Source organism: Xanthobacter wiegelii, assembly GCF_043193855.2.
Taxonomy (GTDB): Bacteria; Pseudomonadota; Alphaproteobacteria; order Rhizobiales; family Xanthobacteraceae; genus Xanthobacter; species Xanthobacter flavus_A.
Map to the genome: position 1 here is coordinate 2,831,550 of NZ_CM195529.1, position 223,994 is coordinate 3,055,543.

Here is a 223,994-nt window from a genome sequence, read left to right on the forward strand (position 1 = left end):
GGGAGGGGACGGGCAAGGCCAAGCGCTGCGATGCGGCGTTCAGTCCGGCTCGTCGCCTGGCGGCAGCGGCTGCTCCGGCACCTTGAGGGCATCGGCGAGCCGCATGCGCGCGGAGCCGGGCCGCAGCGGCTTCTGCTGGCTCTCGTGGGGCGCCCAGCCGGAGAGGAACACGATTTCGAACGTCGCCCGCACCTTGCCGTCCGGATCGGCAAAGCGCTCGGCATAGACTTCGGCCGCGCGCAGCAGCGTCGCCCGGCGCAGCGGCACGCGGCGCCGTTCGGCGAGGGCGTTGGCCCCGCCCATCCGCCGCAGATCGGAGAACAGGGTGAAGGGCGAGGAATAGCGCACCACCACGCGGTCCACGTCGGTCACCGGCAGGGCGAACCCCGCCCGTTGCAGCAGCGCGCCGAGATCGCGCACATCGGCGAACGGCGCGACGCGGGGGGAGAGCCCGCCCGTGGTCTCGCTTTCGGCGATGGCGAAGGCCTGCCGCAGCTCGGTGAGGCTGCCGCCGCCGAGAAGCGCGGCCATGAACAGCCCGTCCGGCTTCAGCGCCCGCCGCACCTGCGCCAGCACGCCGGGCAGATCGTTCACCGATTGCAGCGCCAGCGCCGAAACCACCAGATCGAGGCTGCTGGCAGCGAACGGCAGCGCCTCCTCGTCGGCGACGACGGCGGGCGGCGCGAGATCATGGGCCAGCGGCGCGGCGCGGACGAGATGCTCCACCGCCGGATGACGGGACAGCGCCTGCGCCAGCGCGCCGGTGGGTGTGCCGAGATCGACGGCGCTGGAGAAGGTCCGCTTCACCGCGGACAGGCGGTCCGCCACATCTTCCGCCGCCCGCTCCAGAAGGAAGGTCTCCGGCCCCTGCGCGGCCGCGCGGGCCAGACGCCGGCGGATCAGGGCACGATCGAAGACAAGGTGGGGCGCGGTTTCGGAGGCGGGGGTCATGGGCCGCATATAGGCGCTCGCGACGGCGGATGCACCTGCCCGCCATTCATCCACGCCGTTCCTGCCCGCCGCTTCTGCCCGACGTTTCTGCCTGTCCCGGGAAAGCTGCCTTTCCCGCCGCGCTTATTGATCGGTGCCCGGCGAGCCGCTACAGGCCACGGAGCCTATAAGACTTTCGCACAAGCGGACGGGAGAGCGCCCATGGACAAGGCAACCGGTACGGCCAAGGCCTCCGACAGGGAGATCCTGCTCACGCTCTTCGAGACCGCCCTGGCCGCCGCTTTGCCGGAAGGCAAGTTCAGGGACCGCCTCCCCGCCCCGCCCGACGCCGCCAAGGGCGGCCGCACCATCGTCATCGGCGCAGGCAAGGCGTCCGCCCGCATGGCGCGCGCGTTCGAGGAGGAATGGGGCCACCCCTGCGAGGGCCTCATCGTCACCCGCTACGGCCATGGCTGCGAGACGAAGCACATCGAGATCGTCGAGGCCGCCCATCCCGTCCCCGATCAGGCCGGGCTCGACGCCGCCCGCCGTATCCTGGAACTGGCGCGCGGCGCCGGGCCGGATGACCTCGTGGTGTGCCTCATGTCGGGCGGCGCCTCCTCGCTGCTGACCCTGCCGGCCGAGGGGCTGACGCTGGCCGACAAGCAGGCTCTGAATTCCGCGCTGCTCAAGTCCGGCGCGCCCATCGGCGTGATGAACCGGGTGCGCAAATCCATGTCCGCCATCAAGGGCGGGCGCCTCGCAGCCGCCATCGCCCCGGCGCGGGCCGTCACCTACCTCATCTCCGACGTGCCGGGCGACGATCCCGCCGCCATCGGCTCCGGCCCCACCATTCCCGAGGCCTCGGACCCCGAGACCGTGCTCGGCCTGATGCGCACCTGGGGCATCGAGATCACCGACAAGCTGGAGCAGGTCATCCGCGCCAACACGGTCGCGGGCGACGCCATTCCCGGCCAGGAGGTGCACATGATCGCGACGCCGCTCATGGCGCTGAAGGCCGCGGAGGAGAAGGCGAAAGCGCTCGGCCTCACCCCGCTGATCCTCGGCGACGCCATCGAGGGCGAGGCGCGGGAGGCCGGCAACGTCTTCGCCGGCATCGCCCGTTCCGCCTCCGAGCACGGCCTGCCGGCCGCCGCGCCCTGCGTGCTGCTCTCCGGCGGCGAGACCACCGTGACTGTGCGCGGCAAGGGCCGGGGCGGTCGCAGCGTGGAATTCCTGCTTGCCCTTGCCATCGCGCTCAAGGGGCGGGAGGGCATCTCCGCCATCTCCTGCGATACGGACGGCGTTGACGGCACCGAGGACAATGCGGGCGCCTGGTTCGATGCCGCGCTGCTGGCGGACGCCGCCGCGCGCGGGCTGAAGGCGGACGACTACCTCGCCAACAATGACGGCTACAGCTTCTTCTCCGCCCTCGATCGGCTGGTGATGACCGGGCCCACGCTCACCAACGTCAACGATTTCCGCGCGATTCTGGTGCGTTGACACCGCCATAGCGAATTGCGGCTGCCCCATGTCCGCACGCTTCTGTTGCAGCGCAGCAGAGCTGCGGCTGACGCATGGCTCATTTTGTTTGAGTGAAATCAAAAAGCTAACCGACAAAGCCTCCAAATCGGCATGGCTTTGCCGTATTGGTCAACGTCAGCCCTATTGACCTTTGCTGCGCTGCACATAGTTTGAGGCCACCAAGAAGCGGGGGCGACCGGGAGGAACCGGAGGTTTTAGACGCCAAGTCTGGAGACCATTATGACCGATGAGGTCGCACCGGGGATCATCCGGAAGCTTTGGAGCGGAGAAACCGGACGGTTCCGGGACCATCTCCTCAGGCTCGATACGGACAGCCGCCGGTTCAGGTTCGGCTCCGCAGTATCCCCTGAATTCATCGAGCGCTACGCGTCGCGGGTGTTCCGCACGGGAGCCATCGTGCATGGCTGCTTCGTCGACGGCGAGCTGCGTGCCGCCGCCGAGCTCTACCCCATGGGCGACGTGCTGCCCGGCGAGGCGGAAGCCGCCTTCAGCGTCGAGACCGATTATCAGAACCACGGCCTTGGCACCCTGCTGCTCGATCGGGTGATCCTCTCCGCGCGCAATCGCGGCATCCGTTCGTTGTTCATGAGCTGCCTCGCCCATAACCGGCGGATGCAGCAGATCGCCCGCAAATATGATGCGGAGCTGAAGTTCGAGCATGATGAGGTGACGGCCGAGCTGACCGCGCCCTTCCCCACCGCGCTATCCTTGGCGCAGGAAGCCGCGGCGGACGCCCAGGGCATGGCAGGGGCCGTGCTTCAGGCCCAGCGCATCGCCACCAGCCGCATGCTCGACCTCTTTCTCTCCCCTGCGATCGAGCCGGTGCTGGAGCCGCAGTGATCCGACCCGTCTGCCCCGACGTGTGACCCGGCCCTTCGCAAGGAGGGCCGGCAAACAAAAACCCCCGGCGGTGCCGGGGGTTTTTTACGTTCAGACCGATCACTGGCCGGAAATCACTGGCCCGAAATCACTGGCCCGTCTTGGCCTTTTCCAGCTCCTGGCCCTTCTTCAGAAGAGCGGCCTTGCCCTGCTCTTCCTGCTGCTGGGCGGCGGCGCGGGCTTCCTCCACACGCTTGCGCTCCAGCTCCATGGCCACCTTGGCGTCCATGCCGGGGCCATCATAGGCCTTGCCGAAATCGGCGTTGGAGATGGGCAGGCTCAGGGTGCGGCCGGTGCCGTTCACCATCTGCAGATAGACCGCATTGGCCTTGCGCAGCTTGGCGACAAAGGTGCCGTCCACCTCCAGATCGCCGATGCAGGTCGCGCCGCCGCCCTGGATGGGCTGGCACAGCACGAACGGGATGTTCACCGGGTCCTTGTCGAGGGTGATGCGCAGGCCGGGCTGGAGGCGCATGCCGAGCGGCACGGAGATGTTGATGTGCTTCTTGGGCTCATCCTGCATCTCGATGATGTCGACCTTGGCGATCGCCTGGCTTTCCACGCCGAGCACCTGGGTCAGCACGCAGACCTGCTTCTTCCGCTCGGGGACTTCCTGGCAGATCTTCTGCCACGGCGAGGCGGAGAACTTCACGTCCGGCTCGCCCTGCTGGGCCTGGCCCGGCTGCGCCGCACCAGCGGGCGCGGCAGCGGCGGGCGCCGCAGGCTTGGCGGCGGGCGCCGCAGGCTTGGCCGGGGCGGCAGGCTTCGCCGGCTGGGTCGCGGAGGGCTGGGTCTGGGCAAAGGCCGGACCGGCGAGCGCCACAGTGAGCAGCGTGGCGGCGACGGACGCCGTGAGCCGCGCGGTGGAATGGGTCTTCGTCATCGTGGCCTTTCCTGTGGTCTCTGCCGCCGGGCTCCCGCATGCGCAGGCGCACGCGCACGCCGGAGCAGCCCGCGCCCCCTCTCGGACACCGGCTCTCTCCTGCCCAATTGAGGCGAGAAGGTGACAAACCGGTCGTCATCTTCACATCTGGCGGCAGGCGCTAGATTGCGGAGGATTGCGGCCAACTGACGGCGCCCCCTGCAACCTGCGGCAAATGCTTACCGGACGCCGCGCGTGGGTGTCTGATTATGGCATACGAATCAAGACCCCGTCTTTGCTATGCTTGGCCTTGCGGGGGCAAAGGTGCGTCGGAGGGCCATGATGACCGGCTGCGGAACAGCCCTGCGCGCGACGGGGACGGCTTGCCTTCTCGCCGTCGCCATTCTGCTGGCGCCCGGAGGCGACCGAGCCGCGGCCCAGCCGCTTGACAAGGCCGCGGCCATCGCGATGCGCGGGGCGCCCGCGCTGCCGCCCGGCTTCACGTCGCTCGCCTACGCCAATCCCGATGCGCCCAAGGGGGGACGGCTGACGCTCTCCCTGCTCGGCACCTTCGACAGCCTCAATCCCTTCATCGTGAAGGGCACCTCGCCCGCCGTCCTGCGCGGCATGGTGACCGAAAGCCTGATGGCGCGTTCGCTGGACGAGCCCTTCACGCTCTACCCGCTGCTCGCGCGTGCCGTCTCCACCGACGAGACGCGCTCCTTCGTCGAGTTCGCCCTCGATCCGGCCGCCCGCTTCTCGGACGGCAGCGCGCTGACCAGCGCCGACGTGCTGTTCTCGTTCTCCCTCATGCGCGATATGGGCCGGCCCAATCACCGGCTCTATTACGGCAAGGTCACCAAGGCCGAGGCGCCGGACGCCCATACCGTGCGCTTCACCTTCGCCGAGCCGGACCCCGAGCTGCCCCTCATCATGGGGCTGATGCCCGTCTTCAGCGCGCAGGCGATCGACCGCACGCGGTTCGAGGAGACGACGCTTACCCCGCTCCTCGGCTCCGGCCCCTACAAAGTGAGCCAGCTAAACGCCGGTGCTTCCCTCACGCTGGAGCGCAATCCGGACTATTGGGGGCGGAACGTCGCCTTCAATCGCGGCCTCTACAATTTCGACCGCCTGGATTTCGTCTACTTCCGCGATGCGAACAGCGAGTTCGAGGCTTTCCGCAAGGGCCTCATCGACGCCCGCTTCGAGACCGATCCCGGACGCTGGGAGACAGCCTACGATTTTCCCGCCGTCCGGTCCGGCGAGGTGGTGAGGGAGACCATTCCCACAGGCATTCCCAAACCCTACTCGGCCTTCGTCTTCAATACGCGGCGCCCGCCGCTGAACGACATCCGGGTGCGGCGCGCGCTGATCGAGCTGTTCGATTTCGAATGGCTGGACCGCAGCTTCTACCATGGTCTCTACCGGCGCACCGGCAGTTTCTTCGAGGGCTCGGTCCTCTCCAGCATTGGGCGGCCGGCGAATGGGCTGGAGCGCAAGCTGCTCGCCCCTTTCCCCGGCTCGGTCGTGCCGGACGTGCTCGCGGGCACCTATCGGCCCCCGGTGTCCGACGGATCGGGCCGCGACCGCACCCACCTCAAGGCCGCGCTCGATCTGCTGGAGCAGTCCGGCTTCGTGCTGCGCAAGGGCGCTCTGGTGAATGCTGCAAGCGGCCGGCCGCTGGCGCTGGAGCTGATGGTGGTGACGCGGGACCAGGAGCGCCTCGCGCTCGCCTGGCAGGCGCAGCTGAAGCGGGCAGGCATCACGCTCAACGTGCGCTACGTGGATGCGGTGCAGTTCGACACCCGGCGGCAGGCCTACGATTTCGACCTCATGCCCTATGCATGGTCGCAATCCCTCTCGCCCGGCAACGAGCAGGCCTTCTATTTCGGCGCCGCCGCCGCCGACACGCCGGGCAGCCGCAACTACATGGGCGCGAAGGCGCCGGCCATCGACGCCACCATCGCCGCACTCATCGCTGCGCGGGACGAAGCCGGCTACGTAGCCGCCGCGCGGGCGCTCGACCGGGTGCTCATCTCGGGCGCCTATGCGGTGCCGCTGTTCCACACGCCGGGGCAGTGGCTTGCGCGCTGGACGCATATCGCCCGGCCCGAGCGGGCCTCGCTTTACGGCACCCTGCCGGAAACCTGGTGGCGCGTGCCAGGCAAGTGAGCCTTTCAGGCGGGCACCATCCCTGGCCGGGCGCGGACCGCGCGAACCCCGGCAAGGACGAAGGCGAGGAGCACGATGCCCTGTGCGATGGCGAACGGCGGCTCGGACTGGGTCGGCGCCAGGGCGGCAAAGGCCGGCACCTTGGCGAAAGCCTGCGCGACCGCGACGAACACGAGAAAATAGAGGCTGGCCACGGCGGAGCCGACATAGACCGCGCGCCACAGGCCCACAAGGCCGGCGCCATAGAGCGCATAGGCCGCCACGGCCAACACCACGAGGGCGATCCCGCCCACCACATGGGATGGCTTCACGCCGAAGAACGGAAACAGGAAGCCTGTCGAGCTAGCGAGAAAGGCCAAGGCGAGAAACGCAGCGGTGAGCCCGGCGCCCGCGCGCTCGCCCCGCATCAACGCCAGGACCACGGGTATGCCGATGACGATGGCCAGAATACTGATCCAGGTGTGTAACCCAGTGAGCGTGGTCGGATCGAACATGGCTGCCCCCTTTGCTGTGCGGCAGCGATGATGCGCTATTCTCAAGCCTCCTGCACGTAAGCCGTGTGGGCGGAAAACCAGATTTGGCGCGGCTTCGGAACTCCTAAAAACACCCGGCTTGGGCTGGACAGGCCCACCGCAACGCAGCAGGTTATGCCGCAAGGGCAAATAACGGCCGCAATTGCCGACGAAGCTCCATTGCTCCGGTTGCGGTAGTAGCTTGCGGCAAAACTTCGTCCGCTGTACTTGGTGGCGAATAGAGAATGTCGTGAGGTTGCACGCCGAACGGCGCCCAATGCGCGGGCACTGGCCGCGAATGCCAGAATGCGCGGTGAACACGGGGAGTTCGGCACGGACCATCGGTCAGGGGATGGTCATCCGTGAGTGTCTTCAACGCCGGTCCCTCGCCAGTCTGGCCGGGGACTTCGTTGGGAGGTGAATGCGATGGCTCGCCGTGAAATGGCTCGCCTTGGACTTGCGGCAGGCAGCCGCTCTGAATTCGAGGCCACCCGGCCAGAATACCCGCTTCGATACCGCTCCGAGTCCGCGCAGCCCCAGCGCCCGACCGTTCCATCCCGCATCGGCGCCGGAAGCCGGCCCCGCCGAAATTCAAAGCGCAGCGACGGCCTCATGCTGTGGCGGGTTCTGGGCATATCGGCTGCCACGCTCATCCTCGGCATGGGTGGTTTGCTGGCTTACAATCTCGTCACCCCCCCTGCCCCGGCCGGCGCCGCCAAGCCCATCCAGGCCGCAGCTACGACACCCTCGCCCCCGGCATCCTCGCAGACACCCGCCCTTTCAGCGCCAGCGGCTCCGGCCCCAAGCGCCACGGCGAAACTGGCGCAGACGACCCCGCCACGGCGCATCGCCGAGGCGGGACATGGCCAGTCGGCGCTGAAGGTCGCCTCGCTCCTCGGCGGCGGTGGCGAGATGGTAGCCCTGCCCATTCCCGAGGCCGGCCCGACCCCCGCCGATTTTTCCCGTCCCGCCTTTCTTGAGCCGTTGGACGATGCAGACGCCGCCGCCACGGCAGCCAAGGGCGAAGCCGTGCCAGAGACGAAGCCCGCTGCCGAAGCCGCCCCGCTGCCGGCGCCCCGCCCCGTCAAGATGGCATCGGCCGACGCGGCGGCTTCAGACGCAGACGCGGCTGAAACCGCTCGCATCCGGTCAGCGGTAACGATGCGCTCCGGGCCGCGCCGGTCGGCGTCGCCCATCGGCACGCTGGAGGCCGGCACCAAGGTGAAGCTCTATTCGTGCAAAAGCTGGTGCGAGGTTTCCACCGGCGACAAGCGCGGCTGGGTCTACAAGTCGTCCGTGGATCGCTGAACGGGCGCCCCGTCCGTTTTCTCCCGGGCCACGGCCCTTGCCTGGTCGGTGGGCACTTCCGCCGGCGACACCCGCCCGCTGTGGGGAACCTGCCCTTCCGCCGAAGCTCCATCGCCCGGCACTTGTTGACCGGCGTCCGCCTGCGTTGAAGCGGCCCGGAGCGGCAGCGGGACGAGGACGGCAATGCCTCGTCCCATCCAGTCGGGCTGTGCCGCGTCCAGCATCTGTGTGTTCGCGGCGGCGGGAAAGTCGGCGTTGCGCTCCGCAAGCTCCGCCGCCACCACTTCGGCGGCGTGGGCCACGGCTGTCGCCAGCGTCTCGCCATCCGCCTGAAGCCCGGGGAATTCCGGAAAGCTCAGCCGAAAGCCGCCCGCTTCTTCCCGGATAATACCGATCACATGGTTCATGGCGCGTCCTCCTCGGGAGGTAAGCGCGGGGGCTGCTTCCGCGTTCCGTCTCGCAGCCAGCGGAGCCCGCCGCGAGATATGAGCCTTCACCTTTTCCTGTCGCGCCGGTCGGTGGTGGCATCAAGCAGGATGCCGCGCGAGACGGCGGCGCGGCCGAACTTGGCGCGCAGTGCGTCCATGGCGGTCTCGGTGGCCTTGAGGCGCTGGCTGGTGGTGTCCACGAGATCGGCGGGGTCAGCATCTTCGATGGGGCCGAGGTCGGACACGCCGACGCCGATCAGCCGGAAGAGCGTGCCATCCGCCTCCTTCACCAGAAGCTCATGGGCCGCCGCGTTGATGCGGGCGGCAAGGCAGGTCGAGGCCTCCAGCGTGCGCGAGCGGGTGCGCAGGCGGAAATCGGCGCTCTTCAGCTTCAGCGTGACCGACCGCCCGGCGATGCCGGCGCGCTTGAGGCGGTCGCTCACTTCCTCGGAAAGCGCATAGAGCGTCTGCTCCAGCGGGCGCAGGGCGCCGATATCGCGCTCGAATGTGGTTTCGGCGGACACGCTCTTGGCCTCCCGCTCCGGCTCCACCTTGCGCGTGTCTAGGCCGAACGCGAGGCGCGAGAGCCGCAGGCCCTCCGCACCGTAGCGGCGGGCGAGGTCGGCCGGTTCGGCGCGCTGCAGGTCGCCGATGGTGGAAAAGCCATCCCGCGCCAGCTTGCCGCCGAAGGCCGCCCCCACCCCCCAGATGAAGGTGACGGGGCGCGGCGCCAGAAATTCGGCCGCCTCGCTCTGGCCGATCACCGAGAAGCCGCGCGGCTTGTCGAGGTCCGAGGCGATCTTGGCGAGGAATTTGTTGGCCGCGAGCCCCACCGAGACCGTGATGCCCACCTCCTGCTCCACGTCGCGGGCGAAGCGCGCAAGGGTGCGCGCGGGGCTGGCCCGATGCAGGGCCTCGGTGCCCGAGAGATCGAGGAAGGCCTCGTCGATGGAGAGCGGCTCCACCAACGGGGTCAGCGCCTTCATGCGGGCGCGCACCTCGCGGCCGACCTTCACGTATTTCTCCATGTTCGGCTTCAGCACCACCGCATCCGGGCACAGGGCCAGCGCCTTGAACATGGGCATGGCGGAGCGCACGCCATGAATGCGGGCAATGTAGCAGGCGGTGGAGACCACCCCGCGCTTGCCGCCGCCGATGATGAGCGGCACATGGGCGAGGTCCGGATTGTCCCGCTTTTCCACCGCCGCATAGAAGGCGTCGCAATCCACATGGGCGACGCTGAGGCTATGCAACTCGCCATGGCGCACCACCCGCGGGCTGCCGCAGGCGAGGCAGCGCAGCCCGCGCGCCCCGGTGGCGGGAACGTCTGCGAGGCAGTCGCGGCAGAGGCCGGGCGCGCTCATGGCTTCGGGAGACGGTTTCGCCGGCTACATGGGACGGCGGACGATCGCGTCCGGATCGATGGGCGGCGAGAGGATCTCATGGGCCGCAACCACATGGCGCGGATCGAGGCCCTTTTCGGCGGCGAAGGCGAGGAGAAGGGGCTCGTCGGCGATGACGAAGGCGAGCACGCCCGCGCCGAAATCGCGCCGGCTCGCAGCCTCGCGCAGGCTGACGGGGGTGAGGCCCGTCTCGGCAAGGAATCGGACGAGGCGCTCGCCATCGGCGGCGATGAAGGAAAGGGCGGATACCGCCACCTCCTGCGCCGCATCACGCTGGGCCTTGAGGCCCCTTGGTTTGTCCTGAATGGGCATTTGCGCTTCCGCAAGGATTGGGGTCTAGCTGTCGGCGGCATTCCAGCACGTTCGCCGCGTGCTGCGAAGGGTGGCAGGATGCGGCGAAGTCGGGCCGGTTCGGGGGACGCGATGACCAAGACGGTGATGATCGTGGAGGACAACGAGCTCAACATGAAGCTCTTCCACGACCTCCTGGAGGCGCACGGCTATCGCACGGTGGAGACGCGCTCCGGCGTCGAGGCGGTGGAGCTCGCCCGCGCCAACCGGCCGGACCTCATCATCATGGACATCCAGCTGCCGGAGATTTCCGGCCTCGATGTCACCCGCAAGCTGAAGGCCGACCCCGAGCTGCGCGCCATTCCGGTGGTGGCCGTCACCGCCTTCGCCATGAAGGGCGACGAGGAGCGCATCCGCGCCGGCGGGTGCGAGGCCTATCTGTCCAAGCCCATCTCGGTGGCACGCTTCCTCGAGACGGTGCGCCAGTACACGGGCGGATGAGGTGGGGACGGATGAATCACCGCCTTTTCCTTTCGCCCCGTTGTGCTAGTCTTCGTGGCTTCCAGATGCGAGGCGAAAGGTGCGTGCCCGGCGGTGCCGGCTCCAATGCCCTTTCGCTGCCAGACAACCCTACGGAGTGCTCAGGTCCGCCGCATCTCCTGGGTCCGTGGGGTTTGGCCGGTGGGTGAGCGTCGCGGGAGGCCTCCCCGCCCGCTCCCCGCCGGCCAGCCTACCCGCCTATTTCCGTCTCCCTGCCGCATCCTCTTGCGTCGCCCGCGCTTCGACACCACGTTTCGTGCTGAAGGAGTTGCACTGCCATGAGCTACACCGGCGACACGTCCCGCGAGCCTGCCGACACCGATATCGCCTATCGGCCGCATGCGTTTGATCCGGTGACGCAGCCGGAGCTGTTCGAGGGCGTCCTCTCCCGCCGCATCATCGCCTTTCTGGTGGATGCGCTGATGGTGATCGGGCCGGTGGTGCTGTTCGGCGTCTTCGTGTTCGTGTTCGGCATCGTCACGCTGGGCCTCGGCTGGCTGCTGTTCTGGCTGATCGGGCCGGTCTTCATCCTGTGGGCGATCGCCTATTACGGCCTCACCCTCGGCGCGCCGGCCTCGGCCACCCTCGGCATGCGACTCATGGAGATCGAGGTGCGCACCTGGTACGGCGCGCCCTGCTACGGCCTGCTCGGCGCGGTGCGGGCGGTGTGCTTCTGGGTGTCGGTCTCGGTGCTCACCCCGTTCGTGCTGCTGGTGGGGCTGTTCAACGACCGGCGCCGGCTGCTGCACGATTATCTGTGCGGGACCGTGGTCATCAACAGCCTCGAACGGGCCGACGCTTTGCGCCGCAACCGCTGAAATTTCACACGCCCGACGACTGCGCCTTTGACGGGCCTCGATGCAGGCGCGATGATCCCGCTTCAGAGGCCAGATCCCCGTGAGTGAGCACCCCCGCGACACACCCCAATTCTATCTGACGGCGCCCTCCCCCTGCCCCTATCTTCCGGGCAGGGAGGAGCGCAAGGTGTTCACCCACCTGGTCGGCGACCGCGCGGCCGCGCTCAACGACGTGCTGACGCAGGGCGGGTTCCGCCGCAGCCAGTCCATCGCCTACCGCCCCGCCTGCGAGGGCTGCAAGGCGTGCGTTTCGGTGCGCATCTGCGTCGCGGATTTCAAGGAGAGCCGCAGCCTGCGGCGGGTCCAGGCGGCGAATGCCGACATCGTGGGGCAGGTGAAGCCGCCGACCCCCACCTCCGAGCAATACAGCCTCTTCCGCACCTACGTGACCTCCCGCCACGGCACCGGCGGCATGGCGGACATGAGCGTGCTCGACTACGCCATGATGGTGGAGGACACCCACGTCCACACCCGGCTGGTGGAATACCGCAAGCGCGGGCCGGACAGTCGCATCCTTGAACGCGGCACCGGAGACCTGATGGCGGTGGCCCTCACCGACATCCTCTCCGACGGCCTCTCCATGGTCTATTCCTTCTACAACCCGCTGGCGCAGGATCGCTCGCTGGGCACCTACCTGATCCTCGACCATGTGATGCGGGCGCGGCAGATGGGGCTGCCCTACGTCTATCTCGGCTACTGGGTGCAGGGTTCACGGAAGATGGACTACAAGCGGCGCTTCCTGCCGCAGGAGCGTCTCTCGCCGCAAGGCTGGGAGCGCTTCGAGGACTAGGACCGGGCCACGCGCGCGGCATGGGGGTGCCGGATGCATCTGACCAATGCGGTCAATATCTTCATCACCGTCTTCGCGGCGCTCTTTCCCATCGTCAATCCGCTCGGGACGGCGCCCATCTTCCTCACCTTCGTGCGCCGCTGCTCGCCGCAGGTGCGCGAGCGCGTGGCGCGCAGCGTGGCGATCTACGGCTTCCTGCTGCTGCTCGGGTCGCTGGCCATCGGCGCGCAGATCCTGCTGTTCTTCGGCATCTCGCTCCCCGTTCTGCGCATCGCCGGCGGCATGGTGGTGGCGGTGGTGGGCTGGAACATCCTGCACGAGGACGAGAACGCGACCAGCGTCACCAAGGGCGAGGAGTTGGACGAGGCGCGGGCGCAGGACGAGGCTTTCTATCCCCTCACCTTGCCGCTGACCGTCGGCCCCGGCTCCATCGCCGCGACCGTCGCGCTGGCCGCCGGCCACACGCCGACCTGGAAGACCGACCCGCTCTTCCAGCTCTCCACCGTTCTCGGCGCAGTCGCGGGGCTGCTGGCGGTGGCGCTGACGGTCTATTTCTCCTTCCGCGAGGCCCCGACCCTGGAGCGCGTGCTGGGGAAGACCGGCACCAATGTGCTGGTACGCCTGTTCGCCTTCATCCTGTTCGCCATCGGCGTGCAGATCATCTGGATGGGTGTCCATGCGCTCATCATGGACCTGCCGCGCTGAGGGCGGACGCCGGACCCGCCCTGATCCTGCTAGAACGGTGCATCTCTCCTGCCGCTCCGGAGTCGCGCCATGTCCCATCTCCATCCCCCCATCCACCGCGTCGCCGTGATCGGAGCCGGGACCATCGGTGCGAGCTGGGCCGCGCTCTTCCTGTCGCGCGGACTGGAGGTGGTGGTGAGCGATCCCGCCCCCGGCGCGCGCGAGGCGACGCAGGCGCTCATTTCCGGCGCCTGGCCGGTGCTCTCGCAGCTCGGCGGCGAAAGCTGGATCGCCCCCACCTCGTGGCGCTTCGAGCCGGACCCCGTGGCGGCAGTCGAGGGCGCCGATTTCGTTCAGGAGAACGCGCCCGAGCGCTATGAGGTGAAGCAGAAGCTGTTTCCCGCCCTCGACGCGGTGCTGCCGCCGGAGGTGGTGATCGCCTCCTCCTCCTCCGGCCTGTTGGCGAGCCGCATCTCCGAGGGCTGCCGCCACCGCGAGCGCTGCCTCATCGGCCATCCCTTCAACCCGCCCCATCTTATCCCGCTGGTGGAGGTGGTGGGCGGCGCGCACGCGAGTCGCGACGCCATCGCGCGGGCCATGGCCTTCTACCGCTGGCTCGGCAAGCACCCCATCGAGATCCGCAAGGAAGTGCCCGGTCATGTGGCGAACCGCCTTCAGGCGGCCCTGTGGCGCGAGGCGATCCATCTGGTGGCGGAGGGCGTCGCCTCGGTGGAGGACGTGGACGCCGCCGTCTCCGAGGGGCCGGGCCTGCGCTGGGCGCTCATGGGCCAGCACATGACCTTCCATCTCGGCGGCGGCGCGGGCGGGCTCGGGCACTTCATGCACCACCTGCTGCCGGCGGTGGAGACGTGGTGGGACGACCTCGGCGCCCCGGCCATGACGGAAGAGTTACAGGCCGCTCTCGTGGCCGGCGTGGAGGCCGAGGCCGCCGGCCGCTCCATGACGGAGCTGGCGCAGCGGCGCGACGCGCTGCTCACCCAGATCGTCGCCCTCAAGCACGCCGCCGACGTCCGCGACGAGCAGGCCGAGATCAGCGCCCGGCTGGACGAGGCGCTGGAGGAGAGCTTCCCCGACAGCGATCCCATCGCGGTGCGCGGCGACGATTGAGGGCGCGCATCCCGCCATCGGAACTGAGCGAAAAAGAAAGGCCGCCGCGAGCCGGAGCCCGCGGCGGCCTTTCCTGTTTCTTTCCTCACCCGCCGCGCGCGAGCGCGGCGCAGAGGGATCAGGCGAGCGACTTGATCGCGGCCTTGCCGGCGTAGCGGGCGGAGTCGCCCAGTTCCTGCTCGATGCGCAGCAGTTGGTTGTACTTGGCGGTGCGGTCCGAGCGGGCCAGCGAGCCGGTCTTGATCTGCCCGCAATTGGTCGCCACCGCGAGGTCGGCGATGGTGGAATCCTCGGTCTCGCCCGAGCGGTGGGACATGACGGCGCGATAGCCGGCCTTGTGGGCCATCTCGACCGCATCGAGGGTCTCGGTGAGGGAGCCGATCTGGTTCACCTTGACGAGGATGGCGTTGCCCACGCCGTCCTTGATGCCGCGCGACAGACGCTCGACATTGGTGACGAACAGGTCGTCGCCCACCAGCTGGCACTTGGAGCCGATGGTGTCGGTGAGCAGCTTCCAGCCGGCCCAGTCGTCCTCGGCCATGCCGTCCTCGATGGTGACGATGGGATAGCCGGCGACGAGCTGGGCCAGATACTTCACCTGGGCCTCGATGTCGCGCACCTTGCCCTCGCCCTCATAATGATAGGCGCCGTCCTTGAAGAACTCGGTGGAGGCGCAGTCGAGGCCGATGAACACGTCCTCGCCCGGCTTGAAGCCGGCCTTCTCGATGGCGCCCATCACGAAGTCCAGCGCCGCCTCGGCGGAAGCGAGGTTGGGGGCGAAGCCGCCCTCATCGCCCACATTGGTGTTATGGCCGGCGCTCTTCAGGCCGCTCTTCAGCGTGTGGAAGATCTCCGCGCCCCAGCGCAGGCCTTCCGCGAAGGAGGAGGCGCCGGCGGGCAGGATCATGAATTCCTGGAAGTCGATGGGGTTGTCCGCGTGGGCGCCGCCATTGACGATGTTCATCATCGGCACCGGCAGCACGCGGGCGTTCACGCCGCCCACATAGCGGTAGAGCGACAGGCCGCTCGCCTGCGCGGCAGCCTTGGCCACCGCCAACGATACGCCGAGAATGGCATTGGCGCCGAGGCGGGCCTTGTTGGGGGTGCCGTCGAGCCCGAGCAGCACCGCGTCGATGTGGGCCTGGTCCTCGGCCTCGTAGCCACCGACGGCGTCGAAGATCTCGCCGTTCACCGCATCCACGGCCTTGGACACGCCCTTGCCGAGATACCGGCTGTTGTCGCCGTCGCGCAGTTCCACGGCCTCATGGGCACCGGTCGAGGCGCCGGAGGGGACCGCGGCGCGGCCGAGGGAGCCGTCTTCCAGCACCACGTCCACCTCGACGGTGGGATTGCCGCGGCTGTCGAGAATCTCGCGGCCGATGATATCGACGATGGCGGTCATGAAGGTTCCTTCCCTTGATATCCCGCGGCGGCGAGCGGCGGCGGCCTGATGGCTGCCATCGGGGCCGTGACGGACCCCCTCACTCTTCAACCTCGCCCGCCCCCGGGAATGGAAGGCGAGGCGCCCTCCAGGCGCCGTGCTTCTAGCGCGAACCTTCGCGGATGCGAAGGGGCTTGATCGCAAACAGGTGATCGGTCGCAAAACCGCCCGACGGCGGTTGAACATTGCCGGCCCGAAAGCTATGCCGCCGATCCATTCCCGAGGAAGCGTGATGACCGACCGCCCGTTGCAGCTCGGCGCCCAGAGCGCCCTGCCCCCGTCGCCCGAGGAGGCGGTGCTCGACCGCGTGCCTAATCCCCACCCCGATGCCGATTACGTGGCGCGCTTTACCTGTCCGGAATTCACCTCGCTCTGCCCGGTGACGGGACAGCCGGATTTCGCGCATCTCGTCATCGACTACGTGCCGAACCTGCATCTCGTGGAGTCCAAGTCGCTCAAGCTCTATCTCGGCAGCTTCCGCAACCATGGCGCGTTCCACGAGGATTGCACCGTTGCGGTCGGCAAAAGGCTGGTGAGCCTGCTGGAGCCGCGCTTCCTGCGCATCGCCGGCTATTGGTATCCGCGCGGGGGCATTCCCATCGACGTGTTCTGGCAGACCGGAAAGCTGCCCGAGGGCGCCTGGCTGCCCGACACGGGGGTTGCGCCCTATCGCGGTCGCGGGTGAAGCTGGGGCTGACGGTCGCTTGAGACGGCCGCCGGGGGGACGAACGACGCCGCTGCGGGCCGGGGAGCCACGCAGCGCCGGCCAACCCGAGGGCATCAGCATGCCGAAGCTCATCGTGACCAACGGCGACAGCGCGGCCGACCGCCTGCGCGAGGCGGGGATCAAGGGCCACATCATCCCGTGGCGGGACATGCTGCATGACGGGCCGGTCCCCGCCGCCACCAGCCTCGACGATGTGTCGGACGTGCGCGCCGACTTCCTCTCCTCCGCCCTCGGCCTGCCGTTCGACGAGGTGCGGGCCGATTTCGCCCATCGCGACGCGCAGATGGAGGTGCATTCGGCCTATGGCGAGGTGGAGCTGTGGTTCGAGCACGATCTCTACGACCAGCTCCAGCTGATTCAGATCCTCGACTATCTCGCCCATGAGCCCGAGCGCATGGGCGTGAGCCTGGTGCAGGCTTCCCACTATCTCGCCGTGATGGAGCTTGAGGATCTGCGCGCCCTCGAAGCGCAGCGCACGCCGGTGACCCATCTTCAGATGGAGACCGCCCGGGAGGCGTGGGAAGCCTTCACCGCGCCGACGCCGCGTCCGCTCTCGACGTTCCTCGAACGCCCGCACGAGGCGCTGCCCTACCTCGCGCCCGCCCTCACCCGCCTCGTCTGCGAGCTGCCGGCGCCGGCCAGCGGCCTGTCGCTCACCGAGGAACGGATGCTGCGACATCTCTCCGCCGGGCCGATGAAGGTGGCGCATCTCTATGCTTCGGTGCATTCCATGGATCAGGCGCAGTTCCTCGCCGACCTGCCCTTCTTCCTGCGCCTCGACGGGCTCGCCTTCGCTCATGAGCCGCTCATCACCGGGCTGCCCTTCCGCTCCAGCGAGGCCCCGAGCCTCAGCTTCACGCCGGGTGAGGGCAGCGCGGCGGAGCGCAGCTACCGGGCCTATGCCGCCGCCGAGGTGTCCCTGACCCCCGCCGGGGCCGCCGCGCTCAAGGGCGCCTTCGACCACGCGGCCAACAATGCCGTGGAACGCCACCTCGGCGGCACGCGCATCTGCGCCGGCGCCATGTGGCGCTACGACCGGACCGCGGGGCGGCTGGTGCTGCCGAACTGAAGGGAGCCGCGCGGCTCAGCCCGCCTTGTCTTCCTCGGCGACCTGCTCGCTATGGGCCTTGAAGGCAGCGAAGGCGACCACCGTCAGCGGCGTCGCCAGCACCACGCCCAGCGCGCCGAAGATGCTGCCGAACGCGACCACCGCGAACAGCGTGACCGCCGGCGGCAGCGAGACCATGCGCTGCTGGAGCAAAGGCGTGATGATGTTGCTCTCCGCCTGCTGCACGCCCACGAACACGAGAAGCGTCCAAAGGCCCGTGTCCGCCCCCATGGTGAGGGCGATGAGGACGGCGGGGGCGGCGGCCATCACCGGGCCGATCATGGGCACGAATTCGGCGAGGCCGGCGAACAGAGCGAGCGCCAGCGAGGACGGCACGCCCACGATGGTGAGGCCGATGAAGGTGAGCACGCCTACCACCACCATGGCGATGAGCTGCGCCTTCAGGAAGTGCCGCAGATCTTCCGACACCAGCGCCAGCCGCCGGTCCGCCGCCGCGCGCTCGGACGGCCGCCACAGGGACAGGAACATGCGGCGGTAGAGATCCGGCGAGACCGCGAAATAGATGCCGCCCACCACCACCAGGAAGGTGCCGAGCACCACCTGAAACAGATTGGAGGTGAAGCCCTGCACGAACGAGAGCACGGTCTCGCCGGAAGGGGCCGCCGCTTCCGCCCGTTTCAGGAGGTCATCGCTCATCCCCTCCAGATGGAAGCGCCGCTCGAAGGCGGTCCAGGCGGTGGGCAGCTCGTTCACCAGCTGCGCGACCTGGGTCTGGATGGTCGAGCCGAACAGATAAAGCGCCAGCCCGAGCCCGCCGAAGACGATGATGCCCACCGGAATCACCGCATAGCGCTCGGGAAAGCGCGTCCATTTGGCGAAGGGCTCGGCGAGCGCGTGGAGCGCAAGCGAGACGAGGCAGGCGGCGAACACCTGGAGGATCACGTCGTAGATCTTCCAGGAAAGCCAGCCGAGGGCGATGACGATGCACGCAATGGCAACGCGGCGTGCCACATCCCGGTCCGAAATCATGCTGCCCCCAGATGCGCGCGGACGTTCGACGCGATTGCGGCTTCATACCGCGAAACCATGACGCCCGCACCGTCACGCAGGCAGGGGAGCCTCAGAACGGACGGAACACCGCCCGCACGAGGTCCAAGGTGCGGCACGCGGCCTTGTCGTTCGGATCGGCCATGAGGCGCTGCATGGCGTCAAAGGTCTGCCCGGCGAGCAGGCCGCGCCAGCTGGTGCGGGAGGGGGGCGGCAGGGCGTGATGGCGCAGGCCCGGCTTGAGCGTGCCGTCGATCTCTGCGAGGCTTTCGGCGGAAAGCTGCGGCCACGGCTCGCCCAATTGGCGCGCGGCGCGGTCCATGGTGCCGCGCCAGTCGGCCATGAGTCCGTCGAAGGCGATGACGGTGCGCGGCATCCCGCGCGTCGCGATCTCGCAATCGAGCGTGTAGCGCAGCCAGATGCCGAGCCCCTTGCCGAGATCGAACCTGTCGCGCTTGGTGATGGAGGCCGCCACCTCCACCGGATTGCGCAGCGCCAGCAGCGGCACGATGCGATAGCCCGCTTCCTTCAGTACCGGCTCATAGATCGCCATGAGGCGGGAGATGCGCGGGTCCTTGAGGACGATATCGGGCGCATCGCCATATTCGTCCGCGAGCGCGCGGCGCACCTCGTCCAGGAGGCCGGTGCGGCGGGCCACCGCCATCACATCCTCCCGCATGCGCTTGCGCGAGGACCATTTGTGGCCGCAGGCCTTCAGGATGCGTTCGTCGAGGTCCATGAAGACCTCGCTCTCCCAGAACCCCGCCTCATTGGCCTCGGTGGCAGCCATGAGGGTCTTGGGGGCGGAAAAGCCCATCAGGTTGATGATGCGGGTGAGCGCCGATGTGCCGCTGCGGTGCATGCCGAGCACGAGGACGGCGCGCTTTTCCTGTGTCACTTGCTGATGTCCTCAGACAAGGCGGGGCCGGCGGGTGGCCATAAGCCCAATTCGGCAATGTCCATAAACTCAGTGCTAGGCGGCTTCAACCGCCACGACGCCGGGAATAGCCTTGATCGCCCCGGCGATCTGGGGCGACACGGAATACTTGCCCGGCAGGCTTACCTCCACCTCGGCATGGGCATCGTCCACCAGCAGGATCAGGCTCACCTCGCCCGCGCCCTTCTCCCCCGCCTTGCCGTCCGCCAGGCGTCGCGCGATACCCTCGATGGGCTCGGGCGAGCGCAGGAAGATGCGCAGGCCCTTCTGGTGCTTGGCGGTAACGGGATCGAGCTTTTCGCACGAATTGATGCGCACCCGCACATCCTCGCCGTTCATCTCGGCCGCGACCATCATGAGCAGCGGCGTGCCGGGCTCCAGCAGGTCACGGTAATGCGCGAGGCCTTCGGAGAAGATCACCGCCTCGTAATGGCCGGACGGGTCGGAGAGGCCGACGATGCCCATGCGGGTGCCGGACTTGGTGCGCCGCTCCTGCTTGGAGACCACCGTCGCCGCCAGCCGTCCCGCCGCCGCGCCCGAGCGCACCGCGCGGGAGAAGTCGGCGAAGGACTGCACGCGCATCTTCTTCAGCGCTTCGGCGTAATCGTCCAGCGGATGGCCGGTGAGGAAGAAGCCGATGGAATCATATTCCCGCTGCAGCCGCTCCGAGGGCAGCCAGGGCGACGCCTCCGGGATGGGCAATGACGCAGCCGCGGCCGGGCCGGAGCCGAACATATCATTCTGGCCGGACTGGGCGTTCGCCTCCACCCGCTGCGCCTCGGCCACGATGGGTTCGATGGCGGCGAAGGCGCGGGCGCGGTTCTTCTCCAGCACGTCGAAGCAGCCGGCGGCCATCAGGCTTTCCAGCGTGCGCTTGTTCACGAGCTTCACCGGCAGGCGCGCCGCGAAATCGCCGAACGAGCGGAACGGCCGGTCGCCCCGCGCCTTCTCCAGCGCCTCCACCGCCGCCTCGCCCACGCCCTTGATGGCGGCCATGGCGTAGATGATCTTGCCGTCCTTCACGCCGAACTCGCGGGCGGAGAGGTTGATGTTCGGCGGCACCACCTCGATGCCGAGGCGCTGCGCCTCCTGGCGGAATTCGGCGAGCTTGTCGGTGTTGCCCTTGTCCAGCGTCATGGAGGCGGCGAGGAATTCGGTGGCGTAGTTCGCCTTGAGCCATGCGGTCTGGTAGGCGACGAGCGCGTAGGCCGCCGCGTGGGACTTGTTGAAGCCGTAGTCGGCGAATTTCGCCAGCAGGTCGAAGATGGTGTCCGCCTGCGCCTTCTCGATGCCCCGCCCGGCAGCGCCGGAGACGAAGCGCTCGCGCTGCTTCTCCATCTCGGCGCGGATCTTCTTGCCCATGGCGCGGCGCAGCAGGTCGGCTTCGCCCAGCGAATAGCCGGCCATGGCCTGCGCGATCTGCATCACCTGTTCCTGATAGATGATGACGCCGAACGTCTCCTTCAGGTACGGCTCCAGCATGGGGTGGAGATAGTCCGGCTTCGCCCGCCCGTGCTTGCAGTCGCAATAGACCGGGATGTTGGCCATGGGGCCGGGCCGGTAGAGGGCGACGAGGGCGACGATGTCCTCGATGCGGTCGGCCTTCATGTCCACGAGGGCTCGGCGCATGCCCGCGCTTTCCACCTGGAACACGCCCACCGTCTCGCCCTTGCCGAGCATGTGGTAGGTCTTGGCATCGTCCAGCGGAATCTTGGAGATATCGAGGTCGATGCCCCGCTGGCGCACCAGCTTCACCGCCTTCTCGATGGTGGTGAGGGTCTTGAGGCCGAGGAAGTCGAACTTCACCAGCCCGGCCTGCTCTACCCACTTCATGTTGTACTGGGTGACCGGCATGTCCGACTTGGGATCGCGATAGAGCGGCACCAGCTCATGGAGCTGGCGATCGCCGATCACGATGCCGGCGGCGTGGGTGGAGGCGTGGCGGTTCAGCCCCTCCAGCTTCACCGCGATGTCGAAGGCGCGCTTGACCACCTCTTCCTGGTCGCGCGCCGCCTGCAGGCGCGGCTCGTCCTCGATGGCCTGCTTGAGGGTGACGGGATTGGCCGGGTTCTGCGGCACGAGCTTGCAGAGCTTGTCCACCTGCCCATAGGGCATTTCCAGCACGCGCCCCACGTCGCGCAGCACGCCGCGCGCCTGAAGCGTGCCGAAGGTGATGATCTGCGCCACCTGCGCGCGGCCGTAGCGCTCCTGCACGTAGCGGATCACCTCGTCGCGGCGCTCCTGGCAGAAGTCCACGTCGAAGTCGGGCATGGACACGCGGTCCGGGTTCAGGAAGCGCTCGAACAGCAGGCCGAACCGGAGTGGGTCGAGGTCGGTGATCTGGAGCGAATAGGCCACCAGCGAGCCGGCGCCCGAGCCACGCCCCGGCCCCACGGGAATATCGTGCGCCTTGGCCCATTTGATGAAGTCCGACACGATGAGGAAGTAGCCGGGGAACTTCATCTTGGTGATGACCGAGACCTCGTAGGCGAGGCGCTCGTGATAGGCGGCCTCGTCCAGTCCCGGGGCCGGGCCGTGCTTGGCGAGGCGATCGGCGAGCCCCTCCTCGGCCTGCCGCTTCAGCTCTGCCGCTTCCGCCTCCAGCGGATCGGAGCCCTCGGCCTTCTCGTCCGCCGTGGTGAAGCGGGGCAAGATGGGCTTCACCGTGCGCACGCGATAGGCGCAGCGCCTGGCGATCTCCACGGTGTTGGCGGTCGCCTCCGGCAGGTCCGCGAACAATTCCAGCATCTCGGCGCGGGTCTTGAAGCGATGCTCCGCCGTCAGCCGCCGCCGGTCGCCCTCCGAGAGCAGCCGCCCCTCGGCGATGGCGAGGAGGCCGTCATGGGCCTCATAGTCCGATTTCGCGGCGAAGAAGGGCTCGTTGGCCGCCACCAGCGGAATGCCCTTGGCGTAAGCCAGCTCCAGCAACGCCGGCTCGGCCAGCCGCTCGGTATCGGCGCCGTGCCTCTGTACCTCCACATAGAGCCGGTCGCCGAACAGGGAGGTCAGCAGGTCCAGCCGGTCCGCCGCCATTTCCGGATGGCCGCCGACGATGGCGCGGTCGAGCGGCCCGGAGGGTCCGCCGGTGAGGCAGATGAGGCCGTCGTTCGCCTCTGCCAGCCAGTCGGGCAGGATGCGCGGCTCGTCCTCGCTCGCGGTTTCGAGGAAGGAGCGGGAAACGAGGCGCATGAGGTTGCGCCAGCCGGCATCATTCTGGGCCAACAGAACCACGCGCGGCTTCTTCGGCCTGAGCCCGCCGCGCGGCCCGGCCGGGTCCGGCAGATCGAGGGCCAGCGACACGCCGGGAATGGGCTGGATGCCCGAGCCCGACATCTTCTCGGAGAATTCCAGCGCGCCGAAGAGATTGCCGGTGTCCGTGAGGCCAATGGCCGGCTGATAGTCCGCCTTCGCCAGATCCGCCAACTTGCCGACGGAGAGCGCGCCCTCCAGCAGCGAATAGGAGGAATGGACGTGCAGGTGGATGAAGCCGGGATCGCTGGCCATGGGACTTGGGGGTGCCGTTCGCTGAGCGGGAGAATCGTTCTCCCTTAAGGTAGCCCCGTTTGCCGCGCGCGAAAGGTCATGCGGCGTCCGTGCCCGCTATCCTCCGGCCCGTCGGGGGCTATTCTGGCGAAAACTCGTCGGAGCCGACATGACGCGGTCGCTTCTCGCCAATTGGGTATTCTGGGCCGTCCTCTCGGCCGCCTTCGCCGCGCTCACCGCCATCTTCGCAAAGGTGGGCGTGGCGGGCGTCGATTCCGATTTCGCGACGCTCATCCGCACCGTCGTCATCCTCGCTCTTGTGGCGGCCATCGCGGGGATGCGCGGAGCATGGCAGCCGGTGGCCGAGGTGCCGGGGCGCACATGGCTATTCCTGCTGCTGTCCGGGCTTGCCACCGGCGCGTCGTGGCTGTGCTACTTCCGCGCGCTGAAGATGGGCGATGCCGCCCGCGTTGCGCCGGTGGATAAGCTCAGCGTGGTGCTCGTCGCCGTGTTCGGCGTGATCTTCCTGGGCGAGAAGCTCTCGGCGGTGGCGGCGGTGGGGGTCGCACTCATCGCGGCCGGGGCGGTGCTGGTCGCACTGGGCTGAGGGCAGCCTTCAGAAGTGGCTGTAGCTGCCGCTGCCGAGATCGAGGGGATGGCCACCGGCATCGGTCACGTCGAGCCCGCTGCCCGCCCGCGTCTCGCCGATCAGCGCCACGGGCACGCCGGCCTGCGCCGCCTCAAGGGTGAATTGGGGCACGGCGGCATGGGGCACGCAAGCGAGGATCTCGTAATCATCGCCGCCCGACAGCGCCACGGCGAAGAGGGCGGGATCAGCCTTCACGGACGCCGCAGCCGCCGCCGAGAGGGGCACGCGCCGCGCTTCCACTTTGCCGCCGCAGCCGGAGGCAGAGAGCATCTTGGCGAGGTCGCCGGCGAGACCGTCCGAAACATCCATGGCGGACGCCGCATGCCGGCGCAGCACGGGCGCGAGCGCGAGGCGCGGCTGCGGGTTCAGATAGCGGTCGAGGAGATGCGCGCGCTGCTCGCCGGAGAGCCCGGCGAAGGCCGGCGCATCGCCATCCTGCCGCAGCCTGAGGCCCAAGGCGGCATCGCCGATGGTACCGGAGACGAAGATGGCCATGCCCGCCTGCGCGCCGGTGCGCGGCACGAACTCACCCTTCGGCACCACGCCCAACGCCGTGATGGTGATGGTGACCGGACCGGGCGTGGACACCGTATCGCCGCCGAGGATGGGACAGGAAAAGGCGTCCGCATCTGCGCCGAGGCCTGCGGCGAAGGCTTCCATCCACGCATCGGGCGTGCCCTTGGGCAGAGCGATGGCCATCAGTGCGCCGATCGGCAGGGCGCCCTTGGCGGCGAGATCGGAAAGGTTCACCCGCAGCGCCTTGCGGGCGATGGCAGCGGGCGGATCATCGGGGAAGAAATGCACCCCTGCGACCACCGCGTCCTTGGTCAGGACCAGATCGCAGCCGGGCGGCGGGGAGAGGAGCGCGGCGTCGTCCAGAAGGCCGAGCGCGCCCTGCGACCCGGCGATGGGGCGGAAGTAGCGGGCGATGAAGCGATCCTCGCCCGAGCCGCCGCCCTCCATCTCAGGCGCCCCGGAACTCGTCGGGGCGCAGCTCATGCGCCAGCGCGTCGAGCACGGCATTGACCATGCCGGTCTCGTCGCGGTCGAGGAAGGCGCCGGCGACGTTCACATATTCGGTGATGACCACGCGGGCGGGCGGATCCTTCGCCATCAGTTCGAAGGCCCCAGCGCGCAGCACCGCGCGCAGCACGGCTTCCACCCGCTTGAGCGGCCAGCCCTTGGTGAGGGTGCCATCTACCAGCGGATCGATCTGGCGCTGGGCGTTGAGCACGCCCTCCACCACCGAGCGGAACAGCCGGCGGTCGGCTTCGGGAAACTCGATGCCCTCCACTTCCTGCCCGAGCCAATGGCTCTCGAACTCGGCGAGCACGTCGTTGAGTGGCGTGGCGGCCATATCCATCTGGTAGAGCGCCTGCACCGCGCCGAGGCGGGCCGCGCTCTTCTTCATGGGCTTGGCTGGAACGTCCCTGGCGGGCGCGTCCTTGGCTGGGTCCTTCATGGCGGTCACGCTTCCAGCCGGCGTTTCAGCCGCAGCAGGCTGAGCGCGGCCTCGGCGGCGCCGCCGCCCTTGTTGCCCTCGACGAGGCGAGCGCGTTCCCAAGCCTGCGCCTCGGTGTCCACGGTGAGGATGCCGTTGCCCACCGGCAGCGCGTGGGCAAGGCCCAGCTCCATCAGGCCGCGCGCGGATTCGCCCGCCACGATCTCGAAATGATAGGTCTCGCCGCGAATGACCACGCCGAGGCCCACCACCGCATCCACCGGCTCACCACCCTCTTCGGAGGCGGCGATGGCGATCTCGGCGGCAACCGGAATCTCCAGCGCGCCGGGAACGGTGATGACCTCCACCGCGACGCCCGCGGCCTCCAGCACGGCGCGGGCACCGGCGAGAAGTTCGTCGGCCAGCGCCTCGTAATAGCGGCCTTCGACGATGACGACGCGCGCGCCTTCGAGCGCGGGGTCGGCTTCGACGGCGGTTTCCCTGCGCGTCGTGACCATGGGCATTCTCCGAAACTTGAACGGCGCACGGCGCCGGAATTGGGCGTGAGCCCTACCCGGCCCGGGGGAACTCCGCAAGCCGGGCGGCGTAGCGGGCCATCAGGTCCGCCTCGAAATTCACCGTGTCCCCCGCCTTCACGCCGCCCCAGGTGGTGACCGCGAGCGTGTGGGGAATGAGCAGGCAGGAGAAGGTGTTGCCGTTCACCTCGTTCACCGTCAGCGAGGTGCCGTCGAGCGCCACCGAGCCCTTGGCCGCGACGAAGCGCGCCAGTCTCTCCGGCACCTCGAACACGAAGCGCGTGGTGGTGCCCAAATCCTCCCGCGACACCACCTTCGCCGTGCAGTCCACATGGCCGGACACCATGTGCCCGCCCAGTTCGTCGCCCATCTTGAGCGAGCGCTCCAGATTGATGCGCTCACCCTCGGCCCAGCCAGAAACGGTGGTGATGGCCAGCGTCTCGGGCGCCGCATCCACGGTGAAGAGCGTTGCGCGGGGGCCGCCCGCCGTCACCGAGGTGACGGTCAGGCACACGCCCGCATGGGCGATGGACGCGCCGATGTCGATGCCCGCGGCCTCGAATCCGGTGGCGACGGTGAGGGTCTTCACCTCGCCTTTCGTCTCCACCTTCACGAGTTCGCCCATGTCGGTCACGATGCCGGTGAACATCTCAGCGTCTCCACAAGCGCACGAGGTGGTCGGCGCCCAGCTCGGCGCGCTCCACCTCGGCAAATCCCACCGGCTGGGTCAGCCGGATAAGCGGGCGTCCGGCAAGGGCGGGGAAAGCATCCGACCCCAGAATGACGGGGCTGCGGAAGACGGCCACCTCATCCACCACGCCGGCTTCCAGGAAGCGGGCGGCCGTGGTCGGCCCCCCTTCGACCATCAGGCGGGTGAGGCCGAGCAGGCCCAGCAGCTTGACCATGGCCGGGATATGGATGCGCCCGTCCGCCCCACGGGGCGCGCGCAGCACCTCGACGCCGCGCTCGTTCAGCGCAGCCGCGCGATGGGCGGGGGCATCCTCTGCGGCGATCACCCACAGCGGAACGTCGCAGGCGGTGCGCACGAGGGCGGAGGTGAGCGGTATGTCCAATTCGGCATCCAGCACGAGCCGCACCGGCGAGCGCGATTCATAGCCCTCCAGCCGGCAGGTGAGCATGGGGTCGTCGGCCAGCACCGTGCCCAGCCCGACCAGGATCGCGTCCGTATGGGCGCGCATGAGATGCGCCCGCGCCCGCGCCTCGGGACCGGTGACGACGGCCGGCTTCGGCCCGGCATGGGCGGCCTTGCCATCGGCGGAGACGGCCATCTTCACCATCACATGGGGGCGGCCCTCGGTGACGCGGCGGATGTGGCCGGCGTGATCGAAGAGCGCCTGCTCGGCCCCCACCCCCACAGTGACCCAGATGCCGGCGGCGCGCAGACGGGCGACGCCCCTGCCCTTCACCCGATGGTCGGGGTCCTCGATGGCGGCGACCACCCGGCTGACCCCGGCGGCGATGACGGCATCGGCGCAGGGGGGCGTACGGCCGTGGTGGGAGCAGGGCTCCAGCGTGACATAGAGCGTCGATCCGCGTGCCAATTCACCGGCGGCGGCGAGGGCCAGCGGCTCGGCATGGGGGCGGCCGGTGGGGGCGGTGGCGGCGCTGGAGACGATGCGCGGCACGCCGTCCACATGCTGCACCACCACGGCGCCGACGGAGGGATTGGGCCAGGTGCGGCCGAGGCCGGTCTGGCCCACCTTCAGCGCCTCGGCCATGAACAGCTCGTCCTCGCGGGGCGACAGGACGGGCGCGGAGGCGGCCGGGCGCACGTTCATTCCCCGCCCCGTGGCGCGGGCCGGGCGCGCGGCTTGTCCGCAGCGGACGGCGCCTCGGTGCCGGGATCGAGGGTGCGCGGCTCGCCCTCGTGGGAGAGCTCGGCGAGGGCGTTCTCAAAGTCCTTGGCCTCGCGGAAATTGCGGTACACCGAGGCGAACCGCACATAGGCCACGTCGTCCAGCTGCTTCAGGCCCTCCATCACCATCTCGCCGATGGTCTCGGAGGTGATGTCGCCTTCGCCCACGCTTTCCAGCTGGCGCACGATGCCGTTGAGCATCCGCTCCACGCGCTCATTGTCCACCGGGCGCTTGCGCAAAGCGACGCTGACGGACTTCTCCAGCTTCTCCCGCTCGAACGGCACGCGCCGGCCGGAGCGCTTGAGCACCATCAGCTCGCGCAGCTGCACCCGCTCGAACGTGGTGAAGCGGCCGCCGCAATCGGGACAGATGCGGCGGCGGCGGATGGCGGTGTTGTCCTCCGTCGGCCGGGAATCGCGCACCTGCGTCTCAAGGCCGCCGCAATAGGGGCACCGCATCCGTCACGCCTTCCCGGTCGTCGATCCTCAGGGATAGATGGGGAAGCGGGCGAGCAGGGTCGAGACCTTCTCGCGCACCGCGGCCTCGACCAGGCTGTCCTCGTCGGTGCCCTTCTGGGAGAGCACGTCGAGCACCTCGGCGATGAGGTTGCCCACCTGCTGGAACTCCGCCACCCCGAAGCCGCGGGTGGTGCCCGCGGGAGTGCCGAGGCGCACGCCGGAGGTCACGAACGGCTTCTCGGGATCGAACGGGATGCCGTTCTTGTTGCAGGTGATGTGCGCGCGCCCGAGCGCGGCCTCGGAGACCTTGCCGGTGAGGCGCTTGGGGCGCAGATCCACCAGCATGAGGTGGGTGTCGGTGCCGCCGGACACGATGGCGAAGCCGTGGCCCTTCAGGGTCTCGGCCAGCGCCTTGGCGTTCTCCACCACGTTCTTCGCATAGAGCTTGAACTCGGGCCGCAGAGCCTCGCCGAACGCCACCGCCTTGGCGGCGATGACGTGCATCAGCGGGCCGCCCTGGATGCCGGGGAAGATGGCCGAATTGACCTTCTTGGCGATGCCCTCGTCATTGGTGAGGATCATGCCGCCGCGCGGGCCGCGCAGGGTCTTGTGGGTGGTGGTGGTTACCACATGGGCGTGCGGGAACGGGCTCGGATGCGCGCCGCCGGCGACGAGGCCCGCGAAGTGCGCCATGTCCACCATCAGCAGCGCGCCGACGGAATCAGCAATGGCGCGCATCTTGGCGAAGTCGATGATGCGCGGATAGGCGGAGCCACCGGCCACGATGAGCTTCGGCTTATGCTCATCGGCGAGCTTCGCCACCTCTTCGTAGTCGATGCGCTGGTCGTCCTCGCGCACGGTGTAAGGCACGGGCTTGAACCACTTGCCGGACATGTTCACCGGCGAGCCGTGGGTCAGGTGTCCGCCCGCCGCGAGGTTCAGGCCGAGGAAGGTGTCGCCGGGCTGGAGCAGCGCGAAGAAAACGCCCTGGTTCGCCTGGCTGCCGGAATTGGGCTGCACGTTGGCGAAGCCGCAGCCGAACAGCTTCTTGGCGCGGTCGATGGCGAGGTTCTCGGCCACGTCCACGAACTGGCAGCCGCCATAATAGCGCTTGCCCGGATAGCCCTCGGCATACTTGTTGGTGAGCACGGAGCCCTGAGCCTCGAGCACGGCGCGCGAGACGATGTTCTCGGAGGCGATCAGCTCGATCTCGTCCCGCTGGCGACCCAGCTCCGCTTTCACCGCGCCGGCGATCTCGGGGTCGGTCTCGGCGAGAGAGGCGGTGAAGAAGCGGTTCATTTCCTCCGAGACGGAGGAGCGGTTCGCGTCCTGCGAGGCCATGGCAGGTCTCCGGTGATGGCGTGGAGGCTCCCGGCTAGGGCGGCTGGCGCCCGACCGGAGCGGACCCTGCGCTTATCACAGGGCGAAGGTGAAGTCCAAAACCGGCGGGTGCGGCGTGTGGCCTTCCCCCCTCAAGCGCGGCGAGCGCGCTCCACCTGTGGTTGAGAGTGTCCATTTACCGGAGAGGCCCGCGAAATGCGCGCCTCCGGCACTTCCCCACCTTCCATCAGCGGCATCGGAGCGATATCGTCCGCTGAAGCGAACGTCCGTTCGGTTGGAAGGATATTACGGCATGGCCGTCAGGGAACGCGGGGGCAGCTCTCTCGAAACCGGCGCCCAGGTGATTACCGGGCAACTGGGCAAGACCATACAGCGCCTGCGCAAGGCCTATAACCTGTCCCTGTCGGACCTTGCCGAGCAGTCCGGCGTGGCGAAATCCATCATCAGCCAGATCGAGCGCAACGAGACCAATCCGACGCTCGCCACCGTGTGGCGCCTGTCGCAGGCGCTGGACATGTCGGTGGAACGGGTTCTCGCCTCATCCGACGACGCGCCCTTCGTGGAGAAGCTCTCCCGCGCCGACACGCCCATCCTGCTTTCCGAGGACGGGCTGGTGCGTCTGTCCATCATCGGGTGGATCAAGACGGTGGAGTGGCTGCAGTATTACGACATGGAGGCCGCGCCCGGCGGCGAGCTCGATTCGGACGGGCACCAGCGCGGCTCCGTGGAATGCCTTACCGTCATCTCCGGCACGCTGGAGGTGGACGTGGCCGGGCAGGTGGAGACGGTGAAGGAGGGCGAGACGGTGCGCTATCGCTGCGACCGCCGCCATGTCATCCGCAACCGCTCCGATGCACCCGCCCGCGCCTTCATGGTCTGCCTGCTCAAGGCCGCCGTGCTGGAGTGAGGGGGCGGCGCCCCCTCCCCTCCGGTCGGATCACTCGTCGGTCAGCGGGCCGAGGATCAGCATCTCCAGCTTCACCCAATTGGCGAGCTGGGCATAGGTGAGCTTCTCGGCCTTCAGGTCCCAGGTCACTTCCGAGCGGGTCGGGCCGACGCACTGGTCCCGGCCGTTCTCACCCTTCACCCTTTTGCAGGCGTCCTCGCTGTCGTTGTAATAGACGCGGCCGTAGAGGCCGGGCTTAGACTGGTCGGCGGACGAGAAGAAGGCATCGGATTGCGCCTGCGCCGCACTGGCGTCGAAGAACGACTGGTCGGTGTTCACCGCCTGCTCGTTCCAGCGCAGATTGTACTCGTAATAGCCGGTGTAGGACTTCTTCTTCCCCGCCTTGTCTGTGAAGTTGCCGTTCTCCTCCACATAGCGGATCGAGCCGGACACGCGGTCAGTCAGCGAGCGGTCGGCGACGGTGTAGGCGAAGGTCACGCCGTTGGCGTCGGTCAGCCAGTTGCCGAGTTCGTAGTCGTAATCGAGGTTGCCGGAGACCCGCACCTCGGGAAGGAAGGAGAAGGGGCCGGCCGCGAGCTGGGTGCGCTCGAAGCGCAGCGGATCGGGATTCTTCACCTGGATCGACACCACCTTGCCGTCGACCACGCGGGAATAGATCTTGTCCGCCTCCTTCTGGGCCCGGCGGAACTGCTCGGCCACCTCCCACCAGCGCGTCACGTTGCGACCCTGGATGGAGCCGCCGAAGGGTGAGGAGGTCTGGTTGCCCTTCACCACGTCGATGCGCAGACGGCCGGCATCGGGGATGTAGCGCCCGTTGGCGTCGATCTGCAGGTCGCCGCGCAGGATCGCAACCTCCCGCGCCACCTGGGACGGGTTGGACGGATTGATGACGTCGAACTTCACCGAATAGACAAGGCTCTTGCCCGGCGTGCGCTGGACCGAGCCCTTGAGAATCATCAGGTCCGCCACCGAAAGGTCGCTGATCTCGTAGAGATCGGTGCCGCTGGTGGAGCGCAGGGAGCGGGAGTTGTAATCCACCGTCATGGCGCCGGTGAGCTTCGCCTTGTCGGCGGGAATCTCCTTCAGCGCCTGGCTCTGCTGCGCCATCGCGGCACCCGAAGCCAGAATGCTCGCGGCGCACAGGCCGGCGGCCCAGGCGAATGTGGCCGGCGCGAAGCGAATGGTCATGTCCATCTCCCTCGATGGCGCCGGGCGTGTGAGCCAGGCGCTTCGGCGGGGAACATGACGAAAGTTTCCTGAACGGCAGATGACGAAGCGGCATCCGCCCCTCAGAGCAGGCCGAGATCGCGCAATTCGCGGCTGAGTGCCTCGGGCAGGTCGGCGGCGCAGGCGCTGCTGCCGAGGTCGCGGGGCGCCTCCCGGTCGGCGAGGTAGCGCCAGCCCTGGAACGGGCGCGCGGGGCGCGGCTCCACGCGGATGACGGCGGGGTCGAGCACGAGGCCGCAGCGGCGCACGCCGTCCGGGTCCACCATGGGGCGCAGTTCCAGCAGGCGCTGGCGCGCCGCCACCTCCCCCTTGATGACCCAGTAGAGCGAGCCGCCGTCGATCAGCTCGTCCTTGCGGCTGGGCACCATCCGGGTGACGTGGATCTGCTCGAACGGGACGCCGGCACGCCGCGCGGTGTCGGCACGATCGGCGATCCAGCCTTCGAGGTCGGCGATGGAGGTGGCGCCGACGCACAGCTTGATGAGGTGGAGCGCCATCGCGCCCGCGCTACTGGCCGTTGGGGGCGGCGGGTGCGCCCTCCGCGGCGGGCTCCGCTTCGGCGGGCGCGGCGGGCTGGGGACGAGGACGCGGCGCCGCCGGGCGCGGGGCCGGATTGGCCGGAGCGGTGGCCTGCGGGGCCGGTGTGCGCGCCGGGCGGGCCGGTGGCAGCGGCGCGGTGGGCGGCTGCGGGATCGGTTCCAGGTCATCCGCCGGTGCCGCGGGGGCGGGGGCGGCCGGGGCGCCGGGCTGCGCGGGATCAGGCTGGGTCACCAGCATGCCGAACGGGCCGGTGCGCGGCGGCGGCCCGCCCGTCATGCCCCGGTTGCGCGCGTTGCGCTCCCACACCGGCGTATATTTGGTGATGAGGTTGGCGTAGCGCCCTTCGTTCATGTTGGCGATGATGCGGGTCGGGTCGCCGAAAATCGCCGCCTGCGGGCAATAGGTCGCCGTGCAGCCGTTGAAATCCACCAGCGCCGAGGCCACCAGGCCGTAGGGATCCTGCTCCAGCGGGCGGCGCCAGGCGATGATCCGTTCGGTGAGGTAGTCGGCCTTGCGGCGACGCACGAACTCGAACGCATCCTCCACCAGCGCCATGCGCGCGCGCACCAGCGAACGGGCGGACGCAACCGTATCCGGCCGCTCGAACAGCACCGCCTCGCACACCTGGATGAGGGACGGGTCGGCGCCGATGCAGCCGAGCGCCGATTGGGCGGCTGCGGCATCGAGCCCCGCGGCCCGGGCCTCCAGCGCCCGCGCCTCCGAAATGGCGGCGGCGAGGACGATCTGCTTGAGCATGGCGCTGCCCACCGACAGGCCGCCGAGCAGGATGCCGATGAGCACCAGCAGCGTCAGCGGGTTCTCGTTGGGCTCCGACCGCACGAACAGCACGAACACGAACACGGCGCCGATGACCATGGCCGCGAGCACGACCCAGCCCGGGACATCGAAATTGCTGTTCAGAATGCTGAGGGTTCGGTCAATCCATTCCGCCATGGCGCCCTCCGCGACGCAGTCCTCGGTCCGTCGGCGAATGCCCGTGACCCGCTTCCGGTTTCCGCCTCCGCCCTACCCTCATCACCGCCGATTGCGGCAGGATGAGTGTCGGACCCGCCCGCGCGCTCCCATGAAGAGCCCGCGGCTCGTTCAGTGCGGCCGAAGCGCCGAGGCGTCGAAGCCTCCATAGAGGTAGATCACCGCGACGGCGAGCAGAAAGACGGCAAGCGCGGTGCGCGCGACGCCCCAGCAGGAGCGGCGATGGGCATGACCTTGGCTGAGATCCATGATGGATAGCGGCTCTTTTCGACGAGTCCTCGCGGCACGATGGGCGCCCCGCGCTGCAACATGCATTAAGAATTTATGAACGCCTCGGCAAGCCCCGCGCCATGCCTCCTGCGAACGGCTCGCATGCGCAAACCGCCAATCCCCGCAATTTACAGGGCGCCGACGGGCGGCAGGAAAATCCGCGCGGGATGGGGTAGGACTTGCCCATGAGCGCCGATCGTCCCTCTGATTCGTCCACCGCCTCCTCCGCCCTCCCGGACGATGAGGCCGCCGCCGCGCTGGTGCTGCGCCTCGCCGCCGAGGCCGGGCCGGGCAAGAGCATCGGCCCCATGGACGCGGCGCTGGCGCTGATGCCGAAGGAGGAATGGCAGCGGGCGCTCCCCGTGATCCGCCGCGTCGCCGTCCGTCTCGCGCTGGAGGGCCGGCTGATGATCTACCGCAAAGGCCGTCCGGTGGATCCGGCCGACTTCCGGGGCGTCTACCGCATCGGGCTGCCGCGCGACGAATGAGCGCCTGATTGGGCCGCGACTTCGTCAGGGCGCGGGAAACAGCGCGCTGGTCTGGCCGGAATAGTAATAGGCGACGAGGCCCATCCACTCCTTGACCGCAATGTCGGCCATGTCGAGGCCGCTCGCCGCGCGCGAGAAGGGATCGTTCAGGGCGTCGGGGCCCACGGTGCGGAAATCCACCGGGTAGGGAATGACGTCGAAGCCCGCCTTGCGGAAGCAGCCCACCGCGCGGGGCATGTGGAAGGCGCTCGTCACCAGAAGCCACCGCTCGCCGGGCTTCGGCTTGAGCACCTCCTTGGCGAAGGCCGCATTTTCCGCCGTGTTGCGGGACTTCTCCTCATACTCCACCCGCTCGGGGGCGATACCGAGGTCGGGCATGGTCATCTGCATCATGCGGGCCTCGATGCCCACGCCATCGGAGAAGAGCCGACCGCTGCCGCCGACGAAGGCCAGCCGCGCATTCGGATACTGCCGCGCCAGCGCCCCGAAGGCGATGGCCCGCTCCCCCGCATTGGCAAAGGCCGGGATGCCGCGCGCGAGCCCTACCTCCGGCACCTCGGCGCCGCCCAGGAGGATCACGCCCGTGATGGGCTCCTGCCCCCGGTAGATGGGGAAGCGCTCTTCCAGCGGGCTCATCAGGTAGTTGGCGAGGGGCGAGAAGCCGACGATCACGAAGCCGGCGACCGAGACGGTCAGAAGCCCCAGCCCTGTCCGGCGCAGCCCGGCGAGGGCGGCCAGAAGGCCGATGACCGCGACCAGCACCAGCGCATTGGACGGCGCGACGAGAAACCAGAACACTTTGGAGACGGTGAAGAACGAATCCATGCCACCTCGGCAGGGCGCCTTACCCCAGCGGGCAACCGGCGCCGGTTGGGACGCCTCGGCGCCGGGTCAGGCCAGCTCGACCACCTTGCCCTCGCGCAGGGTGACGCGCCGGTCCATGCGGGCGGCGAGGTCGAGATTGTGGGTGGCGATCAGCGCCGCGACGCCGGTGGCCCGCACCAGCTCCGACATGGCCCCGAAGACGTGATCGGCCGTCTTGGGGTCGAGATTGCCGGTGGGCTCATCCGCCAGCAGCAGGCGCGGCGCATTGGCGAGGGCGCGGGCGATGGCCACGCGCTGCTGCTCGCCGCCGGACAGTTCCGACGGGCGATGGGTGAGGCGCGCGCCGAGGCCGAGATAGGAGAGCAGCTCCTTCGCCCGCGTCTCCGCTTCCTTCTTGGAGAGGCCGCGGATCATCTGCGGCATGGCCACGTTCTCCAGCGCCGTGAACTCGGGCAGGAGGTGGTGGAACTGGTAGACGAAGCCGATGGAGAGGCGGCGGATGCGGGTGCGCTCGGCGTCCGGCAGGCGGGCGGTGGGCGCGCCGTCGATGAACACCTCGCCGGCATCCGAATGCTCCAGCAGCCCGGCGATATGCAAAAGCGTGGACTTGCCGGAGCCGGACGGCGCGACGAGCGCCACCGACTGGCCCTGGGCGATGGCGAGGTCGGCGCCGCGCAGGATCTCCAGGGCGCCCTGCCCCTGCGCATAGCGCCGCACCACGCCGGACAGCGCGAGCGCATACTGCGGACGGGCGCCGGATCCTGCGGCACGGCCCGGCGTGCGGCTTTCGGGCGGGGTGGGCATGTCCATCACTCGTACCTCAGGGCTTCCACCGGATCGAGCCGGGCGGCCCGCCAGGACGGATAGAGCGTGGCCAGGAAGGAAAGCACCATCGCCATCAGCACCACCGAGGAGGTCTCGCCGAAGTTCATCTGCGCCGGCAGGCGGGAGAGATAATAGAGCTCGGGCGAGAACAGCTCGGTGGAAGTGAGCCAGGAGATGAACTGGCGGATGCTCTCGATATTGAGGCAGACGATCACGCCCAGCAGCAGCCCCGAGAGCGTCCCCACCACGCCGATGGAGGCGCCGGTGATGAAGAAGATGCGCATGATGGAGCCCTGCGTGGCGCCCATGGTGCGCAGGATGGCGATGTCGTGCCCCTTGTCCTTCACCAGCATGATGAGGCCGGACACGATGTTGAGCGCCGCCACCAGCACGATCAGCGTGAGGATGAGGAACATCACGTTCCGCTCCACCTGCAGCGCGCCGAAGAAGGTGGCGTTGCGCACCCGCCAGTCCACCAGATAGACCGGCCGCTCCGCCGCGCTCTGGATGGCGCCGCGCAACTCGCCCACGTCGTCGGGGTTGTCGAGATAGACCTCGATGGCGTTCACGTCGCCGTTGCGGTTGAAATAGGCCTGCGCCTCCGGCAGCGGCATGAAGACGAAGGCGCTGTCGTATTCCGACATGCCGACCTCGAACACCGCCGCGATCTTGTAGACCTTGATGCGCGGCGACGTGCCCATGGGCGTCACCGCGCCGCGCGGGGCGACGAGGGTGATGTTGTCGCCCGCACGCAGGGACAATTGGTCCGCAAGGCGCTTGCCGATGGCGATGCCCTGCCCCTGGTCGAAATTCTCCAGCGTGCCCTGGCGGATGTTGTGGGCCACCGACGGCAGGCCGCGCAGGTCCTTCTCCGCCATGCCGCGCACCAGCACGCCGGAGGCGCCGAAGGGCGAGGAGGCGAGCGCCTGCCCCTCCACCAGCGGCACCGCGAGGCGGATGCCGTTGAGCCCGGCGATGCGCGCGGCCACCGCCCTGTAGTCGGTGAGCGGTGATTCCAGCGGCTGCACGAGCACATGGCCGTTGAGGCCAAGAATTTTGCCCAGCAACTCCTGCCGGAAGCCGTTCATCACCGCCATGACGATGATGAGCGTCGCCACCCCCAGCATGATGCCGAGGAAGGAGAAGCCGGCAATGACCGAGATGAAGCCCTCCTTGCGGCGGGCCCTCAGGTAACGCAGGGACAGCATCCACTCGAACGGCGCGAAGGGGCGCGTGCCGGTGACATCCCCGCCTGCCTTCGCTGCCGTCGCATGGGTTGCCGTCATGCCTTCAGCCTCTCCACAATGTCGCTCGGGGCGATCAGCTCGCGCGAGCCGTCCACCCGGCGCTTCAGTTCCACCTTGCCCTCGGCGAGCCCCTTCGGCCCGACGAGGATCTGCCACGGCAGGCCGATGAGATCGGCGGTGGCGAACTTGGCGCCGGCGCGCTCCTCGGTGTCGTCGTACAGCACGTCGTAACCGGCAGCGGTCAATTCCGCGTAAAGGGCGCCGCAGGCCGCCTCCGTGGCGCTGTCGCCGACCTTGAGGTTCAGGATGCCCACCTGGAAGGGCGCCACCGCGTCCGGCCAGATGATGCCATTCTCATCGTGAGACGCCTCGATCATGGCCGCCACGAGGCGCGAGGGGCCGATGCCGTAGGAGCCCATGTGAATGGTGTGCTCCTTGCCGTCCGGGCCGAGCACCTTGGCGCCGAAGGGCTCGGAATATTTGGTGCCGAAATAGAAGATGTGGCCCACCTCGATGCCGCGCGCGGCGAGGCGGCGCGCCTCGGGGATGGCCTCGAAGGCCGCCGTGTCGTGCTTCTCGGAGGTCGCGGCATAAAGCTGCGTCCAGCGGTCGAACACGCTTTGCAGGCCGGCGGGATCGTCGAAGTTCACGTCGGCGGGGGGCGGCGCCATGTCGAGATAGTCGCCGTGGCAGAACACCTCGCTCTCGCCGGTGGAGGCGAGGATGATGAACTCGTGGGAGAGATTGCCGCCGATCGGTCCCGTGTCCGCCACCATCGGAATCGCTTTCAGGCCCATGCGGGCGAAGGTGCGCAGATAAGCGACGAACATCTTGTTGTAGGAATGGCGGGCGCCGGCCGCGTCGAGATCGAAGGAATAGGCATCCTTCATCAGGAACTCGCGCGAACGGTAGACGCCGAAGCGCGGGCGCACCTCGTCCCGGAACTTCCACTGGATATGGTAGAGGTTGAGGGGCAGCGCCTTATAGGACTTCACATAGGCGCGGACGATCTCGGTGATCATCTCCTCGTTGGTGGGGCCGAACAGCATCTCGCGGTCGTGACGGTCGCGGATGCGCAGCATCTCCTTGCCGTAGTCGTCGTAGCGCCCGCTCTCGCGCCACAGGTCCGCCGACTGGATGGTCGGCATCAGCATCTCGATGGCGCCGGCGCGATTCTGCTCCTCGCGGATGATGTTGCAGACCTTGTTCAGCACACGCAGGCCGAAGGGCAGCCAGGCGTAGATGCCGGCCGATTCCTGCCGGATCATGCCGGCGCGCAGCATCAGCCGGTGCGAGACGATCTCCGCCTCCTTGGGCACCTCGCGCAGAATGGGAAGGAAATAGCGGGACAGTCGCATCGGGTGGCTCGGACTCTCGTGCGGAGGGAAAAGCGGTCGCCGGGAGTGAAAGCGGAAGGGCGCCGAAAACACAAGGGCGGTGGCGCGAACACGGTGCCATGCAACCATATTGCGGCGCAGCGAACGACTTATTGCGGCGCAAGGATGACAAACGACAGATTCTTGTTCTATTTTGCCCCCGCACAAGAAAGGGGACCGTCACCAGCCGGCCACGGCGGTGAATGCGGTTCAGGTCTCGGGAGGAGTCGAAGAAAAAGCCGACCGGCGGCCGCCTCTTGGCGCATACGGAATCGGTATCACGGATTGGCCGCGCGGCCCCAACAAGCAGACTTAGATCTGCAGGCGGCGCTGGACCCGTGGATTAGACAAGGCGAGGCCCGCACGGGGCCTCGCCTTTTTCTTTTGGAGTTCGGCTTGGGCTGCGAAACAGCCCTCCGTTGTCATCCCCCGCCTCGTGCGGGGGATCCACGGTTCGGCCAGGGCGGCTCTTTCCATTGAGGCACAGGACGAGCGGGCGAGTGGATCGCCCGGACGCGCCGGGCGATGACGGTGCCGAGAGGATGACGGTGCAGAGAGGATGACCTGCGAGAGCCGACGCGCGCGGCAGGCCAGGCCGCCAGGAATCACGCCGTTGGCCAAACCGCCTAATAGTTCTCCCACAGCCCGGGGCTGGCGATCTCGGCCAGATTCCCATCGGGATCGCGGAAATAGAGGCTCGTCGAGCCCTTCGGCCACTGCACCTCGCCCTCGATGGCGACGCCATGCGCCGTGAGGTGGTCGCGCCAGCGCGCCATGTCGGCGGCTTCGGCGGAAAAAGCGAAGTGCAGGCGGCCGGCACCGTCGTGGGGCGGGATGGCGCCGCCGAAGGGCAGTTCGATGGCCTCATCGGCCGAGCCGCGCAGGAAGAGAAGCAGAACCGTTCCGCCGACGGGAAAAGCAACGAAGCGCGCGTCGGCCAGCATGGGAACGAGCCCCAGCACACCCTCATAGAAGCCGCGCGCCCGGTCGAGGTCGTCGACGTAGAGGCCGGTTTCCAGCACCCGGCCGAGGGGCGGCGCGGCGCGCGCGGTCCCCTGCCCGTCAGCCACGCTGCGCCCTCACCAGAGGTTGAGCGTGGCGCGGGCTTCCTCGGACATGCGGCCCTGGTCCCACGGCGGGTCGAAGGTGATATCCACCTTCACGTCCGAAATACCGGGCACCGCCGCGACGGCGCTCTCCACCATGCCGGGCAGCTCGGCGGCAGCCGGGCAATTTGGCGTGGTGAGCGTCATCTCCACAGCAACGGTGCGGGCATCCGAGATATCGACCTTGTAGATCAGGCCAAGCTCGTAGATGTCCACCGGGATCTCGGGATCGTAGACCGTCTTGAGGGCGATCACGATGTCGTCGGTGAGCCGCGCAAGCTCCGCCTCCGGGATCGGAGACTGAATCTGCGGCTGGTTCGGCGCCTCGATCGACTTGGTATCGGTCATGCGAACAAATCCTGCGCCTTGACGAGGGCGTCGAAGAGACGGTCCACGTCGGCGCGCGTGTTGTAAAGGGCAAAGGATGCGCGGCACGTCGCTGTCGCACCATATCGTGCCAAAAGCGGCTGCGCGCAATGGGTGCCCGCCCGTACCGCGACACCGTAGCGGTCTATGATGGTCGCCACGTCGTGGGGGTGGGCGCCCTTCATCTCGAAGGAAATGATGGCGCCCTTGTCCGCCGCGGTGCCGATGATCCGCAGGGAATTCAATGCCCTCAGGCGTTCGTGGGCATAGGCCGAGAGATCGTGCTCGTGCGCGGCGATGCGCTCGCGGCCGATGGACTGGACATATTCCATTGCGGCGCCGAGGCCGATGGCCTGCACAATTGGAGGTGTTCCAGCCTCGAAACGGTGCGGGGGTACGCCATAGGTGACGGTCTCCTCCGTCACCTCGCGGATCATCTCTCCGCCGCCCTCGTAAGGCGGCATGGCCTCCAGCAGCTCCTTCTTGCCGTAGAGCAGGCCGATGCCGGTGGGCGCATAGAGCTTGTGGCCGGTGACGGCGTAGAAATCCACATCGAGGTCGCGCACATCAACCGGCATGTGGACGATGGCCTGGCAGCCATCCACCGCGACCTTGGCGCCCACCGCATGGGCGGCCGCGGCGATCTCCTTGATCGGCGTCACCGTGCCCAGCACGTTGGACATGTGGGTGATGGCGACGATCTTGGTGCGCGGGCCGAGCAGCGCCTTGAAGGCGTCGAGGTCGAAGGACCCATCCTCCCGCACCGGCGCCCACTTGATGACGGCGCCCTTGCGCTCGCGCAGGAAGTGCCACGGCACGATGTTGGAATGGTGCTCCATGATGGAGAGCACGATCTCGTCGCCCGCTTCGATGGACTGGCCGAGGGACGAGGCCACCGTGTTGATGGCGCCGGTGCCGGAGCGGGTGAAGATGATCTCGTCGATGCTCTCGGCATTCAGGAAGGCGCGCGCCGTCTCGCGGGCATGCTCGAATGCCTCGGTGGCGGCGTTGGCGAGATAGTGCAGGCCGCGATGGACGTTGGAATATTCCCGCTCATAGGCGGTCACCATCCGGTCGATCACCTGCCGCGGCTTCTGGGCGGAGGCGGCATTGTCGAGATAGGTGAGCGGATGGCCGTTCACCTCCAGCGACAGGGCCGGAAAATCCGCGCGCACAAGCTCCACGTCGAAGGAGCCATTGGCGACGGCGGAGTGGGGCTTGGTCATGGCCAAATCCTTTTGGCAATCGTCTTCAAGGAAACTGTTGCTCGCCGTCGCCCTCCGGCTTGACCGGAGGGTCCATCCATCCGACGGATCCGGCGGCGCCATGGATCCTCCGGTCAAGCCGGAGGATGACGGCCGGACGGCGGATGAGGCAGCGCGCCCTACACCACCCGTTTTTCCAGCCAGCCCGAGATCCGCTCGATCAGCACATCGCGCAGGTCGGCGTCCTCCACATATTCCACCGCCTCGCCGAGGAAGGCCTGGATGAGGAGCATCTCGGCTTCCTTTTCCGGCAGGCCGCGCGAGCGCAAATAGAACAGCATGGAGCGGTCGAGGGCGCCGGCGGTGGCGCCGTGGCCGCACTGGACATCGTCGGCGAAGATTTCCAGCTCCGGCTTGTTGTCCATCTCGGCGCGGTCGGAGAGGAGGAGCGCCTGGCTCATCATCCGCCCATCGGTCTTCTGGGCCGCGCGGCGCACCACGATCTTGCCCTGGAACACGCCGTGGGCATCGTCGGCGAGCACGGTCTTGAACAGTTCGCGGCTCTCGCCGTGCGCGACCGCATGGTCGATGACGAGGGTCGTGTCCGAATGCTGGCGGCCGCGCGCGAGGGTCGCGCCGCGGATGCCGGCATGGGCGCCGGTGCCCTCGAAGCGGCCATAGACGTTGTAGCGCGCCAATGCCGCGCCCTGGGCGAGGGCGAACAGGTTCAGCTTCGCCTCGCGGCCCAGCTCCAGCATGAGGGTGCCGAAGTGGAAGGCGGCGTCGCCCTCCTCCTGGATGCGCACGAGATTCACGATGGCGCCGTCGCCCACCACCAGTTCCACCGCGTGGTTGGACTGGTAGGCGACGCCATCACGCCCGGCGAAGGTCTCCACCAGCGTCACCTCCGCGCCCGCGCCCACCACCACGACGGTGCGGGTGAAGCCGGAGACGGCCTCGGCGCCCGGGAAGGCGTGGGCAATGTGAACCGGCCGCGCGGCCTTCACCCCGGCATCGACGCGAAGCGCGACGCCCTCGCCGAGGAAGCCGGTGTTGAGGGCCAGCGGCCCGTCATAGCGGCTCGGCGACAGGGCATTGATGCGGTCTGCGAGTGGATCGCCGGCGGCGATGGCGCTCTCCAGCGGCAGCCCGGTGACGCCTTCCGACAGCGCCGCGAAATCCGAGCCGGCGCGGGAGAGCACGCCGTTCACGAACAGGATGCGGGCGGCATTCGGCACCGCCGGCACCAGCGCGGCGGCCTCCGCCTCCTCCACCGCGCCCGGCGCGGGAGCGCGGTTGGGGACATCGCGGATGGCGGCGCGCAGGTCGGTGTACTTCCACTCCTCCACGCGGCGGCTGGGCAGGCCGTTCGCGAGGAAGGCATCGCGGGCGGCGCGGCGGATCTCGGGGATGCGCCCCTGCCCTGCCTCGGCGGTGATCGACGCCTCAAGCGCGGCGGCGATGGCCTCTTCCGCCGCTGTTCGGGCGGGACGGACGTTGATGGTCATGGTGCCGTCCCTCACGCCGCGTCCTGCGCGTAGGCCGCATAGCCGGACTCTTCCAGCTCCAGCGCCAGCTCCGGCCCGCCGGAGCGGACGATGCGGCCCTTGTGCATCACATGCACCACGTCCGGCACGATATGGTCGAGCAGACGCTGATAGTGGGTGATGACCAGCATGGAGCGCTTCGGCGAACGCAGCGCGTTCACGCCATGGGCAACCACCTTGAGGGCATCGATATCGAGGCCGGAATCGGTCTCATCCAGAATGCAGAGCTTGGGCTCCAGCAGGGCCATCTGCAGGATTTCGTTGCGCTTCTTCTCGCCGCCCGAAAAGCCCACGTTGACGCCGCGCCGGAGCATGTCCTGCGAGATGCCGAGGTCCGGCGCCTTGGCGCGCACCAGCTTCAGGAAGTCGGGGGTGGAAATCTCCTCCTCACCGCGCGCCTTGCGCTGGGCGTTCATGGCCGCCCGGAGGAAGGTCATGTTGGCGACGCCGGGAATCTCGATGGGATACTGGAAGGCGAGGAAGACACCCGCCGCCGCGCGCTCGCTGGCGTCGAGCGCGAGCAGGTCCGCGCCATCGAAGCTCACCGAGCCGTCCGTCACCTCATAATCCGGCTTGCCGGAGAGGACATAGGAGAGCGTGGACTTGCCGGAGCCGTTCGGCCCCATGATGGCATGCACCTCGCCATCCGGGATGGTGAGGTCGAGGCCCTTGAGAATCTCGTTCTCGCCGATGCGGGCGCGGAGATTGCGGATTTCGAGCATGTTCGGTCCTTGAGATGTCGATCCGCGCGGCTGCGGCCCGAGGGGACGCGCTGCGCGAGAAAAGGGGGAGGCCGGCGGCGCGCCGGCCGGTTCGTCAGCCCACCGAGCCTTCCAGGCTCACGGCGATCAGCTTCTGCGCCTCCACGGCGAACTCCATGGGCAGCTGCTGGAGCACGTCGCGCACGAAGCCGTTGACGATGAGCGCCACCGCCTCCTCCTGCGAAAGGCCGCGCTGGAGGCAGTAGAACAGCTGGTCCTCGGAGATCTTGGAGGTGGTCGCCTCGTGCTCGAACTGGGCCGAGGCGTTCTTGGCCTCCATGTAGGGCACGGTGTGCGCTCCGCAGAGATCGCCGATGAGGAGCGAATCGCAGTTGGTGAAGTTCCGCGCGCCGGTCGCCTTGCGGTGGGCCGAGACGAGCCCGCGATAGGTGTTGTCCGAGTGCCCGGCGGCGATGCCCTTGGAGATGATCCGGCTCGACGTGTTCTTGCCGAGGTGGATCATCTTCGTCCCCGAATCCACCTGCTGGTGGCCGTTGGAGATGGCGATGGAATAGAACTCGCCCTGCGAATTGTCGCCGCGCAGGATGCAGCTCGGATACTTCCAGGTGATGGCCGAGCCGGTCTCCACCTGCGTCCAGGAGATCTTGGAATTGTCGCCCCGGCAATCGCCGCGCTTGGTGACGAAATTGTAGATGCCGCCCCTGCCGTCCTTGTCGCCGGGATACCAGTTCTGGACGGTGGAATACTTGATCTCCGCATCCTTCATCGCCACCAGCTCGACCACGGCGGCGTGCAGCTGGTTCTCGTCGCGCTGGGGCGCGGTGCAGCCTTCCAGGTAGCTCACATAGGCGCCTTCATCGGCGATGATGAGGGTGCGCTCGAACTGGCCGGTGTTGCGCTCGTTGATACGGAAATAGGTGCTCAGCTCCATGGGGCAGCGCACCCCCTTCGGAACGAACACGAACGAGCCGTCCGAGAAGACCGCCGAATTGAGGGTAGCGTAGAAATTGTCCGTCACCGGCACGACCGAGCCGAGATATTTCTTCACCAGCTCGGGATGCTCGCGGATGGCCTCCGAGATGGGCATGAAGATCACGCCCGCCTTGGCCAATTCCTCCTTGAAGGTGGTGGCGACCGACACGCTGTCGAACACCGCGTCCACCGCCACCCTGGAGCCGCCCTCGCGCTGGATGCCGAGCAGCGCGTCGCGCTCGCGCAGCGGGATGCCGAGCTTCTCGTAGGTCTTGAGGATTTCCGGGTCGATCTCGTCGATGGACTTCGGCGCAGCCTTGGGGGCCGAGTAATAATAATAGTCCTGGAAATCGATCTTCGGGTAGCTCACCCGCGCCCAGGTGGGCTCTTCCATGGTGAGCCAGCGCCGGTAGGCGTCGAGCCGCCATTCCAGCATCCACTCGGGCTCGTTCTTCCGGGCGGAAATGTAACGGATCGTGTCTTCCGACAGGCCCTTCGGGGCCTTCTCGCTCTCGATGTCGGTGACGAAACCGTACTTGTACTGATCCACATCGATCGCGCGGACGCGCTCGACGGTTTCCTGAACCGCAGGCATCTCTCTTCTCCTCTCCCGCGCGGGGTCAAGGCCCGCGGGTCAAGTCCGTCTGCCGCGCATGATGCGCGGCGCAAATTCCCTACCGCGCAAAGCGCGGCTCGATCTCCTAAGCCGCGCGCGAAGCGCGGCTTCTCAGCTGCGGCACCGCCTTTTTCAAGGCTTCGACCGCGGCATCCACATCCTCGATGGTGCTCGACCAGCCGAGCGACAGGCGGATGGCGCCCGCCGCCTCGTCCTCCGGCAGTCCCATGGCCAGCAGCACCTGCGAGGCGCCGACCTTCCCGGAGGAACACGCCGAGCCGGCACTGATGCTTACGTGGGCGAGGTCGAGCGCGATCACCAGTGTCTCGGCGCGAAGTCCGGCGAAAGTGACCATAAGGGTGTTTGGCAGGCGATCGGCACCCGCGCCCACCACTCTCATACCGGGAACGCCCTCAAGCACCGCCCGTTCCAAAAGGTCACGCAGCGCGGCGAGCCGCTCCGCCTCGGCGGAAAGCGCTGCCTTCACGGCGGTTGCGGCCGCGCCGAAGCCGACGATGGCGGGCCCGTTCTCGGTGCCCGCGCGGCGGTTGCGCTCCTGCCCGCCGCCGGACAGAAGCGGCGCGGTGCGATGGTCCGGCCCCGCCGCCACCAGCGCGCCGACGCCGGGCGGGCCGCCGATCTTGTGGGCGGAAAGCGCCAGGAAGTCGGCGCCCAGCGTCGCCATATCGAGCGGGATGCGGCCCGCCGCTTGCACGGCGTCGCAGAAGACGATGCCATCGGCCTCATGCACCAGCCGCGCGACTTCTGAAACGGGCTGGATCACGCCGGTCTCATTGTTCGCCGCCATCACCGCGAGCAAGGCGCGCCGGCCGGCCGCGCGGTGGCCAGCGAGGGATTCGGCCAGCGCGGCGAGATCGAGGCGGCCTTCGCCGTCCACCGGAAGGATTTCGAGGGCGTCGGACGGAAAGCGATGGCCTTTGAGCACGGCCGGGTGTTCGACAGCACTCGCCAGCAGCACGTCGCAGGGCTTGGCCCGGCCGGCGATCTCGACGGCCGGATGAAGCGCCAGCGCAGCCGCCTCGGTGGCACCTGAAGTGAAGACCACGCCCCGCACAGGCGCCCCCGCCAGCGCCGCGACGGCCGCCCGGGCGGCCTCGATGCGGGCGCGCGCGGCGCGACCTTCGGCGTGGACGGACGAGGCGTTGCCGCCGGCGTCCAGCGCGGCGATCAGCGCGGCGCGGGCCTCGGGCCGCAGGGGGCTCGTGGCGTTGTGATCGAGATAGGCGCGGCGCGGCACCGACGGGCGGGAGGCGTGTGCCTCACCCCAGCCCAATCCGGTACCCGACTGCCGCGATCCGTCGCCCGCGCTCATCTCCGCCTCCCGGTCCCGCGTGCCAAACGCACCCGCAACCCGTGCCAGGCTTGCAATTGCCGGCGATCTCCGTCATAGGTCAAACTTCACCCGTTCTCACAACGCAGCGCCCATCGGTTCGCGCAGCCGCCGGGAACAAATTAGAATTATTCTAAATAGATAGGTCTCGCGCGACCGTTAGTCAAGCATTACCGTTCCGGCGTCAAGCCGACAGGGATCATGCTGACGGGTTCCCGCGCCGGACCCGTCGTCCGCCAGGACGAAAGAGCGCCGCGCGTCATTGCCACCCAGAGGTTGCAGACTTCCATGCCAGAAGTGATCTTCCCCGGCGAAAAGGGGCGCCTCGAAGGCCGCTACCAGCCCGCCAAGACCCGCAACGCGCCCATTGCCATCATCCTTCATCCCCACCCGCAGTTCGGCGGGACGATGAACAATCCGGTGGTGTACAATCTCTATTATCAGTTCGTGAACCGCGGCTTCTCGGTGCTGCGCTTCAACTTCCGGGGCGTCGGCCGCTCGCAGGGCTCGTTCGACCACGGCACGGGCGAGCTTTCGGACGCCGCCGCGGCGCTCGACTGGGCGCAGTCGGTGAACCCGGACGCCCGCGCCTGCTGGATCGCCGGCTTTTCCTTCGGCGCGTGGATCGGCATGCAGCTGCTGATGCGCCGCCCGGAGGTGGAGGGCTTCATCTCCATCGCCGCGCCGGCGAACCTCTACGACTTCTCCTTCCTCGCCCCCTGCCCCTCCTCCGGCCTGTTCGTCCATGGCGACAAGGACGCGGTGGTGCCCACCACGGCGGTGCAGACGCTGGTGGAGAAGCTGAAGACGCAGAAGGGCATCGTCATCGAGCAGCAGGTGGTGCCCGGCGCCAACCACTTCTTCGACGGCAAGACCGAGGAATTGATGGGCGTGGTCGGCACCTATCTCGACAAGCGCCTCCCCGGCACCCGCAAGGACAGCGCCGCCTGAGGGTGACTTTTCCCGCTTGAACGGCGCGCTTCGGCGCGCCGTTTTCGTTTTGGGGGTGTGTCATTTGGCACCGTCATCGCCCGGCTCGTCCGGGCGATCCACCCCTCGGCCTGTGCGCAGCCCGAAGTTTCCACCCGGACGCACCGTGGATCGCCCGGACGAGCCGGGCGATGACAGCTGAAAGAAGCGTTCACGGCCGGAACAGCACGCCGCCCGTCATCGGCGCCGCCACCCCCGTCGTGGTCGGAAACGTCAGCGGCAGCCCGCGCAGCGAACGCGCGGCGAGATAGCCGAAGGCGTGGGCCTCCAGCGCGTCGCCGGACCACCCCACCTTGTCCGCCGTGCGCACCTCGGCGCCGAGGCGTTGCGCCAGCATGGCCAGAAGCGTCGGGTTGCGCGCGCCACCACCGGCGACGATCCACACGGCGGGCGGCCGGGGCAGGAACGGGACCACCGCTGCGACGCTCGCCGCCGTGAGGGCCGTGAGCGTCGCCGCGCCGTCCTCCAGCGAAAGCCACGCCAGCCCCATCCGCTCTCCGGCCGACCGGCGAAAGGCGTTGCGGTCGAGCGACTTGGGCGGCGGCTGGCGGAAAAAGGAGTCTTCGAGCACGGCTGCGACGCGCGCCGCGTCCACCTGTCCGGCAGCCGCCGCTCGGCCATCCGCGTCGAAGGGAACCCCGGTGCGCGCCTTCATGAAATCATCGATCAGCGCGTTGCCCGGCCCGGTGTCGCAGGCAATCGGCGGGGCGTCGCCGTCGATCACCGTGACATTGGCGACCCCGCCCACGTTCAGCACCGCCACCGGCTGCGGCAGGGTGAGCCGCCGCACCAGCGCCTGATGGAAGACCGGCACCAGCGGCGCCCCCTGCCCACCCGCCGCAACGTCCGCCGCCCGGAAATCAGCGACCACCGGGATGCCGAGCGCCGTGGCCAGCCGCTGCCCCTCGCCGATCTGCACGGTGAGGCGCGCATCCGGCCGGTGGATGACCGTCTGGCCATGGAAGCCCACGAGGTCGATATCGCCGGGCGTCAGCCGCAGCGGCTCCAGCAACGCGCGCACGGCCTCGGCGTGGAGATCGGTGATCCGCCGCTCGGCTTCCGCCAGCGCGCCCGGCCGGTCGTCGCGATGGTTCACGCCGCGCGCGTCCTCCATGGCGGTGACGAGGAGCGCGCGGGTCTCGGCGTCGATGGGGCGGGTGATGGAGGGGCCGAGCCAGGCGACGGTTTCGCCATCCGTCTCGATCAAGGCGGCGTCGATGCCGTCCATGGAGGTGCCGCTCATCAGCCCGACGACACGCATATCCGCCCCCTCGCCTCACGCACATGCATTCTTGCGCCGGACCTGATACACCACCGCTCCTTTCCGGCGCGTGAGCGCCAGCCTCAAGCCTCGATCTGTGTGATGACTTCTCCCTCCTTCCGCTCCGATTTCCTGCGCACGCTTCACGAGCGCGGCTACATCCACCAGTGCTCGGACCTCGAGCGCCTCGATGCCAAGGCCGCGGAAGGGCCGATCACCGCCTATATCGGCTTCGACGCGACCGCATCGAGCCTGCATGCGGGGCACCTGCTCTCCATCATGATGCTGCGCACCCTCCAGCGCACCGGCCACCGGCCGATCGCGCTGATGGGCGGCGGCACCACCAAGATCGGCGACCCGTCCGGCAAGGACGAGGCCCGCAAGATGCTGACGGACCAGCAGATTTCGGACAACATCCAATCCATCCGCAAGGTCTTCGCGCAGTTTCTCGATCTCGAGAAGGGCGCGGTGATGGAGAACAACGCGGCCTGGCTGGACGAGCTGAAATACATCCCCCTCCTGCGCGAGGTGGGGCCGCACTTCACCATCAACCGCATGATGACGTTCGATTCGGTGAAGCTGAGGCTGGAGCGCGAGCAGCCGCTCACCTTCCTCGAATTCAACTACATGATTTTGCAGGCCTATGACTTCGTGGAGCTGTCCAAGCGCCACGGCTGCATCCTGCAGATGGGCGGCTCCGACCAGTGGGGCAACATCGTCAATGGCATGGAGCTGGGCCGCCGGATGCACGGCGCCGACCTCTTCGCGCTGACGACCCCGCTGCTCACCACCTCCTCCGGCGCCAAGATGGGCAAGACCGCCGGCGGCGCCGTGTGGCTCGATGCCGACCTGCTCTCGCCTTATGAGTACTGGCAGTACTGGCGCAACGCCGGCGATGCGGACGTGGAGCGCTTCCTCAAGCTCTTCACAGAGCTGCCGCTGGACGAGATCGCCCGCCTCGCCGCACTGGAAGGCCAGGAGATCAACCTCGCCAAGGAGGTGCTCGCCACCGAGGCGACCGCGCTCCTTCACGGCCGCGAGGCCGCCGAAAAGGCCAAGGAGACCGCCCGCACCACCTTCGAGCAGGGTGCGCTGGCGGTGGACCTGCCCACGGTGGAACTGCCGCGGGCCAAGCTGGAAGCCGGCCTTGGCGTCGCCAACGCCTTCGTGGACGCCGGCCTCGTCGCCTCCACCAGCGAGGCGCGCCGCCAGATCAAGGGCGGCGGCCTCCGGGTGAACGATGCCGCTGTCACCGACGAGAAGGCGATGATCGACCTTGCCGCGCTCACACCCGAGGGGGTGGTGAAGCTCTCCATGGGCAAGAAGAAGCACGTGCTGCTGAAGCCGGTGTGAGGCGGACGGCCGGCGTCCGGCCCCCCGTCCCTCCTTCGGCCACAAAGGCCGGTCATTGGGCGCAACGTTGACGGCCCCGTCGCGCTGACGTAAGCGCACGCCCTTCGCACAGCCACCTGTTTCAACGCATTTTCTTCACGCGAACCGGTACCCACTTCGCTGGAAAATGCTTCAGAAAGAACCCGCCTCCCCATGGCCGAGCCCGCGCCGCGCATCTCCTTCGTTTCCCTCGGCTGCCCCAAGGCGCTGGTGGACAGCGAGCGCATCGTCACGCGCCTGCGCGCCGAGGGCTACGAGCTGACTAAGACCCACCAGGGCGCGGACCTCGTCATCGTCAACACCTGCGGCTTCCTCGACAGCGCCAAGGCGGAGAGCCTGTCCGCCATCGGCGAGGCGCTGGCGGAAAACGGCCGGGTCGTCGTCACCGGCTGCATGGGCGCCGAGCCCGAGCAGATCCGCGAGGTGCATCCCAGCGTCCTCGCCATCACCGGCCCGCAGCAATATGAGAGCGTGCTCGCCGCCGTCCACGAGGCGGTGCCGCCGCAGCACGATCCCTTCCTCGATCTCGTGCCCGAGCAGGGCGTGAAGCTCACGCCCCGGCACTACGCCTATCTGAAGATCTCCGAAGGCTGCTCCAACCGCTGCACCTTCTGCATCATCCCCAAGCTGCGCGGCGATCTCGTCTCCCGCCCCGCCGCCGATGTGCTGCGCGAGGCCGAGCGGCTGGTGAAGGCGGGCGTGAAGGAACTCCTCGTCATCTCGCAGGATACCTCCGCCTATGGGGTGGACCTGCGCTATGCGCCGAGCCAGTGGGGCGACAGGGAGGTGGCGACCCGCTTCCTCGACCTCGCGGCTGCGCTGGGCGACCTCGGCGCCTGGGTGCGCCTGCACTATGTCTATCCCTACCCGCATGTGGATGCGGTGATGGAGCTGATGGCCGCCGGCAAGGTGCTGCCCTATCTCGACATCCCCTTCCAGCACGCGAGCCCAACCGTGCTCAGGCGCATGAAGCGCCCGGCCTCGCAGGAAAAGACGCTCGCCCGCATCCAGGCGTGGCGGGCGGCGGTGCCGGACCTGACGCTGCGCTCCACCTTCATCGTCGGCTTCCCCGGCGAGACGGAAGCGGAGTTCGAGGAGCTTCTGGCCTTCATGGAGGAAGCCGAGATCGACCGCGCCGGCGCCTTCAAGTTCGAGCCCGTGCGCGGCGCCGACGCCAACGCTTTGCCGGACCCGGTGCCGGACGAGGTGAAGCAGGACCGCTACGACCGCTTCATGCGAACCCAGCAGAAGGTCTCGGCCCGCCGGCTGAAGAAAAAGGTCGGCACCCGCCAGCAGGTCATCATCGATTCCGTGAGCGCGCAGGGCGCCATCGGCCGCACCAAGGGCGATGCGCCTGAGATCGACGGCACGGTGAAGGTGTTCTCCCGCCGCCCGTTGCGCGTGGGCGAGATCGCCACGGTGAAGATCGAGGCCGCCGGCCCCTACGACCTCACCGGTACCGCCGTCGGGTTCTGATCCGGACTGGACCGGGAGCCGGCCAAGCTCCCTCTCCCCCTTGCGGGAGAGGGCTGGGGTGAGGGGTATCGCCTCCCTGGCCCGGCACTGCGACGAACGGCAGCGGCCCACTCACCCGTCTCGCGGCTGCGCCGCGATCCACCCTCTCCCGCGAGGGGAGAGGGGAACTCCTCAGATCAGACAATGGCGCCCGGACTCGAATTCGGCCGAGCTCCCTCTCCCCTTGCGGGAGAGGGGGGGTGAGGGGTGTTTCACCTTTTGCCCCGCTATCTGGTGAGCGCGGCCCCCTCACCACGTCGCCTTGAAATTCCGGTAGAGCTGCTCAGCCGCCGCCGCGAAGACCGGCATCCGCTCCTTGGTCGCGTTTTCGAGCAGCGCTTGCCCGCCGGCGCCGGTAATGGCCTCCAGCGCGCAGCGATATTCGGGAATGATTCCCCATTCCGGCACCGTCTCGTCGGTCAGCTCCACGTGATACTGGATGCCGAACGCCCTCTCTCCCACCTGCAGCGCCTGAATGGCGCAATGCTCGTTCTCGGCGAGCACGACCCCGCCCGGCGGCAAGGACAACACGGCCGCACCGTGCCACTGGAGAGTCGGGAAGGTGGGGGGGAGCCCCTTGAAGAAGGGAGAGGCGCGCCCCGCCGCCGTCAGCGACACCTCGGTGACACCCACTTCCGGCCGGGGCATGAGGCCCACCTTGCCGCCCAGCGCATCGGCGAGGAGTTGGTGGCCGAGGCAGACGCCGAGATAGGGCTTGCCGGTGGCCATCCAGTCCCGGATCGCCGCCTTCTCTGCGACGAGCCAAGGCAGTTCCTCCTCCTGCCAGACATCCATGGGCCCGCCGAACACCATGAGCGCGGCGTAATCATCGAAGGGCGGGATGGTCTCGCCCTCGTCCAGCTCCACCGCGTCCCATTCCACGCCATCGGCGCGCATGAAGTCGCGGAAGCGGCCGGGGTGCTCGCAGGCGACATGCTGGAAGACGAGGACTTTCACGGGATGCCTCCATGCTGGCCAAATGGGCCGGTTGCCGGATACTGTGCTGGCGGCCGGGAACGGGGCAATAGCCATTCCCGTCAGTTAAATATCTTTCATGGCAGGTCGGCGCGGATTGATGATTCGCCCGCCGCCGGGCGCGCGGATCGGGGCCAAACCCGCCGCCGGCGTTGACTCCGCACGCTTTCGCGACTAAGAACCCGCCACCTTGCGGGCCGGAAGTGGCCCGCTTGGCGTTTCACGCACCCGTGGCTTCGCAAGGCAGCGCGCCGGGCGAGCCTGTCGGCGGAACGGTCCGGAACCTCTGGGTTTCCATCCATTCCGCAGAGGAGGGGCGCGATCCAAACTCGAACGAACCAATAGGGATCCGCGTTACATGAGCAAGCGCATTGCGGCCAAGCACAAGATCGATCGCCGTATGGGCGAGAACATCTGGGGCCGCCCCAAGAGCCCGGTGAACCGTCGTGAATACGGTCCCGGCCAGCACGGCCAGCGCCGCAAGGGCAAGCTGTCCGACTTCGGCGTGCAGCTGCGCGCCAAGCAGAAGCTGAAGGGCTATTACGGCTCCATCGGCGAGAAGCAGTTCCACAAGGTGTATGTCGAGGCCTCGCGCCTCAAGGGCGACACCGGCGCCAACCTCATCGGCCTGCTGGAGCGCCGCCTGGACGCGGTGGTTTACCGCGCCAAGTTCGTGCCCACCATCTTCGCCGCCCGCCAGTTCGTCTCCCACGGCCACGTGAAGGTGAACGGCAAGCGCGTGAACATCCCGTCCTACCTCGTGAAGGTCGACGACGTGGTGGAGGTGAAGGAAGCCTCCCGCCAGCTCGCCATCGTGATCGAGGCGCAGCAGCTCGCCGAGCGTGACGTGCCCGACTACATCGAGGTCGACACCCACAAGCTCACCGCGCGCTTCGCCCGCATCCCCGAGCTGAACGAAGTGCCCTACGCGGTCCAGATGGAACCGAACCTGGTGGTCGAGTTCTACTCGCGCTGATCCGGCGCGGGACCCGAGAAAAGAAAAGGCCGCCCATCGGGCGGCCTTTTTGTTTGGGCCGCCGCGTCCTGCGACGCGGCGGGAAACGCAAATGGGGCTCAGGTGCCGGACTTCACCTCTGCCGCGGCGACGGCGAGAAGCTCGTCCATGTTGCGGCGGATCTGGTGGTCCGAGACATCGACATTCCTGGCGTCGAAGTCGGCGCGCAGCTTGCGGAACACGTCCTCGTCGCCGGCTTCCTGCAGGTCGGCGACGACGACCTCCTTGGCGTATTCCTGGGCCGCCTCGCCGGTCAGGCCAAGCTTCTCGGCGGCCCACAGGCCAAGCTTCTTGTTGCGGCGGGCGAGCGCCCGGAACCGCGTCTCCTCGTCGAGCGCGAAAGCCTTCTCGAAACCTTCCTCGCGCTTGTCGAACGTGGTCATGGCACCCCTCTTCCTGCGAATGGGCGGCCGGCGGCCGGCCTGATCTGTTTGCGCGGACTGCGTTTGCGCGGACCCTGATGATTTGGGTTGCCGCTGCGCTCACGCAAGGGCAGCCGCAGCTCCACACGCGCACTCCGCACGCGCGCCTTGAATATCCCCCGCCTCCCATTAGATCAACGTCAGTAAAGCTCCGCGCCCCGATACGACCGTGCGACCTGATGGCCGCTCGCCGGGGAACGGTGCCGCACCTGCCCGGGTCCGGCACGATGCCAAGCGCAAGATGCCAGCGCATGACGGCCGGACATGACGGGCATATGGACGCGCGTTGTATCGCGCGGCCTGATCGGCTAGTGTCCGAACGGGTTTGGGGTGACCGTCAAACAGCCATCCCGGCCCCGCCGAGGAGCGTCACACGAACGGAGCCTTGGCAAACCCATGGATTTCCTCAATCGACGGTATACCCCCATGAGCCGCCGCCGCCGAATCTACGAAGGCAAGGCGAAAGTCCTCTATGAAGGACCCGAGCCCGGCACACTCATTCAGCACTTCAAGGACGATGCCACGGCCTTCAATGCGAAGAAGCACGATGTCATCGACGGCAAGGGCGTGCTGAACAACCGGATTTCGGAGTACATCTTCTCCCGGTTGAACGACATCGGGGTGCCGACCCATTTCATCCGCCGGCTGAACATGCGCGAGCAGCTCATCCGGGAAGTGGAGATCATTCCCCTCGAGATCGTCGTGCGCAACGTCGCCGCGGGCTCCATCTCGACCCGCCTCGGGATCGAGGAAGGCACCCAGCTGCCGCGCTCGATCATCGAGTTCTATTACAAGAATGACGCGCTCAACGACCCAATGGTGTCGGAAGAGCACATCACCGCCTTCGGCTGGGCCACCACCCAGGAAATCGACGACATCATCGCCCTGGCGATCCGCGTCAACGACTTCCTGTCCGGCCTCTTCCTCGGCGCCGGCATCCGTCTGATCGACTTCAAGATGGAATGCGGCCGCCTGTGGGAAAACGACATGATGCGCATCGTGGTCGCTGACGAGATCAGTCCCGATTCGTGCCGGCTCTGGGACATCAAGTCGAACGACAAGATGGACAAGGACCGCTTTCGCCGCGACATGGGCGGCCTCGTGGAGGCCTATACCGAGGTCGCGCGCCGGCTCGGAATCCTGATGGAGAACGATCCGACGCAGGGCAAGGGCCCCGTGCTGGTGAAGTGAGGCGTCAATTCGGGCGGGGGCGTTGTTTCCCCTACCCGAAAAGTGCTAGGCGGGGGCCGGATCGGCCCCCGTTTTGCGTTGCCGGGCCCCTCTGGCCCTGGCGATGCCTAGCGGCGGGCAAGCAACAACGCGGGCGCCGGCCCGTGCCATGAAGGCGAGGTTTCCATGAAGGCCCGAGTGATCGTCACCCTCAAGTCGGCGGTGCTCGACCCGCAGGGCAAGGCCATCGAAGGCGCGCTGCGGTCGCTGGGCGTGGCCGGCGTGCAGAGCGTGCGTCAGGGGAAGGTGTTCGACGTGGAGCTGGCCGGCAACGACCGCACCGCCGCCGAGGGCGCCCTGAAGGACGCCTGCGACAAGCTTCTCGCCAACACCGTGATCGAGACCTACAAGGTCGAGTTCGCCGAGTGATGTGCGAGTGATGTGATAATCTGGCGGCCGTTTCAGGGAGCAAGGCCGCCGAGAGGGCATGATGGCCGAGATCACCAACGAGCGTCACACCGAGGTTCCGGCGTCGATCCCACGGGACGCTGCCCGCGCCGCGCCGCCCCTGCGGGCTCGCGCAGAGGTGATCGCCCGTCACGGTCTCCGGCCCGCCACGGGGCGGGACATGAACACCATATACGGCATGCACGCGGGCCGTGACGCGCGGCTCGATCGCATCGCACGCAGGCTCGGCCGCGTCGGCACCCACTGAGAGATCATGAAACCAGCCGTCATCCTCTTCCCCGGCTCCAATCGTGAGCAGGACGCCGTTCGCGCGCTGCGGCTCGTTTCCGGCGCCAAGCCCCAGGTGGTGTGGCACGCCGAGCATGAGCTGCCCAAGGGCACCGACCTCGTGGTCCTGCCCGGCGGCTTCTCCTACGGCGACTATCTGCGCTGCGGCGCCATCGCCGCGCGGGCGAACATCATGGAGGCCGTGCGCGCCCATGCGGCCCGCGGCGGCCTGGTGCTCGGCATCTGCAACGGCTTCCAGATCCTGTGCGAGGCGGGGCTGCTGCCCGGCGTGCTGGTGCGCAACGCGCGCCTGCGCTTCGTCTGCCGCGAGGTGCTGCTGCGGGTGGAGCGGGCCGACACGCCTTTCACCAAGGCCTATCGCAAGGGCGAGCTCATCCGCATCCCCGTGGCCCACGGCGAGGGCAATTTCACCGCCTCCGAGGCCAACCTGGCGCGGATCGAGGGCGACGGCCGCGTCGCCTTCCGCTACGCCCGCCGCGACGGCCAGATCGACGAGACGGACGGCCCCAACGGCGCCATCAACGGCATCGCCGGCATCTATTCCGAGAAGTTCAACGTGCTCGGCATGATGCCCCACCCGGAAAACTACATCGAGCCGGAGATCGGCCCCACCGACGGACGCGGCCTCTTCGAGAGCCTCGCCGGCGCCCTCAAGGCGGCGTGAGCCGCGGCCCCAATTCGGATCGACGCCCGTGAACCACATTCCCAACACCGTCCGCATCACGCCGGAGCTCGTCGCCGAGCATGGGCTGAAGCCGGAGGAGTACGATCACTTTGTGAAGCTGATCGGCCGCGAGCCGTCGATCACGGAGCTGGGCATCGTCTCGGCCATGTGGAACGAGCACTGCTCCTACAAATCCTCCAAGGTCTGGCTGCGCACCCTGCCCACCACCGGCAAGCGCGTGATCCAGGGGCCGGGCGAGAATGCCGGCGTGGTGGACATCGGCGACGGCCTCGCCGTGGTGTTCAAGATGGAGAGCCACAACCACCCCTCCTTCATCGAGCCCTACCAGGGCGCGGGGACGGGCGTGGGCGGCATCCTGCGCGACGTGTTCACCATGGGCGCGCGGCCCATCGCGGCGCTCAACGCCTTGCGCTTCGGCGACTGCCACAATCTGAAGACCCGCCGCCTTCTGGCCGGCGTGGTGGCCGGCATCGGCGGCTATGGCAATTCCTTCGGCGTGCCCACGGTGGGCGGCTCGGTGGGCTTCCACAAGCGCTACAACGGCAACATCCTCGTCAACGCCATGGCGGTCGGCCTCGCGAAGACGGACGAGATCTTCTACGCGGCGGCCACCGGTGTCGGCCGGGCCATCGTCTATCTCGGCTCCAAGACCGGCCGTGACGGCATCCACGGCGCCACCATGGCCTCGGCCGAGTTCGGCGCCGATGCCGAGGAGAAGCGCCCGACCGTGCAGGTGGGCGACCCCTTCGCCGAGAAGCTGCTGCTGGAAGCCTGCCTCGAGATCATGAAGGCGGGCTGCGTGGTGGCGATCCAGGACATGGGCGCCGCCGGCCTCACCTGCTCCGCCGTCGAGATGGGCGCCAAGGGCGACCTCGGCGTGGAGCTGAACCTCGACGCCGTGCCCTGCCGCGAAACCGGCATGACGGCCTATGAGATGATGCTGTCGGAGAGCCAGGAGCGCATGCTCATGGTGATCGCCGACGGCAAGGAGGAAGAGGCGGAAGCCATCTTCCGCAAGTGGGGCCTCGACTTCGCCGTCGTCGGCCACACCACCGATACGCTGCGCTTCGTGGTGAAGCACAAGGGGTTCGTGGAAGCCGACCTGCCCATCAAGGAACTGGGCGACGAGGCCCCCGAATACCGGCGCCCCTATGATGAGCCGGCCCCGCGCCCCGAGATCCTGCCCTCGGACGTGCGCACCACCGCCTCGGTGTCGGACGCGCTGGAGCGGCTCATCGCCTCGCCGGACCTGTGCTCCAAGCGCTGGGTGTGGGAGCAGTACGACCACCTCATTCTCGGCAACACCGTGCAGCGCCCGGGCGGCGACGCGGCGGTAGTGCGCGTGAACGACGGCCCCAAGGCCCTCGCCATGACCACGGACGTGACGCCCCGCTATTGCGAGGCCGGCCCCTTCGAGGGCGGCAAGCAGGCGGTGGCGGAGGCGTGGCGCAACCTCACCGCCGTGGGCGCCACCCCCATCGCGGTGACCGACAATCTGAACTTCGGCAATCCCGAGAAGCCGGAGATCATGGGCCAGTTCGTGGGCTGCGTGAAAGGCATCGGGGCTGCCTGCGAGGCGCTGGACTTCCCGGTCGTCTCCGGCAACGTCAGCCTCTACAATGAGACCAACGGCAAGGCGATCCTGCCCACCCCGACCATCGGCGGCGTCGGCCTGATCGAGGATCTCGACCAGACCATGACCCTGGACTTCAAGGCAGCGGGCGAGCCGGTGCTGCTCATCGGCAAGACCAAGGGCTGGCTCGGCGCCTCTGCCTTCCTCGCCACCGTGTGCGAGCGCGAGGAAGGCGCCCCGCCCCCGGTCGACCTCATCGCCGAGAAGCGCAACGGCGACTTCGTGCGCAACCTCATCCGCGATGGCGTCGCCACCGCCGTGCATGACGTGTCGGACGGCGGCCTGCTCGTGGCGCTGGCCGAGATGGCCATGGCCAGCGGCATCGGCGTGTCGCTGGAAGACGCGCCGGACGGGATGGACCCCTATGCGTGGTGGTTCGGCGAGGATCAGGCCCGCTACGTGGTCACGGTCGCCTCCGGCCAGGGTGCCGAGGTGATCCACAAGGCGGAGATGGCGGGCGTGCCGATCATGAAGATCGGCAAGACCGGCGGCGACCGCTTGATCGTGCCGCACGACCGCTCGATAGTTGTCGAATCGTTGAAGGACCGGCACGAGACGTGGCTGCCCATCTACATGGGCGCCTCATCCTGACGCTCTCGCGCACAGCAAGGACGTTTCGACCATGCCCATGAATGCCCGCGACATCGAGCAGCTCATCAAGGATGCGCTGCCCGACGCCACCGTGGTGATCGAGGATCTGGCGGGCGACGGCGACCACTACGCCGCCCGCATCGTCTCGGCCTCGTTCCGCGGCAAGAGCCGGGTGCAGCAGCACCAGATGGTCTATGCCGCGCTCAAGGGGAACATGGGCGGCGTGCTGCACGCCCTCGCCCTGCAGACCTCCGCCCCCGCCGAGTAATCCGGGCACGGCTCCGCTCGCGGTGGGGTGACACGTGCCTGTGCAAGCGTGTCGCCCCCTGAGGCCTTGCGCTTCGGGCCGCTTGGGCCGATCTTTATCGGTGGAAGGCCTTCTTTCCGGCCGCAGACATTGGATTTGAGACCATGGGCATTCGTGACGATATCGACGCCATCGTGAAGTCCGGCGATGTGGTGCTGTTCATGAAGGGCACGCCGCAGTTCCCGCAGTGCGGCTTCTCCGGCCAGGTGGTGCAGATTCTCGACCACGTGGGCGTCCCCTTCAAGGGCGTGAACGTGCTCGAGAACGACATGGTCCGCCAGGGCATCAAGGACTACGCCAACTGGCCGACCATTCCCCAGCTCTACATCAAGGGCGAGTTCGTGGGCGGCTGCGACATCATCCGCGAGATGTTCCAGTCGGGCGAGCTGATCCCGCTGCTGGAAGAGAAGGGTGTCGCCATCCGCGACCGCGCCATCGGCTGACCAGCCCGCTCTGTGGCCGTGCCATCGGCACCTGAAGCTCCCGGTCCCGGCGCTCCCGCGCCGGAGGCCTCGCGCATTCCAGCGGCGCCCCCCGCGCCTTTGGCGCTCAAGCTGGTGATGGGCCTCGGCCTCCTGGTCGATGCCGGCATCGTCATCCTGCTGATTGCGATTTCCGGCTTCGTCTTCGGTGGTCCGGAGGGAGCTCGGGGCGAGGCATCGGCCGTGATGGGCTGGGCCAGCACCCTGGGAATCACCCTGCTGTCGCCGGCGATGGGCCTCTGGATGTGGCGGCGCGGCCGCCGCGACCTTGCGCTCGCCATGGTCTGGCTCCCGCCGCTCGCCTTCATGCTCGGGCTCTCGCTCGGGCTGTAATTGCCGCCGCGCCCAAGGGCGGGCGTGGCCCGCCCCTTCCCGCGCCCAAAGGCGGGCCGTGGCCCGCCCCTCTGTCAGGCGATGCCGTGCTGGCGTTTTGCGGCGGTGAGCGTGTTCTGCAGCAGGCAGGCGATGGTCATCGGCCCCACGCCGCCGGGCACCGGCGTGATGAGGCCGGCGATGCCCTGCGCTTCCGCATAGGCCACGTCCCCCACGAGGCGGGTCTTGCCGTCGTCCTTCGGCACGCGGTTGATGCCCACGTCGATCACCGTCGCGCCTGGCTTGATCCAGTCTCCCCGCACCATCTCCGGCCGGCCCACCGCCGCCACCAGGATATCCGCCGTGCGGCATTCGCCGGGCAGGTCGCGGGTGCGGGAATGGGCGATGGTGACCGTGCAATCTTCTTTCAACAGCAGCTGTGCCGCCGGCTTGCCGACGATGTTGGAGCGACCCACCACCACCGCCTTGAGCCCGGCGAGGCTGCCGAGGTGATGCTTGAGCAGCATGATGCAGCCGAGCGGCGTGCAGGGCACCAGCGCATCGAGGCCGACGGCAAGGCGGCCGGCGTTCACCACATGGAAGCCGTCCACGTCCTTGGCGGGATCGATCGCGGCGATGACCTTGGTGGCGTCGATCTGCGCCGGCAGCGGCAGCTGGACGAGGATGCCGTTCACGGCCGGGTCGGCGTTCAGCTTCGCCACCAGGGCCAGCACGTCCGCCTCGGGCGTGTCGGCGGCGAGCTTGTGCTCGAACGAGGCCATGCCGGCCTCGGCCGTCTGGGCCGCCTTGTTGCGCACATAGACCTGGCTGGCCGGATCCTCGCCCACCAGCACCACGGCGAGGCCGGGGGTGAGGCCGGCGCTGGCCCTGAGGGCGGACACCTCCTCGGCGATGCGGGCGCGCAGTCCGGCGGCGAAGGCCTTTCCGTCGATAGGCTTGGTCTCGATCACGAAGCACTCCCAGGACTTGTCGGGAGCCCGGCCTCGGCGGGGCCGGCTCCGCTCGCTGTGCGCAATTCCCGTCCTTGTCGGCAGGCGGGACGGCTGAGGCAAGGCCAAAAGCATGCCGGAACGCCGCAGCTGTGCTGCTTACAGCGCGCCAATGTTTCTTGTAAAGAAAATTGTCTTACCAGACAGAAAGCTTAGCCCTGCGCGCCGCCCCTGGCGGGAACCTGCTGCGCCTCGTCCTGCCGCCGCAGCATGTCGATGGCGGCGGCGATGGGCAGCGGCGGGGCGAACAGATAGCCCTGCGCGGTGGGCATGCCGATCTCGCGCAGGAAGCGCAGCTGCTCGCGCGTTTCCACGCCCTCCGCCGTCACGTTGATGCGGAGTGACCGGGCGAGCTTGAGCTTATGCTCGACCACCGCCGCCACGTCCGGATCGGTGCAGGCCTTCACCATGAAGGAGCGGTCGATCTTGATGCGGCTGATCGGAAAGCGGCTGACGTGATGCAGCGAGGCATAGCCCGTGCCGTAATCGTCGAGGGCGACGCCCACTCCCAGCTCGCGCAGCGCCGCGAAGGTGCGGCTCAGCTCGTCCGAGGTGTTGAGCACGATGGATTCCGGCACCTCGATCTCCAGCATCGCGGGATCGAAGCGAGTGTCGGCGAGAATGGCCGCGACCTCTGCGGCGAAGGTCGGCGCCTTCATGGTGGCGGGCGCGACATTGACCGATATGGACATGCCCCGAAGGGCCGCCGCCTCGGTGCAGGCGCGGCGCATGCCATAGAGGTCAAGGCCGGCGATGATGTGCATCTCCTCGGCCATGGCGATGAACTGCGCCGGCAGGAGGCGACCGAGGCGAGGATGGTCCCAGCGCAGCAGCGTCTCGAAGCCGACCACGCGGCCGCTCGCCACATCCACCTGCGGCTGGTAGGCGATCACCAGTTCGCCGCGCTCCAGCGCGCCACCGAGGGCGCCCTCGATCTCGCGGCGGGCGTTGCGCTCGCTCTCCAGCTGGGTCTCGAAGCGGCAGAGGGTGTTGCCGCCCGTGTCCTTGGCCCGGTAGAGGGCGATGTCCGCCCGGCGCATCAGATCACTGGCGGAGATGGCGTCCTGCGGCGCCTCGGCGACGCCGATGGAGGCAGCGACGCGAATTTCCCCGGCGCCGTCCGGCACCGGCGGCCGCAGCTCGGCCTGCAGGCGCGTGAGCAGCAGGTCGATCTCGCTCGCGTCGGAGGCCGGAAAAAAGGCGACGAACTCGTCGCCGCCGAACCGCCCCGCGACGCCGCGATCGCCGATGACGGTGGCGATGCGGCTGCCGACCGCCTTCAGCAACACGTCGCCGGCGCCGTGGCCGGCGGTGTCGTTGATCATCTTGAAGTCGTCGAGATCGATGAACAGCAGCACCAGCCGCCCGTCCGGAGCGAGGCCGGCGAAGGCCGAGTCCAGCGCCTCGATGAAATAGCCGCGATTGTAGAGACCCGTCAGATAGTCGCGCGAGGCGGACGCGCGCGCCTGCGCCTCGCTCTCGGCGAGGGCCGCGGCGACCCGCAGCGCGCGGAACATCATGACGAGGAAAGTCACCGACAGCAGCGTCGTGATCACCGCCAGCGCCGGCAAGGCGTTGCGGAACAGATTCCGGCCGGGCTGCGAGCCGCGCCAGGCGAGTTCCGCCTCGGTGCCGTCGTAAAGGTTGGGGACGGAGGTGCCCACCTTGTCGGGATGGTTGGAGGCTCCCCGCCCGGTGCGCAGCTGGATGTCCTGCAGGTGGGCCGGCGCGGCGAGGGATTGCAGCAGCGTGTCGTCCAGAAGGTCTACCGTCACGGCCACCAGCGGCTGGGGCGCCTTGATGTCCTCAACCTGCTGAGTGAACGGGCGCACCACCATGATGCCCGCGCCCTCGCGGCTCGCGATGAGCCCGGCGTGTCCGGCGCGCCCTTCCGCCAGCAGGCGTCCGATGGCGGGGCGGATCCAGCCGTAGGCCTTCCGCTCCCCCGCCTTCCCGCGCTCGGACGAATAGAGCACGTCGCCCTTGGCATCGACGATGTAGACGAACTCGAAGCCGAACCCCTCGTTGAGCCTGCGGCCGAAGCGCTCGTCGAGCTGGGAGAGATCGCCGCTGGCGAGGGCGCGCAGCACCTGCCGCTCCTCGTCCGCCGTGGCCATGGCCTGCTGGATCAGCGCCTCGTGGGCCTGCAGTGAGGCGAGCAGGGCCAGCCGCTCGCGCATGGTCGCCTTTTCGTCCTGCTTCATGCCGGCGTAGATGAAGACGCCCACAAGCCCCACCACGAGGAGCGCGAGCGCGGCGAGCCCGGCCAGGAGCGAACGGTGGACATGGCTGCCGGACTGGCGGGGAATGACACTGCCCTCCCTGGAACCCGATTCCAGATCATCAAACCAGCCGCTCGAAGCCGGAATTGGCACCGCACGGCAGAAAATGCGGCCCTAAACGCCGGATTATCTCTATTCCGATAGATTTTGACCTGGCGCAAGGACGTTCCGACCTTAGAAAGGCGGTCCAGCCATCACAGAGCGAGCCTCGCGCAAGGTTCAACCTGCGGACGCCGTGCGTTGCACTACAGAGACTACTGGCGCCGCGGCAATTTTCCCCGCCCGCCGATGCTCAGTCCGGCGCATCCGAGCGTCTGCAATGCGCGTCCCGACCCGAACCGCACCAAAAACAACGCCGCCCGGCGGACTGATCTCCGGCCGGGCGGCGAAGTATTACGCAAGGTTAAGCCGGACCTCCGGCCGCTTTCAGCCGGCGGCGGGCGTCAGGAAGCGGTCGGCGTCGGCGCGGGTGGCGACGATCTCGGTGAGCTCGCCGACACCGGTGGTGAGCAGCACGCGCTCTACCTGCGGGTCGCAGTTGAACAGCACCAGCTTGCCGCCGCGCTTGTGCAGCGACTTCGCGTTGGCGAGGATCAGCCGGATGCCGATGGAGGCGAGGAAGGTCACGCCGCCCATGTCCACGAGCGTGACATGGGCGTGGCTCGCGTGGGCGCTGAAGGCGGTCTCGATTTCGGCGGCGCCGGCGATGTCCATGCGGCCGGCGAGGGAAATGAGGATCTGCCCGGGTCCGAGCGGGGTGGAGTCGAGCTTCATGGCGTCCGCCGTGGTTTGCTGAGGCATGCGCCCGAAGCCAGTGCGGTTCCGGGCTGTCTGGTCCCTCTTCCCACCCGGTCTTTACAGTTTTGTGACAGTGCGGCCGGGCCGCGCACCAGCCAAGCAGAAGTTTGCCCGAACGGTCAGCCGAGGCCGGCGAGACGCGTGTCCAGCGCCTCCCCCGAGGGCAGATCCGCCACCTGCTCCACCGCGAGGTCGCCGGCCGCCAGATGCCGCACCATGAGGAAGAAGCAGCCGGAGCGGCCTTCGCTCTTCACAAGGGTGTCGGTCCACAGCCGGTCGAAGGTGTCGAGCACCGGGCCAAGGGGCGCCACGGGGAGTTGCTGGCCGGAATAGCGCGGGAATTTGTTGGTCAGCTTCTTCCAGTCGTCCTTGAGCGCGTCGCGCAGCACGGGATCGGCGGTGAGGCGCGCGTCGCGGCCGCCCCGGTCGTAGGTGGCGCGGGTCTCCATCAGCGAGAGCAGCAGCGCATTGGAGCGGCTCCGCAGCAGCGGGCGCAGACGCTCCACGAACAGCTTGCGCAGCGCGTCCACATGGTCCGGATCGGACAGGCCGACCTCATGGGCGCCCACGCCGGGGCCGGGGGCCAACTTCGCCGCCGCCGCCGCGTAATGCGCGGCCGGCCAGTCCTCCGCCGGCCGCGAGGCGAGGAGGAGGACGACGCCGGGCGGGAGGTTCGATAGCCCCGGCAGGAGCGCGAGGGTCGCCGCGTCGGCCTTCTCAAGTCCGTCGATGCAGACGAGAAGCCGCTTCGCCCCCTGCCCCGCCGCCGCCGCGGCGAGCGCGCCGAGCCAGGCCGCGAAGGTGTCCGCGCTGTCCGCCGCCCCTTCCGCATTGGGGGCGGGACAGGCGAATTCCGCCGCGAACGCGCCGTTCAGCGCCTCCACCAGCGCGGCCGGGCTCGTCGCCGCGCCAAGACCCACGGCGATGGCGCGGGCGCCGGAGGAAATGGCGCTGTCGATCCCCTCCGGGCTGCCGTCCTTCCCCGTCCGGCGGGCGACAATGCCGCGCAGGAACGCGGTCTTGCCGGCGCCGGCCGGCATCCGCAGCCAGTAGAGGCCGCGCTCATGGCTGACGAGGAAGGAGCGGAAGGGGGTGCGCAGATAGGCGGGGGAAACGTAGTCCGCGTCGGCCGCAAGGGAGAGGGCGAAAGGCTGCGCGGAAGGCTCGTGGGGCGTGGGCGTTGTCATGGGAAGGCTCCGGGGCGAGAGCATGGATCGCCTTCCGGCCGCCCTCGGTCCCGGCGGGTTTCGGCCAACAATCCAGACAGCGATTACCCAAGCATTTTGCGTGCCCCGGCGGTTGCGCCGGGGACCACCCGCTTCTGCCACCCTCCCCTGCCGCCTTGCCCGCGCCGCTTCAGCGCTTGCGTTCGCCGGCGCTGAAATTGCTGGTGTGGCCTTCCTTCGTCGCCTGCGCGCGCCACGCCTTGGCCACCGCCTTCAGCTTCTGGTCGGGGGCGATGCGCGACACCATCTGCTCCGCGCGGGTGCTGCCGCACGACGGGCAGACGGGCGTGTCGGACGACGAGATGAGGAGTTCGAACTCATTGTCGCAATCGGGACAATGGAAATTGTAGAGCGGCACGCCGAGCCTCCTGTCCTGTTCCGGGGGGCACGTCCGCGCAACCGGCGCAAGTCCTTGGAAGAACAGGCGCAAGCCGTCGCCGACATGCTGCGGCGCCGCGCGTCCGCCGTCGCCCGGAGCGCGCGCCATGCCCCTCCAAGCAGGAAGCAGGCCAGATGGTGCAGGCCAGACGGTGCAGGCCAGACGGTGAAAGCCTCAGCCCACCGTCTCGATGCCGAGCACGCGCTCCAGCACGCCGGCGGGATCCTCATCCCGCATCAGGGCCGTGCCCATGAGGAGCGCCTTGGCGCCGGCCGCGCCGAGCCGCGCGCGGTCCTCCGCCGTGCCGAGGCCGCCTTCCGCCACCACGAACGCCTTGTCCGGCGGAATGAGCGGGATCAGCGCCTCGCAGGTGCCGGGCACAAGCTCGAAGGTGTGGATGTTGCGGTTGGTGACGCAGATGAAATCCGCCCCCGCCGCCAGCGCCGTTTCCACGTCTTGCGGGGTATGGACCATGACCAGCACGTCGAGGGCGATGGAGGCGGCGCGCTCGCGATAGGCGGCAAGGTCCGGCCCCAGCAGGGCGGCGGAGAGCATCACCGCGTCGGCGCCGGCGAGCCGCGCCTCCAGGATCTGGTAGACATCGTAGATGATGTCCTGGGCGAGGAGGGTGAGGTCCACCGCGCCGCGCACGGTGGCGAGGTCCGAGTAGGAGCCCCGGAAGGCCTGCCGCTCCACCGCCACCGAGAGGGCCGCCGCGCCCACCGCCTCGAAATCCTCGGCCAGCGCCTTGTAGGGCACCATAATTTTCAATGCCGGCTCGAACGGGGAGCCACCCTTCAGCTCGCAGACGATGCCGGGCTTGCCGGTGGCGCGGAAGGCGGCGGCGAGCGCGCCGTGGAAGCCGCGTGTCATGGGCATCTCGCCCACCTTGCCCTGGATCTGGCCCAGCGAGCGCCGGGCCTTGGCCTTGGCGAGCTGGTCGCGGCGCTGGAGAAGGAACGGCTTCAGCCGGCTGGTCTCGGGCAGGATCATGAAAGAACGTCCAGAGGCAAAGGGGGATACGCAAAGGGCGACGCAAATCGACCGGGCCAAACGCCCGAACTGAAAAAGTGCCTTCAGCTTCACAGATTTCGCGCCGCTTGGCCATGCCGCTTTCGCAGCGCGGCAGGAGGGGGTGGCGCGTTCGCCCTTTCCTATCGCGCCGCAACGCGCGATGATCCGTCTATTCTTAGCCGATCGAGTTTTTCAAGATGTTCACGCGCGTCTGCAAAGCGGAAACCGTTGCTGAAGGCGGCATGCGGCTGGTCATCGCCGACAGCCACCTCATCGTCCTCGCCTGGCCTGACAATGGGGAGATTCGCGCCTTCCAGGGCGTATGTCCCCATTCCAACACGCCGCTCAACGAAGCGGAGTTCGACGGCACCGTCATCACCTGCCCCCTCCACCACTGGACCTGGGACTTGAATTCCGGCGCGCCGATCGAGCCGCAGGAAAGCGCGCTCGCGGAATATCCGGTGAAGGTGGAGGATGGCGTCGTCTATATCGACACCGAAGGCATAGAGCCCCTGTTCGCCGCGCCCTGAGGGCGCCGCAGCCGATCCGCATGATCCGTTGTTAAGGTGCTGCGCGGTGGAGTGCCGCCGCGCGGCCACAGCCGGAGTTCGACCGTGCCAGAACAGACCGCCGTTGAGACCGCCATCATCGTCGGCGCGGGCAAGGGGCTGTCCGCCGCCCTCGCCCGCCGCCTCGCCCGCGAGGGCTTCCGCATCGCTTTGGTGGCGCGCGACGTGGACAAGCTCGCTCCGCTCGTCGCCGAGACGGGCGCCCGCGCCTACGCCGCCGACGCCCAGAACCCGGTCGCCATCGAGGGCGTGTTCGCCGAGGTGGACAAGGCGTTCGGCCCGCCCGACCTCGTGGTGTTCAATGCCGCCATGCGCTATCGCGGGCCGGTGGAAGTGCTCGATCCGGCCGACGTGATGGACGCCTATGCCGTCGGCGCCTTCGGCGGCTTCCTCACCGCCCAGGCGGCGGCGCGGCGCATGCTGGCGCGGGGCAAGGGCTCGCTCTTCTTCACCGGCGCCACCGCCAGCGTGAAGGCCATGCCCCATTCGGTGCCCTTCGCCATGGCCAAGTTCGCCCTGCGCGCGCTGGCGCAAGGCCTCGCCCGCGAGCTGGGGCCGCGCGGCATCCATGTGGCGCACTTCATCCTCGACGGCGGAATCGCCTCGTCCTGGGCGACGGCGGGCGAGCCGGGGCCGGCGGACAAGTGGCTCGATCCCGACGCCATCGCCGACACCTACCTCGCCGTCCACCGCCAGCACCGCTCGGCCTGGACATCGGAGCTGGAATTGCGGCCGTGGGTGGAGAAGTTCTGAGGCAGACGCTGCGTTAAGCCTGCCGCCGCCCTTGCATTGTGGCGGGCGGGGCGGCGTGCCATCTTCCGGTCCCAACGACGGGAGGATTTCGTGCCGCATTCCATGGTCAACGGCCGCCAGATCAAGGCCGGCCGCGCCCTGCTCGGCTGGTCGCGCAAGGATCTGGCCGAGCGCGCGGGCGTGACCGCCGACACGGTGAAGGTGGTGGAGCAGGATGCCGTGACGATCGAGGCCCTCGCATCGACGCGCGCACGCCTGAGCGCCACGCTGGCGGGGGAAGGCATCAATTTCCTGAACGACAGCGGCGTGGGCGTCGAGATCGTGTCCCGCGACGCAGGCATCCGCGCCGAAGACCTCAACGCCTCCAACGACGACTGACGAGCCCCATGATCCTGCACAATTTCGCCGCCCGCCACTGGATCATCGTGGCGATCATCCTCGTCATCGCAACGCTGGCCTATTTGGGCAGCTGGTCCTGACGCCGCCGTCGTGGTCCGGCTGGACCGGACCACCCATGGCGCCATTTGCACCAACCGCCGCAGGCTGAGCCCGGTGGAGGGACGGGCCCTCCGGTCAAACCGGAGGGCGACGGCAAGGAAGACGGCAAGGGCGCCCCCTTCACCCCACCAGCAGCAGCGCGAAGCCGTCATAGCCCTTGGCGCCCACGGTCTGGACGGCCGTGGCGGTGAGGCGGGGGTCGGCGCCGGCCATGTCATAGGTGCGGCGGATGCCGATGACGGAGGCGTCCGCGCTCTCGCCGTCGAGCACCCGGCCGCCGCGCACCACGTTGTCGCAGACGATCAGCGTGCCGGGCCGCGACAGGCGCAGCGCCCAGTCGAGATAGGCGGGATTGCTCGGCTTGTCGGCGTCGATGAAGATCAGATCGAACGGCCCCGCCCCTTCCGCCTCCAGCACCGGCAGCGTCTCGATGGCCGGGGCGACGCGCAGGTCGATGCGCTCCGAAAGTCCCGCGCGGGCGAAATTGGCGCGCGCGACCTCGGCGTGGTGGGCGTCCGCCTCCAGCGTCACCACCGTGCCGCCCTCGGGCAGCGCACGGGCAAGGAAGATCGTGCTGTAGCCGCCGAGCGTGCCGATTTCGAGGATGCGCTTGGCGCCCATCATGCGGGCGAAGATGTGCAGCATCTGGCCCTGCGCCGCCGAGACGCTGATAGCGGGAAGGCCCGCCCGCTCGCAGGCCGCCTGCACGGCATCGAGCACCGGGTCCGCCGGCAAGAGCTTCTCGCCGATGAAGCCGTCCATCTCGTCCCAGAGCGTCGCGTCCATTCCCGCCTCCGTCAGCATTGCCGGCGCAAGGAATACCGGATGCATGAAGGAATTGCGTCAGGGCCGGATGCTCAGTCCTGGTCGCTCTCCCGCGCCGCGCGGATGGAGAGCACGGCATAGGCCACCACCAGCGCCAGCTCGACGAGGGTGAAGAGCATCAGCCGCGTCATGCCGGCCGGCGCCCACACGCCGAGCACCACCTGCGTCAGCGTCGCCAGGAGCCACAGCACGATCGCCCAGCCGGCCCGCAGCCACAGGCCGACGCCGGCGATGGGATCGATGATCGCCGCCCAGATCACTGCCGCCTGCGCGGCCATGGGCATGGCCTCGAAGCGGCTCGCCGGCCCATCGCCGATGCCGAGGATGACCGCCCAGTGGATGATGCCTTCCAGCAGCAGGAAGGCCGCGACGCCCCGCAGGAACAGGAACAGCCGCCGCCGCCAGGGCGAGAGATTCTCCCATTGGGCGCGGGCGCTGGCGTCGATGGGATCGTAATGACTCATGTGCCCGGGGCCAGAAGTTCCAGTTCGTCGGGTATGGGATCGAAATGCGCCGCGATGACGGCCGGGTCCACCTCCGCGAGGGTCGGCGGCTGCCACTGGGGCGCGTTGTCGCGATCGACGAGCACCGCGCGCACGCCCTCGTAGAAATCGTGCCCCGCCGCGACGCGGCTCACCACCCGGAATTCCAGCTTCAGGCAGTCCCCGAGGTCGAGGTCCGGCCCGCGCTTCATCTGCTCCATGGCGATGGCGAGGCTGGTGGGCGATTTGCCGGCGATGTCCTTGAGGAGCGAAGCGGCGAACTCCGCATGAGACCCGCCCCCCTCCGCCGCCGCCTGCAGCGCGCCGAGGATGCCGGCGAGATGGCCCCGCCCGAAGGCGTCGGCGATGAAGTCCGCGCGGTCGGCGAAGGCACCGGGGCCGGGCTCGATGCGATGGTCGCAGATGATGCGCTCCACCTCGCCGCCGGCGCACAGCGCCTCTTCCAGCGCCGGGATGGCGGCGCTCGGCACCACGTCGGTCGCAAGGCCGCAGGCGAAGGCCTCGGCGGCGCGGATTCGCGTGCCGGTCAGCGCCAGGAACACGCCGAAGGCGCCGGGCAGGCGCGGCAGCACATGGGTGCCGCCCACGTCCGGAAACAGGCCGATGTTCACTTCCGGCATGGCGAACAGATATTTGTCGCCCGCCACACGGTGCGCGCCATGGGCCGAGAGGCCGAAGCCGCCGCCCATGCAGATGCCGTCGATCAGCGCCACATAGGGCTTGGGGAAGCTGCCGATATAGTCGTTGAGGACATATTCCTCGCGCCAGAACTGCAGCGATTCGGCGGTGTTGCCGGCGCGGCCGAGATCGTAGAGCGTGCGCACGTCGCCGCCGGCGCAGAAGGCCTTCTCGCCCGCCGCCTTGATGACCACGCGGGTGACGGCGGGGTCGCGCGCCCAGGCCCGAAGGCGCGGCAGGATCTCGCGGACCATGGAGAGGTTGAGCGCGTTGAGCGCCTTCGGCCGGTTGAGGGTGATGACACCGGCTTCGCCCTTCACCTCCAACAGGACTTCAGGCTCCGTGGTCATTCACCCCTCCCCTTGCCGCCCCCGCCGCTGAGCGACGGTCGTTGCCGGCAGGGTTAGACGCGGCCGACAGGAGCGTCAACGCGGGCCGGCGCACCTTGGCCGTGCAGCAGCGCACCTTGGGCGCACACGCTGAACTTGCCGTGACCCTGTGCCGCGCGCCACTCGCGGGCGGCGGACCGGGAGTCTATAAGAACCGACAGCGCCCCGTCGCGGGCGAACGAAGAACGAGCGCATCATGCCCCTCTCCAAGCCCCGCCTGCATGCCGTTTCCGAAGCCGAGGCCGCCGCCAGCCGGCTGGGTCTCGTCCACCGCCCCCGGCGGAACCGGAAGACGGACTGGTCGCGCCGGCTGGTGCGCGAGGCGACGCTGACGGTGGACGATTTGATCTGGCCGATCTTCGTGATGAACGGCGCGGCCACGCGCACCCCCATCCCCTCCATGCCCGGCGTCGAGCGCCTGACGGTGGACGAGGCGGTGCGCGCGGCCGAGAGCGCGGCGAAGCTGAAGATCCCCGCCCTCGCCATCTTCCCTTATATCGACCCCGCCCGCCGCGACCCCACCGGCAGCGAGGCGCTGAACGACAACAACCTCGTCTGCCAGACGCTCCGCGCCATCAAGGCCGAGATTCCCAACCTCGGCCTCATCACCGACGTGGCCCTCGACCCCTTCACCAGCCATGGCCATGACGGCCTGCTGGAAGATGGCCGCATCCTCAATGACGAGACGGTGGAACTCCTCGTGCGTCAGGCGCTGGTGCAGGCCGAGGCCGGCGCCGACGTCATCGCCCCGTCCGACATGATGGACGGCCGCGTCGGCGCCATCCGCGCCGGGCTCGACGCCAACGGCTTCGAGGACGTGCAGATCATGTCCTATGCGGCGAAGTATGCCTCCGCCTTCTACGGCCCGTTCCGCGACGCCATCGGCACCGCCAAGACCCTGTCGGGCGACAAGCGCACGTACCAGATGGACCCCGGCAATGGCCTCGAAGCCATCCGCGAGGCCGCCCTCGACGTGGAGGAAGGCGCGGACATGCTCATGGTGAAGCCCGGCCTGCCCTATCTCGACATCGTGTGGCGGCTGAAGGAGGCCTTCGGCCTGCCCACCTTCGCCTATCAGGTGTCCGGCGAGTACGCGATGATCGAGGGCGCCATCCGCAACGGCTGGGTGGACGGCGACCGCATCGTCCCGGAGAGCCTGCTCGCCTTCAAGCGCGCCGGCGCGGACGGCATCCTCACCTATTTCGCGCCGCGTGTGGCGCAGGCCCTGGCCGAGCGGGGCTGAGGCTCCTCGCGGGAGAAGACTGATGACCGTGCCCGCGACGGCGCTGGAATTCGAACAGGACTTACCCGTCACCCTCGCGGACGTGGAGGGGGCGTGGCCGCTGGTCCGCGCCTCCGTGCTGCGCACGCCGACCCTGCGCGCCCCGCGCCTCTCCGCCTTCACCGGCGCCGATGTCTATGTGAAGTACGAGAACCTTCAGGCCACCGCCTCCTTCAAGGAGCGCGGCGCGCTGGTGAAGCTCTCGCGCCTCACGCCCGAGGAGGCACGGCGCGGTGTCGTCGCCATGTCGGCGGGCAACCATGCGCAGGCGGTAGCCTATCACGGCACCCGGCTCGGCATCTCCACCCTCATCGTGATGCCGGAAACGACGCCGCAGGTGAAGGTGGCCGCCACCGAGTCGTTCGGCGCCGAGGTGGTGCTGTTCGGCGAGACCGTCGCGGATGCCTATGAGGAGGCCGAGCGCATCTCCAAGGCGCAGGGCCGCGTCTTCGTCCACCCCTATGACGATGTGGACGTGATCGCCGGCCAGGGCTCCGTGGCGCTGGAGATGATCGAGGACGGGCCGGCCTTCGACGCCGTGCTGGTGCCCATCGGCGGCGGCGGGCTCATCGCCGGCATGGCGGTGGCCTTCGCCGGCCGCTCGCCGGCCACGCAGGTGGTGGGCGTCGAGACCCAGCTCTATCCCGCCATGTGGACCGCCATGACCGGCGAGGCTCGCCCGTGCGGCGGCCCGACGCTGGCCGAGGGCATCGCCGTGCGCAATGTGGGCGAGATCACCGCGCAGATCGTGCGGCGCCTTGTGCCCCATGTGGTGCTGGTGGACGAGACGGCGCTGGAGCGGGCGGTGAACGCCTTCCTCATGCACCAGAAGACGCTGGCCGAAGGCGCCGGCGCCGCGGGCCTCGCTGCCCTCATCGCCGAGCCGGAACGATTCCGCGGCAAGACGGTGGGCCTCGTCGTCTCCGGCGGCAACATCGACCCGCGCATGATCGCCGGCATCCTGCTGCGCGAGCTGGAGCGGGAAGAGCGCATCGTCTCCTTCCGCCTGACCATCCTCGACCGGCCGGGCATGCTGGGGCGCATCGCCACCCTGCTCGGCAAGCTCGGCGCCAACATCCTTGAGGTGCACCACCGCCGCACCTTCCTCGACGTCCCCGCCAAGGGCACCCGCCTCGACCTGACGGTGGAAACGCGCGACCAGGCGCACGCGGAGCTGATCCAGACCGCGCTGGAAGGCGAAGGGCTGCCGGTGCAACGGCTGGGGGCGGGTGGCGCGGACTGGTAGGGGTGCCGCTCCGTCTAGCCGCCGCTCGTCCTTGGAGCCAGCCTCGCGCCCCGGACGCATGCAGCGGAGCGGAATGCGAGCCGGGGCCCAGCGCAAGGGTTCGCCGAAGGCGCTTCCGAACCTGACCACCCTTGGAGTTAGACCGCTGCGCGGAAGTCTTGCGCTGGGCCCCGGATCAGCGCTCCGGCTTCGCCGTCGCTTGTCCGGGGCACAGAGGCATGACCTCACGCCCGCCCGAACACCCGCTTGAAGATGTTGTCCACGTTCTTGAAGTGGTAGCCGAGGTCGAACTTCTCGTTGATGTCCTCCTCGGACAGGTACTTCCGCACGTCGGCGTCTTCCAGAAGGAAGGTGCGGAAGTCGCCCTCGCCGCGCCAGACGCGCATGGCGTTGCGCTGGACGAGGCGATAGCTGTCCTCGCGGCTGGCGCCCTTCTGGGTGAGGGCGAGGAGGACGCGCTGGGAGTGGATGAGGCCACCCAGCTTGTCCATGTTCTTCTGCATGTTGTCGGTATGGACGACGAGCTTGTCCATCACGCCGGTGAGGCGCGACAAGGCGAAGTCCAAAGTCACGGTGGCATCGGGGCCGATCATGCGCTCGACGGACGAGTGGGAGATGTCCCGCTCGTGCCACAGGGCCACATTCTCCAGCGCCGGGGTCACATAGGCGCGCACCATGCGGGCAAGGCCGGTGAGGTTCTCGGTGAGCACCGGGTTGCGCTTGTGCGGCATGGCCGAGGAGCCCTTCTGCTCCGGGGAGAAATACTCCTCCGCCTCCAGCACCTCGGTGCGCTGGAGATGCCGCACCTCGGTGGCCAGCCGTTCAACCGAGGAGGCGACCACGCCGAGCACCGCGAAGAACATGGCGTGCCGGTCGCGCGGGATCACCTGGGTGGAGACGGTCTCCACCTTCAGCCCCATCTTCTCCGCCACATGGGCCTCAACCGCCGGATCGATATGGGCGAAGGTGCCCACCGCGCCGGAGATGGCGCAGGTGGCGATCTCCTCCCGCGCCGCCACGAGGCGGGCGCGCGAGCGCTGGAACTCGGCCGCGGCGATGGCGAGCTTCACGCCGAAGGTGGTGGGCTCGGCATGGATGCCGTGGGAGCGGCCGACCGTGGGCGTCAGCTTGAACTCGAACGCCCGGCGCTCCAGCACCGCAAGCAGCTTGTCCACGTCGGCGATCAGCAGGTCGGCAGCGCGGGCGAGCTGCACGGCGAGGCAGGTATCCAGCACGTCCGATGACGTCATGCCCTGATGAACGAAGCGCGCTTCCGGCCCCACGAACTCGGCGAGATGGGTGAGGAAGGCGATGACGTCGTGCTTCACCTCGCGCTCGATGGCGTCGATGCGCTCCACGTCGAACTCGGCCTTGCCGCCCAGCTCCCAGATCTTCGCCGCGGCCTCCTTCGGCACGATGCCAAGCTCGGCCATGGCGTCGGCGGCATGGGCCTCGATCTCGAACCAGATGCGGAAGCGGGCCTCGGGGGACCAGATGGAGGCCATTTCCGGCCGGCTGTAACGCGGGATCATGGGGCGTTGCTCGTCAAAATGTCAGGCAGGCGGCTCGTCTAGCAGATGCGGGCGGCCGGGGGTAGCGGCGCGGCTCACGCCTTGCGGCGGCCGGCGGCGCTGACGCGGCGCGCCAGCGGCAGCATCACCACCGGCAGCAGGTAGATGGGGAATTGTGCTGCCGCTACGTAAAGCCAGGTCTCGTGCGGCAGGACGGCGCCGGTGGCGGCGATCACCACCGCCATGTTGCGGTGGCCGCCGCAGAAGCCCAGCATCATCGCATCGCCCGGATCGACGGCGCGGAAGAGCAGCGCGGTGGCGCCAAAACCCAGCAGCGAGACGAGGAAGGCCAAGGCGACCAGCCCCGCCATGAAGCCCGGCTGATCGAGGAAGGCGTATGTCACGCCATCCATCAGCCCCACGGCGAGTAGGCCGAGCAGCACCACGTTCAGCCCGTCGAGATGGGCGGAGACGGCCTCGACGCGCTTCAACCCCATCAGCCGGCGGATGAGGAGGCCCGCCCCCATGGTGCCGCCCACCACCGCGGCGAGCCTGAGCGCCAGCGCCAGCGGATCGAGCGCCAGCGCGCCGCCGGAGAAGTGGAACACCAGCCCGGGCGCGGTGAGCGGCGTCAGCGCCATGCCGCCGAGCATGGTCACCAGTACCAGCCGCGCATCGAGCCCCAGCAGCGCCGCGAAGGCGGGGGCCGACATGATGGGCGGCGCCGAGGCCTGCATGATGAGGGCGAGGACGATGGCGTTGGGCTCGCCCAGAAGCCGCGTCGCCAGCCCCATCATGAGCGGCAAGGCGAGCATCACCCAGCCGCAGGCCAGCAATGCGATGCCCGCGCGGCGCGCGGTGAAGGCGCCGGCCATGGAGGTGCGCACGAAGGCCAGCACCAGCAGCGCCAGGATGGTCGGCACCACCAGCGGCTTCGCCAGCGCCGCGAAGGGCGGCAGCGCCAGCCCGATGAACACGCTCACCGCCACCGCCGGCGCGCTCCGCCGTCCGAGCCACGCGAGAAGAAAGCCGGGGCTCATGAGGCGGATCTTGGGGGGGATAGGGGGATCGTGTTCGACACGCGGCTTTCTAGCCTCTGCCGGTATCCAAGGGAAGCCACGGACGTGTCACCCATGGTGATGGACCAGAACCGGCGGGCTCCCTCTCCCCCCGAAGTCGGCTGTTGCCGACTTCGGCCTTCGCGAGCCGAACTCGGCAACAGCCGCGTTCGGTTGGGAGAGGGATGGGGTGAGGGGTATGTCTCCCCTCGCCCCGACGCCGGGAAGAACCAGCCCCCTCACCCCCGGCCCCTCTCCCGCGAGGGGAGAGGGGAGGACGAGCGGCCAGCACCGCGCGAGCCCCTGCTGCGCGAGTGCCGAGGCAAACCCGCCACCGTCGTCCTCCGACGTGATCGGAGGACCCATTTCGCCGTTTGCCCCATGTTCGGACGCCCGCTCCAGCCCAGCGATGGGCCCTCCGGTCACGTCGGAGGACGACGGCAGCGCGAAGGAACGGCCACTGGCGGCAGGCGCTTGTTCCGGGTAGCGTCCGGATGAAACCGGAAAGACCCATTGCCCAAGCCACCCACCAAGCGCCCCACCAAGCCGCCCACCCGCCATTCCAGCAAGGACGGCGCCCCCGCCAAGCCGGTGCGCGCGACGAAATCCCGTGCCGCGCGCAAGCAGGCGGCGGCCGCGCATGAGGCGGCGGCGCTCGCCGTCGCCCCGCTGGCCACCGGGGAGATGCCGACCAAGGCGCAGGTGCTGGCCTTCATCGCCTCCCAGAACGGCGAGGTGGGAAAGCGCGAGATCGCCCGCGCCTTCGGCCTCTCGGCGGCGCAGAAGGTGGAATTGAAGCAGCTCCTGCGCGACCTCTCCGAGGAAGGCACGGTGAGCCGCGAGCGGCGCCGCCTGCACGTGCCGGGCGCGCTGCCGGCGGTGGTGCTGGCCGATATCGTCTCCCGCGACGGCGACGGCGAGCTGATCGCCATCCCGGTGGAATGGGACACGGAGGCCCAGGGCGAGGCGCCGCATATTCTCGTCCAGGTACCGCGCCGCGCCTCCGGGCCGGCGCCGGGCCTGTCGGACCGGGTGCTGCTGCGCATCGTGGAAGGCTCCATCGAGCATGCGGTGCCCCATGTCGGCCGCGTCATCAAGGTGCTGGAGAAGGCCCGCAAGCAGACCATGGGCATCTTCCGCGCCGCGCCTCAGGGGGGCGGCGGGCGCATCATCCCCATCGACAAGAAGCAGCTCGGGCGTGAACTGCAGGTGCCCCCCGGCGCCGAGCAGGAGGCCGAGGACGGCGATCTCGTCACCGTCGAACTGATGCGCCAGCGCGTGTTCGGCCTGCCCACGGCGCGGGTGAAGGAGCGGCTCGGCTCGCTCAAGTCCGAGAAGGCGGTGAGCCTCATCGCCATCCACGCCCACGGCATCCCCAACGCCTTCCCGGACGTGGTGGTGAAGGAAGCCGAGGCGGCGAAGAAGATCACCGTGCGCGGCCGCGAGGACTGGCGCGATCTGCCCCTCGTCACCATCGACCCGCCCGACGCCAAGGACCATGACGACGCCGTGCACGCAGCGGCGGACGAGGACGGCGGCTTCATCGTCACAGTCGCCATCGCCGATGTGTCCGCCTATGTGCGTCCCGGCACGGCGCTGGACCGCGAGGCGCTGATCCGCGGCAACTCGGTCTATTTCCCCGATCGCGTCGTGCCCATGCTGCCGGAGCGCATCTCCAACGATTTGTGCTCCCTGCGCCCCGACGAGGACCGGCCGGCGCTGGCGGTGCGGCTCGTCATCGGTGCGGATGGGAGGAAGCGCAGCCACAGTTTCCACCGCATCCTCATGCGCTCGGCCGGCAAGCTCGCCTATGCGCAGGCGCAGAACGCCATCGAGGGCCGCACCGACGACATCACCGATCTGCTGGTGGAGGGCGTGCTCAAGCCCCTCTATGCCGCCTATGCCTGCGTGAAAAAGGCGCGCGACGCCCGCCAGCCCCTCGACCTCGATCTGCCCGAGCGCAAGATCATTCTGAAGCCCGACGGCACGGTGGACCGGGTGATCGTGCCCGAGCGGCTCGACGCCCATCGGCTGATCGAGGAATTCATGATCCTCGCCAACGTCGCCGCCGCCGAGACGCTGGAGGAGAAGAAGACTCCCCTCATCTACCGCGTCCATGACGGCCCGACCTTGGCCAAGCTCTCGGCCCTGCGCGACTTCCTGAAGACGCTGGACATCGGCCTGCCGAAGACGGACCAGGTGCGCCCCTCCCACTTCAACCGCATCCTGGACGAGGTGAAGGACACGGACGCCGCCCCGCTGGTCAATCAGGTGATCCTGCGCAGCCAGAGCCAGGCGGAATACGCTTCGGAGAACTACGGCCATTTCGGCCTGAATCTGCGCCGCTACGCGCATTTCACCTCGCCCATCCGCCGCTATGCGGACCTCATCGTCCATCGTGGCCTGGTGCGGGCGCTGGGCGTGGGCAAGGACGGGCTGCCGGAAGACGCTACCGTCGAAAGCCTCGGCGAGGTGGCGGCGGCGATTTCCGTTACGGAACGTCGCGCCATGGCGGCGGAGCGTGAGACGGTGGACCGGCTCATCGCCCATCATCTCGCCGACCAGATCGGCGCCACCTTCAATGCCCGCATCACCGGTGCGACCAAGGCGGGACTCTTCGTCGCGCTCGACATCACCGGGGCGGACGGCTTCATTCCCGCTTCCACCCTGGGCCAGGACTATTACCGCTACGACGAAGTGCGGCAGGCGCTGGTGGGGGACCGCACCGGCGAGATGCACCGCATCGGCGACCGGGTGGAGGTCAAGCTGGTGGAGGCCGCGCCGGTGGCCGGCGCGCTCCGGTTTGAGCTTCTGAGCGAAGGCTCCTATGTAAAGGGTCCGCGCGGCGGACCGCAGCGCCGTGGCGCGCCGTCGGGTTTCGCGGGAAGGCCGGGCAAATCCATGCCGGGCCGGGCGAAACCCGGTAAGGCAGGCTCCGGGAAAGCGAAACCCGGCCGCGGCGGGCGCTGAGGCGCCCGGCCGCGCAAACGTTTGAGACGTGCTCCTCAGGGGCGACCGAGAGGTTCAGGACCGTGACCACGCCGACCGGCATGACCGTGACCCAGAAGCTGGCGCAGCCGGAAGAGGCGGCGACGGGTCCTGCTGCGGGCACGCCCACCGGCGGCGCCTTCGAGCTGCCCCCGCCCCGCCGGGAGGTGCCCGGCGCGCTGATGCGCGGCGCCCGCTGCCTGTGCCCCGCCTGCGGCGCCGGCAGCATGTTTTCCAGCTACCTGAAGGTTGCGCCCTTCTGCGCCACCTGCGGCGAGGAGCTGTACCACCACCGCGCCGACGACGCGCCGCCCTATGCGGTGATCTTCGTGGTCGGCCACATCGTGGTGCCGCTCATGGTGCTGGTGGAGGAATTGTACCGGCCGGAGGTGTGGGTGCACCTCTCCCTCTGGCTGCCGCTGACCCTCGGGCTCAGCCTCGTGCTGCTGCCGCCGCTGAAGGGGATGCTGGTCAATCTCCAGTGGGCGCTGCGCATGCACGGCTTCGATTCCCGCAGCGAGGAGCGGGAGGCACCGCCCGAAGGCGCCGTCCGCCCCGTCATCCGCGCCGTCCGCCCGACCCGTTGAGACCCATGACCGATTTCGCCACCCGCCTGACCGAAGCCGAGCGCCTTCAGGCGTCTCCCAACGTGCGCCCGAGCGACGCCGCGACCCTCATCCTCATCGACCGCAAGGGCAGGAAGCCGCGCGTGCTGATGGGTCGGCGGCACCCCAAGCTCAAGTTCCTGCCGGGCGTCTTCGTGTTTCCCGGCGGCCGGCTGGAGAAGGCGGACAAGGCCATGCCGGTCTTTGGCTGCCTCGATCCGGACAGCGAGCGCCGGCTGATGGCCCATGTCCAGCGCCCGAGCCTCGGCCGGGCGCGCGGCCTCGCCGCCGCCGCCATCCGCGAGATGTATGAGGAGACCGGCCTCCTCGTCGGCACCAAGGACTGCGGCGCTCCCGAATCCCCCGGCGACGACTGGCGCGCCTTCGAGGAGCGCGGGGTGTTCCCCGATCTGAGCGCCCTCACTTTCGTCGCCCGCGCCATCACGCCGCCCCGCCGCCCGCGCCGCTTCGACACCCGCTTCTTCGCCGCCGACGCCTCGGCCGTGTGCGACGAGGTGAAGGGGCTCGTGGGCGAGGAATCGGAACTCATCGACCTCGCCTGGCTCACCTTCGCGGAGACGGAGAAGCAGGAGCTTCCCACCATCACCCGCGTGGTGCTGGAAGAACTGGCCGCCCGCATCGACGCCGGGTTCGGCCTGCGCCTGCCGGTGCCCTCCTACGCCATGGTCCGCGGACGCTTCGTCCGTACCCTCCTGGATTGAAGCCGAACGCGATGCATGCACCCCACGGGTCCCTCGGCCACATGAGCCGGACGGCCTCCATCGCGGCCGCCATCTCCGCCATCACGGTCGTGGGCGTCGGCATCAGCCTGTCCATTCCCCTTTTGGCGCTGGAGCTGGAATCGCGCGGCGTGACCAGCAAGTGGATCGGCATCAACACGGCGGTGGCCGGCATCGCCACCATCTTCACCGCGCCGTTCGTGCCGCTGCTGGTGCGCAAGCTTGGGCTGAGGGCGCTGCTGGTGGGGGCTATCGTTCTGGCCTCCGCGAGCCTCGTGGGCTTCAAGGCGGCGCCGTCCTTCCTCATGTGGTTCCCGCTGCGCTTCGCCTTCGGCGCGGCGCTGTGCATCCTGTTCGCCGTCTCGGAATTCTGGATCAACGCCCTGGCCCCGCCCAACCGGCGCGGTCTCATCATGGGCATCTATGCCACCGCGCTCTCGCTGGGCGCGGCGCTGGGGCCGACCATCCTCAGCGTGCTCGGCGCCTCGGGGTGGGAGCCATACCTCGCCGGCGCGGTGGTGCTGCTGCTGGGCGCCATCCCGATCCTGCTGGCGCGGGGAATCACCCCCCGCATCCATGACGACAGCCACCACGGCGTGCTCACCTTCGTGCGCCGCTCGCCCTCCGCCGTGCTGGCGGCGCTGGTGTTCGGCGCCATCGAGACGGCGGTGATGACCTTCCTGCCGCTCTACGGCCTGCGCCTCGGCCTCTCGGAGACCAGCGCGGCACTGCTGCTGACGGCGGCGGTCTTGGGCAACGTCGCATTCCAGATCCCCATCGGCCTCATCTCGGACAAGGTGGACCGGCGGCTTCTGCTGCTCTGCTGCTCGCTGGCGGGCGCGGCGGGGGCCTTCACACTGCCGTTCGTTCCGGTATCGAGCCCGTGGTTCCTGGCGATGATCTTCCTCGCCACGGGCGTGGTGGGCTCGCTCTACACCGTGGGCCTCGCGCATCTGGGGGAGCGATTCCACGGCGCGGACCTCGCGGCGGCCAATGCGGCGTTCGTGATGCTCTATTCCGTGGGCCTCATCGCCGGCCCGCCGCTCGCCGGCGCCGGCATGGACCTCTACAACCCGTATGGCTTCGCCTTCGTCATCTTCACCATGCTGGCCGTCTATGCCGCCATCGTCGCCGGGCGGCTGATGACGCGGGGCCGGCGGGCCGCGTGAGGCCGTCTCAAAGCCCCCGCGCTTGACATTGGGGGCGCATTGAGAGAGGTTCCGCGCCCACGAGCCGCCGGAGACCGGCAGCGCGTCCGTTCTTCTTTTCGCCACCTCACGGTTTGCAAAAACCAGACGGTCGCACGCCGCACGCGGCACCCAGGGATCAAGACATGGCCAAGGCTGCTACCATCAAGATCAAGCTCCTGTCCTCGGCGGACACGGGCGTGTTCTACGTCACCAAGAAGAACTCCCGCACCAAGACCGACAAGATCGTGCTCAAGAAGTACGACCCGGTGGTGCGCAAGCACGTCGAGTTCCGCGAGACCAAGATCAAGTGATTCCGCTGCGGCGCTGGACAACGGCGCTGCGCGGGCTACAATCTCAGGTTCATCGTGACTGGATAGGGCGCCCTCCGGGTGCCCTTTTCTTTTTGTGGCCGCGGCCGGGCTATGACCCTGCGGCCCCAGCCCCTACCGTCCTTGCCGCAAGGCGTTCAGCACCGCGAGGGAGGCGTAGCCGTCCGCCGGGGTGATTCCCGCCTTCTGCTGGAAAGCCCGCACGGCGCGCATGGTATCGCCGCCCACGCGCCCATCGGTGCCGCCGGTGCTGAAGCCGGCCGCCGTGAGTCGCTGCTGGAGCTCCTGGATTTCCGCCAGCGTCAGCGCCCGCTCCCCACCGGGCCAGGAGGCGACGAACGGCCCCTCCCCCATCACCCGGTCGCCCAGATGCACCACCGCCAGCGCGTAGTTGGACGAGGGGTTGTAGGAGCGCACCGCATAGAAATTGTGGAGCAGCAGCAGCGCCGGCCCGCCGGGCCCGCCCGGCAGCCAGAGCCGCGCCGGCTCATCATAGGCCGAGAGCGACTGCCCTTCGATGGTGGTGATGCCGAGTTCGCTCCATTGCGACAGCGGCCGGCGCGTCTTGTTGTCGGCGAGGTCGGAATTGAAATTGCCCGGCAGCTTGGCCTCGAAGCCCCACGGCTCGCCGCGCCGATACTTGCCGCGCTTCACCAGGTAGTTGGCCGTGCCGGCGAGGGCGTCGTCCGGCTTGCCGAAGGGCGAGATGCGGCCGTCGCCGTCGAAATCCACGCCCATGTTGAGCCACACCTCGGGCATCCACTGGGTGTGGCCCATGGCGCCGGCCCACGAGCCGGTCATCTCCTGCGGCGTGCCCCAGCCGCGCTCGACGATGACCAAAGCGTTGAGAAGCTCCGCCTCCCAGTATTTCCGCCGCCGCGCATCGCCCCACGCCAGCGCCGCCAGCGAATTGAAGACGGGCTTCATGTGCGTCGGATTGGAGAGCACCTCGCCATAGGCGCTTTCCATGCCCCAATAGCCGAGCATCACGCGGCGATCGACGCCGAACGCCTGCTCGATGCGGTCGAACAAAGCGGAATACTGCTTCGCCTTCTGCTTGCCGGTGGCGATGCGCCAGTCGGAGACGCGGCGGTTGAGATACTGCCAGGACTGCTCGGTGAATTCCGCCTGGTTGCGGTCCTGCTCATACACCGAGGTGTCCGGCTTCAGGCCGCTGAACACCCTGTTGTAGGTGGCATCGGAGACGCCGCGGGCGCGCGCCCGGGCACGGAAGGTCTCGACCCATTTGGGGAAGGACTGCGCCGCCTGCTGGGCGAAGACGGGCGGGGCCAGAAGACCCGAGCCGGCGAGAAAGGCGCTCCCCGCGAGAGAGAGGGTGAAGGCGCGGCGGCCGATGAGAAGGCGGGATCGGTCGTCGGTCATGTCTCTCCCGGTCAGGTCAGCTAGAGGAGGTGAAGGGACGGGCGGAGGCCAGCACTTCGGGATCGGCCACGGTGCGGCCGACGATGGCGGTGACACGCTCCGGCTCGAACGGCCTGAGCGTGGAGATGAGGCGCACGGGCGCCGTATCGGGCAGGGCCGCCGCCGGGCCGATGAGCTGCGTCACCCGCCGGGCGATGGCGGGCGCCGGGTCCATCCAGGTGACGGGCCACGGCGCGAGGCGCTCGAAGCGATCCACCAGCAGCGGATAATGGGTGCAGGCGAGCACCACGGTGTCGGTGCGCCGGCCGTCGGCGGAGACGAAGCAGGGCGCGATTTCGGCGGCGATGTCCGCGTCGTCCACCGGATCGCCGGCCATGGCCGCCTCGGCGAGGCCCGCGAGCCGGTCGCTGGGCACGAGGGCCACGTCGCACCCCTGCGCGAACTCGCGCACGAGGCCGGCCGTATAGTCCCGCCGCACGGTACCGGGCGTGGCGAGCACGCTCACCCGCTTGGTGCGGGAGGCGATGCACGCCGGCTTGATGGCCGGCACGGTGCCGATGAAGGGCAGTTGATGGCGCGCGCGCAGGCTCGGCAGCGCCAGCGTGGAAATGGTGTTGCAGGCGATGATGACGAGATCGGGCGCAACGTCCGCGATCAGCCGGTCCACCACGTGGCCGACCCGCTCCAGCATCACGTCGTCGGGGAGCGCGCCATAGGGAAAGGCCGCGTCGTCCGCCGCATAGACGAGCCGCGCGTCCGGCCGGGCCTTCGCCACCTCCCGGAAGACGGTGAGGCCGCCCACCCCCGAATCGAACACGAGAATGGTCGGCGCGACATCCGGCAGGGACGCGGTCGCGGGCAATTGGGCGGCGAGGGAGGTCACGGCGGAACTCTCGATGGCAGCGTGTGCCATGGCTTATCCTCAATGGCGCAGGCGAGATTGTGACGGGCGCATCGTAAAGGAAGGGTGAGCGCGGGGTCGGCTTCCTCCTCCACGGCCATGGACCGGCGACAAGGCGGCCCGCCATTTGTTAAGCTGCGCGCGGCGTATACAGCGTGCGAGGGTCCATGGCGTCGCTGAGCGTGCGAATCGATCTTGCCCCCGGCGGCCGGCTCGGCCCCGGCAAGATCGAGCTTCTGGAGAAGATCGCCGCCCTCGGCTCCATCTCGGCGGCGGGGCGCGAGATGGACATGTCCTATCGCCGGGCGTGGGAGCTGGTGGAGGAACTGAACGCGCTGTTCCCCTCCCCGCTCGTCTCGGCCCGCTCCGGCGGCAGGCACGGCGGCGGCACCGCGCTCACCGCGCTGGGTGCGTGCGTCGTCGCGAACTACCGCACCATCGAACAGGCCGCCGATGCCGCCACCCGCGCGGCCGTGGCCGAGCTGGAGGCGGAACTCGCCGCCACGCCCACCGCCGCCGAGTAGTCTTTCCTAACTCCGTGCCGCCCTGAGCGCCGCCGCGGCCGCCACCGGCCCCAGCACCAGCGCGAACAGAGCCAGACCCGCCAGCACCCGGAACGGCGTGCCGAACGGCACCGGCCCCGTCACCGCCGCCTGCGTCGCGGAGACGGCGAAGATCAGCACCGGGATGGTAAGCGGGATCACCAGCACCGCGATCAAGAGCCCACCCCGCCGGAACGCCCCGGCGAAGGCCGCGCCGATGAGACCGAGGAAGGTCACGGCGGGCGTGCCCACCAGCAAAGTGAGCACGACCGCGCCGATGGCGGCGGGCTCAAGATTCAGCATCAGCGCCAGCACCGGCGCAGCGAGCACCAGGGGCAGGCCGGTGGCGAGCCAGTGGGCGAGGCCCTTGGCGGCGGCGGTGAGTTCCAGCGGCAGCGCGGAGAGGGTGAGCGCATCGAGGGAGCCGTCCTCCGCATCGGCGGCGAACAGGCGCTCCAGCCCGATAAGGCTCGCGAGCAGCGCGCCGATCCACAGGATCGCCGGGCCGATCCGCGCCAGCAGCACGAGGTCCGGCCCCACCGCGAACGGCACCACCGTCACCACGGAGAGGAAGAACACCACCCCCAGCCCCGCGCCCCCGCCGGAGCCCAGCGACAGCGCCAGATCCCGGCGCACGATGGCAAGGAAGGCGGCGATCATGCTCCCACCCCTCCCAGCCGCAGTTCGTCCGTCTCGCCGAGGTCGAGCGGCGCGTGGGTGGCGGCGATGAGCAGGCCGCCGTCGGCCAGATGCGCGCGGCCGAAGGCGGCGAAGCGGGCCTGCGCCTTCACGTCCAGCGCGGTGGTCGGCTCGTCCAGCACCCAGATCGGCCGCTTCGCCACCAGCAGGCGGGCGATGGCGAGGCGGCGCTTCTGGCCGGCGGAGAGCACCTGCGCGCGCAGCCGCCCGAGGCCGCCGAGGCCCACCTCCTCCAGCGCCTCCTCCACCGCGAGACCGCCGCCGCCGAGCACGGTGCGCCAGAAGGCGAGGTTGGCGGCGACCGTGAGCGCACCCTTCACCGCATCGTCATGCCCGAGATAATGGATCTGCTCGCCCACGTTCTCCCCGCCCCCCGAAGAGCCGTCATCCAGACGCACGGTGCCAGCGGTGGGCGCCAGCAGCCCCGCGAGGATTCGCAGCAGCGAGGATTTGCCGGCGCCGTTCGGCCCGACCACCACCAGCGCGCGGCCGGCCTCAGCCGAAACGGCGAGCCCCTCGAACAGGAGCCGGAATCCTCTTCGGCAGGACAGGTTATCCCCTACCAGCGCCTTGACAGTCATGCGTTGCCGACCCCTGCCTTTTGGTGCATTGCACATTCAACGCTGTTATCGCATGACCGCGCTTTGAAATGGCTCTATAAAGCCCGCAGCCGCGCCGTCCAAGGTGGTGGGGAGAAGACCTCCACCCTCGCAGGAGGTGCTGTTTCGGTCGATCATCGAACCGGAGTTTTCCAGCCGTGACCTCCCTCGACAGCTTCAAGTGCCGCACAACCCTGACGGTAGACGACAAAGAGTACGTCTATTACGATCTCGAGCTGGCGGAGAAGAATGGCCTTCCGGGCATTTCCGCGCTCCCCTTCTCCATGAAGGTGCTGCTCGAGAACCTGCTGCGCTTCGAGGATGGCCGGTCCGTCACGAAGGACGACGTCATCTCCGTCGCCGACTGGGTGAACAATCGCGGCAAGGCGGAAAAGGAAATCGCCTACCGCCCCGCGCGTGTGCTGATGCAGGACTTCACCGGCGTTCCCGCGGTGGTGGACCTCGCCGCCATGCGCGACGCGATGGTGGCCCTCGGCGGCGATCCCGAGCGCATCAACCCGCTGGTTCCCGTGGATCTCGTCATCGATCACTCAGTGATCGTAAACTTCTTCGGTGACAACAAGGCGTTCGGCAAGAATGTCGAGGAAGAATACAAGCAGAATCAGGAGCGTTACCGCTTCCTGAAATGGGGCCAGAACGCGTTCGACAATTTCCGCGTCGTCCCGCCCGGCACCGGCATCTGCCATCAGGTCAACCTCGAATACCTCGCCCAGACCGTCTGGACCCGCAAGGAAGAGATCGACGGCAAGAAGGTGGAGGTCGCCTATCCCGACACGCTGGTGGGCACCGACTCGCACACCACCATGGTGAACGGCCTTGGCGTGCTCGGCTGGGGCGTGGGCGGCATCGAGGCCGAGGCGGCCATGCTCGGCCAGCCCATCTCCATGCTCATCCCCGAGGTGATCGGCTTCCGGCTCTCCGGCAAGCTGCGCGAGGGCATCACCGCCACCGACCTCGTGCTGACCGTCACGCAGATGCTGCGCAAGAAGGGCGTGGTGGGCAAGTTCGTGGAGTTCTACGGCCCCGGCCTGGAGCACCTCTCCCTCGCCGACCGCGCCACCATCGCCAACATGGCCCCCGAATACGGCGCCACCTGCGGCTTCTTCCCGGTGGATCGCGAGACCATCGACTATCTCGAAGAGACCGGCCGCAAGGACAGCCGCGTGGAGCTGGTGGAGAAGTACTCCAAGGCTCAGGGCATGTGGCGCAAGAAGGACACTCCGGACCCGGTGTTCACCGACACCCTGGAGCTGGACCTCGACACCGTGCTGCCCTCCATGGCCGGCCCCAAGCGCCCGCAGGACCGCGTGCTGCTCTCCGAGAGCAAGACCGGCTTCCTCGCTGCCTTGGAAGGCGAGTTCAAGAAGCCCGGTGAGGCCGCCAAGCGCGTCCCCGTCTCCGGCACCGACTACACGCTCGGCCATGGCGACGTGGTGATCGCCGCCATCACCTCCTGCACCAACACCTCCAACCCCTCCGTGCTCATCGCCGCCGGCCTTCTCGCCAAGGCGGCCGTGAAGAAGGGCCTCAGGTCCAAGCCGTGGGTGAAGACCTCGCTGGCGCCCGGCTCGCAGGTGGTGGAAGGCTACCTGAAGGCCGCCGACCTGCAGGACGACCTGGACAAGCTCGGCTTCAACCTGGTCGGCTTCGGCTGCACCACCTGCATCGGCAATTCCGGCCCGCTGCCGGAAGCCATCTCCGAGGCCATCAACACCAACGACCTCGTGGCCGGCGCCGTGATCTCCGGCAACCGCAACTTCGAAGGCCGCGTGAACCCGGACGTGAAGGCGAACTACCTCGCCTCCCCGCCCCTCGTGGTCGCCTATGCGATCGCCGGCTCGCTGCAGGTGGACCTCACCACCGAGCCCCTCGGCACGGACAAGGACGGCAACCCCGTCTATCTCAAGGACATCTGGCCCTCCAACAAGGAAGTGGCCCAGTACATCCGCGAGAACGTCACCAAGAAGATGTTCAAGGAAAAGTATTCCGACGTCTTCAAGGGCGACGAGCACTGGCAGAAGATCGCCGTGCCCACCGGCCAGACCTACGCCTGGCAGGATGCCTCCACCTACGTGCAGAACCCGCCCTATTTCGTCGGGATGCAGAAGACCCCCGAGCCGGTGAAGGACATCATCGACGCGCGGATCATGGGTCTGTTCCTCGACAGCATCACCACCGACCACATCTCGCCGGCCGGCTCCATCAAGCAGGCGTCCCCGGCGGGCAAGTACCTGATCGACCATCAGGTGCGCCCGGTGGACTTCAACCAGTACGGCACCCGCCGCGGCAACCATGAAGTGATGATGCGCGGCACCTTCGCCAACATCCGCATCAAGAACCAGATGGTGCCCGGCGTGGAAGGTGGCGTCACCATCCACTATCCGGACGGCGCCCAGCTGCCCATCTACGACGCGGCCATGCAGTACCGTGCCGAGGGCGTGCCGCTGGTGGTGTTCGCCGGCAAGGAATACGGCACCGGCTCCTCCCGCGACTGGGCGGCGAAGGGCACCAAGCTGCTCGGCGTGCGCGCCGTTGTGGCCCAGTCCTTCGAGCGCATCCACCGCTCGAACCTGGTCGGCATGGGCATCGTGCCGCTGGTGTTCAAGGACGGCGAGAGCTGGCAGAGCCTCGGCATCAAGGGCGACGAGATCGTCACCCTCAAGGGCATCGAGGGCGACCTCAAGCCCCGCCAGACGCTCACCGCCGAGATCAAGTTCGCCGACGGCACCGTGAAGAACGTCGAGCTGATCTGCCGTATCGATACGCTGGATGAGCTGGATTACTTCCGCAACGGCGGCATCCTGCCCTACGTGCTGCGCTCGCTGGCCGCCTGATCGTTCGGCGCTTTAGGGCGCTGACGGAACCGTGATGAACGCCGGCCCGATGCCTGTCGGGCCGGCGTTTTCGCGCCGGGAGCGGCGCCTTGGGCGGCTCAAAGATACCGCCCCGCACCCCTTTGTGACTGGAGTGCGCTGCGCCAGTCCGCTATCTCGGAAACACATTCCAACAACCCATTGCGCCCGATGATGTTGAACCGCTCCACCCTTGCGCTCGTCCTTGCCCTCGCCGCCTCGCCGGCGCTGGCGCAGACCCAGCCGAAGGTGGTGGTGGAACTGTTCACGAGCCAGGGCTGCGCCTCCTGCCCGCCCGCCGACGCACTGCTGAACGATCTCGCCAAGGATCCGCAGGTGCTCGCGCTCACCCTCTCGGTGGATTACTGGGACTATGTGGGCTGGAAGGACACCCTCGCCCTGCACGGCCATTCCCTGCGCCAGAAGGCCTATGCCGAGCAGCGGCCGGACAAGAAGGTCTACACCCCTCAGATGGTCATCGACGGGCAGATCGTCGCCAAAGGCAGCGATCGTGCCGCGGTGCAGCGCGCCGTCATGACCGCCCGCGCCTCCGGCGGCCTCTCCCTTCCGGTGGAGGTGAAGCGCGAAGGCGAGGACATCGAGATCACCCTGCCCCAGTCCCTCACCATCGCCGATGGCGCCGAGGTGTGGGCCTGCCCCGTCGCCCGCGCCCAGACGGTCTCCATCGGCCGGGGCGAGAACGGCGGTCGCAACGTGACCTACGCCAATGTGGTGCGCGGCTGGACCCGCGTTGCCCGTTGGGAGGGGGACGCCCGCACCTTCAAGGTGCCGCTGAAGGACATCCACCGCGACGGCAGCGACGCGGTGGCGGTGATGGTGCAGACGGGCACCCCGGCCACCCCCGGCCAGATCGTCGGCGCGACCCTCTTTCCGCTCGACTGACCCTCTCGACCGACTCGGCACTCTCCCGACGAGCATCGAACCGGCCTGAACGGCGCGGTTCGGCGCACCTGAATCGCTTCCGATTCTCCCAAGTCGATTCGGCTCGGGAAACGGGCTCTCGCGCGCGCCAAAAAAAGGCCATCCGCTGGGGATGGCCTGCATCGGGGGTCTGAAGTCGGTGCGTAGCCTGGCCGGTTCGGATGCACCCCGGGGGGCTGGGGGGCTGGGATAGACCGGAGCGCCTCACGAACCGGCCCTGCTACGCGAAGAAAGATCGCGCCCCGCCGCGGCATGCGATTGGCCGAATTTCGGCGACACTGTGATTCCATTGACGTTGGCGTGATGGGTATTCGAGTATGCTCAGACCATGTGGAGCAGCCGGCTACGGATTGGCCTTGAAAGGGTTGGCCGGTGGAGGGATCATGAGGCGATACGCGCGTCCGCCTTCGGCACCCCCGCCGGAAAGCGGCGCCAGACAAGGACCAGGAGGCCCGATGGGAGACATCGAACCTATAGTCCTGCCCCGGCGCGGTGGAACGCCGGTTCAGCCCTCCACGCCCGCGCCCGTCCCCCTCCGCGTCACCTTCGACCGCCGCGAGCTGGACCGCATCCTCGACCTCTACGGCCGCATGGTCGCCCAGGGCGAGTGGCGCGACTATGCCATTGATTTTCAACGCGACAAGGCCGTCTTCGCCATCTATCGGCGGTCCATGGATGTGCCGCTCTACCGCATCGAGAAGGACCCGCGCCTCGCCCGAAAGCAGGGCATGTACAGCGTGGTCTCGCAGACCGGCCTCATCCTCAAGCGCGGCCACGAATTGCCCCGCGTGCTGGCGGTCCTGGAAAAGCCGCTGCGCACCATCTGATGCAGAGCCCGGACATGGAAAAGGCCGGGCAATGCCCGGCCTATCATACTGAAATCTAAGATCGAATCAGCCGCGGTTCGAGCCCTTGCGGCGCAGCCGAACCACCACGTCCACCCGCGCGACCTCGAAGCCTTCCGGCGGCTCGGGCAGCAGGTTCACCGACACATCGGCGGCGGGAATGTCGACGAGGTCGTTCTGGCCCTCGACGAAGAAGTGGTGGTGGTCGGAGGCGTTGGTGTCGAAATAGGTCTTGGACCCGTCCACGGCCACCTCGCGCAGCAGGCTCACTTCCGTGAACTGGTGCAAGGTGTTGTAGACGGTCGCCAGCGACACCGGGAAGCGCGCCTTGATGGCTTCCTCGTGCAGGATTTCCGCAGTGACGTGCCGGTCGCCCTTGGCAAACAGAAGCCAGCCGAGGGCAAGGCGCTGACGGGTCGGCCGCAGGCCAACCTCCTTGAGCATTTCGCGGACGTCGTGGAAGGGGCAGCCGGTGCGACGCGCGGTGTTAACATCCCGAAGCTGGGCGACGGGAAGGACCGGCTCAACCTGCATGTCACCGCCCTGGGAGAAGGAGGTGGTGAAGGTGGTACGGGCGCGGGGCATCTCGGTCATTTCGGCTGCAATCTTCGCTAGCTAAAACCAAAATATGCGCCGCCGAGGGAAACGCAATGCGAATGCCTCCGAAGACGACTAGCAAATTTATACCCCATGCTGCAGGGCAGCGCCATACGGCAGGGCCTGAGTAAGAACATTTCCAAGGTAGGGGCACACCATCGTCCCCTGCGTCATCGCCAGTCACATGAGCGTCAATCCCCGCTCGGAGCATGGACAATGGCGCCCCCGCCAAGCTATCGCCGGGGCTGCGCCGCCGACCGCATAGGGAGCCTGCCTTGTATCCGACCACGAAGGAAACCGCGTCCCTGCTGCTGGCGGCAGGCTCTGTCATGGCTCTTTCGGCGGCCTGGTATTTCCAGCTCGTAGTTGGCCTCGCGCCCTGCCCGCTGTGCCTCGACCAGCGCATTGCCTATTACGCCGCCGTGCCGCTGGGGCTGATCGCCTTCTTCCTTGCCCGCAGCGATCGCTCAGGTCCGGCGCGGGTGCTCCTGGCGCTGCTGGGCGTGGCGATGCTCGTCAACGCCGGGATCGCGGTCTATCACGCCGGCATCGAGTGGCAATTCTGGACGGGCCCGACGGCCTGCACTGGCGCGCCGGTGGCCACCACAAACGTGCTCTCGGCGCTCAAGGGCGCGCGCGTGCCGCGCTGCGACGAAGCGGCGTGGCGGATGTTCGGGCTGTCCATGGCGGGGTGGAACGCGCTGATCGCGCTTGCTCTGGCGGCCGTGGGCTTCGCAGGCGCGACGACCGGTCGCAAGGCCTGAGCGGTGCTCAGGGATCGAGTTCGGTATCCCAGTAGAGATAGTCCATCCAGCTCTCGTGCAGATAGTTCGGCGGGAAGTGCCTGCCGTTCTGGTGGAGATCGTGCACGGAAGGCTGGAAGGGCGTCTGCGCGGGCCACATCCCCGCGTCCGCCGGCATATGGCCGCCCTTGCGCAGGTTGCAGGGGGAGCAGGCCGCGACCACGTTCTCCCAGGTTGTCTGGCCGCCCTTCGAGCGCGGGATCACATGGTCGAACGTGAGATCGTCGCGTGAGCCGCAATACTGGCAGGAGAAGCGATCACGCAAGAAGACGTTGAAACGGGTAAAGGCTGGCTGGCGGGTCGGCTTCACGAAGGTGCGCAGAGAAACGACGCTGGGCAGCCTGATTTCAAAACCCGGACTTCGCACCGCCTTGTCGTAATATTCGACGATATTCACCCGGTCGAGGAAGACAGCCTTGATGGCGTCTTGCCAGCTCCAGACCGACAGCGGGTAATAGCTCAACGGGCGGTAGTCCGCGTTGAGCACGAGCGCTGGCCAGGCACCTGATGACAAAGCAGTGGTCAAGGACCGACCTCCTCGTCTGCGCACCCGAATCGCGCCTGACGATCCCTGTGCGCGGCGGATACTCTATATGCTCCGTGTCATTGTTGTGAAGCCGAGCGCCAAACCACGGCGCGCTCCCGTCGTTTACTGCGCCGGCGGCCGAGCCTGCCCCCGCTACCGTCTTCATCGCCTCCCTGGCGCGAGGAATTCGGCGAGAAAAGCCCCGCCGTGGGCGAGGCCGGCGTCGTCGATGCCATGCCCTAGCCCTTGGCTGAGGTGCCATTCCACCGGCACGCCGGCATCGGCGAGGCCGCGCGCGGAAGCGAACAGCGCCTGCGCGGGAATCACTTCATCCTCGGTGCCATGCACGAGCAGGATGGGTGGGCGCGTGCGCAGTTGCAGATCGCGCGGCACCCCGCCCGCCGCCTCCACCCACAGCCCGGAATAGGCCACCACGGCAGCGGGAGCGACGGCGGCGGTGGTCGCGATCTTCAGCGCCATCATGGCGCCCTGGCTGAAGCCCACCAGCGCCAGCCGGGAGGGCGGCAGATCGTATTTGGCGAGTTCCTCTTCGAGGAATGCCTCCAGCACAGGCGCCGCAGCCTCAGCGCCCCGGGTCAGTTCGTGGGGATCACGGAAGCTCAGCGGGAACCACTGACGGCCCATGGGCGCCTCCCCGCATGAGTCGGGGGCGTGGGGGGAAATGAAGGCCGTCCCAGGCAGGAGATCGGCCCAGGCGTTGCCGAGGTCGATGAGGTCGCGCCCGTCCGCGCCATAGCCGTGCAGCAGCACGACGAGACTATCCGGCGCGCCGCCGTTGCGCGGACGCAGGCGCGGGCCGTCAAGGATGGGCTCGTCGAGGGAAACGCCATCGAGGGGGAAGGACATGGGTCTGCACTCGTTTCAGGCCGGGGCGCCGAGGCGGGCGCGCCGGGCACCATAATAGGCCCACAGAAGATGCGCCGCCACGCCGCGCAGCGGCCGCCAGTCCTCGGCGATGGCGCGCAGGCCGAGGGGCGTGCAGCGGCCTCCCAGTTCCAGAGCCTCGCCCAGCGCCACCTGAAGCGCGAGATCGCCATGGGGGAAGGCGTCGGCGCGGCCGAGGCAGAAGAGGAGGTAGATGTCGGCGGTCCACAGCCCGATTCCGGGCAGGCGCGTCATCACCTCGGCCGCCGCATCGGCCTCCATCCGGGCCACGGCTTCGAGATCCACTTCGCCCTCGGCGAGCGCACGCGCGATCCCGGTGAGGGTGCGGATCTTGGGCGCCGACAGGCCCGCGGCACGCAGCGTCTCCACGGGCGCGCAAAGCATGGCCTCGACCGTCGGCGTTCCGCCCAGCGCGGCCTCGAACCGGCCGGTGATGGCGCGGGCCGAGGCGACGGACAATTGCTGCGCAATCACCACTGCGCACAGGCCCGCAAACCCCGGCGGGCGACGGCGCAGGGCTGGTCGGCCGGCGACTCCCGCCACGGGGACGAGCCGGTCATCAAGCCCCAGCAACTGCGCGAAGGCGCGGTCGAACACGCCTTGATCGGTGAGCAGCGGCTCGTTCATCGTTCGTCTCCAGAGACTTGTTCGCGGCCGCGCGATATCGCTCTAATGATCGACGCCATGCCCGAACCTTCCCTGCCCTTCATCTGCCGCTTCGCGCCCAGCCCCAACGGCCGGCTGCACCTCGGCCACGCCTTCTCGGCGCTGGTGAATGCCGAAGCGGCGGCGCGCACGGGCGGCGCGTTTCTGCTGCGCATGGAGGACATCGACACGACACGCTGTCGACCCGAATTCGAGCAGGGCATCCTTGATGACCTCGCCTGGCTCGGCATCGTGCCCGCAGCGGCGCCGCGGCGCCAGTCGGAGCATTTCGCCGACTATGCCGCCGCGCTGGACCGGCTGGAGGGAATGGGGCTCATCTATCCCGCTTTCGATAGCCGATCCGACATCGCCCGCGCCGTAATCGAGAGCGAGGCGAAGCTGGGGCGCCCTGCCCCGCGCGATCCGGACGGGGCGCCGCTCTTTCCCTTCCCCCGATCGGCGCTCGCGGACGGGGCGCGGGCGAAGCGGAAGGCGGAGGGGGAACCCTACGTGCTGCGGCTCGATATGGCGGCGGCGCTGGAGGCTGCCGGTGCCGGGCCGCTTTTCTGGCCCGAGGCGGAGGGGATGCCGGAGGGACCGGCCGTTGCCATCCCGGCCGATCCGGCGCAATGGGGCGACGTGGTGCTGGCGCGCCGGGACGTGCCGACCTCCTACCATCTCTCGGTCGTGGTTGACGACGCGCTGCAGGGCATCACCCGCGTCATCCGGGGCATGGACCTCTACCACGCCACGTCGGTCCACGTGCTGCTGCAGCGGTTGTTGGGCCTGGCGACGCCGGTCTATCACCACCACCGGCTGATCCTGGATGCCAGCGGCCACAAGCTCTCCAAGAGCAATTCGGCCACCAGCCTGCTCGCGCTGCGCAATTGCGGCGCGACGCCCGGGGATGTCCGAGCCCGCCTCGGCCTCGATGCGGGTCAGCCGACCCCGAGGATGTAGAGCCAGAGCGCCACGGTGAAGACCGCGAGCCCGGTGGAGAGCGAGACCGCGCTGGTGGAGGTGCCGATGCCCACGCCATAGCGCTGGGCCAGCAGATAGCCGTTGATTCCGCTCGGCATGGCCGCGAACAGCACCGCGACGCCGGCCCATACGGGCGGCATGGAGAAGACCATCGTCAGCGCAAAGACCGCCGCCGGGTGGACGATGAGCTTGAGCACGCTGATCAGCGCCGAAGGCACAAGATCGCCACCCGCCATGCCGTAGCGCTTCAGCGAGAGACCGAGGGAGATCAGAGCGCAGGGCGTCGCAGCGGCCGCCAGAAGGTCGATCATCTGCTTCGGCACACCGGTGGCCTGGATGCCGGTGATCTTGGCCAGCGCGCCGGCATAGATGCCCAGCAGGATGGGATTGAACGCCAGCGCCTTGCCGAGCCGGACCATGGTCGCCCGGGAGAAGCCGCTGCTCCCTTCGAGCAGCACGGTGGCCGCCACCAGCATCACCGGCAGATGGATGGCGATGAGGAGGAACAGCGGCACCGCCCCCGCCTCCCCATAGGCCTTCAGGATCAGCGGCACGCCGACGAACACGGTGTTGGCCTGGCCGGCGGCGAAGCCGTGGATCACCGCCTCCTGCCAGCCCCGCCCGAACAGGCGCTCTGCCGCCACCATCGCGATGGCGAACACGAAGAAGGCGCCGGCGAAATACGCGATCCAGTAGCCCCAGGGCTGCGCCTCCGGCAGCTTCGATTCGCTCAGCGTCTTGAAGATGAGAACCGGCACCGACAGGCTGAACACGAACTCCGCCAGCCCGTCCGTCGCCCGTTCGCTGACGAGGCCGATGCGCGCGGCGATATAGCCCACCAGCACCATGCCGAACACGGGAAGGACGATGACGGAGATGTCGGCGAGCGTGTTCAGCATGGCCGCGTCCGTCAGGCCGCCCGCATCTGCGCCGTCTCTGCGGCCGGCGTGAGATCCGCCGCGCGGACTCCAACCATGACGCCGAGCCGCTGGCCGAGGCGCACCGCGACCGCCTCTTCCGCGCTGAATTCAATGACGACCGCGAGCGCATCGGCGCCCGCGCTGCAATCGACCCGGCTTGGCAGGACGTCGTGGATCACGAACGGCTCCAGCAGGCGCAGCAGCAGGTTGGTATCCGGCTCGGCCAGGACGGAGAGGCGATGGGCGGGCTGGTGCGGGCGAGCGGAAGGCGAGCCGTCGCGATGGACGGAGGTTTCACGGCTGGACATGGAAACGATCCGGACTGAGGCGGGCTTGGCCGCGCGATTCTCTGGGCAAATCACCGGCTGGGCCAACAGATGGGCCGGTCCCGGCGAAGGATCGCGCCGCGGCCTCGGACAGCCTCAGGCGCGCAAGTCTACCCGGCCGACAGCGTCGACCGGGCGAGGAATTCGCCGCAGGGCCGGAAATACAACCGGCATATGGCATCCAGAACGAAGCATGGGCAGACGTTAGGCTTGCGGGATGGAAGCGTCAACCGCCGGGCAAATCGTTTAGCACTCGTCGGCCGGCGACGGGCGCCTGGAACGCAAACGGCCGGGCAGAGCCCGGCCGCGAACGCTGGGTCAGACGCCGAAGCGTCGATCAGCCCTCGTCGTCGTCGTTGTGCTCGGGGGGCACGAGGCCCTGAAGGCCGGCAAGCAGCTCTTCCTCGGTCATGCGGTCGAGCATGACGTCGCTGTCCTCGCCGCCCGAGCTGTCGCTGGAGGCGATGAGCGGCACGGCCTCGGGCTCGGGCTCGTCCACCTCGGTGTACTTCTGCAGCGAGTGGATGAGGTCTTCCTTGAGATCCTCGGGGCTCACGGTCTCATCGGCGATCTCGCGCAGGGCGACGACGGGGTTCTTGTCGTTGTCCCGGTCGATGGTGATCTGCTGGCCGGACGAGATCATGCGCGCGCGGTGGGCGGCGAGCAGGACCAGCTCGAACCGGTTGTCCACCTTGTCGATGCAGTCTTCTACTGTGACACGGGCCATGGGCTCGTCACTCCCTCATGCGCGATGCGCACAGAATACAGGCCTTGAGAAGAGGAGGTCGATACAGCACTTCGGCCGAAGGGGCAACCCCGCCAGCCGGACGCCGCGCCTTTTTCGCTTGCCTTGAACGGTTCTTCGTCGGAGAAAGGCGGCAGGACGACGTGGTTTGCAGCCGTTCCCGTTCTGCCCTTCCCATTCCATCGGCGGACTTTTGTATGCAGGGCCAGGAAAAGATCGCTCTTCTCATTGATGGCGCCAACCTTTATTCCGCGACCAAGGCGTTGGGCTTCGATATCGACTACAAGCGGCTCCTCAAGGAGTTCCAGAGCCGCGGATACCTCCTTCGCGCGTTCTACTACACGACGCTGATCGAGGATCAGGAATACTCCTCCATCCGGCCGTTGCTCGACTGGCTGGACTACAACGGCTATTCGGTCGTCACCAAGCTCGCCCGCGAGTTCACCGACGCGCAGGGGCGGCGCCGCGTGCGCGGCAACATGGACATCGAGATCGCCGTGGACGCCATGGAGCTCGCCGAGCACGTGGACCACATCGTGCTGTTCTCCGGCGACGGGGACTTCCGCTCGCTGGTGGAAGCGTTGCAGCGCAAGGGCGTGCGCGTCTCGGTGGTGTCCACCATCTCCACCCAGCCGCCGCTGATCGCCGACGACCTGCGCCGCCAGGCGGACATCTTCATCGATCTGGTGGATCTTCAGCCCAAGATCGGCCGGGACCCCTCCGAGCGGCAGGGCCGGATGCAGGAGACGCCCCGCTTCCTCGAGCGGCGCAGCGCCACGACCGCGGCCGGCGACGGCAACGACTGACGCCGCCCGTGCCCGCCAAGATGGCTGCCAAGACGGCCGCCGCCCGGCCTGCCGCGGCGTCCGAGCCGGGGCGCGACTGCCCGCTTTGCCCGCGCCTTGTGGATTTCCGCGAGGAATGGCGGGCGAATGAACCCGGCTGGCACAATGCGCCCGTGCCTGCCTTCGGGCCGGTCGACGCGCCCCTGCTGATCGTCGGTCTCGCGCCCGGCCTGCGTGGCGCCAATCGCACGGGTCGCCCGTTCACCGGCGACTATGCCGGCGATCTGCTCTACGCGACGCTGATCGAATACGGCTTCGCCCGCGGCCCCTATGCGGCGCACCCGGAAGATGGCCTGACCCTCACCGGCGCGCGCATCGTCAATGCGGTGCGCTGCGTGCCGCCCCAGAACAAGCCGACGCCCGAGGAAATCCGCACCTGCCGGCCCTTCCTCTCCGCCGCCATGGCCGAGATGCCGGCGCTCAGGGCCATCGTCACGCTGGGCAAGATCGCCCACGATTCGACCCTTGCCGCGCTGGGCCAGAAGGCCTCGCGGCTGAAGTTCGGCCACGGCGTTTCGGACGAGGTGGGCAGCGTGCGGCTCTTCGCGAGCTACCACTGCTCGCGCTACAACACGAACACTGGCGTGTTGACGCCGGAGATGTTCCGCTCGGTTTTCTCAGCCGTGCGCGCCAGCCTCGGCTGACCTGCCCGGGCTGAGCGCGGTCAGTCCTCCCGCCGCCGGCGCAGATGGGCCAGCACGTCCGCCGCGTTCCGGTCCGGCGGGAAGACCGGATAGAAGACATGGCTGATGGCGCCCTCCTCGATGATGAGGGTGATGCGCTTCAGCAGCTTCGCCCCCTCCACCTCGAAGGTCGGCAGGCGGATCGCCGTCGTCAGCTCATGCCTATGATCGGAGAGCAGCGGGAACGGCAAATGGAGCCGCTCCGCCGCCTCGCGCTGGTAGTCGCTATCCTGGAGCGAGAGGCCGAACACGTGCTCCACGCCGGCGGCCCTCAGATCGGCGAAATGGTCGCGGAAAGCGCAGGATTGGGGCGTGCAGCCGCGCGCGCCGGGAATGGCATCCCAACCCTCGGGCAACGGCTGGCCGGGGACGCCCGTGCGCGGATAGGCATAGACGACGGTCAGACCGGCGAGGCCCGACAGGTCGATATGCCGCCCGTCCGTGGCGGGAAGCTTGATGATGGGCAGTTCCAGCCCCGGCAGGTGGGCGGCGAGCCCATCGTCTTCCGGGGAGGGAAGGTCATCGGGCAGGCTGGTATAGCCGGAAGTGCTCATGACGCGTCCCCATGAGAGGTGTCGTAGGAGATGAATTCGAGAAGCGATCCGTCGGGATCGCGGAAATAGACGCTGGTGCCATGACCCCGGGCGCCGAAGCGTCGGACCGGGCCGAGCTCCGGCTCGATTCCATGGGCGGCGAGGTGCGCGACGGCCTCGGAGATCGGCCCGTCCCAGCGGAAGCACAGGTCGGAATTGCCCGGCTGCACCGGCAGGCGCGCCACCGGCACCGGATCGACGCCCGGACCGTGCAGATTCAGCTGGCGGTCACCGAAGCGGTAGGCGAAGCCCGTGCCCACCGTCACCACCTCCGCGCCGAGCACGGACGCATAGAAGGCGTTCGAGCGGGCGAAATCGCTCACATGCACGACGCAATGGTCGAAGGCGATCTTGCCCGGCATGGCGCCCCTTCCCTCACCCGCGATCGCGCATCAGGCGCGCCTTGTCGCGCGCCCAGTCGCGTTCCTTGGAGGCCTCGCGCTTGTCATGCGCCTTGCGGCCCTTGGCGAGCGCCAGTTCCACCTTGGCGCGGCCGCGATCGTTGAAATAGATCTTGGTCGCCACAACCGTCATGCCCTCACGCTCCACCGCCTGCCCGAGCTTGGCGATCTGGCGCTTGTGCAGCAGCAGTTTCCGGGGCCGGCGGGTCTCGTGGTTGAAGCGGTTGGCTTCCAGATATTCCGGGATATAGGCGTTGTAGAGCCACATCTCGCCCGCCTTCTGGGCGGCGTAGCTCTCGCCGATGGTGGCCTTGCCGGTGCGCAGGCTCTTCACCTCGGTGCCCGTGAGGGAGATGCCGGCCTCGAACGTCTCGCCCAGCTCGAAATCGAAGCGGGCGCGCCGGTTGTCGGCGGCGATCTTGCGGGGGGCTTCGGTCTTCTTGGATGTCATGATGGGGGAATGTGGTCGCAGCGCACCGCCGAAGCAAGCAGCAAGGGGTCAGGGCGGTCGGCGGAGCGCTGGAGAACGGGCCATCAGGCGACGGCGGGTCGCCTGATCCCCAGATCCATCGGCCTCAGTTGATGAGGCCGGCCTGCACCATGGCGCTGCGCACCACGGCGCGGGTGGTCTCGGACACCGGCACCATCGGCAGGCGCGCCTCTTCGCTCATCTTGCCGAGAAGCGAGAGCGCGTACTTGGTGGGGGCCGGATTTGTCTCCACGAACAGCGCCGTGTGCAGCGGCATCAGCTTGTCCTGGATGGCCAGCGCCGCCTTGAAGTCGCCGGCGAGGCAGGCCAGCTGGAACTCCGAGCACAGGCGCGGCGCGACGTTGGAGGCGACCGAGATGCAGCCGTGGCCGCCATGGGCCATGAAGCCGAGCGCGGTCGCATCCTCGCCCGAGAGCTGGATGAAATCCGTCCCCAGCACCTGCCGCTGCAGCGACACGCGGGTCATGGAGGCGGTGGCATCCTTCACACCGGCGATGTTCTTGATCTCGAACAGCCGCGCCATGGTCTCGACCGACATGTCGATCACCGAGCGGCTCGGGATGTTGTAGATGAAGATCGGCAGGTCCACGGCGTCGGCGATGGCCTTGAAGTGGCGGTAGAGCCCTTCCTGCGTGGGCTTGTTGTAATAGGGCGTGACCACGAGGAGCGCGTCGGCGCCGACCTTCTGGGCGTGCTCGGCCAGCGCGACGGCCTCGGCGGTGTTGTTGGAGCCGGCGCCGGCCATGACCGGAACGCGGCCGGCGGCCTGCTCGATGGTCCACTCCACCACGCGATTGTGCTCCTCATGGGAGACGGTGGGGCTCTCGCCGGTGGTGCCGACGGGGACGAGGCCGTGCGTGCCCTCGGATATCTGCCAGTCCACAAAGGCACGGAACGCCTTCTCGTCCAGCGCGCCGTCGCGGAACGGGGTGACGAGGGCGGTGAACGAGCCGCGGAAACGGGACGCAGACGGGATGGGCGACATGGCGAACGCCTTGGGTTCCTGGGAGCTTGTGGTTGGCCGGAACCGGTCGCGAACGGCCGGACCCGGCGCCGCGCCGGCTCGGATGAGCGGCGGGTGCGGACCTTGACCCTTATCCTTTTGCCGCCCGGCCGGAAAGGGGTTGCGCCGCTCGGACTTTTGCCATGGAGGCAAAATGCCCTTCGGGAATGGTAATTCGATGCGCTCTAGGGGTAGCCGGCGGCAGATTTGCGCGACCACAACCCCAGCGTCGGCGAAAGCCGTGGTTTCGCCGGCTTTTCGGACTTCATTGAGGTTAGGGTTTCGTCAACGCCGGTGGCCGAACATGCGGGTGGGGGAACACGCCGCCACTGCCCGCGCCCGCGAGGAAGCTTCATGTCGTCTGTATCGAGCCTGATGTCCGTGAGCGCGCTTGCGCTCGCCCTCGCCTGGAGCGGGGCGATGCCGGCGGTCGCGGAATCCGCGCCGACACCCCCGGCCAAGCCGTCCGCGTCCGCCTCCAAGGATGCCAAATCCAAGGACAGCAAAGCCGCCGATTCCAAGTCGAAAGACACAAAGTCGAAGGATGCCAAGGCCAAGGACGCAAAGTCCAAGGACGCGAAATCGTCCTCGCCTGCGAAGCCGGCCGCCGCGAAACCCGCGACCGCCAAGAACGCGACGAGCAAGCCCGCCGCCGGCAAGCCCGCGCCGGTTCGCGTCGCCCCCGCGCCCCAGGCCGCGCCGACGGTCGGCACGTCGTCCAATATTGCCGGCGGCGATCTCGCCGCTCTGAAGGTGGCTGTCTCTGCCGCCCGCAACGGGCGCGCCGCCGAGGCCATGGGCGCCGCCCAGCAGCTCGACGATCCGGTGGCGCGCACGCTCGTCACCTGGCTGGTCATCCGGCATGCGCCGAACGACCTCGGCTTCAACGCCATCAACGAGTTCATCCAGGAAAAGCCCGGCTGGCCCACCCAGTCCACCTTGCGCCGCCGAGCCGAGCGCGTGCTGTTCCAGGAGAACAAAGATCCCGCCAAGGCCCAGGCCTTCTTCGCAGAACAGCCGCCCTTGTCCGGCGAGGGCAAGGTGGCGCTGGCCCGCTATCTCGTCTCCATCGGCAAAAGGCAGGATGCTGCCGAATGGGTGCGCGATGCCTGGCGCAATGACGATCTGAACGAGCTCTTCGAGAGCAAGATCATCGACGAGTTCTCCGGCTTCCTCACCCGCGCGGACCACAAGCTGCGCGCCGACCACTTCAGCTACAAGCCGGACACGGACCGTGCCCTGCGCGCCGCCGCGCGTGCCGGCAGCGATATCGTGGCGCTGACCAAGGCGCGCATGGCCATCGCCCGCAAGGAGGCGAACGGCGAGAAGCTGCTCGGTCTCGTGCCCTTCACTTTGTCCAGTGATCCCGCCTATCTCTTCGCCAAGTCTCAACTGCTGCGCCGCGCCGACAAGCCGCAGGAGGCCGCGCGCGCCCTGCTCGCCGGCGCCAGTTCCGACCAGGTGCTGGCGGATCCCGACGAATGGTGGATCGAGCGCCGGCTGGTCGCCCGCGAACTGCTGGATGCCGGCGATTTCCAGACCGCCTACAAGGTCGCCGCCACCGGCGTGCCGCCACAGGCGGACAATTATCGCGCCGAACAGCAATGGACGGCCGGCTGGATCGCCCTGCGGTTCCTGAAGGACCCGAGCCGGGCGGCCCAGCATTTCGCCAAGGTCGATGACGACCAGAAGCACCCCATCACGCTGTCGCGCGCCTATTACTGGCAGGCCCGCGCCGCCGAGGCCATGGGCGACCGTGGCCGCGCCAGCGCCGCCTATCAGGCGGCCGCGAAGTTCCCGGCGACCTATTACGGCCAGCTCTCGCGCACCAAGCTGGGCATGGCCCCCGTCGTCCTGCGCGGCACGCCCTCGCCGTCCTTCGGCGCACGCGACACCTTCGCCCGCCTGGAGCCGGTGAAGGCGATCCGCATGCTCTATGCCGTGGGCGCACGCGACATCCCGCTGACCATCTATTACGACCTCGCCTGGCGGATGGAGGATTCGAGCCAGCTCGCGATGCTCGCGAACCTCGCGGAATCCAACAACGATCCGCGCGGCGCGCTGGTGGTGGGCAAGGAGGGACTTGCCGAGGGCCATCCGCTGGAGGCCGAGGCCTTCCCCACCTTCGGCCTGCCCAATTACAGCCCCATCGGTGACCCGGTGGACAAGGCGGCGGTCTATGCCATCGCCCGGCAGGAGAGCCAGTTCAATCCCGCCATCGTCTCCAGCGCGAAGGCCATGGGCTTCATGCAGGTGACGCCCGAGGCCGGACGCCAGGTCGCGAAGATCACCGGCGTCGCCTATGACGAGCGCCGTCTGATGACCGACCAGTCCTATAACGTGCAGTTCGGGGCCGCCGAGCTGGGCGAACTGGTGGCGCAATATGGCGGCAACTACGTGCTGGCCTTCGCCGCCTACAACGCCGGCCGCGGCAGCGTCGCCAAATGGATCGCCCGCTATGGCGACCCGCGCGACCCGGACGTGGACGTGGTGGACTGGGTGGAGGCCATCCCGTTCTCCGAGACCCGCAACTACGTGCAGCGGGTGATGGAGAACTACCAAGTCTACAAGGTGCGCTTCAACATCCCGAGCAAGCTCCAGATGGAAGCGGACCTGCGCGGGGGACGCTGACCCGCCTCACCGCTTCCGGCGCGGCGCAGGTGCCCCGCCCGCGATGATCGCCTTCGCCTGCCCCATCCAGTCCTCGCGCTCGATGCGGCCGGGGAAGGCGAGATAGCTGCCGACCCAGGCCGCTTCCTCCGGCGTCCATGCGGCGATCTGCCGAAGATGGAAGATGCCGATCTCGTTGAGGCGCTGTTCGTTCTGCGGCCCGATGCCCCTCAATTGCTTGAGATCGTCGCCCCCCCCTCCTTCCGGCGCATCGAGGGCCGGGGGGCGAACGCCGGGCAGGCTTTCCGGCGGACGGCGCCGGGAACGCGGCGCGGGGCGCGTCGGGGCCGGGGCCGGCACGTCCTCCTCGTCCTCATCCAGAGGCGGAACCGCATTCATGTCGGTGATACCGAGCCGCGCAAACAGGTCCTGTTGGGGGGCTGGCGCGGGCGCGATCAGGATCGGCGGTTCCGGCTCGGGTGCGGGCTTCGATGCGGCGGGCACGCGCGGAGGCTCGACCATGACGGGAGCCGGCGGCAGCTCGGGCCGCGCCGGCTGGGGCGGGCGATGCTTCCGGCCAAAGCGATAGCCGATGGCCAGCGCCGCGGCGAAGGCGACGGCGAGCAGCAGCGCCACCTCGATGGCGAATGCGGTCATGGCCTGCTCCCTGCGTTCCGGCCGAGCGCGTAGCCCGTGGCCAGCCCGATGACCGCGGCGCCGATCACGTAAGGCCAAAGCGCGATGGCAAGGTAGATCATGGCGCGCGCTCCTTCACCTCGATCTCGATGCGCCGATTGAGCGCCCTGCCCGCTTCCGTGTCGTTCGGCGCCACCGGCTGGCCTGAGCCGAGACCGACTGCCGTCAGCCGGTCTGCGGCGACGCCCTCCGCCACCAGCGCCGCAACCACGGCCTTCGCCCGCGCCTCGGACAGCCGCACATCGGCAGCCGCATCGCCGACACCGTCGGTATGGCCCGCCACCCGCACCATCGCGTCCGGGCACCTCTTCAGCACGGCGGCGATACGATCCACCAGACCGCGGCTCAGCGGATCGATATCGGCCGTGGTGCCGAGGAAGCGGATGCTTCCCCGCGAAAGGAGGTCGCCCGCCAGTCGCCCGCACTCGGCGATGCCGACCGCCGGCCCCGGCGGCGCGGTCTGAAGCGCGGTCTCAACCGAGAACGGCGGGCGCACAGCCCTTTTCAGCGCGGCCTCCACCTCACCCGCCACGGTCGCGTCGAGAACCGTTCCGATCAGACGCATCTGCCCGTCTGCAATGCTGACCTCACCGGAGGACAGACGCGACAGCTGGGCGAGCCCCGCCAGGAGCGCGTCGCGGAAGCCGGCCGGCGCGCCCCCGCCGACGGCCGACAGGTCGTTGACCTTCTCCCTGAGGAAATCGCGCTCCAACGCCGTCTTGATCGCGGCATGGGCCGCTTCGTCCGGATAGAAGCCGGAGACCGTGAGTTCGCCCGCGTCCCGCCGCACCGAGAAGACATAGGGCGAGATGGACGGCGGCCGCACGCCCTTCGCATCGACCGTGACTCCGGCCGGAGGCGTCCGCACGGCCTGCATGACGGCAAGATAGCCCGCCGAATCCGCCGCCTCTCCGGAAAGCACCATCTGTGTGCCGGACACCTCGGCCGCCCCCGCATGCATTCGGGCGAGCTGCGCGACCGCGAAGCTGGCGGCGCTCGCCCACACCTCCGGTGCGGGGCCGCCCGATGCAAGCTGCAGATCGTCCGCGACCTGCATGCCCTGGAAACCCGAGCGCGCGGCGTCCACCAGCAGGCGGCGCGCGTCCTCGGACGGCGCGAAGCCGGACAGGCGCGCCTGCTCGGCGCTGCGCTCGATCTGCCAGGTGAACGGCGACGCGCGCGGTGGCTCCACCGCGAAGCGGATGATCTGGAAGCCCTCCGGCGGCTGCCGGCGCAGCGTGAGCAGAATGTCGAATGCGGTGAAGCTCGGCGCGGCCCCCTCGACCGAAATGGTCGCGTCCGACAACGTCACCCGTCCCTCAGGCAGCTGGGCGAGCGCGGAGCCGGCAAAGCGCACCGCCCGCATCCACAGATCGGGGCTCGGCGAACCATCCGCCAGCAGCGTGTCGTCCTTGATGCCGATGCCGGGCACGGTGGATGAGAGGGCCTTCGCCACCTCGGATCGCGCATCGGCGGACGGCACGTAGCCACTCAGCCGCAGGACGGTTCCGTCGCGCACCGCCGACCAGAGGAAAGGCGCGGCGACGGGCGGGCGCACCTCGAAGCGCGCCAGCGTCATGCCGCTGGGCAGCGGCCCGTGGAGCGTTTGGGCCAGTTCGTCATAGCTCACAAGGTCGCGGGCGCGGCCCTCCAGCGCGATGGCCCCGTCGGACAGGGTAAGACGGCCGGAGGGCAACCGCTTCAGCTGGTTGAGCCCAAAGATCACCAAAGCCGCGAAATCGCCGGGTGGCGCCCCCCGCGCGCGCACCAGCCGGTTCTGGCCCGTCACCTGATCGCCGCCGCTGCGGGCGGCGGCGACGATACGCACCAGCGCATCGGCGGAGGGGACGTAGCCGTCGAGGGCGATGGCGCGCCCATCCTTCACAGCGCTGAAGGTGAAGGGGCGGCGCTCGGGCAGCAGGGTCGTCGCGTCACGCACCGTCCGGACCCCGAACAGGCCCTCCAGAGAGGCCCGAACCTTGGCCCGCGCCTCCTCGGCGAGGGCCTCGCCCTCCATGGTGGCGTCGCGCCCGGAAAAGCGCGCGGACGCCCAGGATTCGCCCGTACGGGCCAGAACGTCGCGCGCGGCCGAATCGAGCGACGCCTCGACGGGGCCGCGACCCGACACAATGGCGAACACGGTGAGCAGGAGGAGCGCCGCCAGCCCGAGCGCCAAGGGCCACAAGGGACGCCAGCTCCCGCCCCGGCGCGGGGTGACTTCGCCCCGCCCGTCCTCGCCCGCGCTGCTCCCGTTACCCTGCCGCACCATCCACACCCCGCTGTCCGCGCCACTCCCAGGTCGCGGAGAAGGACTTCAGCATAAGTTACCGCCGATCCGAAAGACTTGCGGGCGAAGACGGCGCCACAGCGGCGTCGGGACACCCCGCGCCGGGTCAGAAATCGCGGGAGACGAACAGCAGCGCCTGCTGCGCGCCCACCGAAGGCAGCGCCGGCGAGAAGGCCGTCGGCCGGTAATTGGTGGCCGCATTGTAGGTGTAGTCGTACTGCAGCGCGATGGTGAATGTCCGGACAGGCGAGAAGGCAAGATAGCCGCCGACATTCAGTTTGGGGCCGCCCTGTCCGGTGCGCGCATCAAGAATTAATGCGACCGCTGAGATCGAATAGATCTCATCGCAATTCAGCGGATATCGGGTGTTGGTGATGTAATAATCTTCCGCCCAAAAATATCCGCCGGTACACAGGCAGGTCTCCGTTCCGGGAAGAATATGAAGCCTGGCCCGTAGGCTGCACAGCCCTTCAAGCGTCCGTCGGCCGCTGGCTGAGGCAGCAGATCCACGGCCATGGCCTGTCCAGCGCCGAAAAAGAGGAGGGTCCAGCCGGTTGCGCCGGCCAACAGGATACGGAGGATACTGCGCAATGCGATGGCGCGTGCAGGCGGTAAAGGCTTATCTCCTGATGACCGCTTTCGAACGAAAACGGCGATAGTTCCTGTCGGGCACAAACCAGAAGATTTCGCGGACGTTACTTCCCGAACCGCAGAACAACGCCTATCCGCCCGAACCCAGAAGGTGCGAGCACAGGCATCGAAAATACCGACGTCCCGATGGCCGCATATAAGCAATATAGAGGGCGAAGACTGTCGGAGATGCGAAAAATCTCGCATTTACCCGACCCTGCTGGCGCGGCGGATAAACCATGCCGGCAGCGGAAGCAAGGTGCATGAACTGGATCGCCCTTGCCTAAGTCGGGACCGACCCGTCCCAGTCGGAAACCAAGCCAGCAAACAAAGAAAAACCCCGGTGGTTGCCCACCGGGGTTTCCCTCCAGATCGCGAAGCGATCAGAAGTTGCGCTGCACGCGGATGCCGCCCGACACGATGTCGGTGGAGCCGCCGACCAGCGAGCCCTGCAGACCGCCGGTGGGGGTGACAGACGCGTAGTTGTTGAGCGGCACGGAGCCATCAACCTTGGTGTACAGAACTTCCGCGCCGATATCGAGGTTCTTAACCGGCGACCAGATGGTGTTGAAACCAACCTGCCACATGTTGAAGTCCTGAGCGGCAACGATGTTGCGGGGCACCTCGTAGGAGAGGTAGCCGGCATAGATCGCCGAACGCAGACCGGGGGTCCAGTAGTGACGGAACTGGCCCTGGATCGCCCAACCGGTGGTGAGGGCGGGCTGACCGAAGAGGTCGGCCACGGCATCAGCCACGGTGTAGAAGGCGCCCGAAGCGAAGAGCGAACCGCCGACCTGGGTCAGGTCGATGGAGCCAACCGAGTTCGCGCGACCCTGCGAGGTGCCCGACAGACCGATGTAGGACACGGCGCCCTTCTCGTAGCCGGCCTGGATGAACAGGCTATCGCCGGCGGCGAGCATCGGGAGCTTGAACTCGACGTGACCGCCGATGGCCCAACCCCACTGGTCGGTGGTGCCCATGCCCGGGAAGAAGCCGGCATAGAGCGGCAGGGTGGTCACGACCTGATGCAGGGCACCAGACAGCTGAGCCGTACCCCAGGCGCCGTCATAGCGCAGGTTGGCGACGATGTCGGGAGCCTGCTGACCGCCCTGGTAGTTGGTGTAGGTCAGGCCGGTGGCGCCGGTGTTGATGTTGAAGACGGGCTGCGCGGTGGAGCCGGTCATCTGCGAGCCGGTGGTGCGGTTGGCCGCGTCTTCGAGCGACAGGGTCGCCGAGAAGCCGTTACCGAACTGCGCCGTATAGGCCAGCATGGTGGTCCACATGTTCGAACCCGCATACGGGGTGGTCAGCATGTAGCCGACGCCCGGATCGAAGAACGACTGGGTGTAACCGAAGGTGAAGCCCGAGAACTGGATGAACGCGCGCTCGAAGTAGAGGCCGTTCGCAGGGCCCGTGCCGGCGCCGCCAGAAGAGTTCCACTCGGCGCCGAAGCGCACGTAGGAGCGGAGCGTGCCATAGTCGGTCTGGGTGCGGGCGTCCATGTCGAACACGCCGCGAGCGCGGGTCAGGTAGTCCGGATCGTCGCCGTCCACGAAGGGATAGGCGAACACGCCGACGCCGGGGCCGTTGAAGGCGGTGCCGGTGGTCGACGAAATGGACGGGTTGAAGGTGCCGACCGCGTTCACATAAGTATCGAAGCGGGCATAGCCGCCGATCTTGATGCAGGTGTCGGTGCCGGGGATGTAGAAGTAGCCCGCGCCGTAGGCAGAGCAGACCTTCACGTATTCAACCGGCTTTGCCTTGACAGGCAGGTCGGCGGCCTGGGCTCCAGCGACCGCGACGAGACCCGCCGCGCTGCCGAGGAGAAGGCTCTTCACCATCTTCATCGTGACCTCCAAGTTTGGTTCCGAGGGAGCGAGTTCCGCTTCGCCGGTGCGGCTGCACCCCGAGAGGGTTCTTGCCCCGATTCCCATTCCGCGTTCAGACCCCCCGAACGCGGACCGGTCGACCGGGGACTGCCCCCCTTCGTCGCAAAGCCAACATACAAAAGGCGAACCTGTGATCAATCCAAACCACGTCGATCACGGCCCCGAGAGGCCGCTTTTCCAGCAGGTGTTGCAGGAATGGCACGCTGGGTTAAGACCTACCCAAATACCAATACCACGCTGCGGCCTTACCCTGGGCGAGTTAACCTTAAATGGTTGATAACATGAGTGTATTTTTGCAACACTCCGGCGTTTACACCGCCTGAGATGCCCTTTGGCAGGCCGTTTTCCGTCGCCGGGGCGATCGCCAGGAAGATACCGCCGAGAGAGGACGAGGTGCCGCCGATCGCCGGTCCGTGCCCCTCCTGATCAGCCAGCCCAGGCTCCGCTTCCGGCAGGATTGCGGCGGAGGCTTCTCCGACCTGCCCATATGGCAGAAGGGTTTCCGCACCGGCACGCCCCCGAATCGAGACGGTAATGGCCTCCCGTCCTCATCGGCCCGCAAAGCGCCGGGCGCCGGCGACGCAGAGAACGACGATGCCGCTGGCCGCCAGCATGGGCCATGCAATGGTCTCTCCCAGGACCACCGCCGAGAGCGCGAGGCCGAGGAACGGCTGCATCAGCTGCAGCTGGCCGACACCGGCGATTCCGCCAAGCGCAAGACCGCGGTACCAGAAGACGAATCCAATCAGCATGCTGAACACCGAGACGTAGCCAAGGCTCAGCCAGGCCGGCAGGCCGATTCCGGTCAGATGTTCGGGCCGGACGGCCAGCGCGATGGCGGCCATCAGCGGCAGTGCAAGCAACAAGGCCCATGAGATCACCTGCCAGCCGCCGAGTCGGCGCGAGAGCGTGGCGCCCTCCGCATATCCGAGGCCGCATACGATGACGGCGGCGATCATGAGAAGGTCGCCCGCCATCGAACCGTCCGCGCTGCGCGACATGGCGAAGCCCGCCACGGTCGCCGCGCCCAGGCATGAGAATAGCCAGAAGGCCGGCTTCGGGCGCTCTCCGGCGCGCACCACGCCGAAGATGGCGGTCGCGAGGGGCAAAAGGCCGATGAAGACGATGGAGTGGGCTGCGGTGATCTGTTGAAGGGCAAGGCCGGTGAGCAGCGGAAACCCGATCACCACGCCCATGGCGACAATGGCGAGAGACAGGAGGTCCCGGGGCGCCGGCCTTACCTGACGCAGGCCCGCGAGGAACACGCCCCCGATGAGCGCCGCGATCACCGCCCGCGCGGAGGTCAGGAAGAGCGGCGAGAAATCGACGATGGCCAGGCGTGTCGCCGGCAGCGAGCCGCTGAAGATGACCACGCCGAAAAAACCGCTGCCCCAGCCGGCTGCATTGCGTTCCATGGTGCCTCGCTTTCGCGGCCCGCGATACGCCCGCGCGGGTGGCACGAACAGGCACACCTCCATACAATGCTGCAGATCTGTATGGGTCGTGGGAGCCACACAGTGACGGTGTCGAAGCGCGCAAACACGCGAACGGAAGGGCTGATGCTGGAGATTCGCGCGCGCATCAGCGCGGGCATCCTCACGCCGGGGGGGCGCCTGCCCTCCGTCAGGCGGTTCGCGGCGGCCATGGGCGCCTCCCCCTCGACGGTGGTGGAGGCCTACGATCGGCTGGAGGCGGAAGGCATCATCCGTGGCCGGCGCGGCTCCGGCTTCTATGTGACGGACGCCGGCCTGCCACCGCGGACCCCGACGCGCATGGGTATCGCGGAGGCGGACGCGGCCCGCACGCCTGAAATCGATCCGTTCTGGGTGTCGAAACAATCGCTCGATGCCGAGCCATCGGTCCTCAAGCCAGGCTGCGGGTGGCTACCGGACGACTGGATGCCGGTCGCCGCGCTACGCAGGGGGCTGCGGACGCTTGCGCGCGCGGACGGCGCTCTGCTTACAGAATACGGCGGCACGCGGGGCCCGCTGGCGCTCCGCCGGCTGCTGCTGGCGCGGTTCGCGGAGGAGGGAATCGGTGCGAGCCTGGATCAGGTCATGCTGACCGGCTCGGGCACCCAGGCCATCGATCTCGTCTGCCGCCTGGTGCTCCAGCCGGGTGATGCGGTGCTGGTGGACGACCCCTGCTACTTCAATTTCCAGGCGCTGCTGCGGGCGCATCCCGTGCGCGTCGTCAGCGTGCCCATGACCCCCTGGGGACCCGAACCGGAGGCGTTCGAGCGGGTGCTGGAGGCAGAGACGCCCCGCCTCTACATCACCAACTCCGCGCTCCAGAATCCCACCGGCGCCACCCTCTCGCCCCAGACGGCGCATCGTCTTCTCATCCTTGCTCAGACGCACGGGCTCACCATCGTCGAGGACGATATCTTCGCCGATTTCGAGCCGGCCCCCTCCCCGCGCCTTGCCATCCTCGACGGACTCAGCCGGGTAATCCGCATCGGGAGCTTCTCGAAGACCCTCTCGTCGGCCGTCCGCTGCGGATACATCGCGGCGCGGCCGGAGTGGATCGAAGCCTTGGCCGACCTTCAGATCGCCACCAGCTTCGGCGCGGTCAGTCCGGTCGCTGGCGAACTTGTGGCCGGCATCCTCGGCGCAGGCGGCTATCGCAAGCATATGGATGAGGTGCGCCATCGCCTGGCCCACGCCCGGATCGATGTGGCCGGGCAACTGGGGCGGCTGGGCATCGTGCCGTGGCTGATGCCGCGCGGGGGGTTCTATTTGTGGTGCCGCCTGCCGGACGGGCTCGATTCTGCGAGCGTCGCGCAGCGCTGCCGGGACGAGGGCGTGATCCTCGCCCCCGGGAACGTCTTCAGCGTCGCCCAGTCCGCCGGCGCCTTCCTGCGGTTCAACGTCGCCCAGATGGGCGATCCGCGCGTCCTCGCATGCTTGGCCCGGGCCATGGGATGAGGCCTCCGGCGGCCCCATCAGGCTTTAGGATTTCCGGCAATGATCGGGACTGAATTGGCGGAGACGGAGGGATTCGAACCCTCGAGACCCTTTTGGGGGTCTGCTCATTTAGCAAACGAGTGCCTTCAGCCTCTCGGCCACGTCTCCAACGCCCCTTCCTATGCCGGACCCTCAGGCCCAATGCAAGCCGCCGGCTCACGAGCCCGGTTGGAAATGCAGCTTCTCCTCGACGATCGCTGAATTGGCCACCGCGTTGATGCGCCGCTTCAGCGCGGCGCGCAGGTCATTCTCACGGTAGACCGATCGCGCGAGGGCAACGAAGTCCGCGTCGAATCGGCCTTCCGCCTCTAGCGTGCGCAGGGCGTCTTCCACCTCCCAAAGGCGCGCATTGACGGCGGCAAGGTCATCGGCGAGCGATCCGACGATTTGGGAAAGCTGATGCTCATCCCGCAGCGCGCACAGGGCATCACGTTCCCAACGCACATTGGCGGCCGTGGCGGGGTCCTTGGCGTGTGCCACCTTGATCTCCAGAATGGAGATCTTGTCGAACAGCTCGCCCACGGCGATCGGAGCGAGGATCAGGACAGGACCTGCGGAGGTCACCGCTTGCCCCCACGTCGCCGCTCCGCGACCCTTGCAGCGACCCTCGCGAAGAGGCCTGTGAAATCGCCGGAGGTGTCCTGCCGCATGAGGCTGAGGCTGGGATAGAGCGGCGTCGTCTGCCCCGAGCGGCCCCATCGCCACTCCGGAACCGCCTTGAGCGCCACGATGGCGGGGCGGTCCCGTGCACCGGCGAGGTGCGCGAGGGACGTGTCCGTGGTCACCACCAGATCGAGGTGCTGGAGCAGCGCCGACGTGTCGAGATAAGCGCCGTCCCCGTCCCAGTCCGGGCCGAGCCGCTGGATTCGGCCGGCGAAGGGGCAGGCGTCGAGTTGCTCCTCCCCGAAGCCCTGCTGAAGACTGACGAGTTCCACCCCATCGAGAGCGGCCAGCGGCGCGAAGACATTGAGCGGCACCGACCGGCCGATATCGACGGTCGGCGAAGGGTCGCCCTGCCAGGCAATGCCGACGGTGAAGCCATCGGGCACGATCTCCCGCCACCGGGCGATGCGCTCAGGCTGGGCCGTGAGGTAAGGCGGCCTTGGCCAGGACGCTGGATCCGGCGCAACGAGGCGGGGCAGGCTCGAGAGGGGTGCCCAATAGACGCCAGGGGCCCCGGTATCGATACCCGCGAGATCAGTGATGACGGGCACACGAACGTCGATGCGCGACAGCAGCGGAGCAAGGCGTGGCTTCACCAGAAGGCGGGTTGGAATGCCCCGATCTGCCAACAGGCGGACGAGCCGCGCGTACTGGATGTGGTCGCCAATGCCCTGCTCTCCGAGGACGATCAGCAGGTCGGGGGCAGCTTTGCCGTCCCAGCGGGCGAACGGCAGCGGGCGGTAGGGCGGTGGCAGGAAGGACGAGCGCACCTCATAGCCATCCCATCCGGCCGCCCAGCGCCCTTCGGCCAGGTCGTCACAGGCCACGATATAGCGCGCCATCGGCAGGGCCGGATCGATGGACAGGGCCTTCTCGGCGAGGGCGCAGGCCTCGTAGGGATGATCCCCATCCAAAAGGAGAGACGCTTTTGTCGTGAGCGCCGCCGCATCTTCCGGCGCCGCCGCCAGCGCGCGCTCGACGGCCTCCCGGGCGCCCCAGGGATCCTTGAGTTCCCGCCGGACCTCGGCCAGTTCGCGCCAGATCGGTGCTGCATCCGGGAACCGCGCGACCGCCTTCTCGGCTGCCGCCAGCGCCGCGGAACGGTTCCCCAGCTGCCGGTCCGTCCGGATAAGAGCCGCCTGGAACTGCGCCACATCGGGGGCGAGGCTCGCTGCCTCGGCAAAGGCGGCGCGCGCACCGGTCAAGTCCGCCCGGCCCGCGAGCCCCTGCCCTTTCAGGAAATGCGCATCAGCGAGCTTCGGCGACAGGAGCAGCGCGGCGTCAGCCGCCTCCGCCGCCTCGGTGAAGCGGCCGAGTTCCAGCAATGTCCCGGCGCGCGACAGGTGATGGCGCGGATCGCGCGGTTCGAGCTTCACCAGCCGATCGCAATCCACGAGCGCCTCGTCGGATCGACCAAGCCGGGACAGCGCGACCGATCGATTGGCCAGCGCGTGGACTGACACCCCGTCGATCTCCAGCACGCGGTCGTAGCGGGCCACGGCCTCTTCCAGCCGGTTTAGCCGGGCCAGGGTATTGGCGGCGAGGTAGTGGGCTTCCGAAAGGCCGGGGTCCAGCTCGGCGGATTTCTCGAACGCGCCGAGGGCGCGGTCCCACTTTTCCTCGGCCTGATACACCGCGCCCATGATGAGCTGGGCGTGCGGATTGGTCTTGTGCGCATCCCGCGCCTTACGGGCGACGGCGTGGGCTTCCTTCGGCCGTCCGGACTGGAGAAGCGCCAGCGTCAGGAGGCGTGCCGCCTCGAACGAACTGGGGGCATCGCGCAGGATGGCACGATAAAGGGGTATCGCCTGATCAATGCGCCCCTCCCGGTGCAGCGCCCCGGCGCGGGCGAGATCGGCCCGGAAATCCTTCGGCATCGCGCCCCCCAATGGCGTTATTGTCCGTGCGCGAGGCCGCGTTAGCGACGCTTCGGTTTCGCCGTCAGGTGCGGGCGCGCTGGCCGAACAGGATGCTCTGGGCGTCCTTGTCCTTGGCGAGATCGTGCTTGGCACGCTCCTCCTGGTTCACGGCAAGGCCCCGCTGCACCGCGGGCCGCGCGAGCATGCGATCGAGCCAAGCCTTGAAATGGGGGAATTCCTCGATGTGCTGGCCCTGCCGCTCCCAAAGCTTCGCCCAACCGATGCAGGCGATGTCGGCGATGGAATAGTCGCCGGCGAGATACTCCCGGTCCTTCAGGCGCGTGTTCATGACACCGTAGAGCCGGTGGACCTCGTTGGTGTAGCGCTCGACCGCGTAGGGGATTTTTTCCGGCGCATAGATGCGGAAGTGATGCGCCTGCCCGGCCATGGGGCCGAGGCCGCCCATCTGCCAGAACAGCCACTGCTCCACCTCGACCCGCTTGCGCTCGTCCGAGGGGTAGAAGAGCCCGGTCTTGCGGCCGAGATACTGGAGGATGGCGCCGGACTCGAAGACCGAGATCGGCGCGCCACCGGGGCCATCGGGATCGACGATGGCGGGCATCTTGTTGTTGGGGGAGATGGCGAGGAAATCAGGCTGGAACTGGTCGCCCTTGCCGATGTTCACGAGCTTCACCTCATAGGGAAGCCCACACTCCTCGAGCATGATGCTGATCTTGTAGCCGTTTGGCGTGGGCCAATAATAAAGCTCGATCGGCGAAGACTGGACTGCGGCCATCATGCCCTCCCTGCGGCATGTGCCGCCGCTTCGGTAAGAGGTAGACACCGCTCGGTGCCGGGGCAAGGGGCAAGCACGGAAGCGGCAGCGGACAGGGCAGCGAAAGGCGCCGGCCTATCAGCCGAGGGCGATCTTGAAGCCCTCGTGGGAGTTCGCGAATCCGAGCCTGCGATAGAATCGGTGCGCGTCGGTCCGCCGCTTGCTGGATGTGAGCGAGAGCGTGGCCGCGCCCGCGGCCGTGGCCTTGTCCATGGCGAAGCGCACCATGGCCTCGCCGATGCGCCGGCCGCGCAGCGTCGCGTCCACCTGCACCGCCTCAAGCAACGCCCGCCTTGCTCCCCGTCCCGGCAGGCTGGTCACCACCACAAGCTGGAACGTGCCCACGACCCGCCCTTCGAGTTCAGCGACATAGAGCTGCGCCCGAGGATCGGCAGCAATCTCGGCGAAGGCCGCGCGATAGGCCTCGCCAGCCTCCGGCGCCGTGGTGTCGCCATGGCCGCCGACGGCGTCGGCGGCGAACAGCTCGACGAGGGCGGGCAGATCGCCCTCCCGGGCCTCGCGGATGACGAGCCCGCCGGGCCCGGGCTCCGGCGTCACCGGCACAGCGGATCGTCCGGCGGCAGGATGGTCATCTGCCAATCGCTCCAGCGGTGGGGATTCATCCAGGGCGACCACCATTTCACCGACACTTCGATGGTGCTCTGATCCGCCGGCGGCAGGAGCAGCTTGGGCAGGCCGTTGAAGATGCCGGTGACACGCGCGCAGCCGGTGGTAGTGCGGGCGGGCGGCCGGTACTGGTTCTCCCGCACGATCACCACCCGCGCGCCCGGAATGGCCGCCCTGAGCCGGCCGGCCGAGGTGCGGTCGTCCGCCACGAGGGTCGGTGAGGCGCCGAGCTTGTTGGTGACGGCCACCTGCAACTTGTAGAGCGGCTCGGCGGCGATGCAGCGTCCGCACAGCCGGGGATCGGGCCAGAGCGGCACCACCATGCGCGACAGCATGATGCCGACGCTGACCACCGCCAGAAGGGTGAGATAGATCCACACCCGCGGCCGCCAGCCCCCCAGCCGTTCCAGCTCCGCGAACAGGTAGACCGGCAGCAGCAGCAGGAAGACGTGGAAATAGCGGTCGCGCAGGCTGGCCGTGCCCATGGCCAGCGTCGTCGCCAGCGTCGCGACGATGCCGATGACGATGATCGACCGCAGCACACGCCGCGCGGCGGCGCGTTCGGGATCGTCGGCTATTGCGCCCTCGCCGCGATTGTAGGGAAGAAAGACCAGCGCCACGACCAGCACCAGCGGCAGCACATAGCCGAACAGCGCACCGACCATGCTGGAGACCACCGCATCCCACCCCGCGCCCGTGGCGCCGATGGTCTGGGCGGTGGCCTCGGCCACGTTCTGGCCGTAGCGCCAGAGTGCGAAGCCGTAGATACCCAGCGGGACAGCCGCCACCGCGACCGTGACGAGCAGGCGCGGGTCCAGGATCACCTTGCGATAGGCCGGCTCCAGCAGGCAGGCCACCAGAAGGGCGCCGAGGAAGGCGACGAAGCCGAACTTGCCCAGCACGCCAGCGGCGATCCACAGGCCAAGCCCCGCATAGAGGCCGAGGCTCTTGTGACGGCTCAGGGCCATCACCGTCAGGAAGGTGCCGGCGATGGCCACGATCATCACGTTGGAATGGGTGAGGATCCGGTGGCTGTGGTACCCAATCACCCATATGAACGAGAGCGAGAAGGTGGCGAGCGCCTGCAGCCGGGGATCGGCGATCATGCGCCGGGCCACCCGGTAGACCAGCATGGCGCAGGCGAAGAGCAGCGTGTAGCGCAGAACGGCGAACGACAGCGTGCCGACGCCGAAGATCCGCTGCAGGCCCCACAGGAGCCAGTCGTACAGCGGCGGATTGCGCGGAACGTAGGAAAGCTCCAGCGACTGGACCATGTAGCTTTCGATGGCGTCGTCAGCGTTCACCGCGATCTCGAAGACCACCGCGATCGCCGCGTGGAAAACCATCCAGAGGGCGACGATGAGCGCCACGCCCTCGGGCCGCGCCCAGAACGGAGCCTGCAAAGTGCTCGCCCCGTGGGAACCGGTGGCGGCGGCCGCCGCGGGCACATCCCTGTCGAGATAGGTATCGGTCACCGGGGCACTCCTCATCCGCGCCTCTATACCGCCGTGGAAGACGAGGCGCCACCGCGCGGAGCGTGGGCCTCCCGCGCCAGGGCGGGCTCCGTCGCGCGGCTCGACAATCAGCTAGAGCGTTTCGAGGACGACGAAGCGGTCGCGACCGCCGGCCGCCAGCGCCGCGTCTGACACCTCGTGGACCAGCATCTCGTCGACCCGGGCGCCCGCCGGACCGGTGCGGCAGGCGGCGAGCATGGCCTCCACCTCGTCCGCCGGACCGGCGAACACCGCTTCAACGGCGCCCGACCGGCGATTGCGGGCAAAGCCGAGCAGACCGCGCCGTTCGGCCTCCCGCGCACACCAGGCCCGATAGCCGACGCCCTGCACCCGGCCGCGCAGCATCACATGAACATGGCGCATGGGAGTGCCTATTGGGGGCAGGCGCCGGACGGCGTCAGGGCCTCGAACGTCGCCATGGCGCCGACCAGCGCGAAACGGCCGTAATCGATCTTGAGGCTGCCGACGACGCCGTTGTCATAGAGGGAGAAGCTCATGACGTAGGCGGGCGTGCGGTCCACGCCACCCTCGTCGAAATAGCTGATGGTCACGGGATAGAAGGTGCGCCCGGCGAGCGCGGCCCGGGCAGGCGCCGCGATGCGGCTTTCGTCGGTGCTCGGGCGGCCGATGACCGCCAGCGTGTCATAGACCTTCTGGGGATCGCTCGCGCCGTCATAGACCTTGGCCTGATAGACGCTCTCGCCGCCGCTGGCAGCGGCCAGAACCTTCTTCACATGCTCTGTGGGCATCAGGATGTCGCCCTTGAGCGTGAAGGTGGCCGATTCGGGCTTGCTGACGACCACCCGGAGCGCCGGCGGCTCCTGCCGTTCCACATTGGCCTCAAGCTCCAGCCCGTCGTCGTCCCCGCCCTCGGTGGTCGACGTGAAGCGATAGGACTTGCCCGCGCCATCTTCCCAGGCCTTGGAGATGACGCTCTGGCGCACGGGCTCGCCGCCGGTGGAGGCGGCGCTCTGCTGGCTGGTCAGGGTGGTATAGCCGGCGCAGGCATCGCCGGTGATCTCGTAGCGAATCTCCCCGTTCATCTCCTCCAGCTGGCCGGAAGGCTTGGAGCCGTCGAGGGAGAGGCGGTAGGTCGCCTTGTGCGGCAGCAGGGTCACCGCGCCAGCGGGCAGAGCGGAAAAGCACCACAGGCCGGCCACCGTCGCCGCGGCGAGGCGCAAATGCTTCGTCATGTCTCAACTCCTTCCGGCCGTCCGGTTCGGGCGACACAGTGCTACCGCCCGAGCGGACCCTTTGCTTGCGCCGAAGCGGCTCTTCGGCGAAGAGGATGGCTTAATTGCGCGCTGCATAAGGCAGGAGATTCCCATGACCGCGTCCGCCCAAACGTCATCCGTCGAAAAGAAGCTCGCCGAACTCGGAATCACCCTGCCCAGCCCCAAGCCGCCCGTCGCCAATTATGTGCCCGTGGTGCGCACCGGCAACCTGCTGTTCGTGTCCGGCCAGGTCTCCGCCGACGCGGACGGCAAGATCGCCACCGGCAAGCTCGGCGCGGGCGTGAGCATCGAGGCCGGACAGGCGGCGGCGAAGCTTTGCGCCATCAACATCCTTGCCCAGGTGAAGGCCGCCATCGGCGACCTCGACAAGGTGGTGCGGATCGTGAAGCTCGTGGGCTTCGTCAACGCCACCGGCGATTTCGCCGACCAGCCCAAGGTCGTCAACGGCTGCTCGGACTTCTTCGTCGAGGTGCTCGGCGACAAGGGCCGCCATGCGCGCTCGGCGGTGGGCGTCTCCGGCCTGCCGTTCGACTGCTCGGTGGAGGTGGAAGCCATCGTCGAGATCGCCTGAGCGGAGCCGAGCATGGGCGACCTGAGCTGGATCACCGCCCGCCCGGTCGCCCATCGCGGCCTGCACGACGCCGCGCGCGGTCTCATCGAGAACGCCCTGTCGGCGGCCGAGGCGGCGGCCGTCGCGGGCTATCCCATCGAGCTGGACATCCAGATCAGCGCCGATGGAGAAGCCATGGTCTTCCACGACTTCACCCTCGATCGCCTGACGGCGGCCAAGGGCGCGGTGTCGGCGCTGAGCGCGGCGGAGCTTGGGCGCATTCCGCTCGCGGGAACGGCGGACACGATCCCGACCCTCGCGGCCTTCCTCGCCCGCGTGGGCGGTCGGGTGCCTCTCTTCATCGAGATCAAGAGCGCGTTTTCCGGCGACACGCGGCTCGCGACACGGGCTGTGGACGTGCTTGCAGGCTATGGCGGCGAGGTCGCGTTGATCTCCTTCGATCCCGACATGCTGGCCGAGGCCAAGGCGTGCGCGCCACACGTTCCGCGCGGCATCATCGCCCAGGCGCGCTATGACGGTGCCCACTGGCCCGGCATGACGCCCGAGCGGGGACGGATGCTCGCGGACATGGATCACCGCGCTGCCAGCGGCTACGATTTCATTTCCTATCGCTTCGCCGACCTGACCCACCCCGCCCTCGTGGCCGCCCGGGCACAGGGGCTGCCCGTGACTGCCTGGACGGTCCGGAGCCCCGCCGACGCCGCCCGCGCGCTCGCCGGGGCCGACCAGATCGTGTTCGAGGGCTTCACCCCGCAGGCATAGGGGCGTAAATCTGCGGCGTCCTGTCGCGGTGGTCAGCTTCTACCGCAATGCACACTTAAGCCCGATGGCCGACGCCCACATCCGCATCCTGCCCAACCTGTCCGAGATCAAGGCGGCCGACTGGGACGCGTGTGCGGCCGGTGGGGCGATGCGCCCCGAGCCGTTCGTGAGCCACGCCTTCCTTTCGGCCCTGGAGCAATCGGGCTGCGCCGCCGCCCGCACCGGCTGGCTGCCGCAGCACCTCGTGCTCGACGGGCCGGACGGAAAGCCCGCCGCCGTCTGCCCCGCATATCTGAAGTCCCACTCGCGGGGAGAATACGTCTTCGACCAGGGCTGGGCCGACGCCTACATGCGGGCCGGCGGCGAATATTACCCCAAGGTACAGGTGGCCGTGCCCTTCACCCCCGTCACCGGCCGGCGGCTGCTGCTGAAGGACCCGGACGATGCGGCGGCCGAGCTGGCTCTCGGCGCCGGCCTCAAGCAGCTGGTGCGCCTGCGCGGCGCCTCCTCGGCCCATGTGACCTTTTCCACCCAAACCGAATGGGAGGCGCTGGCCTCCCTCGGCTTCCTCAAGCGCACCGACCGCCAGTTCCACTGGACCAATGCGGGGTATGCCACCTACGACGACTTCCTCGCCGAGCTGGCCTCCCGCAAGCGAAAGGCACTGAAGAAGGAGCGGCGCGAAGCGGTTTGCGAGGGCATCTCCATCGAGTGGCTCACCGGCAAGTCCTTGACGGAAGAGGCTTTCGACGCCTTCTTCATGTTCTATCTGGACACCGGCGGCCGCAAATGGGGCACGCCCTATCTCAACCGCCAGTTCTTCCAGCTGGCCGCCGAGCACATGGCCGACCAGATCCTGCTGGTGATGGCCCGGCGGGAGGGGCGCTACATCGCCGGCGCGCTGAACTTCATCGGCGCGGAAACGCTTTACGGCCGCTACTGGGGCGCGGTGGAGCACCACCCCTTCCTGCATTTCGAGGTCTGCTACCATCAGGCCATCGACTATGCGATCGCCACCGGCCTGAGGGTCGTCGAGGCCGGCGCGCAGGGCGAGCACAAGCTGGCGCGGGGCTATCTGCCCAAGGCCACCCACTCCGCTCACTACATCGTGCACCCGGGCCTCGCCGGGGCCGTCGCGCAGTATCTGGAGCGCGAGCGCAGCCATGTGGAAGAGGATTCGGCCGTGCTGACCGAACTCGGCCCGTTTCGCCGGTGCGTGGAGGAGGAGCAGGACTGACGCGTGCCGCAAGTGGCATCACGCTTTCGTCGGCCCTCATCGCGACGCGACATCATCCGCCCGGTTGCCCGGCTCACCGGCGGGTCGCTATAGTCCCCCGCCAATCTGGGGACAGGCGATGACGTATTGCTGTGGGGTTCTGGTCCGTGACGGTCTGGTGCTGATCGCCGACACGCGGACCAATGCGGGCCTCGACAACATTTCCACCTTCCGCAAGCTCCACATCTTCGAGGAGCCGGGCCATCACGTGCTGGGCCTCGCCACGGCCGGCAACCTGTCCGTCTCCCAGTCGGTCGTCAGCATGCTGCACGAAGGTGTGGAAGATCATGAGATGGGCGAGCGGCGCCAGCTGCGCGACTGCCGCACCATGTTCCAGGCCGCCCAGCTGGTCGGCATCGCCATCCGGCAGGTGCACCGCGTGAACGGGCCGTTCATGGAGCAGTCCAATGTCAGCTTCGACGTGTCGTTCCTGCTCGGCGGCCAGATCGCGGGCGACAGCCTGCGGCTCTACATGGTCTATTCCGCCGGCAATTTCATCGAATGTACGCAGGACACGCCCTTCCTGCAGATCGGCGAGCACAAATACGGCAAGCCGGTGCTGGACCGGGCGGTGAATTACGACATGGAGATTTCCGAGGCGCTGAAATCCAGCCTCATCTCCATGGATTCCACCATGCGCTCCAATCTTGGGGTCGGCCTGCCCATCGACGTGATGGTGGTGACGCCGGATACGCTGCGTTCCGAGCTGATCTACCGCATCGAGCCCGGCGAGCCCTATTTCCACGACCTGCGCGAGCGCTGGTCCGCCGCGCTGCGCTCGGCCCACGCCTCGATCCCCAAGCCGCCCTACCTCAAGAACGCCCGCCCGCGCGCGGTCAACGATATCTGAGGACAAGCTTCGGCCGAACGAAAAAGGGCGCCCCGGCGGGCGCCCTCTCATTTCAGCGGCCTCGATGGCCGGAATTCACGCTGCCTTGGGGGCGAGCTTGGCGGTGACGATCTTGTCCGGATCCTTCACCGGCTCGCCGCGCTTGATCTGGTCGATATTGTCCATGCCGTCGATCACCTCGCCCCACACCGTGTACTGGCGGTCGAGGAAGCGGGCGTCGGTGAAACAGATGAAGAACTGGCTGTCGCCCGAATCCGGGTTCTGCGCGCGGGCCATGGAGCAGGTGCCACGGACGTGGGGCTGGGCGTTGAACTCCGCCTTCAGCTTCTTGCCCGAGCCGCCCATGCCGGTGCCGGTCGGATCGCCGGTCTGGGCCATGAAGCCCTCGATCACGCGGTGGAACGGCACGCCGTTGTAGAAGCCCTGGGAGACCAGCTCCTTGATGCGGGCAACGTGGCCGGGGGCGAGGTCGGGACGGAACGCAATGGTCACCGGGCCCTTGGTGGTTTCGAGGATCAGGACTTCATCGCTCATCAATCGTTTCCTTCACTTGCAGCGCATCGGCGCCGGTCGGGGAATTTGCTGCGGCGGCTGAGCCGGCCGCGGCGGGGCATCTTCTGGCCGCGCCTCACTTGGCGTCGGCGGCGACCTGCATCTTCACGATCTTGTCGGGATTGGACACCGTGCCGCTGGCACCGGAGCCCTTCTTGATCTTGTCCACGAACTCCATGCCCGACACCACCTGGCCCACGACCGTGTACTGGCCGTTCAGGCTCGGGGTGGAGTCGAACATGATGAAGAACTGGGAATCGGCGCTATCGGGCGAGGAAGCCCGCGCCATGCCGACGACGCCGCGCGTGAAGGGGGTGCTGGAGAATTCCGCCGCCAGTTTCTGCCCGGAGCCGCCCGTGCCGGTGCCGGTGGGATCGCCGGTCTGCGCCATGAAGCCGGCGATCACCCGGTGAAACGGCACGCCGTTATAGAAGCCCGTGCGGGTGAGTTCCTTGATGCGCGCGACGTGCTTGGGAGCGAGATCGGGGCGCAACTTTATAACGACCCGCCCGTAGGCCGTGTCGAGATAAAGCATGTTCTCTGCCTCCTGCTTGGTCTGCGCCGCCGCCGGCAGCGCGAAGGCGAGCACGACGAAGGCTGCGGCGAGGAAGCGGCCGAATAGGCGCGTCATAAGGGTCTCTCCCGGAAAGCCCCGGCCTCGGGGCGGTTTGGCCGCATGGGCGCGGCGGCGAATGAGGGCGCTATCGCTTGAACTTGGCATTAAGCCGCGCCAGCACTTCGGGCGGCACGAAGGCGGAGACATCCCCGCCCATGGAGGCGATCTGGCGCACGAGAGTGGCGGTGATGGGGCGCACGCGGGGGGAAGCCGGCAGGAACACAGTCTGGATGCCCGGCGCCAGCGTGCCGTTCATGCCGGCCATCTGCATCTCGTAGTCGAGATCCGTCCCGTCGCGCAGGCCGCGGATGAGCAGCGTGGCGCCGAGCTGTTGGGCGGTGGAGATGATGAGATTGTCGAAGGTGACGGCCTCGAGCGTCGCATTCTCCTCCGCCGCCACCGGCCCGCACACCTCGCGCAGCATGGCGAGCCGCTCCTCGGCGGCAAACAGCGGCGCCTTGCCGGGATGGATGCCCACCGCCAGCACCAGCCGGTCGGCGAGGCGACAGGCGGAGCGCACCACGTCCAGATGGCCGTTGGTAAGCGGATCGAAGGAGCCGCCATAGATGGCGGTGCGCAAGGTGTGTTCGCTCATGCGGCCTGTCTTCAGCCTGTTCTGATCCCGCAAGGCCTAGCCTTGCGGGCGCCGGGACGCAATGGGAAGGACCGAAAGGCCCCGTCCCGCTCAGACCTCGAACGAGCCGCCGCTCTCGGGCACCACCACCTTCACCGGGTGACCCTTCAGCGCCTCGACGAAGGCGGAGGCATCCGGCACCAGGATGGGGAAGGTGCCGTAGTGGATCGGCACCACGATCTCCACGCCCGGCAGGAAGCGCTTCACCGCCAGCGCGGCCACTTCGGGCCCCATGGTGAAGCGGTCGCCGATGGGAATAAACACCACCTTCGGCGCGTGGATCTCGCACAGGAGCCCCATGTCGGAGAAGATGTCCGTGTCCGCCATGTGCCACACGGTCGGCTCGCCCGGCGCCTTGATGATGAGGCCGGTGGGGTTGCCGAGATATTCGGACGGCGCCGCCGGGCCGCCGGAGGAATGGTCGGCGCGCACCATGGTCACGCTGAAGCCACCGAGGTCGATCTTGCCGCCGGTGTTCATCATCTGCGGCGCATTGCCGGCGCCCTTGGCCGAGAGGTAGGCGCACAGCTCGGGATTGGCGACCACCGGCAGCGTCCGGCTGGCGTCGGCCGCATCTTCCACCAGCGAAAGCGTGTCGCCGATATGGTCGCCATGGCCGTGGGTGAGCAGGATGTGCGTCACCCCGCGCGCGGCGTCCTCGACCGTGGAGCGAAAGCTCGGGTTGCCGGTGAAGAAGGGATCGATGAGGACGGCCTTGTCGGCGAAATCAAGCCGGAAGGCGGCGTGGCCGTACCAGGTGATCTTCATGGGATTGCCTCTGGTGGCTTCATGCATGCGCGGGATGGTCCGGCATTGCGCCGGCGCGCGGGGAAGGGTTCGGGGCGCGGAGTATCCCGGAAGCCCCGCGAACGCGCAATCTCCTCAGCCGATGGTCGAGAGCGAGGGGAAGGTCTCGATCAGCCAATAGCTCGCATGGGCGATCCAGCCGGACATGAAGGCGATCCCGGTGAGCACCAGCAGCGCGCCCATGGCTTTCTCCACCACCGGCAGCATCTTGCGCATGTGGACGAGGCCGCGCAGGAACGGCCGCACCGCGAATGCCGCCGCAAGGAACGGCACGCCGAGGCCCAGCGAATAGATGGCCAGCAGCCCCGCACCCTTGGAGACGGTCGCCTCCGACCCCGCCACCGCGAGGATGGCCCCGAGCACCGGGCCGAGGCAGGGCGTCCAGCCGAAGGCGAAGGCGAGGCCCATCACGAAGGCGCCCCACAGCCCCGTTGGCGCATGCACATGCGCGCGCGCCGTGCGGTGCAGCAGATGAATGCGGAACACGCCGAGGAAATTGAGCCCCATGATGATGATGGCGATGCCGGCGATAATGGACAGCACGTCCAGATGCGCACGCAGAAGGTCGCCGATGGCCGAGGCCCCAGCCCCCAGCGCCACGAAAACAACGCTGAAGCCCGCGACGAACAGGGCCGCCCCGACCAGCGCCCGCCGCTCCACCTCCTTCACCGGCTCGGCACCGGCGAGGTCGTCCAGCGTGCTGCCGCCGAGGAAGCACAGATAGGGCGGCACCAGAGGCAGGACGCACGGAGAGACGAAGCTCGCAAGGCCGGCGAGGAAGGCGGCAGGCAGGGTCACGTCGGCCATTCTTGGGTCGCGGCTCTCTTCTCGTGGACGGGAATGCCCCTCTTATTGCCCCTATTGAAGCCCCAGGCCGGCCGGGGCAAGCCACACATCGCCGCGCTCGCCGGCTTGTGAGCGGCGCTCCCGCGCCCCATCCGCGCGTCCGCGCCCCTTGCGGTCGCCGCATTTGAAGGACATTTCAGGACAATGAGCGACGAGCGCACTTCCCCACGGCGGCCGCAGGTGTTCCGCCTCGACGAGGCGAACATCACCCTGGCTCCGCCCGAAATGGCGGAGGTAGAAGCCGCCCTGCCCGTCCCGGTGCCCGTGAAGCCGAAGCGTGGCTGGGGCATGTCGCTCGCCACCTTGTTCTGGTCCGCCCTTGGCGGCGTGCTGAGCCTCGCCGCCTATGTGGGTCTGAGCAAACTCATCGAAGACCTCTATGCCCGCGCGCCGTGGCTCGGCTGGGTGGGCATCGGCGTCACAGCCCTCCTGCTCATCGCCGCCGTGCTGATCGTGGCGCGGGAGGTGGCCGGCCTGTCGCGGCTGGCGCGGCTCGACGACATCCGCGACCGCGCCGAGCGCGCCCTTGCCGAGGACGACCGCCCATTGGCGGAAGGCGTGGTGCGGGACGTGCTCAAGCTCTCCTCCCATGCCCCCACGCTCGCCCGCGCGCGCATGGATCTGGAGGGCCACCTCTCCGGCATCATCGATGGCGCGGACCTCGTGCGCCTCGCCGAGCGCTCGCTGTTGCCCTCGCTGGATTCGCAGGCGCGTCAGATGGTGTCGGACGCTGCCCGCAACGTTTCCGTCGTCACCGCCGTGTCGCCGCGCGCGGCGGTGGACCTTGCCTTCGTGCTCTACAGCGCAGTGACGCTGATGCGCCGGCTCGCCTACCTCTACGGCGGGCGGCCGGGCACGCTCGGCACCTTCCGGCTGGTGCGCCATGTGCTCGGGCACCTCGCCGTTACGGGCGGCATGGCGGCGGGGGATACGCTGGTTCAGCAACTCGTCGGCCAAGGCCTCGCCGCGCGGCTCTCCGCCCGATTGGGCGAGGGCGTGGTGAATGGCCTGCTCACCGCCCGGCTTGGGCTTGCCGCCATTGCGGTGACGCGGCCTCTGCCCTTCACCGCCCTTCCCGCCCCACGCCTCGCGGATGTCGCAACAGGCCTGATGCGCAAGGTGGAGGAAGAGGAGGCGGCCGCCTCACGCCGGTAGCAGATGGCGCGGCAGGGCGCCGGGCGCGTAGGTGACGGGCCGGTTGCGCCAGATCATCTCGGCGGTGGGCCACACCACGAAGGCGCCCATCGCCGCGAGGAACATGGCGAACGCCCATTCCTGCTGCAGGATGGCGAAGCCGAGCACCGCAAGAAGGCCCGCCAGCGCCGCGAGACCGGCAACGACCATTGCCCAGAAGCGCAACGGGGCATATCCGCCCCGGTAGCGAGGGGTGGCGCCGGAGGCGGCGAGCGCGCGATGGAAGGCCCGGACGAAAGCGGCATAATCTTCCCGCTGGTCCCGCACGCCGGTCAGCGAGATGCGCGAGGCGGAACCGACCTTCAGGCGCGGCCCGTCGCGCCCCGCGATGTCCATCTCGAAGCTGGGCGCGGCGAATTTCGCCGGCAGGAAGCGCAAGTGTACGGCCGTGATGTCCGCCAGCCGCAGCCGGCCCTCGCGCGGGCCTATGCTCCACAAAAGGGCCTCCGGCACCAGTTCCAGCCGCACGCCCGCGCCACCGAGGCGGGGCAGATGGGCATAGGCGATCGTCCCGGTCGAAGAAGCGGCCGTCACGTCAGTTCCCGCATGGCGGCGTCGATGCCTTGAACGGTGAGGGGGAACATCCGGTCTTCAAGGATCTGGCGCATGACGCGGATGGATTCCGTATAGCCCCAGTGCGGCTGAGGCACCGGATTCAGCCAGGCGGCCTTAGGATAGGTGGTGAGCAGGCGCTCAAGCCACAGCTTTCCCGGCTCGGCGTTGTTGTGCTCCACCGAGCCATTGGCGAACATGATCTCGTAAGGGCTCATGGAGGCGTCGCCCACGAAGATCAGCTTGTAGTCGTGGCCGTAGGTGTGGAGCACATCGAACAGCGGGATGCGCTCGGAGGCGCGGCGGGCATTGGACTTCCACACGCTCTCATAGACGCAATTGTGGAAGTAGAAGTGCTCGAGGTGCTTGAACTCCATGCGCGCGGCGGAGAACAATTCCTCAACCTGCTCCACGTGCCAGTCCATGGAGCCCCCCACGTCGAGGAACAGCAGCACCTTCACCGCATTGCGCCGCTCCGGCCGCAGCTTCACATCGAGATAGCCTTGGCGGGCCGTCTCACGGATGGTGCCGTCAAGGTCCAACTCATCCGGGGCGCCGATGCGGGCGAATTTGCGCAGCCGGCGCAGGGCCACCTTGATGTTGCGGGTGCCGAGTTCCACCCCGTCGTCCAGGTCCTTGAACTCACGCTTGTCCCACACCTTCACCGCGCGGAAGTTGCGGTTGCCGTCCTGGCCGATGCGCACGCCCTCGGGATTGTAACCGTAGGCACCGAAGGGGGAGGTGCCGGCGGTGCCGACCCATTTGGAGCCGCCCTGGTGGCGTCCCTTCTGCTCCTCCAGCCGCTTCCTGAGCGTCTCCATGAGCTTGTCGAGGCCGCCCATGGCCTCGATCTGCGCCTTCTCCTCGTCCGTGAGGTGCTTTTCGGCGAGCTTGCGCAGCCACTCTTCGGGGATGGAATGGCCCTCCTCTCCCAGCGCCTGCTCCAGCCCCTTGAAGCAGCGGCCGAAGACCTGGTCGAAACGGTCAAGGTGGCGCTCGTCCTTCACGAGGCTTGCGCGGGCGAGATAGTAGAACGCCTCGACCTGACGGCCGGCCACGTCGCGGTCCATGGCCTCCATGAGGGTGAGATATTCCCGCACCGAGACCGGCACGCCCGCCGCCTTGAGGGCCTCGAAGAAGGCAATGAACATCCCGTCCCGGTCCTTCCACTGCCGCGTCGCGCGGCCCCGTCCGCCATCTGGGCCAGAGCATAGCGCTCTCGCGTGGTGACGCAAAAGCGCCCTGTCCCGCCGTCGCGCCTGCCAAAACGAAAATGCCCCGGCGAGGGCCAGGGCATTTCCTTGATGTCGGAACAGACCGCCCCGCGCGGGGCGGCAGTCCTCAGTTCACGCCGTAGATGTTGCTGTTGGCGTTGGTGATGGATTCCACGGTCAGGGCACCCAGCAGCACGAGGTTGAGGAACTTGGTGAGTTCCACCGAACCGGCATTGCCGATGTAGATGATGTCCTTGTCCCGCATGGGGATCTTGGTGGCGAGCAGGTAGCCCGTCGGCTCGCGGAAGTTCACCTGATAGATCGTGGGGATGCGGGCCTCCGGCAGATGGGAGACATCGACGCCCATCCGCTCCAGCGTGGTGCGGTTTTCAACGCGGAACAGGAAGGCCGACTGGGGATCCGCCTGCTGGTCCACCAGACCTTCGGATTTGGCCACGGCCTCGCTCAGGCTGATGCTGTCATCGCCGAAATTGAACTGGCCCTGGCGTCCGGTTGCGCCGAAAGCGAGGAAGGTGCGCGGACGGCTGAACACGTAGATGGTGTCGTCCGGCTGCAGATAGACGTTGTTGGCCGGCTCGCGGATCAGCCGGTTGAAGCTGATCGTCGCCTCGCGGTTACCGCGCTGCAGGGTCACGAACAGGTCGTAGCCCTTGCTGGTGATCTGGCCGCCGCGGCTGATGGCGTCGAGGACGCGCTCGCCCGAGGACGTCAGCGGGAACTTCGCGGGGGTGGTCATCTCACCGATGACCGTCACCGAATTGGAGCGCTGCGACTTCACCGACACCACGGCCTGGGGCTCGATGGCGCGGTTGCGCAGGCGATCGACGATCTCCTTCTCGACCTGCGAGGGCTGGAGACCCGCCGCCCGCACCTGCCCGGCGTAGGGCACCGAGATCATGCCGTTCGGATCCACCGTCTGGGCGGGGATGTCGACGAAGTTACCAGCGCGCGACGCCGCTTCGGCGGGAATGAAGAGGCCACCCGACGACGCTTCGAAGATCGACACGCCGACCACATCGCCGACGCCGATCTTGATGTCCGGAATGGACCGGCGATCGTTGCGGAAGGTCCCGATGAGCCCCTTGGAATCCATGGATGCAAGCACCTGGACCACCTGGGCAGTCACCGGCACCAGCTTGTAACCGACGCCGTCGGTATCCTGAGTCGCGGCACTTGTGACTTCGACCGAATAAGGTCCGGAGGCGGGCAGGAGATTGCAGCCGGCCAGTGCCATGGAGACAGCAATCGAGACGGCGATTCGCGTCGTGCGACGGAACCGGCCAATCAAATTTTCGGTGGCAAGATTCACTGCCAAAGCCCCCGTGAATTACGTGCTTCTACCTAACACGAGGGAAGCGGGCGGGCATATTGCAGGGCAGCAGAGATTGGCTCAACGACGCCAGTTCTACCGCCCATGTGGCAGAAGAGTCACAGCTAAAACCGTACCAGGATACGGCACACCAACGATGTCAAGGTTAACGCCACCGAACCCGCGATAGTCTTGCGTTTTGCAAGCCCTGCCGTAGCGGCGACTCGACCGCGCAGCAGGCGCCGGCCGCCTCTTTGCGGCCGTTCAGGTGGCGATGAGGAACCGATCCGCGCCTTCGAGCACCAGGCAGGTGAGATGCCCCGTGGCATAGGCGCCGGTGTCGATATTGATGCGGTTGCTCAGCACCTCAGGGTCCTTCATGGGGGTGTGCCCATGAACAATGCAGTGCCCGAACCAGTCCGGATGGTCGAGGAATTCCCGCCGGATCCACATCATGTCCTCGCGGGTCTGCTCCTCCAGCGGAATGCCGGGGCGAAGGCCGGCATGGACGAAGGCATAGTCGCCGCAGACAAAATGGCTGGAGAGCATGCGCAGGAAGGAGATGTGCTGGGTCGGCACGGCGGCCCGCCACTCGTTCCACAGCCGGGACTCGTCCACACCGGGGGCCGGGCGGACATAGGAATAGACGGTCTCGAGGCCGCCCATGCGCAGCCAACGCGAGAACGCCTCCTGCGACAGGAGGGACTCCAGCATCACCGCTTCGTGGTTGCCGGAGATGCAGATCGCCTTGTGATCCTGCCGCCGCTTGATGAGCGCATCCAGCACGCCGGACGACTGCGCGCCGCGGTCCACATAGTCGCCCAGATAGACCTCGATGCAGTCGGGACCAGGATTGGCGGCCATATCCTCGTCGATCGCGGCCTGCAGCGCGGTCAGCAGATCGAGCCGGCCGTGGATGTCGCCGACGGCATAGATGCGCATGTGGTCCGGGACGAGCGGGATGGCCGGATCGCGATAGTGTTCTGTCACGGTGCTGTTCGGGCGGAGCTTCAGCATCGTCATGTCCGCAACATCCCTGCTGGTGTCAATGCCCCCGCACGAACCACTGGTAAGCCCCTAATATAACCCACAAGTTCGATTCTGGCGATGTTTTAGTTGCAACGCAACAATAACCACACGATCAGACGTGAGCGTCGCAATAATTTCTTCGCGACGCGGTAGCGGGGGAGCGAATGGCGTTCGAAATCGCGGCGCTGGCCGTGCTGCTGGAGGTATTGCTTGGATATCCGGCGGCTCTGGTGCGGCGGATCGGCCACCCCGTTATCTGGATCGGCCGGCTCATCCTCGTCCTCGACCGGCGCCTCAATCGACCGGCCTTCGCACCGGGCCGGCGCCGGCTCCTGGGTGTCGTCACCGTGGCGCTGGTGCTGGCGGCCGCCGCGCTGCCGGCCTTCGCACTGGAATGGCTGCTGCGCCCCCTCCCCTTCGGTATCGTGATCCTCGGCCTCGCAGGATCGAGCCTGATCGCCCAGCGCTCCCTGCATTGGCATGTGGAGCGCGTGGCGGAAGCGCTGGAGAGCGGCAGCCTTGAGGCCTCCCGCGCGGCTGTCGGCCATATCGTCGGACGTGATCCGCAGACGCTGGATGCAGAAGGCGTCGCCCGCGCCGCCATCGAGAGCCTGGCGGAGAATTTTTCCGACGGCGTGGTGGCCCCCACCCTGTGGCTCTGCGTGGGCGGGCTCGCGGGCGGGGCGGCCTACAAGGCGCTCAACACGGCTGACAGCATGATCGGCCACCTCACCGAGCGCCACGCCGCCTTCGGCTGGGCCGCGGCCCGGGCGGACGACTACGTGAACCTGCCGGCCTCGCGCCTCGCCGGAGCGCTCATCATCGCCGGTGCGGCGCTCACGGCCGGCGCCCACCCAGGCGATGCCCGCCGGGCCATGCTGCGGGATGCGCCGCGCCATCGCTCGCCCAATGCAGGCTGGCCGGAAGCGGCCATGGCCGGCGCCCTGGGGCTGCGGCTGAATGGCCCGAAGGTCTATGCGGGCGTGCTCACGCAAGACGCCTACATGGGCGATGGCCGGCACGAGGCGACCGCTGGGGACGTGCGCATGGCGCTGAAGGTGTACCGGCGCGCCGACGCCCTCATGATCCTGCTGGTGCTGGCGGGTGCCGGCCTCACCCTGCTCGTCTGAGGGATCAGCGCGCCAGCGCCAGAAGTCGGTCGAGGTCGAGGTGGGCGGCCAAGTGGGCGGCCAGTGCGTCCAGCGTCGCCTCCACGCCGTCCTCATAGGCCACGGCGCCGCCCGCCCCGCCCAGCCGGCCGAGCAGGGCGGCGCGGAAGGTGTCCGAGGCGAACAGCCCGTGGACATAGGAGCCGGCGACACGGCCCGAGGCCGAGCGCGCGCCTTCCGGCCGCCCATCGGCGAGATGGCCAAAGGCGCGGTCGCAATCCGCGCCCCGGGTTGCCCCCATGTGCATCTCGTAGCCATGGAAGGGCGCGCCCTCGGCCGTGCCGCTCACCTCCTCCAGCCGTTTTTCGCCGGTCAGCACCGTGTGGACATCGAGCAGCCCGAGGCCACGGGCGATCTTCGCCTCGCCCTCCACTCCATCCGGATCGGCGATGGTCTGGCCAAGCATCTGATAGCCGCCGCACAAGCCCATCACCGCCCCACCGCGCCGGGCGAAGGCGAGGATGTCGTGGTGGAGCCCGCCGGCCTTGAGCGCGGCAAGGTCCGTGATGGTCGCCTTGGAGCCGATCATCAGCACCAGATCGGTATCGAGCGGCAGGGTCTCGTGCGGGCGGATGCGGCGCACCTCGACGCCCGGCTCGGCATCGAGCGGGTCGAGATCGTCGAAATTGGAGACATGGGGCAGGATCGGCACGGCGATGCGCAGCCGCGCCCCGGCCTTGGGCGGCGGCGGAGCCGACAACGCAAGCGCATCCTCCGCCGGCAGGCGAGCCGCATCGGGAAAGTGCGGCACGAGGCCGAGGGCGTCCCAGCCGGTGAGGCGCGCGATCAGATCCATGCCGGAGGCGAACAGCGCCGGATCACCCCGGAAACGGTTGACGATGAAGCCCCGGATCATGGCCGCGTCGGCGGCCTCGATCACCGCCTTCGTCCCGGCGAGGCTGGCGATGACGCCGCCCCGGTCGATGTCGCCGATCAGCACCACGGGCACGTCAGCCGCCCGCGCGAAGCCCATGTTGGCGATGTCGGCGGCGCGCAGATTGACCTCGGAGGCGCTGCCCGCGCCTTCCACCAGCACGAGGTCGGCCTCGGCCTTGAGCCGCGAGAAGCTGTCCAGCACCGCCGGCATCAAGGTGGGTTTCAGAGACTGGTAGGCGGCGGCCTTCGCCGTGCCGTGGACGCGGCCCTGAACGACCACCTGCGCGCCAGTCTCGCCCTGCGGCTTCAGCAGCACCGGGTTCATATGCACGCTCGCGCGGACCCGCGCGGCCCGCGCCTGCAAGGCCTGCGCGCGGCCGATCTCTCCGCCGTCCGCCGTCACGGCGGCATTATTGGACATGTTCTGCGGCTTGAACGGCCGCACCCTGAGACCGCGCAGCGTGAAGGCACGGGCGAGACCCGCGACGATGAGGGACTTGCCCACATCCGAGCCCGTGCCCTGAAACATGAGCGCGCGCGACATCAGAACTCGATGCCCGGCTGCGCCTTCACCCCGGCGGCGAAGTGGTGCTTCACCAGCCCCATCTCGGTCACGAGATCGGCCACGGCGAGAAGCTCGGGCTTTGCATTGCGGCCGGTGACGACCACATGCAGCCCCGGCCGCCGCGCCGCGAGGGTCGCGACCACCTCGGCGAGGTCGAGATAGTCGTAGCGCAGGGCGATGTTCAGCTCGTCGAGGATGACGAGCGAGATGGTCTCGTCGGCCATCAGCTCGCGCGCCTTGCCGAAGGCGCGGACGGCGGCGGCCTTGTCGCGGGCGAGATCCTGCGTTTCCCAGGTGAAGCCCTCGCCCATGGTGTGCCAGCTCACACGGTCGCCGAAGGCCTGGAAGGCCTCCTGCTCGCCGGTCTGCCAGGCACCCTTGATGAACTGCACCACCCCCACCCGTCCGCCCCGCCCCAGCATGCGCAGGGCGAGGCCGAAGGCCGCCGTGCTCTTGCCCTTGCCGGGGCCGGTGTGGACCACCAGCAGGCCCTTCTCGATGGTCTTTTCCGCCACCTCCTTGTCCTGCACCGCCTTGCGCTTTTCCATCTTGGCGCGATGGCGGGCGGCGGCCTCATCGTCGGGAGACGGGGGGATGGGATCGCTCATGGCGTCTCCTCCTTCAGGGTCAGGGGCAGGCCGGCCACCACCAGCACCACCCTGCCGGCGCGGGCGGCGAGGCGCTGGTTGAGGAGGCCGGCGGCGTCGCGGAAGCGGCGGGCTAAGGCATTGTCGGGGACGATGCCGAAGCCGACTTCGTTGGCGACGCAGATGGTCGGGCCCGGCCGGACGACGAGGGCCGCCTCCAGCGCGGCCGCCTCGGCGTCGAGGTCGTGCTCGGCGAGCAGGTGGTTGGAAAGCCAGAGGGTCAGGCAATCCACCAGCACGGGACGGGCGGGCGGCAGCGTGGCCAGCGCAGCGGCGAGAGCGAACGGCGCCTCCACCGTCTCCCACTCCACGCCCCGGCGGCCGCGATGGAGCGCGACGCGCGCCTCCATCTCGGTGTCCGGCTGGCCGCCGTAGCCAAGCTGGGCTGTGGCCATATAGGTCCAGGGGCCGGGATGGCGCATGGTCTCCCGCTCCGCGAACCGGCTCTTGCCGGACCGCGCGCCGCCGAGCACCAGGACCAGAGAACCGGCGGACGACGCCTCCGCCATCAGATCCGGCCTCCGGCCGACGCATGGGCCGACCCCGACCCCATGCGTGGGCGGTGGCCGGTTCGGCTGGCGCAGCGCGTCCTCATCCCGTTTCCTCCCACCACCGCCGCTCCAGAACGGCGTGACTATAGGGGCCGGCAGCAGGCCCGCAAGCTGAGGAGAGCCGGAGGCCTGCGACGCACAAGCGGCGCCAAGATACCTCCGATCAAACACCGACTCGTCGTCTTTTCGGTTGGCCCCAGGCGACGCAGGCTGCCGGGCGCTTGAGTTGGGGGAAGATCGAAAAGCACTTTAAGGATGGCAAATTAACCATAAATATCAACATTTTATGGTTATTATCTGACTTTAACGACCAATCAAGAGTCGTGCAGATTAGAGAATTATATTGTAAATCAGATACATATGCCATTTTCATGCGGTATTAATGGCATTAATTTACCACTTAATGTATTAAGTTAATCTCTCATCAATTCATTATAAACATATGAGATATATACATAATTTCTGGTTTAGGAGAAAATTCCTAGATTTTCGCTCCCCCGCCCCTGGCCCGAAACAGGTCCTGCCCGGCTCCTTTGCCCGGGGGGAGCAAAACGTCCTGCTGATTTCCTTTGAACCGTAGGGCGAAGCTCATCCGCGCCTTTGCACCCACGCTTTCAGGTGCTCCAAGGGCACTGGGCACGGACATGGCACTGCTCCGCATGCAAAGGGACCGACGTCTGCGCCGATGACGGCCGGCAGAGGCTGACGCGGATCGATTCCCCTCCCCTGCCCCGCACTACCGAGAGGCAAATCGGCGATTCAGGCCGCAGCGCGAAGCTTTTCGAGCGCCTGCCACACCTCGGCGGCGGAGATATCGGCGAGGCACGGCGGCCCTTCGCGCACATCAGGGGCGATGCGGCAGCTGGCCTTCTCGCAGGGGGCGCAGTTGCGCCGCGCCTTCAGCTCGGTGACACGGGCACCGAAGAGGCCGGTGAGCACCGGGTTGGTCGGGCCGTAGAGGCCGACGGTCGCCACGCCATAGGCGGCAGCCAGATGGCCGAGGCCCGTGTCCACCGTCACCACCCCCGCGGCGCCAGCGATCTCGGGGGCGAGACCCTCCAGCCCCTGCGGCGGCAGAAGACGCACGTTCCCCTGCCCGGCGGCGATGGCCTCGGCACGGGCGCGCTCCTCGGCGCCGTGGGCGAACAGGCGCACCTGCATGCCCGCCGCGCCCGCCCGCGCCGCCAGGGCGCGCCAGCCGTCGAGGGTCCATGTCTTGGTGGGCCAGGTGGTGCCGTGCAGGAAGACGAGATAGGGAGCGCCGCCGGGGCCCGGCCGCAGCCCCGTATCCTCGGGCAGGCCATCGAGCCCATAGCCGAGCGCCGCCGCGAACAGCTTGCGGAGGCGCACAGCCATATGCTCCACCTCAGGCACGTGGTGGCGCGCGCCATAGAGCAGGCTCGCCAGCCCCTCGCGCGCGCTCGCCCGATCGAAGCCGTGCCGGGGGCCACGGGCGAGAGCGGCCACGGCGGCGCTCTTCATCAGCCCCTGCGCGTCGATCACGAGATCATATGGCTCGGCCGCCAGCGCAGCCCGCACTCGCCCGGCCTCGCCGCCGGACAGCGCCGCGAGCGGCCGGCGCAGCATCCGGCGGAGCGGAACGGTGATGGTGCGGCGAACGGCGGGATGGAGTCGGGCGACCGGCGCGAAGGCCTCCTCCACCGCCCAGTCCACCGTGAGGCCGGGCACGCGGGCGGCCGCATCCGTCAGCGCGGGGAAGGTGTGGACCACATCCCCCAGCGACGACAGCTTCACCAGCAGCAGCTTCATCGGCGCAGTTGCTCGGCCGCGGCCAGAACCTCTTCGGCGGCGATGCCTTCGAGGCAGGCCAGCGTCTTCAGCGGGCACTCGCGCTTGTGGCAGGGCCGGCAGGGCAGATCGCGCGAAACCACGCGGGCGAAGGGCGAGGCCGGCGGCGTCATCTTCTCCGACGACGCGCCATAGATCACCACCAGCTTGCGGTCGAACGCACCGGCGATGTGCATCAGCCCGGAATCGTTGGAAATCACCACATCGGCGCCGGCGAGGATGGCGGCGGCCTCGATCAGCGTGGTGCGGCCGACCAGATTGTCCACCGGCACGCCGGCCGAGGCCTCGATGGCGCTCGCCGCCTCGGCATCCTTGGGCGAGCCCAGGATGCGGATGCGGTAGCCGTCCTTCACCGCCAGCGCGGCAAGCGCCGCGAACTTCGCCGCCGGCCAGCGCTTGGCGGGGCCATATTCCGCGCCGGGGCACAGCACCATCACCGGCCCTTCGCCGGCGAGGGGATATTTGGCGGCGGCCACGTCCAGCGCGCCGTCCGGCAGCATCAGGCGCGGGCGCGGCGCGCGGGCGATGGAGCCGGGCGGAAGGCCGAGAGCGACGAAGCGGTCCAGCGTACGTGCGGTCTTGCGGTCGGGGTCGGGGCGCGCGTCGGTGAGGAGCGCGCTGCGCAGCTCGGCGCGATAGCCCACGCGCTCGGGAATTTCGGCGGCGACCGGCACGATGGCGGCCTTGAACGCGCGCGGCAGGATGATCGCCTTGCCATAGCCCTCGCCCCGCAGGGCGCGGCCCGCCTTCCAGCGGGCGAGGAGGCCGAGTTCGCCATGGCCCAGCCCGAGCGGGATGGTGCGGCGAACGCCCGGGATCATGCGGGCGACGGGAAGGGCGGCGGGCGGCGCCAGCACATCGATGGGCCGGCCGGGCTCACGCAGGCGCAGCACGTCCACAAGGCTCGCCGCCATAACCATGTCGCCGACCCAGGACGGACCGACGAGCAGAAGCGGCGAAACGGAACCAAGGGCACGCATGCGACAACTCGCGGGGTGGAACGCCCCGCGTCATGACAAGGCGGAACCGCCGCGTCAAGCACGCTGGCCTGGACGCGGCGGTCAGTATGGAAACGAAGGCTCAGGCGGCCGGACGGATCGTCTTCTCCACCGACGACTTGATCGGCTCGGACGAGTCAGAAGCGACCTTCTGCGCGAGCGCGGAGAGATCCTTGGCCTGGCCGGTCAGGGCCTCGAACTGCTTGCGGGCGTGGCCGGTGGAAAGCTCCACGGCTTCTGCGACGGTCTTGGCGGTCAGCAGCGAATTGAAATAGTCGAACGCGGAATTCACGTTCGATTGAACCGCCTCGAGCACCTTGGCATTGTACTGCGCCACGCCCTTAGAGGCGGTGGTGGCGCTGTCCTCGAAGGCGGCGTTCACCTGCTCGGCGGCGGCCTTCAGCTTGCTGTAGTTCTCGCGGTAGGTGGCGAGGCCCTTCTCGGCGATCTCGCGGACGGCCGGGGGCACCTCGACGCCGGGAACGGCATTGGTCGAGAACGCCTTTTTCGCCGCTTCGATCTGATCCTGATAAGCCTTGATGAAGGTATCGTTCATGTCATCCTCGGAACCGGGGCGTGGCGATCCGTGCCGAGGTGCGTTGCTGCAGTGCCACCTGAACGCAGCTTAACGCCAAGCGCCGGGAAGCGCTTGCATTGCGAGCATTCTAGATGAGCTGTGTTACCCCGACCAAGGGGTTATACAACAGTAAACGTGCAGCGCAAAATGAAATTCTGCGCTGCACAAGTCAAGGTTTCGAAACCAAGCGGGCCGGCGCCAGCCGGTAGAGTAATCCCGTCAGCCCTGCTGGCTGGGATCGGTCGCCTTCGCCGCTGCGGCCTGAGCCTCGCGCACCGCCGTCTCGCCGACGGTTTTCATATCCTGGGCCACGGTCTGCGCGCTCTGGGCGGCGGCGGCGGCCAGGGTTTTCAGACGCTCGGCCAGGGTGCGGGCGTGTTCGTCCATGGTGCGCACGGCGTTCTCGCCGAGGGCCTTGGCATCGTCGCCGAAGGCCTTCGCCTGCTCGGAGACGGTCTTCAGCTGGTTGGTGAGAAACTCCGCCTGGAGGCCCATCATCTCCTGAGGGCTCTTGGCCGCCACGAGCTTGTGCAGGAAATCGAAGCTCGCCTCGACATTCGCTTCCATCAGGCCGATGGCCTTCTGGCGGAAGTCCTTGATGCTGGAGCTGACTTCCTCGATACGGCCTTCGCTCTCGCCGACCGTTTCCCGCGCATTCTGGAACAGGGTCTCGAACGCCTGCCGGGCCTGCGCCACGTTCTTCTCGGCAATGGCCCGCATTTCTGGGGGCAGTTCCAGATCCGGACCGAACTTCGTCGTCATGGCCGTCTCTCCTCCGGGTGTCGGGCGGCGCAAGCCACCGCGCAGCGACCCATCTTAGTCTACCGTGTCGCCGCTTCGCCATTATGAATGGGAGGCAGCGCGGCGAAGTTGCACTGACGTTAATCAATGGCGCCGAGAATAAGGGGCGGCGGGATGCCCCGCCTCGGTTCACTCCTCCACCGCAAGGTGCGATCCTGCACACGATGACGCAGCACCACGGCAGCCCGGACGACCCGTCTCCCCTCTCGCGGGAGAGCGTGGAGGCCATAGCGTCCGCTCTTCCCGGCGCGGAGGCGGTGCTGGCACCCCTCGCGCGACAGGACCTCCCCTCCTTCCTGATCGACGTCGCCTCCGGCCGCGTGCTTGCGGCGACGCGGGCCGCCGCACATGCCGCCATTGAGGCCGGCCGGACGGCGCCCGAACCGGTGGTGACAGCGGCAGCCCACCTCGCCCGCCGCACGGCGGCCGGATTCGGCGTCGCGCGGCTGCGCCTGCCGGGAGACCTTTCGCCGCGCACCCTGCGCTTTGCCGCCCTCGCCCTGCCCTCGGGGTCCGCGATCCTGTTCGCCGACCCGTCCGCCTTTGTCTCCGCGCCGGCCGAGGCCACACGTGCGGCGGATGCGCCTACCGTTCCACCCGCGCTGCGCCCGCTCCTCGCCCAGCCGCTTCGGGTGACCTGGGAGTGCGACGCGGACGGGCGCCTGCGCGCGCTGTCGCCCTTGTTCGCGGCGGCGCTCGGCAGCCGCAAGGGCCGGTTCCTGGGCGCGAGCTTCGCCGATCTGGAGCGCGGCGGGCATCTGGACGACGCCGATGCGCTCGTGGAGGCCATGGCCTCAGGCGAGAGCTTCACCGAACGGACCGCGAGGGTTCCGGCCGCCGGCGCCGAAGCCCCGCTCGACCTCAGCCTGGGCGGCGCGCCGCTGTTTGATGCGGAACGCCGGCTCAAGGGCGTGCGCGGCTTCGGCATCGTCACGGCGGCGGAGACACCCGCCTTCGGCGAGAAACCCGCGCAGCCGGAGACCCCGACGGCGCCGCCGCCGATCACCTTCGGGCGCAATGTGGTGCCGCTCCGGCAGGGCAGCCTCTCCCCGCAGGAAAGCTCCGCCTTCCGCGAGATCGCCCGCACGCTTGCCGCCGCCATCGAGGACTGGCCGAAAATCCCGCCGGACACGGAGCCGCCCGCCGGCTTCGAGACGACCGAGGCCCCGCCCGAAGCTTTCGCCCCTTCCGGCGACGAGGCGGAACTTCTCGACAAGCTGCCGGTGAGCCTGCTCGTGCAGCAGGAGGGCACGCTGGTCCACGCCAACCGGGCGTTTCTGGCGCTGACCGGCTGGAGCGGGCTCGACGCGTTGGAGGACGCCGGAGGGCTGGAGCGAGTCCTCTCCCGCGAAGCCGGCGCCCTGCATGTGCTGACGCCGGAGGGCGCCCGCCTTCCGGTGGAGGTCCGTCTCGTCGCCGCGCCCTTCCTCGGCCGGCCGGCGCTTATTCACGTCATCCGCCCGCTGGACAGCACTGCGGATGACCGTGAAGCCCGCGCGAGCGCCCGCCGCGCCGCGCTGGACATGGTGCCGTGGCCCGTCTTCCTGCTGGAAATGGACGGTACGATCCGCCTCGCTAATCTCGCCGCGGCCGAACGCCTGGGCTTTCCGGCCCACGATCTCGCTGGCGAGCCCTTCACCATCGCCGTCGCGCCGACCGATCGCGCCGAGGCGATCGCGACCCTCGATCGCGTGCGGGACGATGGCACCTCGGGGCAGGTGGCCCTCGCGCTCCGCAATCGCGCGGGCGAGCTTCTGCCTGGGCGCGCGGCCGTGACCCGCGCCGGCGCAGAGGACCAGCTCCTGTGCGTCGTCATCGGACCGGCGCCCGAGCCGGCCGAGCCTGCTCCCGCGCCTCAGGCGCCCGTCCCGATGCTCTCGGAGGCCGCGCCTCCGGAAAACCTCCTCCCCCGCCTCGCGGGCCGGGTGCGCGCCGGGCTGGAAGGACCCATGGCTGTTCTTCGGGATGCCCCGGCCGAGGCCCTCGACGCGCCGCTGCGGGATGCGCTCAGATCCCTGAACGCCACGCTGGCCGACCTTGCCGCCCTGTCGGAGCCGCCGAAAGCCGAGACGACCGCAGCGGCGTGCAACGTTTCGGCTGCGGTGCGCGCTGCCATCGCCGCGCACCTGCCGGACGCCCGGCGCAGGCGGCTGGCGCTGCGGCTCGACGATGCCGGCGACGTCATCGCTCAAGCCGATGAAGCCTCGCTCGCCGATCTGCTGTCCATGCTGCTGGAGGAAGCCATCGCGGCGACGCCGGCCGGCGGGGCGGTCGCGGTGTCGGTATTCGGCACTGAGGAAGGGACGGAAGGTTCGCGCGCGGTCGTCCAACTGAGCGACGCGGGCGCCGGCCTCGATGCGGAGGCGGCCGCGGCGGCCCTCGACCCGCTCTCCGGTCTTCCGCCCGACGACCGCTTCGCCGCCGATGGACGCCCGCTCCGCCTCGCCCGCATGGCCGAAGCCGCGCGGAGACTCGGCGGAATGCTGGACATCGATCCGGCCGGGAGCGTCGCGACCGGCGAGGATCCGGGCCGGCGGCGCGGCATGATCGCCCGGCTCACCTTGCCGGCCTGAACCGGCTTGCACACGGTGTCCAAACACCACTTGGGTGGTATCCGCACAATGGAACAACTCCATTGTGCAGGCAGAATGCTGTCCGAACGGCCTTCGAGGCTCCATATCGCATATGTACGGAGTTGACGGCGCCTCCCGTCATCTGCAAAAAATGCAATAGAAACAAGTTTTTAGAAGCCTTCCAAGTTAGCTTCGGGCCGTGCCATGATCGTTTGTTCATGCAACGTCTTTTCAGACCGGCAAGTGCTCGATGCACTTGCCGGAACCCCATTGCGCTCTCCCAGCGAAGTTTATCGCTGCCTCGGCTGCTCGCCCCAGTGCGGACGCTGCGCCCGGACCATCCGCACGTTGATGGATCAGGTGCAGGCCCACGACTGCGGTGCGTGCGCGGATGAGTGTCCCGTCGCGGGACTTACCGGAATGGTCGCGGCCGAGTAAGCTGCATAAACCGATTTTCCGAAACACCCGGTGAAAAGCCGGGTGCCACCTCTGCGTACCTTGCACTCACCTTAGAATTAGTCTAAGGATTGATTGAAACTAACTGCCTTACGGCACCAGGAGCTGATGATGAAGGGCGATCCGAAGGTTATTGAATACCTCAATCGGGGCCTGCGCTCTGAGCTGACCGCCATCAACCAATACTGGCTCCACTACCGGATGCTCGACAATTGGGGCTACAAGGCGCTGGCCAAGAAGTGGCGCGCCGAGTCCATCGAGGAGATGGTCCACGCGGACAAGTTCACCGACCGTATCCTGTTCCTCGACGGCTTCCCGAACATGCAGGTGCTCGATCCCCTGCGAATCGGCCAGGACGTGAAGGAAATCCTCGACTGCGATCTCGCCGCCGAGCTCGATGCCCGCGCCCTCTACCAGGAAGCTGCCGCCTACTGCCAGACGGTGAAGGACTATCCGAGCCGCGACCTCTTCGAGGAGCTGATGGCGGACGAGGAAGGCCACATCGACTTCCTTGAGACCCAGCTCGACCTCGTGTCCAAGCTCGGCCTGCAGCTGTACGCCCAGCACCACATCGGCGAACTCGACGAGGATTGATCCTCTCCATCGCCCGACACCCAAAGCCCGGCTTTCATGCCGGGCTTTTTTTGTTTTGGCCGACGATCAGATTGGAGAAAGTATAAACTGGATGAGGCGGACTTAGCTCATTTCACAATTAGATAACTTCCAATGTTTCCGGGCTCACGCCCTTCTTCATTGACCCTTCGTAAGGCCTCGGGCTAGCCAAATCTCCATAGTCTCATGGTGCTCTCTCTGAGCCCGGGCGTGGGGATTTCGATGGGTCGCTTTCATCTCTTGCGGAGCCTTCTCGCCGGTGGCGCACTGCTTGTCGCGGCGCAGGGCGCCAGCGCGCAGCAGGTCGTCAACGTCTACACCACCCGCGAGCCCGGCCTGGCCGCGCCCCTGTTCGAGGCCTTTACCAAGGCCACGGGCATCGAGGTGAAGAGCGTCTTCATCAAGGACGGCCTCGCCGAGCGCGTGAAGGCGGAGGGCGCCAGCTCCCCGGCCGACGTGCTGATGACGGTGGACGTGGGCAATCTGCTCGACGTGGTGGACGCCGGTGTCACCCAGCCGGTGACCTCCCCGGCTCTCTCCGCCATTCCGGCCAATCTGCGCGATCCGGCCGGCAACTGGTACGCCCTCTCCCTGCGCGCCCGCCTCGTCTATGCGGCGAAGGACGAGGTGAAGCTCTCGGCCATCACCTATGAGGACCTCGCCGACCCCAAGTGGAAGGGCAAGGTCTGCATCCGCTCCGGCCAGCACCCCTACAATGTCGGGCTGGTGGCGGCCTATATCGTCCATCATGGCGAGGAGAAGACCGAAGCCTGGCTGCGCGGGCTGAAGGCCAACCTCGCCCGCAAGCCCGCCGGCGGCGACCGCGAGGGCGCCCGCGACATTCTCGGCGGCATCTGCGATCTGGCGGTGGGCAATTCCTACTACGTGGGCCTGATGCGCTCGGGCAAGGGCGGCGCCGACCAGAAGAAGTGGGGCGACGGCATCAACGTGCTGCTCCCGACCTTCCAGGGCGGCGGCACCCATGTGAACGTCTCCGGCGCCGCCGTGGCGAAGAACGCGCCCCACAAGGACGCCGCGGTGAAGCTGCTCGAATTCGCCATCTCCCCGGAGATGCAGGCGGTCTACGCCAAGCAGAACATGGAATACCCGGTCATCACCTCGGCGGAGGTCGATCCCGTGATTGGCGCGCTGGGACCGCTCAAGGTCGATCCCATCCCGCTGGTGGACATCGCCAAGAACCGCAAGCGCGCCAGCGAGCTCATCGACAAGGTCGGCTTCGACAACTGACGGCCGATGGCTGAGACCGCATTGACTGGCGAGCCGCGCGCGACGCGGCTCCGCCTCCCCCGCCACCTCTCCCCTCTCCTTCTGGCGTCGGGATTGGTGGCGCTTTTCGTTCTGCTGCCCCTTCTCGCCCTCGCCGGCATCGCCGCGCGCGGGTCCGGCGACATGTGGCCCCATCTCATCGCCACCGTGCTGCCCGATGCGCTGGCCGAGACTGGGCTGCTGATTCTCGGCGTCGGCGTGGTGACGCTGGTGGTGGCCGTGCCGTGCGCCTGGCTGGTGGCCACCTGCACCTTTCCCGGCCGCTCGGTGCTGGAATGGGCGCTGCTGCTGCCGCTGGCCGTGCCGGGCTACATCGTCGCCTTCTCCTATCTCGATGTGCTCCACCCCCTCGGCCCGGTGCAGGAGGCGCTGCGCGCGATGCTCGGCATCGACAGCCCGCGCGGCCTGCGCCTGCCGGATGTGCGCTCCACCGGCGGCTGCATCCTGGTGCTCTCGGCGGTGCTCTATCCCTACGTCTACCTTTCCGCGCGGGCGAGCTTCGTGCTGCAATCGGCGGCGGCGCTGGAAGTGGCGCGCACTTTGGGCGCCAGCCGCTGGCGCGCCTTCCTGCGCATCGGCCTGCCGCTGGCCCGCCCGGCCATCGTGGCGGGGCTGACGCTGGTGCTGCTGGAAGTGCTCGGCGACATCGGCGCCTCCGAATTCCTCGGCGTGCGCACCCTGACCGTCTCCATCTATTCCACCTGGGTGAACCGCTCGAACCTGCCCGGGGCGGCGCAGATTGCCCTCGTCATGCTCGCGCTGGTCCTGGGATTGATCCTGCTGGAGCGATGGGCGCGGCGCGCGCGGCGGTTCGTCGCCACCGGCTCGGCCCGGCCGCAGGCGCCGCTGCGCCTGACCGGCCTGAAAGGCATCGCCGCCGCCGCCTTCTGCGCCCTGCCCGTCACCCTCGGCTTCCTGGTGCCGCTGCTGCACCTCTCCATCTCGGCCGTGCGACGCATGGCGGAGACCGGCTTTCCCACCCGTATCCTCGGCGAGGCCGCGACCACGGCCGCCCTCGCCGCGGCGACGGTGGCCCTGGCCCTCGGCCTCGGCCTTGTGGTGGCGCTCGGCCAGCGGCTGACGCGCGCGCCGCTCGCCTCCGGTTTCGCGCGGGTCGCGAGCCTCGGCTATGCGGTGCCGGGCACGGTGCTCGCCGTCGGCCTCCTCAGCCCCCTCGCCTCATTCGACAACATGCTGGATGCGGCGATGAAGCAGTCCTTCGGCATCTCCACCGGCCTTTTGCTGTCGGGCTCGGGGGCGGCGCTGGTGATGGCGCTTGCCATCCGTTTTCTCGCCATTCCGGTGGGCGGCATCGAGGCCGGATGCGCCAAGCTGTCACCGCATCTCGACATGGCCGCCCGCAGCCTCGGCTCGACGCAGCCGCGCACCGTGCGCCGGGTGCTGCTGCCGCTGCTGCGGCCGGCCCTCGCCACGGCGGCGCTGCTGGTGTTCGTCGACGCCATGAAGGAGCTGCCGGCCACCCTCCTGCTGCGGCCGCTCGGTCTAGAGACGCTGGCCACGCACGTCTACGGCGAGGCGGCGCGCGGCACGTACGAGGACGGCGCGCTGGCCGCGCTGGTGATTCTGCTGGTCGGCCTCGGCCCGGTGATTCTCCTCGCCCGCATGTCGTCCTCCGCCCTCGCGGCATCGGCTGACGGCGCGCGCGGCGGTTCCTCGGCGCGCGGCTGACCCCAAGGGCGCGGCGCCCCTCAGGCCATCAAAGCGACACAGAGGCCGCTAAAGGTGCGGCCACGATCCAACGTGGCCTCAGGCGTCGCGCGCATCGCCCCGCCTGCTCCCTCGGAGACCTCTGTATCTTCATGCTGCGTGTCGGCAAGAACACCCGCCGGGCCGGGCTGATCGCCGCTTCCGTGCTCGGCGCGGGCGCGGCGATGCTGCTCGTCGCCATGGCGGTCGTGCCGCTGCTGGTACCGGCCGCCGAGTTGCGCCGGGTGGCGGCCCACGCGCTCGCCGGCTCGACCGGACAGAAGGTGGAGATTCTCGGCGAGCCGTCGATCCGCCTGCTCCCCTCCCCCCGTGTGGTGCTCGGCAAGGTCAGCTTTCCCCTGCCCGCCGGCCAGTCGCTCGACGCCGAGAATGTGGTGACCCGCCTCGACCTGCTGCAGCTCCTGGCCGGCCGTGTGGTGGTGAACGACGTGATCGTGGAGCATCCCACCCTGGTCCTCACCGGCGAGGGCATGGCGCCCGCTCTCGGCATCGCGCCGGTACTCGCCGCGACCGACCGGCCGGAGCTGCGCATCGTCGATGGCACGATCGCATGGCGTTCAAGCAGCGGACTGACCCGCGAGCTGGTGAGCGGCATCACAGCCAGCCTCGACCGGGTATTGGACAGCGCTGGCATCGCCGTCGCCGTGCAGTTCGACTGGCGCGAGCAGCCGGTCAACGCCACCCTGTTCATCGACGACATCACCGCTTTCATGGCCGGTACGCTGGCGCCAATGCGCGCGACCGTTGGGACAGACGGCGCCAGGGCCCGATTCCACGGCCGCGCCGCGCTGGGCAAGGCGCCCACAATGGACGGCGCCGTGACGGCGGATGCCGATTCGCTGCGCGACCTGTTCGACTGGGCCGGCATGGAGGCCCCCACCCGCAGCGGCTTCGGTCCCTTCTCGCTCGCCTCGCGCCTGAAGCTGGAGCAGGGCGAGGTCGCGCTGACCGAGGCGAGCCTCGATCTCGATGGCAACCGGGGTGACGGCGGACTGCTGGTGAAGGTTTCCGGCCCAAGGCCGCTGATCCAGGGCACCTTCGCGGCCGATCGCATCACCCTCGCGCCCTACGGGACCATGCGTCTGACCGGCGGAGACAGGCAGGGCTGGGACCGGGGACCGCTCAATCTCTCCGCCCTCGGCGCCTGCGACCTCGACCTGCGGCTCTCGGCGGCGCGGGTGGACGTTGGCGACACCGCGCTCTCCACCGTCGCCGCCAGCGCCGTGCTCTCGGGCGGCCGGCTGGTGCTCGCCATCGGCGAGGCCCATGGCTGGGGCGGCCTGCTGCGCGCCTCCCTGACCCTCGCGCCCACCGCGCCCGACCCCGCTGCCATCGCCCGCCGCCCATCGGGGGCCGAACTGCAGCTCGAAGCGGAAGCGAATGACGTGGAGCTTGCCCGCGCCCTCGACGACATCGGCGGCTTCCGCCGCATCGAGGGCACCGGCACGTTTCAGGTGGATGTAACGGGTGCCGGACGGAGCATCCAGGACATCGCCACGAACCTCCAGGGCAGCGCAGTGCTGACCGCAGCCAACGGCTATCTGAACGGCTTCGACGTCGCGCAGCTTCTTCAGAGGATCGAGCGCAGGCCCCTCTCCGCCGGCAGCGACTGGCGGGGCGGTCGCACCGCCTTCGCCGATCTCAACGGGCGCATCGCCATCAGCGACGGCGTTGGCACCGTGGAAGAACTCGCCATGCGCGGTCCGCGCGCGCAGATCGAGATGACCGGCTCCCTCTCCATCGCCCAACGCTCGCTGGACCTTGCCGGCCACGCGGCGCTTCCGGCCGCCAAAGGCGCCAAGACCGGTGCCATCGACCTGCCGTTCAGCGTTCGGGGACCGTGGGACGAGCCCAGCATCATGGCCGACCCGCTCAGCCTCATCGAGCGCTCCGGCGCCGCTCTCCCGCTGCTCGAAGCCGTGAAGGCCCGTGCGGCCGCAGGCGCAGAGCGGGCCATGGATGGCGGCGCGGCGCCGACCGATGATCGGCAGCAGGCGCCGGCGAACTGAGGCTGCTCGCGCAGCTCGAATTGGGAAGCCGCAACGAAAAAGGCCGGCGCACTGGCACCGGCCTTTTATCTGTCCGATCGGCGTTGCGCGGAAGGTCAGCCCTTGAGGCTGGCCTGCATGGCGGCGCCCAGGCCCTTGAACGACAAGGGCAGGATGACCGGGCGGCGCGAGCCGTCCTCGAACACGATGTCGCCCTTGCCGGAGCTGGCCTTGAGCGCGGCGAGCTGATCCTTCGTCAGCTCGGCGGAGGCGACGCAATGCTGGCCGCACCGCTTGAAGGTCAGCACCACGTCGGCGACGCCACCGACTTTCAGCGCGACGTTGGACGGCAGCCACACGCCCGGCGGGGTGAGGACGATGAGGCGCACCAGCCCGTCCTTCTCGGCCCGCACCGCGATATGGGCGAGGATGTGCGCGAGATCGGGGGTCTGCAGCGTCTGCACCGCCTCGCAGGCGCGCTTTTCGTCCTTGCCCTTGCAGCGGACGGTCCAGTCGTCGTGAACCGAATGGGTCTCGGTCGGGTCGGCGGCGGGGGCCGCGGCAGGCGCCGGCGCGGCGGCCGTCTGGGCGGCGGCGGGCAGCGCGAAGGCCGATGCGGCGACCACGGCGGACAGGAGCGAGAGACGGAAGGAGGGGATGAGACCGGTAAGCGCCATCTTGTACGTCCTCTCAATCACGCCCGCGCCCCGCAGTGGCGCCGTCGCCGGGACATATCCGACACCGCCCCTGTCAGGCAACGCAAATCGCGGTGCTTCCGCCCGCTGACACAGGGGAATGGCGGCTGGGACGGTGGTGTTCAGCTTCCGGCACGCCGCGCTGCAACCGCGCGGAGCACGCGCTCGGGCGTCGCGGGGGCCTCGAGCGCCACCGGCCCCTGGCCCGGCAGCCCGGCTATGGTGTCGCGGATCGCGAGCCAGACGGAAATGGCGAGCATCAGCGGCGGCTCGCCCACCGCCTTGGAGCGCAGCACCGTCTCCTCCGCGTTCGGCCTGTCGAGCAGATGGACGTTCAGCACCGGCGGCACGTCGCGCGATCCGGGGATCTTGTAGGTGGAAGGGCCGCGTGTGGCGAGGCGGCCTTGGGCATCCCACTTCAGCTCCTCGCAGGTGAGCCAGCCCATGCCCTGCACGAAGGCGCCCTCGATCTGGCCGATGTCGATGGCCGGGTTCAGCGAGCGCCCGCAATCCCCGACGATCTCGGCCCTCAGCACACGGACGGCGCCGGAGAGCGTATCCACCGCCACCTCGGCGGCGGCGGCGCCATAAGTGTAATAATAGAAGGGCCGGCCTTCCGATTTCGCCATGTCGAAGTGGATCTTCGGCGTCTTGTAGAAGCCTGTGGCGGAAAGCGGCACGCGCTGCTGCCACGCCAGATGCGCCGCCTCGCCGAAGGAGAGGCTGCGGTTGCCCACCGCCACACGGCCCTCCGCGAACACCACCTCCTCCACCGCCGCGCCGAAATGCGCCGCCACCACCCCGGCCATGCGCCCGCGAATCTCCTTCGCCGCGATCAGCGCTGCCATGCCGTTGAGGTCGGAGCCTGAGGAGGCCGCCGTGGGCGAGGTGTTGGGCACCTTGGCGGTGCTGGTGGCCGACACGCGCACATGGTCGAGCGGGATGCCAAAGGCGTCCGCCACCACCTGCGCCACCTTCACGAACAGCCCCTGCCCCATCTCGGTGCCGCCGTGGTTCAGGTGGACCGAGCCGTCCGTGTAGACATGCACCAGCGCCCCGGCCTGGTTCAGCGTCGTCAGGTTGAACGACACGCCAAACTTTATGGGCATGGTGGCGAGGCCCTTGCGGATCACCGGGCTCTGCGCATTGAAGGCGTCGATTTCCGCCCGCCACGCCGCAAGGTCCGCTTTGGCGTCGAGGTGGGCCATGGCCTCCTCGATCAGGCTGTCCTCCACCTCCTGGCCATAGGGCGTGATGTTGCGCGGGGCGTCGCCATACTGGTTGGCGGCGCGCACCTCTTCGATCGGCTTGCCGAGGTGACGGGCGATCTCGTCCATCACCGCCTCGATGGCGAGCATGCCCTGAGGCGCGCCGAAGCCGCGGAAGGCGGTGTTGGAAACGGTGTTTGTCTTCACCAGCACGCCGCGAAAGCGGGTCGCCGGGATGAAATAGCAATTGTCCGCGTGGCACAGGGCGCGCGAGACGACGGCGGGCGAGAGGTCCGCCACATTGCCGCAATCGGCGGCGAATTCCATGTCGAGGCCGGCGATGCGGCCCTCCGCATCGAAGCCCGCCGCCCAGCGAACGCGGAAGGGATGGCGCTTGCCGGTGGCCTCCATGTCCACTTCGCGCGGCAGACGCAGCTTCACCGGTTTTCCGGCGTGGTGGGCGAGCAGCGCGGCGATGGCGGCGATGATGGTGGCCTGGCTCTCCTTGCCGCCGAACGCTCCGCCCATGCGGCGCACCTCCACCGTCACGGCCGCGAACGGCAGGCCCAGCACATGCGCGACGCCGTGCTGCGCCTCGGTGGGGTGCTGGGTGGAGGAATGGACGAGCATATCCCGGTCCTCGCCGGGGATGGCGATGGCGATCTGCCCTTCCAGATAGAAATGATCCTGCCCGCCGCAGCGCACTTCACCGGAGAGGCGCAAGGGAGCCGTGGCGAGGGCGGTCGCAACATCGCCCCGCCCCACCTGCTGATCCGGCCCGACGCGGGCGCCGGCCTCATAGGCTGCATCCAGATCAAGGAGCGCGGGCAGCGGCTCATACGCCACCCGCACCAGCGCGGCGGCAGCGCGGGCCGCATCGAGGGTCGGCGCGGCGACAGCAGCGACGGGGTGGCCGACATACTCCACCTCGCCCGCCGCCAGCAGCGGCTCATTGGTGCGGATGGGGGCGATGTCGTTGGTGCCGGGAATGTCGCCGGCGGCCACCGCCACCACGCCGGGCAGCGCGCGGGCGGCGGAAAGATCGATGGCGACGATGCGGGCGCGCGCATGGGGGCTCAGCACCAATGCGGCGTGGAGCAGGCCGGGCGGCTCCGGCATGTCGTCCAGATAGACGGCACGGCCGCTCACATGGGCGTTGGCGCTTTCGTGGCGGGCGGGGACATGGACGGCGCGGGTCATAGCGCCTCCAGCTCCAGCGGCACGCCGGGGCGCGTGGTGGCGAGGTGCAGGCGTCGGACCAGATTGGCGGCGGCGCTGGCGCGATAGGCGGCGCTGGCGCGGTGATCGGAGAGGGGCGCGAAGTCAGCGGCCAGCGCGGCTTCGATGCCTTCGGGCGGCGCATCAGCCCATGGCGCGCCCGTGAGGAGCGCTTCCAGAGCGGGGGCACGCTTCGCCCGCTCGGCCATGCCGCCGAAGGCTGCGGCCAGATCCGTAACGCGGCCGCCGTCCACCCGCAGGCGGAAGGCGCCGAGCAAGGTGGAGATGTCCTGATCGAACCGGCGCGAGAGTTTCCAGGCGAAGAGCTGCTCTCCCTCGGCGAGGCGGGGGAGGCGGATCGCGACGATCACCTGGTCCGGCGCCAGCGCCGTCTGGCGATAGCCGATGAGAAAATCGGCAATCTTCATGCGGCGCGCCCCGGCGGGCCCGGCCAGTTCCACCTCCGCATCGAGTGCCAGCAGCACCGGCAGCGTGTCGCCGACCGGCGAGGCGGTGCCGAGATTGCCGCCGAAGGTGCCCATGGTCCGGATCTGCCGCGAGCCGATGCGGCGGATGAGGGCGCCGAACGCCGGGAACGCCGCCTCCACCGTCTCCAGCCCCTCCGCATAGGTCACGGCGGCACCGAGGACGAGGTGGTCGCCCTCCCATCCGATCCGCTTCAGCTCTGCCACGCGGCGGGTGGAGATGGCGAGGCGGAAGCCGCGCCGCTTCTTGGCGGGGATGAGGCCGAGGTCGGTAGCGCCGGCGATCAGCACCGCGTCCGGATAGGCGGAGCGCAGCGCCACCAGTTCGGCGAGGGTCTGCGGCACGAGATGCAGTTCCCCCTGTGCCGAGATGCGCGTGCCGGCAATCGGCGGGAGGCTCTCAGGCTCCACCACCGGCGGCGCGGCGCAGAGCGCCCGGGCGGCATCGACGATGGGGCGATAGCCGGTGCAGCGGCAGAGATTGCCCGCCAGCGCCTCGTGGATGTCGCTATCGCTCACCAACGCATCGTCCGCCCGACCCTGCGTGAGCGCATAAAGCGACATGACGATGCCCGGCGTGCAGAAGCCGCACTGGGTGCCGTCGCTCTCGGCCAGCACTGTCTGAGCCGGATGGAGCCCGGCGGAGCCGCCGAGCCCCTCCACCGTCTTCACCTCGGCGCCGTCGATCTGGGACAGAAGCAGGATGCAGGAGTTGGCGACCTGCCAGCGTTGCGCCCCGCCCACCCCTTGACCGATGGCGATGGTGCAGGCGCCGCAATCGCCCTCCGCGCAGCCTTCCTTGGTTCCGGTGAGGCGCTGGCGCGTGCGCAGGAAGTCCAGCACCGTCATGGAGGGGGCGGCGGCCGCCGCCTCGATCCGCTCGCCGTTCAGCAGGAAGGCGATGGCCACGCCCTCAGCCTCCCGCGCTCTGGGATGAGCGGAAGGCCCAGGCCACCATCCGCCGCTCGAACACGGCGAAGATCGCGTACATGAGGATGCCCTGGATGGCGAGGGAGATGAGGCCGGCGAACACCAGCGGCATCTGGAAGTTGGAGCCCGCCTGCACCATGAGATGGCCCACCCCCGCATTGGCGCCGATGGTCTCGGACACCACCGCACCCACGAAGGCGAGGGTGATGCCCACCTTGAGCGCCCCGAAGAGATAGGGCCCGGTGCGGGGAATGCCAACCTTGCGCATGATGTCGAGCTTGGAGGCACCGAGCGCGCGCAGCACGTCCTCCAGCTCCGGCTCGGTGGTGGCAAGGCCGGTGGCCACGTTCACCACGATGGGGAAGAAGGAGATGAGGAAGGCGGTGAGGATCGCCGGCACCTCGCCGATGCCGAACCACATGATGAGGATGGGCACCACCGCCACCTTCGGCACCGAGTTGAAGCCGATCATCACCGGATAGAGCCCGCGATAGATGGTGCGCGACCAGCCGACCACCACGCCCAGCGCAATGCCGAACACCACCGCGATGGCGAAGCCCGCCATGGTGGTCCAGAGCGTGACAAAGGAGTTCTTCAGGAGCGGCCACCAGTATTTCACCATCGCGGCGAAAATCTCGGTGGGCGCGGGCAGGATGAATGTATCGATCCTGAACAGTCGGCAGGCCGCCTCCCAGATCACGAACAGCGCAACGGTGAAATAGACGGGGGCGAGGTCTTCGTTTGAGATTTTCATGTCACGCCGCCTGCCGCACTTCGGCGATCTTGTTGCGCAGTTCGTGCACCAGTTCCGTGAATTCGGACCGATAGCAGACATCGAGATCGCGCGGCCGGGGGAACGGCACCTGCCGCGTCTCCACGATGCGGCCGGGGCGCGCGCTCATCACATGGATGGTGTCGGCGAGGAAGGCCGCCTCGCGCAGGTCGTGGGTGACGAGGATGACGGTGAAGCCGAACTCCTGCCAGAGATCGCGCAGCACGCACCACAGCTCTTCTCGCGTGAAGGCGTCCAGCGCGGCGAAGGGCTCGTCCAGCATCAGCAGCGCCGGCTGGTGGATGAGCGAGCGGCAGAGCGAGGCGCGCTGCTGCATGCCGCCGGACATCTCCCACGGGAAACGATCGGCGAAGGCGCCAAGGCCCACCACGTTGAGCAGCGCCATGGCCTTGTCCTGAAACGCGGCCTTGTCGCGGGAGAAGCGGCGGCGGTAGGGCTCGACAATCTCCAGCGGCAGCATCACGTTCTGCAGCACGGTGCGCCACGGCAGGAGATTGGCGTGCTGGAAGGCCATGCCCGCCACCTTCACCGGCCCCTTCACCTCCTTGCCGTCAATGGAGACGGTGCCGGAGGTTGGCCGGATAAGGCCGGTGACAAGCTTCATCAGCGTGGACTTGCCGCAGCCCGACGGCCCCACCACCGCCGCGAACTCGCCCTTGCGCACGGTGAGCGTGGTGCCGGCCAGTGCCGTCACCGGGCCGGTGCGGCCGGGATAGGTGAGGGTCACATTGTCGAGGACGATCACGGGAAGGCCTTTCGGTTCTGCGTCGACCGTTCCCCGGACAAGCGACACCACAGGTGGAGCGCAGATCCGGGGTCCAGGAGAAAGGTCGGCGAAGCCGGCGATCGCCCCGGCTGCCTCGATTCAGGCCGCCTTCGGCGCACCCTTGCGCTGGACCCCGGCTCGCATTCCGCTCACGCTGCATGCGTCCGGGGTACGAGATGGCCTCACATCTTCCGCGCGCTCGCGGGCGGCAGGAACTCGCTGGTGAAGATGTCCGCCGCCGTGGGCTTGGCCTTGAAGTCGTAGGTGATGCCTACCTGTTCGATGGACTTCGCCAGCCGCGCCGGGTCCACGTCGCCGGTGCCGTTGGCCTTCACCCAGTCGGTGACGATGTTGTCCTTCAGCGCCATTTCGAGGCGGGCCAGCTCGATGGCCTCGTCAGCCGTCTCGTTGCGCTTCATGACCGACTTGATGGCGCCCTTGGGGTCCTTGGCCGTGTCGATGATGCCCTTGATGGTCGCCTTCACGAAGCCCTTCACCACCTCGGGATGGGCCTTGGCGAAGTCGGGGTTCACCATGATGGCGTTGCCGTAGAGCACGAGGCCGTGCTTGGACATGAGCATCACCGCGATGTCGTCCGCCGGCACGCCCTTCTGGCGCAGGTTGAAGAAGGAGGAGAAGGAGAAGCCGGTGATGGCGTCCACCTTGCCGTCGGCCAGCATGGGCTCACGCACGGGGAAGCCGATGTTCTCGATCTTCACCTTCTCGGCGTCGATGCCGTTCTCCTTCACGAAGGCCTTCCACTGGGCGAAGGCGCCATCCGGTGCCGGCGCGCCGAGGATCTTGCCTTCAAGATCCTTGGGCTTGGCGATGCCGGTCTTCTTCAGGCTGACGATGGCGAAGGGCGGCTCGTCATAGACCATCTGGACGGCGACGACCTTCTTGTCCGGGTTCTGGTCGCGGAACTTCATCAGCGAATTGATGTCGAAGAAGCCGATGGGATAGGTGCCCGCCGCCACGCGCGCGATGCCGGCCACCGAGCCGGGACCGCTGTCGATGGTCACGTTGAGCCCCTCGGCCTTGTAGTAGCCCTTGTCCAGCGCCACGAAATAGGGGGCGGACGGCCCCTCGAACTTCCAGTCGAGCGCGAATTTCACGTCGGTCTCGGCCAGCGCCGGCGCCGCCGCCAGGGTGGCGAGGACCGCGGCGAAAACGGAACGCATCAGGCTCATGAAAAGGCTCCTCGGTTTCGCTGCGGTGGACTGCAACGGCCATGCCAGCGGCCCGAGACACCGCTGCGGCAGGCCGAGTGCGCCCGCATCGGCTGGGATCGCCGATTGCCGCACGATGAGGCACTCAGCGGCTGCCCTCAAGATGGGCGTGTTGCTTATATAATTAGCATGCGGGCTTGCCCGCCACCGCTGCTGGACAGGCGCCGCGGCTTGGGCCACTCCATCAGCGGTCAATCAAAGGAGCGGCGATGACGCGGCGGGTACTGCTCACCTGGGAGCAGGGCGCGGGCTTCGGCCACACCATCCAGCTGGCACGCCTCGGCCGGCGGCTCGCTGATGCCGGCGTCGAGGTTGTGGCGGCCGTGCGCCACCTGCAGAACGCCGGGCCTCTGATCGAGGCCGGCATCCGCCTCATCCAGGCGCCGCCATGGCCCGCCCCCGCCCCGCGTCCGGGCGATCACATCCCCGCCTCCGCCACCCTGACGGATAGCCTCGCCCGCGTCGGCCTGCGCGATCCGGACAGCGTGCGGCCGGTGCTGCGCGCCTGGCTCGATATGCTCGACGCCGAGCGGCCGGACCTGATGGTCTGCGACTATGCCCCCCTCGCCGGCCTCGCCGCGCGCGGGCGCTGCCCGGTGATGCAGGCGAGCACGGCCTATTGCCTGCCGCCTGCCGACCTGGAAGCCATGCCAGTCTTCCACGATTTCATGCCGTCCCAGCACACCGATGACGAGGTCGTCGCGGCGGTCAACACCGCGCTGGCACAGACCGGGCTTGCCCCCATCGATCGCATCGGCGCCCTGTTCACCGGCGACGACGCCTTCGTGCGCAGCTTTCAGTTGCTCGACCCGTATGCCGACCTCCGCAGCCGGCAGGCGGAGGGGCCGGTGATGGCCGAGACGATGCGCGAGACCTCGCCCGGTACCCGTACCATCTTTGCCTATATCCACACCGACGTGGCCTCGCGCCCGGACGTGGCCGCCGTGCTGATGGCTCTGGCCCCGCGGCTGGAGATCTACGTGCCGGGGGTCGATCCGTCATGGCTCGCGCCACTGTCGGCTGCGGGGGCAACGGTGCATGGGCGACCGGTTTCCATGGCGGAGGCCATGGCCCGAAGCCGCCTGCTCATCCACCAGGGCAGCGCCGGCGTGGCAGCGGATGCGCTCGCGGCAGGCGTGCCGCAGGTCACCTTCTCGGTGCATGTGGAGCATTGGCTGAACGGCGAGGCACTCGCCGCCGCCGGGCTCAGCCGCAACTTCCCCCTGTTCCATCCCAATGCGCGGATCGCGCTGGAGCCGGTGCTGGCAGCGCTGGAAGACGGGGACATGGCGCTGGTCGCAGCGGCGGCGGGCAGGATGCACCGGGCGGAACTCGCCGCCCGCGATCCGTTGGACGCGCTGACGGAGCGCTGCCGCGCGCTCCTTTAAGCTCGCTCAGTAGCCGATGGGTCCGCCGCCGCCGCCGCCACCACCACCGCCACCGGGGAAGCCGGGGAAGGTCGGCAGGTTGGGGAAGCCCGGAAAGCCGCCGCCACCGCCATAGCCGCCGGGGAACCCACCGCCGCTGCCGTAGCCATAGGGCGGCGGGGTGATGGGGATGACGACGTTGCTCTGGTTCTGCTGGGAGGCCTGTTGGGCGATGGTGTCCGCCTCGCCCTGGAGCTGCGTGTTCACCGAACGGCACGTGGCCGCGGCGAGGTCCATGGTGGTCTGGCCCTGCACCGGCACGCCGCACGGGTGGCTGGAGCCCCGGTCGAGGCCGGTGATGTCCGGAATGGGGCCGGGCCGCCCGCCGTTCTGGCCTGTCTGGCTGCGGGTCTGGGCGATCACCGCATCGATCTGGGCCTGCGACACGCGCACCGGACCCGTCATGCCGCCGCGCCCGACGGTGACCATGAAACCGGGGCGGCGGACCACGATCGTCTCCCCGCCCGGCCCCACCACGGTGAGGGTGCCGAACTGGAGGATGGCCTGGGTCTCGCCGTCGCGGTGGATGACGGCCGCGACGCCGCCGCGGATGCCGATGGTCGCCACCGGCGTCTTCACCTCGGCCCCGCCCGTGTGGCTGGCGTTGCCGCCGACGAAGCGCGCCGCACCCTTGGTGAGGGTGAGCGCCATGGAGCCGGCCTTGGCGTTGGGATCGTAGACGAACTCATCGATGACGAGGTTCGAGTTGGGGCCGATGTTCAGCGTGGTCTTGTCCACGAACAGGACCTGCACGCTGCCGGCGGAGCTGGTCTCGATGCGCTCGCGGTGGATGATGCTGGCGCCAAGCTCCAGCGTGCGGACGCCCGAGCCGGCATTGCCGGTGGAGCGCGGGTTGACCGCCGCGGCCGTGCCGACGCTGTTCTGCGCGAGGGCGGGGCCGGTGGCGGCCACGATGGCGAGGGAGGCGACGGACGCCAGGAGACGGGCCAGGAGGCGGGCGGGGGTGCTGATGGGCATGATGCGTTGCTCCTCAGAACCGCACGTTCGGGCCGATGGAAACGCTGAAATTGTCGAACGCATAGTTCGGCAGCGTCGAGGTGGACCAGCTGTACTGGACCTGGGTCAGCAGCCCCCACTGCTCGTGGATCGGCACGTCAAGCGCGAGGCCGACCCGATACTGGTTGTCCTGCTCGGTGATGAATTTGGAGATGAACGGATTGGGCGCGTCGTAGCTGTAGCGCGAGTAGCCGACGCTCGGGATAGCGATCCAGCGTCTCACACCCCACAGGCCCTGGAACTCGAACGGCGCCGCAAGGTCCACCGCGAAGGTGTTGTAGGAGAGCCAGGGCAGTTCGCCGGAGGCATCGTTGTAGGAGAGGCGCGCGCGCCAGCGCCAGTCGTCGGTGATGCGGCCGAAGGCGTTGCCGCCCACCGTCCACATGTCGCCGCTCTGGAAGGAGGCGGTGGGATAATCCCGCGAGGACTGGTAGTCGCGCTGGCGGATCTCCACGAACGGCTCGAGCCCGAACCAGGCGCTGAACGGCAGATAGAGCGAGGCGCCCGCGCCGTAGGTGCCGAGATAGCCGTCCCCGCCCAGCGTCACGCCGCCGGCGAGCACATAGGCGCGGATGGAGGAGCCCGGCAGCGCATCCGGCGCCAGCGCGAAGCGCGGGCCGGTGTTGAACTCGGCGAAGCCGAGGTTCAGCTGCTGCAGCTGGAACTGCTGTGAATAATACAGATTGAGGTTGGTTTCCCAGACATCGCCGCGCTGGTTGCCGAAGTCGTAGACATGGCGGATGGAGGCGAGGGCGAAGGCATTGCCATCCGCCTGCGCAGCGGCGCTCGGCGGCAGGAGGGCGCCCACATCCTGGCCGATCACGAGGCGGCTGGAGGGACCGTAATTGGCGTTGGACTGGTAGCGCACGCCCACCTGTCCGTAGAAGCTCCACTGGCTGGTGGCGAGGCGGCGGTCGATCTCCACCAGATAGGCGGCGATGTTGTCCCGCTCTTGCCCCGACAGCTCCGGCGACTGGGCGATGGGCTCGAAATAGGCGCGTGCGGATTCATACGCACCGAGCCGGTAGTAAAGCCGCGCCAGTTCCAGGCGCACCCGCACCAGCCTGGGATTGTAGAAGAGGATGCGCTCGTAGACGCCGATGGCGGCTTCGTAGTCACCCACCTCCACCGCGCGCCGCGCGAGCCGGAAGGCCAGTTCCACGTCCGCCGGACGCTTCAGGGACTGGTCGAAAAGAGTGTTGAATTCCGGATCGGAGTCCGCCAGCGCGGTCTGCTGCGCTGCCAGCGCCGGCGCCGACAGCGCGCCCAGCGCCACAGTCAGCACGATTCCGCGCCTGCACGCCCACGCGCACAAACCACCCCTGCCCGAGCGAGACGCCCGAGTAATGTACCGCTTTACCAGCATGCCTGACCATCCGGCTCTTGCTGGCAAGGCCCCGCCCCTTGCCCGTGGAGCGATCTTTACCATTGCGTGTGTCGGAAGGGGATTCCAGGTGGCTGCACAAGCCAAGGATTCATGCGTATTTCCGGGAGAGAAAAGCATTTTTGTCACAGGCGCCGCCGCAAGACGCCACGATCATACCGCCCACCCGTGTTTCGCTCTCATTTCGCAACGGCATGGCCTCCGCCAACCAACGCGTGCCGCATTCTGACATTGCGCCAATGCAATAAGTAAGAACTTTTAATCGGGAATTGTTTGCATAGATTGGTCTCAACGGCGGCCGGGGTGCCGCCCAGAGGATCAGGAGCAGACCATGCGCAGCATCGGACTTCATCACGTGACCGCCATCGCCGGCCCGGCCCGCCGCAATCTCGACTTCTACACCCGCACCCTCGGGCTGCGGCTGGTGAAGAAGACCGTCAATTTCGACGATCCCGGCACCTATCACTTCTATTTCGGCGATGCCGCCGGCTCGCCGGGCTCCATCCTCACCTTCTTCCCCTGGGAATCCGCCGGCATCGGCCGGGCGGGCGTGGGCGAGACGCAGGAGACCGCGTTCCGTATCCCGGAGGCCGCCGTGAGCTACTGGACGGAGCGGCTCGTCACCGCCGGCCTTTCACCGGACCTGCCGGAGAAGCGCTTCGGTGAGACCGTGATCGCCTTCAAGGACCCGGACGGGATGCGCATCGCCCTCGTCGGCGTCCCCGGCATCGAGGCCGAGCCCGCCTGGGGCGGCGGCGAGGTGCCGGAGGCGCACGCCATTCGCGGTATGCATTCCGTGACCCTCCTCCTGAAGGAGGCCGGCGCCACCGCGGACATCCTCACCGACGTGTTCGGCTTCGAAGAGGCCGGTCGCGAGGGCACCCGCATCCGCTACCGGGCGCCGGGGGTTGCGGTCGGTGGCATCGTGGACATCCGCGAGGCCGGCGGCTTCCTCTCCGGCCGGCAGGGACGCGGCAGCGTCCACCACATCGCCTTCCGCGCCGCCGACGACGCGGAACAGGCCGAGATGGTGGAGAAGCTGACGGCCCGCCACGGCCGCCATGTCACCGAGCAGCGGGACCGGAACTACTTCCGCTCCGTCTACTTCCGCGAGCCCGGCGGCGTCCTGTTCGAGATCGCCACCGACGATCCTGGCTTCGCCGTGGACGAGGCGCCCGAGCATCTCGGCGAGGCGCTGAAGCTGCCGGCCCAGTACGAGGCGCACCGCGCCGAGATCGAGCGGGTTCTCCCGCAGGTCGCCTGAGCAAAGGCCCGACCCCCCATCATCGCCCGGCCGTTCCCGCGGCCGGGCCGCAAGGAATACTTCAATGACCGCCCTGCCCCTGGGCCCCGCCGCCACCGCGCGGGGTCCCCTTTCCTTCACCCACCGTTTCGTTCCGGCCACCGATCCGTCTGCCGCGCCGCTCTTGCTGCTCCACGGCACCGGCGGCGACGAGAACGATCTTCTCCCCCTCGGCCGGATGCTGTCGCCTGGCGCGGCCCTGCTGTCGCCGCGCGGCAAGATCAGCGAAGGCGGCATGCCCCGCTTCTTCCGCCGGCTGGCGGAAGGCGTCTTCGACGAGGAGGACGTGGTGCGGCGCGCCAACGAGCTGGCCGATTTCATCGGCGAGGCCCGCGCCGCCTATGGTCTGGCTGCCCCCGTGGCGGTGGGCTTCTCCAACGGCGCGAATATCGCCGCGGCGATGCTGATGCTGCGTCCGGACGCGCTCTCCGGCGCGGCGCTGCTGCGGGCCATGGTGCCGCTCGCGAACCCGCCTGCCGGCTCTATCGCCGGAACGCCGGTGCTGCTGCTCTCGGGTTCCGCCGATCCGATCGTGCCGGCGGCGAACGCGGCCCGCCTCGCGGCCCAGCTCGGCGCGCGCGGCGCCCGCGTGGAGCATCGTGTGCTGCCGGGCGGTCACGGCCTGATGCCCGTGGACATGTCCGCCATGCGCGACTGGCTTGCGCGGACCGCCCCGGCCGCCTGATACCCGGACGAAACGAGGGCCGGCGCGCCGGGCGCGATGCTCAGCGCGCCGGCTTCGCAGGGGCGGCCGGGGTCGCCATGGCGGCGTTTCCGCCGCTGACCCGCGAGGCGGCGACGATGGCCGGCGCAAGCGCGTCCGCAAGGCAGGTATAGCCGGCGTCATTCATGTGGAAGCTGTCCCACGCGAGCGTCTTGCGGAAGCCCTGCGGATCCTGCGCGGCCCACTGCTTCATCATGGCGTAACGGCGCAGGAGCGGCACGCCACGCCCGACCGTCGTGGAATCCACCGCGTCCACAAAGCTCTCGTAGCGCGCGACATCGGTGATGCCGGGGAAATACTGCTGGTCGATCACGATCGCCGCCGCGCCCGCGGCCGCGATGGCCGAGAGGCCTTGCGTGACGATCGCGCGCAGCCGGGTGGGATCGCCGCCGAAGATGACATCGTTGGTGCCCACCTGCCAGATCACCAGATGCGGCGCGGGTTGCGCCTTCACCAGCGCCTCCAGGCGCGCGAGGGTGGACGGGCCGGTCTCGCCCGAGACGCCGGCATTCATCACCGTGACGCGCCCCTCGCCCATGAGCGTCGCCAGACGGCGGGCCAGCTGGCTCGGATAGGTCTGGTCCGAACTCGATGCGCCCGCGCCGGCGGTGGTGGACGAGCCGATGGCCAGGATGCGCAGCGGCTGGCCGTCCTTCAGCGCCTTCACGCCGGCCGGCATGGACAGGGCCGGAGACGGGCGCGCGGTGCAGCCGCTGGCCGCCGACGCGGCGGCGGGGCTGAGCACGGACAACGCCACGGCAATCAGGGGCAGGGCGAAACGGCGAAGACGGCGCATGGCAAGACCGAAGTATGAGGACAGCGCCGACCAGTCCGGAGCGCGCCCCGGATTGAACCCAAGGGAAGGCCGGCGTCAACCTGAATGCTTGGAACGTCGGGCTATTCTGCGGCGCGCAGCGGGGTTTGCGTCGGCTGCGCCGCGCGGGGATCCACCCACGCGCCGGCTTCGATCTCGGCCATCTGCTGGGAGATATCGCGCACCACTTTCCGCGAGAATGGCCCGAGGTGCATGTAGAACAGCGCCAGCGAGAGCAACTGCTCCAGCCTGTCCAGCCGCTTCATCCCGCGCAGCACCACCGGCCAGACATGCACCGCCGTGCGCGGATGGCGCCAGGTGACCGTGGCGAGCACGCCGAACAACCGCCCGAGATCGGCGACGAGTTGCCTGATGTCGATGGGGGTCGGTGGCGGAGGCGGCTCGGGAGATTTGACCGCACCCTCCTGACGGCCGACGAGTTCCGACAGCCGGCGGATACGGCCGAAGAAGGCGCGTGGCGCGTAGACCCGAGCATAGACCTCGCGATAGCGCCGCAGCACGTCGACCCGTGGCTCCAGGGTCGCGAAATTGAGCCCGGCGCTGGTCTGGTCGCCATTGCGGAAATCCTCCTCCCGCAGCGGGAACATCCGCCCTTCCCGCTCCAGCCGGCGCGAGAGCTGGGTGTCGGGAAGCGCATAAAGGAGGCCCAGCGACACCACCGGGATCGCGGCCTCCTCGATCAACTCCGCCATGGCGTCCGCCGCGTCGGGGGCTTCATTGTCGAAGCCGACGATGAAGCCGGCGATGACCACGATACCCGCGGCATAGATGCGGTGGACGCTGGCGGCGATGTCGCGCCGGGTGTTCTGCTTCTTCTGGGTGGAGCGCAGCACCTCGGGATCGGGGCTCTCGATGCCCACGAACACGAGATAAAATCCGGCCGCCGCCATCTGATCCAGCAACGCCGGATCGTCCGCGAGGTTGAGCGAGGCCTCGGTGGAGAAGTGGAACGGGTGACCGTGCGCGTGCTGCCACGCGATGAGATGCGGCAGGAAAGCCTTCACCGCCTTCTTGTTGCCGATCAGATTGTCGTCGACGAAATCCACATGGCCCCGGTAGCCGAGCGCGTAAAGGGCATCGAGCTCCGCGAGCATCTGCTCGGTGGTCTTGGTCCGCGGCACCCGGCCATACAGCTCGATGATGTCGCAGAACTCGCAGGTGAACGGGCAGCCGCGGGAAAACTGCACGCCCACGAACAGATAGTCCGGCAGGTGGAGCAGATCGAAGCGCGGCACCGGCGTCCGGGTCACGTCCGGCCGCTCGTCCGGCGCGGCGATGAGGCCGCTGCGCTCGCCCCGCTCCCAGGCCGCCACGAAAGCGGAGAGCGTGGCCTCCGCCTCGCCGAGAACACGGAAATCGGCTGCCTCATAGGCTTCGGGGCTGGACGACACATCCGGCCCGCCGACCACCACGACCTTGCCCGCCGCCTTCATGGCGGCGACGGCGGCCAGCGCCTCCTGGCGCTGGGGCAGCATGCCGCTCACGAAAACAACGTCCGCCCATGCGAGGTCGGCCGGGTCCAGCGGGCGGGCATTCAGATCGCACAGCCGCGCCTCCCAGTGGGCGGGCAGCAGCGCGGCGACGGTGATCAGTCCCAGAGGCGGAGCCATGCAGCGGGCGCCTTTGAGCCGCGCCAGCTCCAGATTGCGCCAGAAGCTCGCCTGCGCGAACCGCGGATAGAGAAGCAGCACCCGGACGCCCGACATCGCCCCTCCCGTGAATCCCCGCGATCCTAGGATGGTTGCGCAGCAATGTCATTGCAACGACGCAACGCAGCGGCACCCATGCGTGCGCGGTCTATTCGGTCGGATATGGGAGAAGATCGAAGTGGCGGGAGTGACGGGGCTCGAACCCGCGACCTCCGGCGTGACAGGCCGGCGCTCTAACCAACTGAGCTACACCCCCGAACCGGCGGCAGGTCTTGCCGACCGCCGAGGAGAGCGGCGTGGTACGGCACCCCTCCGCCCAAGTCAAGCAAGCCGCGCATTTTTTGCCGGGAAGTTGTCCACAGGCTCCGCAAAACCGCGCAACCGCAACGCTTTGCGGCAGGCGCGGAGATGGGGATTCCGACACGCCGAGGACGCCGCAAGGGCGCACCTGTCACCGTCAGGGGAGGCTTGCGCCGCGGCCGGAATCATCAGGGTCACGAAGGAAAGCGGTGGGGCTGGAAATGGTGGGCGGTGACGGGCTCGAACCGCCGACCCTCTCGGTGTAAACGAGATGCTCTACCAACTGAGCTAACCGCCCGGTCGTCGCAGGACCTTTGCGCGCTATAATCCGCTCCGGCCCCAGCGGCAAGGGCAGGCATCCTGATGGGCGGCATGGCGTGGGGCCGGCCGTTATCGGGAGGGATCCCGCAACGTGCGAATGTCGGGTCCAATTCCCCGCGCGAAGTCTTGAGGGAGAAACCGCGCGCCATGGACCCGTCGCACGACGGGTGCGTTTACGGGGCGCTGCGGGCTTGATCCGTCTCTGGAAAGCGGGTGCCACACCGGGAAGCGCGAAGGGCACGACCTGCTTGATGCGTCTTCCGACAGGCGGCAATGCAGCCAGGCGGCAATGTAGCTTGCCGGATCGGGGACGCTCCGCCCGGTACGGCCGGGCCGGGAGCGTCCGGATAGCCCGCCGGACATCCGTCCGGAGAGGCACATGGAGCGGCGATCGCGGCCGGCGCAGCGTGCGTCCGGGCCGCAAGGCCCGATCAGTCGTTCACGGCTTCCTTGAGGCCCTTGCCGGGGGTGAACTTCGGCGCCTTGGAAGCCTTGATCTTCACCGGCTTGCCGGTGCGCGGGTTGCGGCCTTCACGGGCAGCGCGCGTCACCACGGAGAAGCTGCCGAAACCGATCAGCTTGACTTCCTCGCCATCCTTGAGCGCCTTGGCGATGATGTCGAAGGTCGCGTCCACAGCCGCAGCCGCAGCGGTCTTCGTCAGCTTCGCCTCTTCGGCCACGGCGGCGATCAGTTCGTTCTTGGTGGTCATCTGACCTTTCCTTCCGTTGTCAGAACGCGAATCGTGCAGGGCGAGCCCCGAACGAACGGCGCGAGCATCACGGAAAATAAGGCTTTTGCAAGCGAGATCGGCGCCAAACCCGCACCAATGCACGATTTTGCGCTGTGCGCCTGCGAACAGCAAAGGAGCGAGCGAGCGGAGGGAGCGTCCCGCGGGCTCTGCTAAGTCATTGAAAAGATTTAGGGCGTGCACCACGCTCCCCGAAGGTCCGGAGATAGCGGCGACACGCCCTCTAAAAATGTTCAGAAACTGTTGATACAGGCCGGGTTGCGGACAATCCGGCCTGGTTTTCGTCAGTGGGCGACCACGCCCGCGTTGTCCTCGTCGGCAACCGGCGGGTTGTTCACCGGCCGCTCTTCCCAGGTGATGGGCTCGGGCGGGCGAACCAGCGCGTTGGCCAGCACCTCGTCCATGCGCGACACAGGCACGATCTCCAGCGCGTTCTTCACGTTGGCCGGGATGTCCGCCAGGTCCTTGGCGTTCTCCTCGGGGATCAGCACCTTCTTGATGCCGCCGCGCAGAGCCGCAAGGAGCTTTTCCTTGAGGCCGCCGATGGGCAGCACCCGGCCGCGCAGGGTGATCTCGCCGGTCATCGCCACGTCGCGACGGACGGGGATGCCGGTGATCACCGACACGATGGCGGTTGCCATGGCGACGCCGGCCGAGGGACCGTCCTTCGGGGTCGCCCCCTCGGGAACGTGCACGTGGATGTCGCGCCGCTCGAACAGGGGCGGCTCGATGCCGAAGTCCACCGCCCGCGAGCGCACATAGGATGCGGCTGCGGAGATGCTCTCCTTCATCACGTCACGCAGGTTGCCTGTGACCGTCATCTTGCCCTTGCCGGGCATCATGAGGCCTTCGATGGTCAGCAGTTCGCCGCCCACCTCGGTCCAGGCGAGGCCGGTGACGACGCCCACCTGGTCCTCGGTCTCCACCTCGCCGTAGCGGAAGCGCGGGGCGCCGAGGAAGTCCTCGAGGTTCTTGCCCGTGACCTTCACCGACTTCTTCTTGGAGAGCATCAGCTCCTTCACCGCCTTGCGGGCGAGGGTGGAGATCTCGCGCTCGAGGTTGCGCACGCCCGCTTCCCGCGTGTAGCGCCGGATGAGGGTGAGCAGGGCCTCGTTGTCGATGGTCCACTCCTTCTCGGTCATGCCGTGCTTCTGGAGCGAGTTGGGGATCAGGTGCTTGCGCGCGATCTCCACCTTCTCGTCTTCCGTGTAGCCGGCGATGCGGATCACCTCCATGCGGTCCAGAAGGGCCGGCGGGATGTTCAGCGTGTTCGCCGTGGTCACGAACATGACGTTCGAAAGGTCGTAGTCCACCTCCAGATAGTGGTCGTTGAAAGTGTGGTTCTGCTCGGGGTCGAGCACCTCGAGCAAAGCCGAGGACGGATCGCCGCGGAAATCGGCGCCCATCTTGTCGATCTCGTCCAGCAGGAAGAGCGGGTTCGACTTCTTCGCCTTGCGCATGGACTGGATGACCTTGCCCGGCATGGAGCCGATGTAGGTCCGCCGGTGGCCACGGATCTCCGCCTCGTCGCGCACGCCGCCGAGGGCCACGCGCACGAACTCACGGCCCGTCGCCTTGGCGATGGACTTGCCGAGCGAGGTCTTGCCGACGCCGGGCGGGCCGACGAGGCACAGGATGGGCCCGGTGAGCTTGTTGGCACGGCTCTGCACGGCCAGATACTCGACGATGCGCTCCTTGACCTTGTCGAGGCCGTAATGATCGCTGTCGAGAATCTCCTGGGCGTAGTTGAGGTCCTTCTTGACCTTGCTCTTGATGCCCCACGGGATCGACAGCAGCCAGTCGAGATAGTTCCGCACGACCGTGGCTTCCGCCGACATGGGCGACATCTGGCGGAGCTTCTTCAGCTCGTGCGTCGCCTTCTCGCGGGCTTCCTTGGTGAGCTTGGTCCGCTTGATGCGGTCCTCCAGCTCCTGCAGGTCGTCCTTGCCGTCCTCGTCGCCCAGCTCCTTCTGGATCGCCTTCATCTGCTCGTTCAGGTAGTACTCGCGCTGGGTCTTCTCCATCTGCCGCTTCACGCGGGTCCGGATGCGCTTCTCCACCTGGAGCACGGAGATCTCGCTCTCCATCAGGCCGAGCACCTTCTCCAGGCGATCGGACACCTTCAGGGTCTCGAGCACGCCCTGCTTCTCGGGGATCTTCACCGCGAGATGCGAGGCGACCGTGTCGGCGAGCTTGGAATGGTCGTCGATCTGGCTGACGACGCCGACCACCTCGGGCGACACCTTCTTGTTGAGCTTCACGTAGTTCTCGAACTCGGTGACCACCGAGCGCGCGAGCGCCTCGCCCTCGACGCGGTCACCGACCTCGTCGTCGAGCGTGATGGCCTCGGCCTCGTAGAGGTCGGTCCGATCGGTATAGCGGGTCACCTGGGCGCGGCTGACGCCCTCGACCAGCACCTTCACGGTGCCGTCGGGCAGCTTCAGCAGTTGCAGCACGGTCGCGAGCGTGCCCACCGAGAAAATGGCATCGGGGGCCGGATCGTCATCCGACGCATTCTCCTGGGTCGCGAGCAGGATGTAGGTATCGCCGCGCATCACCTCTTCGAGGGCGCGAATGGACTTTTCGCGACCCACGAACAGGGGAACGATCATGTGGGGAAACACCACGATGTCGCGAAGCGGCAGGACCGGGAAGGTCTGGGACACTCCGGCAACGAGCGGCGGGCGCGGCTTCTGGCTCGTCATGACGCAATCCTTTCAAGAAGTGCACGCGCTGGATTTGGGCGCAGAACTGCGTTGCCGCGCGTGCACGCGGCCGGAGACGGGTGTGGATTTTCAATGCTGAAGCGGCTTTCGCCGCAGGAGGCACGAGGTCCGACCCCCGAGACCGGAACTTTCGAAAAGTAGATGGACACGCAACCTGCCCGTTTCAAGGGCACACCATTGACCTCTTTGGGGGATCCGCCCTGGCAGGCGAATGCCCGGAGAAGAGGGCGGACCGGCGCCACGGCTCCGGCCGTCATCTCCCGCCTCATGCCCCGACCGGTGACCCCGATCGGGACCAGCCGGGGACCGGAGGGAGCCCGGGCCGGCTGAATTCTGGTCATGTCCCGCCCTCTCCCGAAACCGCAAGGCTTTGGGAGAGGCGCGGAGCCCGACACGTCACGCACTGGCACCCGCGTCGCCGACGCGATCGGCGTAGATATAGAGCGGGCGCGCATTCTGCTCGACGACTTCGCGGCTGATCACCACCTCCTCGACCCCTTCGAGGCCGGGGAGATCGAACATGGTGTCCAGCAGGATGCCCTCCATGATGGAGCGCAGGCCACGGGCGCCGGTCTTGCGCTCGATCGCCTTGCGGGCGATGGCGCCGAGGGCCTCCTCGTGGATGGTGAGGTCCACGCTCTCCATCTCGAACAGCCGCTGGTACTGCTTGACCAGCGCGTTCTTCGGCTCGGAGAGGATCTTCTTCAGCGCCTCCTCATCAAGATCACCCAGCGTCGCCAGCACGGGCAGGCGGCCGATGAACTCGGGGATGAGCCCGTACTTCAGCAGATCCTCGGGCTCGACCTCACGGAACACCTCGCCGGGCCGGCGATCCTCGGGCGGCGCCACCTTGGCCTGGAAGCCGATGGAGGTGGAGCCCTTGGACCGCGACGAGATGATCTTGTCGAGGCCGGCGAAGGCGCCGCCGCAGATGAAGAGGATGTTGGTGGTGTCCACCTGCAGGAATTCCTGCTGGGGATGCTTGCGGCCGCCCTGGGGAGGAACGGAGGCGACCGTGCCCTCCATGATCTTCAGCAGGGCCTGCTGCACGCCCTCGCCCGAGACGTCCCGGGTGATGGACGGATTGTCGGATTTGCGACTGATCTTGTCGATCTCGTCGATGTAGACGATGCCGCGCTGCGCCCGCTCGACATTGTAGTCGGCCGCCTGGAGCAGCTTGAGGATGATGTTCTCCACGTCCTCGCCCACGTAGCCGGCTTCGGTCAGCGTGGTGGCGTCGGCCATGGTGAAGGGCACATCAAGGATGCGCGCCAGCGTCTGCGCGAGCAGCGTCTTGCCCGAGCCGGTGGGCCCGATCAGCAGGATGTTGGACTTCGCGAGCTCCACGTCGCCGTGCTTGGTGGCGTGGTTGAGACGCTTGTAGTGGTTGTGCACCGCAACCGAGAGAACCTTCTTCGCGTGGTCCTGGCCGATGACGTAGTCATCGAGGACCTTGCGGATCTCCTTCGGGGTCGGGATGCCATCCCGCGACTTCACCAGAGAGGACTTCGACTCTTCCCGGATGATGTCCATGCACAACTCGACGCATTCGTCGCAGATGAACACGGTGGGTCCGGCGATGAGCTTCCTGACCTCATGCTGGCTTTTGCCGCAGAACGAGCAATAAAGCGTGTTCTTGCTGTCGCTGCCGCCGGTCTTGCTCATCTCACGTCTCCTAGTGCCCTCACGAACCGGACATTTGGACCGGCCGACCCGTCAGGGCCTCGTATGGGGTTTGCACGAAGCAAAAATCTCGCCAAACCCGAATGTGGTGATCCACTTCCCAAAAGCCAATCACCCTGAGGCGACGCGATCAAGGCAGGCTGACGACATTCCCCAGACCAAGGGACGCGCCGCCGCCGACCTGAAGGTCGCGCCGTCCGCCGATCGTCTGCTCACGACCTTTCGCAATCCTGAACCCGGGACTTATTACGAAGTCCGGACCCCGACGGTTCATGGCCCTGAAACGCGAAGGCCCCCACCATGAGGCGGGGGCCGACAACGCGGCATCCGATGCCGGCTTAACGACATGCAAGCGCGATCTTGCACCGCACGCAAGTGGGGCATTGCGAGAACGCCGGGCGTGTTGCCCAACTATCGCTATCGCCCCGCCTCCTCCCGCGGCCAAGCTGACGCTCAACCTCAGGCGGCCTTGCTGACCTCGTCGGTCGGGCGCTTGTCGATCACGGAATCGATAAGCCCGAACTCCTTGGCGGCCTCGGAGGTCATGAAGTTGTCGCGCTCGAGGGCGTTCTCGATGGCGTCGAACGACTGGCCGGTATGCTTCACATAGATTTCATTCAGCCGCTTCTTGAGGCTGAGGATTTCCTGCGCGTGAAGCATGATGTCCGTCACCTGGCCCTGGAAGCCGCCGGACGGCTGGTGGACCATGATTCGCGCGTTAGGCAACGCGAATCGCATGCCCTTCTCGCCCGCGGTCAGCAGCAGCGAGCCCATGGAGGCCGCCTGGCCGATGCAGAGCGTCGACACCGCCGGCTTGATGAACTGCATGGTGTCGTAGATGGCGAGGCCCGACGTCACCACTCCCCCGGGGGAGTTGATGTACATCGAGATTTCCTTCTTCGGATTGTCCGCCTCGAGGAACAGGAGCTGGGCCACCGCGAGGGTGGACATGCCGTCCTCGACCGGGCCGGTGAGGAAAAGGATGCGCTCCTTCAGGAGGCGGGAAAAGATGTCATAGGACCGCTCGCCACGGTTGGTCTGCTCAACCACCATGGGGATCAGGTAATTCATGTAAGTATCGACAGGATCACGCATCTTAAATCCCCCGGGGGGCGCATGGGAGGGCGCGGGTAAGGGCACGCCGCTTCCGGCGTGCCGCGCGATTTCGTCGCAGGACGGATCGCGGCCCGAGCCTCAGGCCGCCTTCTCGTCCTCGTCATCCTTGAAGAGCTCTTCCTTGGTGACCGTCTTCTCGGTCACGTTGGCGAGCTCCAGGAGGAAGTCGACGACCTTCTCCTCGAACAGGGGGGCGCGCACGGATGCCAGAGCCTCGGGGGTGCGGCGGTAATAATCCCACACCTGCTGCTCCTGGCCGGGGAACTGGCGGGCCCGTTCGACCACCGCGCGCGTCACCTCGTCATCGGAAACCTGGATATTGTTGCGCTCGCCGATTTCCGCAAGCACCAGGCCGAGGCGCACACGGCGCTCGGCGATGCGGCGGTAATCCTGGCGTGCCTCTTCCTCGGTGGTGCCTTCATCGGCGAAGGTGCGGCTCTGGGCGGCGAGATCCTCGTTCACCCGGCTCCACACACCGTAGAATTCCTGCTCCACGAGGCCTTCCGGCACGTCGAACTTGTGGGTCGCGTCGAGGCCGTCGAGCAGGGCGCGCTTCACCTTCTGGCGGGCGGCGCCGGCATATTCCTGCGCGATGCGGGCCTTCACGGTCTCGCGGAGCTTCTCGAGGCTTTCCTGGCCGAGGGTCGCGGCGAAAGCGTCGTCCACGGTGATCGCGCCGGGCGCATCGACGGACTTGACGGTCACCTCGAAGGTCGCGGCCTTCCCGGCGAGCTCCTTGGCGGCATAGCCCTCGGGGAAAGTGACGCTGAGGGTGCGGCTCTCACCGGCGCTGGCGCCGACGAGCTGCTCCTCGAAGCCGGGGATGAAGCCCTTGGAGCCGAGCAGGACGTCGATGTCCTGGCCTTCGCCGCCCTGGAACTTCTCGCCGTCCACATAGCCGGTGAAGTCGATGGTGAGGCGGTCGCCGTCGGCGGCGGGGCCGTCCTTGGTCGCGAAGGGGCGGTTGGCGTCGGCGATGCGCTGCACGGCCTCGTCCACCTCGGCGTCAGTCACTTCGACCACAGGCTTCTCGACGGAGATGTCCTTGAAATTGCCGAGCTCGATCTTCGGCAGGATTTCCAGCTCCACGTCGTAGGCGAGGTCCTTGCCGCCATCGAGCAGGGTCTGGAACTGGGGGTCTTCCTCCGGACCCTTGATCCGGGGCTGGAGCGCCAGCTTGAAGCCGTGCTCCTCGACGATCTTGCCGTTGGTCTCGTTGACGGTCTGCTCGATGATCTCGGACATCACGGTCTTGCCGTAGACGCGCTTGAGATGGGCCACGGGCACCTTGCCGGGGCGGAAGCCGTTCAGCTTCACCTGGCCCTTGAGCTCGTTGAGCCGGGCGTCGGCCCGGGCGTCGAGGTCGGCGGCGGACACCACCACACGGAACGCGCGCTTGAGGCCCTCGGCCCCGGTCTCGGTCACCTGCATCGTCTTGCCTTCACATCCTCATCGCGCCAGGCGCGGTAACTTGAATTCAGCGCTGTCACCGGCATCCCGCGGCAATCGCCGGAGGCCGCGCGGCACGGTGGACCTGCTCCCGACCAGCCCGCCCTGCGGCGGCCGGCACGCGAACATGCGGCGGCATTGGTGCGGGCGGAGGGTTTCGAACCCCCACGACTTGCGTCACGGGAACCTAAATCCCGCGCGTCTACCAGTTCCGCCACGCCCGCGGCCCCGTCTCGCCAAAGGCCCGTCGCACCCAAAGGCCCGACGCGCCCAAGCCATTCATGCCGGCGAAGGGAGATCGCACCCGGTATCGGCATCGACGCGCTTGAGCGCACGACGCCTCCGGGCACGGCTCCACCGCTCGCGCACGAGGCCGCACGCGCCGTTCGGGTCGCGGCTTATATCATGCCCGCGCGGTCGCGCAGCAAGAAAATGGCGCCGGAAGCCGTGCTCTCACGGTCCCCGCCCCGGCCACGGCAGGACGCCGCATCCAGACCCTGCCCTACGCCAGCGGATGACCTCGCCCGATGGCTGGAAACCGTGCAATGCCAGGGTCCTGCTCGCGCGAGGCAATGCGCCGAATGCCTTGAGGCACGGGCAGACCGTCCATCGCGTCACGAAGCTGAGCAGGAAAGCCGCTTGCCCTTTTTCCGGCCGCGTAACATGGTCCCACCACCCTGCCAGGAGATGCAGCGTGAGCACGCCGATTCCCTCTCGTCGCACCGTTCTCAAGGGGGCTGCGGCCCTGTCGTTCGCCGGCGCTGCCGGTGCCATTCTGCCGGAATGGGCGCTGGCGCAGGGACAGGCCGCCGCGCCGGTGGCGCTCACCGCCGCCGAGGGCACGCGCCCGGCCATCGCCGGACAGGGCAACCTCGCGCTCTTCAACGATTCCCTGCCGGGCCCGGTGCTGCGCGTAAAGAAGGGCAGCGAGCTTTCGATCCAGTTCGCCAATGCGCTCAAGGAGAGCGTGGGCCTGACGTGGCAGGGCGTGCGGCTGCCGGCGGACGCAGCTGCCGCCGCCGCGGCGGCGGTCACCGGCGGACAGAACAAGCTCATCCGGCTCACGCCGAAGGATGCCGGCACTTACTGGTACCACGCCTCCTCCCCTGCCCTCGCCCGCCGCGCGCTGTCTGGCGCGCTCATCGTGGACGAGCCGGGCGCGCCCGCCTACGCTTCGGACAACCTCCTGTTCATCCAGTCTTTTCCGCCCGAGAGCGGGGTGCCGATCTTCCCGGTCAACGGCGAGTTTTCCCCCACCTTCCAGGGCCCGGCCAGTGGGCGCAGCCGTCTGCGGCTGGTGAACGCGACCCCGCTCTTCCTGCGGCTGCGGCTCAAGGGGCCGGCCGCCTATGTCATTGCCATCGACGGACAGCCTGTCGCCCAACCTTTCGAGTTGAAGGAGGGCCGGATCCAGATCGCGCCGGGCGGGCGGGTGGACGTGGCGGCGACCATCGATGATGCGGACGCCACCATTATCGAGATCGAGACCGCCCAGGATCCGATCCGGCTCGCCGTTGTCACGCCGGTCGGTCCGGCCGGCCCCATGCCCTCCGGCCCACCCACTCCGCTCCCGCAGAATGATTTGCCGGCTGAAATTCCGCTCAAGGATGCGGTACGCGTTGAACTGCCCATCGGGGGGAAGAGTGGCGCGCCCGCTTCGCTGGGGACCGTGAAGTCAGGCAAGGCAATGGTTCTCACCCTGGCCAACAGCCTCGACGCTCCGGTGTCGGTTCATGTGGCCGGCCACGCCGTGCGCCTCCTCGACGGCCTCGATGACGGCTGGAAGCCCTGGTGGCACGACACGGTTCCTGTGCCGGCTAAAGCGACAGTAAGGGTGGCCCTTCTGGCCCAATCACCAGGCACCTGGAGCGTCACCGCCCAGCGTGGCGGAGACGGAGAGGTCGTTGGGTCGGGCACGTATCAAGTCACGGCCTGACAGTTTAGCGATTAAAACCAGCCACTTAACTTTTGCGCCGCCGCAGACGCAGCCAGCGTCTTCGGACGGCGCTGTCTTGGCGCACTGGCTGGCGCGAGATGGCGGAGGTTCTTTCCGCAATCTGATTCGTTAGCCCGCGTCAAGATTTTTCGATCATTGAAAATAGCCGGCTATACACCGCGCGAAGCGCCTCCGGGAGGTCGTCGGCGATCAGCCCCGGCCCGGCCTCCCGCGCGGCCTCCCCATGCAGCCAGACCGCGGCACAGGCGGCCTCGAAAGGGGGCATGCCCTGCGCCAGCAGGCCTCCGGCGATGCCCGCCAGAACATCCCCTGCCCCCGCTGTCGCGAGATAAGGCGGCGCATTCTCGGCGATGGCGGCGCGACCATCCGGATGGGCGATCACCGTGTCGGGTCCCTTCAGGACCACCACGGCCCCCAGTCGCCGGGCCGCCGCCCGGGTGCGGGCGAGCTTGGAGGGAGCCTCCAGAACCTCCGCGTCGCCCCGGAACATGCGGGCGAATTCGCCGTCATGGGGCGTCACGATGAGACCGGCGGTGCGGGCAGCCACCTGAGCCAGTGCCCACGGCACCCCCTCGTAGCTGGTCAGCGCATCGGCATCGAGCACCAGCCGGCGGCCGGGCGCGGCGATGTCGATCCTGGCCCGTGCCTCCTCGCCACCGCCAAGGCCCGGCCCCAGCACCACCGTGTTGAGGCGGGCATCGGCCAGCAGGACCGCCAGTTCCCCTGCCCCGCCCACCGGGCGCGGCATGATGGCAGCGTAGGAGGCCGCCTGAAGCGGCAGGGCATCGCGCGGCAGGGCGATGGTGACGAGCCCGGCCCCCGCCCGCAACGCGCCCCGCGCGGAAAGGCGGGCGGCCCCGGAGGTCCAGGCCGGGCCGCTCACCACGACGGCGTGGCCGCGCGTGTATTTGTGCCCGCTGGAGGCGGGAACCGGGAAGGCATCCCGCCAGAGGTCCGGCATGTCGACGAATGTCAGCGGGCGAATCGCGTCCAGCGCCTCGTCGGGAATGCCGATGTCGGCGACCCGCACCCGGCCGCACAGGCTGCGCCCCGGTTCCAGGAGATGCCCCGGCTTGCGGCGGAAGAAGGTGACCGTCTCCACCGCTTGCGCCGCCGCGCCGCGTACTTTTCCGGTGGCTCCGTCGAGGCCTGAGGGCAGGTCCACGGCGATGATCGGCCTGCCCGACCGCGCCATGCGCTCCACCAGCGCACGGGCCGCGCCGTCGAGGTCGCGGGCGAGGCCGGCGCCGAACAGGGCGTCCACGATCACGCCGGCCTCATCGAGATCGACAGCGGCCGGCTCCTCCACGGGCCCGCGCCAGCGCTCGGCGGCGCGGCGGGCATCGCCGGTGAGCCTATCCCGGTCTCCGAGGAGGGCGAGGCGCACCTTGAAGCCGCGCTGCGCCAGAACCCGCGCCGCCACGAATCCGTCGCCGCCGTTGTTGCCCGGCCCGCAGAGCACGAGGATGCGGGTGGGATAGGGATATCGCGCGACCGCATCGGCGACGGCCGTGCCGGCGCGATCCATCAATGTCTGGGACGGCGTGCCCATTTCGACGGCGAATTTGTCCGCGCGCGCCATTTCGTTGGGATCAAGCAGTGCGTGCATCGGCTTCCCGGTCCTCAGATGCTCAGATCATGCTCATGTCGGCGTGCGATAACTCTAGAACTACGCCTAATATTTCATCGTTTAGATTATTAACTGGGCACATCGGTACGCCCCGCTTGCGCGTCTTCTGCATGGGCAAATGGCGCAAGGCATGGCACATATCATGCTTACAAAAGGCGGCTCGACCGTGCGGCGGCGGACCGGGTCAGGGAGACGGAGCGGATGAAGAAGATCGAGGCAATCATCAAGCCCTTCAAGCTCGATGAGGTGAAGGAAGCCCTTCAGGACGTCGGCCTGCAAGGCATCACGGTGACGGAAGCCAAGGGCTTTGGCCGCCAGAAGGGCCATACCGAGCTGTACCGCGGTGCCGAATATGTGGTCGATTTCCTGCCGAAGGTGAAAATCGAGGTTGTCCTCTCCGACGATATGGTAGACCGGGCCGTCGATGCCATTCGCCGCGCGGCCCAGACCGGGCGCATCGGGGACGGGAAGATCTTCGTGTCATCCATCGAAGAGGCGATCCGTATCCGGACCGGCGAATCCGGCCTCGACGCGATCTGACGCGTTCGAAACAAATCGTCCAAGAAACGAACTGCAGGCCAGCAGAAAGGTAGCAAACCCCATGACGACCAAGACGGCCAAGGACGTCCTCGACCTCATCAAGAGCGAGGACGTGAAATATGTCGACCTGCGCTTCACCGATCCGCGCGGCAAGTGGCAGCATGTCACGTTCGACATCGGCATGGTCGACGAGGAATTCCTGACCGAGGGCACCGCCTTCGACGGTTCGTCCATCGCCGGCTGGAAGGCCATCAACGAGTCCGACATGCTGCTCATGCCGGATCCGACGACCACCTGCATCGACCCCTTCTTCTCGGAGACCACGATCTCCATCGTCTGCGACGTGCTCGAGCCCACCACGGGCCAGCCCTACGGCCGCGACCCCCGCTCCATCGCCAAGAAGGCCGAGGCCTACGCCAAGTCCACCGGCGTGGGCGACGCGGTGTATTTCGGCCCCGAGGCCGAGTTCTTCATTTTTGACGACGTGCGCTTCAAGGCGGACCCGTACAACACCGGCTTCAAGCTCGACTCCATCGAGCTGCCGACCAATGGCGACACCGAGTATGAGGGTGGCAACCTCGGCCACCGGGTGAAGACCAAGGGCGGCTACTTCCCCGTGCCCCCCATCGATTCGGCGCAGGACATGCGCTCCGAGATGCTGGCCGCCATGGCCAAGATGGGCGCCAAGGTCGAGAAGCACCACCACGAGGTGGCCTCGGCACAGCACGAGCTTGGCCTCAAGTTCGGCTCGCTGGTGACCATGGCCGACCACCTGCAGGTCTATAAGTACTGCATCCACCAGGTGGCCAACATCTACGGCAAGACGGCGACCTTCATGCCGAAGCCGGTGTTCGGCGACAACGGCTCGGGCATGCACGTGCACCAGTCGATCTGGAAGGAGGGCAAGCCCCTCTTCGCCGGCGACAAGTATGCCGACCTCTCCGACTACTGCCTGTGGTACATCGGCGGCATCATCAAGCACGCGAAGTCGCTGAACGCCTTCACCAACCCGCTGACCAACTCCTACAAGCGTCTGGTCCCGGGTTACGAGGCCCCCGTGCTGCTCGCCTATTCGGCGCGCAACCGCTCGGCCTCCTGCCGCATCCCCTACACCAACAACCCGAAGGCCAAGCGCGTCGAGGTTCGCTTCCCCGATCCCGGCGCGAACCCCTACCTCGCCTTCGCGGCCCTGTTCATGGCGGGCATGGACGGCATCCTGAACCGGATCGACCCCGGCCAGGCCATGGACAAGGATCTCTACGACCTGCCCCCGGCCGAGCTGAAGCAGATCCCCACCGTCTGCGGCTCGCTCCGCGAGGCCCTCGCCTCCCTCGAGGCGGACCACGAGTACCTGCTGAAGGGCGACGTGTTCCAGAAGGACTTCATCGAGTCCTACATCGACCTGAAGATGGCCGAGGTCATGCGCTTCGAGATGACGCCGCACCCGGTCGAGTTCGAGATGTACTACTCGGTCTGATCGACCTTCTTTCAAAAAGAGAACGGGCGCCCCTGCGGGCGCCCGTTTTCGTTTGGGGCGATCTCTTTGGAAGGCCGGCTCAGCCGGCCTCGCCGGTGCCGGACTTGCGCGCCGCGGCGCGGGCGTTGTTCTCCGCCTTGCGGGCCTCGCGCCCTTCCCGGCCCTCCTCCAGCGCCGTGACCGCGCCATGCAGGGTCGCGAGGTCCTGCCGGGTCAGGCCAAGGCGGTGGAAAATGTTGCGCAGGTTGCGGATGGTGGAGGGCGCCTTCTCCGGCGAGCGGAAGAAGCCGGAGGTCTGCAGCGCCGTCTCCAGATGGTCGAAAAAGGCGAAAAGGTCGCCCTTGTCGGCGAGCGGCGAGCGATCCGGCGGCGCGAAGGGCAAGGCCCCGCCGCTTTCCGCCTTCGACCACTCATAGGCCGTCACCGCCACGCAGGTGGCGAGATTGAGCGAGGCGAAGGCCGGGTTGACCGGAAGGGTGAGGATGGCATCGCACAAGGATACCTCCTCGGTATAGAGCCCCGTGCGTTCGCGGCCGAACACCAGCGCCACCTCCTCGCCCGCCGCCATGCGGCTACGGGCTTCCGCGGCGGCGGCATCGGCTCCCACCACGGTCTTTGCCATGCCGCGCTCGCGGGCGGTTGTCGCGAAGGCGAATTTCACGTCATGCAGCGCCGCGCGCAGGTCCGGGAACAGCTGCGCTTCGTCGAGGATGCGGTCCGCACCGGCGGCGAAGGTGCGCGCGCGGTCGTTCGGCCAGCCCTGGCGTGGGTTGACGATGCGCAGGCGCGACAGGCCGAAATTGCCCATGGCGCGCGCCGCCGAGCCGATATTGTCCCCGAGCTGCGGCTCCACCAGGATGACGAGCGGCCCTCCGGCCGTCCACGGCTTGGTGCTGTCGGTACCCGAACCCGGCATGTGCTCTCCTTATGCCGGCTCTGTTCGCACAGGCCGGCCGGACGTGTCGAGGGCCAGGGCAGCCCGGTCGACCCTGCGTGAGAAACGATCTCACCGCATTAGCCGGGTTTCCGTCTTGCGCCGCACTGCACCGGTGCTATAGCGGCCCTTGCCGGAGGCCGGCTGGCGCCGAAACCGTCGCCATCGCCTCCCCCGCTTTACCAAGGCTCATTGAGCAGTCGCGAAAGGCCGTCCCATGGCGAAGATCAAGGTGGCAAATCCGGTCGTCGAGCTCGACGGCGACGAGATGACCCGGATCATCTGGCAGTACATCAAGGACAAGCTGATCCACCCCTATCTCGACATCGACCTCGAGTATTACGACCTCTCCGTCGAGAATCGCGACGCCACCAACGATCAGGTCACGATCGCCGCCGCCGAGGCCATCAAGAAGCACGGCGTGGGCGTGAAGTGCGCCACCATCACGCCGGACGAGGCCCGCGTCGAAGAGTTCAAGCTCAAGGAGATGTGGAAGTCGCCCAACGGCACCATCCGCAACATCCTCGGTGGCGTGATCTTCCGCGAGCCCATCATCTGCAAGAACGTGCCGCGCCTCGTGCCGGGCTGGACGCAGCCGATCATCGTCGGCCGCCACGCCTTCGGCGACCAGTATCGCGCCACCGACTTCAAGGTGCCCGGCAAGGGCAAGCTCACCATCTCCTTCGTCGGCGAGGACGGCACCAAGATCGAGAAGGAAGTCTACAGCTTCCCCGGCGCCGGCGTGGCCATGGCCATGTACAATCTCGACGAGTCGATCCGCGAGTTCGCCCGCGCCTCGCTGAATTACGGCCTGCTGCGCAACTATCCGGTCTACCTCTCCACCAAGAACACGATCCTCAAGGCCTATGACGGCCGCTTCAAGGACATCTTCCAGGAAGTCTACGAGGCCGAGTTCAAGGCCGAGTTCGACAAGCGCGGCCTCACCTATGAGCACCGCCTCATCGACGACATGGTGGCCTCGGCCCTCAAGTGGTCCGGCGGCTATGTGTGGGCCTGCAAGAACTACGACGGCGACGTGCAGTCCGACATCGTGGCCCAGGGCTTCGGCTCGCTCGGCCTGATGACCTCCGTGCTGATGACGCCCGACGGCAAGACGGTGGAGGCGGAAGCCGCCCACGGCACCGTCACCCGCCACTATCGCGAGCACCAGAAGGGCAAGGAGACCTCCACCAACTCCATCGCCTCGATCTTCGCCTGGACCCGGGGCCTTGCCCATCGCGCCAAGCTCGACGGCAACGAGGACCTCGCCAAGTTCGCCGAGACGCTGGAGAAGGTGTGCGTGGACACGGTCGAGGCCGGCGACATGACCAAGGACCTCGCGCTCCTCGTCGGCGCCGACCAGAAGTGGCTCTCCACCACCGGCTTCCTCGACAAGGTGTCCGAGAACCTCACCAAGGCCATGGCGGCCTGAGGCAGCCAGGCGTTGTGGATGCGCTAACGAAGAGGGGTCGCATTGCGACCCCTTTTTTGTTATCCTTTTATCAGTTGCACAACTTCAAATTGGCAGATCGAAGGCCATATGGCAGCTATCGCTTCAGCTATCGTTGGTTTTGGCCTCCTTCTTGTCGCGTGGGTATTACCCTTGATCGCGCATGACCTACCGACATGGGTGCAGTATGGACTTTTGGCTCTTGGAATTTTCCTAATAGGATTAGGTATATTTTTAGGCCGGACAAAGTTTAAAGGCGAGTCTAGCATCTCCGTAAAAATGAAAAATGGCAATTCAATTGGCCAAATAGGAAACGTCTATGAGCGTAGAAAAGAAATTAGGTGATATCAACGCAAAGATTGGTAACGGAAATACGATAGATCATATCGGGCATAAGATCATATTTAACGAACCACCGCCCAACCCAAACTCCATTTGGCAAAATGGCCGTGTTGTTGGCCTGATCGGATCAGCTCCCGAAACTATCTCTGGCGGGGTGGCTTTCCAAAAGATCTTTATTGATGCCCCCTTCGACGAAGGTACTGAATTTTCTGTTCAAGGCGTTCGGATGGTAATCGATCATTACGAAGGACTAATGAGTGGTAGCTCTCAAGGTCGCCCGCCACAGAGCACTTATTGGAATGTTTCCTGCCGGGTTATCGGATAGATTTTAGTTTCTATGGTTTTGGCGCCTCGCCCTCCGGCTTCACGTCCGGATGCAGTTCCGAAAGCCGGCCGATCACGTCCGGGTGGCGCAAGGCGAGCATGTAAAGCTCGTTCTCCTCGATGGAGAGGATCTTGGTCTTGGCCACCGCCCGCACCGCCACCGGATCGGGCTTGGTGTGGCCGGGCAGGAGCCCGAACACCTCGCCTGGCCCCAGCGTGCGCATGCCGTCCGGCGTCTCCATCTCCACCCGCCCTTCCAGCACCACGAACAGATGCGCCGCCTCCTCGCCACGCCGCACCACATGGTGGCCACGGTCGAAGCTGCGGGAATGCAGCACCGGCAGGATGTCGCCCAGCACGGGCGCATCGAGTTCGGAGAAGGGCGGCAGCCGGGCAATCATCGAGAAGGTGACGACGAAATTGTGCTTGGAGATCACCTCGGCGAAGGAGCCGGCGATGATGGCGATTGGCAGCGCCAGCATCATGAGGCCGGAAATCATGGTGATTCCTCCAATGACGCGGCCGAGGTTGGTCACCGGCACCACGTCGCCATAGCCCACCGTGGTGAGTGTGGTGATCGACCACCACATGGCGAGCGGGATGGAGCCGAACTTGTCTGGCTGGATGTTCCGCTCGGTCAGGTACATGGCGGTGGCCGACATGAGCACGCCCGAGCACAGGATGATGAGGCACGACAACAGCGCGTAGCGCTCGCGCCGGATGGAGAGATAGAGCGCGTTGAAGCCCGAGGAATAGCGCGCGAGCTTGAGGAAGCGCACGAGGCGCAGGACCAGCAGCGCGTGGGGGTCGAAATCGGTCGCGAGGGCCACGAACCAGGGCAGGATGGCAATGAGGTCGATCAGCGCCGGCACGGTCAGCGCATAGCTGAAGCGGGCGCTGGCGTCGGACATGCCGCGCCGCAGCGGGTGCTCCGGCGCCACCCACAGGCGGAAGCCATATTCCACGGTGAAGATCAGCAGCGCGACGAACTCGCCAACCTTGAACCACCACGCATCGTGGATCTCAAGCGACCGCACGGTCGCGAGCACCGCGCCGGCCACCGACACGAGCACCGTTCCGATCAGGAAATAATGAACAAAGTCCGCCGTGCGGTCGCCCGGCAGGTCCCGTTCCAGAATGTCGAATACCCGTCGCCGGACCGGTTGTACCTTCATCTCGCCCTCAGATTCGCTGCCCGCCTTGGCTTCGCGCGCGTGCAAGCGCCGCCTCGATGCGAGCCCGGGCAGTCTCGGTGCGCGCGGTGACCACCTCGTCCGGGAGACCGAGCTGCGTCAAGAGCCGCGCGGCGAGCTGGAGGCTCGCCTCCTGCGCCTCCGGGATCACGCCCGCCACCCCGAGCGCGGACAGGCGGTGGGCGTGCTCCGCATCCTTGGCCCGGGCGATGATGGCGGCGGTCGGCCAATGCTGGCGCACGGCCGCCGCCATGCGCTCGGCCGCATTGGGCGCATCCAGCGTGACAACGAAGGCACTGGCCCGCTCGGCGCCAAGGCGCTCCAGCATCTCCGCCCGTCCTGCATCGCCGAAATACACCGGCAGGCCCGCCCCTCGCGCCTCGGCCACGCGGCGGGGATCGTTATCGAGCGCCACATAGGCGACACCCTCTTCATCCAGCGCTTCTGCCACCGTGCGGCCCACCCGCCCGAAACCGCCGATGATCACATGCCGCTCCGGACGTGTGGGTGGTGGCACCGCCAGACCTTCATGAAGCCGGGCATCGAGCCGCCGCCCCAGGCGCCGCCCCGCCCGCGCGAGCAGCGGCGTCGCCGCGAGGCTGAGGCCCACCATGGCCACGAGCACGCCGGCGTCCGCTGGCGCAAGCGCTCCGCTCGCCGCCAGAAGCGCCAGCACCACGAAGGCGAATTCTCCGGTCTGGGCCAGCAGCACGGCCGCCTCGGCCGCCGTCGGCGCCGCCACCCGCATGAGACGCCCGGCGGCAAACGTGAAGGCAACCTTCACAACGAGAATGCAGACGACGCCGGCCACCACCCAGCCGAGCCGGGGGAGCACCACGGCAAAATCGACGCTCATGCCCACGGTGACGAAGAACACGCCGATGAGCAGGCCCTTGAAGGGCTCGAGGTCCACCTCGATCTGATGGCGGTAGGCCGTCTCGGACAGCAGCATCCCGGCGAGAAAGGCTCCGAGCGCGCTGGAGAGCCCGGCCCGGTGGGTGACCGCCGCCGAGCCCACGACCACAACCAGCGTGATGGCCATGATGAGATCACGCGAGCGCGTCGATGCCGCCGCCGCGACCAGAGGCGCCAGCACGAAGCGCCCCGCTACGAGGATCAGGGCCACCGCGCCCGCCGCCTTGGCCAGCGCCAGGCCGGCCAGAGTGAGCACGTCCGGCGCATTGCCGGTCAGAAGCTCGGCCGCCAGCAGGATCGGCACGACCATCAGATCCTGGAACAGCAGCACGGCGATCACGAGCTGGCCCAGCGGCGCAAGGGCGCGGTGCTGGTCGATCAGCAACTGGCTGACCACCGCCGTTGAGGAAAGGGCGAGGACGGAACCCAGCACCAGCGCCACGCTGGGCGGATATCCCACGAGGATCGCGCCGAACGCGAGCGGCACGCCGCACAGCACGACCTGCAGGCAGCCGACGCCGAACACCTCGCGCCGCAGCGCCCACAGGCGCGCGGTGGAAAACTCAAGACCCAGCAGGAACAGGAGGAATACGATTCCGAGCTCGCCGAAGGGCGCCGCCCGCTCCGGGCTGGAGATCGTGATAAAGCGTATCAGCGGCAACGTATCGGCGAGGCGGCCGAGCCCATGTGGCCCCACCAGCGCGCCCACCGCGATGAACCCCACCACGGCCCCGATGCGGGCGCGATGGAATAGCGGCACCAGCACGCCCGCGGCGAGGAGATAGACGAACGCATCCTTGAGGAAGCTGTCGTTCACCGCGTCGCCACTCCGCTGCCTTCCACGGCGCCCCACCCCTGTGTGGCAACAAGGACCGACGCAACGCAAGGGGCTGGATCAAATCCACCCCGCGCGCGAGAATGAGACCGCGCCGCCGATCAGTTCGCCAGCGCCGCCTCGATGGCGGAGAGGGCCGCTTCGGCCTTGTCGCCATCCGGTCCGCCGGCCTGGGCCATGTCAGGACGACCGCCGCCGCCCTTGCCGCCCAGCGCCTCGGCGCCGCGACGCACCAGAGCGACCGCATCGACGCGGGCGGTGAGGTCGGCGGTGACGCCCACCACGATGCCCGCCTTGCCATCGGACGTGACGCCGACGATGGCCACCACGCCCGAGCCGATCTGCTTCTTGCCCTCGTCCACGAGGCCCTTGAGATCCTTGATCTCGATGCCTTCCACCTGGCGGGCCAAAAGCTTGATGTCGCCGACCGTACGCACGGCGTCCGCGGAGCCCTGGCTGCCGCCCATGGCGAGCTTCTTGCGCGTCTCGGCCAGCTCGCGCTCCAGCTTGCGCCGCTCCTCGACGAGGGCCGCGACGCGCGCCTCCACCTCCGCCACCGGGGCCTTGAGCGCCGAGGCGGTGGCGATGAGCGCGGCATTCGCACCGTTGAGATGCTTGCGGGCCGCGCGGGCGGTGAGCGCCTCGATGCGGCGGACGCCAGACGCCACCGCGCCTTCGGAAACCACGGAGATGAGGCCGATGTCGCCGGTGCGCTTCACATGGGTGCCGCCGCACAGCTCCACCGAATAGGGCGCGCCGTTGCCGTCATCCGTGCCCATGGAGACGACGCGCACCTCCTCGCCGTACTTCTCGCCGAACAGGGCGCGGGCGCCCGACTTGATGGCGTCGTCCACCGCGAGGATGCGGGTTTCCACCGGCTCGTTGCGCAGCACGAAGCGGTTGGCGATCTCCTCTACCTCGGCCACCTCTGCCTCGCTGAGAGGCTTGGGGTGGGAGAAGTCGAAGCGCAGGCGATCGGGCGCGACCAGCGAGCCCTTCTGCGCCACATGCTCGCCGAGCACCCGGCGCAGGGCCTCGTGGAGGAGGTGGGTGGCGGAATGGTTGGCGCGCACCGCGGCGCGGCGGCCGTGCTCCACCTCCAGCACCAGAGCGGTGCCGGGCTTGAGCGTGCCGCTCTCCACCTTGACATCGTGCAGGAAGAGGTCGCCCAGCTTCTTCTGGGTGGCCCGCACCTCGACGACGATGCCGCCCTCACCGGTCATGCGGCCGGTGTCGCCCACCTGGCCGCCGGATTCGGCATAGAACGGGGTCTGGTTCAGCACCACGAGCCCGGTCTCGCCGGCGTTCAGAGCCCCAATTTCGGCGCCGTCGCGCACAAGGGCGGTGACCACGCCCTCCGCCTTCTCGGTGTCGTAGCCGAGGAAATCGGTGGCGCCGACCTTGTCCCGCACGGCGAACCAGAGCGTGTCGGTGGCGGCCTCGCCGGAGCCGGCCCAGTTGGCGCGGGCTTCCGCCTTCTGGCGGGCCATGGCGGCATCGAACGCATCCGTATCGACGCTGATGCCGCGGGCGCGCAGGGCGTCCTGGGTCAGGTCGAGGGGGAAGCCGTAGGTGTCGTAGAGCTTGAACGCCACGTCGCCGGGGAAGCTGGCGCCCGAGACGAGGCCCTGGCTCTCCTCCTCCAGGATGGACAGGCCGCGCTCCAGCGTGCGGCGGAAGCGCGTTTCCTCCAGCAGCAGCGTCTCTTCCGCCAGCGGCTCGGCGCGCACGATCTCGGGATAGGCCCGGCCCATCTCGCGCACCAGGATGGGCACGAGGCGGTGCATCAGCGGGTCCTTGGCGCCGAGCAGCTGCGCGTGGCGCATGGCGCGGCGCATGATGCGGCGCAGGACATAGCCGCGCCCCTCGTTGGAGGGCAGCACGCCGTCGGCGGTGAGGAAGACGGACGCACGCAAATGATCGGCGATCACCCGGTGACTGGCCTTCTGCGGCCCCTCGGGATCGACGCCGGTAAATTCCGCGACCTCGGCGATGAGGGCGCGCATGAGGTCGGTCTCGTAATTGTCGTGGGTGCCCTGCAGGACGGCTGAGATTCGCTCAAGGCCCATGCCGGTGTCGATGGACGGCCGCGGCAGCCCGACGCGCTCGCCACCCGGCAGCTGCTCATACTGCATGAACACGAGATTCCAGATCTCGATGAAGCGGTCGCCGTCCTGGTCCGCCGAGCCGGGCGGGCCGCCGAAGATGTGCGGGCCGTGGTCGAAGAAGATCTCCGAGCAGGGGCCGCAGGGGCCGGTGTCGCCCATGGACCAGAAATTGTCGGAGGAAGAGATGCGGATGATGCGGTCGTCGGAGAGGCCGGCGATCTTCTTCCACAGGCCGTAGGCTTCCTCGTCCTCGCTGTAGACGGTGACGAGCAGGCGGTCCTTCGGCAGCTCGAAGGTGCGGGTCACGAGGTTCCAGGCAAGCTCGATCGCGCGGTCCTTGAAATAGTCGCCGAACGAGAAATTGCCGAGCATCTCGAAGAAGGTGTGGTGCCGCGCCGTGTAGCCCACATTGTCGAGATCGTTGTGCTTGCCGCCGGCCCTGACGCACTTCTGCGATGTCACCGCCCGCGAATAGGGCCGCTTCTCGACGCCGGTGAAGACGTTCTTGAACTGCACCATGCCGGCATTGGTGAACATCAGCGTGGGGTCGTTGTGCGGCACGAGGGGCGACGAGGCGACGGCCTCGTGGCCCTCCTTGACGAAGTAGTCGATGAAGCTCGACCGGATCTCGTTGACGCCGCTCATGGTGCCGGCACTGTCCTTAGGAGGCCGGGCCTTGCGGCGGCCGGCTCTGGTGATCGCTGCGCGCGCCAGCGCCTCGGGCCGGATCGGGGCCGATCCCTCGGGCGTCGCGCGGTTCCCCGGACCTTGCGGCGGGCGGAACCGGGTTCGTTTAACGATGGGTCCGCCGCTTGTCCAGAAACGCCAGGCCACAAGGCCAAGCCGGGCAGACGAAAGGGCACCCGGAACGCGAACGGGCGGAGCCTGTCCGGCCCCGCCCGCGCTGAACCTGTGGACACGGCAGCCGCCACGCCCGAAGTCAGGGTCAGGCGTCGGCGGCCGACCCCTCGGCATCCTCCTCGGGATCGCCGGCGAGGATCTTCTCGGCGATAAGGCCGGCATTCTGGCGGATGGCCGCCTCGATGCGCGCCGCCACCTCCTGGTTCTGCTTCAGGAAGGTCTTGGCGTTCTCGCGGCCCTGGCCGAGACGCTGGCTGTCGTGGGAGAACCACGCGCCGGACTTCTCCACCACGCCGGCCTTGACGCCGAGATCGAGCAGTTCGCCGGTCTTGGAGACGCCCTCGCCATACATGATGTCGAACTCGACCTGCTTGAAGGGCGGCGCCAGCTTGTTCTTCACCACCTTCACGCGGGTCTGGTTGCCCACCACTTCGTCGCGCTCCTTGATGGCGCCGATGCGGCGGATGTCGAGGCGGATCGAGGCGTAGAACTTCAGCGCGTTGCCGCCGGTGGTGGTCTCCGGCGAGCCATACATCACGCCGATCTTCATCCGGATCTGGTTGATGAAGATAACCATGGTGTTGGACTTGGAGATGGAGGCCGTGAGCTTGCGCAGCGCCTGGCTCATGAGGCGGGCCTGCAGGCCGGGCTGGTTGTCGCCCATCTCGCCGTCAAGCTCGGCGCGTGGGGTGAGGGCCGCCACGGAATCGACGACCAGCACGTCGACTGCGCCGGAGCGCACCAGCGTGTCGGCGATCTCCAGCGCCTGCTCGCCCGCGTCGGGCTGGGAGATGAGCAGATCGTCGAGGTTCACGCCCAGCTTGCGGGCATAGATCGGGTCGAGCGCGTGCTCGGCATCGATGAAAGCGCAGGTGCCGCCGCGCTTCTGAGATTCGGCAATGGTGTGAAGTGCGAGCGTGGTCTTGCCCGAGGATTCGGGGCCGTAAATCTCGACGACGCGCCCCTTGGGCAGGCCGCCGATGCCCAGCGCGATGTCGAGCCCCAGAGAACCGGTGGGAATGCTCTCAATCTCAAGGGCTTTTCCACCCTTGCCGAGCCGCATGATGGAGCCCTTGCCGAAATGCCGCTCGATCTGCGAGAGGGCGGCATCCAGCGCCTTGGTCTTGTCCATGGAAGAACCTTCGACGAGTCGGAGTGTCGCCTGAGTCATCGCCGCGCTCCGGTGCTGGTGCAAGGGAAATAAGAACGTAGCAGTTGTACCTGTTTTGTTCTCAGTTCGCAATATGTTCTCTTTCGTCCACAGCGTGTGGATAACATTTCGTATATCCGCAGCACCGCGGCATCGCCCCACCGCCAAGCTGACGCGTCCAGTGCAGGTCGGCCGGCGCAACTCTTTCGCACCTGCAGTGAAACCACGACCCGACCCGCCGCGTTCAGGCGAAAGAACCCGGTTCACGTCCGCATCCTCGGTCCACATCGCGCCGGCGACGCCGGAGGAGAGACACATGCGCATCGCCCAGATCGCGCCGCTCATCGAGAGCGTGCCGCCGCGTCGTTACGGAGGAACCGAACGCATCGTCTCCTATCTTACCGAGGAGCTGGTGGCGCAGGGTCATGAGGTAACGCTGTTCGCCAGCGGCGATTCGCTCACGTCCGCACAGCTGGAGCCCATGTGCGAGATGGGCCTGCGCCTGTCGCCGGGTCCGGTCGACCCCATCGTGTTCCACATGCTCATGCTGGAGCGGGTGCGCCGGCGGGCGGACGAATTCGACGTAATCCATGTGCACGTCGACGTTTTGCACTATCCCGTGCTGAAGGAGCACGCGCCGCGCACGCTCACGACCTTGCACGGCCGCCTCGACAGCGTCGCCGCGCACCGGCTCTATGCGCTGTATGACGAGTTTCCGCTGGTCTCGATCTCCAACCACCAGCGCAAGCCCATGCCGCCGGTGAACTGGGCGTCGACCATCTATCATGGCCTGCCGGAGAGCCTGCTGCCCTTCAATGCGGCGGGCGGCGAATATCTGGCCTTCCTCGGCCGCATCTCGCCGGAGAAGCGGCCGGACCGCGCCATCGAGATCGCTGCCCGCTCCGGCCTGCCGCTCAAGATCGCCGCCAAGGTGGATCGGGTGGACGAGGATTACTGGGAGCAGAAGATCCGCCCCATGGTGGAGGCGACCCCCGGCGTCGAGTACATCGGCGAGATCGACGAGCGGCAGAAGGCGCAGTTCCTCGGCAATGCCAGGGCTCTGCTCTTCCCGATCGATTGGCCCGAACCGTTCGGACTGGTGATGATCGAGGCCATGTCCTGCGGCACGCCCACCATCGCCTATGGGTGCGGCTCTGTACCGGAGGTGCTGGAGAACGGGCTTACCGGCTTCATCGTCGCCGATCAGGACGAGGCGGTGGCGCGCGTCGGCGAGCTTGACCGGCTCGATCGCGCCGCCATTCGCCGCACGTTCGTGAAACGCTTCTCGACGGCGCGAATGGCGCGGGATTATGTGGCCCTCTATGAGCGCCTTGCCGCACCCGTGCCCCCCCGCATGACGTTGCGCGAACTGATCGACGGGCGCGTCAATGCCCCCACCTGATGCCGCGGCCCGCGCCGCTGCCGCAGACCCGCAGGAGCCGGGCTATGCCATCGCGGCCAGCGCCTCGCAGATCGAGGCGATGCCGCGCACGCTCAAGCACGACGAGACCTTCGCCGTGTTCGATGCCCATGGCGACGCCGTCCCCGGCCTTGCCAGCAACCATGGCCTGTTCCACCGCGACACCCGGCACCTGTCGCAATTCTTCCTCACCATCGATGGCGTGCGCCCGCTGCTGCTCGGCTCCACGGTGCGCGATGACAACGCGACGCTGAGCTGCGACCTCACCAATCCGGACCTTCCCGCCCGCAGCGACCAGTCCGAACTGGCGCACGACCTCATCCATCTGCGCCGGTCGCGCTTCCTGTTCCGGGGGGCGTGCCATGAGTGCCTGTCCATTCGCAATTTCGACGGCGAGACCCGGACCTTCGAGATCGGCCTGTTCTTCGATGCCGATTTCGTGGACCTCTTCGAGGTGCGTGGCTCCCATCGGGCGAAGCGCGGCCGCATCGCGGCGCCGGTCGTTGGCGAAAGCCATGTCGGTCTCTCCTATCGCGGCCTTGATGCGCGCACCCGGACCACGCGCCTCGCCTTCGCCCCGACGCCGACCTCGCTCAAGGCCGACCGCGCACTTTACCGGCTCACGCTGAAGCCCGGCGAAGGCTTCTTGATCTTCGTGGAAATCCGCTGTGACGGTATTGAGCCGGGGCGTGATGCGCGGCAGGCGTTCCGGCTCGGCCTCAAGGACATCCGGGCCGACATGCGGGCGCGAACGGCGCGCTCGGCGGGCGTGTCCTCCTCCAACGATCATTTCAACGAGGGATTGCGGCGGGCGGTGAGCGACCTCAACGTGCTCATCACCGATCTGCCGGAGGGCCCCTACCCTTACGCGGGCGTTCCGTGGTTCTCGACCGTGTTCGGGCGCGACGCCCTGATCACGGCGTTCGAGACCCTGTGGGTGACGCCCACACTGGCACGGGGCGTGCTGCTGCATCTCGCCGCCAATCAGGCCACCACCTTTGATCCGGAGGCGGATGCCGAGCCCGGCAAGATCCTTCACGAGGTGCGCTTTGGCGAGATGGCGGAACTCGGGGAGGTGCCGTTCCGTCGCTATTACGGCAGTATCGATTCTACCCCGCTGTTCGTGATGCTGGCCGGCGCTTATCTCGAGCGCACCGGCGACATCGAGACGCTGCGCCAGTTGTGGCCGTCTCTCGATGCGGCGCTGGGGTGGATGCGTGAGCACGGCGACCGCGATGGGGACGGCTTCATCGAATATGGCCGCCGGCGCGGCGACGGGCTGGTGAACCAGGGCTGGAAGGACAGCCACGACAGCATCTTCCACGCGGATGGCCAGCTCGCCAACGGCCCCATCGCGCTCGTCGAAGTGCAGGGCTATGCCTATGCCGCGTGGAATGCGGCCGCCGCCATCGCCCGGGCACTCGGCGATCTGGCTGCGGCGGAGGCCTACGCAGCGCGGGCGCGCGACTTGCGGACAGCCTTCGACGCCGCCTTCTTCGATCCGGCTCTGGGCACGTACGTGCTGGCGCTCGATGGCGACAAGGCACCCTGCCGCGTGCGCACATCCAATGCCGGCCACGCCTTGTTTTCCGGCATCGCCTTCCCCGAGCGGGCGGAAGCGGTGGCGGCGTGCCTGATGGACACCAGTTCGTTCTCCGGCTGGGGCGTGCGGACGCTGGCGGCGGGCGAGGCGCGCTTCAATCCCATGAGCTACCACAATGGCTCGGTGTGGCCGCACGATAATGCGGTCGTGGCGATGGGCCTCGCCCGCTATGGCTTCCGGGCCGAGGCGGCGCGCATCTTCGAGGGGCTGTTTCGCGCGTCCGTCTATTTCGACCTGAGGCGCATTCCCGAATTGTTCTGCGGCTTCGCCCGCCAGCGCAATCGGGGGCCCGTGGGTTATCCGGTCGCCTGCGCCCCCCAGGCCTGGGCAGCGGCGGCGCCACTCGCGCTTCTCCAGGCCTCGCTCGGCCTCAGCTTCGACGTGGCCGAGCGGCGCGCGGTGTTCGAGCGGCCGATGCTGCCCGAATTCCTGGACACCCTCACCCTCACCGGTCTCGCCGTCGCGGACGGTCGGATCGACGTGAAGGTGGAGCGGGTGGACGCCACAGCCGCCCTGTCCGTGATCAACCGACAGGGCGACGTGGGCATCCGGGTGGAGGCGTGATCCCTACGCCGCCGGCGGGTAATTGGAGGGGAAGAGCGCCTTGCGCGATTCCTCGTCGCCCATGGGCTTGAAGCTGTGGTCCTTGCCCACCTCGCGGGCACGGACTGCGGCGGGGCGGGCATCGATCTCGGCCAACCAGCGCTTGATGTGTGGGAAGCGCGCCAGCGGATCCTCCTCGCCCTTCAACACCCGCCCGGCCCGAAGCACCCAGCCCCAAAGCGACATGTCGGCGATGGTGTAGTCGTTGCCGGTGACATAGGGGCGGGTCGCCAGCAGGTCGTCGAGCACCTGATAGTGCCGCTCCGCTTCGCGCCGGTAGCGGTTGACGGCATAGCCGAGCCCTTCGGGCGCCGCGTGCTGGAAGTGAACCGCCTGGCCGGAGAACGGCCCGAGCCCGCTGGCGATGAAGAGCAGCCAGGAGAGCAGCTCCGGCCGGTCCTTCGGATCACCGCCGAAGCGGCCCGTCTTTTCCGCCAGATAGATGAGAATGGCGGTGGAATCGAACACCCGCGCCTCTCCGCCCCCCGGCCCCTCCGTATCGACGATGGCCGGCACCTTGCCGTTGGGATTGATGGCGCGGAACGCCGGCTCGTGCTGCTCGCCCTTCGCCGTGTCGACGGGCACGATCTCGTAGGGAAGGCCGGTCTCCTCCAGGAAGAGCGCGACCTTCGCCGGGTTGGGCGTGGGATGAAAATAGAAGCGGATCACCGGGACCACCCTTCGCTGGCAGACGCCGAAGCGGCGCATTGCGTTTTAGAACGACTGATATAGAATGCACGCATCAGACGGCTGCGCAAGTTGTCGGCATCGGAAAATGCATTCTGCGCGATTTTAGATCGCGTGAATGCCAGTAGAGGGATGATCCCGCATGATCGACCTGCATTATTGGCCAACCCCGAATGGCCACAAGATCACGTTGTTTCTGGAAGAGGCAGGCCTAGACTATAAGATCATCCCGGTTGACATCAGCGCCGGTGACCAGTTCAAGCCCGACTTCCTCGCCATCGCCCCGAACAACCGGATGCCGGCCATCGTCGATCACGCACCGGCAGACGGCGGAGCGCCCATTTCGATCTTCGAATCCGGCGCCATCCTCCTCTATCTCGCGGAGAAGACCGGCCGCTTCATTCCCGCCGACGTGCGCGGCCGCAAGAGTGTGCTGGAATGGCTGTTCTGGCAGGTCGGCGGGCTCGGCCCCATGGCCGGGCAGAACCATCATTTCGTCCAGTACGCGCCGGAGCGCATTCCCTACGCCATGGAGCGCTACGTGAAGGAGACGAACCGTCTCTACGGCGTGCTCGACACCCGCCTCGGCAAGAGCGCCAACGTGGCGGGCGAGGACTATTCCATCGCCGACATGGCGATCTATCCCTGGATCGTGCCGCACCAGCGCCAGCAGCAGGACCTCGACACCTTCCCGAACCTCAAGCGCTGGTTCGAGGCGGTGGCGGCGCGTCCGGCGACCATCGCCGCCTATGCCAAGGGCGAACCCTTCACCAAGCGGCCGACGGTGACCGAAGAGGGCAAGAAGGTCCTGTTCGGCCAGACCGCCCGGCCGGCCGGATGACGCCTTCTCCGGCGCGGGTTACGCTGTGCCGGAAATAGAGGCAGAAAGACGGGGACCATGGCGCGGCCGAGGGCGTTCGACGAGGGCGAGGTACTGGATGCGGCGTTACGCTGCTTCTGGACCCGTGGCTATGAGGCCACCTCGGTGCGCGATCTCGCCGCCTCCATGGGCCTCACCGGTGCCAGCCTCTACAACGCCTTCGGCGACAAGCGCACGCTCTATGAGAAGGCGCTGGAGCGCTATGCCAGCCATAGCATGGCGGAACGCATCCGCCGGCTGGAAGCACCCGACATCTCCCCCCGCGAGGCCATCGCCGCCTTCTTTCGCGAGACGCTGGAGCGGGCGATCGACGACCCGGAGATGAAGGGCTGCTTCGTGGTGAATGCGGCGGTGGAGATGGGGCCGCACGACACCGAGCTGCGCGCCGCGGCGCTCGCCTCCCTCGGGCAGGTGGAAGCCTTCCTCACTCGCCGCGTCGAGGCCGGCCGCGCCGATGGCACCATCCAGGACCGGGAGCCGGCGCAGGAGCTGGCGCGCATGCTCCTCGGCGTCCATCTCGGCCTACGCGTGCTGGCGCGCCTGCGCCCCGGCCGCGACCTGCTGGAGGGGGTGGTGAAGCCCGCCCTCGCCGCCCTCGATCCGCGCGCGCCGGTCTGATCCGGCGCGCGATCCCAGCCCCTCCATGTCGGGATGCCGCCCATGATCCGGGCCTATGTGTTCGATGCCTACGGGACGTTGTTCGATGTGCAATCGGTGAGCGCCGTCACGGACGCGGCCTTTCCGGGCCATGGCGAGATCATCACCCAGGTGTGGCGGATGAAGCAGCTCGAATACAGCTGGCTGTGCTCGCTCATGGGGGATTATCAGGATTTCTGGTCCGTCACCCGCCGCGCCCTCACCTACACGCTGGGCATCCTCGGGCTGAGGCCCACGGAGCAATTGTTCGAGGATGTCGCCGAGGCCTACAACCGCCTCGCCGCCTATCCCGATGCGGCCGAGGCGCTGGCCGGGCTGACGGGCGTGCGCCGCGCCATTCTCTCCAACGGCAGCCCCGCCATGTTGCAGGCGCTGGTCGGCCAATCGCCGCTGGCGCCGTTCATCGAGGAGACGATCAGCGTCGATGCCAAGCGCTGCTTCAAGCCGGATCCCCGCGCATATGAGCTGGTGGAGGAGCGGCTGGGCGTGACGCCCGGCGAGGTCATGTTCGTCTCCTCCAACGGCTTCGACATCGCCGGCGCGAAGAAGTTCGGCTTCAACGTGGCTCGCATCTCGCGCGTGCCGGAAGCTGCCCTCGCCGCCGAGCTGGCCGCGCCCGGGCCTTTGGCGGCTTCAGCTTTCTACCGCGCGCTGCGCACGCAGGAGGAAGCTCTCGGTCATGCGCCGGACGTGGTGGTGACGAGCCTGTCCGAGCTGGTGGCCCGGCGCCGGAACGGCTGACCCCGACACCTTTGCGGCGGCACCTCGGCCGCCCCGAACAGGCCGGCACCAGCGCGCAGGCCCCCTATTCCCGACCGGAGAGATTTTTTGCGGCAGACGACACCGGCAAGGCGGCGAGCCGGCTCCTGAGGCGGGGGACGATGAACGTCACGAAGGCGCGCAGCTTCGCCGCCGGTAGGCGCGCCTCGGGATAGACGATGGCCACGGGCAAAGGCGGGCCTTCATAGTCCTCCAGCAGCAGCACGAGGCGCCCGGCGGCCACCGCCTCCTCCACCTGATAGGAGAGCACCCGGGTGATGCCGCGCCCGCGCACGGCGGCATCGATGGCCGCCTCGGCGCCGTTGACCACATAGTGCGCGCGCACATTCACCTGCTTGCGCGAGCCACCGCCGGGGCCGGGCGCGAAGCTCCAGGTGGCATTGTCCGTGACCTGCGAGAAGGAGACGATGCGGTGGCCCGCAAGCTCCGCCGGCACACGCGGCACGCCATGGGCGGCAAGATACGCGGGGCTGGCGCAGACCACGCGCCGCACCTCCCCCACCCGCGTCGCGACGAGGCTGGAATCCGGCAGATGACCGATGCGCACCGCTGCGTCGTGGCCTTCGTCGATCAAGCTCACCACGCGATCCACCAGCAGAAGGCGCGCTTCCAGCTTCGGGTTCGCCTCCAGCAATTCCTCCACCAGCGGCGCCACATGCAACCGCCCGAAAGTGACGGGCGCTGTGAGGGAGAGGAGACCGCGCGGATCGGTGCGCTCTCCCGCCGCGAGTTGGTCCGCCTCGGCAAGCTCGGCCAGGATGGCGCGGCAGGCGGCGAGATAGCGCTCCCCCGCCCTGGTGAGGTGCAGCGCGCGGGTGGTGCGGTGGAGCAGGCGGGTGCCGAGCCGCTCCTCAAGAAGCGCCACGGCGCGCGTGATGGCCGCCGGAGAGCGCCCGAGACGCCGCGCCGCTCCGGCGAGGCTCCCTTCGTCGAGCGCGGCGACGAAGGCGGTCATGGCGTCGATGCGGTCCATGGCTCGATTTCAAGAAGTGAAACAATTGCTTTCAGATTATAGCCGTTCTGCACAAGAGCGGGAAGCCTTAGCTATTCGTCACCGGGCCGCGAACGAACGCCGACCCGAAGCGAAACGCGAAAGGCACTCCCATGGGCCACTCTTCAAGCCGCATCCCCGCCCTCGATCCCGCCACCACCACTGGCAAGGCGAAGGACCTGCTCTCCGCCGTCCAGGCGAAGTTCGGCGCCACCCCCAACCTGTTCAAGGTCGCCGCCAACGCCCCGGCCGCTCTTGAAGGCCTCATTGGCCTGTCCGGCGCGTTGGGTGGCGGCGCCCTGCCGGCGAAGACGCGCGAAAGCCTCGCCATTGCCGTCGCCGAGGTGAATGGGTGCGACTATTGCCTTTCCGCCCACACCCTCATCGGCAAGGGCGCCGGCCTCTCCGAGGCCGACATCACCCTTGCCCGCGCCGGCCGCGCGGCGGACAGCAAGGCGGAAGGCGCCATCGCGTTCGCCCGTGCCGTGGTCGCCCGTCGCGGCCAGGTGAGCGATGCAGACCTCGCCGCCGCCCGCGCCGCCGGCCTCGACGACGGCGCGCTGGTCGAAGTGGTGGCGCACGTCGCCGTGAACATCTTCACCAACTACCTCAACAACGTCGCCGGCACCGAGATCGACTTCCCCGTGGTGCGCTCCGGCGCGCCGCGGGCCGCCTGAGGCCTGCGGCCGGCATCCGAACGCACCCTTCCGGGCGAACCGCCCCCAAACAGCGGAGCGCGGGCGGGTGCCGGCCGAAACCTCACCGCCGGGCTCCCCACAGGGCCAGAAGCCAGTTTGTTTTCCGAAGGAGGCTGCCATGTCCGAACCCCTTGCAATCACGCCCTCCAGCGATGTCGCCTTCACGGCGGCGGTGAAGGCCGCGCAGCAGGCGCGTGGCTCCCGCCAGGCCTATGCCCGCGTCGAGGCACGCGGCGGCTTCCGCACGGAGCTGACGCCGGATTTCGTGCAGTTCATCGGCGGCATCGACACCGCCTTCCTCGCCACCGCCAACGCCGCCGGCCAGCCCTATGTGCAGCATCGCGGCGGGCCGAAGGGCTTCATCCGCGTGCTGGACGAACACACCCTCGGCATGGCGGATTTCAGCGGCAACCGGCAATACGTCACGGTCGGCAATGCCTCGGAGAACCCGAAGGCCTTCCTCTTCCTGATGGATTACACCCACCGCCGCCGCATCAAGGTGTGGGGCGAGCTTTCCGTGGTGGAGGGCGACGCGGACCTCGTGGCGCGGCTGATGCCGGAAGACTACGGAGCTATCCCAGAGCGCGCCTTGCTCCTCAAGGTCTCCGCCTGGGACGTGAACTGCCCGCAGCACATCCCGCAGAAGATCGACGCGCCGCTGGTCGCCGCCGCCTTGGAGGAGCGCGAGGCGCGTATCGGCGCACTGGAGGCGGAAGTCGCCCGCCTGCGCGGCCGTCTGGGCGAAGCCGGCACGTGACGCCACGCCCCCGCTTCACTCGTTCGTGAGCGACGTAACGGAGGTCGTGTCCCCCGCGAAATCTCTCTCAGACAAGCAAGCCGGAACGGGGGCGTGCCATGACCGACCTGTGCGAGGACGTGCGCGCCTGTGCCATCGCCGTGATGGCGAAAGCGTCGGCGGCGGGGCGCACCAAGACCCGGCTCTGTCCGCCGCTCGATCCCCGGGAAGCGGCGGCGTTCAACACCGCCTTCATTCAGGACATCGTGGGCAACATCCTCGCCGCCGGGCATATGACGCCCATCACGCCCTACGTGGCCTATGGTCCGGCGGGGGCCGCGCATTTCTTCGATGCCGTGCTGCCGCCCGGCGTCGGCCGGATGGAGGCTGTGGCCCCCGGCTTCGGCGCCTGCCTCACGATGACCCTCGCCCACCTCTTCGCTTCGGGACATCCGGCGGCGGCGGTGCTGAACGCGGACAGCCCGACGCTTCCCCCTGCCCTGCTCGCGGAACTCGCCCATGTGCTCGCCCAGCCCGGCGACCGCGCGGTTCTCGGCCCGTCCACGGACGGCGGCTATTACGTGCTGGGGCTGAAGGCGCCGCACTGGCACCTGTTCGCAGACATCGACTGGAGCACCGAGCGCGTCTTCGCGCAGACGATGGCGCGCGCCACCGAGATCGGCTTGCCCGTCCATGTGCTCCCGACTTGGTACGACGTGGACGACGCCCATGCCCTGCGGCTGCTCCATGGCGAATTGATCGCCGGCATTCCATTCGGCCCCGCGCCCCATGCCCGGGGCGACGCGCGCAACAGCACCAACCTCCTGAGGCGCCTCCTCGCCCACGCCGACCTCGCCGAACGGTTGGGCTTGCCCGTCGCCGACACCGATCCGCTTTGCCGCCGCGCATCCTGAGCGCGACTGCCCCTGACTTCCAGCAACGGACCTTGCCGATGAATGCTCTCACCCCCGGCGCACCCGCCGTCTCGCGACGCTATTTCGAGCGGGCGGAAACGGAGCGCACCAGCGTGCCGGTGCGAAAGCCGGTCTGCCTCTATCTGGAGACCACGAACCGCTGCAACCTGCTCTGCACCACCTGCCCGCGCACCTATGAGGAGCTTGAACCGCCCGCGGACATGAGCTGGGAGCTGTTCACCTCCATCGTGGACCAGATCCCCGATCTCGAACGCTGTGTGCTGCATGGCGTCGGCGAGCCGATGCTGGTGCCGGACCTCGACCGCATGGTCCGCTACCTGAAGGACCGCGGCACCTACGTTTTGTTCAACACCAACGGCACGGTGCTGACCGAGAAGAACGGCCGCGCCATGATCGCCGCCGGTCTCGACGAGCTGCGCGTCTCGCTCGACGCCGCCAACGCGCATTCCTACCGCGCCATCCGGGGCAAGAACTATTTCGACCGCATCCTGAAGAACGTCCGCGCCTTCCGCGAGCTTCAGGAGCGCGAGGGCCACACCAATCCCCGCGTCTCCGCCTGGCTCACCGGGCTCAAGGAGACGATCTGTGAGCTGCCGGACTTCGTGCGCGTGGCGGCGGACCTCGGCGTGCGGGAAGTCTATCTCCAGCGCCTTGTCTTCTTCGAGCAGGAAGCCATCGGCCGCGCCAGGCCGGACCAGGCGCTCTACGAGCAGATCAACACCGACGAGGCCGCCTATATCGCCGAGGCGGCGCGGGTGGCGGCGGAGCTGGGGATGGTCTTCTCCGCCTCCGGCGCGGCCTCCGAGCCCGGCATGAGCCTGAAGCGGCCGGAGGACGGCTCGCCATGGTCCATGTGCCGGCGGCCGTGGACGGTGATGTACTTCACCGCCAACGGGCGCGCCCTGCCCTGCTGCATCGCCCCCTTTTCCCAGCGCGGATACGAGAACTACACGCTGGGCGACGCGAAGACCCAGCCGCTCTCCGACATCTGGCACGGCGACGCCTACAAGGCGTTCCGCGCCGGCCTCCTCTCCGAAACGCCGCCGGCCGCCTGTGCCAACTGCGGCCTGCGCTGGAGCCTCTAGATGGCCCGCGCAGACGCTCCGAGGATCGCCCTCGTCATCCCGACGCTGAACGAAGCCGAGGCCATCGCCGGCACCCTCGCCGAGATTCCGAAAGGCATCGTCGATCTCGTGGTGGTCGCCGATGGCGGCTCCACAGACGGCACGCGGGAGATCGCGGCCTCAGCCGGCGCGACCGTCCTCGCCTCCGGACGCGGCTTCGGCCGCGCCTGTCTCGCAGGCGTGTGCGAGGCGCGCGACGCCGACATCATCGCCTTCATGGATGCGGACGGGGCGGACGACCCCGCCTTCCTGCCCGCCCTGCTGAAACCGCTCGCCGAGGGCAAGGCGGATTTCGTCATCGCGTCCCGCACCCGCGGCGTGCGCGAGCCGGGCGCCATGGCCTGGCATCAGGTGGCGGCGGGGCGGGCGGCGGGCATCGGCATGCGCGCGCTCTACGGCGTCGCCTATTCGGACATGTGCACTTTCCGCGCCATCCGCCGGGAGGCGCTGCTCGGCCTCGGCATGCGGGAACTCACCTACGGCTGGAACATCGAGATGCAGATGCGCGCCGCCCGCGCCGGGCTCGCCATCGTCGAGATTCCGGTCGCCTACCGCCGCCGCAGGGGCGGCGTCTCCAAGGTCGCCGGCAACCTCTCCACCACGCTGACCGCCGGCAGCCGCATCGTCTCCACCTTCCTGCGGGTCGCGACCCAGAGCGCCGCGCCCGCCGTCGCGCCGAACAAGATGTGAGTGACCGCCATGCTGCTCCAGCCGCTCGATGACACCGACGACCTCTCGCGCATCCGCGCCGTGCCTGTCCCCTCCGGCTTTCTGCCGCTGATCGAGCGGGCCGATCACCGCGCGCCATCGGTGTTCCGGCCCGAGAACATGATGCGCGAGGCGCGCCGCCAGAAGGGGCTCGACGCCGGCCCGGTGCCGCGCGTGGTGCTGCTCGATCCCGACGGCGACATGGTGGACTATGTGCGCGACCACTTCGGCGCGACGCGCTCGCCCTACTGGGCCTGCTACCACACGGACATGTGGACCTGGGAGGCAGGCGGCCTCTCCTTCGGCATCGTCGGATATGCGGTGGGCGCGTCCTTCTCCGTGCTGGTGGCGGAGCAGGCCTTCGTCTGCGGCTGCGAGCTTTTGATCTCGGTGGCCTCCGCCGGGCAGATCGCCGCGCACGCGCCGCCGTCCTACCACATCATCATCGACCGGGCGCTCCGCGACGAGGGCACGAGCTACCACTATCTGCCGCCCGCGCCCTTCGCCCCGGCGGACCCGGAAGTCATCACCATCGCCCGCGCCGCCTGCAGCGACGAGGCTGGGCCGGTGCTGACCGGGGCCACCTGGACCACTGACGCCCCCTTCCGTGAAACCGAGGCCGCCATCGCCCGCCGCAAGGCCGAGGGGCTGCTGGCGGTGGAGATGGAGGCGGCCGCGCTCTACGCCTTCGCGCAGGCGCAAGGCAGGCCGGTGCTCTGCCTCGCGCACGTCACCAACCAACTCGGCCAGGTGCATGGCGACTTCGAGAAGGGCGACGACAACGGCGCGGCGCGCTCCATCGCCCTCGCCGTCGGCTTCGCCAAGGCCTGGATGGCGCACTGCGCCGTCCACCCCCGCTGAGAGGACGGCCCCGATGCTCGACCGCACCGCCTATCTCGCCCTCGACGCCGAAAGCCTGCCCCACCGCCTCGGCGGCCGACCGGAGCTTCTGGACCGCCTCGGGCCGGCCGATGCCTGGCAGGTGCGGGAGGTGGGGGACGGCAACCTCAACCTCGTCTTCATCGTCGAGGGGCCGAAGGGCTCCGTCGTGGTGAAGCAGGCCCTGCCCTATGCCCGCGTAGTGGGCGAGAGCTGGCCCATGTCCCTCGATCGCGCCTTCTTCGAGCACGAGGCGCTGTCGCGCCTTGGCACGCGCGATCCCGGGCGCACGCCGGAACTCCTCTTCTTCGACCCCGCCCAGGCGATGCTCGCCATGGAGCATCTGACACCGCACAAGGTGGTGCGCCGCGCCTTCATGGCGGGGGAGGAGCTGCCGCTGCTCGGCACCCATCTCGGGCTCTATCTCGCCCGCACGCTGTTCCGGGGCTCGGACTGGTGCATGCCCACGCTGGCGCGCAAGGCCGATCTCGCCTTGTTCGCGGGCAATGCGGAACTCGCCGGCATCACCGAGGAACTGGTTTTCTCGGACCCGTTCAAGGCCGCGCCTCTCAACCGGCATACGCCGGGGCTGGAGGACATCGCGAGCGCCTTCCGCGCCGACCGCCCTCTGAAGCTCGCGGCGGTGGAGATGAAGGCGCGCTTCTGCACCTGCGCCGAGACCCTGCTGCACGGCGACCTCCACACCGGATCGGTGATGGCGACGCCCACCGACACAAGGGTCATCGACGCGGAGTTCGCCCTCTATGGCCCCATGGGGTTCGATGTGGGCGTATGCCTCGCCAACCTCTGGATGGCCGCCTTCGCGCAGGAGGCCCACCGCGCCGACGCGCGGGCGGCGGGCTCGTACAGCGCATTCCTGCTCGCCACCGCCGGCACCCTGTGGCGGACCTTCGAGGCGGACTTCTCGCGCCTGTGGGCACACGAGCGCACCGGCATCCTCGGTGGCTTCGATCTGTTCGAGGCGCAGGGGGATGAGGGCGGCGCGACGGTGGCGCTTACGACGCATCTCACTGGCGTCTGGCAGGACGCATTGGGCTTCGCCGGCATGGAGATCATCCGCCGCATCCTCGGCCTCGCCCATATCGCCGAGTTCGAGACCATCGCGGATGTGGTCCTGCGCGCGCGGCTGGAACGGCGCGCCCTCGGCTTCGGCCGTCATCTGGCGCTGAACCGGTGGCAGATCCCCTCCATCGAGGCGGCGAACCTGCTGGCGGAAACGGAAAGGACGCGGCCGTGACCGCGCCCTTTCCCCATCAGCGCCGGGTGATGGCGATGCGGATGATGTCGTCCGCCGGCACGCTCTGGCCCGCCCCCGGTGTCCACGCCGCGAGCTTCGGCAGGTCGTCGCGCGGAATGTCGAGGAGTGCGATCTGCCGCCCGAGGATCGCCACCGTCTCGATGGGTACCGGCACGGGGCGGCCACCGCGGCCGAACCATCCGCCCACCGGCACCACCAGCACGATGCCACCCTCCGGCGTGCGCGCCACCTCTGTGACGAAGCCCAGCGTGCGGTCATCGAAATCGAGCAGCGGCAGGCCCACGAGATCGCCTACCCGCACCTTTTGCGGAAAGCGCGTGGCCATGCGTTCGGCGGGGGTGAGAGCGTCCTCCGCCGGCTGCGTCTGGGTGCTGGCGTGGGGCGGACCGGCGGCGAAGGACGGCGCGCCGGCGGCGGTGGCGCCGAGGACAAGGGCGAGCGCAAGAACAGAACGACTGGGGCGCATGCGAAGTCTCCAAGATCGTTTTATCGACGATATACGTCATCATTTACGATGAATGGTCAATATTTATTACGTGACACAAAATGAAATTCAATAATCCCGAAACGCGAGGGATGCACATGAAAGACAACATATCAAGACGCATGCATCCGCTCCCCTTGCGGATCATGCACTGGACCAATGCCATCGCCATGATCGTGATGATCGGTAGCGGCTGGAAGATCTACAATGACGAGGTGATCTTCGGCTTTCTGCATTTCCCGCAGGCCATCGTGCTCGGGGTGTGGGCACAGCACGCGCTCCAGTGGCACTTCTTCGGCATGTGGGTGCTGGTGCTGAATGGCCTCGCCTATCTCGCCTACGGCGTCGCCACCGGTCGCTTCGCCCGCCTGTTCTTCCCCATCCGGCCGCGCGAAGTGATTGCCGAGGCCGTCGCCGCGTTGAGCTTTCGCCTGAAGCACCAGGATCTCACCCACTACAATGCGGTGCAGAAGGTGCTCTATGTGGGTGTCATCACCATCATCGTGGTGCAGGTGGCCTCGGGCCTCGCCATCTGGAAGCCGGTGCAGTTCTCCGGGCTCGTCTCGATGCTCGGCGGCTTCCAGTCCGCGCGGCTGATCCACTTCCTCGGCATGGCGGCCATCGTGCTGTTCATGGTGGTCCACGTCACCCTTGCGCTGCTCGTGCCGAAGACTCTCGTCGCCATGTTCACCGGCGGCCCCCGCCTGCCCGCCCCCGCCCCCCTGCACGCCGATGGCGCACCCGCGCCCGATCCATCGCGCTGATCTGAGGCCACGCCAATGTCCCTCCGCTCCTTCTTCCGGCCGAACCGGGCCTCCATCGCGCGGCCCGACCAGAGCCTCATGGTCGAGAACCGCGCCCTCCTCGAGCGCATCGATCGCCGCAAGCTGCTGCGCGGCTCGCTGAGCCTCGGCGCGCTGTCGCTCCTCGCCGGCTGCGACATCTCCAATCGCGAGGAGGTTCAGGGCGTTCTGCGCACAGTCTCCGACTTCAACGACGGCGTGCAGGCCGCCCTGTTCGACCCGAAGCGGCTCGCCCCCACCTATTCCCGCGACCTCGTGGTGAAGCCGCCCCGCTTCAACGCCTATTACGAGATCGACGAGGTGAAGCCGGTGGACGTCTCCACCTGGCAATTGGAACTCTCCGGCCTCATCAAGGACAAGCGGCCGTGGACGCTGGACCGCATCAATGCCCTGCCGCAGCAGGAAGTCATCATCCGCCACATCTGCGTGGAGGGTTGGGACTATATCGGCCAGTGGTCCGGGCCGAACCTGAGGGATTTCCTCACCCGCGTCGGTGCGGACCTTTCGGCCAAGTACATCGCCTTCTACGGCAACGACGATTACATGGAGAGCATCGACATGGCCTCGGCGCTCCACCCGCAAACTATACTCGCCACCCATTATGCGGGCGAACCCATCACCGACCCGTTCGGCGCCCCGATGCGGCTGCGCACCGCGGTAAAGCTCGGCTACAAGAATCCCAAATGGATCCGCGCCATCGAAGTGACCAACACCTACCCTCTTGGGTTCTGGGAGAAGCAGGGATTCAACTGGTTCGCCGGCCTGTGACGGCCGGCGCTGCCCGGTGATGGTTTCCCTTCCGAGCCTTCTCCCGTGCATCCTGCTGGCGCTCTTCCTGTGGGCCTTGCCCGGCTGGCTTCTCGCGCGGCGACTGGGGCAAGGCCGCACCGCGGCGCTGGCGCTCGCTCCGGCGCTCGGATGGGCGACGCAGACACCGGCTGCCCTCGCCGTGGCCCATCTGTTCGGCCTCTCGCCGGTCGTCATCATCGGATCAGCGGCGCTGGTGAGCCTGTGCGCGCTCGCCCTGCCGCGCACGCGGGATGAAGCGGCCTTTCCGCTCTCCGCGCTCGTGTTCGCGGGGCTCCTTGCTCTGGTGCCCATGCTGGGGGTGCTGCCGAAGGTGACGGCGGACGGCGCCATCGCCCTCGCCTCACCCATCTACGATCACGCCAAGATCATCCTGATCGACGAGATCGCCCAGAACCGGGCCATCCCCCCAGCCAACCCGGTGTTCGGGGCAGGCGGCGCGGCAGGGACGGTGGCCTATTATTATCTCTGGCACTTCGGCGCAGCGGAACTCGCCCTCCTCTCCGGCGCGCAAGGCTGGGCGGCAGATGCTGCAGCCACCTGGTTCACCGGCTTCGCCGCGCTGGCGCTGGTGGCGGGGCTCGCCTTCCGCCTGAACCCCAGCCTATCCGCGCCCTTCCTCGCGCTCCTCGCCGCATCGGCGGGCTCCCTGCGGCCGGTCCTTGCGGCGCTGTTCGGTGGGGCGCGGGTGGACCACGTGCTCGAACCCGCCTCGGGCCTCGCCGGTCTTCTCTATCAGACGAGCTGGAGCCCGCATCATGTGAGCTCCGCCACCGCCTGTGTGATCGCGGTGCTGCTCATGGCGCGGCTGCGCGCCGGGCGGTGCGCCGGGGAGGCTACGGTGCTCGCGGGCCTGATCGGGCTGGCGGCTGCGGCTGCGTTCGGCAGTTCCCTGTGGGTGGGCGGGGTGACCTTCGCTCTGGCGGGAACGGCGGCGGCGCTGGTGCTGGGCCTCTCACCTCCTCCGGTGGGGCGACTGCGGTTCCTTGCGGCACTGGCCGGCGCGGCGCTGGTGGCGCTGGCGCTGGTGGCCCCTTTGCTGATGGCGCAGATCCATGCGGCGGCAGCGCGGGGGAGCGGCATGCCCGTCCAGATGGTCCCCTTCCCCGTGCTCGGACCGGGATGGCCGCAGGCTCTGCGCGCGGTGCTCGATCCCCTCTCCTATGGGCTGGTACTGCTGCCGGTGGAGTTTCCCGGCGTCCTGTTCGCCGGCGTCGTGGGTTTCGCTCTGGTCTTTACCGGGCGAGTGGCCGGCAGGGCCGAGCAGCAGACGGCTCGGGCGCTCGGGGCGCTCGTCATTGTCGCTCTGGCGGTCAGCGCGGCCCTGCAAAGCACCGTGGGGGAGAACAACGATCTCGGCTGGCGCGCCGTCCTGCCGGCGGTGCTGGTGCTCGCGGCCTTTGCCGGCGCCGCGCTCGCGGCAGCACTGTCTCGGGCGGTCGAGACGACGCGCGCCCGGACCGGGCTCGCGCTGCTGGCCGCCGGCCTCGCGCTCATTGCCATCGGCTTGCCGGACACCCTCGCCCTCGCCCGGCGCAACATCGCGGGCGAGCAGAGCGCCGATGGCCGAACATTCGCTAGCGATCCGGCGCTGTGGCAGGCGGTGCGGCGGCACGTGGGACCGCAGGTGCGGATCGCCAGCAATCCGGCGCGGCTGGAGAAGCTGACGCCCTGGCCGATCAACCTGTCGTGGGCGCTCCTGTCGCGCCGCCGTTCGTGCTTCGGCGGCGAGGAGATGGCGCTCGCCTTCGCGCCCCTCTCCGCATCGGCGCGCACGGACGCGGCGGCCCTCTTCGGTCGGGTGTTCGCCGGGATGGGAACGGCGGAGGATGTCGCGACCCTGCGCCGGACCTTCGGCTGCGACGGCATTGTCGTCACGCCGCAGGACGGCGCGTGGACCGCCGATCCCTTCGTATCCAGCGCCCTCTATCGGCTGGCTGAAGAGAAAGACGGGCGCTGGCGCATCTATGTGGCGCGCGAGGCCGCGCCCTGAGCGTCTGCCCCAACAACGAAGCCAGCGGCGTTGGATTCGCCGGTTCACTCTCGGCACGAGCCGCGCGGGTTCATGCGGTCGCCCGCTTTCGCGCGGCAGCACCGTCACTGGGGGCTTCAAGAAGCCCGATTGGCGCAGGCGCGTCTCGAACTCCATCGCCGGCACCGGCCGTCCGAACAGATAGCCCTGCCCCTCCGGGCAATGACGGTCCGCGAGACAGGCGCGGTACGGCGCTTAGGGCGTGCGCATAGCTCCCGCCTTCTCTCAGCATTCCGCGCCGAGGTTTTCATTGACCTCCCAGACACCGCGACTAGAATATGGGACGACGTTCCAAATATTGATACGGCGGTCGTTGCCGGACCCCTGGGGGCATCAGGCAGCCTTTCCGGCGGACAAGATCGGCGCACGGACGGCAGGAGTGCCCATGTCAGGAAGCAGCAGGTTCCGCACTTTCATCCGTGAGCTCACCCTGCTCGCGGACCAGCGCCTTGACGAGCCGGCCATGCTGCAGGCCGCAAAGCCGCTGATGAGCGACCTGATCTCCAACGACGAATGGTTGCCCGACGCCTTCGCCCGCCCGGACGAGCGCACCTACCAGCAGTATCTGCTCCATTGCGACCCGCTCGAGCGGTTCAGCCTGGTCAGTTTCGTATGGGGGCCAGGCCAGGAGACGCCGATCCACGACCACACGGTCTGGGGCCTGCTTGGCGTCCTGCGCGGATCGGAAACCTCCCAGCGCTACCAGATCGCCGAGGGGGCGATGCAACCCGAAGGGGCCCTCGAAATTCTCGAAAGCGGCGACATCGACATGGTCTCGCCGACCATCGGAGACATTCACAAGGTGAAAAATGGGAGCCTCAGCAAATCCTCTGTTTCCATTCACCTCTATGGCGGAAACATCGGCGCGATAAACCGTCACGCGTACGCCAGAGACGCAAATATCAAGACATTTCGCAGCGGCTACTCTCGCAATGTCACTCCCAATTTCTGGGAGCACAAGTAGAGAGCCGGCGGGCGCGGCCGCCGTCAAGATCCATCGAGTTTGCACGGCAATCCCCCAAAGCCCGGGCGACGGCCTGCCTGACCTGTTTTCAGGAGAAGAGATTGAAACCCCTTGCCGGAGTGAAAGTCGTCGAATTCTGCACCGTGGCCGCAGGCCCGTTCTGCGCGATGCTGCTCGCAGACATGGGCGCAGACGTCATCAAGGTGGAGAATCCGGACGGCGGCGACTCCATGCGCCAATGGCCCCCGCTGAGCGGGGGGTTCAGCGAGAACTTCGCCTCTTTGAACCGGAACAAGCGATCGGTCACGCTGGATCTCAAGGGCACGCGCGACAAGCAGCGCGCGCTGGATCTGATCGCGGCGGCGGACGTCGTGGTGGAAAACAGCCGGCCGGGCGTGATGGCGCGGCTCGGGCTGGATTATGCCTCGGTCAGCGAGGGACACCCGGGCCTTGTCTATTGCTCGATCTCGGCATTTGGACAGGAAGGACCCCGCTCTCGCGAGGCGGGTTTCGACCTCACGCTTCAGGCGATGAGCGGCGTCATGAGCGTGACCGGCGAGCCGGGCAGCCCACCCGTCAAGTGCGGCGTGCCGATCTCCGATTTCGGCACCGGTCTCTATGCGGCCTACGCCATCGCCGCGGCGCTCTTCCATGTGCGGGGCGGCGGGCGGGGGGGCCATATCGACGCCTCCATGTTCGGCGCCTCCCTCGCCATGGGGGCGCTGCAGACCAGCGAATATTTCGGCAGCGGCAGGGACCCGCGGCGCCTCGGCTCGGCGCACCCCCGCAACGCGCCGTATCAGGCCTTCCGGGCCAAGGACGGCTACTTCGCCATGGCCGCCGGCAACAATGGGCTCTATCGCGCGGCGTGCGAGGCCATCTCCCGCCCCGATCTGTTCGAGGATCCGCGCTTCGCCTCCACCGGCCTGCGGGCGCAGAACCAGGCCGACCTCCTGGAGATCCTGGAACAGGAATTCGCCGCCTTCACCTGCGAGGACTTGCTGGCGATGTTCCGCAAAGCCGGGGTGCCCTGCGCGCCGATCAACACCTATTCGCAGGCCCTGGCCGATCCGCAGGTCGCCCACATGGAATGGGTTCAGCCGGTGCAGCTTCCCTCGGGCGTGATGACCAAGACCTTCGTTTCGCCCCTGCGCATTTCCGGCAAGGGCTTCGGCATCGACCGGCCGCCGCCGCAGCTTGGCGAGCACAATGACGAGGTCTTCCAGACGGCCCCGAGCCGCGAGACGGCTTAGGGGGCTCAAAACGCGGCCGGCGATGTCACCGGCCGGCCGCAGGTCAGGCCCGTCAGGCCATCGGCTTCGGCGGGTTGAACGCGCGCGCCGACATGAGAGCGGGATTGTGGCCGAGCGCCCGTGACAGATCGACGGCCGTCCGCATGACCACGTCCCTGTATCGCGACGGGAAGCTGTCCTGCAGCCGGTCGACAGGGCCGGAAATGCCGATCGCGGCGACGGGGGCTCCCGTGCCGTCTTTGACGATGGCCGCCAGTCCCCACACGCTCTCGCGCCATTCGCCGCGATTCACCGCAAATCCCGCATCCCTGATCTGCGCCAGTTCCTCGCGCAGCCGGCCCAGCGTGGAGATGGAATTCGGCGTGAAAACCGCGAGCGGATCGGAGAAGACGCGCAGCGCTTCGTCCTGCTGGTAGGCCAGAAGCGCCTTTCCGGACGCGACGCAATGCGCCGGCGCCCGGCCACCGATGGAGGAATAGGCCCGCACCGGATGCGGACTTTCGATCTTGTGGAGATAGATGACCTCGGCGCCATCGAGGACCGCAAGATGGATCGTCTCAAGGGTCGCATCCGCCAGCGTGCGCATGAACGGCTCGGCGACCTGCCGCACATCGAGCCGCCCCAGCACCTGCCCCGCCAACTCGAAGACTTTCAGCGTGCAGTCATAAGTGCCGCCCGGCAACGCCCGCACGAAGCCGGCGGCGACGAGCGTCTGAAGCGTGCGGTGCGCGTTGCTCTTGGTCATATCGAGCTCGCGCGCAAGCTCGCTGACGCCTCCGGGCGCGGGTCGACCGGCCAGATGCTCCAGAACGCGCAGTCCCTTGAGAAGTGTACGATCCACTGTATCACTATTCAGTACGGAGCATTAAAGGGCGTAACTGCCTTCCCCGGAGAGGTCAAGCTTGGGCAGGTCCTGCTCAACCGGGGCCGGCCGGATCAGGCCGTCTTCTGTCTGGCCGAGGCCAGAACGTGAGCGCGATAGGCGACGATGCGCGCCTTGAGGCCGTCGCGGGCGGCGGAGCGGCAGAGGTCCGCAAGCTCTGCATCGGCATCCCCAACCTTGGTGGCTCCGCGCAAGGCGGCTACTGTCTGCGGGTCGAGGCGCTTCGCCTCCCGCACGAGGTCCGCCAGCGCGGCATCGATGTCCTCCTCCGCGATCTGCTCGGTCACGAGACCGATGGCCAGTGCGCGGGCGGAGTCGATGACCTCGCCCCGCAACAGAATGCTGCGGGCACGGTCGCGACCGACGCGGCTGGCAAGGCGAGCGGTGCCGAGCACCAGTCCGAAGCCGGAGCCGGGAAACGCGAAACGGGGCGTCTCCACCGCAATGCGATGATCGCAGGCTGCGAAGAGATCGGCGCCCGCCCCGAACACGCTGCCACGCCCGAGCGCCACGGTCACGACAGGCGCATCGAACACCTTGCGCAGAAACCCCTCGATGGTCACGAACCGCAGCAGAAGGTCGCCGTCGCTCTCGCTGTCGAGATCGGACAGGTCAAAGCCAGTGCAGAAATGGCGCCCCGCGCCCTCGAAAACGACCAGACGCGCGCCCTGCGTGAGGGCGGCGTCGAAGGCGCGATCAAGGTCGCGCACCGCGGCCCCGCTAAGGGCATTGCCCTTCTCCGGCCGGCTCAGAACGATGCGACACACGGCGTCGTCGAGAGACCAGGTCAGAGTGGCGTCGGCCATGATCGGATTCCTTCGTCCGCAGTCGGAATGCTGTCTCGGTCACAAGCGAGCGCAGGGCGCTATATAGAATAGTGTTCTAAATAATAAAACAACATACGGTCTGGCGCATGCCGGCAGTCCGAATCTCCGTCGGCCGACCGCGCTGGCCGCCTCAACCGGGAGGCACGGGGCTCGAGCGCCCAAGACCTCAAGGAGTGATCTTCCCCCGAGAAAGTGGACGGGGTTAAGCCGCTCTGCGTTCCCTCTCGGCCGGGCTGATGTAGCCGAGGGCCGAGTGCAGGCGGCGGGGATTGTCGAAGCCCTCAATGTATCCGAACAGATCCCGTCGCGCCTCGGCCCTGGTGGCATAGAGGCGATGGTGGACCCGCTCGGTTTTCAGGGTGTGGAAGAAGCTCTCCATTGGCGCATTGTCCCAGCAATCGCCCTTGCGGCTCATGGATGGGGTGATGCCCGCGGTAGCAAGCGCCCCGCGATAGGCTTCGGAAGCGTATTGGATGCCGCGGTCCGAATGGTGGATCAGGCCGGGTGCCGGCCGCTGGCGCTCGATGGCCATGGCGAGGGCTTCCAGCGCGATCTGTGTGTGCAATGTCTCGCGCATGGACCAGCCGACCAGCTTGCGGGTGTGCATGTCGAGCACGCCGGCAAGGGTGAGCCAGCCCTCGCCGGTGGGGATGTAGGTGAGGTCCGCCAGCCAGATCTGGTTCGGCACGGAGGTCCTGAAATTGCGGGCGAGCCTGTTGGGAGCGATCGGATAGCAATGGCGGCTGTCGGTCGTCCGCGTGCGCCTTGGCAAGGCGGCCAGGCCCCGGATGCCGGCGCGGCGCATCAGCCGCTCGATGCGGGAACGGCCCACGCGCCGACCGTGCCCTCTCAGGACCGCATGGATCCGGGGCGCGCCATAGGTCCCGCTGCTCTGCGCGTGGATCAGCCGGATGTCGTCGGTGAGCGCCCGGTTGGTGTGCGCGCGCAAGCTCTCCGGCCGGGCGCGCCAGGCATAATAGCCGCTGGCCGACAGCCCGAGGGCCGCGCACATCACGCGAACCGGCCACACAGCGCGATGCTCATCGACGAACCCGAACTTCATCGGGAGGCCACTCCGAAGATGAGCGCGGCTTTTTTTAAGATGTCGCGCTCCATCCGCAGGCGCTCGTTCTCCCGCCTGAGCCGGGCGTTCTCCGCAGCAAGGTCCGCCGGCGACGGGCCCGCCGCCTGCAGGATCGGGCGCCGCGCCGGCCCCGTCGCCTGTGGTGCCAGATCTCTCACCCACCGCCGCAGAACCGTCTCGTGCAGCCCCAGCTCCTGCGCCACCTGCCCGGCGGAAAGACCGCTGGAGGTTACCCGCTCAACGGCCTCCCGCTTGAACGCCTCTGGAAACACCCGGCGCCGTGTGCCCATCGAACACTCCTCTGAAGCTCGCAAAAGCTAACATGGGTGTCCACAAAAACGGGGGAGGATCAGTGGCGGTTCTGCCATGCGAATCTTGGTGATCGAGAACTGCTGCCAGATATAGTTCTTCTGAGCCGGCGTCAGCTTGCCGGCACGGTCAGCGGCAAAGACGAGGCTGGCCATCGACACCCGCCAAACACGCTTCAGTGCGGCGAGCCTTGGGAGGTCCGTGCGGCCAGTACCGAAATGAGATTTGACATCCTGCGTTGGCGTCAGGAAGCGAGGTCGGCAAGGCCGGCACCAGCCGCCATTGCCCACCTGCCGTGCCCCTTGTCGATGGCGGCGCCCACGGGGAAGGCGGCAATGCCCCCGAGGGCAAGGCCGAGCGTCGCGGCGCCGAACAGATCCGGCTTCGACCAGCCGAGGTCGCGCTCCATGGCCTCCGCCACGAGGGGAAAGCTGTAGTAGAGCGAGCCCCAGGAGCAGATCTGGCCGATGGCGACGCCAGTGATGAACAGGCTGCGCCCCGAGAGCGGACGCGCCGGCACCGGTTGCGCGAGCTCGCCGCCCAGGCCACTGGTCACGCGGCCGTACCGCAGAAGGGGGGGCGCCTCCGCCTGCACCGGCGCGGTTTCGCGGCGGCAGCCGTCCTCGCCTTCCACTTTGGCCTGGGCATCATCCGCGCAGCAGGCATCGGCGTCCTGAGGCGCAGGCCCACCGCAGCAGCCGGATGCCCCTCGCGTCACCGGCGTGACGCTGCAGACGCCGGTCTCCGGCAGCACCAGATGGACGCTCCGCGCCGCGTCGTGATCGCCGGCGATCTCCGCCGCGATGGAGCGGACCTGCTCATAGCCCGTGGCCATCAGGAAGGTGGGGGCGCGGCCGTAGGACTTGGAGCCGACGATGTAGAAGCCCGGCTCGGGGTGGGCCAGCTCCACCGCGCCATGGGGCGGGACGGTGCCGCATGAATGCAGGTTCGGGTCGATCAGCGGGGCGAGGGCCGGCGGCGCCTAGACGGCGGGGTCGAGGGCGATGCGCACCTCGCGCAGCAGAGCAAGGTCGGGGCGAAAGCCGGTGGCCACCACGATCCGGTCCACGGTCCCGGTCCAGGGCTCCGTGCCGAGACGGCCGCAAACGTCCAGCCCCGTCGCGCCGCGAACAATCCGCTCCGCCGCGAATGGCGCAAGGACATCGAACCGGCCGGCGGCGATGGCCTGGGTCGCCGCAAGGCCGAGGGCACCGCGGGCGGGCACCGCGTCGTTGAGGCCGCCGCCCAGCAGCTTCTCCATACGGTTGCGCCGAAGCGCCCACGTGACGCCGGTGGCTGGCGCCGCCTCCTGCAGGCGGAGAAGATCGAGCACGACATTGATGGCCGAATGGCCGGAGCCTACCACCAGCACGCGCCGGCCGGAATAGGCCTCGCGCTCAGTGCCGGACAGGTCGGGAATGCCATAGGCGATATCCGCAGCTGCCTCTTCTTCGCTGGGCACCGGCGGGCCGTCCGCGCCCATGGGGTTGGGCTGGGTCCACGTGCCGGAGGCGTCGATGACGGCCCAGGCAAGCGAACGGTGCTCAGCGCCGTCCGGGTCGCGCCAACGGATCTCGAACGGGGTGTCCGGCGCGCCCCTCGGATGACATCTTGTCGAGGCCGTGGCGGTCGATGGCGCTCACCTGTGCCCCGAACCGCAGGTGCGGCGCAAGGGCGGGATGAGCCGCCAACGGCTCAAGATAGCGCCGCACGATCTCCCCGCCGAGCGGCAGGGCCTTGGGGTTAGGCGCGCTCCACTCGGCTTCCTCCAACAGTGTGCGGGCGGCCGCGTCGAGATATTGTAGGCCCAGGGCGAGAACACCCGTACGTGGCCCCAGGCCTTGAGCGACGTGCCGACGCCGGCGCCCCGCTCGAAGACGAGGGGCGTGAGGCCGCGGGCGAGGAGATGCGCCGCGGCGGCAAGCCCCACGGGGCCGGCTCCGATGATGGCGACGGGAAGAGATAGGGTCGCGCCGGGAGACTCCGATGGTCGATCCATTGATGATCGAGGTATAACAGCAAAGAAAAGCGGCTCACCGACAGCATCTTGCGTTGCCCGCGTGTTCGGCCGGCGCGTCGGCAATCATCTTCTCCGCGTCGACCAGACAGCGCGTTACGTCCATCCAGGCCTCCACCGCCACCTTGAAGGCGGCGCGGCCCTTGTCCGTGAGGGTGTAGACCTTGCGCTCGCGGCCCGAGACCACCTCGCTTGCAGCGGTGACATATCCGCCCTCCTCGAACTCCCGCAGCACCGGATAGATGGTGCCCTCTGCAGGGGAACAGCAGCCGTTCGTCGTTGCCTCGACTGCCCGTGCCACGTCGTATCCGTGCATGGGCCGCTGATGCAGCACGCACAGAATGAAGAATTTCGACAGGCTCATCTTGATGGTGCCGTTCCAGTAGGCACGGCTCAGGAAATCGGGCCCGGGCTTCGGCACCGGGGCGGGCGACGGCGGAACGGATGGGGTGGCCGATGGAGAGGTTCGAGACATGCAGGACGGCTATACATCGATCATCAATGCGTCAATCATCAAGGTATACTTGAAAGCGCTCCCCGCCTCAGCGAACGCGCCGGCCCTCGGCATCGATCACCATCTCTCCGTCCTCCTTCGTGAACGGCCCCTTCTGCGGCGCGGGCAGGATCTCCAGCACCTGTTCCGACGGCCGGCACAGCCGCACCCCGAGCGGCGTGAAGACGAACGGCCGGTTGATGAGGATGGGATGGGCCATCATGGCATCAAGCAGGGCGTCATCGTTAAGCGTGGGATCATCAAGACTGAGTTCGACATAGGGCGTGCCCTTCTGCCGGGTTGCGGCGCGCACCGTGAGGCCCGCCGCGGCGACGGCGGCGGCAACCGCCTCCCGCGTGGGCGGGGTCTTGAGATATTCGACGATCTTCGGCTCGATGCCGGCGTTGCGGATCATGGCGAGGGTGTTGCGCGAGGTGCCGCAGGCCGGATTGTGCCAGATGGTTACAAGGGCTGGCTCGGTCATCGTTCAGGCTCCGAATGTCAGATGATGGCGTGGCGGACCCTGGCGGAGACCCATTCGCTCACCACCACGGTGGCAAGGATGACAAGCAGGATCAGCGTCACCTGCGGCCACGCTAGCGTGTTGAGCGAGCTTTCCAGGTTGAGCCCGATCCCGCCCGCGCCCACCAGGCCGAGCACCGTGGATTCGCGGATGTTGATGTCCCAGCGGAACACGCTGATGCCGGCGAAGGCGGGCATGATCTGCGGCACGATCCCGTAGGCGAGGGTCTGGGCGCCCGAGGCGCCGGTGGCGCGGATCGCCTCCACCTGACTCTCGTCGATTTCCTCGATGGCTTCGTACAGCAGCTTGCCGATGAAGCCGATGGAGCGCAGCGCAATGGCGACGATGCCGGCGAGCACGCCGGGCCCGAGGATCGCCACCAACAGCAGCGCCCAGATGATGGAATTGATGGACCGCGAGGCGACGATGACGAACAGCGCCACCGGCCGCACGAAGGCGGCGCTGGGCGTGGTGTTTCGGGCCGCGAGGAAGGCCACCGGCACCGACAGCACGATGGCGGCGAGCGTGCCGAGGGTGGCGATGTTCAGCGTGTCCCACAGCGGCTTGAGCAGCGCCGGAAAATAGGACCAGCGCGGCGGCACCATGCGCGCGCCGATGTCGGCGGCCTGGGTGGGGGCATCCCACACGAAGGCCCAGATGGTGCCTTCCGTCATCACCCGCCAGCAGAATACGGTGAAGGCCACGGCGATCAGCCAGCCGAACCACACGGCGATCTGCCCGCGCGGGGTGCGGCGCTGCCAGGACTTGCCGCCTTCGGGACGGGCTGTGACCGGCATTATTTCACCCGCCCGCGGATCAGGCCGGAGATGTATTCGCTGGCCATGACGATGGCGATGATGAGGATCAGGATGGCGGCGGCGCTGTCGAATTCGTAGCGGTCGATGGCGGTGTTCAGCGTGGCGCCGATGCCGCCGGCGCCGACGATGCCCACCACCGCGGATTCGCGGAAATTGATGTCGAGCCGGTAGAGCGACAGCCCCAGCAGGCGCGGCGCCACCTGGGGCAGGACGCCGAAGGCGATCAGCGCGGGCCAGGGCGCGCCCGTGGCGCGGATCGCCTCCACCGGGGCGGGGTCGATGTCCTCGATGTCCTCTGCCAGCAGCTTGGAGAGGAAGCCGATGGTGGCGAACGACAAGGTGAGGAAGCCCGCGAACGGGCCGAAACCCACCATGGCCACCAGCAGGATGGCGACGATGATCTCCTGCAGGGACCGCGACACGGCGATGATGGACCGGCAGACGTAGTAGACCGCCCGCGGCACCACATTGCGCGCGGCGCCGATGCCGATGGGCACGGAGATGGCGATGCCCACCACGGTGGATGTCACCGTCATGGTCAGGCTCTCGATCATGCCCTGGATGATGTCGTCCCAGCGCCGGGAGAAGTTCGGCTCAAGGAAGCCCGAGACGAAGCGCAGGCCGCGTGCCCACCCGTCGGAGAGGCGCGCCCAATTGACCTCGACGCTGCCGAGGGCCAGCGCCAGATAGAGCGCCGCGCCGATGATGAGCGCATAGCGCAGATACGGATTGGCGATGAGCGGCGGAGGGCGCCAGCGGCGCGCCAGGACATGGGCCGCGCTCACAGCGCCCTCGCGGCGGCGGCGGGCGTCGTCTGCGCCCTCAGGCCGCGAACCGCGTCGGCCGCGGCGGCTTCCTCGGCCGCGTCGGCCTCCACCTCGCGGATGGTGCGCGACCAGTCCTCCTCGCCATAGATGGCGGTGAGGGCGGCCGTGTCGAGGGCCTCCGGGGGCCCATCGAACACGATACGCCCGGCCTTGAGGCCGATGATGCGCTGGACGAACATCTGCGCCAGCGCCACGTCGTGGATGTTGACGATCGCCGCCAGCTGCCGCTCGGCGCACACTTCGACGATGAGGCGCATGATCTGGCGAGACGTCTTGGGATCGAGGCTGGCGGTGGGCTCGTCCACCAGCAGGATGCCGGGCTCCTGCACGAGGGCGCGGGCGATGCCCACCCGCTGGCGCTGGCCGCCCGAAAGCTCGTCGGCGCGCTTGTCCACATGATCGAGGAGGCCGACGCGCTCCAGCACGGCGAAGGCGCGGTCGATGTCGGCCTGCGGAAACCGGCGCAGGAAGGCGCGCCAGAAGCCCACATAGCCGAGCCGCCCGGAGAGCACGTTCTCCATGACGGTGAGGCGTTCCACCAGGGCATATTCCTGGAAGATCATGCCCATGCGCCGCCGCGCCCGCCGCAGGCCGGCCCCACCGAGACGGGTGATCTCGGTGTCGCCGAGGCGAATGGAGCCGGACGTGGGCTCCACCAGCCGGTTCACGCAGCGGATGAGGGTGGACTTGCCGGCGCCGGAAGGACCGATCAGTCCCACCACCTGGCCGGCCGGGATGCCGAGCGAGACATCGTCGAGGGCCTTGTCCCCCTTGGCATAACGCTTCGACAGGCCGGCGATGGTCAGCATCCCGCAGTCTCACTCATGCCGGGCCTACGCCGGAGCCTATTTGCAGGTGTAGCTGACGCCCATGGCGTCGTCGATCTGCCGCACCACCGCCCAGGTGTCCTTGAAGGTGATGGGGATGAACTTCTCCTGCGGCGGCTCGGCGGACTTGAACTCCTTCTGCAGGCCGGTGCCCTCCCAGTTGAAGCTGAAGAACGCTTCCTTCACCTTCGCCGCCAGCTCCGGCTTCAGGTTGTAGACATAGCCGTAGCCGGTGGTGGGGAAGGTCTGCGACTTGTAGATGGTCACCACCTGCTCGGGCTTGATGACACCTCGGGCGATCATGCGCTTCATCACCGAATTGGCGACGGCCGCTGCGGGATAGTCCTTGTTGGCGACGCCGATGATGGAATTGTCGTGCTTGCCGGAGAAGGCGGGCTCGAAATCCTTGCCGGCCTCCATGCCGAACTGCGACTTCAGGAGCGCGGAGGGCGCCTTGTAGCCGGAGTTCGAGGTCTCCGATGTGAAGGCCATCTTCTTGCCCTTGATGTCCTCGACCTTGGTGATGCCGGAACCGGGATAGGTGATGATCTCCATCTCGTAGCCATAGGCGCCGTCCTTTGAAGCCATCATGGTGAAGGGCACGAAGCCGGCGCAGGCCACCGCAATGGGATTGGAGCCGGTATTGAAGCCGGCCACATGCAGGCGGCCGGCGCGCATGGCTTCGAGCTGCGCCGCATTGGATTGCACGGGGAAGAACTGCACCTTCTTGCCCGTCACCTTGGCGAGATGGTCGAGGAATTCGGCCCACACCTTCGCATAGACTGCGGGGTCCTCCACCGGGGTATAGGCGAAGATGAGGGTGTCGGGATCGAGCTGCTTCGCCGGGTCCGACGGGGTATCGGCCACCATGTCGCCATTGGTGTCGGTGAAGCGCGGGTCGAGCTTGAATTCGGCCTGGGCAAAGGACGGCGCCAGCATGGTCGCCGCGAGCATGGCGGCACAGGTCAGGGAGCGCAGGAGCGACATGGCTTCATCTCCGATTGGATCGCATCTTCAGTACGACTGTTGTGTGACGCACCGACTACGATGCGGCCGGCTCAACTGCTCGGCAGGGCACTGCCGGGCCTGGCCTTCTCCAGGGCGCTGGCGTGGGTCGGCAGCAGCAGGGTGGTGAGCCAGCAGATGCCGAGCATGACGGCGGAGCCGGCGAGGCAGGTCGTGATGCCCCCCACCTGGTAGAGCAGGCCGCTGAGGAGGGTTCCGGCGAAGCGCCCCGCGGCGTTCGCGGCATAATAGAAGCCGACGTCCTCCGCCGCCTTCTCCGATCCTGCATAGGCGAGGATCAGATAGGAGTGCAGCGAGGAATTCACCGCGAAGGCGACGCCGAAAATGGCGAGCCCTATGACCACGATCAGGTCCGGCCGTATGGGCGTCGCGGCGAGAAGCACGGCGATGGCCACGGGAACGAGGGCGAGGCCCAGCGCCCACCAGCGCGCCGCCGGAACCTCCTTTGACAATCCGTCCGGGCTGCGGCTCACCACCGCCGGGGCTGCCGCCTGAACGATGCCGTAGCCGATGGTCCACAGCGCCAGGAAGCCACCAACCATGGGGAAGGTCCAGCCGGTGCCATAGAGAAACACCGGCACACCCACCACGAACCACACGTCCCGCGCGCCGAACAGGGCCACGCGGGCGGCGGCGAGCAGGTTCACCCCCCGGCTCTTGCCGAACAATTCCTTGGCCGAGCTGCTCGCCTTGGCCTTGCCCATCATGGGCGGCAGCGACAGCAGCACGCCGAGAAGCACGATCGCCAGCACGCTCGCCATGAGCCACAGCGACAGGCGGAAGCCGAACGCCTCCAAAAGCACGCCGCCGAGGAAGAAGCCGAAGCCCTTCATGGCGTTCTTGGAGCCGGTGAACCATGCCACCCAGCGAAACAGGCGGCCCTCGGCATTGCCCTTCGCTTCCGCCTCGGTGACCTTGATGGCCGATTTGGAGGCGGTCTTGGTGAGGTCCTTGGCCACCCCGCACACGCCCTGCGCCGCCACCACCCAGGCTACCAGGACCGCGGTTTCCCACGAAGGGGACATGGCCGAGAGCAGCAGGAAGCCGGCGATCTGGGTGGTAAGGCCCACCGTCAGCATCCGCGTGATGCCGAAGCGGGCGGCGAGCCAGCCGCCGATGAAGTTCGCCCCGATGCCCGCCGCCTCATAGAGCAGGAACAGGAAGGCGAGGGTGAAGGGCGAGTAGCCGAGCTTGAAGAAGGTGAACAGCACCAGCATGCGCAGGGCGCCGTCGGTCAGCGTGAAGCCCCAGTAGGCCGCCGTGACAATGGCGTAGTTGCGCAGGCCGGCGGAGGAGGACGCCGCCATCACAGGCCCGCCCGTTCGAGATGGCAGGCGAGGTCCACCATGCGGCAGGCATAGCCCATCTCGTTGTCGTACCAGGCATAGACCTTGAGCAGGGTGCCGTCGGTGACGAGGGTGGACGGCCCATCAACGATTGCGGAGCGGGTGTCGCGGGCATAGTCCGCCGACACCAAAGGGCGCGGCTCGAAGCCGAGAATGCCGTTGAGCGCTCCGGCGGCGGCCTCGGCGAACAGGGCATTCACCTCCTCTGCCGTGGTCTCGCGGTTGAGCTCGAACACGCAGTCGGTGAGCGAGGCGTTGAGCACGGGGGCGCGCACCGCGTGGCCGTTCAGCTTGCCCTTCAGCTCGGGATAGATGAGGGCGATGGCGGTGGCGCTGCCGGTGGTGGTGGGCTGCAGCGAGAGCATGGCCGAACGGGCGCGGCGCAGGTCCTTGTGGGGCGCATCCACCACCACATTGGTGTTGGTGGGATCGTGGATGGTGGTGATCTGGCCGTGCCGGATGCCGATGGCCTCGTGCACCACCTTCACCACCGGGGCGAGGCAGTTGGTGGTGCAGGAGGCGGCGGTGACGATGGGGTGGGCCGCGCGGTCGTAGAGATGTTCGTTCACCCCCACCACAACGTTGAGGACCGAGGGATCCTTCACCGGCGCGGCGACGATGACGCGCTTGGCGCCGCGCTTCAGGTGGCCTTCGAGCACCTGCGGCGTGAGGAACTTGCCGGTGGATTCGAGCACCACGTCCACGCCGAGATCGCCCCAGGGGATGTCTTCCGGCTTGGCATGGGACGAGAAGGACATGGCCTTCTCGCCGATGCGCACGCTGCCCTCATCGTGGGAGATGGGCGCGCGCCAGCGGCCCTGCACGCTGTCGAATTCCAGCAGGTGGGCGCACGCCTCGGCGCCGCCCTTGATCTCGTTGAGGTGGACAATGTCGAGCCGGTTGTTGCCACGCGGGTCGTTGTCCGGGCGGTGCGCCGCCCCCAGGGCCGCGCGCAGCGACAATCGTCCGATGCGGCCGAGGCCGTTGATCCCCACTCTCATGGCAGCGTCATTCCTTGCAAGCCCAAGTAAGGTGCGGCTTCCCCGCGGTGATGTTAGGCCCGGGGATGGTGTGCGGCATCCCTCGCCTTGATGCCGCCAGCCTCGTACCAATCCTTGGAACGGTTCACGATCCACACGACGGACAGCATCACCGGGACCTCGATGAGCACCCCCACCACGGTGGCGAGCGCAGCCCCGGACTTGAAGCCGAAAAGGCTGATGGCGGCGGCCACCGCCAGCTCGAAGAAATTGGAGGCGCCGATGAGGGCCGAAGGGCCGGCCACGCAATGGGCTTCACCGCTGATGCGGTTCAGCAGATAGGCGAGGCCCGAGTTGAAATAGACCTGGATCAGGATCGGCACCGCCAGAAGAGCGATCACCAGCGGCTGGGCGAGGATCTGCTCGCCCTGGAAGGCGAACAGCAACACCAGGGTGGCGAGCAGCGCCACAAGGGAAAGGGGCTGGAGCACGCCGAGGAGGCGATCGAGCCCCCCCTGCCCCCCGCGCACCAGAATGCGTCCGCGCAGAAGCTGCGCCGCGATCACCGGCACGACGATGTAGAGCACCACCGACAGCAAGAGCGTGTCCCACGGCACGGTGATGGAGGAGAGCCCGAGCAGCAGTCCCACCACCGGCGCGAAGGCGACGATCATGATGGCATCGTTCAGCGCCACCTGGGACAGGGTGAAATGCGGCTCGCCCTTGGTAAGGTTCGACCAGACGAACACCATGGCCGTGCAGGGGGCCGCCGCCAGAAGGATGAGGCCGGCGATATAGCTGTCGATCTGGTCGGCTGGCAGATAGGGCCGGAACAGGTGGCCGATAAACAGCCAGCCGAGGAAGGCCATGGAGAACGGCTTCACTGCCCAGTTGACAAGCAGCGTCACCGAGATGCCGCGCCAGTGCCGACCGACCTCCTTGAGCGCGGCGAAGTCGATCTTCACCAGCATGGGCACGATCATCAGCCAGATGAGGAGCGCGACCGGCAGATTGACCCGCGCCACTTCCAGCCCCCCGATGGCCTGGAACACGGACGGCGCCAGCGCGCCGAGCGCGACGCCGGCGATGATGCACAGGAAGACCCAGAGCGTGAGGTAGCGTTCAAACACGGACACGGCGTGGAATCTCCCAGGGCTACGATCTGCGGCCGGCGGCGGCGACAGCGTGGGCGCGGTCTGTTTCAGGATGACGACGGCTCACGCCGCCTGCCCGGCAAGTGTAAGATCCGTCGCGCCTTCCATCTTGCCGATCTCGCCGATGCGCTCTTTCAGCGACGCCAGATCGAGCTGCTCGAATGGCAGGTTGACGAAGGCGGAGACGCGCCCGGCAAGCCGGCGGTAGGTGGCAAGGAAGGCCGCCTTCTGCTCCGCCTCGCTTTCCTTCACCGCCAGAGGATCGGGTAGGCCCCAATGGGCCTGCAGCGGATGCCCGGGGAAAGCGGGGCAGATCTCGCCCGCGGCGGCGTCGCAGGTGGTAATGACGAAGTCCATCTGCGGTGCGTCCGGTTCGGCGAAGCCGTTCCAGCTCTTGGAGGCAAGGGGGGCGGTGTCGTAGCCGAGCGAGCCGAGCAGGTCGATCGCCATCGGATGCGGCTTCAGCTTCGGCCGGCTGCCCGCCGAGAACGCGCGGAAGCGGCCGCGGCCCTCGCGGTTGAGCAGCGCCTCGGCGATCAGCGAGCGGGCGGAGTTCGCCGAGCAGACGAGCAGCACATTGTAGACACGGTCGTTCGCGGCGGCAGGCCGGAGCTGAGGGAAGGCGGCGGCACGTGTTCCGCGTCCGGGAGAGACAGCGAAGCCCATCTCCGCCATCATCTGGGCCAGCACCGGACGGGCTGTCGTCAGGCTGGCGGCATAGATGATGGATCGCCCCTCGCGCCGCGACGTCACGAGACCCGCGCGCTCCAGCAAGCCGAGATGGACGGACATGGTGTTGTGCGGCACGGCCAACAGGCGCGCGATGTCGCCTGCCGGTAGGCCATAGGGCACATAGCGCAACAGCAGGCGATAGGTTTCGAGACGCGTGCCCTGGGAGAGCGCATCGAAAATCCGGGTTGCGTCGTCTGCGTTCAACCGTGTCGCGTCCATCTCACCTCACCGAACAGATGGGTCCGTGCACGAGGGCCAGACCTGTCAGACCCCACCTTTAAAGGTCTTCGCCCAATAATCCTTCACCTGCTGAACCAGCGCCGGTGGCAGGGGAACATAGCCAAGCTCCGAGGCGGCCTTTTCCCCGTCCCCGAGAGCAAACCTCCAGAATTCGAACGCCACCTGGCTGTTGGCCGGGACTTTCGGTTCCTTGTACATGAGCGCAAAGGTCGTCGCAGCGATCGGGTAAGCGTCGGGCGCAGCGGAATCGTTGATGACCACGAAGAAATCCCTCGCAGCGGTCCAATCAAAGCTCAATGCTGCAGCCTGAAACGATGCTGCGCTCGGCGCTATGAACTTGCCGGCGCGATTCTGTACCAGGCCGTAGGCGAGCTTCGCCTGCACGACGTAAGTGAACTCGACATAACCAATGGAATTCTTGACTCGCTTGACCTCGGTCGACACGCCCTCGTTGCCACGTGCGCCCGTCCCTACGGGCCAAGCCACGGAGCTGCCTTCACCCACCTGCTGCTTCCACTCGGGGCTCGCTTTGGCGAGATAAGATACCCAGTTGAACGTGGTGCCAGATCCATCGGCACGATGCACCACCACGATCTTCGCGTCGGGCAATTTCAGATCGGGATTTAGGGCCTTGATGGCGGGATCGGACCAGGTGGCGACCTTGCCCAGATAGATGTCGGCCAAAAGGGCTCCGGTGAACCGGATCTGGCCAGGGCCCACGCCGTCCACATTCAACACCGGTGCGACGCCGCCAAACACGATAGGGAACTGGCCGAGGCCGTATTTCTCCAGTTCGTCGGGCTTCAGGGGCTTGTCGGAGGCTCCGAAATCGGCGGCGCCATCCTTGATGCGATTGATGCCGGCGGATGAGCCCACCGACTGGTAGCCGACAAGGTGGCCCGTTCGCTCACGGAACAATTCTGCCCACTCCCAAATGATGGGATAGGCGAAGGTGGAGCCGGCACCCCGCACCTCGCCCGCATGAGCGGCAGGCGTGAGAAAGGATATGGCCGCAATCGCAGTGGCGGTGGTCAAGGCAAAAATGCGGTTCACGGCTGCCTCCCTGTTCCATCGACAACCGCTCCAAGGCTTACCCTATCAGCGTCGTTATGTCGATTGGCGTGGACAGATCGCTATATTATGCTTATGTCACTTCCGTGACGCACCTGAGAGGCACACCTTCCGCAGCGACAGCGTAATTGTCGATGCGTCCATGCTAGCAGAAATAATTTAAAAGGCATGGCGGACCGCCTCAAGGTACAGTTTCGCACATGGTGCATTTTTCACTCGTAGAATTTATATATTCGACGGATTCAGGATGTTTTTATCCCGCGAGTACGTCTCTATATACTGTCGCCTAGTATCATATTGTACCTGAATCCATCCATTGTCGAACTTTGTATTGTACTTATTCCACCAAGAATGGAATATATAATTTTAAGCATGCCTAATATTACAATCAACATTGACGGAAATTCTATATATACACCAAATGTCATCATTTAGTTACATAAATTACTAGAGCCGCTTATGCTGGGCGCGAGCTCCAAGGCCCTGGCGACATCGTCCAGGAAACGCATCCATGAAGATCACCACTCTCGCGAGCGCCTTCGCGCTGCTCGCCGCCAGCGCGGCGCTCAACGGCGCGGCGGCCCAGGCTCTGGTCAAGGCTGACGGTCGTCTACGGCGTTCCCCGTGACCGAGGCCATGGCAGAGGAGTTCCAGAAGCAGAACAAGGACATCAAGGTCACTGTCGGCATCGGCGGCAGGGGCGGCGGCTTCAAGAAGTTCTGCCGCGGCGAGACCGACATCTCCAACGCCTCGCGGCCGATCACCGCGAGCGAGCAGAAGGCCTGCAAGGAAGCCGGCATCGAATATATCGAATTGCCCGTGGCGCTCGACGCTCTCACTGTCATCGTCCACCCGTCCAATACATGGGCCAGCGAGATGACCGTTGCGGAGCTGAAGAAGATCTGGGAGCCCGAGGCCCAAGGCAAGATCACCAATTGGAAGCAGGTCCGCGACAGCTTCCCCGATCGTCCGCTGGCGCTCTACGGAGCAGGTGTCGATTCCGGCACTTACGACTATTTCACCGCCGCCATCGTCGGCAAGGAACACTCCAGCCGCGGCGGCTTCACCGCTTCGGAGGACGACAACGTGCTCGTGCAGGGCCTCGCCGGTGACCAGAACGCGCTCGGCTTCTTCGGCCTCGCTTACTAAGAGGAGAACCACAACAAGCTGAAGGCCGTGAAGATCAAACTCAACGACGCTGCCCCCGCCCTGGAGCCCTCAGTGGAGAATGCCCGCACCGGCAAGTACCAGCCGCTGTCGCGCCCGATCTTCATCTACGTGAATAAGAAAGCGGCGGATACCCGCCCCGAGGTGGCGAAGTTCGTCGAGTTCTACCAGAACCCCAAAAACGCGGTCGAGCTGATCAAGGAAGTGGGCTACGTGACACTTCCCGAGGCGGCTCTGAAGGTGTTCCAGGAGCGCTTCAAGAAGCGCGAGATCGGCACCGGCTTCACCGGCTCCAAGGTGGGAATTTCGGTCGAGGACCTCGTCAAGGAAAAGCTCGTCTACTGACGTGCCGGAACACGTGCTTTTGGGGACGTCTCCGATCAGACCGCTTCACTCTG

General features: G+C 68.0%; 212 protein-coding genes, 4 tRNA genes and 1 pseudogene. 85 read left to right on the forward strand and 132 right to left on the reverse strand.

The window, feature by feature from the left end; translation table 11 throughout:
- Positions 1-39: 39 nt before the first annotated feature.
- Complete coding sequence (locus V5F63_RS13065; RefSeq protein ID WP_509210799.1) at positions 40-960, reverse strand: methyltransferase domain-containing protein; 921 nt, start codon at positions 958-960, stop codon at positions 40-42.
- 192 nt (positions 961-1,152) lie between these two features.
- Between V5F63_RS13065 and V5F63_RS13070 the strand changes: the two genes are divergently transcribed.
- Together V5F63_RS13070 and V5F63_RS13075 are read left to right on the forward strand one after the other, a co-directional pair.
- Positions 1,153-2,433: a glycerate kinase type-2 family protein gene (locus tag V5F63_RS13070; protein ID WP_394102415.1), complete on the forward strand. Its 1,281-nt coding sequence runs from the start codon at positions 1,153-1,155 to the stop codon at positions 2,431-2,433.
- Positions 2,434-2,694: 261 nt separating this feature from the next.
- Complete coding sequence (locus tag V5F63_RS13075) at positions 2,695-3,315, forward strand: GNAT family N-acetyltransferase (RefSeq protein ID WP_209489535.1); 621 nt, start codon at positions 2,695-2,697, stop codon at positions 3,313-3,315.
- A 127-nt stretch (positions 3,316-3,442) separates the two neighbouring features.
- On the opposite strand, the gene V5F63_RS13080 is transcribed toward V5F63_RS13075, so the two are convergent.
- Entirely contained in the window at positions 3,443-4,237 is a 795-nt protein-coding gene (locus tag V5F63_RS13080) for an invasion associated locus B family protein (protein WP_209489537.1), read from the reverse strand.
- Positions 4,238-4,555: 318 nt separating this feature from the next.
- Between V5F63_RS13080 and V5F63_RS13085 the strand changes: the two genes are divergently transcribed.
- Positions 4,556-6,388, forward strand: a complete 1,833-nt coding sequence (locus V5F63_RS13085; RefSeq protein WP_509210800.1) for an ABC transporter substrate-binding protein — start codon at positions 4,556-4,558, stop codon at positions 6,386-6,388.
- A 5-nt stretch (positions 6,389-6,393) separates the two neighbouring features.
- Here V5F63_RS13085 and V5F63_RS13090 read toward each other — a convergent pair whose 3' ends face one another.
- The gene (locus V5F63_RS13090; protein WP_394102413.1) at positions 6,394-6,882 is read right to left on the reverse strand and encodes a hypothetical protein; all 489 of its coding nucleotides are present in this window, start codon (positions 6,880-6,882) and stop codon (positions 6,394-6,396) included.
- 630 nt (positions 6,883-7,512) lie between these two features.
- Here V5F63_RS13090 and V5F63_RS13095 point away from each other — a divergent pair.
- Positions 7,513-8,208 (forward strand): SH3 domain-containing protein, encoded by a 696-nt coding sequence (locus V5F63_RS13095; protein ID WP_394102412.1) that lies wholly within the window; start codon positions 7,513-7,515, stop codon positions 8,206-8,208.
- Here the strand turns inward: V5F63_RS13095 and V5F63_RS13100 are convergent.
- The 3 genes from V5F63_RS13100 to V5F63_RS13110 form a co-directional block, all read right to left on the reverse strand.
- The gene (locus V5F63_RS13100) at positions 8,184-8,615 is read right to left on the reverse strand and encodes a type II toxin-antitoxin system HicB family antitoxin (protein ID WP_394102411.1); all 432 of its coding nucleotides are present in this window, start codon (positions 8,613-8,615) and stop codon (positions 8,184-8,186) included. The genes V5F63_RS13095 and V5F63_RS13100 overlap by 25 nt on opposite strands.
- Positions 8,616-8,701: 86 nt before the next feature.
- Positions 8,702-10,000, reverse strand: a complete 1,299-nt coding sequence (locus V5F63_RS13105; RefSeq protein WP_394102410.1) for a DNA polymerase IV — start codon at positions 9,998-10,000, stop codon at positions 8,702-8,704.
- A 24-nt stretch (positions 10,001-10,024) separates the two neighbouring features.
- Positions 10,025-10,351 (reverse strand): DUF3572 domain-containing protein, encoded by a 327-nt coding sequence (locus V5F63_RS13110; protein ID WP_394102409.1) that lies wholly within the window; start codon positions 10,349-10,351, stop codon positions 10,025-10,027.
- A gap of 111 nt (positions 10,352-10,462) precedes the next feature.
- On the opposite strand from V5F63_RS13110, the gene V5F63_RS13115 reads away from it, so the two are divergent.
- From V5F63_RS13115 to V5F63_RS13135, 5 genes are all read left to right on the forward strand, one after another.
- The gene (locus tag V5F63_RS13115) at positions 10,463-10,831 is read left to right on the forward strand and encodes a response regulator (protein WP_024279231.1); all 369 of its coding nucleotides are present in this window, start codon (positions 10,463-10,465) and stop codon (positions 10,829-10,831) included.
- A gap of 317 nt (positions 10,832-11,148) precedes the next feature.
- Positions 11,149-11,688 carry an RDD family protein gene (locus tag V5F63_RS13120; protein ID WP_394029251.1) on the forward strand — a complete coding sequence of 180 codons (540 nt, stop codon included), beginning with the start codon at positions 11,149-11,151 and terminating at the stop codon, positions 11,686-11,688.
- A gap of 79 nt (positions 11,689-11,767) precedes the next feature.
- A complete protein-coding gene (locus tag V5F63_RS13125; protein ID WP_209489553.1) occupies positions 11,768-12,517 on the forward strand; it encodes an arginyltransferase in 750 nt (249 codons plus the stop codon).
- 33 nt (positions 12,518-12,550) lie between these two features.
- Positions 12,551-13,222 carry a MarC family protein gene (locus tag V5F63_RS13130; RefSeq protein ID WP_209489555.1) on the forward strand — a complete coding sequence of 224 codons (672 nt, stop codon included), beginning with the start codon at positions 12,551-12,553 and terminating at the stop codon, positions 13,220-13,222.
- Between the two features lie 69 nt (positions 13,223-13,291).
- Positions 13,292-14,329 carry a 3-hydroxyacyl-CoA dehydrogenase NAD-binding domain-containing protein gene (locus tag V5F63_RS13135; RefSeq protein ID WP_394102408.1) on the forward strand — a complete coding sequence of 346 codons (1,038 nt, stop codon included), beginning with the start codon at positions 13,292-13,294 and terminating at the stop codon, positions 14,327-14,329.
- Positions 14,330-14,447: 118 nt separating this feature from the next.
- Here V5F63_RS13135 and eno read toward each other — a convergent pair whose 3' ends face one another.
- A complete protein-coding gene (gene eno, locus V5F63_RS13140) occupies positions 14,448-15,731 on the reverse strand; it encodes a phosphopyruvate hydratase (protein WP_394102407.1) in 1,284 nt (427 codons plus the stop codon).
- A 271-nt stretch (positions 15,732-16,002) separates the two neighbouring features.
- On the opposite strand from eno, the gene queF reads away from it, so the two are divergent.
- Positions 16,003-16,455: a preQ(1) synthase gene (gene queF / locus V5F63_RS13145; RefSeq protein ID WP_209489561.1), complete on the forward strand. Its 453-nt coding sequence runs from the start codon at positions 16,003-16,005 to the stop codon at positions 16,453-16,455.
- A 100-nt stretch (positions 16,456-16,555) separates the two neighbouring features.
- Positions 16,556-17,566 (forward strand): DUF1835 domain-containing protein, encoded by a 1,011-nt coding sequence (locus tag V5F63_RS13150; RefSeq protein WP_394102406.1) that lies wholly within the window; start codon positions 16,556-16,558, stop codon positions 17,564-17,566.
- Between the two features lie 15 nt (positions 17,567-17,581).
- Here V5F63_RS13150 and V5F63_RS13155 read toward each other — a convergent pair whose 3' ends face one another.
- From V5F63_RS13155 to dnaE, 3 genes are all read right to left on the reverse strand, one after another.
- The gene (locus tag V5F63_RS13155; RefSeq protein ID WP_394102405.1) at positions 17,582-18,577 is read right to left on the reverse strand and encodes an AI-2E family transporter; all 996 of its coding nucleotides are present in this window, start codon (positions 18,575-18,577) and stop codon (positions 17,582-17,584) included.
- 109 nt (positions 18,578-18,686) lie between these two features.
- Positions 18,687-19,511: a sulfotransferase family protein gene (locus tag V5F63_RS13160; protein ID WP_394102404.1), complete on the reverse strand. Its 825-nt coding sequence runs from the start codon at positions 19,509-19,511 to the stop codon at positions 18,687-18,689.
- Between the two features lie 75 nt (positions 19,512-19,586).
- The gene (dnaE, locus tag V5F63_RS13165; RefSeq protein ID WP_394102403.1) at positions 19,587-23,054 is read right to left on the reverse strand and encodes a DNA polymerase III subunit alpha; all 3,468 of its coding nucleotides are present in this window, start codon (positions 23,052-23,054) and stop codon (positions 19,587-19,589) included.
- Between the two features lie 148 nt (positions 23,055-23,202).
- On the opposite strand from dnaE, the gene V5F63_RS13170 reads away from it, so the two are divergent.
- Positions 23,203-23,640 carry an EamA family transporter gene (locus V5F63_RS13170; protein WP_394029255.1) on the forward strand — a complete coding sequence of 146 codons (438 nt, stop codon included), beginning with the start codon at positions 23,203-23,205 and terminating at the stop codon, positions 23,638-23,640.
- 9 nt (positions 23,641-23,649) lie between these two features.
- Here V5F63_RS13170 and thiL read toward each other — a convergent pair whose 3' ends face one another.
- The 7 genes from thiL to glyA are packed head-to-tail and all read right to left on the reverse strand — an operon-like array spanning position 23,650 to position 29,335.
- On the reverse strand, positions 23,650-24,681 hold the full coding sequence (thiL, locus tag V5F63_RS13175; protein WP_394102402.1) for a thiamine-phosphate kinase: 1,032 nt from the start codon (positions 24,679-24,681) through the stop codon (positions 23,650-23,652).
- On the reverse strand, positions 24,647-25,144 hold the full coding sequence (nusB, locus tag V5F63_RS13180) for a transcription antitermination factor NusB (protein ID WP_394029257.1): 498 nt from the start codon (positions 25,142-25,144) through the stop codon (positions 24,647-24,649). Before nusB ends, thiL begins: the two co-directional genes overlap by 35 nt.
- A 5-nt stretch (positions 25,145-25,149) precedes the next feature.
- Positions 25,150-25,641, reverse strand: a complete 492-nt coding sequence (gene ribH / locus V5F63_RS13185; protein WP_209489575.1) for a 6,7-dimethyl-8-ribityllumazine synthase — start codon at positions 25,639-25,641, stop codon at positions 25,150-25,152.
- 52 nt (positions 25,642-25,693) lie between these two features.
- Positions 25,694-26,308, reverse strand: a complete 615-nt coding sequence (locus tag V5F63_RS13190; protein ID WP_394102401.1) for a riboflavin synthase — start codon at positions 26,306-26,308, stop codon at positions 25,694-25,696.
- Position 26,309: 1 nt separating this feature from the next.
- Positions 26,310-27,458, reverse strand: a complete 1,149-nt coding sequence (gene ribD, locus V5F63_RS13195; RefSeq protein WP_394029258.1) for a bifunctional diaminohydroxyphosphoribosylaminopyrimidine deaminase/5-amino-6-(5-phosphoribosylamino)uracil reductase RibD — start codon at positions 27,456-27,458, stop codon at positions 26,310-26,312.
- A complete protein-coding gene (gene nrdR / locus V5F63_RS13200; RefSeq protein WP_394102400.1) occupies positions 27,455-27,994 on the reverse strand; it encodes a transcriptional regulator NrdR in 540 nt (179 codons plus the stop codon). Before nrdR ends, ribD begins: the two co-directional genes overlap by 4 nt.
- Before the next feature lie 27 nt (positions 27,995-28,021).
- Positions 28,022-29,335 carry a serine hydroxymethyltransferase gene (glyA, locus tag V5F63_RS13205; RefSeq protein ID WP_281066352.1) on the reverse strand — a complete coding sequence of 438 codons (1,314 nt, stop codon included), beginning with the start codon at positions 29,333-29,335 and terminating at the stop codon, positions 28,022-28,024.
- Positions 29,336-29,627: 292 nt separating this feature from the next.
- On the opposite strand from glyA, the gene V5F63_RS13210 reads away from it, so the two are divergent.
- Complete coding sequence (locus V5F63_RS13210; RefSeq protein ID WP_209489582.1) at positions 29,628-30,242, forward strand: helix-turn-helix domain-containing protein; 615 nt, start codon at positions 29,628-29,630, stop codon at positions 30,240-30,242.
- A gap of 30 nt (positions 30,243-30,272) precedes the next feature.
- Here the strand turns inward: V5F63_RS13210 and V5F63_RS13215 are convergent, their stop codons facing one another.
- The 4 genes from V5F63_RS13215 to V5F63_RS13230 form a co-directional block, all read right to left on the reverse strand.
- Positions 30,273-31,430, reverse strand: coding sequence for a hypothetical protein (locus V5F63_RS13215; protein ID WP_394102399.1), 1,158 nt, complete (start codon positions 31,428-31,430; stop codon positions 30,273-30,275).
- A gap of 101 nt (positions 31,431-31,531) precedes the next feature.
- Positions 31,532-31,966 (reverse strand): DUF1489 family protein, encoded by a 435-nt coding sequence (locus V5F63_RS13220; RefSeq protein ID WP_394102398.1) that lies wholly within the window; start codon positions 31,964-31,966, stop codon positions 31,532-31,534.
- A gap of 10 nt (positions 31,967-31,976) precedes the next feature.
- Positions 31,977-32,963, reverse strand: coding sequence for a hypothetical protein (locus V5F63_RS13225; protein ID WP_209489588.1), 987 nt, complete (start codon positions 32,961-32,963; stop codon positions 31,977-31,979).
- A gap of 150 nt (positions 32,964-33,113) precedes the next feature.
- Positions 33,114-33,251 (reverse strand): hypothetical protein, encoded by a 138-nt coding sequence (locus tag V5F63_RS13230; protein WP_209489590.1) that lies wholly within the window; start codon positions 33,249-33,251, stop codon positions 33,114-33,116.
- Positions 33,252-33,457: 206 nt separating this feature from the next.
- On the opposite strand from V5F63_RS13230, the gene V5F63_RS13235 reads away from it, so the two are divergent.
- Complete coding sequence (locus tag V5F63_RS13235; protein ID WP_209489592.1) at positions 33,458-33,760, forward strand: DUF3253 domain-containing protein; 303 nt, start codon at positions 33,458-33,460, stop codon at positions 33,758-33,760.
- A 24-nt stretch (positions 33,761-33,784) separates the two neighbouring features.
- Here V5F63_RS13235 and V5F63_RS13240 read toward each other — a convergent pair whose 3' ends face one another.
- From V5F63_RS13240 to V5F63_RS13290, 11 genes are all read right to left on the reverse strand, one after another.
- Complete coding sequence (locus V5F63_RS13240; RefSeq protein ID WP_209489594.1) at positions 33,785-34,585, reverse strand: YdcF family protein; 801 nt, start codon at positions 34,583-34,585, stop codon at positions 33,785-33,787.
- 66 nt (positions 34,586-34,651) lie between these two features.
- Positions 34,652-35,389 (reverse strand): ABC transporter ATP-binding protein, encoded by a 738-nt coding sequence (locus tag V5F63_RS13245; RefSeq protein ID WP_209490575.1) that lies wholly within the window; start codon positions 35,387-35,389, stop codon positions 34,652-34,654.
- A 5-nt stretch (positions 35,390-35,394) separates the two neighbouring features.
- A complete protein-coding gene (locus V5F63_RS13250) occupies positions 35,395-36,696 on the reverse strand; it encodes a lipoprotein-releasing ABC transporter permease subunit (protein ID WP_394102397.1) in 1,302 nt (433 codons plus the stop codon).
- A complete protein-coding gene (gene proS / locus V5F63_RS13255) occupies positions 36,693-38,015 on the reverse strand; it encodes a proline--tRNA ligase (RefSeq protein ID WP_394029738.1) in 1,323 nt (440 codons plus the stop codon). Before proS ends, V5F63_RS13250 begins: the two co-directional genes overlap by 4 nt.
- Positions 38,016-38,659: 644 nt before the next feature.
- Entirely contained in the window at positions 38,660-39,103 is a 444-nt protein-coding gene (locus V5F63_RS13260) for a VOC family protein (protein ID WP_394102396.1), read from the reverse strand.
- Between the two features lie 9 nt (positions 39,104-39,112).
- Positions 39,113-39,487 carry an SUF system Fe-S cluster assembly protein gene (locus V5F63_RS13265; protein ID WP_024278828.1) on the reverse strand — a complete coding sequence of 125 codons (375 nt, stop codon included), beginning with the start codon at positions 39,485-39,487 and terminating at the stop codon, positions 39,113-39,115.
- Positions 39,484-40,731 carry a cysteine desulfurase gene (locus V5F63_RS13270; protein ID WP_394102395.1) on the reverse strand — a complete coding sequence of 416 codons (1,248 nt, stop codon included), beginning with the start codon at positions 40,729-40,731 and terminating at the stop codon, positions 39,484-39,486. Before V5F63_RS13270 ends, V5F63_RS13265 begins: the two co-directional genes overlap by 4 nt.
- Before the next feature lie 158 nt (positions 40,732-40,889).
- Positions 40,890-42,218 (reverse strand): Fe-S cluster assembly protein SufD, encoded by a 1,329-nt coding sequence (sufD, locus tag V5F63_RS13275; RefSeq protein WP_394102394.1) that lies wholly within the window; start codon positions 42,216-42,218, stop codon positions 40,890-40,892.
- Positions 42,219-42,229: 11 nt separating this feature from the next.
- Entirely contained in the window at positions 42,230-42,979 is a 750-nt protein-coding gene (gene sufC / locus V5F63_RS13280) for a Fe-S cluster assembly ATPase SufC (protein ID WP_394029735.1), read from the reverse strand.
- Positions 42,980-43,073: 94 nt separating this feature from the next.
- Positions 43,074-44,546: a Fe-S cluster assembly protein SufB gene (sufB, locus tag V5F63_RS13285; RefSeq protein WP_394102393.1), complete on the reverse strand. Its 1,473-nt coding sequence runs from the start codon at positions 44,544-44,546 to the stop codon at positions 43,074-43,076.
- A gap of 106 nt (positions 44,547-44,652) precedes the next feature.
- Positions 44,653-45,825, reverse strand: a complete 1,173-nt coding sequence (locus tag V5F63_RS13290) for a cysteine desulfurase family protein (RefSeq protein ID WP_394102455.1) — start codon at positions 45,823-45,825, stop codon at positions 44,653-44,655.
- A gap of 381 nt (positions 45,826-46,206) precedes the next feature.
- On the opposite strand from V5F63_RS13290, the gene V5F63_RS13295 reads away from it, so the two are divergent.
- On the forward strand, positions 46,207-46,869 hold the full coding sequence (locus tag V5F63_RS13295; RefSeq protein WP_209489609.1) for an alpha/beta hydrolase: 663 nt from the start codon (positions 46,207-46,209) through the stop codon (positions 46,867-46,869).
- A 190-nt stretch (positions 46,870-47,059) separates the two neighbouring features.
- Here the strand turns inward: V5F63_RS13295 and V5F63_RS13300 are convergent, their stop codons facing one another.
- Complete coding sequence (locus V5F63_RS13300) at positions 47,060-48,169, reverse strand: anhydro-N-acetylmuramic acid kinase (protein ID WP_394102392.1); 1,110 nt, start codon at positions 48,167-48,169, stop codon at positions 47,060-47,062.
- A 102-nt stretch (positions 48,170-48,271) separates the two neighbouring features.
- Between V5F63_RS13300 and tyrS the strand changes: the two genes are divergently transcribed.
- Positions 48,272-49,522 (forward strand): tyrosine--tRNA ligase, encoded by a 1,251-nt coding sequence (gene tyrS / locus V5F63_RS13305; protein ID WP_394102391.1) that lies wholly within the window; start codon positions 48,272-48,274, stop codon positions 49,520-49,522.
- Between the two features lie 192 nt (positions 49,523-49,714).
- On the forward strand, positions 49,715-51,037 hold the full coding sequence (rimO, locus tag V5F63_RS13310) for a 30S ribosomal protein S12 methylthiotransferase RimO (RefSeq protein WP_394102390.1): 1,323 nt from the start codon (positions 49,715-49,717) through the stop codon (positions 51,035-51,037).
- Between the two features lie 288 nt (positions 51,038-51,325).
- On the opposite strand, the gene V5F63_RS13315 is transcribed toward rimO, so the two are convergent.
- Positions 51,326-52,033: a type 1 glutamine amidotransferase gene (locus V5F63_RS13315; RefSeq protein WP_394102389.1), complete on the reverse strand. Its 708-nt coding sequence runs from the start codon at positions 52,031-52,033 to the stop codon at positions 51,326-51,328.
- A 376-nt stretch (positions 52,034-52,409) separates the two neighbouring features.
- Between V5F63_RS13315 and rpsD the strand changes: the two genes are divergently transcribed.
- A complete protein-coding gene (rpsD, locus tag V5F63_RS13320; RefSeq protein WP_209489620.1) occupies positions 52,410-53,027 on the forward strand; it encodes a 30S ribosomal protein S4 in 618 nt (205 codons plus the stop codon).
- 98 nt (positions 53,028-53,125) lie between these two features.
- Here rpsD and V5F63_RS13325 read toward each other — a convergent pair whose 3' ends face one another.
- Positions 53,126-53,449 carry a DUF1476 domain-containing protein gene (locus tag V5F63_RS13325; RefSeq protein ID WP_209489622.1) on the reverse strand — a complete coding sequence of 108 codons (324 nt, stop codon included), beginning with the start codon at positions 53,447-53,449 and terminating at the stop codon, positions 53,126-53,128.
- A 435-nt stretch (positions 53,450-53,884) separates the two neighbouring features.
- Between V5F63_RS13325 and purC the strand changes: the two genes are divergently transcribed.
- The 8 genes from purC (at position 53,885) to V5F63_RS13365 (ending at position 59,445) form a co-directional block, all read left to right on the forward strand.
- Positions 53,885-54,679 (forward strand): phosphoribosylaminoimidazolesuccinocarboxamide synthase, encoded by a 795-nt coding sequence (gene purC / locus V5F63_RS13330; RefSeq protein WP_168458010.1) that lies wholly within the window; start codon positions 53,885-53,887, stop codon positions 54,677-54,679.
- 165 nt (positions 54,680-54,844) lie between these two features.
- Positions 54,845-55,087 carry a phosphoribosylformylglycinamidine synthase subunit PurS gene (purS, locus tag V5F63_RS13335; protein ID WP_169120019.1) on the forward strand — a complete coding sequence of 81 codons (243 nt, stop codon included), beginning with the start codon at positions 54,845-54,847 and terminating at the stop codon, positions 55,085-55,087.
- Between the two features lie 58 nt (positions 55,088-55,145).
- The gene (locus tag V5F63_RS13340; RefSeq protein ID WP_509210801.1) at positions 55,146-55,373 is read left to right on the forward strand and encodes a hypothetical protein; all 228 of its coding nucleotides are present in this window, start codon (positions 55,146-55,148) and stop codon (positions 55,371-55,373) included.
- A 6-nt stretch (positions 55,374-55,379) separates the two neighbouring features.
- Positions 55,380-56,078 carry a phosphoribosylformylglycinamidine synthase subunit PurQ gene (gene purQ / locus V5F63_RS13345; protein WP_209489626.1) on the forward strand — a complete coding sequence of 233 codons (699 nt, stop codon included), beginning with the start codon at positions 55,380-55,382 and terminating at the stop codon, positions 56,076-56,078.
- Positions 56,079-56,115: 37 nt separating this feature from the next.
- Complete coding sequence (purL, locus tag V5F63_RS13350) at positions 56,116-58,323, forward strand: phosphoribosylformylglycinamidine synthase subunit PurL (protein ID WP_394102454.1); 2,208 nt, start codon at positions 56,116-56,118, stop codon at positions 58,321-58,323.
- A 31-nt stretch (positions 58,324-58,354) separates the two neighbouring features.
- Positions 58,355-58,591, forward strand: a complete 237-nt coding sequence (locus V5F63_RS13355; protein WP_024278809.1) for a BolA family protein — start codon at positions 58,355-58,357, stop codon at positions 58,589-58,591.
- A gap of 143 nt (positions 58,592-58,734) precedes the next feature.
- Positions 58,735-59,073, forward strand: coding sequence for a Grx4 family monothiol glutaredoxin (gene grxD, locus V5F63_RS13360; protein ID WP_394029729.1), 339 nt, complete (start codon positions 58,735-58,737; stop codon positions 59,071-59,073).
- Between the two features lie 99 nt (positions 59,074-59,172).
- The gene (locus tag V5F63_RS13365; RefSeq protein WP_394029728.1) at positions 59,173-59,445 is read left to right on the forward strand and encodes a hypothetical protein; all 273 of its coding nucleotides are present in this window, start codon (positions 59,173-59,175) and stop codon (positions 59,443-59,445) included.
- Positions 59,446-59,519: 74 nt separating this feature from the next.
- Here the strand turns inward: V5F63_RS13365 and folD are convergent, their stop codons facing one another.
- The 6 genes from folD to V5F63_RS13395 form a co-directional block, all read right to left on the reverse strand.
- Positions 59,520-60,395: a bifunctional methylenetetrahydrofolate dehydrogenase/methenyltetrahydrofolate cyclohydrolase FolD gene (folD, locus tag V5F63_RS13370; protein WP_394102388.1), complete on the reverse strand. Its 876-nt coding sequence runs from the start codon at positions 60,393-60,395 to the stop codon at positions 59,520-59,522.
- Positions 60,396-60,586: 191 nt separating this feature from the next.
- Positions 60,587-62,809, reverse strand: coding sequence for a putative bifunctional diguanylate cyclase/phosphodiesterase (locus V5F63_RS13375; RefSeq protein ID WP_394102387.1), 2,223 nt, complete (start codon positions 62,807-62,809; stop codon positions 60,587-60,589).
- A 333-nt stretch (positions 62,810-63,142) separates the two neighbouring features.
- Positions 63,143-63,490, reverse strand: a complete 348-nt coding sequence (locus tag V5F63_RS13380; protein WP_394029725.1) for an STAS domain-containing protein — start codon at positions 63,488-63,490, stop codon at positions 63,143-63,145.
- A gap of 143 nt (positions 63,491-63,633) precedes the next feature.
- On the reverse strand, positions 63,634-64,701 hold the full coding sequence (locus tag V5F63_RS13385; protein WP_394102386.1) for a hypothetical protein: 1,068 nt from the start codon (positions 64,699-64,701) through the stop codon (positions 63,634-63,636).
- A gap of 169 nt (positions 64,702-64,870) precedes the next feature.
- Positions 64,871-65,227: an FmdB family zinc ribbon protein gene (locus V5F63_RS13390; protein WP_348634381.1), complete on the reverse strand. Its 357-nt coding sequence runs from the start codon at positions 65,225-65,227 to the stop codon at positions 64,871-64,873.
- A gap of 66 nt (positions 65,228-65,293) precedes the next feature.
- Positions 65,294-66,112 carry an indole-3-glycerol phosphate synthase TrpC gene (locus tag V5F63_RS13395; protein ID WP_209489637.1) on the reverse strand — a complete coding sequence of 273 codons (819 nt, stop codon included), beginning with the start codon at positions 66,110-66,112 and terminating at the stop codon, positions 65,294-65,296.
- Positions 66,113-66,330: 218 nt separating this feature from the next.
- On the opposite strand from V5F63_RS13395, the gene V5F63_RS13400 reads away from it, so the two are divergent.
- From V5F63_RS13400 to V5F63_RS13410, 3 genes are all read left to right on the forward strand, one after another.
- A complete protein-coding gene (locus tag V5F63_RS13400) occupies positions 66,331-66,663 on the forward strand; it encodes a monooxygenase system ferredoxin subunit (RefSeq protein WP_394029722.1) in 333 nt (110 codons plus the stop codon).
- A gap of 84 nt (positions 66,664-66,747) precedes the next feature.
- A complete protein-coding gene (locus V5F63_RS13405; RefSeq protein ID WP_394029721.1) occupies positions 66,748-67,455 on the forward strand; it encodes an SDR family NAD(P)-dependent oxidoreductase in 708 nt (235 codons plus the stop codon).
- Positions 67,456-67,545: 90 nt separating this feature from the next.
- A complete protein-coding gene (locus V5F63_RS13410; protein ID WP_209489643.1) occupies positions 67,546-67,833 on the forward strand; it encodes a helix-turn-helix domain-containing protein in 288 nt (95 codons plus the stop codon).
- Between the two features lie 240 nt (positions 67,834-68,073).
- Here V5F63_RS13410 and V5F63_RS13415 read toward each other — a convergent pair whose 3' ends face one another.
- The 3 genes from V5F63_RS13415 to V5F63_RS13425 form a co-directional block, all read right to left on the reverse strand.
- Positions 68,074-68,739, reverse strand: a complete 666-nt coding sequence (locus V5F63_RS13415) for an O-methyltransferase (protein ID WP_394102385.1) — start codon at positions 68,737-68,739, stop codon at positions 68,074-68,076.
- Positions 68,740-68,810: 71 nt separating this feature from the next.
- Complete coding sequence (locus V5F63_RS13420) at positions 68,811-69,242, reverse strand: DUF6163 family protein (protein WP_169119983.1); 432 nt, start codon at positions 69,240-69,242, stop codon at positions 68,811-68,813.
- Positions 69,239-70,309, reverse strand: coding sequence for an enoyl-CoA hydratase/isomerase family protein (locus V5F63_RS13425; RefSeq protein ID WP_394102384.1), 1,071 nt, complete (start codon positions 70,307-70,309; stop codon positions 69,239-69,241). The genes V5F63_RS13420 and V5F63_RS13425 overlap by 4 nt, the downstream gene beginning before the upstream one ends.
- Before the next feature lie 235 nt (positions 70,310-70,544).
- On the opposite strand from V5F63_RS13425, the gene hemB reads away from it, so the two are divergent.
- Positions 70,545-71,591, forward strand: a complete 1,047-nt coding sequence (gene hemB, locus V5F63_RS13430; RefSeq protein ID WP_209489649.1) for a porphobilinogen synthase — start codon at positions 70,545-70,547, stop codon at positions 71,589-71,591.
- A 22-nt stretch (positions 71,592-71,613) separates the two neighbouring features.
- Positions 71,614-72,876, forward strand: a complete 1,263-nt coding sequence (locus V5F63_RS13435) for a threonine ammonia-lyase (RefSeq protein WP_394102383.1) — start codon at positions 71,614-71,616, stop codon at positions 72,874-72,876.
- Between the two features lie 224 nt (positions 72,877-73,100).
- On the opposite strand, the gene purB is transcribed toward V5F63_RS13435, so the two are convergent.
- On the reverse strand, positions 73,101-74,408 hold the full coding sequence (purB, locus tag V5F63_RS13440) for an adenylosuccinate lyase (RefSeq protein ID WP_209489653.1): 1,308 nt from the start codon (positions 74,406-74,408) through the stop codon (positions 73,101-73,103).
- A gap of 74 nt (positions 74,409-74,482) precedes the next feature.
- Complete coding sequence (locus tag V5F63_RS13445) at positions 74,483-75,427, reverse strand: hypothetical protein (RefSeq protein ID WP_394102382.1); 945 nt, start codon at positions 75,425-75,427, stop codon at positions 74,483-74,485.
- Positions 75,428-76,129: 702 nt separating this feature from the next.
- Here V5F63_RS13445 and rnr point away from each other — a divergent pair.
- From rnr to rpmG, 5 genes are all read left to right on the forward strand, one after another.
- Positions 76,130-78,415 (forward strand): ribonuclease R, encoded by a 2,286-nt coding sequence (gene rnr / locus V5F63_RS13450; protein ID WP_394102453.1) that lies wholly within the window; start codon positions 76,130-76,132, stop codon positions 78,413-78,415.
- Between the two features lie 62 nt (positions 78,416-78,477).
- Positions 78,478-79,020 carry a DUF983 domain-containing protein gene (locus V5F63_RS13455; RefSeq protein WP_394102381.1) on the forward strand — a complete coding sequence of 181 codons (543 nt, stop codon included), beginning with the start codon at positions 78,478-78,480 and terminating at the stop codon, positions 79,018-79,020.
- A 5-nt stretch (positions 79,021-79,025) separates the two neighbouring features.
- The gene (locus tag V5F63_RS13460) at positions 79,026-79,760 is read left to right on the forward strand and encodes an NUDIX hydrolase (RefSeq protein WP_209489657.1); all 735 of its coding nucleotides are present in this window, start codon (positions 79,026-79,028) and stop codon (positions 79,758-79,760) included.
- Between the two features lie 11 nt (positions 79,761-79,771).
- The gene (locus V5F63_RS13465; protein ID WP_209489659.1) at positions 79,772-80,947 is read left to right on the forward strand and encodes an MFS transporter; all 1,176 of its coding nucleotides are present in this window, start codon (positions 79,772-79,774) and stop codon (positions 80,945-80,947) included.
- Positions 80,948-81,111: 164 nt separating this feature from the next.
- Positions 81,112-81,279 (forward strand): 50S ribosomal protein L33, encoded by a 168-nt coding sequence (gene rpmG / locus V5F63_RS13470; protein WP_012115832.1) that lies wholly within the window; start codon positions 81,112-81,114, stop codon positions 81,277-81,279.
- A 132-nt stretch (positions 81,280-81,411) separates the two neighbouring features.
- On the opposite strand, the gene V5F63_RS13475 is transcribed toward rpmG, so the two are convergent.
- A complete protein-coding gene (locus V5F63_RS13475; protein WP_209489661.1) occupies positions 81,412-82,680 on the reverse strand; it encodes a lytic murein transglycosylase in 1,269 nt (422 codons plus the stop codon).
- Between the two features lie 16 nt (positions 82,681-82,696).
- Positions 82,697-83,593: a glutamate racemase gene (gene murI, locus V5F63_RS13480; RefSeq protein ID WP_209489663.1), complete on the reverse strand. Its 897-nt coding sequence runs from the start codon at positions 83,591-83,593 to the stop codon at positions 82,697-82,699.
- Positions 83,594-83,748: 155 nt separating this feature from the next.
- Between murI and V5F63_RS13485 the strand changes: the two genes are divergently transcribed.
- Positions 83,749-84,105, forward strand: coding sequence for a winged helix-turn-helix domain-containing protein (locus V5F63_RS13485; RefSeq protein WP_209489665.1), 357 nt, complete (start codon positions 83,749-83,751; stop codon positions 84,103-84,105).
- 6 nt (positions 84,106-84,111) lie between these two features.
- Here V5F63_RS13485 and ccmB read toward each other — a convergent pair whose 3' ends face one another.
- Together ccmB and ccmA are read right to left on the reverse strand one after the other, a co-directional pair.
- Complete coding sequence (ccmB, locus tag V5F63_RS13490) at positions 84,112-84,780, reverse strand: heme exporter protein CcmB (RefSeq protein WP_209490589.1); 669 nt, start codon at positions 84,778-84,780, stop codon at positions 84,112-84,114.
- Positions 84,780-85,403 carry a heme ABC exporter ATP-binding protein CcmA gene (gene ccmA, locus V5F63_RS13495; protein WP_394102380.1) on the reverse strand — a complete coding sequence of 208 codons (624 nt, stop codon included), beginning with the start codon at positions 85,401-85,403 and terminating at the stop codon, positions 84,780-84,782. Before ccmA ends, ccmB begins: the two co-directional genes overlap by 1 nt.
- Positions 85,404-85,579: 176 nt before the next feature.
- Between ccmA and acnA the strand changes: the two genes are divergently transcribed.
- The 3 genes from acnA to V5F63_RS13510 all read left to right on the forward strand — a co-directional run bounded on the left by acnA (position 85,580) and on the right by V5F63_RS13510 (position 90,063).
- Complete coding sequence (gene acnA / locus V5F63_RS13500; RefSeq protein ID WP_394102379.1) at positions 85,580-88,276, forward strand: aconitate hydratase AcnA; 2,697 nt, start codon at positions 85,580-85,582, stop codon at positions 88,274-88,276.
- A gap of 189 nt (positions 88,277-88,465) precedes the next feature.
- Entirely contained in the window at positions 88,466-89,197 is a 732-nt protein-coding gene (locus V5F63_RS13505) for a DUF1223 domain-containing protein (protein WP_394113611.1), read from the forward strand.
- Positions 89,198-89,691: 494 nt separating this feature from the next.
- A complete protein-coding gene (locus V5F63_RS13510) occupies positions 89,692-90,063 on the forward strand; it encodes a DUF2794 domain-containing protein (RefSeq protein ID WP_209489673.1) in 372 nt (123 codons plus the stop codon).
- A gap of 66 nt (positions 90,064-90,129) precedes the next feature.
- Here the strand turns inward: V5F63_RS13510 and irrA are convergent, their stop codons facing one another.
- Positions 90,130-90,615 (reverse strand): iron response transcriptional regulator IrrA, encoded by a 486-nt coding sequence (irrA, locus tag V5F63_RS13515; protein ID WP_209490596.1) that lies wholly within the window; start codon positions 90,613-90,615, stop codon positions 90,130-90,132.
- Between the two features lie 338 nt (positions 90,616-90,953).
- Between irrA and V5F63_RS13520 the strand changes: the two genes are divergently transcribed.
- On the forward strand, positions 90,954-91,442 hold the full coding sequence (locus tag V5F63_RS13520) for a disulfide bond formation protein B (protein WP_394102377.1): 489 nt from the start codon (positions 90,954-90,956) through the stop codon (positions 91,440-91,442).
- 7 nt (positions 91,443-91,449) lie between these two features.
- Here V5F63_RS13520 and V5F63_RS13525 read toward each other — a convergent pair whose 3' ends face one another.
- The 3 genes from V5F63_RS13525 to V5F63_RS13535 all read right to left on the reverse strand — a co-directional run bounded on the left by V5F63_RS13525 (position 91,450) and on the right by V5F63_RS13535 (position 93,540).
- Positions 91,450-92,007, reverse strand: coding sequence for an HNH endonuclease (locus V5F63_RS13525; RefSeq protein ID WP_209489678.1), 558 nt, complete (start codon positions 92,005-92,007; stop codon positions 91,450-91,452).
- 162 nt (positions 92,008-92,169) lie between these two features.
- On the reverse strand, positions 92,170-92,874 hold the full coding sequence (locus tag V5F63_RS13530; RefSeq protein ID WP_394102376.1) for an alpha/beta hydrolase: 705 nt from the start codon (positions 92,872-92,874) through the stop codon (positions 92,170-92,172).
- A 15-nt stretch (positions 92,875-92,889) separates the two neighbouring features.
- Complete coding sequence (locus V5F63_RS13535; protein ID WP_394102375.1) at positions 92,890-93,540, reverse strand: DNA-3-methyladenine glycosylase family protein; 651 nt, start codon at positions 93,538-93,540, stop codon at positions 92,890-92,892.
- 57 nt (positions 93,541-93,597) lie between these two features.
- On the opposite strand from V5F63_RS13535, the gene gluQRS reads away from it, so the two are divergent.
- Positions 93,598-94,518, forward strand: coding sequence for a tRNA glutamyl-Q(34) synthetase GluQRS (gluQRS, locus tag V5F63_RS13540; RefSeq protein ID WP_394102374.1), 921 nt, complete (start codon positions 93,598-93,600; stop codon positions 94,516-94,518).
- Here gluQRS and V5F63_RS13545 read toward each other — a convergent pair.
- The 3 genes from V5F63_RS13545 to rpoZ all read right to left on the reverse strand — a co-directional run bounded on the left by V5F63_RS13545 (position 94,497) and on the right by rpoZ (position 96,512).
- Positions 94,497-95,438: an AEC family transporter gene (locus V5F63_RS13545; protein ID WP_394102373.1), complete on the reverse strand. Its 942-nt coding sequence runs from the start codon at positions 95,436-95,438 to the stop codon at positions 94,497-94,499. The genes gluQRS and V5F63_RS13545 overlap by 22 nt on opposite strands.
- 11 nt (positions 95,439-95,449) lie before the next feature.
- On the reverse strand, positions 95,450-95,767 hold the full coding sequence (locus tag V5F63_RS13550; protein WP_209489688.1) for a hypothetical protein: 318 nt from the start codon (positions 95,765-95,767) through the stop codon (positions 95,450-95,452).
- A 355-nt stretch (positions 95,768-96,122) separates the two neighbouring features.
- The gene (gene rpoZ / locus V5F63_RS13555; protein WP_024279425.1) at positions 96,123-96,512 is read right to left on the reverse strand and encodes a DNA-directed RNA polymerase subunit omega; all 390 of its coding nucleotides are present in this window, start codon (positions 96,510-96,512) and stop codon (positions 96,123-96,125) included.
- A 215-nt stretch (positions 96,513-96,727) separates the two neighbouring features.
- Here rpoZ and V5F63_RS13560 point away from each other — a divergent pair, with 215 nt between their 5' ends.
- Both V5F63_RS13560 and V5F63_RS13565 read left to right on the forward strand, forming a co-directional pair.
- The gene (locus tag V5F63_RS13560; RefSeq protein ID WP_209489690.1) at positions 96,728-97,336 is read left to right on the forward strand and encodes a LabA-like NYN domain-containing protein; all 609 of its coding nucleotides are present in this window, start codon (positions 96,728-96,730) and stop codon (positions 97,334-97,336) included.
- A gap of 20 nt (positions 97,337-97,356) precedes the next feature.
- Positions 97,357-98,019 carry a uracil-DNA glycosylase gene (locus tag V5F63_RS13565; RefSeq protein ID WP_394102372.1) on the forward strand — a complete coding sequence of 221 codons (663 nt, stop codon included), beginning with the start codon at positions 97,357-97,359 and terminating at the stop codon, positions 98,017-98,019.
- Between the two features lie 20 nt (positions 98,020-98,039).
- Here V5F63_RS13565 and V5F63_RS13570 read toward each other — a convergent pair whose 3' ends face one another.
- The 4 genes from V5F63_RS13570 to dapA all read right to left on the reverse strand — a co-directional run bounded on the left by V5F63_RS13570 (position 98,040) and on the right by dapA (position 100,527).
- Positions 98,040-98,612: a peroxiredoxin gene (locus tag V5F63_RS13570; protein ID WP_209489694.1), complete on the reverse strand. Its 573-nt coding sequence runs from the start codon at positions 98,610-98,612 to the stop codon at positions 98,040-98,042.
- A complete protein-coding gene (locus V5F63_RS13575) occupies positions 98,609-99,013 on the reverse strand; it encodes a VOC family protein (protein ID WP_394102371.1) in 405 nt (134 codons plus the stop codon). The genes V5F63_RS13570 and V5F63_RS13575 overlap by 4 nt, the downstream gene beginning before the upstream one ends.
- Positions 99,014-99,026: 13 nt before the next feature.
- Positions 99,027-99,503: an SsrA-binding protein SmpB gene (gene smpB / locus V5F63_RS13580; protein WP_209489698.1), complete on the reverse strand. Its 477-nt coding sequence runs from the start codon at positions 99,501-99,503 to the stop codon at positions 99,027-99,029.
- 124 nt (positions 99,504-99,627) lie between these two features.
- A complete protein-coding gene (gene dapA / locus V5F63_RS13585) occupies positions 99,628-100,527 on the reverse strand; it encodes a 4-hydroxy-tetrahydrodipicolinate synthase (protein WP_394102370.1) in 900 nt (299 codons plus the stop codon).
- Positions 100,528-100,899: 372 nt separating this feature from the next.
- On the opposite strand from dapA, the gene V5F63_RS13590 reads away from it, so the two are divergent.
- Positions 100,900-103,176: a transglycosylase SLT domain-containing protein gene (locus tag V5F63_RS13590; protein WP_209489700.1), complete on the forward strand. Its 2,277-nt coding sequence runs from the start codon at positions 100,900-100,902 to the stop codon at positions 103,174-103,176.
- Between the two features lie 6 nt (positions 103,177-103,182).
- Here V5F63_RS13590 and V5F63_RS13595 read toward each other — a convergent pair whose 3' ends face one another.
- From V5F63_RS13595 to V5F63_RS13610, 4 genes are all read right to left on the reverse strand, one after another.
- Positions 103,183-103,812 (reverse strand): helix-hairpin-helix domain-containing protein, encoded by a 630-nt coding sequence (locus V5F63_RS13595; RefSeq protein ID WP_394102369.1) that lies wholly within the window; start codon positions 103,810-103,812, stop codon positions 103,183-103,185.
- Positions 103,813-103,909: 97 nt separating this feature from the next.
- Complete coding sequence (locus tag V5F63_RS13600) at positions 103,910-106,036, reverse strand: OmpA family protein (protein WP_394029705.1); 2,127 nt, start codon at positions 106,034-106,036, stop codon at positions 103,910-103,912.
- A gap of 1,115 nt (positions 106,037-107,151) precedes the next feature.
- Positions 107,152-108,615 (reverse strand): porin, encoded by a 1,464-nt coding sequence (locus V5F63_RS13605; protein WP_209489708.1) that lies wholly within the window; start codon positions 108,613-108,615, stop codon positions 107,152-107,154.
- A 590-nt stretch (positions 108,616-109,205) separates the two neighbouring features.
- The gene (locus V5F63_RS13610) at positions 109,206-110,072 is read right to left on the reverse strand and encodes a DMT family transporter (protein WP_394102368.1); all 867 of its coding nucleotides are present in this window, start codon (positions 110,070-110,072) and stop codon (positions 109,206-109,208) included.
- Between the two features lie 144 nt (positions 110,073-110,216).
- On the opposite strand from V5F63_RS13610, the gene V5F63_RS13615 reads away from it, so the two are divergent.
- Entirely contained in the window at positions 110,217-111,584 is a 1,368-nt protein-coding gene (locus V5F63_RS13615; RefSeq protein ID WP_394102367.1) for an aminotransferase-like domain-containing protein, read from the forward strand.
- Between the two features lie 55 nt (positions 111,585-111,639).
- Here V5F63_RS13615 and V5F63_RS13620 read toward each other — a convergent pair.
- From V5F63_RS13620 to V5F63_RS13655, 8 genes are all read right to left on the reverse strand, one after another.
- Positions 111,640-111,731: transfer RNA gene (locus V5F63_RS13620), tRNA-Ser, on the reverse strand.
- Between the two features lie 48 nt (positions 111,732-111,779).
- Complete coding sequence (locus tag V5F63_RS13625; protein ID WP_348634383.1) at positions 111,780-112,145, reverse strand: DUF6165 family protein; 366 nt, start codon at positions 112,143-112,145, stop codon at positions 111,780-111,782.
- A 38-nt stretch (positions 112,146-112,183) separates the two neighbouring features.
- Positions 112,184-114,163 carry a tetratricopeptide repeat protein gene (locus V5F63_RS13630; protein ID WP_394102366.1) on the reverse strand — a complete coding sequence of 660 codons (1,980 nt, stop codon included), beginning with the start codon at positions 114,161-114,163 and terminating at the stop codon, positions 112,184-112,186.
- 64 nt (positions 114,164-114,227) lie between these two features.
- Positions 114,228-114,941: a glutathione S-transferase N-terminal domain-containing protein gene (locus V5F63_RS13635; RefSeq protein WP_209489717.1), complete on the reverse strand. Its 714-nt coding sequence runs from the start codon at positions 114,939-114,941 to the stop codon at positions 114,228-114,230.
- A gap of 117 nt (positions 114,942-115,058) precedes the next feature.
- Positions 115,059-115,544 carry a GNAT family N-acetyltransferase gene (locus V5F63_RS13640; protein WP_348634384.1) on the reverse strand — a complete coding sequence of 162 codons (486 nt, stop codon included), beginning with the start codon at positions 115,542-115,544 and terminating at the stop codon, positions 115,059-115,061.
- The gene (locus V5F63_RS13645) at positions 115,535-117,082 is read right to left on the reverse strand and encodes an ArnT family glycosyltransferase (protein ID WP_394102365.1); all 1,548 of its coding nucleotides are present in this window, start codon (positions 117,080-117,082) and stop codon (positions 115,535-115,537) included. Before V5F63_RS13645 ends, V5F63_RS13640 begins: the two co-directional genes overlap by 10 nt.
- A gap of 111 nt (positions 117,083-117,193) precedes the next feature.
- Positions 117,194-117,484, reverse strand: a complete 291-nt coding sequence (locus V5F63_RS13650) for an acylphosphatase (protein WP_394102364.1) — start codon at positions 117,482-117,484, stop codon at positions 117,194-117,196.
- A gap of 8 nt (positions 117,485-117,492) precedes the next feature.
- Positions 117,493-118,314, reverse strand: coding sequence for a cell envelope integrity EipB family protein (locus tag V5F63_RS13655; RefSeq protein ID WP_209482971.1), 822 nt, complete (start codon positions 118,312-118,314; stop codon positions 117,493-117,495).
- A 133-nt stretch (positions 118,315-118,447) separates the two neighbouring features.
- On the opposite strand from V5F63_RS13655, the gene V5F63_RS13660 reads away from it, so the two are divergent.
- The 4 genes from V5F63_RS13660 to V5F63_RS13675 all read left to right on the forward strand — a co-directional run bounded on the left by V5F63_RS13660 (position 118,448) and on the right by V5F63_RS13675 (position 121,815).
- A complete protein-coding gene (locus V5F63_RS13660) occupies positions 118,448-118,927 on the forward strand; it encodes a RidA family protein (RefSeq protein WP_209482973.1) in 480 nt (159 codons plus the stop codon).
- Between the two features lie 12 nt (positions 118,928-118,939).
- On the forward strand, positions 118,940-119,689 hold the full coding sequence (locus V5F63_RS13665; protein WP_394102363.1) for a glycerophosphodiester phosphodiesterase family protein: 750 nt from the start codon (positions 118,940-118,942) through the stop codon (positions 119,687-119,689).
- 64 nt (positions 119,690-119,753) lie between these two features.
- Positions 119,754-120,926 carry a GNAT family N-acetyltransferase gene (locus V5F63_RS13670; protein ID WP_394102362.1) on the forward strand — a complete coding sequence of 391 codons (1,173 nt, stop codon included), beginning with the start codon at positions 119,754-119,756 and terminating at the stop codon, positions 120,924-120,926.
- Between the two features lie 118 nt (positions 120,927-121,044).
- Entirely contained in the window at positions 121,045-121,815 is a 771-nt protein-coding gene (locus V5F63_RS13675) for a proteasome-type protease (protein WP_209482980.1), read from the forward strand.
- A gap of 75 nt (positions 121,816-121,890) precedes the next feature.
- Here the strand turns inward: V5F63_RS13675 and V5F63_RS13680 are convergent, their stop codons facing one another.
- The 5 genes from V5F63_RS13680 to V5F63_RS13700 all read right to left on the reverse strand — a co-directional run bounded on the left by V5F63_RS13680 (position 121,891) and on the right by V5F63_RS13700 (position 125,231).
- A complete protein-coding gene (locus tag V5F63_RS13680; RefSeq protein ID WP_169121089.1) occupies positions 121,891-122,349 on the reverse strand; it encodes a peptidylprolyl isomerase in 459 nt (152 codons plus the stop codon).
- Between the two features lie 94 nt (positions 122,350-122,443).
- Positions 122,444-122,998: a peptidylprolyl isomerase gene (locus tag V5F63_RS13685; protein WP_209482982.1), complete on the reverse strand. Its 555-nt coding sequence runs from the start codon at positions 122,996-122,998 to the stop codon at positions 122,444-122,446.
- A 70-nt stretch (positions 122,999-123,068) separates the two neighbouring features.
- Positions 123,069-123,578 (reverse strand): pantetheine-phosphate adenylyltransferase, encoded by a 510-nt coding sequence (gene coaD, locus V5F63_RS13690; RefSeq protein ID WP_394029667.1) that lies wholly within the window; start codon positions 123,576-123,578, stop codon positions 123,069-123,071.
- Between the two features lie 90 nt (positions 123,579-123,668).
- On the reverse strand, positions 123,669-124,385 hold the full coding sequence (locus V5F63_RS13695) for a metal-dependent hydrolase (protein WP_394029666.1): 717 nt from the start codon (positions 124,383-124,385) through the stop codon (positions 123,669-123,671).
- 114 nt (positions 124,386-124,499) lie between these two features.
- Entirely contained in the window at positions 124,500-125,231 is a 732-nt protein-coding gene (locus V5F63_RS13700; RefSeq protein WP_394102361.1) for a cytochrome c biogenesis CcdA family protein, read from the reverse strand.
- 183 nt (positions 125,232-125,414) lie between these two features.
- Here V5F63_RS13700 and V5F63_RS13705 point away from each other — a divergent pair, with 183 nt between their 5' ends.
- Positions 125,415-126,425: a YcjF family protein gene (locus tag V5F63_RS13705; protein ID WP_394102360.1), complete on the forward strand. Its 1,011-nt coding sequence runs from the start codon at positions 125,415-125,417 to the stop codon at positions 126,423-126,425.
- Here the strand turns inward: V5F63_RS13705 and V5F63_RS13710 are convergent.
- The 4 genes from V5F63_RS13710 to V5F63_RS13725 all read right to left on the reverse strand — a co-directional run bounded on the left by V5F63_RS13710 (position 126,414) and on the right by V5F63_RS13725 (position 130,583).
- Complete coding sequence (locus tag V5F63_RS13710; RefSeq protein ID WP_394102359.1) at positions 126,414-126,998, reverse strand: hypothetical protein; 585 nt, start codon at positions 126,996-126,998, stop codon at positions 126,414-126,416. The two genes, V5F63_RS13705 and V5F63_RS13710, sit on opposite strands and share 12 nt — an antisense overlap.
- Positions 126,995-128,167: a vWA domain-containing protein gene (locus V5F63_RS13715; RefSeq protein WP_394102358.1), complete on the reverse strand. Its 1,173-nt coding sequence runs from the start codon at positions 128,165-128,167 to the stop codon at positions 126,995-126,997. Before V5F63_RS13715 ends, V5F63_RS13710 begins: the two co-directional genes overlap by 4 nt.
- 190 nt (positions 128,168-128,357) lie before the next feature.
- Positions 128,358-129,485 (reverse strand): polysaccharide biosynthesis/export family protein, encoded by a 1,128-nt coding sequence (locus V5F63_RS13720; protein WP_209482997.1) that lies wholly within the window; start codon positions 129,483-129,485, stop codon positions 128,358-128,360.
- A 339-nt stretch (positions 129,486-129,824) separates the two neighbouring features.
- Positions 129,825-130,583 (reverse strand): metallophosphoesterase family protein, encoded by a 759-nt coding sequence (locus V5F63_RS13725; RefSeq protein WP_245327158.1) that lies wholly within the window; start codon positions 130,581-130,583, stop codon positions 129,825-129,827.
- A 170-nt stretch (positions 130,584-130,753) separates the two neighbouring features.
- On the opposite strand from V5F63_RS13725, the gene cbiB reads away from it, so the two are divergent.
- Entirely contained in the window at positions 130,754-131,719 is a 966-nt protein-coding gene (gene cbiB, locus V5F63_RS13730; protein ID WP_394102357.1) for an adenosylcobinamide-phosphate synthase CbiB, read from the forward strand.
- Positions 131,720-131,723: 4 nt separating this feature from the next.
- Here cbiB and V5F63_RS13735 read toward each other — a convergent pair whose 3' ends face one another.
- The 7 genes from V5F63_RS13735 to V5F63_RS13765 all read right to left on the reverse strand — a co-directional run bounded on the left by V5F63_RS13735 (position 131,724) and on the right by V5F63_RS13765 (position 138,543).
- On the reverse strand, positions 131,724-133,178 hold the full coding sequence (locus V5F63_RS13735) for a cobyric acid synthase (RefSeq protein ID WP_394102356.1): 1,455 nt from the start codon (positions 133,176-133,178) through the stop codon (positions 131,724-131,726).
- Positions 133,178-133,807, reverse strand: a complete 630-nt coding sequence (gene cobO, locus V5F63_RS13740; RefSeq protein WP_394102355.1) for a cob(I)yrinic acid a,c-diamide adenosyltransferase — start codon at positions 133,805-133,807, stop codon at positions 133,178-133,180. The genes V5F63_RS13735 and cobO overlap by 1 nt, the downstream gene beginning before the upstream one ends.
- Positions 133,804-134,355, reverse strand: coding sequence for a bifunctional adenosylcobinamide kinase/adenosylcobinamide-phosphate guanylyltransferase (cobU, locus tag V5F63_RS13745; RefSeq protein ID WP_394102354.1), 552 nt, complete (start codon positions 134,353-134,355; stop codon positions 133,804-133,806). The genes cobO and cobU overlap by 4 nt, the downstream gene beginning before the upstream one ends.
- Before the next feature lie 801 nt (positions 134,356-135,156).
- Positions 135,157-136,167: a lipopolysaccharide heptosyltransferase I gene (gene waaC / locus V5F63_RS13750; RefSeq protein ID WP_394102353.1), complete on the reverse strand. Its 1,011-nt coding sequence runs from the start codon at positions 136,165-136,167 to the stop codon at positions 135,157-135,159.
- Positions 136,164-137,186 (reverse strand): lipopolysaccharide heptosyltransferase II, encoded by a 1,023-nt coding sequence (gene waaF, locus V5F63_RS13755; protein ID WP_209483007.1) that lies wholly within the window; start codon positions 137,184-137,186, stop codon positions 136,164-136,166. Before waaF ends, waaC begins: the two co-directional genes overlap by 4 nt.
- Positions 137,187-137,286: 100 nt before the next feature.
- Positions 137,287-137,760: a phasin gene (locus V5F63_RS13760; RefSeq protein ID WP_245327160.1), complete on the reverse strand. Its 474-nt coding sequence runs from the start codon at positions 137,758-137,760 to the stop codon at positions 137,287-137,289.
- A 240-nt stretch (positions 137,761-138,000) separates the two neighbouring features.
- The gene (locus V5F63_RS13765; RefSeq protein WP_209483011.1) at positions 138,001-138,543 is read right to left on the reverse strand and encodes a phasin family protein; all 543 of its coding nucleotides are present in this window, start codon (positions 138,541-138,543) and stop codon (positions 138,001-138,003) included.
- A 203-nt stretch (positions 138,544-138,746) separates the two neighbouring features.
- On the opposite strand from V5F63_RS13765, the gene V5F63_RS13770 reads away from it, so the two are divergent.
- The 6 genes from V5F63_RS13770 to V5F63_RS13795 all read left to right on the forward strand — a co-directional run bounded on the left by V5F63_RS13770 (position 138,747) and on the right by V5F63_RS13795 (position 147,247).
- A complete protein-coding gene (locus V5F63_RS13770; RefSeq protein ID WP_394102352.1) occupies positions 138,747-141,155 on the forward strand; it encodes a PAS domain-containing protein in 2,409 nt (802 codons plus the stop codon).
- A gap of 204 nt (positions 141,156-141,359) precedes the next feature.
- Entirely contained in the window at positions 141,360-141,593 is a 234-nt protein-coding gene (locus V5F63_RS13775) for a (2Fe-2S)-binding protein (protein WP_081762651.1), read from the forward strand.
- A gap of 129 nt (positions 141,594-141,722) precedes the next feature.
- Positions 141,723-142,205 (forward strand): bacterioferritin, encoded by a 483-nt coding sequence (gene bfr / locus V5F63_RS13780; protein WP_024279492.1) that lies wholly within the window; start codon positions 141,723-141,725, stop codon positions 142,203-142,205.
- A gap of 240 nt (positions 142,206-142,445) precedes the next feature.
- Positions 142,446-143,471, forward strand: a complete 1,026-nt coding sequence (locus V5F63_RS13785) for an extracellular solute-binding protein (RefSeq protein ID WP_209483015.1) — start codon at positions 142,446-142,448, stop codon at positions 143,469-143,471.
- A gap of 6 nt (positions 143,472-143,477) precedes the next feature.
- Positions 143,478-145,199: an ABC transporter permease gene (locus tag V5F63_RS13790; protein ID WP_394102351.1), complete on the forward strand. Its 1,722-nt coding sequence runs from the start codon at positions 143,478-143,480 to the stop codon at positions 145,197-145,199.
- Between the two features lie 131 nt (positions 145,200-145,330).
- Positions 145,331-147,247, forward strand: coding sequence for an AsmA family protein (locus V5F63_RS13795; RefSeq protein WP_394102350.1), 1,917 nt, complete (start codon positions 145,331-145,333; stop codon positions 147,245-147,247).
- 95 nt (positions 147,248-147,342) lie between these two features.
- On the opposite strand, the gene V5F63_RS13800 is transcribed toward V5F63_RS13795, so the two are convergent.
- The 6 genes from V5F63_RS13800 to V5F63_RS13825 all read right to left on the reverse strand — a co-directional run bounded on the left by V5F63_RS13800 (position 147,343) and on the right by V5F63_RS13825 (position 154,511).
- Complete coding sequence (locus tag V5F63_RS13800; protein ID WP_209483021.1) at positions 147,343-147,903, reverse strand: invasion associated locus B family protein; 561 nt, start codon at positions 147,901-147,903, stop codon at positions 147,343-147,345.
- Between the two features lie 140 nt (positions 147,904-148,043).
- Positions 148,044-150,329, reverse strand: coding sequence for a xanthine dehydrogenase molybdopterin binding subunit (xdhB, locus tag V5F63_RS13805; protein WP_394102349.1), 2,286 nt, complete (start codon positions 150,327-150,329; stop codon positions 148,044-148,046).
- Positions 150,326-151,741: a xanthine dehydrogenase small subunit gene (gene xdhA, locus V5F63_RS13810; protein ID WP_394102348.1), complete on the reverse strand. Its 1,416-nt coding sequence runs from the start codon at positions 151,739-151,741 to the stop codon at positions 150,326-150,328. Before xdhA ends, xdhB begins: the two co-directional genes overlap by 4 nt.
- 4 nt (positions 151,742-151,745) lie before the next feature.
- A complete protein-coding gene (locus tag V5F63_RS13815) occupies positions 151,746-152,516 on the reverse strand; it encodes an ABC transporter permease (RefSeq protein ID WP_394029646.1) in 771 nt (256 codons plus the stop codon).
- A 1-nt stretch (position 152,517) separates the two neighbouring features.
- Positions 152,518-153,300 (reverse strand): ABC transporter ATP-binding protein, encoded by a 783-nt coding sequence (locus tag V5F63_RS13820; RefSeq protein ID WP_209483029.1) that lies wholly within the window; start codon positions 153,298-153,300, stop codon positions 152,518-152,520.
- A gap of 203 nt (positions 153,301-153,503) precedes the next feature.
- On the reverse strand, positions 153,504-154,511 hold the full coding sequence (locus tag V5F63_RS13825; protein WP_209483031.1) for an ABC transporter substrate-binding protein: 1,008 nt from the start codon (positions 154,509-154,511) through the stop codon (positions 153,504-153,506).
- 248 nt (positions 154,512-154,759) lie between these two features.
- On the opposite strand from V5F63_RS13825, the gene V5F63_RS13830 reads away from it, so the two are divergent.
- Positions 154,760-155,938, forward strand: a complete 1,179-nt coding sequence (locus V5F63_RS13830) for a hypothetical protein (RefSeq protein WP_394102347.1) — start codon at positions 154,760-154,762, stop codon at positions 155,936-155,938.
- Positions 155,939-155,944: 6 nt separating this feature from the next.
- Here the strand turns inward: V5F63_RS13830 and V5F63_RS13835 are convergent, their stop codons facing one another.
- Together V5F63_RS13835 and V5F63_RS13840 are read right to left on the reverse strand one after the other, a co-directional pair.
- Complete coding sequence (locus V5F63_RS13835; RefSeq protein WP_394102346.1) at positions 155,945-156,955, reverse strand: FecR family protein; 1,011 nt, start codon at positions 156,953-156,955, stop codon at positions 155,945-155,947.
- Positions 156,956-156,968: 13 nt separating this feature from the next.
- On the reverse strand, positions 156,969-158,279 hold the full coding sequence (locus V5F63_RS13840; protein WP_209483037.1) for a tetratricopeptide repeat protein: 1,311 nt from the start codon (positions 158,277-158,279) through the stop codon (positions 156,969-156,971).
- A gap of 430 nt (positions 158,280-158,709) precedes the next feature.
- Between V5F63_RS13840 and V5F63_RS13845 the strand changes: the two genes are divergently transcribed.
- Together V5F63_RS13845 and V5F63_RS13850 are read left to right on the forward strand one after the other, a co-directional pair.
- Positions 158,710-159,642, forward strand: a complete 933-nt coding sequence (locus V5F63_RS13845) for a ring-cleaving dioxygenase (protein ID WP_394102345.1) — start codon at positions 158,710-158,712, stop codon at positions 159,640-159,642.
- A gap of 64 nt (positions 159,643-159,706) precedes the next feature.
- Positions 159,707-160,366, forward strand: a complete 660-nt coding sequence (locus V5F63_RS13850; protein WP_394102344.1) for an alpha/beta hydrolase — start codon at positions 159,707-159,709, stop codon at positions 160,364-160,366.
- 40 nt (positions 160,367-160,406) lie between these two features.
- Here the strand turns inward: V5F63_RS13850 and V5F63_RS13855 are convergent, their stop codons facing one another.
- From V5F63_RS13855 to V5F63_RS13900, 10 genes are all read right to left on the reverse strand, one after another.
- Positions 160,407-161,201 (reverse strand): SGNH/GDSL hydrolase family protein, encoded by a 795-nt coding sequence (locus V5F63_RS13855; protein WP_394102343.1) that lies wholly within the window; start codon positions 161,199-161,201, stop codon positions 160,407-160,409.
- Positions 161,202-161,302: 101 nt separating this feature from the next.
- Positions 161,303-162,946, reverse strand: coding sequence for a B12-binding domain-containing radical SAM protein (locus V5F63_RS13860; RefSeq protein WP_394102342.1), 1,644 nt, complete (start codon positions 162,944-162,946; stop codon positions 161,303-161,305).
- 122 nt (positions 162,947-163,068) lie between these two features.
- A tRNA-Asp gene (locus V5F63_RS13865) sits at positions 163,069-163,145 on the reverse strand.
- A 266-nt stretch (positions 163,146-163,411) separates the two neighbouring features.
- A tRNA-Val gene (locus V5F63_RS13870) sits at positions 163,412-163,487 on the reverse strand.
- A 454-nt stretch (positions 163,488-163,941) separates the two neighbouring features.
- Positions 163,942-164,220 carry an HU family DNA-binding protein gene (locus V5F63_RS13875; RefSeq protein ID WP_024278722.1) on the reverse strand — a complete coding sequence of 93 codons (279 nt, stop codon included), beginning with the start codon at positions 164,218-164,220 and terminating at the stop codon, positions 163,942-163,944.
- 323 nt (positions 164,221-164,543) lie between these two features.
- The gene (gene lon, locus V5F63_RS13880; RefSeq protein ID WP_209483047.1) at positions 164,544-166,964 is read right to left on the reverse strand and encodes an endopeptidase La; all 2,421 of its coding nucleotides are present in this window, start codon (positions 166,962-166,964) and stop codon (positions 164,544-164,546) included.
- 417 nt (positions 166,965-167,381) lie between these two features.
- Positions 167,382-168,650 (reverse strand): ATP-dependent Clp protease ATP-binding subunit ClpX, encoded by a 1,269-nt coding sequence (clpX, locus tag V5F63_RS13885; RefSeq protein WP_024278720.1) that lies wholly within the window; start codon positions 168,648-168,650, stop codon positions 167,382-167,384.
- A gap of 477 nt (positions 168,651-169,127) precedes the next feature.
- Positions 169,128-169,763, reverse strand: coding sequence for an ATP-dependent Clp protease proteolytic subunit (locus V5F63_RS13890; RefSeq protein ID WP_209483048.1), 636 nt, complete (start codon positions 169,761-169,763; stop codon positions 169,128-169,130).
- 99 nt (positions 169,764-169,862) lie between these two features.
- Positions 169,863-171,215, reverse strand: a complete 1,353-nt coding sequence (gene tig / locus V5F63_RS13895) for a trigger factor (RefSeq protein ID WP_394102341.1) — start codon at positions 171,213-171,215, stop codon at positions 169,863-169,865.
- A gap of 157 nt (positions 171,216-171,372) precedes the next feature.
- Positions 171,373-171,457 (reverse strand) — tRNA-Leu (locus V5F63_RS13900).
- Between the two features lie 470 nt (positions 171,458-171,927).
- Between V5F63_RS13900 and V5F63_RS13905 the strand changes: the two genes are divergently transcribed.
- On the forward strand, positions 171,928-173,169 hold the full coding sequence (locus V5F63_RS13905; protein WP_394102340.1) for a multicopper oxidase family protein: 1,242 nt from the start codon (positions 171,928-171,930) through the stop codon (positions 173,167-173,169).
- 139 nt (positions 173,170-173,308) lie between these two features.
- Here the strand turns inward: V5F63_RS13905 and V5F63_RS13910 are convergent, their stop codons facing one another.
- Complete coding sequence (locus V5F63_RS13910) at positions 173,309-174,799, reverse strand: NAD(P)H-hydrate dehydratase (protein WP_394102339.1); 1,491 nt, start codon at positions 174,797-174,799, stop codon at positions 173,309-173,311.
- A 222-nt stretch (positions 174,800-175,021) separates the two neighbouring features.
- On the opposite strand from V5F63_RS13910, the gene V5F63_RS13915 reads away from it, so the two are divergent.
- Together V5F63_RS13915 and glnA are read left to right on the forward strand one after the other, a co-directional pair.
- Positions 175,022-175,360 carry a P-II family nitrogen regulator gene (locus tag V5F63_RS13915; protein ID WP_012115561.1) on the forward strand — a complete coding sequence of 113 codons (339 nt, stop codon included), beginning with the start codon at positions 175,022-175,024 and terminating at the stop codon, positions 175,358-175,360.
- 61 nt (positions 175,361-175,421) lie between these two features.
- Positions 175,422-176,837, forward strand: a complete 1,416-nt coding sequence (glnA, locus tag V5F63_RS13920; protein ID WP_209483056.1) for a type I glutamate--ammonia ligase — start codon at positions 175,422-175,424, stop codon at positions 176,835-176,837.
- A 79-nt stretch (positions 176,838-176,916) separates the two neighbouring features.
- Here the strand turns inward: glnA and V5F63_RS13925 are convergent, their stop codons facing one another.
- Entirely contained in the window at positions 176,917-177,753 is an 837-nt protein-coding gene (locus V5F63_RS13925; RefSeq protein ID WP_209483058.1) for an RNA methyltransferase, read from the reverse strand.
- A gap of 235 nt (positions 177,754-177,988) precedes the next feature.
- Between V5F63_RS13925 and V5F63_RS13930 the strand changes: the two genes are divergently transcribed.
- A complete protein-coding gene (locus V5F63_RS13930) occupies positions 177,989-179,203 on the forward strand; it encodes an NADP-dependent isocitrate dehydrogenase (RefSeq protein ID WP_394102338.1) in 1,215 nt (404 codons plus the stop codon).
- Between the two features lie 337 nt (positions 179,204-179,540).
- Positions 179,541-179,888 carry a hypothetical protein gene (locus tag V5F63_RS13935; RefSeq protein WP_394102337.1) on the forward strand — a complete coding sequence of 116 codons (348 nt, stop codon included), beginning with the start codon at positions 179,541-179,543 and terminating at the stop codon, positions 179,886-179,888.
- A gap of 10 nt (positions 179,889-179,898) precedes the next feature.
- Here the strand turns inward: V5F63_RS13935 and V5F63_RS13940 are convergent, their stop codons facing one another.
- The 4 genes from V5F63_RS13940 to recA all read right to left on the reverse strand — a co-directional run bounded on the left by V5F63_RS13940 (position 179,899) and on the right by recA (position 186,970).
- On the reverse strand, positions 179,899-181,062 hold the full coding sequence (locus V5F63_RS13940; protein WP_394102336.1) for a cyclic nucleotide-gated ion channel: 1,164 nt from the start codon (positions 181,060-181,062) through the stop codon (positions 179,899-179,901).
- Between the two features lie 7 nt (positions 181,063-181,069).
- The gene (locus tag V5F63_RS13945) at positions 181,070-182,812 is read right to left on the reverse strand and encodes a cation:proton antiporter domain-containing protein (protein WP_394029611.1); all 1,743 of its coding nucleotides are present in this window, start codon (positions 182,810-182,812) and stop codon (positions 181,070-181,072) included.
- Between the two features lie 119 nt (positions 182,813-182,931).
- Positions 182,932-185,583 carry an alanine--tRNA ligase gene (gene alaS / locus V5F63_RS13950; protein ID WP_394102335.1) on the reverse strand — a complete coding sequence of 884 codons (2,652 nt, stop codon included), beginning with the start codon at positions 185,581-185,583 and terminating at the stop codon, positions 182,932-182,934.
- 301 nt (positions 185,584-185,884) lie between these two features.
- Complete coding sequence (gene recA / locus V5F63_RS13955) at positions 185,885-186,970, reverse strand: recombinase RecA (RefSeq protein ID WP_209483070.1); 1,086 nt, start codon at positions 186,968-186,970, stop codon at positions 185,885-185,887.
- Positions 186,971-187,265: 295 nt separating this feature from the next.
- Here recA and V5F63_RS13960 point away from each other — a divergent pair, with 295 nt between their 5' ends.
- Positions 187,266-188,351: a glycosyltransferase family 4 protein gene (locus V5F63_RS13960; RefSeq protein ID WP_394102334.1), complete on the forward strand. Its 1,086-nt coding sequence runs from the start codon at positions 187,266-187,268 to the stop codon at positions 188,349-188,351.
- Positions 188,338-190,536, forward strand: a complete 2,199-nt coding sequence (locus V5F63_RS13965) for an amylo-alpha-1,6-glucosidase (RefSeq protein ID WP_394102333.1) — start codon at positions 188,338-188,340, stop codon at positions 190,534-190,536. Before V5F63_RS13960 ends, V5F63_RS13965 begins: the two co-directional genes overlap by 14 nt.
- Before the next feature lie 3 nt (positions 190,537-190,539).
- Here V5F63_RS13965 and V5F63_RS13970 read toward each other — a convergent pair whose 3' ends face one another.
- The gene (locus V5F63_RS13970) at positions 190,540-191,244 is read right to left on the reverse strand and encodes a glutathione S-transferase family protein (RefSeq protein WP_209483075.1); all 705 of its coding nucleotides are present in this window, start codon (positions 191,242-191,244) and stop codon (positions 190,540-190,542) included.
- Positions 191,245-191,404: 160 nt separating this feature from the next.
- Here V5F63_RS13970 and V5F63_RS13975 point away from each other — a divergent pair, with 160 nt between their 5' ends.
- Genes V5F63_RS13975 through V5F63_RS13985 form a run of 3 tightly spaced genes read left to right on the forward strand, consistent with a single transcriptional unit; the run spans position 191,405 to position 193,540 of the window.
- Entirely contained in the window at positions 191,405-192,103 is a 699-nt protein-coding gene (locus V5F63_RS13975) for a glutathione binding-like protein (RefSeq protein WP_209483077.1), read from the forward strand.
- Between the two features lie 57 nt (positions 192,104-192,160).
- Positions 192,161-192,760 carry a TetR/AcrR family transcriptional regulator gene (locus tag V5F63_RS13980; protein ID WP_394029605.1) on the forward strand — a complete coding sequence of 200 codons (600 nt, stop codon included), beginning with the start codon at positions 192,161-192,163 and terminating at the stop codon, positions 192,758-192,760.
- Positions 192,761-192,802: 42 nt separating this feature from the next.
- Positions 192,803-193,540 carry a haloacid dehalogenase type II gene (locus tag V5F63_RS13985; RefSeq protein ID WP_394102332.1) on the forward strand — a complete coding sequence of 246 codons (738 nt, stop codon included), beginning with the start codon at positions 192,803-192,805 and terminating at the stop codon, positions 193,538-193,540.
- Positions 193,541-193,604: 64 nt separating this feature from the next.
- Here the strand turns inward: V5F63_RS13985 and V5F63_RS13990 are convergent, their stop codons facing one another.
- Entirely contained in the window at positions 193,605-194,552 is a 948-nt protein-coding gene (locus V5F63_RS13990; protein ID WP_394102331.1) for a LysR family transcriptional regulator, read from the reverse strand.
- A gap of 131 nt (positions 194,553-194,683) precedes the next feature.
- Here V5F63_RS13990 and V5F63_RS13995 point away from each other — a divergent pair, with 131 nt between their 5' ends.
- The 7 genes from V5F63_RS13995 to mtnK all read left to right on the forward strand — a co-directional run bounded on the left by V5F63_RS13995 (position 194,684) and on the right by mtnK (position 200,908).
- Positions 194,684-195,247, forward strand: a complete 564-nt coding sequence (locus V5F63_RS13995; RefSeq protein WP_209483086.1) for a carboxymuconolactone decarboxylase family protein — start codon at positions 194,684-194,686, stop codon at positions 195,245-195,247.
- A 139-nt stretch (positions 195,248-195,386) separates the two neighbouring features.
- A complete protein-coding gene (locus V5F63_RS14000) occupies positions 195,387-196,025 on the forward strand; it encodes a pyridoxamine 5'-phosphate oxidase family protein (RefSeq protein ID WP_394029601.1) in 639 nt (212 codons plus the stop codon).
- A gap of 98 nt (positions 196,026-196,123) precedes the next feature.
- Positions 196,124-196,918 carry a TIGR04282 family arsenosugar biosynthesis glycosyltransferase gene (locus V5F63_RS14005; RefSeq protein ID WP_394102330.1) on the forward strand — a complete coding sequence of 265 codons (795 nt, stop codon included), beginning with the start codon at positions 196,124-196,126 and terminating at the stop codon, positions 196,916-196,918.
- A gap of 38 nt (positions 196,919-196,956) precedes the next feature.
- Positions 196,957-198,024 (forward strand): radical SAM protein, encoded by a 1,068-nt coding sequence (locus tag V5F63_RS14010; RefSeq protein ID WP_394102329.1) that lies wholly within the window; start codon positions 196,957-196,959, stop codon positions 198,022-198,024.
- Positions 198,025-198,753 (forward strand): glycosyltransferase family 2 protein, encoded by a 729-nt coding sequence (locus tag V5F63_RS14015; protein ID WP_209483095.1) that lies wholly within the window; start codon positions 198,025-198,027, stop codon positions 198,751-198,753.
- 9 nt (positions 198,754-198,762) lie between these two features.
- Positions 198,763-199,632, forward strand: a complete 870-nt coding sequence (locus tag V5F63_RS14020) for a nucleoside phosphorylase (protein WP_394102452.1) — start codon at positions 198,763-198,765, stop codon at positions 199,630-199,632.
- Between the two features lie 13 nt (positions 199,633-199,645).
- A complete protein-coding gene (gene mtnK / locus V5F63_RS14025) occupies positions 199,646-200,908 on the forward strand; it encodes an S-methyl-5-thioribose kinase (protein ID WP_394102328.1) in 1,263 nt (420 codons plus the stop codon).
- A 16-nt stretch (positions 200,909-200,924) separates the two neighbouring features.
- On the opposite strand, the gene V5F63_RS14030 is transcribed toward mtnK, so the two are convergent.
- Entirely contained in the window at positions 200,925-201,395 is a 471-nt protein-coding gene (locus V5F63_RS14030) for a PRC-barrel domain-containing protein (RefSeq protein ID WP_394102327.1), read from the reverse strand.
- A 140-nt stretch (positions 201,396-201,535) separates the two neighbouring features.
- Here V5F63_RS14030 and V5F63_RS14035 point away from each other — a divergent pair, with 140 nt between their 5' ends.
- From V5F63_RS14035 to V5F63_RS14055, 5 genes are all read left to right on the forward strand, one after another.
- Positions 201,536-202,177: a cytochrome b/b6 domain-containing protein gene (locus V5F63_RS14035; RefSeq protein ID WP_394102326.1), complete on the forward strand. Its 642-nt coding sequence runs from the start codon at positions 201,536-201,538 to the stop codon at positions 202,175-202,177.
- 15 nt (positions 202,178-202,192) lie between these two features.
- The gene (locus V5F63_RS14040) at positions 202,193-202,984 is read left to right on the forward strand and encodes a molybdopterin-dependent oxidoreductase (protein WP_209483104.1); all 792 of its coding nucleotides are present in this window, start codon (positions 202,193-202,195) and stop codon (positions 202,982-202,984) included.
- Between the two features lie 19 nt (positions 202,985-203,003).
- A complete protein-coding gene (locus tag V5F63_RS14045) occupies positions 203,004-205,016 on the forward strand; it encodes a hypothetical protein (RefSeq protein ID WP_394102325.1) in 2,013 nt (670 codons plus the stop codon).
- A 424-nt stretch (positions 205,017-205,440) separates the two neighbouring features.
- Complete coding sequence (locus tag V5F63_RS14050) at positions 205,441-206,019, forward strand: cysteine dioxygenase family protein (RefSeq protein ID WP_394102324.1); 579 nt, start codon at positions 205,441-205,443, stop codon at positions 206,017-206,019.
- Positions 206,020-206,120: 101 nt separating this feature from the next.
- A complete protein-coding gene (locus tag V5F63_RS14055) occupies positions 206,121-207,272 on the forward strand; it encodes a CaiB/BaiF CoA transferase family protein (protein ID WP_394102323.1) in 1,152 nt (383 codons plus the stop codon).
- Positions 207,273-207,324: 52 nt separating this feature from the next.
- Here V5F63_RS14055 and V5F63_RS14060 read toward each other — a convergent pair whose 3' ends face one another.
- The 16 genes and pseudogenes from V5F63_RS14060 to pstS all read right to left on the reverse strand — a co-directional run bounded on the left by V5F63_RS14060 (position 207,325) and on the right by pstS (position 222,411).
- Positions 207,325-208,113 carry an IclR family transcriptional regulator gene (locus V5F63_RS14060; protein WP_394102322.1) on the reverse strand — a complete coding sequence of 263 codons (789 nt, stop codon included), beginning with the start codon at positions 208,111-208,113 and terminating at the stop codon, positions 207,325-207,327.
- 95 nt (positions 208,114-208,208) lie between these two features.
- A complete protein-coding gene (locus V5F63_RS14065; RefSeq protein ID WP_394102321.1) occupies positions 208,209-208,961 on the reverse strand; it encodes an enoyl-CoA hydratase/isomerase family protein in 753 nt (250 codons plus the stop codon).
- Between the two features lie 223 nt (positions 208,962-209,184).
- Positions 209,185-210,356 (reverse strand): IS3 family transposase gene (locus V5F63_RS14070; RefSeq protein WP_509210802.1). Its coding sequence is split into 2 segments (ribosomal slippage): positions 209,185-210,086 and positions 210,086-210,356, totalling 1,173 coding nucleotides; the frame shifts between segments, so codons are not numbered across the junction.
- A gap of 27 nt (positions 210,357-210,383) precedes the next feature.
- A complete protein-coding gene (locus V5F63_RS14075; protein WP_209483116.1) occupies positions 210,384-210,530 on the reverse strand; it encodes a hypothetical protein in 147 nt (48 codons plus the stop codon).
- A 458-nt stretch (positions 210,531-210,988) separates the two neighbouring features.
- A pseudogene (locus V5F63_RS14080) lies at positions 210,989-212,374 on the reverse strand (FAD-dependent oxidoreductase); the annotation flags it as partial.
- A gap of 34 nt (positions 212,375-212,408) precedes the next feature.
- Complete coding sequence (locus V5F63_RS14085; RefSeq protein ID WP_394114253.1) at positions 212,409-212,813, reverse strand: PadR family transcriptional regulator; 405 nt, start codon at positions 212,811-212,813, stop codon at positions 212,409-212,411.
- 121 nt (positions 212,814-212,934) lie between these two features.
- A complete protein-coding gene (gene arsC / locus V5F63_RS14090) occupies positions 212,935-213,369 on the reverse strand; it encodes an arsenate reductase (glutaredoxin) (protein WP_394103196.1) in 435 nt (144 codons plus the stop codon).
- 17 nt (positions 213,370-213,386) lie between these two features.
- Positions 213,387-214,205 carry a phosphonate ABC transporter, permease protein PhnE gene (phnE, locus tag V5F63_RS14095; protein WP_394103195.1) on the reverse strand — a complete coding sequence of 273 codons (819 nt, stop codon included), beginning with the start codon at positions 214,203-214,205 and terminating at the stop codon, positions 213,387-213,389.
- On the reverse strand, positions 214,205-215,011 hold the full coding sequence (gene phnE / locus V5F63_RS14100; protein WP_394103194.1) for a phosphonate ABC transporter, permease protein PhnE: 807 nt from the start codon (positions 215,009-215,011) through the stop codon (positions 214,205-214,207). Before phnE (V5F63_RS14100) ends, phnE (V5F63_RS14095) begins: the two co-directional genes overlap by 1 nt.
- Complete coding sequence (gene phnC, locus V5F63_RS14105) at positions 215,008-215,862, reverse strand: phosphonate ABC transporter ATP-binding protein (RefSeq protein ID WP_394103193.1); 855 nt, start codon at positions 215,860-215,862, stop codon at positions 215,008-215,010. Before phnC ends, phnE (V5F63_RS14100) begins: the two co-directional genes overlap by 4 nt.
- Before the next feature lie 36 nt (positions 215,863-215,898).
- Positions 215,899-216,834, reverse strand: a complete 936-nt coding sequence (gene phnD, locus V5F63_RS14110) for a phosphate/phosphite/phosphonate ABC transporter substrate-binding protein (RefSeq protein WP_209489729.1) — start codon at positions 216,832-216,834, stop codon at positions 215,899-215,901.
- 104 nt (positions 216,835-216,938) lie between these two features.
- Entirely contained in the window at positions 216,939-218,213 is a 1,275-nt protein-coding gene (gene arsJ / locus V5F63_RS14115; RefSeq protein WP_394103192.1) for an organoarsenical effux MFS transporter ArsJ, read from the reverse strand.
- On the reverse strand, positions 218,213-219,253 hold the full coding sequence (locus tag V5F63_RS14120; RefSeq protein WP_394103191.1) for an ArsJ-associated glyceraldehyde-3-phosphate dehydrogenase: 1,041 nt from the start codon (positions 219,251-219,253) through the stop codon (positions 218,213-218,215). Before V5F63_RS14120 ends, arsJ begins: the two co-directional genes overlap by 1 nt.
- Positions 219,254-219,306: 53 nt before the next feature.
- Positions 219,307-220,368, reverse strand: a complete 1,062-nt coding sequence (gene arsB / locus V5F63_RS14125) for an ACR3 family arsenite efflux transporter (protein WP_394031088.1) — start codon at positions 220,366-220,368, stop codon at positions 219,307-219,309.
- An 81-nt stretch (positions 220,369-220,449) separates the two neighbouring features.
- Entirely contained in the window at positions 220,450-221,322 is an 873-nt protein-coding gene (locus V5F63_RS14130) for an arsenate reductase/protein-tyrosine-phosphatase family protein (RefSeq protein ID WP_394103190.1), read from the reverse strand.
- 60 nt (positions 221,323-221,382) lie between these two features.
- Positions 221,383-222,411, reverse strand: a complete 1,029-nt coding sequence (gene pstS, locus V5F63_RS14135; protein ID WP_209483131.1) for a phosphate ABC transporter substrate-binding protein PstS — start codon at positions 222,409-222,411, stop codon at positions 221,383-221,385.
- Positions 222,412-223,053: 642 nt separating this feature from the next.
- Here pstS and V5F63_RS14140 point away from each other — a divergent pair.
- Together V5F63_RS14140 and V5F63_RS14145 are read left to right on the forward strand one after the other, a co-directional pair.
- On the forward strand, positions 223,054-223,578 hold the full coding sequence (locus V5F63_RS14140) for a phosphate ABC transporter substrate-binding protein PstS family protein (RefSeq protein WP_394103189.1): 525 nt from the start codon (positions 223,054-223,056) through the stop codon (positions 223,576-223,578).
- Between the two features lie 27 nt (positions 223,579-223,605).
- Positions 223,606-223,941 carry a type 2 periplasmic-binding domain-containing protein gene (locus tag V5F63_RS14145; protein WP_394103188.1) on the forward strand — a complete coding sequence of 112 codons (336 nt, stop codon included), beginning with the start codon at positions 223,606-223,608 and terminating at the stop codon, positions 223,939-223,941.
- Positions 223,942-223,994 lie beyond the last annotated feature (53 nt).

What these genes read in the sequence shown, in the direction of transcription:
- rpoZ (WP_024279425.1), bottom strand. Translation starts at nt 96,512, where the DNA reads ATGGCCCGTGTCACAGTAGAAGACTGCATCGACAAGGTGGACAACCGG.
- V5F63_RS13250 (WP_394102397.1), bottom strand. Translation starts at nt 36,696, where the DNA reads ATGACGGCAACCCATGCGACGGCAGCGAAGGCAGGCGGGGATGTCACC.
- alaS (WP_394102335.1), bottom strand. Translation starts at nt 185,583, where the DNA reads ATGAGCGGCGTCAACGAGATCCGGTCGAGCTTCATCGACTACTTCGTC.
- V5F63_RS13910 (WP_394102339.1), bottom strand. Translation starts at nt 174,799, where the DNA reads ATGCACGCACTGCTTGATCCCAACGAAATGGCGCGCGCGGACAAATTC.
- V5F63_RS13565 (WP_394102372.1), top strand. Translation starts at nt 97,357, where the DNA reads ATGGCTGCCAAGACGGCCGCCGCCCGGCCTGCCGCGGCGTCCGAGCCG.
- cobU (WP_394102354.1), bottom strand. Translation starts at nt 134,355, where the DNA reads ATGGCGGAGGCGTCGTCCGCCGGTTCTCTGGTCCTGGTGCTCGGCGGC.
- cbiB (WP_394102357.1), top strand. Translation starts at nt 130,754, where the DNA reads ATGGCGTTCGAAATCGCGGCGCTGGCCGTGCTGCTGGAGGTATTGCTT.
- V5F63_RS13220 (WP_394102398.1), bottom strand. Translation starts at nt 31,966, where the DNA reads ATGGCGCTCCACCTCATCAAGCTGTGCGTCGGCGCCACCTCCATCGCC.
- waaF (WP_209483007.1), bottom strand. Translation starts at nt 137,186, where the DNA reads ATGCGTGCCCTTGGTTCCGTTTCGCCGCTTCTGCTCGTCGGTCCGTCC.
- recA (WP_209483070.1), bottom strand. Translation starts at nt 186,970, where the DNA reads ATGACTCAGGCGACACTCCGACTCGTCGAAGGTTCTTCCATGGACAAG.
- V5F63_RS13720 (WP_209482997.1), bottom strand. Translation starts at nt 129,485, where the DNA reads ATGGCACTGGCCGGCTGCAATCTCCTGCCCGCCTCCGGACCTTATTCG.
- V5F63_RS13665 (WP_394102363.1), top strand. Translation starts at nt 118,940, where the DNA reads ATGGGCGACCTGAGCTGGATCACCGCCCGCCCGGTCGCCCATCGCGGC.
- murI (WP_209489663.1), bottom strand. Translation starts at nt 83,593, where the DNA reads ATGGCACACGCTGCCATCGAGAGTTCCGCCGTGACCTCCCTCGCCGCC.
- V5F63_RS13085 (WP_509210800.1), top strand. Translation starts at nt 4,556, where the DNA reads ATGATGACCGGCTGCGGAACAGCCCTGCGCGCGACGGGGACGGCTTGC.
- V5F63_RS13080 (WP_209489537.1), bottom strand. Translation starts at nt 4,237, where the DNA reads ATGACGAAGACCCATTCCACCGCGCGGCTCACGGCGTCCGTCGCCGCC.
- V5F63_RS13925 (WP_209483058.1), bottom strand. Translation starts at nt 177,753, where the DNA reads ATGCCGGGTTCGGGTACCGACAGCACCAAGCCGTGGACGGCCGGAGGG.
- V5F63_RS13570 (WP_209489694.1), bottom strand. Translation starts at nt 98,612, where the DNA reads ATGAGCACTTCCGGCTATACCAGCCTGCCCGATGACCTTCCCTCCCCG.
- V5F63_RS13070 (WP_394102415.1), top strand. Translation starts at nt 1,153, where the DNA reads ATGGACAAGGCAACCGGTACGGCCAAGGCCTCCGACAGGGAGATCCTG.
- V5F63_RS13735 (WP_394102356.1), bottom strand. Translation starts at nt 133,178, where the DNA reads ATGTCGCGCGCGCTCATGTTTCAGGGCACGGGCTCGGATGTGGGCAAG.
- xdhB (WP_394102349.1), bottom strand. Translation starts at nt 150,329, where the DNA reads ATGACCCGCGCCGTCCATGTCCCCGCCCGCCACGAAAGCGCCAACGCC.
- V5F63_RS13475 (WP_209489661.1), bottom strand. Translation starts at nt 82,680, where the DNA reads ATGACCGACGACCGATCCCGCCTTCTCATCGGCCGCCGCGCCTTCACC.
- thiL (WP_394102402.1), bottom strand. Translation starts at nt 24,681, where the DNA reads ATGAGCTGCGCCCCGACGAGTTCCGGGGCGCCTGAGATGGAGGGCGGC.
- V5F63_RS13535 (WP_394102375.1), bottom strand. Translation starts at nt 93,540, where the DNA reads ATGAACGAGCCGCTGCTCACCGATCAAGGCGTGTTCGACCGCGCCTTC.
- V5F63_RS13230 (WP_209489590.1), bottom strand. Translation starts at nt 33,251, where the DNA reads ATGGATCTCAGCCAAGGTCATGCCCATCGCCGCTCCTGCTGGGGCGTC.
- V5F63_RS13680 (WP_169121089.1), bottom strand. Translation starts at nt 122,349, where the DNA reads ATGAGCGATGAAGTCCTGATCCTCGAAACCACCAAGGGCCCGGTGACC.
- V5F63_RS13380 (WP_394029725.1), bottom strand. Translation starts at nt 63,490, where the DNA reads ATGAAGCTCGACTCCACCCCGCTCGGACCCGGGCAGATCCTCATTTCC.
- sufC (WP_394029735.1), bottom strand. Translation starts at nt 42,979, where the DNA reads ATGCTCGAAATCCGCAATCTCCGCGCCCGCATCGGCGAGAACGAGATT.
- V5F63_RS13965 (WP_394102333.1), top strand. Translation starts at nt 188,338, where the DNA reads ATGCCCCCACCTGATGCCGCGGCCCGCGCCGCTGCCGCAGACCCGCAG.
- bfr (WP_024279492.1), top strand. Translation starts at nt 141,723, where the DNA reads ATGAAGGGCGATCCGAAGGTTATTGAATACCTCAATCGGGGCCTGCGC.
- phnE (WP_394103195.1), bottom strand. Translation starts at nt 214,205, where the DNA reads ATGCCGGTCACAGCCCGTCCCGAAGGCGGCAAGTCCTGGCAGCGCCGC.
- V5F63_RS13505 (WP_394113611.1), top strand. Translation starts at nt 88,466, where the DNA reads ATGATGTTGAACCGCTCCACCCTTGCGCTCGTCCTTGCCCTCGCCGCC.
- V5F63_RS13615 (WP_394102367.1), top strand. Translation starts at nt 110,217, where the DNA reads ATGCTGGAGATTCGCGCGCGCATCAGCGCGGGCATCCTCACGCCGGGG.
- purC (WP_168458010.1), top strand. Translation starts at nt 53,885, where the DNA reads ATGGATTTCCTCAATCGACGGTATACCCCCATGAGCCGCCGCCGCCGA.
- V5F63_RS13850 (WP_394102344.1), top strand. Translation starts at nt 159,707, where the DNA reads ATGACCGCCCTGCCCCTGGGCCCCGCCGCCACCGCGCGGGGTCCCCTT.
- V5F63_RS13695 (WP_394029666.1), bottom strand. Translation starts at nt 124,385, where the DNA reads ATGAAGATCACCTGGTACGGCCACGCCGCCTTCCGGCTTGATTTCGCC.
- V5F63_RS13845 (WP_394102345.1), top strand. Translation starts at nt 158,710, where the DNA reads ATGCGCAGCATCGGACTTCATCACGTGACCGCCATCGCCGGCCCGGCC.
- V5F63_RS13400 (WP_394029722.1), top strand. Translation starts at nt 66,331, where the DNA reads ATGTTCACGCGCGTCTGCAAAGCGGAAACCGTTGCTGAAGGCGGCATG.
- V5F63_RS13960 (WP_394102334.1), top strand. Translation starts at nt 187,266, where the DNA reads ATGCGCATCGCCCAGATCGCGCCGCTCATCGAGAGCGTGCCGCCGCGT.
- V5F63_RS14030 (WP_394102327.1), bottom strand. Translation starts at nt 201,395, where the DNA reads ATGCGCCCCAGTCGTTCTGTTCTTGCGCTCGCCCTTGTCCTCGGCGCC.
- V5F63_RS13270 (WP_394102395.1), bottom strand. Translation starts at nt 40,731, where the DNA reads ATGACCAAGCCCCACTCCGCCGTCGCCAATGGCTCCTTCGACGTGGAG.
- grxD (WP_394029729.1), top strand. Translation starts at nt 58,735, where the DNA reads ATGGGCATTCGTGACGATATCGACGCCATCGTGAAGTCCGGCGATGTG.
- ribH (WP_209489575.1), bottom strand. Translation starts at nt 25,641, where the DNA reads ATGGTCACGACGCGCAGGGAAACCGCCGTCGAAGCCGACCCCGCGCTC.
- phnD (WP_209489729.1), bottom strand. Translation starts at nt 216,834, where the DNA reads ATGCTCGCGGCGACCATGCTGGCGCCGTCCTTTGCCCAGGCCGAATTC.
- dnaE (WP_394102403.1), bottom strand. Translation starts at nt 23,054, where the DNA reads ATGGCCAGCGATCCCGGCTTCATCCACCTGCACGTCCATTCCTCCTAT.
- V5F63_RS13110 (WP_394102409.1), bottom strand. Translation starts at nt 10,351, where the DNA reads ATGCCCATTCAGGACAAACCAAGGGGCCTCAAGGCCCAGCGTGATGCG.
- V5F63_RS13830 (WP_394102347.1), top strand. Translation starts at nt 154,760, where the DNA reads ATGACGCGGCGGGTACTGCTCACCTGGGAGCAGGGCGCGGGCTTCGGC.
- V5F63_RS13705 (WP_394102360.1), top strand. Translation starts at nt 125,415, where the DNA reads ATGAGCGACGAGCGCACTTCCCCACGGCGGCCGCAGGTGTTCCGCCTC.
- V5F63_RS13595 (WP_394102369.1), bottom strand. Translation starts at nt 103,812, where the DNA reads ATGACCGCATTCGCCATCGAGGTGGCGCTGCTGCTCGCCGTCGCCTTC.
- V5F63_RS13095 (WP_394102412.1), top strand. Translation starts at nt 7,513, where the DNA reads ATGCTGTGGCGGGTTCTGGGCATATCGGCTGCCACGCTCATCCTCGGC.
- V5F63_RS13190 (WP_394102401.1), bottom strand. Translation starts at nt 26,308, where the DNA reads ATGTTCACCGGCATCGTGACCGACATGGGCGAACTCGTGAAGGTGGAG.
- arsC (WP_394103196.1), bottom strand. Translation starts at nt 213,369, where the DNA reads ATGACCGAGCCAGCCCTTGTAACCATCTGGCACAATCCGGCCTGCGGC.
- V5F63_RS13995 (WP_209483086.1), top strand. Translation starts at nt 194,684, where the DNA reads ATGGGCCACTCTTCAAGCCGCATCCCCGCCCTCGATCCCGCCACCACC.
- V5F63_RS13990 (WP_394102331.1), bottom strand. Translation starts at nt 194,552, where the DNA reads ATGGACCGCATCGACGCCATGACCGCCTTCGTCGCCGCGCTCGACGAA.
- V5F63_RS13860 (WP_394102342.1), bottom strand. Translation starts at nt 162,946, where the DNA reads ATGTCGGGCGTCCGGGTGCTGCTTCTCTATCCGCGGTTCGCGCAGGCG.
- V5F63_RS13100 (WP_394102411.1), bottom strand. Translation starts at nt 8,615, where the DNA reads ATGAACCATGTGATCGGTATTATCCGGGAAGAAGCGGGCGGCTTTCGG.
- V5F63_RS13075 (WP_209489535.1), top strand. Translation starts at nt 2,695, where the DNA reads ATGACCGATGAGGTCGCACCGGGGATCATCCGGAAGCTTTGGAGCGGA.
- V5F63_RS13575 (WP_394102371.1), bottom strand. Translation starts at nt 99,013, where the DNA reads ATGCCGGGCAAGATCGCCTTCGACCATTGCGTCGTGCATGTGAGCGAT.
- V5F63_RS13300 (WP_394102392.1), bottom strand. Translation starts at nt 48,169, where the DNA reads ATGCGTGTCGTCGGGCTGATGAGCGGCACCTCCATGGACGGCATCGAC.
- V5F63_RS13675 (WP_209482980.1), top strand. Translation starts at nt 121,045, where the DNA reads ATGACGTATTGCTGTGGGGTTCTGGTCCGTGACGGTCTGGTGCTGATC.
- V5F63_RS13610 (WP_394102368.1), bottom strand. Translation starts at nt 110,072, where the DNA reads ATGGAACGCAATGCAGCCGGCTGGGGCAGCGGTTTTTTCGGCGTGGTC.
- glnA (WP_209483056.1), top strand. Translation starts at nt 175,422, where the DNA reads ATGACGACCAAGACGGCCAAGGACGTCCTCGACCTCATCAAGAGCGAG.
- V5F63_RS13985 (WP_394102332.1), top strand. Translation starts at nt 192,803, where the DNA reads ATGATCCGGGCCTATGTGTTCGATGCCTACGGGACGTTGTTCGATGTG.
- rimO (WP_394102390.1), top strand. Translation starts at nt 49,715, where the DNA reads ATGGCCGAGCCCGCGCCGCGCATCTCCTTCGTTTCCCTCGGCTGCCCC.
- V5F63_RS14020 (WP_394102452.1), top strand. Translation starts at nt 198,763, where the DNA reads ATGCTGCTCCAGCCGCTCGATGACACCGACGACCTCTCGCGCATCCGC.
- arsJ (WP_394103192.1), bottom strand. Translation starts at nt 218,213, where the DNA reads ATGGCGGCGTCCTCCTCCGCCGGCCTGCGCAACTACGCCATTGTCACG.
- V5F63_RS13420 (WP_169119983.1), bottom strand. Translation starts at nt 69,242, where the DNA reads ATGAGTCATTACGATCCCATCGACGCCAGCGCCCGCGCCCAATGGGAG.
- V5F63_RS13130 (WP_209489555.1), top strand. Translation starts at nt 12,551, where the DNA reads ATGCATCTGACCAATGCGGTCAATATCTTCATCACCGTCTTCGCGGCG.
- V5F63_RS13765 (WP_209483011.1), bottom strand. Translation starts at nt 138,543, where the DNA reads ATGACGACGAAGTTCGGTCCGGATCTGGAACTGCCCCCAGAAATGCGG.
- V5F63_RS13800 (WP_209483021.1), bottom strand. Translation starts at nt 147,903, where the DNA reads ATGGCGCTTACCGGTCTCATCCCCTCCTTCCGTCTCTCGCTCCTGTCC.
- V5F63_RS13825 (WP_209483031.1), bottom strand. Translation starts at nt 154,511, where the DNA reads ATGAGCCTGATGCGTTCCGTTTTCGCCGCGGTCCTCGCCACCCTGGCG.
- V5F63_RS13975 (WP_209483077.1), top strand. Translation starts at nt 191,405, where the DNA reads ATGATCGACCTGCATTATTGGCCAACCCCGAATGGCCACAAGATCACG.
- queF (WP_209489561.1), top strand. Translation starts at nt 16,003, where the DNA reads ATGACCGACCGCCCGTTGCAGCTCGGCGCCCAGAGCGCCCTGCCCCCG.
- V5F63_RS13855 (WP_394102343.1), bottom strand. Translation starts at nt 161,201, where the DNA reads ATGCGCCGTCTTCGCCGTTTCGCCCTGCCCCTGATTGCCGTGGCGTTG.
- nusB (WP_394029257.1), bottom strand. Translation starts at nt 25,144, where the DNA reads ATGAAGGACCCAGCCAAGGACGCGCCCGCCAGGGACGTTCCAGCCAAG.
- gluQRS (WP_394102374.1), top strand. Translation starts at nt 93,598, where the DNA reads ATGCCCGAACCTTCCCTGCCCTTCATCTGCCGCTTCGCGCCCAGCCCC.
- purS (WP_169120019.1), top strand. Translation starts at nt 54,845, where the DNA reads ATGAAGGCCCGAGTGATCGTCACCCTCAAGTCGGCGGTGCTCGACCCG.
- V5F63_RS13935 (WP_394102337.1), top strand. Translation starts at nt 179,541, where the DNA reads ATGAGCGTAGAAAAGAAATTAGGTGATATCAACGCAAAGATTGGTAAC.
- V5F63_RS13875 (WP_024278722.1), bottom strand. Translation starts at nt 164,220, where the DNA reads ATGACCACCAAGAACGAACTGATCGCCGCCGTGGCCGAAGAGGCGAAG.
- V5F63_RS13635 (WP_209489717.1), bottom strand. Translation starts at nt 114,941, where the DNA reads ATGGCCGCAGTCCAGTCTTCGCCGATCGAGCTTTATTATTGGCCCACG.
- V5F63_RS13760 (WP_245327160.1), bottom strand. Translation starts at nt 137,760, where the DNA reads ATGAACGATACCTTCATCAAGGCTTATCAGGATCAGATCGAAGCGGCG.
- sufD (WP_394102394.1), bottom strand. Translation starts at nt 42,218, where the DNA reads ATGACCATCAACGTCCGTCCCGCCCGAACAGCGGCGGAAGAGGCCATC.
- V5F63_RS13385 (WP_394102386.1), bottom strand. Translation starts at nt 64,701, where the DNA reads ATGACAACGCCCACGCCCCACGAGCCTTCCGCGCAGCCTTTCGCCCTC.
- proS (WP_394029738.1), bottom strand. Translation starts at nt 38,015, where the DNA reads ATGCGACTGTCCCGCTATTTCCTTCCCATTCTGCGCGAGGTGCCCAAG.
- V5F63_RS13445 (WP_394102382.1), bottom strand. Translation starts at nt 75,427, where the DNA reads ATGAGCCCCGGCTTTCTTCTCGCGTGGCTCGGACGGCGGAGCGCGCCG.
- V5F63_RS13390 (WP_348634381.1), bottom strand. Translation starts at nt 65,227, where the DNA reads ATGGCGCGCGCTCCGGGCGACGGCGGACGCGCGGCGCCGCAGCATGTC.
- eno (WP_394102407.1), bottom strand. Translation starts at nt 15,731, where the DNA reads ATGACCGCCATCGTCGATATCATCGGCCGCGAGATTCTCGACAGCCGC.
- V5F63_RS13915 (WP_012115561.1), top strand. Translation starts at nt 175,022, where the DNA reads ATGAAGAAGATCGAGGCAATCATCAAGCCCTTCAAGCTCGATGAGGTG.
- tyrS (WP_394102391.1), top strand. Translation starts at nt 48,272, where the DNA reads ATGACTTCTCCCTCCTTCCGCTCCGATTTCCTGCGCACGCTTCACGAG.
- waaC (WP_394102353.1), bottom strand. Translation starts at nt 136,167, where the DNA reads ATGAAGCTGCTGCTGGTGAAGCTGTCGTCGCTGGGGGATGTGGTCCAC.
- V5F63_RS14065 (WP_394102321.1), bottom strand. Translation starts at nt 208,961, where the DNA reads ATGGCCGACGCCACTCTGACCTGGTCTCTCGACGACGCCGTGTGTCGC.
- V5F63_RS13235 (WP_209489592.1), top strand. Translation starts at nt 33,458, where the DNA reads ATGAGCGCCGATCGTCCCTCTGATTCGTCCACCGCCTCCTCCGCCCTC.
- V5F63_RS14075 (WP_209483116.1), bottom strand. Translation starts at nt 210,530, where the DNA reads ATGGCCAGCCTCGTCTTTGCCGCTGACCGTGCCGGCAAGCTGACGCCG.
- V5F63_RS13395 (WP_209489637.1), bottom strand. Translation starts at nt 66,112, where the DNA reads ATGATCCTGCCCGAGACCAGCCGGCTGAAGCCGTTCCTTCTCCAGCGC.
- V5F63_RS13660 (WP_209482973.1), top strand. Translation starts at nt 118,448, where the DNA reads ATGACCGCGTCCGCCCAAACGTCATCCGTCGAAAAGAAGCTCGCCGAA.
- V5F63_RS13775 (WP_081762651.1), top strand. Translation starts at nt 141,360, where the DNA reads ATGATCGTTTGTTCATGCAACGTCTTTTCAGACCGGCAAGTGCTCGAT.
- V5F63_RS13650 (WP_394102364.1), bottom strand. Translation starts at nt 117,484, where the DNA reads ATGCGCCATGTTCATGTGATGCTGCGCGGCCGGGTGCAGGGCGTCGGC.
- V5F63_RS14015 (WP_209483095.1), top strand. Translation starts at nt 198,025, where the DNA reads ATGGCCCGCGCAGACGCTCCGAGGATCGCCCTCGTCATCCCGACGCTG.
- lon (WP_209483047.1), bottom strand. Translation starts at nt 166,964, where the DNA reads ATGACGAGCCAGAAGCCGCGCCCGCCGCTCGTTGCCGGAGTGTCCCAG.
- V5F63_RS13340 (WP_509210801.1), top strand. Translation starts at nt 55,146, where the DNA reads ATGATGGCCGAGATCACCAACGAGCGTCACACCGAGGTTCCGGCGTCG.
- V5F63_RS13815 (WP_394029646.1), bottom strand. Translation starts at nt 152,516, where the DNA reads ATGAAAATCTCAAACGAAGACCTCGCCCCCGTCTATTTCACCGTTGCG.
- V5F63_RS13120 (WP_394029251.1), top strand. Translation starts at nt 11,149, where the DNA reads ATGAGCTACACCGGCGACACGTCCCGCGAGCCTGCCGACACCGATATC.
- hemB (WP_209489649.1), top strand. Translation starts at nt 70,545, where the DNA reads ATGCCCCTCTCCAAGCCCCGCCTGCATGCCGTTTCCGAAGCCGAGGCC.
- ribD (WP_394029258.1), bottom strand. Translation starts at nt 27,458, where the DNA reads ATGAACGTGCGCCCGGCCGCCTCCGCGCCCGTCCTGTCGCCCCGCGAG.
- phnC (WP_394103193.1), bottom strand. Translation starts at nt 215,862, where the DNA reads ATGCTGACCATCGCCGGCCTGTCGAAGCGTTATGCCAAGGGGGACAAG.
- V5F63_RS13545 (WP_394102373.1), bottom strand. Translation starts at nt 95,438, where the DNA reads ATGCTGAACACGCTCGCCGACATCTCCGTCATCGTCCTTCCCGTGTTC.
- V5F63_RS14040 (WP_209483104.1), top strand. Translation starts at nt 202,193, where the DNA reads ATGTCCCTCCGCTCCTTCTTCCGGCCGAACCGGGCCTCCATCGCGCGG.
- V5F63_RS13295 (WP_209489609.1), top strand. Translation starts at nt 46,207, where the DNA reads ATGCCAGAAGTGATCTTCCCCGGCGAAAAGGGGCGCCTCGAAGGCCGC.
- V5F63_RS14120 (WP_394103191.1), bottom strand. Translation starts at nt 219,253, where the DNA reads ATGAGAGTGGGGATCAACGGCCTCGGCCGCATCGGACGATTGTCGCTG.
- V5F63_RS13240 (WP_209489594.1), bottom strand. Translation starts at nt 34,585, where the DNA reads ATGGATTCGTTCTTCACCGTCTCCAAAGTGTTCTGGTTTCTCGTCGCG.
- smpB (WP_209489698.1), bottom strand. Translation starts at nt 99,503, where the DNA reads ATGACATCCAAGAAGACCGAAGCCCCCCGCAAGATCGCCGCCGACAAC.
- V5F63_RS13325 (WP_209489622.1), bottom strand. Translation starts at nt 53,449, where the DNA reads ATGACCACGTTCGACAAGCGCGAGGAAGGTTTCGAGAAGGCTTTCGCG.
- irrA (WP_209490596.1), bottom strand. Translation starts at nt 90,615, where the DNA reads ATGCAGGTTGAGCCGGTCCTTCCCGTCGCCCAGCTTCGGGATGTTAAC.
- V5F63_RS13700 (WP_394102361.1), bottom strand. Translation starts at nt 125,231, where the DNA reads ATGGCCGACGTGACCCTGCCTGCCGCCTTCCTCGCCGGCCTTGCGAGC.
- V5F63_RS14010 (WP_394102329.1), top strand. Translation starts at nt 196,957, where the DNA reads ATGAATGCTCTCACCCCCGGCGCACCCGCCGTCTCGCGACGCTATTTC.
- V5F63_RS13465 (WP_209489659.1), top strand. Translation starts at nt 79,772, where the DNA reads ATGCATGCACCCCACGGGTCCCTCGGCCACATGAGCCGGACGGCCTCC.
- V5F63_RS13795 (WP_394102350.1), top strand. Translation starts at nt 145,331, where the DNA reads ATGCTGCGTGTCGGCAAGAACACCCGCCGGGCCGGGCTGATCGCCGCT.
- V5F63_RS13770 (WP_394102352.1), top strand. Translation starts at nt 138,747, where the DNA reads ATGACGCAGCACCACGGCAGCCCGGACGACCCGTCTCCCCTCTCGCGG.
- V5F63_RS13785 (WP_209483015.1), top strand. Translation starts at nt 142,446, where the DNA reads ATGGGTCGCTTTCATCTCTTGCGGAGCCTTCTCGCCGGTGGCGCACTG.
- V5F63_RS14000 (WP_394029601.1), top strand. Translation starts at nt 195,387, where the DNA reads ATGTCCGAACCCCTTGCAATCACGCCCTCCAGCGATGTCGCCTTCACG.
- rnr (WP_394102453.1), top strand. Translation starts at nt 76,130, where the DNA reads ATGCCGACCAAGGCGCAGGTGCTGGCCTTCATCGCCTCCCAGAACGGC.
- coaD (WP_394029667.1), bottom strand. Translation starts at nt 123,578, where the DNA reads ATGAGCGAACACACCTTGCGCACCGCCATCTATGGCGGCTCCTTCGAT.
- mtnK (WP_394102328.1), top strand. Translation starts at nt 199,646, where the DNA reads ATGCTCGACCGCACCGCCTATCTCGCCCTCGACGCCGAAAGCCTGCCC.
- purQ (WP_209489626.1), top strand. Translation starts at nt 55,380, where the DNA reads ATGAAACCAGCCGTCATCCTCTTCCCCGGCTCCAATCGTGAGCAGGAC.
- V5F63_RS13415 (WP_394102385.1), bottom strand. Translation starts at nt 68,739, where the DNA reads ATGGACGCGACGCTCTGGGACGAGATGGACGGCTTCATCGGCGAGAAG.
- V5F63_RS13530 (WP_394102376.1), bottom strand. Translation starts at nt 92,874, where the DNA reads ATGTCCTTCCCCCTCGATGGCGTTTCCCTCGACGAGCCCATCCTTGAC.
- V5F63_RS13685 (WP_209482982.1), bottom strand. Translation starts at nt 122,998, where the DNA reads ATGACGCGCCTATTCGGCCGCTTCCTCGCCGCAGCCTTCGTCGTGCTC.
- V5F63_RS13485 (WP_209489665.1), top strand. Translation starts at nt 83,749, where the DNA reads ATGGCGTCGCTGAGCGTGCGAATCGATCTTGCCCCCGGCGGCCGGCTC.
- V5F63_RS13115 (WP_024279231.1), top strand. Translation starts at nt 10,463, where the DNA reads ATGACCAAGACGGTGATGATCGTGGAGGACAACGAGCTCAACATGAAG.
- V5F63_RS13890 (WP_209483048.1), bottom strand. Translation starts at nt 169,763, where the DNA reads ATGCGTGATCCTGTCGATACTTACATGAATTACCTGATCCCCATGGTG.
- V5F63_RS13245 (WP_209490575.1), bottom strand. Translation starts at nt 35,389, where the DNA reads ATGCCCACCCCGCCCGAAAGCCGCACGCCGGGCCGTGCCGCAGGATCC.
- rpmG (WP_012115832.1), top strand. Translation starts at nt 81,112, where the DNA reads ATGGCCAAGGCTGCTACCATCAAGATCAAGCTCCTGTCCTCGGCGGAC.
- V5F63_RS13560 (WP_209489690.1), top strand. Translation starts at nt 96,728, where the DNA reads ATGCAGGGCCAGGAAAAGATCGCTCTTCTCATTGATGGCGCCAACCTT.
- V5F63_RS13215 (WP_394102399.1), bottom strand. Translation starts at nt 31,430, where the DNA reads ATGACCATTCGCTTCGCGCCGGCCACATTCGCCTGGGCCGCCGGCCTG.
- V5F63_RS13425 (WP_394102384.1), bottom strand. Translation starts at nt 70,309, where the DNA reads ATGACCACGGAGCCTGAAGTCCTGTTGGAGGTGAAGGGCGAAGCCGGT.
- V5F63_RS13150 (WP_394102406.1), top strand. Translation starts at nt 16,556, where the DNA reads ATGCCGAAGCTCATCGTGACCAACGGCGACAGCGCGGCCGACCGCCTG.
- V5F63_RS13725 (WP_245327158.1), bottom strand. Translation starts at nt 130,583, where the DNA reads ATGACGATGCTGAAGCTCCGCCCGAACAGCACCGTGACAGAACACTAT.
- V5F63_RS13550 (WP_209489688.1), bottom strand. Translation starts at nt 95,767, where the DNA reads ATGTCCAGCCGTGAAACCTCCGTCCATCGCGACGGCTCGCCTTCCGCT.
- V5F63_RS13980 (WP_394029605.1), top strand. Translation starts at nt 192,161, where the DNA reads ATGGCGCGGCCGAGGGCGTTCGACGAGGGCGAGGTACTGGATGCGGCG.
- V5F63_RS13460 (WP_209489657.1), top strand. Translation starts at nt 79,026, where the DNA reads ATGACCGATTTCGCCACCCGCCTGACCGAAGCCGAGCGCCTTCAGGCG.
- nrdR (WP_394102400.1), bottom strand. Translation starts at nt 27,994, where the DNA reads ATGCGGTGCCCCTATTGCGGCGGCCTTGAGACGCAGGTGCGCGATTCC.
- V5F63_RS13065 (WP_509210799.1), bottom strand. Translation starts at nt 960, where the DNA reads ATGCGGCCCATGACCCCCGCCTCCGAAACCGCGCCCCACCTTGTCTTC.
- purB (WP_209489653.1), bottom strand. Translation starts at nt 74,408, where the DNA reads ATGATCCCGCGTTACAGCCGGCCGGAAATGGCCTCCATCTGGTCCCCC.
- rpsD (WP_209489620.1), top strand. Translation starts at nt 52,410, where the DNA reads ATGAGCAAGCGCATTGCGGCCAAGCACAAGATCGATCGCCGTATGGGC.
- V5F63_RS13170 (WP_394029255.1), top strand. Translation starts at nt 23,203, where the DNA reads ATGACGCGGTCGCTTCTCGCCAATTGGGTATTCTGGGCCGTCCTCTCG.
- V5F63_RS13630 (WP_394102366.1), bottom strand. Translation starts at nt 114,163, where the DNA reads ATGCCGAAGGATTTCCGGGCCGATCTCGCCCGCGCCGGGGCGCTGCAC.
- cobO (WP_394102355.1), bottom strand. Translation starts at nt 133,807, where the DNA reads ATGAGCGATCCCATCCCCCCGTCTCCCGACGATGAGGCCGCCGCCCGC.
- V5F63_RS13510 (WP_209489673.1), top strand. Translation starts at nt 89,692, where the DNA reads ATGGGAGACATCGAACCTATAGTCCTGCCCCGGCGCGGTGGAACGCCG.
- clpX (WP_024278720.1), bottom strand. Translation starts at nt 168,650, where the DNA reads ATGAGCAAGACCGGCGGCAGCGACAGCAAGAACACGCTTTATTGCTCG.
- V5F63_RS13105 (WP_394102410.1), bottom strand. Translation starts at nt 10,000, where the DNA reads ATGAGCGCGCCCGGCCTCTGCCGCGACTGCCTCGCAGACGTTCCCGCC.
- V5F63_RS13790 (WP_394102351.1), top strand. Translation starts at nt 143,478, where the DNA reads ATGGCTGAGACCGCATTGACTGGCGAGCCGCGCGCGACGCGGCTCCGC.
- V5F63_RS14050 (WP_394102324.1), top strand. Translation starts at nt 205,441, where the DNA reads ATGTCAGGAAGCAGCAGGTTCCGCACTTTCATCCGTGAGCTCACCCTG.
- tig (WP_394102341.1), bottom strand. Translation starts at nt 171,215, where the DNA reads ATGCAGGTGACCGAGACCGGGGCCGAGGGCCTCAAGCGCGCGTTCCGT.
- V5F63_RS13835 (WP_394102346.1), bottom strand. Translation starts at nt 156,955, where the DNA reads ATGCCCATCAGCACCCCCGCCCGCCTCCTGGCCCGTCTCCTGGCGTCC.
- ccmA (WP_394102380.1), bottom strand. Translation starts at nt 85,403, where the DNA reads ATGACTGTCAAGGCGCTGGTAGGGGATAACCTGTCCTGCCGAAGAGGA.
- dapA (WP_394102370.1), bottom strand. Translation starts at nt 100,527, where the DNA reads ATGTCGCCCATCCCGTCTGCGTCCCGTTTCCGCGGCTCGTTCACCGCC.
- V5F63_RS13655 (WP_209482971.1), bottom strand. Translation starts at nt 118,314, where the DNA reads ATGACGAAGCATTTGCGCCTCGCCGCGGCGACGGTGGCCGGCCTGTGG.
- V5F63_RS13930 (WP_394102338.1), top strand. Translation starts at nt 177,989, where the DNA reads ATGGCGAAGATCAAGGTGGCAAATCCGGTCGTCGAGCTCGACGGCGAC.
- V5F63_RS13605 (WP_209489708.1), bottom strand. Translation starts at nt 108,615, where the DNA reads ATGAAGATGGTGAAGAGCCTTCTCCTCGGCAGCGCGGCGGGTCTCGTC.
- V5F63_RS13355 (WP_024278809.1), top strand. Translation starts at nt 58,355, where the DNA reads ATGCCCATGAATGCCCGCGACATCGAGCAGCTCATCAAGGATGCGCTG.
- V5F63_RS13090 (WP_394102413.1), bottom strand. Translation starts at nt 6,882, where the DNA reads ATGTTCGATCCGACCACGCTCACTGGGTTACACACCTGGATCAGTATT.
- V5F63_RS13715 (WP_394102358.1), bottom strand. Translation starts at nt 128,167, where the DNA reads ATGTTCATTGCCTTCTTCGAGGCCCTCAAGGCGGCGGGCGTGCCGGTC.
- V5F63_RS14005 (WP_394102330.1), top strand. Translation starts at nt 196,124, where the DNA reads ATGACCGACCTGTGCGAGGACGTGCGCGCCTGTGCCATCGCCGTGATG.
- V5F63_RS14035 (WP_394102326.1), top strand. Translation starts at nt 201,536, where the DNA reads ATGCATCCGCTCCCCTTGCGGATCATGCACTGGACCAATGCCATCGCC.
- V5F63_RS13590 (WP_209489700.1), top strand. Translation starts at nt 100,900, where the DNA reads ATGTCGTCTGTATCGAGCCTGATGTCCGTGAGCGCGCTTGCGCTCGCC.
- V5F63_RS13225 (WP_209489588.1), bottom strand. Translation starts at nt 32,963, where the DNA reads ATGGCGGAATGGATTGACCGAACCCTCAGCATTCTGAACAGCAATTTC.
- V5F63_RS14045 (WP_394102325.1), top strand. Translation starts at nt 203,004, where the DNA reads ATGGTTTCCCTTCCGAGCCTTCTCCCGTGCATCCTGCTGGCGCTCTTC.
- sufB (WP_394102393.1), bottom strand. Translation starts at nt 44,546, where the DNA reads ATGCCTGCGGTTCAGGAAACCGTCGAGCGCGTCCGCGCGATCGATGTG.
- V5F63_RS13435 (WP_394102383.1), top strand. Translation starts at nt 71,614, where the DNA reads ATGACCGTGCCCGCGACGGCGCTGGAATTCGAACAGGACTTACCCGTC.
- V5F63_RS13210 (WP_209489582.1), top strand. Translation starts at nt 29,628, where the DNA reads ATGGCCGTCAGGGAACGCGGGGGCAGCTCTCTCGAAACCGGCGCCCAG.
- glyA (WP_281066352.1), bottom strand. Translation starts at nt 29,335, where the DNA reads ATGGCCTCGCAGGACGCGAACCGCTCCTCCGTCTCGGAGGAAATGAAC.
- V5F63_RS13265 (WP_024278828.1), bottom strand. Translation starts at nt 39,487, where the DNA reads ATGACCGATACCAAGTCGATCGAGGCGCCGAACCAGCCGCAGATTCAG.
- V5F63_RS13940 (WP_394102336.1), bottom strand. Translation starts at nt 181,062, where the DNA reads ATGAAGGTACAACCGGTCCGGCGACGGGTATTCGACATTCTGGAACGG.
- V5F63_RS13670 (WP_394102362.1), top strand. Translation starts at nt 119,754, where the DNA reads ATGGCCGACGCCCACATCCGCATCCTGCCCAACCTGTCCGAGATCAAG.
- V5F63_RS13135 (WP_394102408.1), top strand. Translation starts at nt 13,292, where the DNA reads ATGTCCCATCTCCATCCCCCCATCCACCGCGTCGCCGTGATCGGAGCC.